General features: G+C 60.8%; 195 protein-coding genes, 1 tRNA gene and 1 riboswitch (2 of these 197 cut by a window edge). Of the genes, 117 read left to right on the forward strand and 79 right to left on the reverse strand.

The window, feature by feature from the left end:
- Positions 1 to 1,231 carry the 5' portion of an endonuclease Q family protein gene (locus E8L22_RS17810; RefSeq protein WP_136526475.1) on the reverse strand. 11 nt of this gene lie to the left of the window's left edge, so the window shows 1,231 of its 1,242 coding nt (coding positions 1-1,231); it begins with the start codon at positions 1,229 to 1,231; the stop codon falls past the left edge of the window.
- 66 nt (positions 1,232 to 1,297) lie between these two features.
- Positions 1,298 to 1,705 carry a MerR family transcriptional regulator gene (locus E8L22_RS17815; RefSeq protein WP_136526476.1) on the reverse strand — a complete coding sequence of 136 codons (408 nt, stop codon included), beginning with the start codon at positions 1,703 to 1,705 and terminating at the stop codon, positions 1,298 to 1,300.
- Positions 1,706 to 1,881: 176 nt separating this feature from the next.
- On the opposite strand from E8L22_RS17815, the gene E8L22_RS17820 reads away from it, so the two are divergent.
- The 8 genes from E8L22_RS17820 (at position 1,882) to E8L22_RS21645 (ending at position 7,876) form a co-directional block, all read left to right on the forward strand.
- Entirely contained in the window at positions 1,882 to 2,418 is a 537-nt protein-coding gene (locus E8L22_RS17820) for a nitroreductase family protein (protein WP_136526477.1), read from the forward strand.
- Positions 2,419 to 2,425: 7 nt separating this feature from the next.
- On the forward strand, positions 2,426 to 3,298 hold the full coding sequence (locus E8L22_RS17825) for a pseudouridine synthase (protein ID WP_136526478.1): 873 nt from the start codon (positions 2,426 to 2,428) through the stop codon (positions 3,296 to 3,298).
- A gap of 48 nt (positions 3,299 to 3,346) precedes the next feature.
- A complete protein-coding gene (locus E8L22_RS17830; RefSeq protein ID WP_136526479.1) occupies positions 3,347 to 3,622 on the forward strand; it encodes a hypothetical protein in 276 nt (91 codons plus the stop codon).
- A 348-nt stretch (positions 3,623 to 3,970) separates the two neighbouring features.
- Positions 3,971 to 4,891 carry a diguanylate cyclase gene (locus E8L22_RS17835; protein ID WP_136526480.1) on the forward strand — a complete coding sequence of 307 codons (921 nt, stop codon included), beginning with the start codon at positions 3,971 to 3,973 and terminating at the stop codon, positions 4,889 to 4,891.
- 93 nt (positions 4,892 to 4,984) lie between these two features.
- Positions 4,985 to 5,182, forward strand: a complete 198-nt coding sequence (locus E8L22_RS17840; RefSeq protein ID WP_136526481.1) for a hypothetical protein — start codon at positions 4,985 to 4,987, stop codon at positions 5,180 to 5,182.
- Positions 5,183 to 5,381: 199 nt separating this feature from the next.
- Positions 5,382 to 6,158: an electron transfer flavoprotein subunit beta/FixA family protein gene (locus tag E8L22_RS17845; RefSeq protein WP_136526482.1), complete on the forward strand. Its 777-nt coding sequence runs from the start codon at positions 5,382 to 5,384 to the stop codon at positions 6,156 to 6,158.
- A 9-nt stretch (positions 6,159 to 6,167) separates the two neighbouring features.
- Positions 6,168 to 7,082, forward strand: coding sequence for an electron transfer flavoprotein subunit alpha/FixB family protein (locus E8L22_RS17850; RefSeq protein WP_136526483.1), 915 nt, complete (start codon positions 6,168 to 6,170; stop codon positions 7,080 to 7,082).
- A gap of 113 nt (positions 7,083 to 7,195) precedes the next feature.
- Positions 7,196 to 7,876 (forward strand): four helix bundle suffix domain-containing protein, encoded by a 681-nt coding sequence (locus tag E8L22_RS21645; protein ID WP_198420186.1) that lies wholly within the window; start codon positions 7,196 to 7,198, stop codon positions 7,874 to 7,876.
- A gap of 60 nt (positions 7,877 to 7,936) precedes the next feature.
- On the opposite strand, the gene ligA is transcribed toward E8L22_RS21645, so the two are convergent.
- A complete protein-coding gene (gene ligA / locus E8L22_RS17865) occupies positions 7,937 to 9,943 on the reverse strand; it encodes an NAD-dependent DNA ligase LigA (RefSeq protein ID WP_136526485.1) in 2,007 nt (668 codons plus the stop codon).
- A 751-nt stretch (positions 9,944 to 10,694) separates the two neighbouring features.
- Between ligA and E8L22_RS17870 the strand changes: the two genes are divergently transcribed.
- The gene (locus E8L22_RS17870; protein ID WP_136526486.1) at positions 10,695 to 12,731 is read left to right on the forward strand and encodes an ATP-dependent helicase; all 2,037 of its coding nucleotides are present in this window, start codon (positions 10,695 to 10,697) and stop codon (positions 12,729 to 12,731) included.
- 16 nt (positions 12,732 to 12,747) lie between these two features.
- On the opposite strand, the gene E8L22_RS17875 is transcribed toward E8L22_RS17870, so the two are convergent.
- On the reverse strand, positions 12,748 to 13,377 hold the full coding sequence (locus E8L22_RS17875) for a peroxiredoxin (protein WP_136526487.1): 630 nt from the start codon (positions 13,375 to 13,377) through the stop codon (positions 12,748 to 12,750).
- A gap of 166 nt (positions 13,378 to 13,543) precedes the next feature.
- On the opposite strand from E8L22_RS17875, the gene E8L22_RS17880 reads away from it, so the two are divergent.
- On the forward strand, positions 13,544 to 14,059 hold the full coding sequence (locus E8L22_RS17880) for a peptidylprolyl isomerase (RefSeq protein WP_136526488.1): 516 nt from the start codon (positions 13,544 to 13,546) through the stop codon (positions 14,057 to 14,059).
- Positions 14,060 to 14,128: 69 nt separating this feature from the next.
- Here the strand turns inward: E8L22_RS17880 and E8L22_RS17885 are convergent, their stop codons facing one another.
- Positions 14,129 to 14,638: a hypothetical protein gene (locus E8L22_RS17885; RefSeq protein ID WP_136526489.1), complete on the reverse strand. Its 510-nt coding sequence runs from the start codon at positions 14,636 to 14,638 to the stop codon at positions 14,129 to 14,131.
- A gap of 264 nt (positions 14,639 to 14,902) precedes the next feature.
- On the opposite strand from E8L22_RS17885, the gene metK reads away from it, so the two are divergent.
- A complete protein-coding gene (gene metK / locus E8L22_RS17890; protein ID WP_136526490.1) occupies positions 14,903 to 16,072 on the forward strand; it encodes a methionine adenosyltransferase in 1,170 nt (389 codons plus the stop codon).
- 150 nt (positions 16,073 to 16,222) lie between these two features.
- Here the strand turns inward: metK and E8L22_RS17895 are convergent, their stop codons facing one another.
- Both E8L22_RS17895 and E8L22_RS17900 read right to left on the reverse strand, forming a co-directional pair.
- Positions 16,223 to 16,927 (reverse strand): response regulator transcription factor, encoded by a 705-nt coding sequence (locus E8L22_RS17895; protein WP_135872154.1) that lies wholly within the window; start codon positions 16,925 to 16,927, stop codon positions 16,223 to 16,225.
- Position 16,928: 1 nt separating this feature from the next.
- The gene (locus E8L22_RS17900; protein WP_136526491.1) at positions 16,929 to 17,888 is read right to left on the reverse strand and encodes a sensor histidine kinase; all 960 of its coding nucleotides are present in this window, start codon (positions 17,886 to 17,888) and stop codon (positions 16,929 to 16,931) included.
- A gap of 143 nt (positions 17,889 to 18,031) precedes the next feature.
- On the opposite strand from E8L22_RS17900, the gene E8L22_RS17905 reads away from it, so the two are divergent.
- The 3 genes from E8L22_RS17905 to ahcY all read left to right on the forward strand — a co-directional run bounded on the left by E8L22_RS17905 (position 18,032) and on the right by ahcY (position 21,907).
- Positions 18,032 to 19,123 carry an NAD(P)H-dependent flavin oxidoreductase gene (locus E8L22_RS17905; protein ID WP_136526492.1) on the forward strand — a complete coding sequence of 364 codons (1,092 nt, stop codon included), beginning with the start codon at positions 18,032 to 18,034 and terminating at the stop codon, positions 19,121 to 19,123.
- 418 nt (positions 19,124 to 19,541) lie between these two features.
- Positions 19,542 to 20,459, forward strand: coding sequence for an ArsR/SmtB family transcription factor (locus tag E8L22_RS17910; protein ID WP_136526493.1), 918 nt, complete (start codon positions 19,542 to 19,544; stop codon positions 20,457 to 20,459).
- Positions 20,460 to 20,512: 53 nt separating this feature from the next.
- Positions 20,513 to 21,907: an adenosylhomocysteinase gene (gene ahcY / locus E8L22_RS17915; RefSeq protein WP_136526494.1), complete on the forward strand. Its 1,395-nt coding sequence runs from the start codon at positions 20,513 to 20,515 to the stop codon at positions 21,905 to 21,907.
- A gap of 438 nt (positions 21,908 to 22,345) precedes the next feature.
- Here the strand turns inward: ahcY and E8L22_RS17920 are convergent, their stop codons facing one another.
- The 5 genes from E8L22_RS17920 to E8L22_RS17940 form a co-directional block, all read right to left on the reverse strand.
- Positions 22,346 to 23,587, reverse strand: coding sequence for a molybdopterin molybdotransferase MoeA (locus E8L22_RS17920; protein ID WP_136526495.1), 1,242 nt, complete (start codon positions 23,585 to 23,587; stop codon positions 22,346 to 22,348).
- A 112-nt stretch (positions 23,588 to 23,699) separates the two neighbouring features.
- Entirely contained in the window at positions 23,700 to 24,551 is an 852-nt protein-coding gene (locus tag E8L22_RS17925) for a HesA/MoeB/ThiF family protein (RefSeq protein WP_136514148.1), read from the reverse strand.
- 1 nt (position 24,552) lies between these two features.
- Positions 24,553 to 24,777 (reverse strand): MoaD/ThiS family protein, encoded by a 225-nt coding sequence (locus tag E8L22_RS17930; protein WP_135872140.1) that lies wholly within the window; start codon positions 24,775 to 24,777, stop codon positions 24,553 to 24,555.
- Between the two features lie 69 nt (positions 24,778 to 24,846).
- Complete coding sequence (locus E8L22_RS17935) at positions 24,847 to 26,577, reverse strand: aldehyde ferredoxin oxidoreductase family protein (protein WP_136526496.1); 1,731 nt, start codon at positions 26,575 to 26,577, stop codon at positions 24,847 to 24,849.
- Between the two features lie 41 nt (positions 26,578 to 26,618).
- Positions 26,619 to 26,740: riboswitch (molybdenum cofactor riboswitch) on the reverse strand.
- Between the two features lie 171 nt (positions 26,741 to 26,911).
- Positions 26,912 to 28,075, reverse strand: a complete 1,164-nt coding sequence (locus tag E8L22_RS17940) for an iron-containing alcohol dehydrogenase (protein ID WP_136526497.1) — start codon at positions 28,073 to 28,075, stop codon at positions 26,912 to 26,914.
- A gap of 489 nt (positions 28,076 to 28,564) precedes the next feature.
- Between E8L22_RS17940 and moaA the strand changes: the two genes are divergently transcribed.
- From moaA to E8L22_RS17975, 7 genes are all read left to right on the forward strand, one after another.
- Positions 28,565 to 29,545, forward strand: coding sequence for a GTP 3',8-cyclase MoaA (gene moaA / locus E8L22_RS17945; protein ID WP_136526498.1), 981 nt, complete (start codon positions 28,565 to 28,567; stop codon positions 29,543 to 29,545).
- Positions 29,546 to 29,604: 59 nt separating this feature from the next.
- Positions 29,605 to 30,036, forward strand: coding sequence for an MOSC domain-containing protein (locus E8L22_RS17950; RefSeq protein ID WP_136526499.1), 432 nt, complete (start codon positions 29,605 to 29,607; stop codon positions 30,034 to 30,036).
- Positions 30,037 to 30,079: 43 nt separating this feature from the next.
- A complete protein-coding gene (locus E8L22_RS17955; protein ID WP_136526500.1) occupies positions 30,080 to 30,259 on the forward strand; it encodes a hypothetical protein in 180 nt (59 codons plus the stop codon).
- A 107-nt stretch (positions 30,260 to 30,366) separates the two neighbouring features.
- Complete coding sequence (locus tag E8L22_RS17960; protein ID WP_136526501.1) at positions 30,367 to 31,179, forward strand: electron transfer flavoprotein subunit beta/FixA family protein; 813 nt, start codon at positions 30,367 to 30,369, stop codon at positions 31,177 to 31,179.
- A 153-nt stretch (positions 31,180 to 31,332) separates the two neighbouring features.
- Positions 31,333 to 32,679, forward strand: coding sequence for an FAD-binding protein (locus E8L22_RS17965; protein ID WP_136526502.1), 1,347 nt, complete (start codon positions 31,333 to 31,335; stop codon positions 32,677 to 32,679).
- A gap of 353 nt (positions 32,680 to 33,032) precedes the next feature.
- Positions 33,033 to 35,015 carry a (Fe-S)-binding protein gene (locus E8L22_RS17970; RefSeq protein WP_136526503.1) on the forward strand — a complete coding sequence of 661 codons (1,983 nt, stop codon included), beginning with the start codon at positions 33,033 to 33,035 and terminating at the stop codon, positions 35,013 to 35,015.
- Between the two features lie 175 nt (positions 35,016 to 35,190).
- Positions 35,191 to 36,531 (forward strand): radical SAM/SPASM family putative metalloenzyme maturase, encoded by a 1,341-nt coding sequence (locus E8L22_RS17975; RefSeq protein WP_136526504.1) that lies wholly within the window; start codon positions 35,191 to 35,193, stop codon positions 36,529 to 36,531.
- On the opposite strand, the gene E8L22_RS17980 is transcribed toward E8L22_RS17975, so the two are convergent.
- From E8L22_RS17980 to E8L22_RS18000, 5 genes are all read right to left on the reverse strand, one after another.
- Entirely contained in the window at positions 36,515 to 38,812 is a 2,298-nt protein-coding gene (locus E8L22_RS17980; RefSeq protein WP_136526505.1) for a hybrid sensor histidine kinase/response regulator, read from the reverse strand. The genes E8L22_RS17975 and E8L22_RS17980 overlap by 17 nt on opposite strands.
- A gap of 73 nt (positions 38,813 to 38,885) precedes the next feature.
- Positions 38,886 to 39,746 carry a substrate-binding domain-containing protein gene (locus E8L22_RS17985; protein ID WP_136526506.1) on the reverse strand — a complete coding sequence of 287 codons (861 nt, stop codon included), beginning with the start codon at positions 39,744 to 39,746 and terminating at the stop codon, positions 38,886 to 38,888.
- 126 nt (positions 39,747 to 39,872) lie between these two features.
- Positions 39,873 to 40,283 (reverse strand): hypothetical protein, encoded by a 411-nt coding sequence (locus E8L22_RS17990; protein WP_136526507.1) that lies wholly within the window; start codon positions 40,281 to 40,283, stop codon positions 39,873 to 39,875.
- Between the two features lie 3 nt (positions 40,284 to 40,286).
- Positions 40,287 to 41,459 (reverse strand): vWA domain-containing protein, encoded by a 1,173-nt coding sequence (locus E8L22_RS17995; protein WP_136526508.1) that lies wholly within the window; start codon positions 41,457 to 41,459, stop codon positions 40,287 to 40,289.
- A 3-nt stretch (positions 41,460 to 41,462) separates the two neighbouring features.
- Complete coding sequence (locus E8L22_RS18000; RefSeq protein WP_136526509.1) at positions 41,463 to 42,524, reverse strand: hypothetical protein; 1,062 nt, start codon at positions 42,522 to 42,524, stop codon at positions 41,463 to 41,465.
- Positions 42,525 to 42,688: 164 nt separating this feature from the next.
- Here E8L22_RS18000 and E8L22_RS18005 point away from each other — a divergent pair, with 164 nt between their 5' ends.
- A complete protein-coding gene (locus tag E8L22_RS18005; RefSeq protein WP_198420187.1) occupies positions 42,689 to 43,030 on the forward strand; it encodes a YtxH domain-containing protein in 342 nt (113 codons plus the stop codon).
- Between the two features lie 36 nt (positions 43,031 to 43,066).
- Positions 43,067 to 43,258 (forward strand): ferredoxin, encoded by a 192-nt coding sequence (locus tag E8L22_RS18010; RefSeq protein WP_129127564.1) that lies wholly within the window; start codon positions 43,067 to 43,069, stop codon positions 43,256 to 43,258.
- A 495-nt stretch (positions 43,259 to 43,753) separates the two neighbouring features.
- Here E8L22_RS18010 and E8L22_RS18015 read toward each other — a convergent pair whose 3' ends face one another.
- The 4 genes from E8L22_RS18015 to E8L22_RS18030 all read right to left on the reverse strand — a co-directional run bounded on the left by E8L22_RS18015 (position 43,754) and on the right by E8L22_RS18030 (position 48,934).
- Positions 43,754 to 44,599 carry a L,D-transpeptidase gene (locus E8L22_RS18015; RefSeq protein ID WP_136526510.1) on the reverse strand — a complete coding sequence of 282 codons (846 nt, stop codon included), beginning with the start codon at positions 44,597 to 44,599 and terminating at the stop codon, positions 43,754 to 43,756.
- Positions 44,600 to 44,694: 95 nt separating this feature from the next.
- The gene (locus tag E8L22_RS18020; RefSeq protein WP_136526511.1) at positions 44,695 to 45,867 is read right to left on the reverse strand and encodes a cytochrome b/b6 domain-containing protein; all 1,173 of its coding nucleotides are present in this window, start codon (positions 45,865 to 45,867) and stop codon (positions 44,695 to 44,697) included.
- Positions 45,864 to 47,579: a nickel-dependent hydrogenase large subunit gene (locus tag E8L22_RS18025; protein ID WP_136526512.1), complete on the reverse strand. Its 1,716-nt coding sequence runs from the start codon at positions 47,577 to 47,579 to the stop codon at positions 45,864 to 45,866. Before E8L22_RS18025 ends, E8L22_RS18020 begins: the two co-directional genes overlap by 4 nt.
- Before the next feature lie 173 nt (positions 47,580 to 47,752).
- A complete protein-coding gene (locus E8L22_RS18030; RefSeq protein WP_136526513.1) occupies positions 47,753 to 48,934 on the reverse strand; it encodes a hydrogenase small subunit in 1,182 nt (393 codons plus the stop codon).
- Positions 48,935 to 49,224: 290 nt separating this feature from the next.
- Here E8L22_RS18030 and E8L22_RS21425 point away from each other — a divergent pair, with 290 nt between their 5' ends.
- From E8L22_RS21425 to E8L22_RS18050, 5 genes are all read left to right on the forward strand, one after another.
- Positions 49,225 to 53,814 carry a pilus assembly protein gene (locus E8L22_RS21425; RefSeq protein WP_162604868.1) on the forward strand — a complete coding sequence of 1,530 codons (4,590 nt, stop codon included), beginning with the start codon at positions 49,225 to 49,227 and terminating at the stop codon, positions 53,812 to 53,814.
- A 2-nt stretch (positions 53,815 to 53,816) separates the two neighbouring features.
- Positions 53,817 to 59,477: an MBG domain-containing protein gene (locus tag E8L22_RS18035; RefSeq protein ID WP_162604869.1), complete on the forward strand. Its 5,661-nt coding sequence runs from the start codon at positions 53,817 to 53,819 to the stop codon at positions 59,475 to 59,477.
- Between the two features lie 67 nt (positions 59,478 to 59,544).
- Positions 59,545 to 61,026 (forward strand): M15 family metallopeptidase, encoded by a 1,482-nt coding sequence (locus E8L22_RS18040; RefSeq protein WP_136526515.1) that lies wholly within the window; start codon positions 59,545 to 59,547, stop codon positions 61,024 to 61,026.
- A 239-nt stretch (positions 61,027 to 61,265) separates the two neighbouring features.
- On the forward strand, positions 61,266 to 62,021 hold the full coding sequence (locus E8L22_RS18045) for a substrate-binding domain-containing protein (protein ID WP_136526516.1): 756 nt from the start codon (positions 61,266 to 61,268) through the stop codon (positions 62,019 to 62,021).
- Between the two features lie 37 nt (positions 62,022 to 62,058).
- Entirely contained in the window at positions 62,059 to 64,545 is a 2,487-nt protein-coding gene (locus E8L22_RS18050; RefSeq protein WP_136526517.1) for a methyl-accepting chemotaxis protein, read from the forward strand.
- A gap of 105 nt (positions 64,546 to 64,650) precedes the next feature.
- Here the strand turns inward: E8L22_RS18050 and flgM are convergent, their stop codons facing one another.
- Positions 64,651 to 64,935 carry a flagellar biosynthesis anti-sigma factor FlgM gene (gene flgM / locus E8L22_RS18055; protein WP_136526518.1) on the reverse strand — a complete coding sequence of 95 codons (285 nt, stop codon included), beginning with the start codon at positions 64,933 to 64,935 and terminating at the stop codon, positions 64,651 to 64,653.
- 266 nt (positions 64,936 to 65,201) lie between these two features.
- Here flgM and E8L22_RS18060 point away from each other — a divergent pair, with 266 nt between their 5' ends.
- The 7 genes from E8L22_RS18060 to E8L22_RS18090 all read left to right on the forward strand — a co-directional run bounded on the left by E8L22_RS18060 (position 65,202) and on the right by E8L22_RS18090 (position 72,333).
- Positions 65,202 to 65,411, forward strand: coding sequence for a hypothetical protein (locus tag E8L22_RS18060; protein ID WP_135872095.1), 210 nt, complete (start codon positions 65,202 to 65,204; stop codon positions 65,409 to 65,411).
- 9 nt (positions 65,412 to 65,420) lie between these two features.
- A complete protein-coding gene (locus tag E8L22_RS18065) occupies positions 65,421 to 65,789 on the forward strand; it encodes a rhodanese-like domain-containing protein (RefSeq protein WP_136526519.1) in 369 nt (122 codons plus the stop codon).
- A gap of 242 nt (positions 65,790 to 66,031) precedes the next feature.
- Positions 66,032 to 67,438 carry an OmpA family protein gene (locus E8L22_RS18070; RefSeq protein ID WP_136526520.1) on the forward strand — a complete coding sequence of 469 codons (1,407 nt, stop codon included), beginning with the start codon at positions 66,032 to 66,034 and terminating at the stop codon, positions 67,436 to 67,438.
- Positions 67,439 to 67,559: 121 nt separating this feature from the next.
- Positions 67,560 to 67,763 carry a hypothetical protein gene (locus E8L22_RS18075; protein ID WP_136514171.1) on the forward strand — a complete coding sequence of 68 codons (204 nt, stop codon included), beginning with the start codon at positions 67,560 to 67,562 and terminating at the stop codon, positions 67,761 to 67,763.
- An 89-nt stretch (positions 67,764 to 67,852) separates the two neighbouring features.
- Positions 67,853 to 68,848: an aldo/keto reductase gene (locus tag E8L22_RS18080; RefSeq protein WP_136526521.1), complete on the forward strand. Its 996-nt coding sequence runs from the start codon at positions 67,853 to 67,855 to the stop codon at positions 68,846 to 68,848.
- Between the two features lie 238 nt (positions 68,849 to 69,086).
- The gene (tkt, locus tag E8L22_RS18085; protein WP_136526522.1) at positions 69,087 to 71,168 is read left to right on the forward strand and encodes a transketolase; all 2,082 of its coding nucleotides are present in this window, start codon (positions 69,087 to 69,089) and stop codon (positions 71,166 to 71,168) included.
- 49 nt (positions 71,169 to 71,217) lie between these two features.
- Positions 71,218 to 72,333, forward strand: a complete 1,116-nt coding sequence (locus E8L22_RS18090) for a transaldolase family protein (protein WP_136526523.1) — start codon at positions 71,218 to 71,220, stop codon at positions 72,331 to 72,333.
- A gap of 338 nt (positions 72,334 to 72,671) precedes the next feature.
- On the opposite strand, the gene E8L22_RS18095 is transcribed toward E8L22_RS18090, so the two are convergent.
- From E8L22_RS18095 to E8L22_RS18130, 9 genes are all read right to left on the reverse strand, one after another.
- Entirely contained in the window at positions 72,672 to 73,160 is a 489-nt protein-coding gene (locus E8L22_RS18095; RefSeq protein ID WP_136526524.1) for an SRPBCC family protein, read from the reverse strand.
- Positions 73,161 to 73,174: 14 nt separating this feature from the next.
- Positions 73,175 to 73,771, reverse strand: coding sequence for a chemotaxis protein CheD (locus E8L22_RS18100; protein WP_135872083.1), 597 nt, complete (start codon positions 73,769 to 73,771; stop codon positions 73,175 to 73,177).
- Between the two features lie 41 nt (positions 73,772 to 73,812).
- Positions 73,813 to 76,344: a hybrid sensor histidine kinase/response regulator gene (locus tag E8L22_RS18105; RefSeq protein ID WP_136526525.1), complete on the reverse strand. Its 2,532-nt coding sequence runs from the start codon at positions 76,342 to 76,344 to the stop codon at positions 73,813 to 73,815.
- Positions 76,345 to 76,557: 213 nt separating this feature from the next.
- Positions 76,558 to 79,521, reverse strand: coding sequence for an NAD-glutamate dehydrogenase domain-containing protein (locus E8L22_RS18110; protein ID WP_136526526.1), 2,964 nt, complete (start codon positions 79,519 to 79,521; stop codon positions 76,558 to 76,560).
- Positions 79,522 to 79,587: 66 nt separating this feature from the next.
- The gene (locus E8L22_RS18115; RefSeq protein ID WP_136526527.1) at positions 79,588 to 81,228 is read right to left on the reverse strand and encodes an anaerobic C4-dicarboxylate transporter; all 1,641 of its coding nucleotides are present in this window, start codon (positions 81,226 to 81,228) and stop codon (positions 79,588 to 79,590) included.
- Between the two features lie 453 nt (positions 81,229 to 81,681).
- On the reverse strand, positions 81,682 to 81,897 hold the full coding sequence (locus tag E8L22_RS22035; protein WP_407925355.1) for a glutaredoxin family protein: 216 nt from the start codon (positions 81,895 to 81,897) through the stop codon (positions 81,682 to 81,684).
- Between the two features lie 15 nt (positions 81,898 to 81,912).
- On the reverse strand, positions 81,913 to 82,092 hold the full coding sequence (locus tag E8L22_RS22040; RefSeq protein WP_407925356.1) for a hypothetical protein: 180 nt from the start codon (positions 82,090 to 82,092) through the stop codon (positions 81,913 to 81,915).
- Between the two features lie 366 nt (positions 82,093 to 82,458).
- Entirely contained in the window at positions 82,459 to 83,874 is a 1,416-nt protein-coding gene (locus E8L22_RS18125; protein WP_136526528.1) for a sigma-54-dependent transcriptional regulator, read from the reverse strand.
- Entirely contained in the window at positions 83,871 to 85,646 is a 1,776-nt protein-coding gene (locus E8L22_RS18130; RefSeq protein WP_246044770.1) for a transporter substrate-binding domain-containing protein, read from the reverse strand. The genes E8L22_RS18125 and E8L22_RS18130 overlap by 4 nt, the downstream gene beginning before the upstream one ends.
- 224 nt (positions 85,647 to 85,870) lie before the next feature.
- On the opposite strand from E8L22_RS18130, the gene E8L22_RS18135 reads away from it, so the two are divergent.
- Positions 85,871 to 87,769, forward strand: coding sequence for a methyl-accepting chemotaxis protein (locus E8L22_RS18135; protein WP_136526529.1), 1,899 nt, complete (start codon positions 85,871 to 85,873; stop codon positions 87,767 to 87,769).
- Positions 87,770 to 88,050: 281 nt separating this feature from the next.
- Here E8L22_RS18135 and E8L22_RS18140 read toward each other — a convergent pair whose 3' ends face one another.
- Positions 88,051 to 89,427: an ABC transporter substrate binding protein gene (locus tag E8L22_RS18140; protein ID WP_136526530.1), complete on the reverse strand. Its 1,377-nt coding sequence runs from the start codon at positions 89,425 to 89,427 to the stop codon at positions 88,051 to 88,053.
- Positions 89,428 to 89,741: 314 nt separating this feature from the next.
- Here E8L22_RS18140 and E8L22_RS18145 point away from each other — a divergent pair, with 314 nt between their 5' ends.
- Positions 89,742 to 90,131 carry a hypothetical protein gene (locus E8L22_RS18145; protein WP_136526531.1) on the forward strand — a complete coding sequence of 130 codons (390 nt, stop codon included), beginning with the start codon at positions 89,742 to 89,744 and terminating at the stop codon, positions 90,129 to 90,131.
- On the opposite strand, the gene E8L22_RS18150 is transcribed toward E8L22_RS18145, so the two are convergent.
- Complete coding sequence (locus tag E8L22_RS18150; RefSeq protein WP_136526532.1) at positions 90,128 to 91,714, reverse strand: L-lactate permease; 1,587 nt, start codon at positions 91,712 to 91,714, stop codon at positions 90,128 to 90,130. The two genes, E8L22_RS18145 and E8L22_RS18150, sit on opposite strands and share 4 nt — an antisense overlap.
- 208 nt (positions 91,715 to 91,922) lie before the next feature.
- Between E8L22_RS18150 and E8L22_RS18155 the strand changes: the two genes are divergently transcribed.
- The gene (locus E8L22_RS18155; RefSeq protein WP_136526533.1) at positions 91,923 to 92,975 is read left to right on the forward strand and encodes an adenosine deaminase; all 1,053 of its coding nucleotides are present in this window, start codon (positions 91,923 to 91,925) and stop codon (positions 92,973 to 92,975) included.
- An 86-nt stretch (positions 92,976 to 93,061) separates the two neighbouring features.
- On the opposite strand, the gene E8L22_RS18160 is transcribed toward E8L22_RS18155, so the two are convergent.
- The gene (locus E8L22_RS18160; protein ID WP_136526534.1) at positions 93,062 to 93,427 is read right to left on the reverse strand and encodes a DUF3135 domain-containing protein; all 366 of its coding nucleotides are present in this window, start codon (positions 93,425 to 93,427) and stop codon (positions 93,062 to 93,064) included.
- 288 nt (positions 93,428 to 93,715) lie between these two features.
- Here E8L22_RS18160 and E8L22_RS18165 point away from each other — a divergent pair, with 288 nt between their 5' ends.
- The 5 genes from E8L22_RS18165 (at position 93,716) to E8L22_RS18190 (ending at position 97,831) form a co-directional block, all read left to right on the forward strand.
- Complete coding sequence (locus E8L22_RS18165) at positions 93,716 to 94,165, forward strand: phage holin family protein (RefSeq protein ID WP_136526535.1); 450 nt, start codon at positions 93,716 to 93,718, stop codon at positions 94,163 to 94,165.
- Positions 94,081 to 94,677, forward strand: coding sequence for a DUF3618 domain-containing protein (locus E8L22_RS18170; RefSeq protein WP_136526536.1), 597 nt, complete (start codon positions 94,081 to 94,083; stop codon positions 94,675 to 94,677). The genes E8L22_RS18165 and E8L22_RS18170 overlap by 85 nt, the downstream gene beginning before the upstream one ends.
- A 27-nt stretch (positions 94,678 to 94,704) precedes the next feature.
- Positions 94,705 to 94,977 carry a YtxH domain-containing protein gene (locus E8L22_RS18175; protein ID WP_136526537.1) on the forward strand — a complete coding sequence of 91 codons (273 nt, stop codon included), beginning with the start codon at positions 94,705 to 94,707 and terminating at the stop codon, positions 94,975 to 94,977.
- Between the two features lie 323 nt (positions 94,978 to 95,300).
- On the forward strand, positions 95,301 to 96,818 hold the full coding sequence (locus E8L22_RS22075) for a 2-dehydropantoate 2-reductase (RefSeq protein WP_246044772.1): 1,518 nt from the start codon (positions 95,301 to 95,303) through the stop codon (positions 96,816 to 96,818).
- The gene (locus E8L22_RS18190) at positions 96,815 to 97,831 is read left to right on the forward strand and encodes a DUF3187 family protein (protein ID WP_136526538.1); all 1,017 of its coding nucleotides are present in this window, start codon (positions 96,815 to 96,817) and stop codon (positions 97,829 to 97,831) included. Before E8L22_RS22075 ends, E8L22_RS18190 begins: the two co-directional genes overlap by 4 nt.
- 18 nt (positions 97,832 to 97,849) lie before the next feature.
- On the opposite strand, the gene E8L22_RS18195 is transcribed toward E8L22_RS18190, so the two are convergent.
- The gene (locus E8L22_RS18195; protein ID WP_136526539.1) at positions 97,850 to 98,260 is read right to left on the reverse strand and encodes a winged helix-turn-helix transcriptional regulator; all 411 of its coding nucleotides are present in this window, start codon (positions 98,258 to 98,260) and stop codon (positions 97,850 to 97,852) included.
- Between the two features lie 97 nt (positions 98,261 to 98,357).
- On the opposite strand from E8L22_RS18195, the gene E8L22_RS18200 reads away from it, so the two are divergent.
- Positions 98,358 to 99,215 carry an SDR family oxidoreductase gene (locus E8L22_RS18200; protein WP_136526540.1) on the forward strand — a complete coding sequence of 286 codons (858 nt, stop codon included), beginning with the start codon at positions 98,358 to 98,360 and terminating at the stop codon, positions 99,213 to 99,215.
- Positions 99,216 to 99,303: 88 nt separating this feature from the next.
- Here E8L22_RS18200 and E8L22_RS18205 read toward each other — a convergent pair whose 3' ends face one another.
- Positions 99,304 to 99,675 (reverse strand): hypothetical protein, encoded by a 372-nt coding sequence (locus E8L22_RS18205; RefSeq protein WP_135872032.1) that lies wholly within the window; start codon positions 99,673 to 99,675, stop codon positions 99,304 to 99,306.
- Positions 99,676 to 99,957: 282 nt separating this feature from the next.
- Between E8L22_RS18205 and E8L22_RS18210 the strand changes: the two genes are divergently transcribed.
- Positions 99,958 to 101,031 carry a GTP pyrophosphokinase gene (locus E8L22_RS18210; RefSeq protein ID WP_136526541.1) on the forward strand — a complete coding sequence of 358 codons (1,074 nt, stop codon included), beginning with the start codon at positions 99,958 to 99,960 and terminating at the stop codon, positions 101,029 to 101,031.
- A 63-nt stretch (positions 101,032 to 101,094) separates the two neighbouring features.
- On the opposite strand, the gene E8L22_RS18215 is transcribed toward E8L22_RS18210, so the two are convergent.
- Entirely contained in the window at positions 101,095 to 104,256 is a 3,162-nt protein-coding gene (locus E8L22_RS18215) for a PocR ligand-binding domain-containing protein (protein WP_136526542.1), read from the reverse strand.
- 299 nt (positions 104,257 to 104,555) lie between these two features.
- On the opposite strand from E8L22_RS18215, the gene E8L22_RS18220 reads away from it, so the two are divergent.
- The gene (locus E8L22_RS18220) at positions 104,556 to 105,533 is read left to right on the forward strand and encodes a tetratricopeptide repeat protein (protein ID WP_136526543.1); all 978 of its coding nucleotides are present in this window, start codon (positions 104,556 to 104,558) and stop codon (positions 105,531 to 105,533) included.
- Here E8L22_RS18220 and E8L22_RS18225 read toward each other — a convergent pair.
- The 3 genes from E8L22_RS18225 to cmoA all read right to left on the reverse strand — a co-directional run bounded on the left by E8L22_RS18225 (position 105,530) and on the right by cmoA (position 107,785).
- The gene (locus tag E8L22_RS18225; protein WP_136526544.1) at positions 105,530 to 105,931 is read right to left on the reverse strand and encodes a hypothetical protein; all 402 of its coding nucleotides are present in this window, start codon (positions 105,929 to 105,931) and stop codon (positions 105,530 to 105,532) included. The genes E8L22_RS18220 and E8L22_RS18225 overlap by 4 nt on opposite strands.
- 145 nt (positions 105,932 to 106,076) lie before the next feature.
- Positions 106,077 to 107,054 (reverse strand): tRNA 5-methoxyuridine(34)/uridine 5-oxyacetic acid(34) synthase CmoB, encoded by a 978-nt coding sequence (cmoB, locus tag E8L22_RS18230; protein WP_136526545.1) that lies wholly within the window; start codon positions 107,052 to 107,054, stop codon positions 106,077 to 106,079.
- Entirely contained in the window at positions 107,051 to 107,785 is a 735-nt protein-coding gene (cmoA, locus tag E8L22_RS18235; protein WP_136526546.1) for a carboxy-S-adenosyl-L-methionine synthase CmoA, read from the reverse strand. The genes cmoB and cmoA overlap by 4 nt, the downstream gene beginning before the upstream one ends.
- 350 nt (positions 107,786 to 108,135) lie before the next feature.
- Here cmoA and E8L22_RS18240 point away from each other — a divergent pair, with 350 nt between their 5' ends.
- From E8L22_RS18240 to E8L22_RS18255, 4 genes are all read left to right on the forward strand, one after another.
- Positions 108,136 to 108,801 carry a LysE family translocator gene (locus E8L22_RS18240; RefSeq protein WP_136526547.1) on the forward strand — a complete coding sequence of 222 codons (666 nt, stop codon included), beginning with the start codon at positions 108,136 to 108,138 and terminating at the stop codon, positions 108,799 to 108,801.
- Positions 108,802 to 109,242: 441 nt separating this feature from the next.
- Positions 109,243 to 109,668: a hypothetical protein gene (locus E8L22_RS18245; protein WP_136526548.1), complete on the forward strand. Its 426-nt coding sequence runs from the start codon at positions 109,243 to 109,245 to the stop codon at positions 109,666 to 109,668.
- A 262-nt stretch (positions 109,669 to 109,930) separates the two neighbouring features.
- Positions 109,931 to 110,248, forward strand: coding sequence for a type II toxin-antitoxin system MqsR family toxin (locus E8L22_RS18250; protein WP_136526549.1), 318 nt, complete (start codon positions 109,931 to 109,933; stop codon positions 110,246 to 110,248).
- Positions 110,241 to 110,654 carry a type II toxin-antitoxin system MqsA family antitoxin gene (locus tag E8L22_RS18255; protein WP_198420188.1) on the forward strand — a complete coding sequence of 138 codons (414 nt, stop codon included), beginning with the start codon at positions 110,241 to 110,243 and terminating at the stop codon, positions 110,652 to 110,654. Before E8L22_RS18250 ends, E8L22_RS18255 begins: the two co-directional genes overlap by 8 nt.
- 55 nt (positions 110,655 to 110,709) lie before the next feature.
- On the opposite strand, the gene E8L22_RS18260 is transcribed toward E8L22_RS18255, so the two are convergent.
- Entirely contained in the window at positions 110,710 to 111,243 is a 534-nt protein-coding gene (locus E8L22_RS18260) for a DUF4870 family protein (protein WP_136526551.1), read from the reverse strand.
- 970 nt (positions 111,244 to 112,213) lie between these two features.
- On the opposite strand from E8L22_RS18260, the gene E8L22_RS18265 reads away from it, so the two are divergent.
- From E8L22_RS18265 to E8L22_RS18275, 3 genes are all read left to right on the forward strand, one after another.
- The gene (locus E8L22_RS18265; RefSeq protein WP_136526552.1) at positions 112,214 to 112,432 is read left to right on the forward strand and encodes a VF530 family protein; all 219 of its coding nucleotides are present in this window, start codon (positions 112,214 to 112,216) and stop codon (positions 112,430 to 112,432) included.
- Positions 112,433 to 113,022: 590 nt separating this feature from the next.
- Positions 113,023 to 116,196, forward strand: a complete 3,174-nt coding sequence (locus tag E8L22_RS18270) for a rhomboid family intramembrane serine protease (protein WP_136526553.1) — start codon at positions 113,023 to 113,025, stop codon at positions 116,194 to 116,196.
- A 565-nt stretch (positions 116,197 to 116,761) separates the two neighbouring features.
- Positions 116,762 to 117,088, forward strand: a complete 327-nt coding sequence (locus E8L22_RS18275; RefSeq protein WP_136526554.1) for a hypothetical protein — start codon at positions 116,762 to 116,764, stop codon at positions 117,086 to 117,088.
- Positions 117,089 to 117,249: 161 nt separating this feature from the next.
- On the opposite strand, the gene E8L22_RS18280 is transcribed toward E8L22_RS18275, so the two are convergent.
- The 19 genes from E8L22_RS18280 to E8L22_RS18375 form a co-directional block, all read right to left on the reverse strand.
- Positions 117,250 to 117,957: a hypothetical protein gene (locus E8L22_RS18280; protein WP_136526555.1), complete on the reverse strand. Its 708-nt coding sequence runs from the start codon at positions 117,955 to 117,957 to the stop codon at positions 117,250 to 117,252.
- Between the two features lie 473 nt (positions 117,958 to 118,430).
- Positions 118,431 to 119,069, reverse strand: a complete 639-nt coding sequence (locus E8L22_RS18285; protein WP_136526556.1) for a DUF2442 domain-containing protein — start codon at positions 119,067 to 119,069, stop codon at positions 118,431 to 118,433.
- A gap of 123 nt (positions 119,070 to 119,192) precedes the next feature.
- A complete protein-coding gene (locus E8L22_RS18290; RefSeq protein ID WP_136526557.1) occupies positions 119,193 to 119,675 on the reverse strand; it encodes a hypothetical protein in 483 nt (160 codons plus the stop codon).
- A 572-nt stretch (positions 119,676 to 120,247) separates the two neighbouring features.
- Positions 120,248 to 120,709 (reverse strand): hypothetical protein, encoded by a 462-nt coding sequence (locus E8L22_RS18295; protein ID WP_136526558.1) that lies wholly within the window; start codon positions 120,707 to 120,709, stop codon positions 120,248 to 120,250.
- A 13-nt stretch (positions 120,710 to 120,722) separates the two neighbouring features.
- Positions 120,723 to 121,631: an Ig-like domain-containing protein gene (locus E8L22_RS18300; protein WP_136526559.1), complete on the reverse strand. Its 909-nt coding sequence runs from the start codon at positions 121,629 to 121,631 to the stop codon at positions 120,723 to 120,725.
- A 251-nt stretch (positions 121,632 to 121,882) separates the two neighbouring features.
- The gene (locus E8L22_RS18305) at positions 121,883 to 122,290 is read right to left on the reverse strand and encodes a DUF350 domain-containing protein (protein ID WP_136526560.1); all 408 of its coding nucleotides are present in this window, start codon (positions 122,288 to 122,290) and stop codon (positions 121,883 to 121,885) included.
- A 1-nt stretch (position 122,291) separates the two neighbouring features.
- Positions 122,292 to 123,533 (reverse strand): hypothetical protein, encoded by a 1,242-nt coding sequence (locus E8L22_RS18310; RefSeq protein ID WP_136526561.1) that lies wholly within the window; start codon positions 123,531 to 123,533, stop codon positions 122,292 to 122,294.
- Positions 123,534 to 123,545: 12 nt separating this feature from the next.
- Positions 123,546 to 124,688, reverse strand: coding sequence for a glutathionylspermidine synthase family protein (locus E8L22_RS18315; RefSeq protein WP_136526562.1), 1,143 nt, complete (start codon positions 124,686 to 124,688; stop codon positions 123,546 to 123,548).
- A 1-nt stretch (position 124,689) separates the two neighbouring features.
- Complete coding sequence (locus E8L22_RS18320; RefSeq protein WP_136526563.1) at positions 124,690 to 125,283, reverse strand: hypothetical protein; 594 nt, start codon at positions 125,281 to 125,283, stop codon at positions 124,690 to 124,692.
- 3 nt (positions 125,284 to 125,286) lie between these two features.
- Positions 125,287 to 126,351, reverse strand: coding sequence for a M48 family metallopeptidase (locus tag E8L22_RS18325; RefSeq protein WP_136526564.1), 1,065 nt, complete (start codon positions 126,349 to 126,351; stop codon positions 125,287 to 125,289).
- Between the two features lie 3 nt (positions 126,352 to 126,354).
- Positions 126,355 to 127,269, reverse strand: coding sequence for a cation diffusion facilitator family transporter (locus tag E8L22_RS18330; protein ID WP_136526565.1), 915 nt, complete (start codon positions 127,267 to 127,269; stop codon positions 126,355 to 126,357).
- A 19-nt stretch (positions 127,270 to 127,288) separates the two neighbouring features.
- Positions 127,289 to 127,870: a LemA family protein gene (locus E8L22_RS18335; protein WP_136526566.1), complete on the reverse strand. Its 582-nt coding sequence runs from the start codon at positions 127,868 to 127,870 to the stop codon at positions 127,289 to 127,291.
- 254 nt (positions 127,871 to 128,124) lie between these two features.
- Positions 128,125 to 128,769: an organomercurial lyase MerB gene (gene merB / locus E8L22_RS18340; RefSeq protein WP_136526567.1), complete on the reverse strand. Its 645-nt coding sequence runs from the start codon at positions 128,767 to 128,769 to the stop codon at positions 128,125 to 128,127.
- Positions 128,770 to 128,987: 218 nt separating this feature from the next.
- On the reverse strand, positions 128,988 to 129,482 hold the full coding sequence (locus E8L22_RS18345) for a hypothetical protein (protein WP_136526568.1): 495 nt from the start codon (positions 129,480 to 129,482) through the stop codon (positions 128,988 to 128,990).
- 850 nt (positions 129,483 to 130,332) lie between these two features.
- Entirely contained in the window at positions 130,333 to 130,695 is a 363-nt protein-coding gene (locus E8L22_RS18355) for a hypothetical protein (protein ID WP_136526570.1), read from the reverse strand.
- A gap of 171 nt (positions 130,696 to 130,866) precedes the next feature.
- The gene (locus E8L22_RS18360) at positions 130,867 to 132,033 is read right to left on the reverse strand and encodes a DUF4268 domain-containing protein (RefSeq protein ID WP_136526571.1); all 1,167 of its coding nucleotides are present in this window, start codon (positions 132,031 to 132,033) and stop codon (positions 130,867 to 130,869) included.
- A gap of 198 nt (positions 132,034 to 132,231) precedes the next feature.
- Positions 132,232 to 133,371: a hypothetical protein gene (locus E8L22_RS18365; RefSeq protein ID WP_136526572.1), complete on the reverse strand. Its 1,140-nt coding sequence runs from the start codon at positions 133,369 to 133,371 to the stop codon at positions 132,232 to 132,234.
- Positions 133,372 to 133,479: 108 nt separating this feature from the next.
- Entirely contained in the window at positions 133,480 to 134,754 is a 1,275-nt protein-coding gene (locus E8L22_RS18370) for a M48 family metallopeptidase (protein ID WP_162604870.1), read from the reverse strand.
- A gap of 125 nt (positions 134,755 to 134,879) precedes the next feature.
- Positions 134,880 to 134,977 (reverse strand) — tRNA-Sec (locus tag E8L22_RS18375).
- A 244-nt stretch (positions 134,978 to 135,221) separates the two neighbouring features.
- On the opposite strand from E8L22_RS18375, the gene E8L22_RS18380 reads away from it, so the two are divergent.
- The 7 genes from E8L22_RS18380 (at position 135,222) to galU (ending at position 139,035) form a co-directional block, all read left to right on the forward strand.
- Complete coding sequence (locus tag E8L22_RS18380) at positions 135,222 to 135,551, forward strand: YggT family protein (RefSeq protein WP_136526574.1); 330 nt, start codon at positions 135,222 to 135,224, stop codon at positions 135,549 to 135,551.
- A complete protein-coding gene (locus E8L22_RS18385; protein WP_136526575.1) occupies positions 135,548 to 135,994 on the forward strand; it encodes a DivIVA domain-containing protein in 447 nt (148 codons plus the stop codon). Before E8L22_RS18380 ends, E8L22_RS18385 begins: the two co-directional genes overlap by 4 nt.
- Positions 135,994 to 136,308: a DUF167 domain-containing protein gene (locus E8L22_RS18390; RefSeq protein WP_129127655.1), complete on the forward strand. Its 315-nt coding sequence runs from the start codon at positions 135,994 to 135,996 to the stop codon at positions 136,306 to 136,308. The genes E8L22_RS18385 and E8L22_RS18390 overlap by 1 nt, the downstream gene beginning before the upstream one ends.
- Positions 136,305 to 136,763 carry a CBS domain-containing protein gene (locus tag E8L22_RS18395; RefSeq protein WP_129127656.1) on the forward strand — a complete coding sequence of 153 codons (459 nt, stop codon included), beginning with the start codon at positions 136,305 to 136,307 and terminating at the stop codon, positions 136,761 to 136,763. Before E8L22_RS18390 ends, E8L22_RS18395 begins: the two co-directional genes overlap by 4 nt.
- Positions 136,764 to 136,849: 86 nt before the next feature.
- Complete coding sequence (locus E8L22_RS18400) at positions 136,850 to 137,089, forward strand: FmdB family zinc ribbon protein (protein ID WP_129127657.1); 240 nt, start codon at positions 136,850 to 136,852, stop codon at positions 137,087 to 137,089.
- A 182-nt stretch (positions 137,090 to 137,271) separates the two neighbouring features.
- On the forward strand, positions 137,272 to 138,117 hold the full coding sequence (gene folD / locus E8L22_RS18405; protein WP_135871956.1) for a bifunctional methylenetetrahydrofolate dehydrogenase/methenyltetrahydrofolate cyclohydrolase FolD: 846 nt from the start codon (positions 137,272 to 137,274) through the stop codon (positions 138,115 to 138,117).
- Positions 138,118 to 138,168: 51 nt separating this feature from the next.
- The gene (gene galU / locus E8L22_RS18410; protein ID WP_136526576.1) at positions 138,169 to 139,035 is read left to right on the forward strand and encodes a UTP--glucose-1-phosphate uridylyltransferase GalU; all 867 of its coding nucleotides are present in this window, start codon (positions 138,169 to 138,171) and stop codon (positions 139,033 to 139,035) included.
- On the opposite strand, the gene E8L22_RS18415 is transcribed toward galU, so the two are convergent.
- Positions 139,032 to 139,877 (reverse strand): TonB family protein, encoded by an 846-nt coding sequence (locus tag E8L22_RS18415; RefSeq protein WP_136526577.1) that lies wholly within the window; start codon positions 139,875 to 139,877, stop codon positions 139,032 to 139,034. The two genes, galU and E8L22_RS18415, sit on opposite strands and share 4 nt — an antisense overlap.
- A 219-nt stretch (positions 139,878 to 140,096) precedes the next feature.
- Between E8L22_RS18415 and E8L22_RS18420 the strand changes: the two genes are divergently transcribed.
- From E8L22_RS18420 to E8L22_RS18475, 12 genes are all read left to right on the forward strand, one after another.
- Positions 140,097 to 140,909, forward strand: a complete 813-nt coding sequence (locus tag E8L22_RS18420; RefSeq protein ID WP_136526578.1) for an electron transfer flavoprotein subunit beta/FixA family protein — start codon at positions 140,097 to 140,099, stop codon at positions 140,907 to 140,909.
- A gap of 86 nt (positions 140,910 to 140,995) precedes the next feature.
- Complete coding sequence (locus tag E8L22_RS18425) at positions 140,996 to 142,324, forward strand: FAD-binding protein (protein ID WP_136526579.1); 1,329 nt, start codon at positions 140,996 to 140,998, stop codon at positions 142,322 to 142,324.
- Positions 142,325 to 142,386: 62 nt separating this feature from the next.
- The gene (locus E8L22_RS18430) at positions 142,387 to 144,375 is read left to right on the forward strand and encodes a heterodisulfide reductase-related iron-sulfur binding cluster (protein WP_136526580.1); all 1,989 of its coding nucleotides are present in this window, start codon (positions 142,387 to 142,389) and stop codon (positions 144,373 to 144,375) included.
- Between the two features lie 181 nt (positions 144,376 to 144,556).
- Positions 144,557 to 145,516, forward strand: coding sequence for a CapA family protein (locus E8L22_RS18435; protein ID WP_246044775.1), 960 nt, complete (start codon positions 144,557 to 144,559; stop codon positions 145,514 to 145,516).
- A gap of 12 nt (positions 145,517 to 145,528) precedes the next feature.
- Complete coding sequence (locus E8L22_RS18440) at positions 145,529 to 146,215, forward strand: type 1 glutamine amidotransferase (protein WP_136526581.1); 687 nt, start codon at positions 145,529 to 145,531, stop codon at positions 146,213 to 146,215.
- A gap of 117 nt (positions 146,216 to 146,332) precedes the next feature.
- Entirely contained in the window at positions 146,333 to 148,774 is a 2,442-nt protein-coding gene (locus tag E8L22_RS18445) for a response regulator (protein WP_136526582.1), read from the forward strand.
- Between the two features lie 165 nt (positions 148,775 to 148,939).
- Positions 148,940 to 150,901 carry a two-component system response regulator gene (locus tag E8L22_RS18450; RefSeq protein ID WP_342793000.1) on the forward strand — a complete coding sequence of 654 codons (1,962 nt, stop codon included), beginning with the start codon at positions 148,940 to 148,942 and terminating at the stop codon, positions 150,899 to 150,901.
- Between the two features lie 447 nt (positions 150,902 to 151,348).
- Positions 151,349 to 151,687 (forward strand): P-II family nitrogen regulator, encoded by a 339-nt coding sequence (locus E8L22_RS18455; RefSeq protein ID WP_129127667.1) that lies wholly within the window; start codon positions 151,349 to 151,351, stop codon positions 151,685 to 151,687.
- A gap of 50 nt (positions 151,688 to 151,737) precedes the next feature.
- The gene (locus tag E8L22_RS18460) at positions 151,738 to 153,270 is read left to right on the forward strand and encodes an ammonium transporter (protein WP_136526583.1); all 1,533 of its coding nucleotides are present in this window, start codon (positions 151,738 to 151,740) and stop codon (positions 153,268 to 153,270) included.
- Between the two features lie 268 nt (positions 153,271 to 153,538).
- The gene (locus E8L22_RS18465; RefSeq protein ID WP_136526584.1) at positions 153,539 to 153,988 is read left to right on the forward strand and encodes a ferritin family protein; all 450 of its coding nucleotides are present in this window, start codon (positions 153,539 to 153,541) and stop codon (positions 153,986 to 153,988) included.
- Positions 153,978 to 154,787: an inositol monophosphatase family protein gene (locus E8L22_RS18470; protein ID WP_136526585.1), complete on the forward strand. Its 810-nt coding sequence runs from the start codon at positions 153,978 to 153,980 to the stop codon at positions 154,785 to 154,787. Before E8L22_RS18465 ends, E8L22_RS18470 begins: the two co-directional genes overlap by 11 nt.
- Positions 154,788 to 154,951: 164 nt before the next feature.
- The gene (locus tag E8L22_RS18475; RefSeq protein ID WP_136526586.1) at positions 154,952 to 155,407 is read left to right on the forward strand and encodes a universal stress protein; all 456 of its coding nucleotides are present in this window, start codon (positions 154,952 to 154,954) and stop codon (positions 155,405 to 155,407) included.
- Here E8L22_RS18475 and E8L22_RS18480 read toward each other — a convergent pair.
- The 12 genes from E8L22_RS18480 to E8L22_RS18535 all read right to left on the reverse strand — a co-directional run bounded on the left by E8L22_RS18480 (position 155,397) and on the right by E8L22_RS18535 (position 169,522).
- On the reverse strand, positions 155,397 to 156,191 hold the full coding sequence (locus E8L22_RS18480) for a sugar phosphate isomerase/epimerase family protein (protein WP_136526587.1): 795 nt from the start codon (positions 156,189 to 156,191) through the stop codon (positions 155,397 to 155,399). The two genes, E8L22_RS18475 and E8L22_RS18480, sit on opposite strands and share 11 nt — an antisense overlap.
- Before the next feature lie 8 nt (positions 156,192 to 156,199).
- Entirely contained in the window at positions 156,200 to 157,465 is a 1,266-nt protein-coding gene (locus tag E8L22_RS18485) for a putative nucleotidyltransferase substrate binding domain-containing protein (protein WP_136526588.1), read from the reverse strand.
- A gap of 157 nt (positions 157,466 to 157,622) precedes the next feature.
- Positions 157,623 to 159,143: a VC_2705 family sodium/solute symporter gene (locus tag E8L22_RS18490; protein ID WP_136526589.1), complete on the reverse strand. Its 1,521-nt coding sequence runs from the start codon at positions 159,141 to 159,143 to the stop codon at positions 157,623 to 157,625.
- Positions 159,136 to 159,459 (reverse strand): DUF4212 domain-containing protein, encoded by a 324-nt coding sequence (locus E8L22_RS18495; protein ID WP_129127675.1) that lies wholly within the window; start codon positions 159,457 to 159,459, stop codon positions 159,136 to 159,138. The genes E8L22_RS18490 and E8L22_RS18495 overlap by 8 nt, the downstream gene beginning before the upstream one ends.
- Before the next feature lie 66 nt (positions 159,460 to 159,525).
- Positions 159,526 to 160,743 (reverse strand): DUF294 nucleotidyltransferase-like domain-containing protein, encoded by a 1,218-nt coding sequence (locus tag E8L22_RS18500; RefSeq protein WP_136526590.1) that lies wholly within the window; start codon positions 160,741 to 160,743, stop codon positions 159,526 to 159,528.
- Between the two features lie 202 nt (positions 160,744 to 160,945).
- Complete coding sequence (locus E8L22_RS18505) at positions 160,946 to 162,940, reverse strand: solute symporter family protein (protein WP_198420189.1); 1,995 nt, start codon at positions 162,938 to 162,940, stop codon at positions 160,946 to 160,948.
- 16 nt (positions 162,941 to 162,956) lie between these two features.
- Positions 162,957 to 163,268, reverse strand: coding sequence for a DUF485 domain-containing protein (locus tag E8L22_RS18510; RefSeq protein WP_129127677.1), 312 nt, complete (start codon positions 163,266 to 163,268; stop codon positions 162,957 to 162,959).
- An 876-nt stretch (positions 163,269 to 164,144) separates the two neighbouring features.
- Complete coding sequence (locus E8L22_RS18515) at positions 164,145 to 165,194, reverse strand: hypothetical protein (RefSeq protein WP_136526591.1); 1,050 nt, start codon at positions 165,192 to 165,194, stop codon at positions 164,145 to 164,147.
- A 29-nt stretch (positions 165,195 to 165,223) separates the two neighbouring features.
- On the reverse strand, positions 165,224 to 165,475 hold the full coding sequence (locus tag E8L22_RS18520; protein ID WP_129127679.1) for a hypothetical protein: 252 nt from the start codon (positions 165,473 to 165,475) through the stop codon (positions 165,224 to 165,226).
- Positions 165,476 to 165,546: 71 nt separating this feature from the next.
- The gene (locus tag E8L22_RS18525; protein WP_129127680.1) at positions 165,547 to 165,744 is read right to left on the reverse strand and encodes a hypothetical protein; all 198 of its coding nucleotides are present in this window, start codon (positions 165,742 to 165,744) and stop codon (positions 165,547 to 165,549) included.
- A gap of 387 nt (positions 165,745 to 166,131) precedes the next feature.
- The gene (locus tag E8L22_RS18530) at positions 166,132 to 167,514 is read right to left on the reverse strand and encodes a sigma-54-dependent transcriptional regulator (RefSeq protein ID WP_136526592.1); all 1,383 of its coding nucleotides are present in this window, start codon (positions 167,512 to 167,514) and stop codon (positions 166,132 to 166,134) included.
- Positions 167,515 to 167,551: 37 nt separating this feature from the next.
- On the reverse strand, positions 167,552 to 169,522 hold the full coding sequence (locus tag E8L22_RS18535) for a cache domain-containing protein (RefSeq protein WP_136526593.1): 1,971 nt from the start codon (positions 169,520 to 169,522) through the stop codon (positions 167,552 to 167,554).
- Positions 169,523 to 169,757: 235 nt separating this feature from the next.
- On the opposite strand from E8L22_RS18535, the gene E8L22_RS18540 reads away from it, so the two are divergent.
- Positions 169,758 to 170,639, forward strand: a complete 882-nt coding sequence (locus E8L22_RS18540; RefSeq protein ID WP_136526594.1) for a DUF2156 domain-containing protein — start codon at positions 169,758 to 169,760, stop codon at positions 170,637 to 170,639.
- A 13-nt stretch (positions 170,640 to 170,652) separates the two neighbouring features.
- On the opposite strand, the gene mnmH is transcribed toward E8L22_RS18540, so the two are convergent.
- Complete coding sequence (gene mnmH, locus E8L22_RS18545) at positions 170,653 to 171,675, reverse strand: tRNA 2-selenouridine(34) synthase MnmH (protein ID WP_136526911.1); 1,023 nt, start codon at positions 171,673 to 171,675, stop codon at positions 170,653 to 170,655.
- Between the two features lie 362 nt (positions 171,676 to 172,037).
- Here mnmH and secA point away from each other — a divergent pair, with 362 nt between their 5' ends.
- The 39 genes from secA (at position 172,038) to E8L22_RS18740 (ending at position 218,279) form a co-directional block, all read left to right on the forward strand.
- A complete protein-coding gene (gene secA / locus E8L22_RS18550; protein WP_136526595.1) occupies positions 172,038 to 174,914 on the forward strand; it encodes a preprotein translocase subunit SecA in 2,877 nt (958 codons plus the stop codon).
- A gap of 251 nt (positions 174,915 to 175,165) precedes the next feature.
- Complete coding sequence (argJ, locus tag E8L22_RS18555; RefSeq protein WP_136526596.1) at positions 175,166 to 176,341, forward strand: bifunctional glutamate N-acetyltransferase/amino-acid acetyltransferase ArgJ; 1,176 nt, start codon at positions 175,166 to 175,168, stop codon at positions 176,339 to 176,341.
- An 81-nt stretch (positions 176,342 to 176,422) separates the two neighbouring features.
- Positions 176,423 to 176,827, forward strand: a complete 405-nt coding sequence (locus E8L22_RS18560; RefSeq protein WP_136526597.1) for a DUF2914 domain-containing protein — start codon at positions 176,423 to 176,425, stop codon at positions 176,825 to 176,827.
- Between the two features lie 86 nt (positions 176,828 to 176,913).
- On the forward strand, positions 176,914 to 178,050 hold the full coding sequence (locus tag E8L22_RS18565; protein ID WP_136526912.1) for a serine hydrolase domain-containing protein: 1,137 nt from the start codon (positions 176,914 to 176,916) through the stop codon (positions 178,048 to 178,050).
- A 238-nt stretch (positions 178,051 to 178,288) separates the two neighbouring features.
- On the forward strand, positions 178,289 to 179,590 hold the full coding sequence (locus E8L22_RS18570; protein ID WP_136526598.1) for a response regulator: 1,302 nt from the start codon (positions 178,289 to 178,291) through the stop codon (positions 179,588 to 179,590).
- 122 nt (positions 179,591 to 179,712) lie between these two features.
- On the forward strand, positions 179,713 to 182,379 hold the full coding sequence (locus E8L22_RS18575) for a valine--tRNA ligase (protein WP_136526599.1): 2,667 nt from the start codon (positions 179,713 to 179,715) through the stop codon (positions 182,377 to 182,379).
- Between the two features lie 63 nt (positions 182,380 to 182,442).
- Positions 182,443 to 183,264 carry a prepilin peptidase gene (locus E8L22_RS18580; RefSeq protein ID WP_136526600.1) on the forward strand — a complete coding sequence of 274 codons (822 nt, stop codon included), beginning with the start codon at positions 182,443 to 182,445 and terminating at the stop codon, positions 183,262 to 183,264.
- 11 nt (positions 183,265 to 183,275) lie between these two features.
- Entirely contained in the window at positions 183,276 to 184,748 is a 1,473-nt protein-coding gene (locus E8L22_RS18585; RefSeq protein WP_136526601.1) for a sensor histidine kinase, read from the forward strand.
- A gap of 108 nt (positions 184,749 to 184,856) precedes the next feature.
- Positions 184,857 to 186,227: a sigma-54-dependent transcriptional regulator gene (locus E8L22_RS18590; protein ID WP_136526602.1), complete on the forward strand. Its 1,371-nt coding sequence runs from the start codon at positions 184,857 to 184,859 to the stop codon at positions 186,225 to 186,227.
- A gap of 202 nt (positions 186,228 to 186,429) precedes the next feature.
- Positions 186,430 to 187,212, forward strand: coding sequence for a DsbC family protein (locus tag E8L22_RS18595; protein WP_136526604.1), 783 nt, complete (start codon positions 186,430 to 186,432; stop codon positions 187,210 to 187,212).
- 57 nt (positions 187,213 to 187,269) lie between these two features.
- Positions 187,270 to 192,198 carry a pilus assembly protein gene (locus E8L22_RS18600; protein WP_136526605.1) on the forward strand — a complete coding sequence of 1,643 codons (4,929 nt, stop codon included), beginning with the start codon at positions 187,270 to 187,272 and terminating at the stop codon, positions 192,196 to 192,198.
- Positions 192,199 to 192,201: 3 nt separating this feature from the next.
- A complete protein-coding gene (locus E8L22_RS18605; RefSeq protein ID WP_136526606.1) occupies positions 192,202 to 192,687 on the forward strand; it encodes a pilus assembly FimT family protein in 486 nt (161 codons plus the stop codon).
- On the forward strand, positions 192,659 to 193,069 hold the full coding sequence (locus E8L22_RS18610) for a type IV pilus modification PilV family protein (RefSeq protein ID WP_136526609.1): 411 nt from the start codon (positions 192,659 to 192,661) through the stop codon (positions 193,067 to 193,069). The genes E8L22_RS18605 and E8L22_RS18610 overlap by 29 nt, the downstream gene beginning before the upstream one ends.
- A 35-nt stretch (positions 193,070 to 193,104) precedes the next feature.
- Complete coding sequence (locus E8L22_RS18615; protein WP_136526610.1) at positions 193,105 to 194,298, forward strand: prepilin-type N-terminal cleavage/methylation domain-containing protein; 1,194 nt, start codon at positions 193,105 to 193,107, stop codon at positions 194,296 to 194,298.
- A gap of 14 nt (positions 194,299 to 194,312) precedes the next feature.
- On the forward strand, positions 194,313 to 194,921 hold the full coding sequence (locus E8L22_RS18620; RefSeq protein ID WP_136526611.1) for a pilus assembly PilX N-terminal domain-containing protein: 609 nt from the start codon (positions 194,313 to 194,315) through the stop codon (positions 194,919 to 194,921).
- 155 nt (positions 194,922 to 195,076) lie between these two features.
- Positions 195,077 to 195,562, forward strand: coding sequence for a pilus assembly FimT family protein (locus E8L22_RS18625; RefSeq protein ID WP_136526613.1), 486 nt, complete (start codon positions 195,077 to 195,079; stop codon positions 195,560 to 195,562).
- Positions 195,528 to 195,947, forward strand: a complete 420-nt coding sequence (locus E8L22_RS18630) for a type IV pilus modification PilV family protein (protein ID WP_136526614.1) — start codon at positions 195,528 to 195,530, stop codon at positions 195,945 to 195,947. Before E8L22_RS18625 ends, E8L22_RS18630 begins: the two co-directional genes overlap by 35 nt.
- Positions 195,944 to 197,083: a PilW family protein gene (locus tag E8L22_RS18635; protein WP_136526616.1), complete on the forward strand. Its 1,140-nt coding sequence runs from the start codon at positions 195,944 to 195,946 to the stop codon at positions 197,081 to 197,083. The genes E8L22_RS18630 and E8L22_RS18635 overlap by 4 nt, the downstream gene beginning before the upstream one ends.
- A gap of 12 nt (positions 197,084 to 197,095) precedes the next feature.
- On the forward strand, positions 197,096 to 197,713 hold the full coding sequence (locus tag E8L22_RS18640; protein ID WP_136526617.1) for a pilus assembly protein PilX: 618 nt from the start codon (positions 197,096 to 197,098) through the stop codon (positions 197,711 to 197,713).
- A 285-nt stretch (positions 197,714 to 197,998) separates the two neighbouring features.
- Positions 197,999 to 198,196, forward strand: a complete 198-nt coding sequence (locus E8L22_RS18645; RefSeq protein WP_041248407.1) for a helix-turn-helix transcriptional regulator — start codon at positions 197,999 to 198,001, stop codon at positions 198,194 to 198,196.
- A 17-nt stretch (positions 198,197 to 198,213) separates the two neighbouring features.
- A complete protein-coding gene (gene pilM / locus E8L22_RS18650; RefSeq protein ID WP_136526618.1) occupies positions 198,214 to 199,266 on the forward strand; it encodes a type IV pilus biogenesis protein PilM in 1,053 nt (350 codons plus the stop codon).
- Positions 199,263 to 199,811 (forward strand): PilN domain-containing protein, encoded by a 549-nt coding sequence (locus E8L22_RS18655; protein ID WP_136526619.1) that lies wholly within the window; start codon positions 199,263 to 199,265, stop codon positions 199,809 to 199,811. The genes pilM and E8L22_RS18655 overlap by 4 nt, the downstream gene beginning before the upstream one ends.
- A gap of 67 nt (positions 199,812 to 199,878) precedes the next feature.
- The gene (locus tag E8L22_RS18660) at positions 199,879 to 200,493 is read left to right on the forward strand and encodes a type IV pilus inner membrane component PilO (RefSeq protein ID WP_136526620.1); all 615 of its coding nucleotides are present in this window, start codon (positions 199,879 to 199,881) and stop codon (positions 200,491 to 200,493) included.
- 4 nt (positions 200,494 to 200,497) lie between these two features.
- A complete protein-coding gene (locus E8L22_RS18665; RefSeq protein WP_246044782.1) occupies positions 200,498 to 201,010 on the forward strand; it encodes a pilus assembly protein PilP in 513 nt (170 codons plus the stop codon).
- A 12-nt stretch (positions 201,011 to 201,022) separates the two neighbouring features.
- Entirely contained in the window at positions 201,023 to 203,794 is a 2,772-nt protein-coding gene (gene pilQ, locus E8L22_RS18670) for a type IV pilus secretin family protein (RefSeq protein WP_136526622.1), read from the forward strand.
- A gap of 9 nt (positions 203,795 to 203,803) precedes the next feature.
- Positions 203,804 to 204,379 carry a hypothetical protein gene (locus tag E8L22_RS18675; RefSeq protein ID WP_136526623.1) on the forward strand — a complete coding sequence of 192 codons (576 nt, stop codon included), beginning with the start codon at positions 203,804 to 203,806 and terminating at the stop codon, positions 204,377 to 204,379.
- Positions 204,380 to 204,420: 41 nt separating this feature from the next.
- Positions 204,421 to 208,599: a putative Ig domain-containing protein gene (locus tag E8L22_RS18680; RefSeq protein ID WP_136526624.1), complete on the forward strand. Its 4,179-nt coding sequence runs from the start codon at positions 204,421 to 204,423 to the stop codon at positions 208,597 to 208,599.
- A gap of 27 nt (positions 208,600 to 208,626) precedes the next feature.
- A complete protein-coding gene (locus E8L22_RS18685; protein ID WP_136526625.1) occupies positions 208,627 to 208,932 on the forward strand; it encodes a disulfide isomerase DsbC N-terminal domain-containing protein in 306 nt (101 codons plus the stop codon).
- 74 nt (positions 208,933 to 209,006) lie between these two features.
- On the forward strand, positions 209,007 to 210,191 hold the full coding sequence (gene aroC / locus E8L22_RS18690) for a chorismate synthase (RefSeq protein WP_136526626.1): 1,185 nt from the start codon (positions 209,007 to 209,009) through the stop codon (positions 210,189 to 210,191).
- A gap of 119 nt (positions 210,192 to 210,310) precedes the next feature.
- Positions 210,311 to 210,826, forward strand: coding sequence for a shikimate kinase (locus tag E8L22_RS18695; protein ID WP_136526627.1), 516 nt, complete (start codon positions 210,311 to 210,313; stop codon positions 210,824 to 210,826).
- A complete protein-coding gene (gene aroB / locus E8L22_RS18700) occupies positions 210,823 to 211,911 on the forward strand; it encodes a 3-dehydroquinate synthase (RefSeq protein ID WP_136526628.1) in 1,089 nt (362 codons plus the stop codon). The genes E8L22_RS18695 and aroB overlap by 4 nt, the downstream gene beginning before the upstream one ends.
- A 1-nt stretch (position 211,912) precedes the next feature.
- Positions 211,913 to 213,115 carry a tetratricopeptide repeat protein gene (locus E8L22_RS18705; protein WP_136526629.1) on the forward strand — a complete coding sequence of 401 codons (1,203 nt, stop codon included), beginning with the start codon at positions 211,913 to 211,915 and terminating at the stop codon, positions 213,113 to 213,115.
- Positions 213,105 to 213,467, forward strand: a complete 363-nt coding sequence (locus E8L22_RS18710) for a roadblock/LC7 domain-containing protein (RefSeq protein ID WP_129127714.1) — start codon at positions 213,105 to 213,107, stop codon at positions 213,465 to 213,467. The genes E8L22_RS18705 and E8L22_RS18710 overlap by 11 nt, the downstream gene beginning before the upstream one ends.
- 11 nt (positions 213,468 to 213,478) lie before the next feature.
- Entirely contained in the window at positions 213,479 to 213,913 is a 435-nt protein-coding gene (aroQ, locus tag E8L22_RS18715) for a type II 3-dehydroquinate dehydratase (protein ID WP_198420204.1), read from the forward strand.
- 21 nt (positions 213,914 to 213,934) lie between these two features.
- On the forward strand, positions 213,935 to 215,002 hold the full coding sequence (locus E8L22_RS18720; RefSeq protein ID WP_136526631.1) for a M24 family metallopeptidase: 1,068 nt from the start codon (positions 213,935 to 213,937) through the stop codon (positions 215,000 to 215,002).
- A gap of 67 nt (positions 215,003 to 215,069) precedes the next feature.
- Complete coding sequence (gene accB / locus E8L22_RS18725) at positions 215,070 to 215,552, forward strand: acetyl-CoA carboxylase biotin carboxyl carrier protein (protein ID WP_136526632.1); 483 nt, start codon at positions 215,070 to 215,072, stop codon at positions 215,550 to 215,552.
- Between the two features lie 83 nt (positions 215,553 to 215,635).
- On the forward strand, positions 215,636 to 216,976 hold the full coding sequence (gene accC, locus E8L22_RS18730; protein ID WP_136526633.1) for an acetyl-CoA carboxylase biotin carboxylase subunit: 1,341 nt from the start codon (positions 215,636 to 215,638) through the stop codon (positions 216,974 to 216,976).
- A gap of 3 nt (positions 216,977 to 216,979) precedes the next feature.
- A complete protein-coding gene (gene gcvH / locus E8L22_RS18735; protein WP_129127719.1) occupies positions 216,980 to 217,369 on the forward strand; it encodes a glycine cleavage system protein GcvH in 390 nt (129 codons plus the stop codon).
- Positions 217,370 to 217,457: 88 nt separating this feature from the next.
- Positions 217,458 to 218,279: a menaquinone biosynthetic enzyme MqnA/MqnD family protein gene (locus tag E8L22_RS18740; protein WP_136526634.1), complete on the forward strand. Its 822-nt coding sequence runs from the start codon at positions 217,458 to 217,460 to the stop codon at positions 218,277 to 218,279.
- Positions 218,280 to 218,690: 411 nt separating this feature from the next.
- On the opposite strand, the gene E8L22_RS18745 is transcribed toward E8L22_RS18740, so the two are convergent.
- Together E8L22_RS18745 and E8L22_RS18750 are read right to left on the reverse strand one after the other, a co-directional pair.
- Complete coding sequence (locus tag E8L22_RS18745) at positions 218,691 to 219,149, reverse strand: NUDIX domain-containing protein (RefSeq protein ID WP_136526635.1); 459 nt, start codon at positions 219,147 to 219,149, stop codon at positions 218,691 to 218,693.
- An 86-nt stretch (positions 219,150 to 219,235) separates the two neighbouring features.
- Positions 219,236 to 219,529, reverse strand: coding sequence for a PxxKW family cysteine-rich protein (locus E8L22_RS18750; protein ID WP_136526636.1), 294 nt, complete (start codon positions 219,527 to 219,529; stop codon positions 219,236 to 219,238).
- Positions 219,530 to 219,767: 238 nt separating this feature from the next.
- Between E8L22_RS18750 and E8L22_RS18755 the strand changes: the two genes are divergently transcribed.
- The 3 genes from E8L22_RS18755 (at position 219,768) to nifS (ending at position 223,592) form a co-directional block, all read left to right on the forward strand.
- The gene (locus tag E8L22_RS18755) at positions 219,768 to 221,189 is read left to right on the forward strand and encodes a phosphoglucomutase/phosphomannomutase family protein (protein ID WP_136526637.1); all 1,422 of its coding nucleotides are present in this window, start codon (positions 219,768 to 219,770) and stop codon (positions 221,187 to 221,189) included.
- 373 nt (positions 221,190 to 221,562) lie between these two features.
- The gene (nifU, locus tag E8L22_RS18760; protein ID WP_136526638.1) at positions 221,563 to 222,423 is read left to right on the forward strand and encodes a Fe-S cluster assembly protein NifU; all 861 of its coding nucleotides are present in this window, start codon (positions 221,563 to 221,565) and stop codon (positions 222,421 to 222,423) included.
- Positions 222,420 to 223,592: a cysteine desulfurase NifS gene (gene nifS / locus E8L22_RS18765; protein WP_136526639.1), complete on the forward strand. Its 1,173-nt coding sequence runs from the start codon at positions 222,420 to 222,422 to the stop codon at positions 223,590 to 223,592. The genes nifU and nifS overlap by 4 nt, the downstream gene beginning before the upstream one ends.
- Before the next feature lie 102 nt (positions 223,593 to 223,694).
- Here nifS and E8L22_RS18770 read toward each other — a convergent pair whose 3' ends face one another.
- Together E8L22_RS18770 and E8L22_RS18775 are read right to left on the reverse strand one after the other, a co-directional pair.
- The gene (locus E8L22_RS18770) at positions 223,695 to 223,952 is read right to left on the reverse strand and encodes a type II toxin-antitoxin system RelE family toxin (protein WP_136526640.1); all 258 of its coding nucleotides are present in this window, start codon (positions 223,950 to 223,952) and stop codon (positions 223,695 to 223,697) included.
- On the reverse strand, positions 223,939 to 224,172 hold the full coding sequence (locus tag E8L22_RS18775; RefSeq protein ID WP_136526641.1) for a CopG family transcriptional regulator: 234 nt from the start codon (positions 224,170 to 224,172) through the stop codon (positions 223,939 to 223,941). The genes E8L22_RS18770 and E8L22_RS18775 overlap by 14 nt, the downstream gene beginning before the upstream one ends.
- An 82-nt stretch (positions 224,173 to 224,254) precedes the next feature.
- Between E8L22_RS18775 and modF the strand changes: the two genes are divergently transcribed.
- Positions 224,255 to 225,712, forward strand: coding sequence for a molybdate ABC transporter ATP-binding protein ModF (modF, locus tag E8L22_RS18780; RefSeq protein ID WP_136526642.1), 1,458 nt, complete (start codon positions 224,255 to 224,257; stop codon positions 225,710 to 225,712).
- A gap of 2 nt (positions 225,713 to 225,714) precedes the next feature.
- On the opposite strand, the gene E8L22_RS18785 is transcribed toward modF, so the two are convergent.
- Positions 225,715 to 230,187 carry a DEAD/DEAH box helicase gene (locus E8L22_RS18785; RefSeq protein ID WP_136526913.1) on the reverse strand — a complete coding sequence of 1,491 codons (4,473 nt, stop codon included), beginning with the start codon at positions 230,185 to 230,187 and terminating at the stop codon, positions 225,715 to 225,717.
- 364 nt (positions 230,188 to 230,551) lie between these two features.
- Here E8L22_RS18785 and E8L22_RS18790 point away from each other — a divergent pair, with 364 nt between their 5' ends.
- A protein-coding gene (locus E8L22_RS18790; protein WP_136526643.1) for an outer membrane protein assembly factor BamD crosses the window boundary here: on the forward strand, positions 230,552 to 230,686 show its 5' portion. The gene runs 81 nt beyond the window's last position; only the first 135 of its 216 coding nucleotides appear in the window; it begins with the start codon at positions 230,552 to 230,554; its stop codon lies off the right edge, out of view.

The following is a 230,686-nucleotide window of genomic DNA, read 5'->3' on the forward strand; positions in this document are numbered from 1 at the left end:
GCGTGACCGAGACGGTGCCGAACCTGCCGTCGTAGCCCGGATCGATCTCGACCTCGCCCCGCCGCATCCTGCCGATCGCGACCGCGAGGGGCGCCGCCGAGACGGCGATCTCTTCAAGCGGTGCCTCAAGAAGGACGTGAAACTCGTTTCCCAACCGGCCCAGGAGCTCGAAGTAGAGCTTCTGGGCTTTTTTGCTGCCGCTTCCGACGCGAAGCGTCGCAGCGATCAGGTCGATCAGAGGAATGACGGAGCAGAAAGGGGGCGCCCCGGCGGGTCTCGTCCCGGAGGGACGGTCCGCAACGGACTCCAGCCGGTGCAGCACCCCAACGGTCACCTTTCCGCCGCATGCCGGGCAGCGGTAACCGTTGGCGACCGTTTCCGAGGGGGTAAGGCGCACGCCGCAGCACCTGTGGCCGTCGGCATGGTACTTCCCCTGTTCGGGGAAGAATTCGATGGTCCCGGACAACCCTTCGCCGGAGCTGATGGCGCGGTAGATCCCCTGGTAAGAAGGGTCGGTGTCGAAGATGGTCGCTTCCCGCCCGAGCTTCGATGCGGAATGGGCGTCCGAGTTGGAGACGAGGGTGATGCCGTCGAGTGCGGAGATGCGCCAGTTCATGGCGGGGTCGGAGGAAAGTCCGGTCTCGATGGCGAAGACGTGGGGGGCGAGCTCCTCGAAGCACTCCTCCAGCGTGTTGAAACCGGAGAAGGCGCCGAAGACGGAGAAGTGAGGTGTCCAGGCGTGAGCCGGGATGAGCAGCGCCTCGGGGGAGGCCTCGAGCAGCATGGCGAGGAGGTCCTTCGCGTCGAGCTTCAGGATCGGCCTGCCGTCCGAGGCGATGCTCCCGACCCTGGCGAGCCTCTCGTTCAGCCTGCGCACCGCGTCGAGGTCTGGAAGGAGCACCAGGCAGTGCACTTTCCTGGTGCGACCGTTTTTACGGTAGATGCAGCTGATCTCACCGCTGGGCAGGAAGGAAACCGGCGCGAGGCAGCGCTCCGGCACGTCGGGGGCGCCGCAAAGGTCGAGGGTCTCCCGAAGCCGGAAGAGCCCGTTGCCGTCCGGGACGAGTTCGTGTTCGAGTTCCTCGAGCCACAAGGGATGGGTGCAGTCGCCGGTGCCGATGACCCGGATACCCTTCAGCTGTCCCCAGCGCCAGAGGCTTTCGAGGCCTAGGTCGCGGCTCGTGGCTATGGAATAGCGCGAATGGATGTGCAGGTCCGCGATGAATCTCATCTGTGTCCTGGTGGGTGGTCCGCCTTCAGGCGCGGCGGGCGGGGGTGCGGGGGGCAGGGGGACGGCTCAGGCGCCCGCCTTGTTGCCGAACTTCGTGACCATGTGCTGACGGTAGCTCGAGATGTCGCTGCGCAGCGAGGCGAGCTTCGACATCTTCTCGTCGATCTTCTCGATATGCTCGTCCAGTATCTCCACCAGGCGCGGCACCATGCGCTCGGTCTGCTTCGCCTCGCCGTACGCCGCGTAAAGCTCCTGCATTTCCCTGATGGTGAGGCCCAGTTCCTTCAGCTTGATGATGAACTTGATCCGGCGCACGTAATAAGGGGTGAAACCTCGGGTTGCGCCGTCGCTTCTGGGAACGCTCTCGATGATGCCTACTTCTTCCCAGTAGCGTATGGTCCTGGTGGTGAGCCCCAGCGCAGAGGCGACCTCCCCGATGGAGGTGACTTCTTCGCCGTCCGTCAATATGTCCATGGAGTCCTCGTGGTGTTAAATTCCAAGCTAATCTAGAACATGGCGTTCTGGGTGTCAATCGCTTTCCGGCCGGAAAGGTGCGGAAAAGTACGCGATACGCCATATAAAATGCGCGGTTTACAAAACGACGTTTTTGGGATATGTAGTCCAAAAAGCGACAAAAGGAGGCCATCGACATGGACATTTTCCAGGCCATAACCGGGCGGCGCAGCATCCGCAAGTACAAACCGACGCCGGTTGAACCAGGCAAAATAAAACAGGTACTTAACTTGGCGCGTCTGGCGCCTTCCTGGAAGAACCTGCAGTGCTGGCGTTTCCTGGTGCTGACCGAGCCGGAGCGCATCGGACGCCTGCTCGAGGCCTTCCCGGACGACAATCCGGGCAAAAAGGCGATAGCATCGGCACCGTGCATCGTCTTGGTCTGTGCCGATCCCAACGAGAGCGGCGTCGAAAACGGCATCGAGTACTACATCGCCGACGCGGCGCTCGCCTTCGACCATCTCTGCCTCGCCGCCTACGGGCTCGGGCTTGGGACCTGCTGGATGGGGTGGTACGACGAGGAGCCCATCAAGGAGGCGCTCGGCATTCCCGCCGCAATCAAGGTGGTGGGGCTCACGCCGCTTGGGTATCCCGACCAGTCCCCCAATCCCCGCCCGCGCAAGGAACTGGCGGAGGTGGCCTTCAGCGAGGAGTGGGGGAACAGCCGGTGGTGAGCGGACGATGATTTCCGCATTCGCCGCCAAGGTTACCATGCCGCGGGTCGAGCAGCCGCACCGGACCGTGCTCGCCTTCCTGCTGCAACGTTTCCCGAAGATCCCGCCGGAGGTGTGGGAGCGTCGCGTCGCCGAAGGGAAGGTGCTCTCGGAAGACGGTACGCCGATCACCCCCGAGACTCCCTACGCGCCGCAGAAGCGGGTCTTTTATTTCAGGGAGATCGAGAATGAGCAGGTCATCCCTTTCACCGAAGAGATCCTCTTTCAAAACGAGGAACTGCTGGTGGCGTGCAAGCCCCATTTCCTTCCCGTTACGCCGGTAGGGGCCTACCTCGAGCAGAGCCTCCTGCACAGGCTGCGCAGACGGACCGGGATCGATCACATCGTTCCGCTGCACCGCATCGACCGCGAGACCGCCGGCCTCGTCCTCTTCTCCGTGAACCCGGCCACCCGCGGCCTTTACGGGGGACTTTTCCGGCAGGGGCGGATCGAGAAGAGCTACCTCGCCCTTTCCGAGGGGAAGGTGCCGGGTGAAGAGTGGAGCGTCGAGAGCAGGCTCGTGCCGGGTGACCCTTGGTACACCATGACGGTCGCGCCGGGAGAGGCGAACGCCCGCTCGCGGATAAAGCGCATCGGCGAAAAGGGGGGCGTGTCGCTCTTCTCGCTCGTTCCGCACACCGGCAAGACGCACCAGTTGCGGGTGCACATGAGCAGTCTCGGGATGCCGATCATGCACGACAGACTTTACCCGCAACTGCGTCCCCGGCAGTTCGATGATTTCGAAAAGCCGCTTCAGCTCCTGGCGCACACGCTCCGATTCGAGGACCCGGTGACCGGGAAAGTCATGGAGTTTCGGTCGAATCGGGAGCTTTTGTGGTAATCTAGAACGGTCTGCGGCTGGAGCAGGTCCGGTACACGGAGGTGCAAGATGGCCAAGAACGTGCTTTTGATGGTTGATTACGGCGTCAACAACAGCATTCATGTCGGCCTCTTCAAGATTCATCTGAAAGAGGCGGGATGGCGCGAGGGGTTCCTCGAGGGGGCCTTTGAAAAGAGCATGGACCTTCCCGATGCCATGATAGAGAAGGTGGTGCAGGAAGAGTTCGACAGCGCGGCCAACCAGGCTTCCTTCAAGAAGACTTATTGCGAGCTGTTCGTCACTGAGGATGAGCTGAAGTTCTCTTGGGACTGGAACACCCCTTAGCCGGGTTACAAGTATTAAATATCTGGACAAGATCCACGAGGATTGGTTAATATCCCACCTATGAAAAAACCCGCAGCAATATTCATCATTTTCTTCACTTTGGCAGTGGTAGGTTTTGGAACATGGCAACTCTTCAAAGGGAATTTTGAGGCGGCTTTCTCTTCCGTTCCATTCCTGCTGATCATCTACTTTTTTATTAAACCTTACCGTAGCACTTGACGATAAGCGTCACATCCTTTTTGAGACTCATGATGCTTTCCCGCAGTTTGTTGTGATTGCAGTGAAAGCTCCGGTTTCGCATTGGCATCGATTACCGGCTGCTCTTGTGTAATGTCGATGGGAGAAATCATGTCCAATTGTGTGCTCGTTATCGATGACTCCACCGCCATACGGGAACAGGTGGTGCGCACCCTGAAAGATGTCGGCCTTTTCGAGCAGTACCGGGAAGCGCGGGACGGCCTGGAAGGGTTCAAGACGCTGATCGAATCCAAGGCCGACCTCGTCATCTGCGACGTCGACATGCCGCGCATGGACGGCTACAAGTTCCTGCAGTTGGTGGCATCGCGCCCCGACCTGCAGGGGCTTCCCATCATCATGCTGACCGGCATGATGGACTTCAACTCGAAGATCAGGGGGCTCGAACAGGGGGCAAGCGACTACCTCACCAAGCCGTTCGATCCCGGCGAGCTCGTGGCGCGGGTCCGGGTGCAACTTAAGATCAAGTCCCTGCAGGACGATCTGAGGAAGGCCAATGAGCAGTTGAAGCGCCTGACCAACATCGATCATCTCACCAACCTCTTCAACAGGCGTTACCTGGCCGAGATAATGGACGGTGAGTTCATCAGGGCCAGACGTAACCACGAAAATCTCTCCCTCGTCATTTTTGACATCGATTACTTCAAGAGCGTGAACGACACCTACGGGCACCAAAACGGCGATGTCGTCCTCTCGGCCGTCGCGGGTATCGCCCAGCAGCAGATGCGCGCCTACGACAGCGCTGCGCGTTACGGCGGCGAAGAGTTTGTCCTGGTGCTCCCCGGTACTGCGCTCGAAGGAGGCGTCATCGTTGCCGAGCGCCTGCGTCAGGCCGTGCTTGAATCCTCCTTTCCTCCCCCCATGGAAGATCTCACCCTCACCATCAGCGCCGGGGTCGCCACCTACCCGGGCCCGTCCGTTGAGAACATCGACTCGCTGTTTCGCCGCGCCGACGAGGCGCTGTATCGGGCGAAGCAGAGCGGTAGAAACCGCGTCGAGATGATGCCGACCTGAAAAAATTAGATATATTTAAGAAAATAACTTGAAAAAATTCTAATTTAATTGTAAACGTACCTTCTGCTCGACACCGAACCAGGAGGACGTTCCATGGACAGTTTTGACGAAGCCTACGCCAGGTACCTGAAGTTGCTGGCGAAGCTCGATCGTACCGACGATGTCGCGGAAAAGAACCAGCTCTTTCGCCAGCTAATGCACCTGCTGTGTGAGCTGGAGCAGAATCTGAAAGCCGTAAAGGCTAAACAGGGTGATTGGTCCAGGCGGGAAGAGCTCGCCTACTGGATCTAGTTTTTTCTCCATCCTTTTCCGTCAGGCCTCCCCACAACACATCCCCCCGTTGTCAGTTCCTTCGCGTCTGCCGCTCCCGCGTAATTCATTAAGATGTTTGACACATTTCGTTACTCCTATATCCTATAATTAAAGTTCCTGACGGTGCGCCGACCCGCGGCTCGCACCGTTCTTTCAATCCCAGCTGGAGGAGGTTGCCATGAAGATTCTGGTATGCATAAAGCAGGTGCCGGATATGGAGTCCCGGTTCAAACCTGATGCTTCGGGCGTCTGGTACGCCGATACGGACCTTGCCTTTAGAGTGAACGAGTACGACGAGTACGCCATCGAGCAGGCCGTGCTGCTCAAGGAGCAACTGGGCGGCGAGCCTGAGGTTACCGTGCTCTCGATAGGGCCGGACCGGGTGGTCGAGGCGATCAAGAAGGGGCTTTCGATGGGCGGGGACCGCGGTGTTCACGTGCAAGATGCAGCGGCACACCTGAAGGATTCCTGGCAGGTGGCGTCGATAATCGCCGCCTATGCCGCCGGGGAGGGGTTCGACCTCATCCTCACCGGGTTGCAATCACAAGATCGAGGTTCCGCCCAGGTCGGCGTCACCGTTGCGGAGCTGCTCGACTATGCCTGCGCCACCACCGTGGTCGGCTTTGAGTATGCCGATGGCACCGTTACGGTGAAGCGCGAGCTGGAAGGAGGGGTGAAGGGGACGGTGCGCCTGAAGATGCCGGCCGTGGTGACCTGCCAATTGGGGCTGAACCAGCCGCGCTACCCCACACTGCCAAATATCATGAAGGCGAAGAAAAAAGAGGTCCGCGTCATCCCTGTAGCCGAGTTGCTGCATCAGGATCAAAGGGTGGCTCCGGTCGAATTCCGGGCTCCGGCCAAGAAGGGAAGCGCCGTGGTGCTGGAAGGGGAGCTCGCCGACCAGGTCGACCGTCTCATCGGGATACTGAAGGACAAGACAGCGGTGCTGCGCTAGGGGGATGCCATGAAACTCTTACTGATCGGTGAATGCCGTGAAGGCAAGTTGTTGGAATACAGCTACGAGCTCTTCGGGTTCGCTTCGCAGGCGGGAGCAGAAACCGCAATGCTCATCGTCGGCGGGGATGGGTCCCTTCCCGGATACGGTGGTACCGTCTACTTGGCCGATGCAGGCAAGTACGGCGAGTACAACCCGGACCTGCACAAGCGTCTGGTGCAGGCGGTAGTCGAGCGGGAGCGGCCGGACTACGTGGTGTTCATGCACACCTCTTACGGCTGGGATCTGGCGCCGAGGGTCGCGGCCCTGTTAAAGGTGCCGCAGGTTTCCGAGGTGGTCGCGCTGGCGGAAGGGGGAGGTTTCGAGCGGCCCTGCCTGAGCCAGAAGATGCGTCAGGTCGTGAAGCCGCAGGGAACGCCCGTGGTGCTCACCCTGCAGGGGGGAGCCTTTCCCGCGCTGGTGCCGGGGGGGACGCCGCAGGTGCAGCCGGTCGACGCGTCGGGGGAGGGGAGGCTCGAGTTTCTGGGCTATGAAGCGGCGGCGCGCAAAGGGGTGGATTTGACCAAGGCCGAAGTGATCGTCAGCGTAGGGCGTGGTGTCGGCAAGAAGGAGAACATACCCGTCATCGCCGAGCTTGCCAGGGTGCTCGGAGGTGAAGTCGGGGCGAGCCGCCCCGTCGTGGATAGCGGCTGGATGGATGCAGGGAGCCAGGTCGGGGTGACCGGGCAGACGGTGAGTCCCAAGTTGTACGTGGCGTGCGGCATCAGCGGGGCGATTCAGCATCTGGCGGGGATGAAGAAGTCCGGGTTCATCGTAGCCATCAACAAGGACAAGGAAGCCCCCATAGCCGGGGTTGCCGACGTGCTGGTGGTGGCCGACGTGATGCAGTTCGTCCCAGCACTGACCGCGAAGCTGGCAAAGTAGCGCAGCGGCCGGCGGACCCTCTAACCCTCTGACCAGTCGGACCAGTCGGACCAGTCGGACCAGTCGGACCAGTCGGACCAGTCGGAGTGGCCGTAACAAGGCAGGAGGCGCTGATGAACGGTTCTGACGACCTCATTCTGCCGCACGGCGGCTTTCGCCGCTTGCGCAGCTTCGTGGTGGCTTTGGCCGCCTACGACGGCACCATCATCTTTTGCGACCGTTTCATCGACAAGCGCTCGCGCACCCACGACCAGATGGTGCAGGCCGCGCGCAGCGGCGTGCAGAACATAGCCGAAGGCTCTCTCGCCTCTGGCACTTCGAAAAAAACCGAGCTTAAACTGACCGGAGTCGCCCGCGCCAGCTTGGGGGAGCTGATCCGCGACTACGAGGACTACCTGCGCCAGAACGGTCTGCAGATTTGGGACAAAGATTCCCCAAAGGTAAGGGGGATGCGTGCAAGGCTCGCCGGACGGCTGACCAAGTCGGAGAGGTCGGACAGGTCGGACAGGTCAGACAGGTCAGACAGGTCAGACAGGTCAGACAGGTCAGACAGGTCAGACAGGTCAGACAGGTCAGACAGGTCAGACAGGTCGGAGTTTTTCGACGAACCTTTGCTGGCTGCTTTGCGAGCCCTGCGCACCAGCAGCGCGGAGGTGGGCGCCAACATCCTCCTCTGCCTGTCCCACCAGGCAAGCTTCCTGCTAAGACGCCAGATGGAGCGCCAGGAACATGACTTAGTCCAAAACGGCGGCTTCACGGAAAGACTCTACAACTACCGCAAAGAGCACCGCTGACACAAAAAAGGCGCGGCAGCCATCGGCTGCCGCGCCTTCTCTTAACAACACCTGCGAAGCCTACCGCATCAGCTCCAAAAACTCCTCTTCACTCAAAACGCTCACGCCAAGCTGCCGCGCTTTCTCGAGCTTGCTCCCGGCGTCGGCGCCGGCCACCACATAGTCGGTCTTCTTGGAAACTGACCCCGCGGCATGCGCTCCTTCCTGCTCTACCATCTTCTTGGCCTCGTCCCTGGTGAACTTCTCCAGGGCACCGGTGAAGACGAAGGTCTTGCCGGTGAACCGGCCGCCGACCCGCTTCTCCTCGACCTTGGGACTCACCCCGGCCGCTTTGAGACGCTCGATCACCTTCAGGTTCTCTTCGTTTCTGAAGAAATCGGCGATGCTCGCTGCTACCTGCGGACCTACCTCGCGGATGCTGGTCAACTCTTCTTGGCCGGCTTTGGCGAGGTTGTCGATGCTGCCGAAGGCACCGGCCAGAAGCTTCGCGGTGTGCTCCCCCACGTGCCTTATGCCTAGCGCGAAGATGAGCCTGGAGAGCTCACGCTTCTTGCTCGCCTCGATGGCGTTCAACAGGTTCTCGGCAAGCTTCTTCCCCATCCGCTCGAACTGCATGAAATCCTCTTCCTTGAGCGCATAGATGTCGGCCACGTCCCTGATCAGCTTCAGACTCAACAACTGTTCGATGAACTTGTCCCCGAGTCCCTCGATGTCCATGGCGCGCCGCGAGGCAAAATGCTTCACCCGCTCAAGCAACTGCGCCGGGCAGGCGAAGGCGACGCAACGCACGGCGACCTCGTCGGGGATACGCACTACTTCGCCGCCGCAAACCGGACAATGCACCGGGACCTCCGGTTTGACCGCGCCTTCGGGGCGCTTGTCCAACTGTACCTGCACCACGGCGGGGATGACGTCGCCGGCACGCTCGACGATGACGGTGTCACCTTCACGGATGTCCTTGCGCTCGAGCTCCTCCCAGTTGTGCAGCGTGGCGCGGGACACCATGACGCCGGATACGTTCACCGGCTTCAAAAAGGCAACCGGGGTGATGACGCCGGTACGCCCGACGGAATGGAAGATCTTTTCTACTACCGTCGTCGCCTGCCGGGGAGGGAACTTCCAGGCGATGGCCCAGCGCGGCGAACGGCTCTTTTCCCCAAGCTCGCGCTGCATGGTGAAGGAGTCCACTTTCACCACGACGCCGTCAATCTCGTAGGGGAGTTCCTCGCGTTGCTCCATCATCTCCTGGTAATAGGCGAGCATCGCTCCGATGCCCCTCACCACGCGGGTAAGCGGATTCACAGGGAGGCGCCATTTTGGAATGGTCTCCAGGAAATTGCTCTGCGAGGTGAAGTCGGCGCCGGCAATCTCCCCCGGTGCATAGCAGAAGATGCTAAGCGGGCGCTTGGCGGTTATGCGGGAGTCGAGCTGACGCAGTGACCCGGCGGCCGCGTTCCTCGGGTTGGCGAAGGGAGGTTCTCCTGCCTCCTCGCGCTCCTGGTTGAACTTCCGGAAAGGGGCAAGCGGCAGGTACACCTCGCCGCGAACGGTAAGAAGTTCAGGGGCCTTGTCCGTCTCCAGACGCAGCGGCACGTCTTTGATCGTCTTCAGGTTCTGCGTCACGTCCTCGCCCACGACGCCGTCACCACGGGTCGAGCCGATCTCCAGAAGCCCCTGCCGGTACACGAGCTCTACGGCGACACCGTCCATCTTCGGTTCGCAGACGTACGCAATCTCCGCGTCCCCGGAAAGACCTAAGAAGCGCTTGACCCGGTCGTCGAAGTCGATCATGTCCTGCTCGGTGAAGGCGTTTTCCAGCGAGAGCATGGGGAGGGTGTGGCGCACCTGGGAAAACTTGGCGAGCGGCCTTCCTCCTACGCGCTTCGTGGGTGAATCGGGAAGAGCGAGCTCCGGGAACTCGGTTTCCAGCGCGAGCAGCTCGCGAAACAGCGCGTCGTACTCCGCGTCGGTTATTTCCGGCATGTCCTGCTCGTAGTAAAGGCGGTTGTTGCGCTCGATCTCTTGCGCGAGCCAGACGATGCGCTCCCCTGCGGCTTGTGCTTCCATTTTCTCGGACCTCGATGGCTTTTGTCGTGAACGCTGCTTTATAGCACACCCTTCAAGAGATTAACAACGGGAGATGGCTTGCAGCGCGTCATCAAAGATAAGCGCGGCGGCCTCGTTGTTAAACTCGCGGCTGTCGCGCGGAAGGTTCACCAGACGACACTTAAGCTGAGTGGCATCAGGTGTAAACCCGGTGGCCGAACCCCGACAAACATCCCTGCCCGCCTGGCTCGTTGTCCGGGACCACACTTCTTTAATCTGACACCCTAAAATAGCAAATGTACCTCTTACTTTACTAATACAAGCCTCTACATTAACAAGTGAGACCGGCTCATTAAGGCGTGGCGCACATTTTGGGTCATTTCCCGGCCAATTTAGATGCGGAGAACGGCCCGCAGTGGTAAAAATGACGCACACTCGTCGCTTGCCGGGACGTAAATTAGCAAATGATGGTCTTACTTTGTTCTACTGCACCCATACATTAACAAACGCACCCCTTCTTTTTCTTAAAGCAGACCTTACATTAACAAATTACGCCCCTGCTTTTTCTTGAAGTAGACCTTACATTAATAAAAGCGCCCCTGCTTTTCCTAAAAGCGACCTTTGCATTAACGAGATGCACGTCCAAAGTTCTTTCCCTGTTGTGTGTGGAGGGTTAGGCAGGAGGTGGATGGGGGAGACGCGATACCGCCTTGCATTGCCCTGCGGCATCTGGTAACAATACGGCGGCTTTTTTCATCTCGCAGAGGATTACATGCTCGACCTTTCACGTCTAAATCCCGAACAGCTTGCCGCGGTAAAGCATACCGAAGGGGCACTCCTGGTTCTTGCCGGTGCCGGTTCCGGTAAGACCGGCGTCATCACGTATCGCATCGCGCACCTTATCCTGAACCTGAAGGTGCCGGCGGACCGCATCCTGGCCGTCACCTTCACCAACAAGGCGGCAAAGGAGATGAAGGAGCGCGTCGAGCACCTGGTCGGACGTCGTGATTCGAAGGGGATCGTCCTGTCGACCTTCCACTCCCTGGGAGTGCGCGTGCTCAAGCGGGACATCGAACGCTTGGGGTACAAGAAGAACTTCTCGATCTACTCAACCGCCGATCAGGTGGGACTCGTGCGGCAGATCGTTCGTGAAGTGAACACGGACAGCAAAAAGTACGATCCGGAGAGCATCATTTGGCGCATCTCCGGCGCGAAGAACAAGTTGATCCCGCCCGATCGCTATACCCCGAACCCGCTGGACGACGTGGACATGATGGCCGCCCTGGTCTATCCCCGCTACCAGTCCGCGCTGAAGGCGTTCAATGCCATCGACTTCGACGACATCATCATGCTCACCGCAGAGCTTTTACAGCACCACCCGCCGGTGTTGAAGCACTGGCAGGAGCGCTTCAGCTACCTCATGGTGGACGAGTACCAGGACACCAACTCCTCCCAATACCTCCTGGTGAACCTTCTTGCCGCAGGCAGCGGCAACCTCTGCGTCGTCGGTGACGACGACCAGTCCATCTACGGATGGCGCGGCGCCGATGTCGGGAACATCCTCGACTTCGAGAAGGACTTCAAGGGGTGCCGCACCATCAAGCTTGAGCAGAACTACCGCTCCACCGGCAACATCCTCGATGCAGCCAACAGCGTGATCGGCAACAACAAGGTGCGAAAGGCGAAGCGCCTCTGGACCGCGTCGGGGGAGGGACCGCTCGTCGACCTCTGCATCGTGCAGGACGACGAGGAGGAGGCAACCAGCGTGGTCGAGCGCATCCAACTGGAGCGCTTCAAGAAGAACATCCCATATAGCGACTTCGCCATCCTCTACCGCACCAACGCGCAGAGCCGTGCCTTCGAGGAGCAGCTGCGCTTCGAGGACATCCCCTACGTACTCGTGGGGGGCACCCAGTTCTTCGAAAGGAAGGAGGTCAAAGACTCCCTTTCCTACTTGAAGGTGATCGCGAACCCCCTGGACGAGGTGGCTCTTCTGCGCATCGTCAACTTCCCCAGGCGCGGTATCGGCGACAGCACGGTGATCCGCATCAACCAGTGGTCGCTCGAAAAGGAGATCCCTCTTTTCGAGGCGTTCAGCCGTGTCGCCGAGATAGAGGGGGTCGCCGACAACATCAAAGAGAAGGTGCATGCGTTCCACCAGACCCTGCTCGACGCCGCGGCGGCGTTCAAGGAAGAGGGGGGGCTCGCGGAGAGAGGGAAGATCCTCTTCGAGAAGCTGAAGATCGAGGAGGAAATCTTCCGCACCATCGACGACCAGAAGACCGCGCGCCGGAAGGTGGAGAACGTGGAGCAGATTATCAACTCCATGGCCGCGTACGAGGAGCGCGTGCCGCAGGCGACCCTCGGGGGCTTCATCGAGAAGGTCTCCCTCATGGATGAGGACCGTTTCTCCGGCAAGGATAAGAAGGACCACGGCAAGGATGCGGTGACCCTCATGTCGCTGCACTCAAGCAAGGGGCTCGAGTTCCCCTTCGTGTTCCTGGTCGGGATGGAGGATGAGATACTGCCGCACAAGCGGGCCATCTACGAGGACGATACCATCGACGAGGAGCGCCGCCTGTGCTACGTCGGCATCACGCGGGCGAGGCAGCAGCTCGTGATGACGCGGACCATGTACCGGAAAAAGTACGGGAAGCTTGAGGAGCGGGTCCCCTCCAGATTCCTGGAGGAGATCCCGGCGAACGTCTTGAACGTGCAGCAAAGTGGGGTGGCGCGCGAGGTCACGCCGGAAGAGGCGGAAAAGAGCGCGGAGGATTTCTTCGCCAAGATGAAGGCGATGATGGGGTAGGGGCGAATATTCGCCCCTACGGTTTGCCGAGGGTTTTCTGTCCGGGTTTCCAGCCGAGCGGGCAGAGCGAGCCGGTCTGCAGCGCCTCGAGAACGCGCATGGTCTCCTCGACGCTTCTCCCCACGTCCAGGTTGTGCACGACCTGGTACTGGAGCACCCCTTCCGGGTCGATGATGTACAGCGCGCGCAGGGCGACCCCATCCTTCTCGTCGAGGCAGCCGTACTTCGTGGCGACTTCCTTCTTGATGTCTGAGAGCAGTGGATAGCGCAGGTTCCCCAGGTCACCGCGCTGGACCCAGGCGAGGTGGGAGTACTTGCTGTCCGTGGAAGCGCCCAGAACGACGGTGTTCAACTGCTCGAAGCCGGCGAGCGCGTCGTTGAACCCCTTGATCTCGGTCGGGCAGACAAAGGTGAAGTCCATCGGGTAGAAGAAGAGGACGACCCATTTGCCGCGGAACTCGTCGAGGGAGACCTGCCGGAACTCTTTTCCCTGTGTCGTACTGACCCAGGCGTCGAGCTTGAAGCCGGGGGCCGGATCACCTACCTTGGCGGTCTGCTGGAGATCCTCCGCACCTATCGCAGAAGGAGCGGATGCGAAGAGGGAGAGGGCCAGTGCGGCTAACAACGTAACGGTAGAAAGTTTCATCTGTCGCTCCTGTGACTGACGCTATCTGCTTTACTGTTTACGTTTTCCGGTATAATTCAACGACGATACATCATACCCTAGCTCTGTATGAGCAACCAACAAAAACTTTTCACTCAGTGCTTAGTATGGTATTGGTGTGGCAAACCAAACACAAAGGAGCAACATAATGACTGAAGAAAAAAATCCCGTGGTCATCATGGAAACCTCGATGGGTACCGTTAAGATCGAACTCTTCAAAGATAAGGCCCCCATCTCCGTCCGCAACTTCCTCTCCTATGTCAAGGACGCATACTACGACGGCACCGTCTTCCACCGCGTCATCAAGAACTTCATGGTGCAGGGTGGCGGCCTGGACGAGAACATGCAGCCGAAGAAGACCAAGTTCGCTATCAAGAACGAGGCGACCAATGGCCTTAAGAACGTGCGCGGCACCCTCGCCATGGCCCGTACCGCGGTCGTCGACTCCGCTACTTCGCAGTTCTTCGTCAACGTAGTGGACAACGCCTTCCTGGACCACACCGGCAAGACCCCGGACCGTTTCGGCTACGCCGTCTTCGGGCAGGTGATCGAAGGGATGGAAGTTATGGACGCGATCCGGGACGTGAAGACCACCACCAAGGCCGGTCATCAGGACGTTCCGGTAGAACCGGTCGTCATCAATTCGATTCGTTTGGCCGAGTAGAAATGATAGAGAAGCCGCCCCTTCCGGGGCGGCCGTTTTTGATGAGCGGTTGGCGTATGCGTCAGCCGCTCATTTCGTTTGGAGGGAAAGGCGGGACGTGATGTCGGAGATGGCGGCGCCGCTTGCATTGCGGGCCGAGAATGCGTCGAGGGTGAAGGACTCCGCCGTAGGGGCGGCCACAGCTGCCGTCGTGCAGGTGAAGGCGACCAGGGGGCCGACGGTCATACCGACCGGATTGGCGATGTTGACGGCGAGTACGGGTCCGGAGGCCGTCGAGGAGGGGGTCACCACGGCGGCGCCGACATAGCTTCCTCCGATGGCCGGTGCCACGACCCCGTCAGCGACGGCACCGTCGGCATCGGTCGGCACGGAGACTCCGGCGGGAAGGCGCAAGGTGAACTGGGCGGCGTAGAGGATGGCGTCGGCAACCGGCCCCTGCGTGGTGACGAGGACGCGCACCGTTCCGTTCGCCGGTTCCGGGATGTGCACGTTGCCGTCAGTGCCGGAAATTTGATCCGACCCGGAGCCACCGCAGGCTGCGAGTAACAGGCACATCAGCATCACCGCAAGCAATTTCATAATTCCTCCCTCAAAGCCTTTTCAGTTCAGCTCTTTGCGCTCAAGGTGCAATGCCCCCTCACTGTTTCGCATCGAGAAAAGATTGTAACGGATGTTCTATTGGTATCAACTAATGTTTGAGTGGTAGGGGAGCCGGCCGCAGTACCCCGGTAAAATGTGTTGAAATTTGCTGTACTTAATCGTTGACAAAGGAAAATGGCGCCTATACAATCTCTCCGCTTTGCCTATACACTAGCTGCACACTTTTTCTGGGGGTCTCACCTTATGGAAATGAAGGACTTCATCTTTACCTCTGAATCTGTCTCTGAAGGGCATCCGGACAAGGTTGCCGACCAGATATCCGACGCCATCCTCGACGCCATCCTGGCTCAGGACCCCAAGTCGCGTGTGGCCTGCGAAACGCTTGTCACCACCGGCATGGCGGTGATCGCAGGCGAGATCACCACCAACGCGGTCATCGACTATCCGAAGATCGTGCGTGAAACGATCCGTGAGATCGGCTACCACGATTCCGCCATGGGCTTTGACTGGGAAACCTGTGCGGTGCTGACCTCTATAGATAAGCAGTCCCCGGACATCGCCCAGGGCGTCACCGAAGGCGAGGGGATGTTCAAGGAGCAGGGCGCGGGCGACCAGGGGCTCATGTTCGGCTTTGCCTGCAACGAGACCCCGGAACTGATGCCGATGTCGATCCTGCTGGCTCACAAACTGGTGTCGAGGCTTGCCGACGTCAGGAAGACCGGCGTGCTCGACTTCCTTCGTCCGGACTCCAAGTCCCAGGTTTCCATCCAGTACATCGACGACAAGCCGGTGCACGTGGACACCGTCGTCATCTCGTCGCAGCACACCCCCGAGGTGTCCTACGAGATGATCAAGGAAGGGATCATCGAGGAAGTCGTCAAGAAGATCATTCCGGCCAACCTGATGGATGCGAACACCAAGTTCCTCATCAACCCGACCGGCCGTTTCGTCATCGGCGGCCCGATGGGCGACTGCGGTCTCACCGGCCGCAAGATCATCGTCGACAGCTACGGCGGGCACGGCGCCCACGGTGGCGGTGCATTCTCCGGCAAGGACCCCTCCAAGGTGGACCGTTCCGCGGCGTACATGGGGCGCTACGTGGCGAAGAACCTCGTCGCCTCCGGCGTCTGCGAGCGTTGCGAAGTGCAGGTGGCCTACGCCATCGGCGTTGCCGAGCCAGTCTCCGTCATGGTTGACTGCAACGGCACCGGCAAGATCCCGAGCAAGCGCATCTCCGAGATCGTGCGCGAGGTGTTCGACCTGCGTCCGCGCGCCATCATCGAGCAGCTCGACCTGCTGCGTCCGATCTATAAGAAGACCGCAGCCTACGGCCACTTCGGCCGCGAGCTCCCCGAGTTCACCTGGGAGCGCACCGACAAGGCCGCGATCATCAGGGAGAAGGCGGGGCTCTAACACCCGTTCAACGTTCAACGTTCCACGTTAAAACAAAAGGCCTTCCGGTATTTCGGAGGGCCTTTTGTTTTGCCAATGTGGCAGTAGCGATATCGTTGCGGTATGTCGGACAAGCTCGGCGAACGTTGAACGCTGAACGTTGAACCGCCGTTAAGGTTTTTTGCTGAACCTGTACCCCACGCCGCGCACGGTCTGGAAGAAAACCGGGCGGGAGGGCTCGGGCTCGAAGTACTTCCTGAGCCGCACGATGAAGTTGTCCAGCGTGCGTGTCTCGGCATCGGTGGCGTAACCCCAGACGCTCTCCAGGATCTCCCCACGCGGGATGGCCTCTCCTTCGCGATGGAAGAAAAGCGACAGCATGCGCACCTCGAGATCGGTCAGGTCGATCTCACCCTGCCGCGTCCTTGCCCGGTAGGAGAGCAAAAAGACCTCGTTGTCGCCGAAACTATACCCTTCCTCGACCGGTTCGGGGCGGTACCACGCGCTGCGACGGAGCATGCCGGATACCCTGAGCAGAAACTCCTTCAGGTTGAACGGCTTGATCAGATAATCGTCCGCCCCGGCGGCAAGCCCCGAGATGCGGTCGCTCTCGGCGGAACGTGCCGTCAGCATCAGAACCGGGACGCGCGAATCGAGCCCCCGTATCTTCTCGCAGACCTCGAACCCTCCGATCCCGGGGAGCATGACGTCCAGGATGATCAGGTCGAACTTCTCCATCCGTACCTTCTCCAGTGCCTCCTCGCCGCTCTCCACGTGGCTCACCAGGTACCCTTCCTGTTCAAGGTTGAAGGTGATGCCGCGCGCCAGGTGCATCTCGTCCTCGACTAGCAGTATGTGCGGTTTTTCGCCGGACATCCTATCCTCGCTGCTGCCTGCCCTGAAGCGGCAGGGTGATGTGGAAGGTGCAGCCTTTGCCGGGCCCGGGGCTCTCGACCGAGATCTTGCCGCCGTGTGCGTTCACCACGCTTCTCACGATGTAGAGCCCGAGACCGGTTCCCCTGATGTTCTCCCCCGGCGTGCGCACCCGGTAGAACATCTCGAATATCTTCTCCAGTTCGTCGTTTCCTAGCCCCTTGCCGTTGTCCTGGAAGTCGAGCACGCACTGCCTGCCGCTTGCGCTGCGCTTCAACGACACGCGGATTTCCGGCGATACCGGTGAGTAAAGGAGGGCGTTCTCGAAGAGGTTTCTGAGCGCCATCTCCATCCCTTCCGCGTCGATGGTCGCTGTGATGTTCGGCTCGATCTCCACCGTCAGCTTGCCCCCCTCCGGGAGGTCGCCGTTTTTGCTTTCGAGATAGCTGGTGACGAACCCTGAGAAGTCGATCTGCTTCGCCTTTTCGCCCAACTGACGGAACTCGATCCTCGTCGCCATGAGGAGGTTGCTGATCAGGATGTTCAGACGTTCGGTATCGGAGAGCATGGTGTCGAGGAAGCCGTCGAGCTTCTCCTTGGGGAGCTCCCTCATCTTCACCGTTTCAAGGTGCAACTGGATCGAGGCGAGCGGGGACTTAAGCTCGTGGGTCAACTGGGATATGTAGCTGCGCTGCTGCAGATAGAGGTTCGCCTGCCGCCGCCAATAGAGGAAGATGACATAGACCCCGGCCAGGATGGCAACCGCCATCAGCAGCCCCTCGACCAGAACGATCCACTCAACCCCGTGAGTTACCAGTTCGGGCTTGTAGCGCAGGGCGAGGGCTTTGAACTCCTTGTTCCTTCCGATGAACCAGTAGACCCAGGAGACGACCATCACCACCCAAATCAGCTGGATCCCTATCAGTGCAATCAACGGGTTGGAGAGTTTCCGGTTCATTTTCATGCCACACACGTAGCATCGCTGCCTCGTTTTTGCAAGGGGTATCTGAGAGTACTGGGGGCGTTTGTTTTTACACTAGTATTACAAAAGCCGTCGACGTTCTCTGATAATGTGTTTACGTCGCAGTCTGATACTCAGGAGGAGTTATGTTCAAGCCGTTGCGCATTGGTAAACACGAGGCACGATACCCGCTTATCCAGGGCGGCATGGGAGTAAGAATTTCAGCGGGCTCGCTGGCTGGTCACGTCGCTAAGTGCGGTGGTGTGGGCCTGGTGGCTTCCCCCGGGATAACCCTGAACAGCGAGTTTTTCGACGGCAAAAACTACCTCAAGAGCAACGCGCAGGCGCTGAAGGACGAGATCCGCAAGGCCTACGAGATCGCCCCGGACGGCATCATCGGCGTCAACGTGATGGTCGCCCTCACCGATTACGAGGAACTCGTGGTGGCTTCGGTCGAGGCGGGGGCGAAGGTGCTTGTCTGCGGCGCCGGCCTTCCCTTGACCCTCCCCGGGCTCACCGCGCACGCGCCCGACGTCGCCCTCATCCCCATCGTATCCTCGGTGCGTGCAGCGCAACTGATCGCCAAAAAATGGGATAAGTCCTACAACCGTCTTCCCGATGCCGTCGTGGTCGAGGACCCGGATACCGCCGGGGGGCACCTGGGCGAGAAGATGGAGAACATCGGCACCGGTGAGTACGACCAGTACGAGACCGTGCGCGGCGTGAAGGAATTCTTCCGTTCCGAGTACGGGCTTGATATTCCGATCATCGCGGCCGGTGGCATATGGGACCGCGCCGACGTCGAGCACGCCCTGGCTGAAGGGGCCGACGGCGTTCAGATGGCGAGCCGCTTCGTGACCACCGTCGAGTGCGACGCCGAGGATGCCTTCAAGCAGGCCTACCTCGATTGCAAGAAGGAAGACATCGGCCTCATCATGAGCCCGGCCGGTCTTCCGGGGCGCGCCATTCTCAGTAACCAGCAGGGGATCTTCGACTACGACCGCGACCACTCCTCGGTCTGCTCGTACGGCTGTCTCAAGAAATGCTCCTACAGGGAGAGCGGCGAGCGCTTCTGCATCGTGAAATCCCTTGATCGCGCCCAGCGCGGCGAGGTCGACTCCGGTCTCATCTTCTGCGGCACCAACGCCTGGAAGGCGAATCGCATGGAGACGGTACAGGAGATCTTCGACGAGATTTTCGGCGCGCAAGGTGCCGTCGCCGAGGACAAGGCAGCCTGATCCAGTAAATACGCACCAAACGCAGGAGCGCACCTTGCGCCGGGCACCTTTAAAGGCCGGCGAGGCGCCGCTTCTGCGCAGGAATCACCAGATCCCCCAGTGGCTTCGTGCCGCTGGGGGATTTTTGGTTTTTCCCGACCCCTCTCCCATCGTGCCTTCGCCCACCGTAGGGCTTCGGTCCGCAGGTGGGAGAGGATGGCCGAAGGCCGGGTGAGGGCGTTGCCACGAAGTGAGGGAATTGCATCTGCCGAGGCCCTCACCCCGGCCCTCTCCCGGAGGGAGAGGGAGGATGGAGGGAATATGCTGCGGCAGGCTATGCATAAGGAGGAAATAATATGCCTTCCGTCTTGTCGGCGGCGGCGTACTGTGCTATATCAAGAAAACTTGATTTATAAGAATAGCGAGAGTTGATATAGACATGTTGGAACTTTTCAAGGCACTGGCGGACCCTTGCCGCCTACGGCTGGTCGGCGTGCTCCTGAACGCGGAGCTCACCGTTCAGGAGCTCACCCAGATCATGGGGATGGGACAGTCGCGCATCTCGCGGCACCTGAAGATCCTGGCCGAGGCCGGTGTCCTTGCGGTGAAGCGCCAGGGAACCTGGAGCTACTACCGCGCCGGTGACGCCAACCCGTTTTTCTGCGCCATCAGGCCCGAGTTCGAACGCGAACTTGAGCAGCTTCCCGAGCGCCGTGAGGATCTGGCCGCCGTGGCGCAGGCCCTGGAGGCGCGCCGCAAACGAAGCCAGGAGTTCTTCGACCGGCACGCGGCCCAGTGGGACCTGCTCTCGCGCACGCTCCTGCCGGTGCCCGAATACCAGGAAAGCCTCCTGGACAAGGTGCCTGAGGCGGCGGTGCTTTTGGAGATAGGTGTCGGCACCGGAGCGCTCCTCGCGGAGCTCGCGCGTCGGGCGGGGCGGGTGATAGGTGTCGACCACTCTCCCGCGATGCTGGAAGAAGCGCGTCGCAGGCTCGCTAAGGACGGGGTGCAGGGGGCCGAACTGAGGCTTGGTGACATGAACCACCTGCCGCTTGCCGACGGAGGAGCGGGTTGCGTGGTAGCCAACATGGTGCTGCACCATGCCGCCAGGCCGGAAACGGTGCTCGCCGAGATCGCGCGCGTGCTTGCGCCGCAGGGAACACTGCTTGTCGCCGACCTTGCGCGTCACGAACAGGAATGGGCCAGGGAACAATTGGCCGACCAGTGGCTCGGTTTCGAGGATGGTGAGTTGAAGGGGTGGCTTAAGGGAGCAGGGTTTTCAGGTATCACCATAGATCGCGTCTCCTCAGGAAACGGTGCTGAAGACGTGCTGCTGGTGCAGGCGGTAAAGGCATGAAAGACACGGAGTTTTAGAAGGTTAGACAGCAAGACCATCGAAAGGAGAATAACGTGAAACAGGATTACATCGTAAAGGATATGTCGCTGGCCGATTGGGGCCGCAAGGAGATGATCATCGCGGAAACCGAAATGCCGGGTCTCATGGCGATTCGCGAGGAGTACGCGGCGGCCCAGCCGCTCAAGGGGGCGCGCATCGCGGGCTCGCTGCACATGACCATCCAGACCGCCATGCTCATCGAGACTCTCACCGCGCTCGGCGCCGAGGTCCGCTGGGCTTCCTGCAACATCTTCTCGACCCAGGATCACGCCGCGGCAGCCATCGCCGCCGCCGGGATCCCGGTCTTCGCCCACAAGGGTGAGAGCCTCACCGAGTACTGGGACTACACCCACAAGATCTTCGAGTGGCACGACGGCGGTGCGCCCAACATGATCCTTGACGACGGCGGCGACGCGACCCTGTTGCTGCACCTTGGCAGCGACGCGGAAAAGGACCCGACCGTCCTCGACAAGCCGACCTGCGAGGAGGAAGAGGTGCTTTTCGCTGCCATCAAGAAGCGCCTCGCCGAGAAGCCGGGTTGGTACGCGAAGACCGCAGCTTGCATCAAGGGTGTTACCGAAGAGACCACCACCGGCGTACACCGTCTCTACCAGATGTTCGAGAAAGGGAAGCTCAAGTTCCCGGCCATCAACGTGAACGACTCGGTGACCAAGTCGAAGTTCGACAACATCTACGGCTGCCGCGAGTCCCTCATGGACGGCATCAAGCGCGCCACCGACGTCATGGTGGCCGGCAAGGTTGCCGTCATCTGCGGCTACGGCGACGTGGGCAAGGGATGCGCCCAGGCGATGCGCGGGCTGCAGGCCCAGGTGTGGGTCACCGAGGTCGACCCGATCTGCGCCCTGCAGGCGGCCATGGAAGGGTACAAGGTAGTCACCATGGAGTGGGCGGCGGACAAGGCGGACATCTTCGTCACCACCACCGGCAACATCGACGTCATCACCCATGACCACATGAAAGCGATGAAGCACAACGCCATCGTCTGCAACATCGGTCACTTCGACAACGAGATAGAGGTGGCGAAGCTCAAGCAGTATAAGTGGGAGAACATCAAGCCACAGGTCGACCACGTCATCTTCCCGGACGGCAAGCGCATCATCCTGCTCGCGGAAGGTCGCCTGGTGAACCTCGGCTGCGCCACCGGCCATCCTTCTTACGTTATGTCCTCTTCCTTCGCGAACCAGACGCTCGCGCAGATGGAGCTCTTCTGCAACCCGGGCAAGTATCCGGTGGGCGTATATATCCTGCCGAAGGAGCTGGACGAGAAGGTGGCGCGTCTGCAGCTGAAGACCCTGGGTGCCATGCTGACCGAGCTGTCCGACGCACAGGCGGCGTACATCGGCGTGAAGAAGGAAGGTCCGTACAAGTCGGAGCACTACAGGTATTAAACCGAGAGGACGTTCTACAGAACCGAGAGGACGTTCAACGTTCTACGTTCTATGTTAACTGACTGACTGCCAAACTCTCCCGGGGCATCTTTGCTCCGGGAGAGGGGGGGAATGATTATTCGGCCCTACAGGGGCGGTACAGAAACACTCAAGACAAAAAGTAAGGGCGCTCGGTTTGACCGGCGCCCTTTCTTATCCTTCCTGCTCGCTATCTTCTTTTTTCTTCTTCCCCTGACCAGGGGTGCATGCCGGCGACATTCAGGTCGCAATCCCCATCCGGGGCAGGATGAAACGCTGCAGCGCCACCCAGACGACCACTATTCCTACCAGAATCAACAGCTCGTTCATATTTCACCTCCCAAAACGATACGATGCACTATATCGCATATTCGGGAAGAAAAATATAGCAAATTAATTATTATTATTACCCTTTCAGCATCAATGCAGGTAGCCGACGGCCGCCTCGCACTCGCTGACCAGGTCGACCTCCCTCAAAAGGGCGAGATCCACTTCGCTGCCGGCCGGGATGAAGGTCGCGTCGCAGGGGAGGGCGGCGAGCGCGTCGCACCTCGTCATGGTGCTGAGGATCGCGGTGTGCTGTTCGCCGGCACAGTAGGCGACGTGCCTGCCGTGACGCTTTTTCACTGTCACCCGGATGAAGTGCAGCTTGCCTGGCTTCTTGTGGGCGTCCTCGGCGAGAATTCCCTTCACGAACGGGGGAACCACCTTCCGGTGCCCCATCATCTTCAAGAGGGCGGGCTTCACCAAAAGCTCAAAGGTCACCATGGTGGAGACCGGGTTGCCTGGAAGCGAGAAGATGGGCTTTCCCTGCCAGGTCGAGAAGGCGGTGGGCCCCCCCGGCTTCATGCCGATCTTCCAGAAAAGCTCCTCGGCCCCAAGCCCGGCGGCGACCTCGCGCACGAGATCCCGGTCTCCGGCGGAAACACCGGCCGACGTGATCAGCGCGTCGCAGCATAGCCCCTGCAGCATCTTCTCCCGGTGGCTTTCCACCTTGTCGCGCGCGATGCCGACCAGTACCGGCTCGGCACCCGCCTCGCGTACCGCGGCGGCCAGCGACAGGGCGTTGGAGTTGATCACCTTGCCCGAGACCGGGCGCTCGCCCAGCTCGATCAGTTCATCTCCGGTGGAGAGTATGGCCACACGCGCTTTGCGGTACACCGGCACCAGCGCCTGTCCCATGGCGGCCAGCATGCCGACCTCGGCGGGACGAATCCCTGTTCCCTCGGCGAGGACCGGGGCGCCGGCGGTTACGTCGCCGCCTCTCACGCGCACATGCTGCCGGGGGAGCACCTTGTGGCTTATCACCACATGGTCCCCGTCCACTTCCGCTTCCTCGAGGGGTATGACGGCGTTGCAGCCGGGGGGGATGGGGGCTCCGGTCATGATGCGCACCACGCATCCAAGCTCGACCGTGGCGGCGACGTCGCCCCCGGCGGGTAGAAAGCCGGTGATGGCGAGGCGGGTGGGGGCGGAGGTGCAATCCGCTGCGTGCACGGCGAAGCCGTCCATGGCGGAGTTGTCGTAAAGCGGCAGGTCCCAGGGGGCGATGATGTCCCTGCTTACCACACGCCCGAAGGCGTCCATCAGCGGAACGGTTTCCTCCCCAAGGGGCTTCACGTGGGCCAGTATGATGCCGCGCGCTTCTTCAAAGCTTGGCATGGTGCACCTCCTCGGTGCTGTCTGGCGCCGTCGTGGCGCCGGTAGTTAATTGCAGCCACGATCTTTGTGGCCAAGCCCCTACCCTTGCGGGAGGGGGAGGTTCTTTGTTTCTTTACGCCGCGTTCACCAGCTTGACCGGAACCTCGGCGTACGATATCTCGTGCATTTCCATTTCCAAGAGGTCGATGGATAGCTTGCGGTTTCTCAACGGCTCTCCCTTGCCGAGCAGGACCTTGCAGACCTCGGCGACCTCGAGGCTCGCCACCACGGCCGGTGTGAAGGAGGGGTTGCCGAGCTGCTGCTCGATCCCCTTGCCGGCCACCCAATGCCGGTAGATGTTCTGCACCGTGGTCTCTCCGGGGAACTGGGTGGCCACGTGTCCGTACCACCCGCCGATGGCGCCGTGCACCATGGGAATTCCGGCCAGTGTGCATACCTCGGCCAGCTGCAGGCGGTAGGGGATGCTGTCCAGGGCGTCGACCGCGATGCTTACCCCTGCAAGGAGTTCGAAGCCGTTGGTCAGGCAGAAGGCGTCCTCGATGGGGGTCACCGTGACGGCCGGATTCACCTGGGCAAGCCGTTCCGCCGCGACCGCCACCTTGGGCTGGCCAAGGGACGCCGGCGAGGAAAGTATCTGCCGGTTCAGGTTGTGCTCTTCGAAGATGTCCGGGTCGATGGCGACGATCTGACCGACGCCGAGACGCGCCAACTCCTCGAGGACGTAGCCGCCCAGGCCGCCGCAGCCGATCACGGCGACGCGGCTTTGGAACAGGCGCAACTGGTCTTCGACACCGATCATGCTCCTGTTGCGCTGGTAGCGGGCCGGAAGGATGCCGTTTTGCAGGGCGAGCCACTCCACCGCGGCGTGGCTTATGTCGAAGAGCTTCGCAGTGGTGTCCTGGGCGCGCCAGGAAAGCAGGCCGTCCTTGGTCTGTTCCTTCAAAAAGACGAGGGCGTTATGCATGTCAGCCTCCTCCGACCAGGGGAAAGAGCGAAAGGGTGTCGCCGTGGGCGAGCTTGCTGTCCAGTTCGCCGTGCCGGCCGTTCAGCATGACGATGCCGATCTCCTCTTCGGTGAGACCCAAAGAGAGCACCACGGCGCGTACCTCGGTTCCTTCGGCGAGTTCCTGTTCGGCCACCTTGAACCTGCCGTTTCTGAAAGTAGCGAAAAGTTTGAGAGTTATCTGCATGAGGCACCTGCTCGTGGTTCAAACGGAAAAACCCGGCGTGACCTTCGTCACGCCGGGCGTCGGCTGCTTCTAGAAGTTCCAGAACTCGTCGAGTTCCTCGTCGGTGAAGTCCCACACCGCGTTGTGCGGCGCTACCGGCTCGTTCTTGAAGAAGTCCGGGAGGCGGTCATGGACGTTGCTGAGACCGGCTTTCTGGTTGAATTCGCGCTCGGTCTTCAGGACGTACTTGCCCAGGTTGGTGACGTCGTCGCCGGTGAGGGCGATGCCGAAGCGGGCGTTGATCATGTCGATCAGGGCCGGGAGGCACTCCGGTATGTCCAACGCCGGGAAGGCGACGAAGATGCACATACCGGTCGAGTCGACCGCGGCGGTCGCGATCTGCAGGTTACGGGAGAGCTCGACCTGGCCGTCCTTCTTGAGCGGGTCGACGTAGCCGCCGACGTTCAGGATGTTGGTGGCGATGGTGTAGCCGGAGGTGTGGTCGGCGCCCATGGTGGAGGTGGCGTAGGTGACGCCGATCCCCTTGACGGAGCGCGGGTCGTAGGCCGGGATCGCCTGGTTCTTGACGACCGGTACGCGGGTCACGCCGTAAGTGCGGCCCACGGAGCCTGCGCCGCCGCCAAGGATGCGGCCAAGGGCGGTCCCCTTGCCGATCTCGTCGGTCAAAAGACGCAGCATCTCTTTGGAGTCACCCCAGTTGAGGATGCCGGCTTCCATTGCGACGCCGAACATGACGGCGGTCTCGATGGAGTCGATCCCGATGTCGTCCATCAGGTTGTCGGCGCGGGCGATGTCGTCCAGGTTGTCGATGCAGCAGTCGGCACCCAGGCCCCAGATGGTCTCGTACTCGAAGCCGGAGGTGACGTACTTCCCGTCCTTGTCGTGGTAGACCTGCGAGCACTGGATGATGCAGCCGGCGTGGCAGCCGTGCTTGGGCTTGCCGCCGCGCGCTACGATGGTGTCGTACATGGTCTCACCGGAGATCTTGTCGTGAGCTTCAAACTGGCCGGTGGTGAAGTTTCTCGTCGGGAGACCGCCGGCCTCGTTCAGGATGTTCACGAGGACGTTGGTGCCGTAGGTCGGCAGCCCCTCGCCGGAGACCGGGTGCTCGAGAATGGCCTTGGAGAACGCCCTGGCGGCAGTCTTGAATTTGTCCGGATCGGCGATCTTCACGCCCGGAGCGCCTTCGCCGTCGATGGAGATGAACTTGATCTGCTTGGAGCCCATGACTGCGCCCAGGCCGCCACGGCCGTGGCTGCGGATCTTGCTGTCCGGGTCCTTGACGGAGATGTTGGCGGCGGTCATCTTCAGCTCACCGGCCGGGCCGATGGTGAGGACGCCGGTTTTCTTGCCCAGGCGCGCCTCGACCGCGTCGATGACGGCGAAGTTACCAAGGCCCAGCAGTTCCTTCTCTTCGCTGATGGTGACGCCGTTCACGCCGACGGCGAGGTTGTACCAGGCGTCACCCTTGGGGGCGCCTTCGATGATGAGGGCCTTGATGCCGAGTTTCGCCAGCATCTGTGCCGCGGTGCCGCCTGCGTTGGACTCCTTGATGCCGCCGGTGAGCGGGCTCTTGGCGCCTGCGGAGAGGCGACCGGAGTTGGCTGCCGGGGTGCCGGTCAGAAGGCCGGGTGCGAACACCAGCTTGTTCTCGGCGGAAAGCGCGTGGCAGGTCGGCGGTACTTCGGCTGCAACGATGGTGGAGGTGAGGCTGCGGCCGCCAAGGCCTGCCCAGGCTGCCGGAACTTCTTCGATCTTGGTGGTGAGGTCGGTCATGTTGACGCGAAAAATCTTATCCATGCTTTTCAAGCTCCCTAATTTAAATTGTTCTACCGGCTGCTTGACGTCAGCCGGGACTCCTTTCCAAGAGGGAGGCTGCACCGTTTCCAGGGCAACCCGTTGGCCTGGAGCCATGAGGGGAGGTCCCTTTTAGGCTCGACACGGCTCGGAGATTTTTGATGCCAGACTGACCCGACACCGCTTACGCATCTGTTGGGTGGTGCGGTGGCGAATAATCATTCGCCCCTACTCTTCACCCCTTCCCCCGGAGGGGGGAGGTCGGGAGGGAGGGAGCCAGGAATTCCCCCCTCCCTAACCCTCCCCCTCCGGGGGCGGGGATCATGCTGCAGCGTTATTACATCGCATCCTTGAAGATCTGGATGACCTGCTCAAGGGTCGCTTTGCGCGGGTTGGTGAACTGGCAAGCGTCCTTTTTTGCGTTTTCCGCCATGATCGAGAGGTCCTCTTCCTTCACGTTGAGGGCCTTGAGGCCGGTCGGGATGCCGATGGAAGCGGAGAGGCTGCGGATCCTGTCGATCGCCTTCTGGCCGGCTTCGGTCACGGAGAGGCCGTCGACGTTCTCGCCGAGGGCTTTCGCGATGTCGGCGAAACGCTCGGGGCATGCGATCAGGTTGTACTGGCTGACGGCCGGCAGCAGGATGGCGTTGCAGACGCCGTGCGGCAGGTTGTAGAAGCCGCCCAGCTGGTGCGCCATGGAGTGAACGTAGCCAAGCGAAGCGTTGTTGAACGCCATGCCGGCCAGGTACTCGGCGTAAGCCATCTTGTCGCGTGCCTCGAGGTCTTCGCCGTTGGCGACAGCCTTGGAGAGGTACTTGGCGATCAGTTCGATGGCCTTGATGGCGCATGCGTCGGTGATCGGGGTAGCGATGGTGGAGACGTATGCCTCAACTGCGTGGGTGAGGGCGTCCATACCGGTAGCCGCGGTCAGAGCGGCCGGCTTGCCGACCATGAGCAGCGGGTCGTTGATGGCGATGTTCGGAGTGCAGCGCCAGTCGACGATGGCCATCTTCACGTGGGTGTCGGTGTTGGTGATGATGCAGAAACGGGTCATTTCGGAAGCGGTGCCGGCGGTGGTGTTGATGGCGACGAATGCCGGCATCGGTTTGGTGGACTTGTTGATGCCTTCGAAGTCGCGGATGTTGCCGCCGTTGCCGATGACCAGGCCAACGCCTTTGGCACAGTCATGGGAGGAGCCGCCGCCCAGGGAGATGATCGCGTCGCAACCGTTTTCCTGGTACACCTTCACGCCGTCGTGAACGTTGATGTCGGTCGGATTCGGCTCGGCGCCGTCGAAGATGATGGCCTTTACGCCGGTGGCTTCCACCTGCTCCTTGATCTTGTCGGCAACGCCCATAGCCGAAAGACCTTTGTCGGTTACGATGAGAGCTTTGGATGCGCCCAGTGCCTTCACCTGCTCACCGGTTTCCTTAGCGGAACCGATGCCCATCAGCGAAACCGTCGGAATGAAGAAGCCGTAAGTCTGTTCTCCTAATGCCATTTTTCTTTCCCCCTGTTGTTTTTCCGGGCTATTTGCACCGGGTTTGATTATTTTAAGATTCGTGCGGTGCTGCATACACTTTCCTAAAACGGTTTTCTACGCTTTCGCAAGGGGCGTACCAGAATTCACCGTAAACGCATTTTTTTGCCAGCCCGAACAATTTTCATAGGATACCGTATACTTAACGAATCCTTTGTTTACGTTAACCTCCCGACGCCCAAAGGTTGCGTTCTGAAATCGAACAGTTGCGGCGTTCCATTATGGAGCGTTTGTGCTTTTGTGGAACGGACGTTTTGGACGGTAAACCGATGATCCCCGCAGTGCCTGCCTGTTGAATTCAAAATCCCAAAAATTGGTTCGTTTGTTGTGTATTCACCATCTTACTTCCTGCCTCATTAGTGCCAGACGCGCCTTTTTGCGCCGAAGTGGAACAGTTGGTACCGATATTGCCTTGTATACGGCGAGGCGTGTTTCACGGGGGGATGTGGCATGGCACTGATCGATACCTACGGCAGGCGGATCAACTACTTGAGACTCTCGGTCACCGACCGCTGCAACATGCGCTGCAGCTATTGCATGCCGGCGCAGGGGGTGGCGAAGCTCGAGCATAAAGAGATGCTGAGCTACGAGGAGCTTTACCGGGCGGCCTCGGCCTGCGTCGCGCAGGGGATAGAAAAGATAAGGGTGACCGGCGGGGAGCCGCTGGTCAGAAGAGGCATCGTTGATTTTCTCGGTCGCCTCTCGGCGATCCCGGGACTCAAGGAACTGGTGCTCACCACCAACGGGCTCCTCCTCGACGAGCTAGCCCAGCCGCTCAGGCAGGCCGGGGTGGCTCGGCTAAACATAAGCCTCGATTCGTTGAGGGCGGATACCTTCGCCAGGATCACCCGGGGTGCCGATCTGTACCGGGTCCTCTCCGGGATTGCTGCGGCGCAGGAGGCGGGCTTCGGACCGCTTAAGATCAATATGGTGGTGATGCGCGGGGTGAACGACCAGGAGATCCTGGATTTCGCCGCCCTCACCCTGGACCATCCGTTCACGGTGCGCTTCATAGAGTACATGCCGACCCTGCAGGACGAAGGGTGGGGCGCCCAGAGCATGCCCGGAAGCGAGATCCTCGCGCGCATCGCCGAGCGCTACCCGTTGCTGCCGCTGGTGAACTCCGAGATGGCGGGGCCGGCCAGGAACTACAAGATACAGGGTGCCGCGGGCGCCATCGGGATCATCACCCCGGTGTCGGGGCACTTCTGCGAGAGCTGCAACCGGATCAGGATCACGGCGACCGGCCGGGTGCGCGGCTGCCTCTTCTCGGATCAGGGCATGGACCTGAAGCCGCTTCTTGCTTCCGACGATCCCGGCCCGCTGCACGAGGCGCTTAGCCGCATCGTGACGCAGAAGCCGGGACGGCACCATATCGCCGAGGAAGGGGCCGAGCAGGCCGTGGTCAACATGTCGAGGATAGGCGGTTAGAAGACGGGGACCGGGGCTCGTGTAAGGTGGGACCGGGACTGGCATAAACGGAGGAGACTATGAGCGCGTCTGTAGTGGCGGTCAGCGTAAGCGAGAATAAGGGCGAGAGGAAAAAGCCGGCGCCGGCTGTGCACCTGAGGGAAAACTACGGCATCATCGGCGACGCGCACGCGGGGGACTGGCACCGCCAGGTGAGCCTTTTAGCCGAGGAGAGCATCGACAAGATGATCGCGCTGGGGCTTGCCGTCGGGCCGGGCGACTTCGCGGAGAACATCACCACGCGCGGCATCGAACTGGTGACTCTGCCGGTGGGGACTCGGATCGGCATCGGGCCGGTGGTGCTGGAGGTTTCCCAGATAGGAAAGGTCTGCCACACCCGGTGCGCCATCTACTACCAGGCGGGTGACTGCGTCATGCCGAAGGAGGGGATCTTCGCCACCGTGGTGAGCGGCGGCGTAGTGCGCCCCGAGGACAAGATCGAGCTGCTGTAACAGGCGGCATATTCAAATCAGCAGGCAAAGAAGGGGAGAGGTCATGAAGGACAGAAGTCAGAAGAAGGTGAACATCATCTCGATACGCATGAGCGACGACGAGCGGGACGCCATCCAGAGGCTCATGGACAAAAGGGGGAAAAAGGCTTCCTTCATCATGCGCGAGGCGTTCGCACTTTTCAGGGAACAGTGGGAGATTTCGAGGGGTGAGGCGACCCACTAGGCGGTGGCACTAAAACCTTGATGGCCCCGGTGGACGCTCTGGACCTTGTGGACCTTGTGGCCTATGACAACGGGTTTGAACAGAGTTGGTAAAAGAAAGGATCTTCAATGTACGTGGTGGCTTGCATTAAACAGGTGCCGGATACGACTCAGGTGCAGATCGACCCGGTTACTAATACGCTGGTGCGCGATGGTATCCCTTTCATCGTAAATCCTTACGATACCCACGCCCTGGAGGAAAGCCTCCGCATGAAGGCACGCTACGGGTTCAAGGCGGCTGCCCTCTCGATGGGACCGCCCAACGCGGAGGCGACACTCAGAAAGGCGTTGGCTCTCGGCGTGGATGAAGCGATCCTCTGCTCGGACCGCGCCTTCGGCGGCGCGGATACGCTCTCCACCAGCAAAGTGCTGGCGGAGGCCATCAGGAAACTGGCCCAGGATGACGAGGTGGGGCTGGTCTTCTGCGGCAAGCAGACCATCGACGGCGATACGGCCCAGGTCGGCCCGGGCATCGCCATCCGGCTCGGCTTCTCGCAACTCACGCTCGTGGACCGCATCGAACATCTGGACTTCCTTTCCAGAAAAATCCGCGTGCGCCGCAAACTCGAGGGGCGCTACGAGATCGTTGAGGCGAAGCTGCCGGCCATGATCACGGTGGTGCGCGAACTGAACCGTCCGCGCTACCCGACAGTCCCGATGCGGCTCAAGGCGGCCAGGAGCGAGGTGAAGGTCTGGAGCAACAACGACCTGAAGCTCGACCCCAATGGCATAGGCCTTAAGGGATCGCCTACCTGGGTGAGCAGGATCTTCTCGCCGCAGCGTGCGGCGGGGGAGATGATCGGCGACGGTTTGAACGACCCCACGGGGACCGCAAAGCTCCTCTTGGAGAAGCTGGTGGCCAGGGACATGCTGGCTGTATAGTCACCACGGCTCCTCCCCCCGGAGGGGGGAGGTCGGGAGGGGGGAAGCTGTTCGAGGATAGTCGCTGCGCCCCCTCCCTGACCCTCCCCCTCCGGGGGAGGGGATGCATGGAACTGCTTGAGCCTTAATTTAATAACGAGAGGACTACGGTTGATGAGCGAGGTGAAAAAACTGAAAAAGCCGCGGGGGAAGGTTCGGCTCATAGAGGGGAAGTGCATCGCCTGCGGTGCGCGCTGCCAGAGCAGCTGTCCGGTGGACGGCATCCAGATGAGCGAGGCGGGGGAACCGCAAATCGAACTCTCGAAGTGCATCGGCTGCCTCAAGTGCGTGAAGGCCTGCCCGGGCTCGGCCCTGGAGATCTTCTACTCGAAGGAGGAGCTGGAGATCCTGGCGCAGCTCGCCGGTCAGCAGGACCTCGCCGAGGATGAGGCCGACCCGGAGGAGCTGGCACGCCGCGAACTGGTGGCGGCTTACCGCGGCGTATGGGTCTTCATCGAACAGACGGAAGGGGAGGCGGCCCGCGTTTCGTGGGAGCTCCTCGGCAAGGGTAAGGAACTGGCGGCGAAGCTCGGCGTGGAGCTCTCGGCGGTGGTGCTGGGCGACAAGGTCGAGCATCTCTGCTATGAGGCCTTCAGCTACGGTGCCGACCAGGCGTACCTGATGGATCAGACGGTTTTCGCCAACTACCGTACCTACCCGTACCTGGACGCCCTTTGCCACCTGGTCGACAAGTTCAAACCGGAGATCGTGCTCATGGGCGCGACCGGGATGGGGCGCGACCTCGCCGGGGCCGTCGCAACCCGCGTCAAGACCGGCCTCACCGCGGACTGTACAGGGCTCGACATCGACGCGAAGCGCAACCTCATGCAGACCCGCCCGGCCTTCGGCGGCAACATCATGGCGACCATCATGTGCGACCGTTTCCGTCCCCAGATGGCGACGGTACGCTCGCACGTCATGCCCATGCCGGCGCAGGAGGCGGGACGCAAGGGTAAGATCATCCATGTCTCCCTTCCCATCAACGAGGCGGACGTCTTCACCAAGGTGCTCGAGGTGATCCGCGACAAGAAGGCGGGCGAGGTGGATATCGCCGGCGCGGAATTCATCGTCTCCGGGGGGCGCGGCCTGATGGCGAAGGAGAACTTCGCCATGCTGCAGGAACTGGCCGACGAGCTTGGGGGCGTAGTGGGCGCCTCGCGCAGCGCGGTGGACGCGGGATGGATGCCGCCGGACCGCCAGGTGGGGCAGACCGGCAAGACGGTACGCCCGAAGATCTATATCGCCTGCGGCATCTCCGGTGCGATCCAGCATCTGGTGGGGATGCAGGATTCCGACCTCGTCATCGCCATCAACCGCGACAAGGAGGCCCCCATCTTCGAGGTGGCGAGCTACGGCATCGTGGGCGACCTGTTCCAGGTGGTCCCGGCGATCACGGCGGCGCTGCGGGAGATGAAGGCTGCCTCGAACGGTGTCGAGGTGAAGGACGTCAAGGCGGCGTAAGGGACGCTTCTTCCCGCCACGGACATCTTGCAAAAACTCTCCCTCGCCCTCTGGGAGAGGGTAGGGGTGAGGGCGCCGCTTACGGTGGTAATGCGTCGACGTGGGGTTGAGGCACCGCCCTCACCCTAGCCCTCTCCCCCCTTCGGGCTGAAGCCCTACGGGGGGCAAGCCCTGCCTGCGGATCGAAGCCCTACGAGGGGCGAGGGACAGGTAGGGGGCGTGCAGCGGCTTGAACCGGCTTCCCCCTCCCAGCCTCCCCCCTCCAGGGGGAGGGGTGCTGCTCTGTTACGACACCGCTGCGGGCTCGAGCGGGTTAACCGGATTTCGAAAAAAACAACTACAAGGATACGTTCATGCAACCTAATCCTGTCATCTTCACGCCGCTCCTGGCGGCGGCTTGCGCCATCTTCGCCTGGAGCTGCTATCGCCGCTTCAGCCTGGTCGCCGTCGGCGCGGCCGAAGACCGTCTCTCCAGTTTACCCGAGAGGCTCAAGGGGATGTTCCTCTTCGCCTTCCTGCAGAAAAGGGTGGTGAGCCGTCCCTTCGGCATCAACCACGTCTTCATCTTCTGGTCGTTCCTGGTGCTCGCGGTAGCCAACACGGAGTTCCTGCTCGCGGGGGTGTTCCCGGCAGCGAAACTTTCCAGCCTGCTCCCCGCGGCGCTCTACCTGCCGCTCGTCTTCGCCTTTGACCTCGTCTCGCTCTGCGCCCTCACCGCGGTAGTCATCGCCCTGGTGCGAAGAGCGGTGGCGCCTCCCTACGAAGGGGCCCGCACCGGCGAGGCCTTCGGCATCCTCTCCATGATCGGGACGCTCATGCTCGCCTACTTCGGCCTGCACGCGGCGGAGATCGCCATGGGGCAGGAGCAGGCGGCGCAGGCGATGCCGGTTTCCTCGGCGCTGGCGGCCATACTGGCGGGGGAGGGGAGCGAGACCCTGAAGAGTGTCGCGCAGCTCTCCTGGTGGCTGCACGCGGCGGTGCTGCTCTTCTTCATGAACTACCTTCCCTACAGCAAGCACATGCACATCCTGGCCGCCATCCCGAACTGTTTCTTCAAGGAGCTGGAGACGCCGAACACCCAGCCGCGCGAGGAGTTCGAGGAGGGAAACGTTTTCGGCACCGGGAGCATCGACCGCTTCACCTGGAAGGACCTCTTCGATTCCTTCTCCTGCACCGAGTGCGGGCGCTGCGAGAAGTCCTGTCCTGCCGCGAACACCGGCAAGCCGCTCAACCCGCGCCTCGTCATGCACGACATCAAGGTGAACCTCCTTGCCAACGGCGATCTTCTGAAACGCGGCGGTGAGCCGACCGTGCCGGTGATCGGCGAGGGTGAGGGATGCATCAAGCCCGACGCGCTCTGGTCCTGCACGAGCTGCGGCGCCTGTCTTGCCGCCTGCCCGGTCTTCATCGAGCAGATGCCGAAGATCACCAAGATGCGCAGGCACTTGGTGCAGATGGAGGCGGACTTCCCGGAAGAGCTTCTGAACCTCTTCGAGAACATGGAGCAGCGCTCCAACCCCTGGGGGATCGCACCGGGCGAGCGCGGCAAGTGGGCCGGCGGGCGCGACGTGCAGCTCTTCGAGGCGGGAAAGACGGAGTACCTCTATTTCGTCGGCTGTGCGGGGTCCTTCGACTCGCGCAGCAAGCAGGTGACGCTCGCCATGACGCAGATCTTCGAGGCGGCCGGGGTTTCCTACGGCATCCTCGGCAAGGATGAGAAGTGCTGCGGCGACAGCCTGCGCCGCCTGGGGAACGAGTACCTCTTCGACAGGATGGCGAAGGAGAACGTGGCGCTTTTCCAGGAGAAGGGGGTGAAGAAGATCGTCACCCAGTGTCCGCACTGCTTCACCACGCTCAAAAACGACTACAAGCAGTACGGCCTCGAGCTCGAGGTGATTCCGCACGCCGAGTTCATCGAGTCGCTCATCGCGCAGGGTAAGCTGAAGCTCGATCACCATGCGAAGAAGGGTGGCAACATCGTCTTCCACGACTCCTGCTATTTAGGCCGGCATAACGGCGTCTACGAGGCGCCCCGTTCCGTCATCGCCCACGCCACCGGGAGCGCTCCAGCGGAGATGGAGCGTAGCCGAGAGAATTCCTTCTGCTGCGGCGCAGGCGGCGGGCGCATGTGGATGGAGGAGCACCTGGGCGAGCGCATCAACCTTAACCGGGTGAGCGAGGCGCTCTCCGGCGACCCGAGCACCATCTGCACCACCTGCCCCTACTGCATGACCATGATGGAGGACGGCCTGAAGGACCGCTCAACGGGCGGCACCAACGTGAAGGACATCGCCGAGCTGGTGGCGGAAGGGCTGAAGGGTGCGGCGAAAGGGTAGGACGGTTTAAAGACAGCGGCGGCCGAAGGCGGTGGGGTCATCCTCACCTCGGCGGCTCCGAGAACTCTTCGCTTTCCGGGAAGGACCGGGTGGGACGTCTTGACGCGGGCGGCACCTCCCCCCCCGGCTCCTTTCCCGGATGGCGAGGGGCAACACGATTTTTGAGGAACGCAAGATGAACAACAACGCGGCGGCACTGTCTGAATTCATGCCGGACAACGAGCCGGCCTTCCTGGAATACCCCTCGAAGCTCTTCGTCGAGACCACCAGCCGCTGCAACCTGAACTGCGTCATGTGCATGAAGCAGAACGCGGACGGCAGCCGGGTCGAGGACGGCGACCTCGACGTCGCCACCTTCAGCCAGCTGGAGCCCGCGCTTCCGAACTTGGAGGCGCTGGTCTTGAACGGCGTCGGCGAGCCGCTCATCAACACCCGCCTGGAGCACTTCATCACGCGGGCGAAGAAGCTCATGCCGGTCGGGAGCTGGGTCGGCTTCCAGAGTAACGGTCTTTTGCTGTCGCACCTGCGCGCCGTGTCGCTCCTGGAGGCGGGGGTGGACCGCATCTGCCTCTCCATGGACGGCGTAGATGCCGATACCTTCAGCTCCATCCGTTCCGGCAGCCAACTGGTCGACCTGGAGCACGCGCTGAACGCGCTGGGGGCGGCAAAGGTAGCCTGCCGGCGCCCCGACATGGAGATCGGGGTCGAGTTCGTCGTGATGCGCGACAACCTGCGCCAGCTCCCGGCCGCTCTTTCCTGGGCCTCCGAGTTCGGCGTCAGCTTTGCGCTCGTGTCGCACCTGCACCCCTTCGACGAGCCGCACCTCTCCCAGTGCAGCTACGACCTCTCCAGCGACGAGTCCATCTCGCTCTTCCAGAGTTGGATGAGCAAGGCGGAGCTTAAGGGGATCGACATCCGGCGCTACTACGAGGTGCTGTGGAATTACAAGAAGACCGAGGAGGAGCGCGCCATCATCGAGTACGTGGCGGCGATGAAATCGGACGCGCAGCAGCGCGGGGTGACACTCGACCTGAAGCGCCTCTTCGCCTTGGACACCGAGCGCATCCATGAAAGCCAGGAGATCTTCGAGGAGGCGGCGCAGGTGGCGCGCAGGACGGGGATCGAGCTGAAGCTTCCCGAGGTGGCAAGGCGGGAGAGCCGCGTCTGCAGCTTCGTCGAGAAGGGGAGCGCCTTCATCTCCTGGGACGGCGGCATGCATCCCTGCTACCACCTCTGGCACCACTGCCGCTCCTTCGCGAACGGCTGGCTCCACCCGGTGCAGCCCTGGAGTTTTGGCAACGTTAAGGACAAGGGGGTGCTGGGGATCTGGAACAGCCTTCCCTTCCGCCGCTACCGGGAGAACGTGCTGCGCCACGACTACCCCTCCTGCGCCGAGTGCAACACCTCTCCCTGCGACCTGATGCAGTCCGAGCGCTTCGACGTCGACTGCTACGTGAACTCCGAGCCCTGCGGCAGTTGCCTCTGGAGCTCCGGCGTCTTCAGGTGCCTGGACTGACCGTCTTGAGCACCTCCCTGAGCGCGGAGAGTCTGTACGGTTTCTGAATGAACCCTGCAGGCTCACTCCCTGCGAACTTCTGCTTCACCTCGATCTCGCTGAAGCCGCTGGAGATGACGACTTTAACCTCCGGATCGATCTTCTTCAACTCGGCCAGGCACTGGTCGCCGCTCATGTGTGGCATGGTCAGGTCCAGGATGACGAACCGGATGCCGGGGGTAGTCCTGTACACCTCGAGGGCTTCCCGGCCGTCGCGCGCGGTGACCGTCGCGAAGCCGAGCTCCCTCAGCATCTCGGTGCCTATATCCAGCACCACTTCCTCATCGTCGACGAGGAGCGCCTTTCCGGCCCCTTCCCAAGCGGCCTCCTCCGGGATAGAGGGCTTTTCGCTCGCCGCCTGCAGCTTGCTTGCCGGGATGAGCACCCTTATCGTGGTCCCCTTCTCCGGCTCGCTGTACACCACGATCGCCCCCTTGTGTCCCCTTACGATCCCCAGCACGGCCGCCATCCCCAGGCCGCGGCCGGTGAACTTCGTGGTGAAAAAGGGATCGAACAGCCTCCCTACGGTCTCCTTGTCCATGCCGCAACCGGTATCCGCTATCTCGAAAAAGACATAAAGCCCCTCCGGCAGCTCCTCGTTCGGCCAGACGTTCTTGAGGTACCCGCGATCGCAGATCATGCTGCCGGTCTGCACCGTGATGGCCCCGCTATTATCCCCAAGCGCCTCGGAAGCGTTGATGATCAGGTTCATGATCACCTGGCGTATCTGCGTCGCATCGGCTTCGATGCACGGAAGCGTATCGGCGAGATGAAAGTTCAGTAGCGCCTTTTTCGAGATGGAGACGTTGAGCATGTGCAGCATCTCTTGCAGCAGCCGGTTCAGGTCGACTGCTTCGATGACAAACTTGCCTTTGCCCGAGTAGGCGAGCATCTGTGCCGCCAGGTCTGCGGCGCGGGCGGAGGCCTGCTCTATGTTTTGCAGGTTCCCAATGGCGGGTGACTCCTTGTTGATCCGCATCAAGGCAAGCTCGGCGTTCCCCATGATGGCCATCAGGATGTTGTTGAAGTCGTGGGCGATGCCTCCGGCAAGGACACCGAGGCTTTCCAGCTTCTGCGAGTGCAGGAGCTGTTTTTCGAGCTGTTGCTGTTCCGCCTCGAGACGCCTGCGCGCCGTGATGTCGCGGACCAACAGGATGAAACCGGTGCACGGTGTTCCCATCGCGGTTACGGAAAGCTCGAACCACATTTCTCCCTGCGGCATTGTGAGGCAGTAAACGGCCCCCCGGTGGGAGCCGTGCTTCTCCGCCTCCGCCAGTGAAGCCATTACGATGCCTGCCGGTTCTTCCGGCATGATCTCCGAAACCCGCTTGCCGAGGAACTGTTCCGGCGGCAGGTAAAGAAGGTTCTGCTCCGAGGTGTGGTATTCCTTGATGACCCCTTCCCGGTCGGTTCTGAACATGAGGTCCGGCATCGAGTTCAGGATGGCCTCCTGGGACTCCTGTGCAAAGCGCACGCTCGCCTCAGCCCGCTTGAGCTCCGCGATGTCGCTTTCCAGGCGCTCCGCCATCATGTTGAAACTTCTGCAGACGGTGTCGATTTCCCCCACTGACGAACAGGTTACCCGCGCAGCCATGTTGCCTGCCGCCAGCTCATCGGCGACCCGGGCCAGTTCGCTCACCGGGCGCAGCACCAGCCGGTTCGCGACCACGTTCAGGACGATCGCGAAGGTGAGCGACATGAAGAGCATGCCCACCAGGATTATCTCGGTCTGGCGCACCAACTGCGCGTGGACGTTCAGCCGGCTGAGCCCGATGCGGACCGCCCCCTGCGTGGAGGAATCGACCTTGATCCTTTGCAGGAGCTCGATCACGTCACCGTCTTTTTTCAAGCGGTCCACGACGGTACTGACGGAAACGTCGGAAGGGAGCTTTTTCAGGATATTTTTCACCTGCGGGTGGGAGCGGTTCAGGCTGGCGAAGGGGGTCGTCTGCGGGTTGCCGTCGGCGTCCTCGATGATGGTGTAGATGATCTCGTCATCGTGCACCTCCGAAACCAGGGCATCCAATTGCAGGGTATCCTTCAGGATCAGCGCATCGGTGCAGACAGACGAAATGTAACTAGCGAAGGCCTTTCCCTTGTTCTCGAGGGTGAGCTCCAGCTTGTTTCTTTGCGCGACGAAGAGAGTCACCGCTACGGCAACGGAGAATACGAGGACGATGCTGAAGGAGAGGAGGAAAAACCTTCGCTGCAGGCTTAGATGTCTGATCTGCCAAGTGCCCATTAATACCTGCCTTCGCGGAGCGTCGGCAGGTGCGCCGGCGTCCCGTTGGATGTTGCACGGTTAGCAGCGAGGCCTACTTCATGTTCTTTCTAAGCCATCTTTCCATCTCACGAACCGAGTCGTAATCCGCATCTTTAGGGACTACGAACCGGTCCACCTTTATCCCGGCGAGAATCTCCCTACCTTCGGGGTCCTCGTGCATGGTCAGGAAGATGTTTCTGAGGCGCGCTTTCAGCACCGGATCGAGATCGCCGCGGGTGACTATGGGAGGGATGCCGTAGCGGGGCGACTTGGCGATGACCTTCGTCTGGCTTGTGAAACGGGGATTCTTGCTGGCGGCGTAGTTGTAGATCAGGCTGTCCACACTCGCCCCGGCGACGATCTTTTTTGCCACCGCTTCGATCGCCTTGTCATGCGTTCTCGTGTAGATGATTTTGCTGAAGAACTTCTCCGGAGGGAGATTGAAGCTCTTGCCGATCATGTACGTCGGGGCGAGCTTGCCCGTATTCGATTTGGGATCGGTGAACGCGAAGCTCTTTCCTTTAAGCCCCGCCAGGTTCCTGATCTTGCTGCTGCGATGGGTGATGATGTAGGCGTAGTAGAAGGGTTCTCCGTAGGACTGGGGCGCCACGAGGAGCTCGACGCCGAACTTCTCCTTGTCCATCACGTAAGGTCCGGAGCAGACAAAGGCGAGTTTCAGCTCCCCGCTTTCCAGCAGCCGGTCGGTCTCTTCGTAGGTGCGTTTTTGCACCATCTCGACTGGCCGCCCCAGTTTCTTTCCGACGTAGTCGATGATCTGGTCGTAATACTTGACCGTCTCCTGCGGAGAAATCATCGCGGCGACGCCGAACTTCAAAGGTTCGGCGCAAAACGCTTCAACGTCGGCAAGACAGAGAGTGGAGATGACAGCGAAGGCAATCATAAGTGCTTTCATTACGTCTCTCCCAACTTCGGCTTTGATTTTGGCTGGTGCTCGGATGAACCTGGAGGCGAAAGAGTAGGCATAGGCCCTACGCTGAGACAGTCTAACATGATAATCATGTTAATCAACGGGGCTTTATTACAGGTCTCCTGTCATCTCCTGCAGGAGATAGAGCTTCGGGTTCACCTTGCGGACGCATTCAACCACCTCGCGCAGCATCTCTTCATCCAGTCCGCACTCCTCTTCGATGCCCTGGAAATAGGGATAACCCTTCGGGAGCGGCGTGAGGGCGCCGCTACGCAGAAGCATCACGTCGACTAAGTCGTTCACCCTCCCTTCCGCCTCCCACGGGTCGCGGTAGTTGAACTGCCGCGCCACCACGTGCAGCCCCATCCCGTTATCGAAGATGGCCTTAACCTCGAAGGATAATTCGCGCGGCGCGCTGTAGTTCTCGCTGCGCCCGGAGCGCACCATCACCTGGGCGCCCGCCTCCCTCAATATCTCTCCAACCGATTCGGCGGTCATGGGCGCCGAGTTCGTCTCTTCCATCATTTAAACCTCCAGTCTCATTTCGATACCCCAGGGGGCAGGCTTCTCCCCCTCCGCGGTGAGTACCCACAGGGTCGGCAGTTCCATCTGCTCCGGGACGGGGCCGATGCCGTCGGTGAGGTAGATCACCGCGGCCGGCAGGGGATGCATGGCCTTCGCGTACTCGAAAACGGGCCTTAAGTCGGTGAACCCGCCGCCGTCGTAGCGCTCAGGGACGAAGGCGCTCCCTTTGAACGCCTCGACACGCTGGATGCGGCTGTTCGCGTAGAGTACGATGATCGCGGCGTCGCGGCCGCGGGCGATCTGCAAAAGTTCGCGGGCGAACGCCTCGCGCAGCTCGACGATGTCGGTGGAGTCGCTCACGTCGATAGCGACCAGCAGGTTCAGGCGGCGCCGCTTCTTCGTCCCCGGGGTGTCGTGCTCGAAGCGCCGGTGTTCGCGCATCCAGGTACTTGTCTTGCCGATCCTTCCGGCGGTGGCGACGAACTGCCTGAGCACCTGGCGCCAGGGGATGGGGGATGGGCGCAGGAGGGCGTCCACCACGGCGCGCAGCTCGGCGGGCGCCTCGCCGTCGCTGCCGCGCAGGCTCTCGCGCGTCACGGAGCGCAGCATCTCCTCGGCAAGCGGCAGCGGCGTGCTGTCGGCGTCGCTCCAGACGGCGTGGTCGTCGACGGTCGCGGCTGCGGCGGGGTCCTTCCCCGCGCCGCTTGCCCCTTGGACGTCCTGGGCCTCGTCGCCGAAGCCGCTGCCGGAGAGGTTGCCGATGTCGAAAGGGCGCACCAGTTTCGCGTAGTACTCCTCGGCGGCTAGCCCGTCCGGGAGATCGAACTGGGCGGGATAGATCGCCCCTTCGGGGAGCCCCGGGGTATCCGGGTTTATGGCAAGATCGCAGCAGAGGTCCCAGTCGTGGGCGTTCTTACCTTTGCCGCGCAGCATGTGCAGGTGCAAAAGGTGCTTCACGAGGTGCTCCAAAAGCGCCTGCTGCTCCGAGGCGGCGAGAAGCCCGAAGGGGCCGGGATCGACGGCAAGGGTAGGGGTGCCGTTTCTTATGGTGACGCCGGCGGCCTTCCCCTTGAGCGGCATCTCCTCGCGGCGCAGGTTCAAAAGGAAGTGGCCGTAGAAAGGGCGCTCCTTCAAAAGGCGCACCACGGCGTTTTGCAGGGTGCCGGGGGACACTTCCTACCCCGCCTGCGCGCTGATGGCCTGCATGGCCTCAAAGATGACGGCGTCGTGTTTGTCCTTCACCAGGAGCAGGGCGACCTCCGGGATCTTCAAGAGCGACTTCACGAATCCGAAGCGCAGGTCGCGCGGCAGGACGGCGATGAACGCGACCAGGTTCTCCTCCTGTTCCTCGCTGAGGGTGGGGGAGACCTGGAGCAGGGCGGTCAGGTCGTTGATGGTCGCCGCCTGGACGTCGTCACGCTGCGCCTCGGCCCGTTCGGCCACTTCCGTCCAGGCGTTCAGGATCTCTTCCGCGGTGACCGGCCTACCCTTCCGGTCCGAGAGCCAGCGCAAGAAGGCGATGGCCGCCTCTTTGCCTACGATCCCCGAGTAGACCTCCATCTCGAGTTCGGCGGGGAAGCGGCAGTTCTTCTTGAGGACGCTCACCATCTCCCAGGCGCGCTCGCTCGGCTCCACCTGCATCTCCATCGGCATCCCCTGTTTGGCGAGGAAGCCGTGGTTGCCGGCGAGAAACTGGCGCACTTCGCCTGCAAGCTCCCGCTTCTGCGCGTAGCGCGCCCAGCACTGGTAGTCGGTCTCCACGAAGAGCATCACCATGCGGTCGATGAGCGCACGGTCGAGGGTCGCCACCTGGTAGCTCCCGTCGGGCGGGTTGATGCTGACCACCACCTTGTGGCGCCGTGAGAGGGTATGGGTGTGGATGGCGCGCAGCATCCCCTCCGCCGGGGGCTCCACGAACTGGAAGATCGCCTGCAGCGTATCCTCCTGCTGGGCCCGGTTCAGCTCGTCGCAGTGGATCACCGTTTCCGGCGCGTCCTCGGCGGGAAGCCAGGAGGGGCGCGACCAGTGCATCACGTCACCGTTTCTGAAGGGGATGCCGACGAGATCGCCGACCTCCATCTGCCCAAGGCGCAGCGACACGTACTGGCGGTCGAGCTCACGGCAGGCCTGGATGATCCCCGCGCTCTTGCCGACGCCGCGGTGCCCGACGACGCATGGGGTCAGGTCGGTCTTAGAGAGTATTTCTTTTACAACCGTCTTCATCTGTTCAATATTCATGGCAGCCTGAACCTTTCCTGCTCTTGAAGTTGAGACAAACCGATATCTTACACAGATTCATGAGAAGGTGGAAGAGGTTAAATTGGATTTTGAATTGGACGAAAATAATTTAGTTGCTAGTATTACCGCTGTCGTTCAAACCCAAAGGGACGGAGGAGCACGGTATGGGACACAAGGAGTGCGAAGGAGGGGGGATGGCGAGTCTGGTGATCGGCGGCCTGATCGGCGCCGGGCTCGCGCTTTTACTGGCGCCGCAGACTGGGAAGAAGACGCGGAAGTACCTGGCCTCGCTGGCGGAGGATATGAGCGAGAAGGCCAACGACACGGTGAGCGAGTTCGCTGAAACCGTTTCCGATTTCGTGGAGAAGGCGACCGACCGTGCCGCCGAGTTCATGAAGGAGAAGGAGACCCTCACTAAAGAGTCGAAGAAGATGCTTCTCGCCGCTCTGGAAAGGGCGCAGGAGAAACTGGAAGAACAGAGAAAGAGGCTTGAGGATAGCATCTAGCGAGCAGTACACATCAAACTTACTGGAGGTACAGCCATGGCAAAAGAACCCTGGGTCGATCAAGACGTCTGCATCAGCTGCGGGCTTTGCACGGACAACGTGCCGGAAGTATTCCGCTTTGCCGACAACGGCAAGGCCGAGGCATACGATCCGGTCGGCGCTTCTGAGGACGCCATTCAGCGCGATGCGATCGACGTTTGCCCGGTTAGCTGCATCCACTGGCGGTGACGTCTGCAGGGGGCAGGGGCGCTATGAAAGGCGCCCGTGCCGATTGCGGCGGGTGCAGGAAAGGATCAAGAAGAGCGCAGTTTAGAAAGGCCGAGAGAAAAGGCCGCCACCCAACCGGGAGGCGGCCTTTTTGTTGTTGGCCACCACCAGACCCATTACGCCAGGTTTTAGGGAATCCTGGGGACCGTGGAGTGCAGCAGACCACGAAGTGCTGCATGCGCCCCAGCGTCTCCCCCTTTGCGAAGGGGGGACAGGGGGGATTTGCCTTGGTCAGACGATACAAGCTCTTTCTGCCTCGACGCTCTCTGTGATCGTTCGTCCAGGAGGAGCACAACTCTTTGAACCCATTCAGCCGGCGCAAGCTGAGGAGCAAAAAGCAAATCCCCCCCGTCCCCCCTTCGCGGAGGCGCGCTACGGGGGGCGAGCCCCCCCTTCGCAAAGGGGGGAGCCCAAATTCGCCCGCAGCGCTTCGTGGGAAACTTCGAGGCCGGGCAGCTACTTCTTCGGCGTGTGCGGCGGCCGGCCGGTGATCACCACCAGCGGGCCGTTTTTTACCTTGTGGAATTTTCCGGGGTCGCTGCGCTGATCGACGGCCCAAACGTACAGGGCCTTGGCGTCCTCGAGGAAGGGGCGGGTGAGCTCGTGGTAGTTCTTTCCGTTCACCTTGCGGTCGTGTTTGCGGTAGTAGTCGTACTGCATCTCCTCGTCGTAGAGCCCGATGCAGCCGTGGGAGGCGGGGTAGCCGGGGAGGTCGCGGCCGTGGATCCAGTAGGAGGGCTCCTCGTCCTTGCTCTTGTCCACCCAGAACCTGAGCCCGTAGTGCATGGGGTAGGGGCGGCCGATCTCCTCCACCGGGTACAGGTTCGACTGGTGGTGGCGGTCCGCTGCGTCGACGCGGAAGGTGCCGTTGGGGACCATCATCCCTTCGATGCCGAGGGCGATGGGGGAGGAAAAGCGTAGATTCCCGTACTCGTAGGCGCCCAGGAACATCTCGGTCTGATCCACCAGGATGAACTTGGGCTCCTTGGCGGCTGCGGGATAGGTGAGCGGCATGGGGTTGAAGTTCTTCACCTGCGCGAGGTTCTTCGGGACCTTAATCGAGACTCCGCCTAAGAAGTGGCGCCGGTCCATCCGGTTGAAGCGGAGCACGTCGCGCCACAGAGCACCGAAAAGCCCCTGCGGCGTATCCTTGGACGTGAGCTTCCGGCAACTCCACGGTATGCGGGAGTCGCTCGGGTAGCTGATCTCGCAAAGAGACTTCACCTTCTGCGCTGCCGGCGCCGTCGTTGCCGACATGAGGAAAATGGAGAGCAGGAGTATCGTCCGAAGCAGGGTAGCCATAGGTCCTCCACAAACGAGAACCGCCGGAGCATCCGCCCCGGCGGTTTTTTCGCGATCAAATTGTCCATCGTCAATTGCCCATTGTCAATTGGAGGTCAGGCATCCTCGAAGTGGGTTCCCTTGCGGCACCAGCGCCCGCCGCTCACGATGGAGGAGAGGGCACCTTCGCGCTCCACGGTGTCGGCACGCACCGAGAGGTAGACGTGGATCGGGATGAAGGCAAGGAAGATCCACATGACGAACTGATGCACCAGGCGGACGTACTGCACGCCGACCAGGTCGTCGAACATGACGAAGTAGCGGAAGACGATGTTCCCCGGGTCGTAGAGGGCGTAAAGGGCGAAGCCGGTGAAAAGCGCCAGGAGCCCCACCCCGAAGATGGCGGTGTAGGCTACCTGCTGCAGCGGGTTGTGCCCGATGTAGTGGGGAGGGCGGTCGAAGCGGCAGAAAAGGTAGTTGAGCGCCACCTGCACCAGGTTCTTTAGGTCGCGCATGCGCACCGGGAAGAGGGCGTACCAGCGCTGGAACTGGTTGGAGGCGAGGAAGAGACCGGCGATGCGCAGGATGGCGGCGCACAGAAGAAGCCAGCCGGCAACGAAGTGCACGAGCCTCAGCCAGCTTAAGTAGTTGGTGAACCCCTCCGCCCCGCCGTAGACGAGGCGGCCGCTTCCCATTAAAAGTCCGGTCGCGGAGAGGACCAGGATGAGAAAAACGGAGAACCAGTGCAGCACGCGCAGTTGCCAGTCCCACACCGGGACGTAACGGAATTCGGCGGGCTCCTCGATGCGCCTGCTCTTGCGCCGGGTGGCGCGCACCGGGATGTACCCCAGGAAATCCCAGCGTTCCGACCCGTCCGGAGCGACGCTCCCCCTGCCGATGCCGAGGGCACGGAAGCCGTGGGTCATGCGCATCTCCGCCTGCATCTCCGCGCGGTAGCGCGTCGCCTCGTCCGGGTGGCAGAGGTAGAGGATGCCGTCTACCTCGCCGCGGGCGATGAGCGCCTCCTCGCCGCTATCGACGCGGCGCACCCGCGCGACGCTCCTGGCAAGTCTCGGCTCCAGCGGGGTGAAGGCGAGCTGCTCGTAGTGGCGCAGGTCCTCCTTCTTCGAAGCCGCGCTCAAAAGGGCTAGGTCGACCGGATCGTCGGTCCCGAAAGGGGCGCCAAGCGCCGCGGCGATGAGGAGTTCCCGTCTCTTCCTCCTGCCAAAGGGTACCGGGTCCTCGAGCTCGATCCGTATCTCGGATTCAGGTATGTCGTAGAGACTCATCGCACCTTCACCTCCACCCCGCTCCCCCCGGGCACCAGCACGTGCACCGCGCAGGATATGCACGGGTCAAAAGAATGGATGGTGCGCAGCACCTCGAGTGGGCGTTTCGCGTCCACCAACGGATGCTTCCCGCCGCCGGCAAGCGCCTCCTCGTAGGGGCCGCGCTGCCCGCCCGGGTCGCGGCCGGAGCTGTTCCAGGTACTCGGCACCACCGCCTGGTAGCGCGCGATGCGACCGTTTTCGATCTCGATCCAGTGCGAGAGGGTGCCGCGCGCCGCCTCCATGAACCCCATCCCCTGTGCCTGTTTGGGCCAGCTTGAGGGCTCCCAGCGCTCCTTGTTGAAGGTGGCCGTGTCGCCGGACTTGATCCTTTCGTTCAACTGGGCGAACCACTGATCCATACGCCGGGCGAGGATGACCGACTCGAGCGCCCGGCAGTAGGTGCGCCCTAAAGTCGAGTTGAGCGCTTCGATGCCGGCGTGGAGTTTTCCGAGCCCCTCTTTCGCGAGCTGCACGGTCTCGGCGTGCCCCTGCGCCACGGCCACCATGATCCGGGCGTTCGGGCCTACCTGCACGGCGCGGCCGTCGTAACGCGGCGCCTTGCACCAGGTGTACTTAGGGTGGTCGGAGAGCTGCTTGAAGGGGGGCTTCGGACCGGTGTAGCGCGGCTCGGTGCGTCCCTGCCACGGGTGAAGCCCCTGCCGGTCCCCCTCGGGCTGGCTGTACCAAGCGGAGGAGACGAACTCGGCGACCCTTTTGGAATCGAAGGGGTGGGCCGTGCCGTAGTTGCCGTCCATGAGAAGGGCGGCGGGGAAGACCCCTCCCGCCGGGGCGCCCGAACAGGACCAGGCGCTCTCACCGGTCGCCATGAGATTGGGGGAAGAGGCGCCGATGGCGGCGTAGTCCGGGTAGAAGGAGGCGATGGCGAGGACGTCGGGGTAGTAGACCTCCAGGACGAAGCGCTTCGCCTGGTCGATCATCCCCGCCATCTCGTCGAGGCGCACCTGGTTCACCGTGATCTGGTTGTTCAAATTGATCGAGCAGCCCATCCCCCCCACCAGGTAGTTCGGGTGCGGGTTCTTCCCGGCGAAGATGGTGTGCAGGCGGATGATGTCGCGCTGCCAGGAGAGCGCCTCCAGGTAGTGGGCGAGCGCCATGAGGTTCGCCTCGGGGGGGAGACGGTAGGCAGGGTGTCCCCAGTAGCCGCCGGAGAAGATGCCGAGGCCGCCTTCCGCGGAGGCCGCCACGCGCTTTTGCACCTCGGCGTACCAGGTGGCGGAGTTGTTGGGCCAGGGGGAGACGGAGGCGGCCAGGCGCGAGGTGGCGGCGGGATCGGCCTTCAGCGCGCTCATCACGTCGACCCAGTCGAGGGCGTGCAGGTGGTAGAAGTGCATCACGTGGTCCTGCAGCGTAGCCATCCCGGAGACGAGGTTGCGGATCAATTCGGCGCACGGGGGGATCTTGCACTTGATGGCGTCCTCGACGGCGCGGATCGAGGCTATGGCGTGCACCCCGGTACAGACGCCGCAGATGCGCTGCGCGAAGGCCCAGGCGTCACGTGGGTCGCGCCCCTGCAGCACGCGCTCGATGCCGCGGAACTGGGTGGCGCAGGCCCAGGCATCTCCTATCCTCCCGTTGTCCGCTTCCAACTCGATACGAAGATGCCCCTCGATTCGGGTGATCGGGTCGATGACGATTCTCTCGCTTGCCATTTCACTTCTCCTTTGACCTCAAAAGCTCCAAACCAAAAGGCTTAAGCACTAAAAGGCTTCAACGCAAAGACGCAAAGCCGCAAAGGCGCAAAGAAAAGGCTTTTTGGGGTAAACCAAAACAAGTCCTTTGCTTTAAGGTTCTCTTTGCGTCTCCGCGCCTTGGCGTCTTTGCGTTAAGTCTTTTTGTCCTGTTCCTCCCGCTTTTCCGTGTCGCCTAGGACAGCGAGGGGGAGCGTCTCGGGCTGTGCCTTTTTCGCGCGTTTTTTAGCGATCACCGTGGCGGCCGAGTGGACGGCGACGCCACCTACCGAGGCGGCGACGGCGGCGATACCTATGGTGTTGGCGGTCGCCTCCACGCCGAGGCCTGGGACCATGAAGCCGGGGAGCCTCTCGTAGAAGGGAGTCATGCGGTCGTAGAAGTGGCGTTCGGTACAGCCGAGACAGGGGTGCCCGGCCTTGATCGGGAAGCTCTGCCCCATGTTCCACTCGACCGTGGCGCAAGGGGCGAAGGTCGCCGGCCCCTTACAGCCAAGGCGGTACAGGCAGTGCCCCTGGCGGGCGTTGTCGTCGTCGAAGCTGTCGGCGAACTGGCCGGCGTCGAAGCTCGCCCGGCGCGGACATTTGTCGTGGATGCGCTGACCGTAGGCGAAGAGGGGGCGGCCGTTTCCGTCCAGGGGCGGCGGGTGACCGTAGGCGAGGTAATAGGTGAGGGTGGCGGTGATGGTTTCGGCGATGGGGGGACAGCCGCTGATGTTGACGACGGGACGGTCGGTGATGACGTCGGAGACGCCGACGGCGCCGGTCAGGTTGGGGGAGGCGGCCTGCACGCAACCGTACTCGGCACACGCGCCGACCGCGATGACGGCGCTCGCCTTTTGCGCCGCGCGCTTCAGGACGTTCAAGGCGGAGTCGCCGCCGATGGTACAGTAGACGCCGTCATCGTTGAGCGGTACCGAGCCGTTAACGAGAAGAAGGTGGGGCCTTCCCTCGGCCTCCTTCAGCACCTCTTCCGCGGCGGTGCCTGAGGGGGCCATCAGAAGCTCGTTGTAGTCGAGGGAGATCTGCTCCAGGATCAGCCGGTCCACCGGGCTGCTGCCGGATCGAAGCAGGCTCTCGACGCATCCGGTGCACTCCTGGAGCTGGAGGTAGATGACGCTTGGGCGCTTCGCCCCGGAGAGCCTTTCGGCCACGTCCTTGGCGAAGGCCCGCCCCCCTCCGGGAAGCGACGCCGCGCCGAAGAGCACCGCCATCCTGCCGCAAAAAGAGAGAAAATCCCTCCTCGTCACCCCGCGCCGGGCCAGGTAATCCCTAAACCCTTCGCCGCCTGGCCAACCGTCATCCATGGACTCGTTCATCTTCTCCGCCTCCGTTTCCCTGCCCCGGGGAGGGAAAGGTCGTGTGATTGAGAACTGCACGGCCATTGGGAAGGTCACCGGATCTTTCCAATGAATTTCAAGAAAAGATTAACTCTGAAGGGGGAGATGTCAAATTAGACCGAGAGCGCTTTTGAGACGTGGAACCCATCGATTCGATAGGCGACTTTATTTTCGAGAAGTCGACGCTATACTCTTCTGATTGAAATTTTCTAATATTTCTGCCGTGCGAGCATCGCCGCGAAATCACTTTAATGGGAGAGGTGGCCGAGATGAACAAGGGTGCAGCGCCGCGGACCGCGCGCTACGCGGTGGTCGTTATGCTGGTCTCCGTTCTACTGCTTTTTGCTGCAACTGCGCGCGCGGCCGATCCCGCGGCCGCCATGCAGGCCTACTGCAGCGTGCCGCCGTTGCCCGGGATCGGGGTGAGGCCGAACCTCCTTCTCATGCTGGACAACTCAGCCAGCATGTACGACCTCGCCTATACAGATCCGACGCTTTTCTGTTTCGACGACACCTTCAATCCGGGCGGTTCCTATCCCGGCTACTTCGACGAAAACAAGGTGTACCGCTACGTAACCTCCGGGGAGTACTTCACTGCCACCACCGACAGCATCGCGGCGAGCAGCTGCAACCAGGCCGGCACCGATTTCCTGTGCGTCAACATCAAGTCGAAGAAGGTCGACACCTTCCTTGCCACCGGCAGGTTTCTGAACTGGCTCGCCATGAGTAAACTCGACCTCGAAAAGCTTGCCTTGACCGGCGGGAAGTACGACCCGGGGACCGGCATGATGCAGGCGGAGTCGCGCGGTTGCGTGGGTAAGCGCTTCGTCAAGATGGTGTACAAAGACGGCGCCCCCCTCCCGGTCACCTTCGGGGTGCGGGGCCCGATCCCAAACGAGTGGGGCTATGTCTCACAGGCGAGCCACGGTGGGGCCACCCGTATCGACATCTATCCTGGCGTGTACAGGAAGGAGCAATGCCTGGACGCGGTGAAAAAGTGGCAGGATAACGCCCCCATACCCGAGCTCTCAAGCGCGGCGGGGCTCTGCATGGGGAACCTGTACGACGCAAACCACATACCGACTCCGGGCAAGATCTTTACCGAGACCCTGAGCCTTTGTTATTCGGCGGGTACCGACTTCAGCGTTGAACAGACCTCCGATATCGCGAACGACTGCATCCGGCGCTACAAGATTCACATGCCGTTCCAGATCGTGAGGAACACCGGCGAGGACATCTGCGCGATGAGGGTTTACCACACCCCGCGCTATTACGACGAATTCCTGCACACCACGGGTTATCTCGGCGAGTGTGCCCAGGGGGCGGGCTTCAGCATCAACCAGCCCTGCGGCCTGAACTCGATCAAGGACTACTGCAGGGAGCTGGCGGACCCCTGGCTCAGCGATCCTTCCGCGAATGCAAACCGGGCCGCGACCGACGCCGCACTTCCCTCCTTCATCCTCGACGCCGGCATCACCAACCTCGGCACCCCGGCTGCGAGCGTCGTGGTGCGTGTAGCTGCGGGCGCGGCACCATCGGGGCTCGTCCAGCAGTTCGCAAACAAGATCAACTTCGGCGCCATCACCTTCAACGACGACGGCGCCCGTTCCGAATGCGATCAGGGGGGCGCGGTCCGCTGCGTAAGCTACTGCAGCGGCGATGCCGCACCACAGAGGGAATGCGGCATTGCCACGGACTGCGATACCAAGGGGCCCTGTCTCCCGGCCGCCAAAAAAGACGGCGGCAGCATCATTTCCTACATCAACTACTCGCCGGTCGGTGACCACGGCTCCGGGCTCATCGCAGCCATCGACGCCATCAGGGGAACCTCGTGGACCCCCCTGGCGGAGACCCTCTACGAGAGCATCGGTTATTTCTCCAACAACGGCGCCTACCGGTTCCAGACCGGAGATTTCGATGCCGCGAAGCCCCCTTCCATGTACAGCTGCCAGCGTAACAACGTCCTCATCGTTACCGACGGGATGTCCACCGCGGACCGTGCCCCGGCGCTGAACGCTTTCGTCGCCGATGCGGTGTCCAAATGGTCCGGTGCCGGCGGTCTTCCGGCCGGTAAGACCACCACGGCAGAGACCGCGGTTTCGGCCGCTCCCCCTTACCAGGGAAGTTACAACCTCGACGAGGTCGCCTGGGTCGCCCGGCATCGGAACATCTTCGACCTTAACCAGCCGGCGGCCCGCCCCAAGGAGTACATCACCACCCACGTCGTCTACACCGGCCCTCCCTGTGGCGACGCTGCAGGCGCTTACAACGCGGACGGAAGCTGCGTCACCACCGACGAGGGAGTCCCGGAGAAGATGATGCAGCTCACGGCCCAAAACGGTGGGGGGAGCATGAAGAGCGTCAAGAACCTACCCGCCCTTCGAGGGGCGCTTACGGGGATCTTCCTGCAGGTGATCGGCGGAACCAGCGTGGGCGCCGGCTCGTCGCTTCTCTCCACCGGGGACAGCAACGGCGCGCTTTACCTCCAGCCCCGATTCTTCCCAAACAAGAGTTACGACGGTTGGGGGAGCGCCGCGGCATGGACCGGGGAGTTGCAGAGCCTTTGGTACTACATCGATCCCCTGGTCGGCACCAGCGGCGCAGCAAACAGCATCCGTGAGGACACCGACAGGGACAGGTCGCTCGACCTGAAGCAGGACCGGGTGGTCCGTTTCGAGGCGCCGAACACGCTTGGAGAGGACCGGGCGACGCTTCTCACCGATCGTGATGGCGACGGCAACGTCGACGTACCGCAGCCCGCGGGATATCCGCTGAGCGTGGTGCCGGAGGCGGTACAGAGCCTTTGGCGTGCGGGGCGCCAGCTCTGGGCGCGGGATCCCCTTGAGCGCACCCTGTACACCCAGACCGACGAGGCGACGCTCACCTCCTTTCTCGACACCTCGCTCGATGCCTCCCGCCAGCTCCTGCAGGCCAAGGACCGGGCGGAGGCGGATCAGATCGTCGCCTTCGTGAAGGGGGTGGACGACGCAGACGGGAATAATGGTGAGCCGACCAGGGAAAGGAATCTGCAAGCTTACGGCACCGCGGAGAAAAAGATCTGGAAGCTAGGGGACATCATCTCGTCTGCGCCGGTAGTGCAGTCGGCGGTGCCGCTTGGAAGCTACCACCTCCCCGCGCCGCGCGGATACGGGGACACCTCCTATGGGGATTTCATCAAAGCGGACGGTGCGTACGGGAAGCGGGGGACCGTCTACGTCGGTGCTAACGACGGGATGCTGCACGCCTTCAGGCTGGGCTCGCTCAAGGTGCGACCCGACAGCGGCACTTGGCCGGTAACCCGCAAGGCCCAGCTTCTAGGGAACACCGATGCGGTTGAGGGCAAGGTTTTAGGGGATGAGGAATGGGGCTTCATCCCGAAGAGCGCGCTTCCCTATCTCAGGTACCTGAAGGAGCCGCTCTACCCGCACCTGTACTACGTGGATGGCACGAGCACCCTCGTCGACGCGAGCATAGGTGATCCGGCGAACTGCAGCCGTGGCGACTACTGGAATTGCGCCAAGGCAGGGCGCAGCTGGCGCACCGTCCTTGTGGGCGGGATGGGGCTTGGCGGGGCGAGCCGCCCCTACGGCACCGACTGCGCCGACGACGGCAGCTTAGCCACCTGCGTCAAGTCCCCGGCCGCCGGTGTCGGCGGGCTTTCCTCCTACTTCGCCCTCGACGTCACCGACCAGAGCGCTGAAGGGGGGACCCCGCGGCTTTTGTGGGAGTTCTCGCACCCGCAAATGGGCTTTGCCACCTCCGGCGCGGCCATCCTGCGTGTGAAGGCGCGCCGCGTTGAGGGAACCGTGGAGATCCACGACCCCGACCGCAACGGGCGCTGGTTTGCAGTGTTCGCCTCGGGCCCGACGGGTGCCGTCGACCGGGGGACGCGCCAGTTCACCGCCACCTCGGACCAGAATCTGAAGCTCTTCGTGGTCGACCTGAACGCAATTCCCCCTTTCGTCCAGGGGCGCAACTACTGGGTGATCGACACGGATATCCCCTACGCCTTCGGCGGCAGCATGTCCGGCGCCGGGATCGACTCGGACAGGTGGAATGGCGGCGACAGTTTGAAGGGGCAGTACGAGGACGAGGCGCTCTACGTCGGTTACACCCGGAGCGGCGACGGGGGGTGGACCGGCGGAGTCTTGAGGCTCTCCACCGGCGAGGACCCGAATCCCGCAAACTGGAAGACGAGCCGTGTGATCGACGGCGTCGGACCGGTCACCGGGGCGGTGGCGAAGCTCCAGGACCGGCAGTACAAGCGGCTTTGGCTCTACTTCGGCACCGGCCGGCACTTCTACAACCAGGACGAACCGCAGTCGGCACGCGCGCTCTTCGGCGTGCTCGAGCCTTGCTACAGGGGCGGTGACAACGCGCTCAGGATCAACGATGCCTGCACCGCAACCCCCGTCACCCGCGGAGATTTGACCGAGGTGACCGATGCCGCGAAGGTCGTCCCCCCGGGACAGCAGCAGGGTAGCTACCGGGGGTGGTGGATCGCCCTCGATGGCGCCTCCACGGGGCTTGGGAGCGAGCGCGCCATAGATGCTCCGATTTCCGTCACAAGCGGCGCGGTGTTCTTCCCCACCTTCAAGCCCCCCCTCGACCCGTGCGGCGAAGGGGTCTCCTACCTATGGGGTGTGCACTACAGCACCGGAGGGGCGGTGGGCTCCCTCTTGGGCCAGGCGGTCCTCCCGCTCTCCAACGGCTCCGCCGCCGGAGTCGACCTCTCCGGCTTCACCGACCGCGCCGGGCGCCGCAGCGCGCCGCTTCCCGGAAAGGCAGTGAAACCGCGCCTGGTGACCAACAGCGGCCTCAGGCCGCTCAAGAGGATCATCCACATGCAGGAGCGTTAGGTATGAGACGAGCCGCCGCGGCAATGCGAACCAAGGCCATCGGGGCGATGCTCCTGGCCCTTCTCTTTTTCCTCGTCCATCCCGCCGTCGGGCACGCCATGAACCCGTATCTGGATGGTTTCAACATCTACCATGGAGGTACCGTCGCCATCGACGGCTCGGTGCACGCCGTAGCGGTGCAGGGCGCCGACGGCAAGGTCGTGATAGGAGGCGACTTCACCCTGACCGGCGGCACCCCGGAAGTGACCCTCCGGAACATCGCGCGTCTAAACCCGGACGGGACCCTCGACAGCTCCTTCACCCCCCCAGTCCTTGACGGCCCGGTGCACGCCGTGGCGCTGCAACCCGACCCCGTCCTCCCGGCGGGGCCGGAACTCGTGCTGATCGGCGGCGCCTTCACCAGCGCAGGCGGGGTGCCGAGAAAGGGGCTCGCCCGGCTTTCCGGGGGGGACGGCGCCTTAGACGCCTTCGACCCGGTGACCGCGGCCGGTCCCGTCACGGTGCACGCCATCACCCTCCTTCCATCGAAAACGAGCATCGTGGTCGGCGGTGTCTTCGCCGCTATCAAGGACGGTGTGCCGACCCGGAACCTGGTCGGGCTCTCGGCGGCGGGAGTCACGAGCGGGGAGCTCGACTGGCGCTACACCGGCGGGCTTGGCGATGACGCCGGTAACGCGGCGGTCTACGCCGTCGTGCTGCAGGACGAGTCGGTCGTGGTCGGCGGGGAGTTCGTCACCCCCGGCTCGGCCAACATGGCGCGCTTCACCTCCCTGGGGGTGTACGACGGCACCTTCGTTCCTCCAGCGCCGGGGGGCGTGGTGCGGGCGCTGGCGGTGCAGGTGGACGGCAAGGTCGTCCTGGGCGGAGATTTCTCCGGCGGAGCCCTCGCGCGCGCCTACCTGGCGCGGCTCATGCCGGACGGTACCCCCGACGGTTTCGACGCCGCGCTCGACACGGCACCGGGGTTCCTGGTCTCCGCCATCGCGCTGCAGCCCGACGGCAGGATCGTGGCGGGCGGGCGCTTCACCGTCGGGCCGCTCGGGGACAGGCGCGTGAACCTGGCCCGCTTCAACATCGATCAGGCGCTGGACCCCGCCCCTTTCCCGGCGCCCGACGCGGCGCTCCTCGCCCTGGTGCGGCAGGGAGACGGCAAGCTGGTGGCGGGGGGGGAGTTCACCGCGGCAGGCGGCGTCCCCCGCACCGCCCTGGCACGCTTCTACCAGACCGGCGTGCTCGACGACGACATCCCACAGATCGTGCGGGACGATGACATGGAGTTGAAGATGGTGTTTAGGGTGGCACCGCGCCCTGACGGCCGCACCTTCATCGCAGGCTCATTCGAGAACGTCCTCGGTGAGCCGGTCTCATACAGCGCGGGGCTCACCCCTAAGTGGTCCTTCGACTACGGTTTTGGCCCCATCGAGCTCACCAGGCGCATCTTGAGCGTCGCCACCATTCCCGACCGGGGGCTCCTGCTCGGTGGCGATTTCACCTTCATCAACGGGGAGCTGCAGCAAAGCCTCATGCTCGTCGACGATGCCGGAGCGTCGGTTCCCGCCTTCAACGCCAAGGTGGAATCTTACATGAGCGAGGCATTCGGGGCGGAGATCACCTCGATCGTGCAGCCGGCGAGAGGGCCGCTCGGCGAGGAGGGGATGTTCTACACCGGTGGCGACTCGTCGTTGTCCGGTTCCCCCTGGCAATACCTGGCACGTTACCTGGAAACCGGCGAGCGCGACGAGCGTTTCGTCCCCGCTTCTGAAGTGGACTCGTACGTGAACGCCCTTGCCATGCAGCACGATGATCTACTCGTCGTCGGTACCTTGGCGGGAAAGGTCATGAGGCTTCTCCCCTCCGGCAACCTGGACCCCGCATGGCACGGCGGTACGCCACTGCAGTTTGCCGGAGAGCTCCACGCCCTAGCCGTGCTTGCCGACGGCAGGATCTTGGTTGCCGGCGACCTTCAGTACCCCGGTTTCATCACGAACCCGGTCACCGGGGAAACCGAGGCGGTAAAGAGAAACATCGTGCTGCTGGATAGTGACGGCGCCGTGGACGAGAGCTTCGTCATGGCGACGCGCTCCTCCGACCCCTTCTACGCCCCCACCATCCTCGGTACCGTCGTGCAAACAGACGGGGGCATCATCATCTACGGGGTCTTCGACCAGGTTCAGGACGGCTTCGGGACGCTGCTTTCCCGGCACTACGTGGCGCGTATCATGCCGGAGGGACGTCTAGACCCGGACTTTGACCTGGGGCTTGCCAGGCCGCTGTCGTCACCGCAGTTGGAGGTGAGCGTGGTCGCCCTGCAGCCCGACGGCAAGATCATTCTCGGCGGCAACTTCGACAACTTCGGGGCGAGGAGCAAGCTTGCCCGCGTCTACGGCGGCTGGAGTTCAGAGGATCTCTCGGTCGCTGCGGACGGCACCTCCATCACCTGGCGCCGTTCGGGACGATCGGCGGAATTGTGGCGGGCCTGGTTTGAGTACTCAGCCGACGGAGTGCAATGGGATTTTCTCGGGCATGCCGAAAGGACCGCCGGTGGATGGCGGCTTCAGGGGCTCGACCCGGAACGGATGGGGGGCAACGTGAACCGCTATGTCCGTGCCAGGGGATTTACCGCGGGTAACGTAGGGAGCGCCGGGGCGCTCGTGGAGGCGGTACGGCTCTACCGCCTGAAGCAGACGAAGATCAAAGTGACGGTCACCGCCCGCGACGCAGCGAAGACCTATGGCGATGCCGACCCGGCACTCACCTACAGCTTCACGCCGGAGCTGAAGGCGGGGGATGGCTTCACCGGCTCCATTTCACGCACGGCAGGTGAGGACGTCGGCAGCTTCCCCATCACCCAGGGGACCCTTGCCCTTGGAAGCGGCTACGAACTGGTCTTCGTCGGGGCGCAACTGACCATAGGGCAGAGGGGGCTCGTCATCAAAGCGGACGACCTCACGAAGACGGCCGGATTGGAAAACCCGACGCTTACCGCCGGCTTCAACGGGTTCGCCCCCTGGGACAGCGCAGCCTCGCTCGGAGGTCTCCCCGCGCTCAGCACCGCCGTCGATGCCGCCACCCCGAAGGGGAGCTACCCGATCCGCGTCTCCTTGGGGAGCATCACCAGCGCCAACTACCGCTACAGCTTCGTGGACGGCACGCTCACGGTGATCGGTAAACCTCAGCAGATAACCCTTCCCGTTCCGGCGCCCAGGACCTGGGGCGACCCTGATTTTGCCGCCGGTGGGAGCGCGAGCAGCGGGTTGCCGGTCGCCTACGTGAGTTCAAACACGTCGGTGGCCACCGTCGTGAACGGCGAGATCCGCATCGGCGCGGCGGGAAGCACCGTGGTCACAGCCTCGCAGCCGGGCAACGGCTACTGGGATCCCGCTGCTCCCGTCTCGGTCACCTGTACCGTCCTGAAGGCCCCGCTTCTCATTACGGCGGAGAACAAAACAAAGGTTGCCGGCTCTCCCACTCCCGAGCTCACTGCCGTTTTCTCCGGGCTTGCTTCGTGGGACACTCCTTCAAGCTTGGGCGGGGCTCCTCTGCTTGCCACCACCGCTAATGCCTCCGCTCCGAAGGGGACTTACCCCATCACCGCGGGACTGGGAGGGATCACCAGCGCGAACTACCAGTACCGCTTCGCGGACGGCACGCTCACGGTGACCGGCAAGCCTCAGAGCATTATCCCACCCGTGCCGGTGACGATGACCTACGGTGACCCTCCCATCGCCGCAGGGGGAAGTTCAAACAGCGGCTTGCCGCTTGCCTACACGAGCACCGATCCGACGGTGGCCACCGTCGTGGACGGCGAGATCCACCCAGGTACCGCCGGAAGCACCGTGATCACCATCTCTCAGCCCGGCGATGACTTCTGGGATCCCGCAACTCCCGTCACGGTCCCGTGTACGGTTGACAGGGCGCGGCTGACGGTCGTGGCCGAGGACAAGTCACGTGCCTACCTCACCCCCAACCCCGACCTCACCGTGCTCTACCGCGGATTCGTAAAGGGGGAGGGGAACTCCGTCCTATCCGGCGCTCCGACGCTATCCACCACCGCCGTCCTGGCTAGTCCGGTCGGGAGTTATCCCATCATGGCGGGTGTGGGGACGCTGCAGGCCGCCAACTACAGAATCGCGGCGGTGGACGGGACGCTGAACGTGTTCCGGTCCTGCCAGGAGATAACTTTCCCCGCCATCCCCGAGCGGACCTTCGGGGATCCCCCCTTCGAGATCGTGGCCTCCGCCTGTTCCGGGTTGCCACTCACCTTCCGCAGTTCCGATCCGGGGGTCGCGCGCATCGTGGGCAACGTGGTGACCATCACCGGGGCGGGGAGCGCGGTGATAACGGCCAGCCAGGGGGGAAGCGGGGATCTCGAGACGGCGCCGGAGAAGTCGCAGACCTTCATCGTGCACCGAAGCGGACAGCAGGTGACCTTCAGTTCACCGGCCCAGAAGGTGGTGGGGGATCCCCCCTTCGAACTGGAGGGGAGTGCCACGAGCGGGCTTGCCGTAAGCTACCAAAGCTCCGACCCCACGGTCGCCAACGTCTCGGGAAGCACGGTGACCATCGTCGGAGCGGGGACCACCGTGCTCAGCGCGCTCCAGCCCGGCAACGGCAACTACCTTGCCGCGGCGCCGGTGTCGCGGGCGCTCACCGTCGCAGCCGAAGGGACCCCGCCGGAGCTCTCCCTATCCACGCTGAGCTCGGGGGGCTTCACCTCCACCCCGGTCCTTAACCTCCTAGGGCGGGCTTCCGACGCCTCGGGGATCGCGAGCCTCACCGTGCAGGGGATCGACCGGAGCGCCGACGCCTCCCTTTTCAGTGCTGCCGTGGTTCTCTCCGAGGGGACGAACAGCGTAAGCGTCGCCGCCCGCGACCGTTCCGGCAATCTGACCACGCATACCTTCAGCATCACCCTGGACCCGCTCGCCCCTAAGCTTGAAGTCACCGCCCCGGCCGACAACAGCGTCACCGACGCCACTTCCCTGGCGGTAACAGGTACCGTCCCGGCCGGGAGCACCGTGGCCATGACCGTGAACGGGGAGGGGGCGCAACTTCTCGCCGTCACCGACGGCGCCTTCGCGGCGACCGCGGCGCTTTTGCCCGGGGGCAACACCATCGAATTCACCGCCGAGCGGGAGGGGAGGAGCTCCCGTGTCAAACGCAGCGTCACGTCCGCCGCAAATGGCCCCTCCGTTGCCATCGCGTCGCCGCCGCAGGATATGAGGACCGAGGCGGCATCGGTGGTGCTCAGGGGGAGTTGCGGCACCGTCGCGGACGGGGGGCTCACCCTCGCGGTGAACGGGACGACCGCGCCTCTGGAGCTATCAGCCGGGCTCTTCGAGCGTGAGATCCTCCTTCGCCTGGGCGAGAACCGGGTGACCGTCGAGGCGCGGAGTGCGACGGGGGAGGTGAGCGTCGCGCAGCGCAACCTGATAAGGGTGGAGCGCATAGCCGGTGACTTAAACGGCGACGGGAGGGTGGACCTGGGTGACGCGGCACGCCTGCTCAGGGTTTCCCTCGGGGAAGAGGAAGCTTCCGCCGAGGTCATGGCTCACTGCGACCTCGCGCCGCTGGTGGACGGGGTGCCCAAACCGGACGGCGTCATCGACGTCGGGGATGTCCTCGTGCTTTTGCGCAGGATCGTCGGTCTAGCCTTTTTCTAGGATTTTGCTTGCCTTCGGCGCTCCGAAATCGTATAGACGTCGCTAACGTCTAGAAAAGGAGCGGCTCATGAAACAGAGTTGGTGGTCCATCGCTACCGGTTGCATCTTCGCGGTCCTGAGCCTTGCCGGGTGCGGCTCGCGGATGGAGCTTCCCCGGCATATCGGCGCGAGCCTCAACGGTATCGCTGCCACCACCGACAGCAGGCAGCTCCTCTACGTGGACCCCGGGACACCCGGGCGCCCGCAGGCGTTTTTGTACCCAGTGCAGCACACCCTGACCGGGTGGGAGCAGGCCCTCCCGCAGGTCCCGGTGAACCTCGGCAGAAACGGGGTGGCTCCCCCCTTCGAAAAGCGCGAGGGGGACGGCCGCACCCCTTCAGGCATCTTCCCGCTCACCCGCGCCTTCGGCTCGGTCCCGGCCGTCACCGGGAGCTTCCCGTACCGGCAGGTCGACGCGCAGGACCTCTGGGTCGACGACGCGCAATCCCCCGACTACAACCGCTGGGTGGTGCGCGGTGCCACGAACGCCTCCTCCTTCGAGGAGCTTTTACGCCCCGATCCCCTCTACCGTTACGCGATAGCCGTCGACTACAACAGCGAACCCGTGGTGCGGGGGATGGGGAGCGCCATCTTCATCCACGTCGAGCGCGCCCCCGGCGCAGGCACCGCCGGATGTGTTTCGATGCCTGAGGCGGAACTGGTGCAGGTGATGCAGTGGCTTGATCCGGCAAAGAGGCCGCAGGTGGTGATAGGCGCCCCCTCGGCCGTCACGGTCGCGGCCGACGGGGTTAAAAGCGTGCTCCCCGCCGATCTCTCTCCCGTTTTAAAGCAGCGGCTCTCGGCGGGGGCGCGCCTTCTGGCACTCAGGCAGGGAAGCGGCTTCTTCGCCGCCGCCGTCACCCTCCCACCGGAGGTTGCGGCACGGATGCAGGAAAAAGGGGGCTGGCGTCCGGAGTGCCCGGTTCCCCTGCAGGAACTGGCCTACCTGGTCACCTCCTTCTGGGGGTTCGACGGCGTGCGGCATTACGGTGAACTCGTGGTGCACCAGGCGCTTGCCGCCTTTTTCATGGACGCGCTGCAGCACGGCTACAACGGCCGCTTCCCGATCGAGAGGATGGAGCTCATCGACGCCTTCGACGCCGACGACTTCCGCTCCATGGCCGCCAACAACAGCTCCGCCTTCAACTGCCGGGAGGTCCCGGGAAGGGCCGGTGTCTTCTCGCGGCACAGCTACGGCGCGGCGCTCGACATAAACCCGCTGCAAAACCCCTACCTCATGCTGGAAGAGGCGGGAAGGGAAAAGGGCGCCCGGGTTTACGGGGGCGCCGCGGCGCTCGAGTTCTGCCTCGGCAACCCCGCCCTCTGCCGCGTTCTTCCCGCCGCCTCGGCCCCCTATCTCGCCCGCAACGAGCGCCTGCCGGGCATGTTGCAGCCGGGAGACCCGCTCCTCGCCGCGTTCAAAGAGCGCGGTTTCACCTGGGGGGGGAGCTGGCGTTTCCCCGACTACCAGCACATCGAGTTCGACCCCGCGAAGCTTACCCTTCCGTAATAAACCCACATTATTTTCCCGATCAGGCTACGGCCCCCGCGACGATGTCCCCCCAGCCTCCCCCGGGAGGGGGGGGCGTCCAGGAGCAGTGGCACCTGCGGAGTCAGTCCCCTGGCTGCGCTCCCCGCCGTACCACCATTCCCGCCTAATTTTCTCTTGTATACCGATATTCTCGATTTTTTCGCTAAGGTTTTTCCTTGTGCCTGTCGATACACCGAGAAAAATCCCGGAGGTACTTAATGAAAAAGATGCTGAAGGTGACGGTGTGCGGGTTGGTGGTGCTGGCTGCGGCGGCAGCCTACGGGGAGGAAATCAAGGTAGGGGGAGGGGGCGCCTCCATGGCCGCTGTCTTCGCCCCGGTGAAGGCCACGTTCGAGAAGGCGACGGGCGACACCCTGCTGGTGCTGCAGTCCACCCCGAAGGACGGGCTCGTCGACCTCCTGAACGGCAAGCTTGACATCGCAGCCGGTGCCGTCCCGCTCGAGTCGATGGTCAGCGGGGCCGAGAAGGACGGGGTAAAGGTGGACCGTGCCCGCCTCATGGTGACCCAGGTCGCGTTGAACCGTACCGTGATCTTCGTTCATCCCTCCAATAAAGTGGCGCAACTCTCCAAGGAACAGCTGAAGGGGATCTTCACCGGGAAGATCTCCAACTGGAAAGAGGTCGGCGGCGACGACAAGGACATCATCGTCGTCTGGGGCAAGGCGACGCCCGGGCAGAACGCCCAGTTCAAGAAGGAGATCCTCGACGGCGCCGAGGTCGCCAAGGACATCCTCGACACCACCAACTACGCCAAAATCAGGGAGAGCGTGGCGGCGACCCCCGAGGCGGTCGGCATCGACCCGCACGGCCTGGCTGACGCGACGGTGAAGGTGGTGGAGAGCCCGGCTCTCACCATGCCGATCATCGCTATCACCAACGGCAAGCCCTCGCCCAGAGTGCAGAAGGTGCTCGACTACATCAAGGGCGAAGGACAAAACTACGTGAAGAAGTAGTCGCTCAGGCCTTCAGACAGAGAAACGGTGCCTTTACATGACGATAAAGACCAAGCTTATCAGTAACGCCCTGCTCACCCTCGCCGGTATCGCCATCATCGGCGGGGTGAGCCTTCTGGGGATGAAATTCGTTCAGGGAAAGCTCTTCATCCTTACCGAGCGCTCCACCCCGTTTCAGCTGAAGACCATAGAGATGCAGCGCTCGCTGCAGGAGCATACCGCAAACCTCGCCGAGGTTGCCTTCGCAACGGACGTGAACGCCCTGGCCGCCGCCCGCAGCGCGAGCGAGCGGACCCTCTCCGATCTGCACAAGGTGAGCGGCGAACTGGCGATCCTCAAGGGAGGGGAGGGGGGGGACGGCACCAGCGGCGAAGTGGAGCGGCTGCAAAGCCTCACCTCCGAGATGCTCGCCACCACACAGGCGCGCCTCAAGGCCGAGGAGGGGGCGCGCCAGGCCGACCTCGCGATGAAGCGGGAGCTCCAGGAGATCACGCGGAAGCTGTCCGAGCTTGACGTCACCATCCAGAAGCGTCAGAAGACATCGGCCCGGCAGCTTTCGGCCTCCAGCGGCTCGGCCAGCGACATCACCCAGAAACTCATGAGCCTCACCACGGCGCGGGACTACCTGAAGGACGCGAACTACGCCCTTTCCGAGCTCCTGAAGGCCAACGGCAAGAAAGGGGTGATCATCGCACGCGGCAAACTCGACGCGGCGCTGAACGAGTTCGGCAAGAACCGCCTGGTTGCCGCCGGGGATGCCGGCGTCAGGGTCCCCGCCGAAATGGCGGCGGAGGCGCGCCGGCTCGTCAACGGGCCCCAGGGGCTTTTGGAGCTGAAGGGAGCCGTGCTCTCCAAAGGGGGGGAGCCCTCCCCCGAGTACGAGCAGATGGCGCAGAACGTATCGGCCAAGCTCTCGGGTGCGGTGATCGAGATCGAGCAGTCGGTCACCATGGCGACGGGTAAGTACCAGCAGGAAAGTCGCAGCCACGATGATTCGCTTAAGGGGTCGAACCTTGCAGGGGACATCCTTGCCCAGAACGGCACCCTCCTCTCGTTGGGGCTCGACATCAAGAGCGACATCAGGGAACTCTTCGCCGCGCGGACCAAGGAGGAGATCGCCCAGGTCACCGGGGAGCTCCAGGCGAGGTTCGCGGCCGCCGAGGGGATCGCGAAGCGCATGGCGGCGCAGCTTGGGAGCCGCAGTCCCGAGCTCGGCGTCCTGCGCGGCGTGCAGGCGAATCTTGCCGGCATCAAGGGGCAGCTCCTCTCCAAGGAGGGGGTTGTGGCTAAGCTGCAGCAGGTGGTCCAGGTGCGCAGCCAGGCGGGTGCCCTGAACCTGAAGTTGAAGGAGCTCGTGGCACAGCAAAACGAGCGGGGCAAAGATGGGGTGACTGCGGCCCAGACCGAACAGGAGAAGGCGGTCGCCTCGGTGAACCGCGTGGTGCAAAGTTTCGTGTTGGTGGTGGCGCTTCTTGGGGGGGCGATGATCGTCTTCAGCCTGGTGACCGGAATCCTCCTGACCCGTTCCATCACCACGCCGGTACGGGAACTCACCGTACTTGCCGAGGGGTTCGGCAGCGGCGATTTCAGCGGCAAGCTCGACGCCGGGCGCAAGGACGAGTTCGGAGCCCTGGCGCTGCATTTCAACCAGACCTCCGCGAAGCTTGGCGAGATCACCGGGGCGCTTGCCGGCTCCATCGGCAGGCTTGCCGATCACTCACGGCATCTCTCCATCACGGCCGAGGAACTGGCGCAGGGAGCCCGCGAGCAGGCCATCGCGACGGAGCAGTCGGCGGATGCGGTTGGCCAGATATCGCAGAGCATCAACGAGGTGGCGGGAAGCGCCGCCCAGGCGTCCGAGGCGTCCCAGCAGGTGCTCACGACCGCGCAAGAGGGGGGCGAGATCGTCGCCGGGACCGCGCAGGGTATGGAGCAGATCGCGAGCTCGGTGCGTGAGGCGGCGGCCCTCGTGCACAACCTCGGTGAGCGTTCGGAACAGGTCGGCTCCATCGTCGACATCATCAACGACATCGCCGACCAGACCTCGCTTCTGGCGCTGAACGCCTCCATCGAGGCGGCCCGGGCGGGGGAGATGGGGCAGGGGTTCGCCGTGGTGGCGGACGAGGTGCGCAAGCTCGCCACGCGCACCACCGAGGCGACCACGGAGATCGCCGCCATGATCCGGGAGATCCAGGACGGGACCTCGCGCACCGTGCTCGCCATGCGCGCCGGCAACGAGAACGTCGCGGAGGGTGTGCGCCGCGCCGGCGAGGCCAGTCGCTCGCTCAAAGATATCCTGGCCGCCTCGAACCGTGGTGCCGAGATGGCGGAGCGGATCGCGGCCGCGGCCGAGCAGCAATCGACCGCCATGGTGGAGATATCCGCCAACGTCGACGGCATGGCCGACATCACCAGGAGGTCGGAGCACTCCACCGACGAGGTGAGGCGCGCCTCGGCGGAACTGCGGCAGATCGCTGAGGAACTTTCCGGTATGGCAGCCTGGTTCCGCTGCAAGGCGGCTTAGCGGGAAGGGCGTCGGGCGGTGCCCGACGTCCGGTGGAAGAAACAGTTCGGCGCGTCACTTCCGTGGCGCGCCGTTTTTTGTTCGCGGTTGAGAGAGGGGGGGCGGTCAGAGGCCGGCACCTTCGGTGAGCATCTTCTGCGCCACCAGGCGCGTGTCCACCCGGTAGCTCCCTGCGTCGAGCTGCGCCTTGATCGCCGCTACGCGCCGGGCCTGTTCCCGGTCCAGCTCCTGTGTCGAGATACTCGCCAGGGACGACGAGAGCTCCACCACGTCTTCCTGCTTGGCCGATTGAGGTTGCTGCCGTTTGGCAGGTGGGCGCAGCGGGGTTTCCATTCTCCCTTCCACGGGGAGGGCCGACTTCGCCTGATCTATCTTCGAGGTAACGTCCATTTTTTCCTCTTCGTTGAACTCGGTTGGGAACGTTGCATCTATTTGAATGGTAAACGTTTCCGACACTGAAGCACAGTGAGTTTTCTTTCATGGAGCAGCCGTTAACCTGCCCGTTCCACCTCTCTGCGCCGCGGTCCGCAGCGCCCGTCCCTATCAAAAAAAGAAATATTAATTTATTGACATTAAAAGTCGCTAAGTTATTTTTGTGTGGTGCCTACGGGACGCCGCGGGCAAGTGGCGAAAAAACGGTGTCAAAGGAGGAGGTTATGGCTAGCGCGCAACTGCAGACGCAGACCCAGGCTCCGGCGAACGCGCCGGTCACGGTAGTGAAACAGCATTCTTTCGGAACCTTCGCCATCAGCGTCACCCTCTTCATCATCCTGGCCATTGGCCTCTTCGTCTACCTGGTCCTAAGGCGCCAGGTCCCGCCGAAGCATGTGGACCAGAAGGCGGGGGACGAAGGAGAGGACAACTAGGAGGACGCCATGCAGAGGGAACTTGCCGTGTCGGTGGACTGGCTTTGGGAGCGGATCAAGGAAGGAGAGCCGCTCTTTTTTATCGAGCTGCATCACCCGGGGGACGTCGACCTTTCGGTGCACAAGGTGCGCGGCGCGCTTGTTGCGAATTTCGACGATGTGCTGCGTCACCTTCCGGAACTGCCGCGCGACCGGCTCGTCGTCATCTGCACCACGGTCCCCGGGGATGAGCCGGCCCTTGAGCTGGCCTTGCGGCTGAAGGATGCGGGGATCGAGGCGCGCGCCCTCACCGGGGGGGTGCTGGAGTACCTTAAGGCCGGGCTCCCCGCGGAGGAGCGCCGCGCCGCTCGGGAGATGACCCGCAATCGCGGGCTGTAGCCGTTACCGGCGCTCTCACGAGCCGTGCCCCCCTAAAGCCTTGCGCGAGTTGACAGGGGGGCGAAGGACGCTATATTGGTATGCGTTAATTTTTCCGGCGCCCCCGAAGGCGTCGGCCGCAACATCGGGTAAGCGATCAATCCACGCCGGCGAGGGCCGGGCTAGGGGCGCTCGCCGCAGGCGGGGCCTAAAAATTGGCAGGAGGCCTGTACCAGCGGGTGCTCCTCAACAAGGAGGCTGCGATGAAAAGAGTCACCAGCTTTATCTGCATGATGGTCCTGGCCGTGATGGCGTTTGCCGGTACGGCGCAGGCAGGGGAACGGGCGGGGGCATTCAGCATCTCCCCCTTCGTCGGCGGGTACGTTTTTGACGACGACGACCAGGCATGGCTCAAGGAACACCGTCTCATGGGCGGCCTGAGGCTTGGCTATGACTGGACCGACCACTTCAGCACCGAGCTTGTGGGGAGCTACATGAAAGGGCAGTACGCCAGCGTCGACCGGCACTTCGGGATCTATTCCTATCACCTCGACCTCCTCTGGAACTTCATGCCGAGGACCGCGTTCGTACCTTACGTCGCGGTTGGCGGCGGCGGGACCACCGTCAGGTACGACGGCCCCAACTCGCATGACGGCACCTTCAACGCCGGCGGCGGCCTCAAGTTCTTCATGGGCGACAACCTTGCCCTCAGGCTCGACGCCCGCCATATCCTCGACTTCCAGAACAAGGACCTCGACGACAACATCGGCAACAACTGGGAATACAGCCTCGGCCTCTCCTTCGTGATGGGTGGGAGAAAGGCGGCCATGGCCCCCGCCAGGGCGACCGCCGCACCGGGCGGCCCCGCCGAAGAGAAGGCTGCCGCCGAGCCTGAGCCGCAACCTGCACCGGCCGCCGCGACCGAACCCACCCCCGGGCACTACAAGTACTGCATGACGCTCCAGGGCGAGTTCGACATCGACAAGGCGATCATCCGCGATGACCTTCGTAACCAGATCGCCCAGGTCGGCAACTTCATGAAGAAATACCCGACCACCACCGCCGTCATCGAGGGGCACACCGACAACGTCGGCTCCTACAACCACAACATGGAACTCTCCCAGCGCCGCGCCGAGGCGGTGGTGAACTACCTGGTGGAACAGTACGGCATCGACCGTTCGCGCCTCTCCGCCAAGGGGTACGGCTTCACCCGTCCCATCGCCGACAACGCGACCGAGGAAGGGAAACAGAAAAACCGCCGCATCGAGGCGATCATCGACTGCGCCTTCGACGTCCAGCAGCTCCCCCCGCCGCAGCGTCTTTGCATGTCGCTCGTACTCGATTTCGACACGGGCAAGGCGGATGTGAAACCGCAGTACCGCGACGAGATCGCCAAGGTGGCCGACTACATGAAGCGCTACACCACGACCACCGCGGTCATCGAGGGGCATACCGACAGCACAGGCACCCCCGAGCAGAACATGAAGCTCTCGCAGCAGCGTGCCCAGAACGTGGTCGACTACCTGGTGAAGAACTTCGGCATCGAGCGCTCCAGGCTCTCCGCCAAGGGGTACGGCGCCACCCGTCCCATCGCCTACAACAAGACCGCCGAAGGGCGTGCGCAAAACCGCAGGATCAACGCCATCATCGACTGCGTGATTCAGAAATAGCCATGGACAACGGCCAGGGAACCCCGCTCATCTCAAGCACCCTGGCCTTCGGCAGCCTGTCAACCGCCGCAGAAATAGCCCATCACGCATGGGCTATTTTTGTTGGTCCAAGGAGAAAGAGATGAATAAGACCGTGGTTACCCTGCCGCAGGTCTCCCTGATCGCGGCGACGCGCGTGTTGCTGGGAGGCGGCTTGGGGCTGCTGCTGGCCGATCGGCTGAGCGGGCGCCGGCGCAGGCTTGCCGGCTGGACGCTTTTTCTTGCCGGTGCCGCCAGCACCATTCCGCTGGCGAGGATGGTGCTGGGAAAACGATGCGAAGACTGAAGGCGCTGCCGCCGGGTGAAGGGCGTTGCGGCAGCCGATGAAGCGCCGCAGCGTGAAAAGCCGACCGATAGTCAGCGGGGGAGGTGGAAATGCACAAACGGAAACTGGGACAGTACGGTTTGGAGGTCTCCGCCATCGGCCTTGGCTGCATGGGGATGACCTGCGGCTACGGGCACCGGGACGATGCCGAATCGATAAGGGTGCTGCGCCGCGCCGTGGAACTTGGGGTGACCTTCTGGGACACCGCGGAGAACTACGGCCCGTTCAGCAACGAACAGCTCCTTGGGCTCCTCCTGAAGGAGGTGCCGCGCCAGAGGCTCGTCATCGCGACCAAGTTCGCTTGGCGCTTCGGGCCGCACGGCGAACTGATCGGTCTGGACAGCAGCCCACCCCAGGTGCGTCGCTCGGTCGAGGGGTCGCTAAAGCGGCTCGGGACCGACTACATCGATCTCTACTATCAGCACCGCCTAGACCCCGCCGTCCCGGTGGAGGAAACGGTGGGGGCGCTTTCCCGGCTGGTCGAGGAGGGGAAGGTGCGCCACATAGGGCTCTCGGCGGCGGGGCCGCGCGTGGTACGGCGCGCCCACGCCGTGCACCCGCTCTCCGCGGTCCAGGCGGAGTACTCGCTTTGGGAGCGCGGGGCGGAGGAAAAGCTCATACCGGTACTGCGCGAGCTCGGCATCGGCATGGTTGCCTACAGCCCGATGGGGCGCGGTTTTCTTGCCGGGAAGATCCGGACGCCGGAGGACCTGGAGCCGTGCGACCGGCGCCGCAAGAACCCGCGCTTCTTCGCCCACAACTTAACGCACAACTTCACGCTGGTCTCCATGGTGGACGAGATCGCCCGCACCCATGACGCGACGCCTGCCCAGGTCGCCCTGGCCTGGATTCTCAGGCGCGGCGGCGACATCGTCCCGATTCCCGGGACCAAGCATACGCGCTACCTCGAGGAGAACACCCAGGCGGTGGGGCTCAGGTTCGCCGAGGACGTCTGGTGCGCCCTGGACCGCTCCGTCGCCTGCTTCGATGTCGCCGGGGAGCGCTGCGAAGAGGACGCCCTTCGCTTCACCGATGACTCCGAGTAGGGCGCAGTTTCCGACCTTTATCAGTCACAGACACATCCATTACAGTATCTGTTGCATGATTCATTGTCATAGAGCACGAGCGACATGGTTTAACTTTGCTCAATGACTTGCTATATTCATGGCAGGAGCCGACCGGGCTTTCCTGCCGACCGTTTCCGGGCCGCCCACAGCGGCCCGCCAGGTGCGGGAATGGAACCGGCCGATGCTCCGAGACCGTCAAGGCTAAAGGAGCAGCGCCATGAGCAAGGATCCCCTTATCGCACCCGCCACCGAGACCGACGAACTCTGCATCAACACGCTGCGCTTTCTGGCGGTAGACGCCGTGCAAAAGGCAAACAGCGGCCACCCGGGGATGCCCATGGGGGCCGCCGCCATGGCGTACCTGCTCTGGAGCAGGTTCTTGAAGCACAACCCGCGCGATCCGGGGTGGTTCGACCGGGACCGCTTCGTCCTTTCCGCCGGGCACGGCTCAATGCTTCTCTACGCGCTCCTGCATCTCACCGGCTACGACCTCCCGATGGAGGAGCTTAAGCGCTTCCGCCAGTGGGGAAGCCGCACCCCCGGGCATCCCGAGCGCGGCGTGACGCCGGGGGTGGAGGTGACGACCGGCCCCCTTGGGCAAGGTTTCGGCAACGCGGTCGGCATGGCCATGGCCGAGGCGCACCTGGCGGCGCGTTTCAACCGTCCCGGTTTCCGCCTGGTGGACCATCACACCTACGTCATCGCAGGTGACGGCGACCTGATGGAGGGGGTGGTCTCGGAGGCGGCGTCGCTTGCCGGGCACCTGCGCCTCGGGAAACTGATCTGCCTTTACGACGACAACCGCATCACGCTCGCCGCCTCCACCTCGCTCAGCTTTTCCGAGGACCGTGCCGGGAGGTTCCGCTCCTTCGGATGGCAGGTCCTGGAGGTCGAGGACGGCAACGATCTGGCGGCACTCGGAGAGGCGCTCGAGGCGGCGCGGGCGGAAGAAGAGCGCCCGTCGCTCATCATGGTGCGCACCCGGATCGGTTTCGGCTCTCCTGCAAAAGAGGGGAGCTTCGAGGCCCATGGCGCGCCGCTCGGGGGCGAAGAGGTGCTGGCCGCCAAAAGGCGGCTTTCCTGGCCCGCCGAGCCCCCCTTCCTCGTCCCTGAACCGGCGCTTGCGCGCTTCAGGGAGGCCGTAGAGCAGGGGGGAGCACGGCAGGGCGCGTGGGAGGAGCTGCGCGAAGGTTACGCGGCGCAGTACCCGGCAGAGGCGGCGGAACTTGCCCTTGCCATATCCGGGGAACTCCCCGCCGGGTGGGAGGAGGTGCTCCCGCACTTTGCCGCGGACGCGAAGGGGATGGCGACCCGCGCCGCGTCCGGCAAGGTGCTGAACGCACTCGCTTCCCGCCTGCCGCAGCTTTTCGGCGGGTCCGCCGACCTCAATCCCTCCACGGTGACCGCGCTTGCCGGCAAGGGGGACTTTCAGAGCGAGGCGTGGCAGCCTGAAGACCGGCAGGGTGCCGTCGGGGGCGTGTGGGGCAGGGAGGGCGCCAACGTCCACTTCGGCGTGCGCGAACACGGCATGGCCGCGGTCATGAACGGCCTTGCCGCCCACGGAGGGGTCATCCCCTTCGGCGCCACCTTCCTCACCTTCTCGGACTACCTGCGCCCCTCGCTGCGCCTGGCCGCCCTGTCGGATCTAAAGGTGATCCACGTCTTCACCCACGACTCGATCGCGGTGGGCGAGGACGGTCCGACCCATCAGCCGGTGGAGCATGTCGCGTCGCTCAGGGGCATCCCGCGCCTTTTGGTGCTGCGCCCCTGCGACGCCAACGAGACCGCATTTGCCTGGCGGGCCGCGCTCGAGACGAGGAATCGGCCGGTGGCGCTCGTCCTGTCGCGCCAGGCGGTTCCCACCCTGGACCGGGCGGCCTGCGCCGCGGCCGAAGGCGTGCTGCGCGGAGGCTACGTCCTGGCCGAAGGTGACGGCGGCACGCCGCGGCTCATCCTCATCGCCACCGGCTCCGAGGTCTCCCTCGCGCTGCGGGCGCGTGACCGGCTCCAGGAACAGGGGATCGCGACGCGCGCCGTGTCGATGCCGTGCTGGGCGCTCTTCGACGAGCAGCCCCGGGAGTACCGTGAGTCGGTGCTCCCACCGGAGGTCCCGGCAAGGCTCGCCGTCGAGGCGGGAAGCCCGTTTGGATGGCACAGGTACGTGGGGAGCGCCGGCGCGGTGCTGGGGGTGGAGGGGTTCGGAGCCTCCGCCCCGGGCGAGGTGGTGCTCACCGAATACGGCTTCACCGTGGACAACGTCTGCAGGCTTGCCCTGCAGCTGATCGGAAGGGGGGAGTGACCAGAGGGTGCTGAAGGCGCCTCATGCTCCCTGCCGGGAAGGAGCGATCATGAGAGATACGCCGATCACGAGGCTGCGCTGCTGCGGCCAGAGCGTGTGGCTTGACGGCATCGGCCGTAGCATGCTCCTCTCCGGCGAGCTGGCTGCGCTGGTACAAAAGGACGGCGTGAGCGGGCTTGCCTCCACCGTTGCGACTCTGGAGCGGCTGGTAGCCGCCGGGAGTGATTACGACGCCTCGATTGCGCTCCTTTCCCGGCGCGGGCTCGGCGCCACCCATATCTGCGCGGCTCTCCTCACCGAGGATGCCCGTCTTGCCGCCGAACTGCTGCGCCCGGTCTACGAGCTCTCCAAAGGGGAAGAGGGGTTTGCGACCCTCGAGGTCTCCCCCCGTCTTGCCAGAGACGCCGGCGCAACGGTTGCCGAGGCACGGCGTCTTTGGGATACCGCCGACTGCCCCAACCTCTACATCAGGATCCCCGGCACCCTTGAAGGGGTCGCCGCCCTGCGCCAACTGGTGCGCGAGGGGATAAGCGTCTGCGTCACCCTGGTCTTCAGCGTGCCCCGATACCGCGCCGTTGCCGACGCCTACCTGGACGCCCTGGCGCAGCGGGCTGCCCGGGGGCTGCCGCTTGAGTGCGTCACCTCGGTGGTGGAGCTGCCGCTCATGCAGATCGACCGCCTGCTCGAACCGCTCCTTTCAAGCATGGCCCGGGGGGAGAACGCGGAGAGGTCCCTTGCGGAGGTGCTGAAGGGGAAGGCCGCCATCGCCTTCGCGAAGGCCCTGCGCTGCGTGAACCGGGAGATCCACGGCAACGATCGTTATCGCGTCCTCGCGGCGCGTGGCGGGCGGGCGCAGAGGCTCGTGTGGGCGAGCTCCGGCGCCGGCGACCTCGACCTCACTTATCCCGAGGCGCTCATCGGTGCGGACACGGTGCAGCTCATGGCGCCGGGGATGCTGGCCGCCTTCCGGGAGCACGGCACCTCCGTCTGCCGTCTCGATGACGGTGTGCAGGAGGCCCTCGTCCTCCTGGAGAACCTCTGCACCCTGGGGGCGAACCTGCACCACCTGGCCCAGGAGCTGGAGGACGAAGGGGTGGAGCGCCTGACCCGTCACTACGACAGCCTCTTGCGCAACATCGAACTCAAGCGGGGAGCGGCCTTGTAGGGGTGAGGATGACGGCGTATTGGCCGCAATCTGCAGCCTCTTGCGGGATGCAGTATTGGCGTGTGCAAATTAATTGTTGTCAATATTGTGTCGCTGGTGCGAAAAAGGCTAGAAAAGTGAATAAGTTTCCCGCGATCGCGCCGGAATCAAGGTGGACGCGGCTTGGCAATGCACAGTTTGGTGGAAAAAACTGTGGATAAGTTTCTGGATCGCCCGGATATCCTGCCGTAGATCGCAGTTTTTTACCTGTTTGCCTAAAAAATGTGCAGTGCACCGGATGCGCCGAAGGAAGCGGGTAGCAGGGGTGTGACGGTGCAGAGTGGGGTGGCGGAAAGAGTTCAGGCTCCTTCCGCCTGCGAAGCGGAACCGGGGGGGAAACCGAGCTCCTTGGCGAGCGCCGTATGGCGATAATTGAAGATCTGCCGGACCCGGTGCGTCACAAGCGGCGCGGCGAGCCGTCCCAGGGGCCCGAAGGGGAGCACGTAGTGCACGATGTCGGTCATCAGGGTCCCCTGCGGCGTCTTTTCGAAGATGTGCTGGTGGTGCCAGAGCCGGTACGGGCCGAAGCGCTGCTCGTCCACGAAGAAGTGGGGCTCGTGCATGTGGGTGATCTCGGTGACCCAGTTGACGGCGAGGCCCAAAAAGGGGGTGACCGTGTAGGTGACGATCATCCCCGCGTGCATCTTGTCCGGCAACTCACCGGTGATCCTGAAGCCCAGGTCCGGCGGCGTTATGAGCGGCAGGTTCGCCGGGTGGACGAAGAACTCCCATGCCCTTTCGATGGGCATCGGCAGCAGCTGTTCCTGCTTCAACCTGTACATCTTCATCGCGTTCCTTCCCTCTACCAGAGTTCGATCTCGGTGAGTGCCTCTTGCTGCTGCTCGATCGCCTTTTGCCAGCAGTAGCGGTCGCGTTGGGCGAGCTTGTCGCTGCGCCTTGAGTCCACTTTCCTGCGGTGCACCGCGAAGTCCCCGTTGGAGAAGTGGATCACCCGGCCGAAGTCCCCGCCGATGTCCATGGCCTCAACGGGAATCCTCTCCTTCTCCATGTACTGCAGGATGAAGCGGCAGTTCACCTGCCCGACACAGAAGAAGTTGTCCTTGGAGCTTTCCGGGTTGATGATGGTGGCCCCGCCGAAAATCTTGGCCCTCACGTGGCGCCGGTCCGTCCCTTGGGCCATCATGGCGTTGATCAAGAGATCCATGGCGTGGATCCCGTAGCGGCCCGCGTCGGTGATGTTGAGGGGGAGCTCCTTTGAATAGCGCGGGTTGCTCAGCATGAAGTGGTTCATGCCGATGATGCGCCGTACCGGGTCGTAGAGGCACGCCGCGATGCAGGAGCCCAGAAGCGTGGAGATGACGCAGGGGCCGCCGGTTACGTACAGCTCTCCAGGCGAAATAGTGACCCGCTCTCCGTTTTGGTACTTTTCGATCTTCATCGGGTACCTGTCTCCTGCGGGTTGTGCAGCACCGCGGCAAACTACGCCAGCACCTGCCTGATCTTCTCCCGGAGCTTTTCCATCTCAAGGGGCTTCTGGATGTAGTGCATCCCCGACTCCATCACTCCCCGCTGCACCACGGTGTCCGCGGTGTGGCCGGACATGTACAGCACGCGGACCTCGGGCGCGAACTCCTTGATGCGTGCCACCATCTCCCGGCCGTTCATATCCGGCATCACCACGTCGGTCAATATCATGTCGATTTCGCTGAGCCTGTCGCGGCAGATCTCCACCGCCTGCAAGGGGGCCTGCGCCTGGATCACCTTGAGCCCCATCTCCTCCAGCAGCCTCGTGGTGAGCCACAAAAGCATCTCCTCGTCCTCCACGAGGAGGATCGTACCCTGCAGCTGCTGCTCATCGGCCGTGCCCCCCTCGGCGCTTTCCCCCTGTTCCGGCAGGCGCGGCAGGTAGATCCGGAACACCGCCCCCTGACCCGGCTCGCTGTAGACGTTGATGAAACCGCCGTTCTGGCTCACGATGCCGTACACGGTGGACAGCCCGAGGCCGGTCCCTTTGCCCGCCCCTTTCGTGGTGAAGAAGGGCTCGAAGATGTGCGCCGCGGTCGCCTTGTCCATGCCGCAGCCGGTATCACTCACGGTGAGGCGCACATACTCGCCGGCGCGCGCGTCCGGGTGCAGGTAGGCGTACTGGCTGGTGATCTGGATGTTTGCCGTCTCGATGGTGAGGCTTCCCCCTTCCGGCATGGCGTCACGGGCGTTCACCGCGAGGTTGATCAGGATCTGGTCCACCTGTGAGGGGTCGATAAGCACGCACCAGAGCTCCTGCACCGGGTGGAAGGTGAGCTGCACGTCTTCGCCGATCAGCCGCAGCAGGATCCGGTTCGCCTCTTCGATCTGACGGTTGAGATTCACCGGCTTGGGCGAGATCACCTCCTTGCGCGAGAAGGCGAGGAGCTGTCGGGTGATGTCGCTCGAGCGGCGCGCGGCGTTTATGATGAGCTCCAGGTACTGCCCCACGGGCTCGCCGTCCTCGAGCTTTCTTTTCGAAAGTTCCGCGGCGCCGGAGATGACGCTAAGCATGTTGTTGAAGTCGTGCGCCACTCCCCCCGCCAGACGACCGATCGACTCCATCTTCTGGGACTGGCGGAACTGTTCCTCCAGGTGCTTGCGCTCGGTCGTATTGATGAAGGCGACCACGGCTCCCACCACCTTCCCCTCCTTAACCTGCGGATAGCACCAGTACTCCACCGGGAAGCTGCTGCCGTCTGAGCGCCAGAAGACCTCCTCCTCGACGTGACCGACCTTGCCCTGCATCATGGCCTTGTGCGCCCTGCACTCCGCTTCCGGCATCTTGCGGCCGTCGGGGTAGCTGTGGTGCATCACATCATGCATGTCCTTGCCGAGGAGCTCCTCGGCGCCCTGGTAGCCGAGCATCCTGACGCAGGCGCGGTTGCAGAAGGTGCACCTCCCCTCGAGGTCGATGCCGTAGATCGCCTCGCCGGTCGAGTCGAGCAGAAGCCGCAGCCGTTCCTCGCTTTCCCTGAGAGCCTCCTCTGCCAGCCAGCGCTCCGAGATCTCCTCCTCGAGCTGTGCGGCCTGTTCCTGCAGGCTTTCCTGGGCCGCCTGCCGCTCTGTGATCTCTTCCTCGAGTTGCACAGCGTTCTGCTTCACCTCTTCCTCGGCCCTTCTACGCTCGTCGATCTCCTGCTTTAGTTGCCAAAGGGCGTATCCCATACCGGACACGAGGACCAGGGAAAGGGCTTTGAGGAGGCTCAAACGCCAGTCGACTCGGCTGGTGTAGCGCTGCACCCGGAGCATGACGCCGCTCGTTTCGTCGGTAATCGCCACCTCCTTGATGGCGTGATGGTCCGTGGTGTCTCGCTGCGGAGAGGTGGCGAGGATGCGACCGTTGATGTCGGAGAGGCTTAAGTGGTAGAGGCGGGGGCGGGTCTGCGAGATCAACTGCTGCAGCAGCCGGTCGCAGGAGTACACCCCTCCGAAGAGTCCAAGGAAAGTACCGTCCCGGTAGACCGGGACCCAGATCTCAAAGGATGGTCTTCCCTGGATCGCCTCGAAAGGACGGGTATAAACCGCCTTGCGCTGCTCGCGGGCCAAGTGGGAGGCCCGTTTGGGCTCCGGGAGGTTTAGCTGCAGGCCGACGATCTGACGGTTGGGGGCAAGCGGTGCTACGTCGGTGATGGTGAAGTCGGCGTCGACCCAGGTGACGTTGATCAGCTCGGGATGGGCCTGCACGTACTGGCTGACCCTCTCCTGGAACAGCCCGGCATTGAGCTTCCCAGAGCTCCGCTCGTAGGCGAGCATCTCGAGGTAGCTCTTGTTCCCCTCGAGGGTGATCTGAAGCGATCCGCTGAAGGTCCTGGTGCGGGAGGTGAGGTCGCTTTCCTTGGCCCTTTCGTTATTTCCCTCGGTAAACCAGACGATGAGTGTGAACACGCACAGGAAGATGGCGAACAGTACGATGCTGTAGCGTAGTGCGACCGACCGGTTGTCGGTGCGATCTTGCTGGGGCGGGGAGTAACTCGTCTTCGGCACAACTTCCTCCGGCGGGACAGGGTGATGCACCGCTCATCGGCATTTTGGCGGAAACGTTGAGTTATGAAGCGCCGTCGAGCAGCCTCGGGCGACTTAATGATAACAGCAAAAAACGGTTGCACAAACGGGCGAACCCGCCGTTGCCGGCGGGTTCACTGGTGCTGCGTCCGTTGGTCTCCCCCTCCCGGGGAAGGGAGGGGGAGGTGACGTCGGTTATGCGGGGAAGTTTCTCGAGATGTGCAGCCTCAGGATGTCTTCGAAGTCGCTCTCCTGGTCGCCGCGGTAAACCATCGAGGAGCCGAGCTCGGCGGCGAGGATGGCGCAGAGGTACTTCTGCGGCAGCGTGGCGATCCTGCGGCGGTAGCGCGCGTTGTCGGCGATGAGCACCGGCAGGTGGGCGAGCACCGCACGGCGAAACGGCGGCTGGCCGAGGAGTTCCGGGCGCCCCTGGAAGAAGCGGAACAGGCGCGCGTAGTGGCCGTTGATCTCGGTGCTGATGGCGTCGGAGATCTCGGTGCACGGCAGGACCGGGTTGTCGCGGTGGCGCTTCAGGATGAGGCGCGCCTCGTCCGCCGCCCGCTTCTCAAGGATGGCGATCACCCCAGACACGTACTCTTCCTTGTCGGCGAGGAACTCGGCATCGCTCATGAGCAGGTTCGCGATGATCTCGTAGGAGGAGGAGATGACGCCGCACTTGTTGGCCGAGGCGTCGCGCATGATGATGACCCCCTTCTTCTGCAACTGCATGCGCGCCTCGGGCGTGATGAAGGAGTTGGCCCCCTCCACGATGGCGCGTGCCGAAGGGGTGCCGTCGGAGAGGAAGAAGCGTTCCCAGTTGTTGGCGTCGATGGTTTCGGGACGCCCCCCTCCCGGGATGAAGAGGTCGGCCTCGGTAGTGAAGGGAAGCTCCCCGAAGAGGCGGGAGAACTCGTCGATGGAGATCCACTCCTCGGAAAGTCCGTCCGCTTTCATGGTCGCCTTGCGGTACAGGGTCTTAAGGCCCTCGGTGCGGCTGCCGCTTCTGAAGAGCATGAAGCCCCCCTCGTGCAGCGCCTTCGGGTTGAAGGCGTCCAGGTCTTCCTTCAGGAGGATGCGGGAGAGCTCTTCGTGGCGCGCCCCCTTCGGATCGAAGAGTGCCGCGGTCCCGTCCAGGATGAGGCGGATCTGCATCCGGGGGTAGCGGTCCAGCATGATGCGCATGGCGTTACCTGCCACGTCACCGTTGGGGCCGCCGGTGAACTTCACGCTGAAGGGGTGGTTCACCATGTCGATGCCGAGGTCGGCCATGGTGATCTCAGCGAAGCGGACCACGCCGGTAGAGGTGACGCCGAACTCCTTGTGGTTGATGCCGACCGTCTTGCTGGACATGATGCCGATGCCCAAGAGGTAGCCGCGATTTTTGGAGATGCGCGCGATGCTCTCGATCATGGAGTCGTGCATGTTCTCGTCCGGGCCTAATTCGATCGGCTCGTCCTCGCGGTAGTAGTCCACCACCGCAGGGAGCTTCGCCACGCCATTTTGGGTCACGAAGATGTCGAGGAAGGCGTTCGCCACGCCGTACTGCAGCTTGTAAAGTCTAAGCGTCTCCAGGTCGCGCTCACCGCTTCTCTGCAGGTCCCCCGCTTCGAGGATCAGCACGAGTTTGGATCCCCCCTCGTAGATGTCCTTGTTCTTCAGGTGCTGCGTGTGGGCGAGGACGAAGTTCTCACGGAAGATGGTGTTCGCGTTGGTGATGAAATCGTCGCCGTTCCTCGCGATCACCGTGCGCCAGCCGCCGCGGGCGATGTCGGAGAAACCTATGTGGTAGCCGAAACCGAAGCGGCTGAAGAAGAAGGTGACCCGGAAGGGGAGGGCGGTGGGAAGATCCGAGGTGAACTCCCGGCCGAGTTCGGTCAGGTAAGCCGGGTCGAGCCTGAAGGCGAGCGCCTGTTTTTCCGCCACGTAGAAGTTCGTTTTCAGGGTGTGCTTTATGAAGATGAGGCAGCAGCGGAAGATGGCGCGGCGCACCTCGTCAAGGTAGCGGTGGCCCGTGTTGTAGTCCTCAACGACCCGCTCGGTCTCGGCGAGGGCGCTCGGATATATCAGCTCACGGTCGGCGGCCGCGGGGGCGAAACGCACCGAGAAGAGCTCGGTCAACTGCAGCGCGATCTCGGGGTGCGAGAAGAAGGCGCTCTTCACGTCGTCCAGGCCGAAGCGGTCCGGCTGGTTGTGGGCGAGGTTCGTGTGGCAGAAGGCGATGAAGGCGTTCACGAGGGAACCCTGCCGGCCGCTGAAGGTCCCCTTGGTGACGAAGTCGCGGTAGGCGTGGGAATTGGTGGCGAGGATCTGGGTGTTGCAGAGCTCGTCCCTCAACAGGCTGAAGAGCTCGCTGCCGCGGGAGAGGATCTCACCGTCGCGGCGGCGCACGTAGAAGGTCCCGAGGAAGACCGGGTGTACGCCGTTGGAGATGGTGAGGCAGTAGGCGCGGTTCACGCCGAGGTCGAGGCGGTTGAACACCTCCATCACCTGGAGCAGGAAGTCGTGCTGCGGCGGGTTGGCGACGGCGAAGTGGATGCGCGATTCCTTGCCCCCCTCCATCTCCTCGACGTCCAGGTAGAGCCCGCCGGCCTGGTTCCCTTTCTGATAGAGGTTCAGCACCTGGGCCAGGCGCTCGGGCCAGGCCATGCGGACGTAGTTCTCGTTATTGAGCCAGATGATGCGCAGGAGGCGGTCCAGGTCGGCCATGGCGAAGTCAGGGTAGCTCTTGCGCAGCGCCTGGGCCACTTTGGACCGGATCGCGGAAGGAACCTCGGTTCCGCCCCCCTCAAGGATCTCCTTGTTGCTTTTCCTGTCGAACTCGAAGCGCTGGATCTCGAGGGTGCGGTCGCTTCCGGGGAGCGGGTTCTCCGAGTGGCCGATCATCGCGTACGAGATCTCGCGCTCGGGAATGCGGCGCAGCGTGTCGTACAGGGAGCCCGGTACGTTGGGGAGCGCCTGGATCAGGCATTTCTCCCGGTCGGTGAGCACGAGACGGCGGTTTTGGGTGAGGCTTCCCATCTCCCGTTCGAGAAGGGCCATCGCCTCCGGCTCGTCCTTCATGGCGATGAAGAAGTAAGGGGGGAACTGCTCCATGAGCCAGGAACGGTTCTCGGTAATCTGGGTGCTCAGTCTTTTAAGCTCTGCGGCTGTTGCTTTCATTGCTCTTAACTCCTTTGCAAGAAGTGAGTGAATTTCTCCCCCTCCGCAAGGGGAGGGGGGACCAGGCTAGAACATAAGCTTCGCCAGTACGAACCCGATCCCTATCGATGAGAAGGTGGCGACGAGCCCCGGGATCATGAAGCTGTGGTTCAAGACGTAGCGTCCGATGCCCGTTGTGCCGGTGCGGTCGAAGTTGATCGCGGCGACCACGGTCGGGTAATTCGGGATGAAGAAGTAGCCGTTCACCGCAGGGAACATGGCGATGAGAAACGGCGCCGGGATGCCGAGGCTTATACCGAGCGGCATGAGGGCCCGCACCGTCGCCGCCTGGCTGTAGAGCAGGATGGAGAGGACGAAGAGGGCGAAGGCGAAGAGCCACGGCGCGGTGGTGACCATGTCCTTGATGGAGCCGCTCAGGAAGTCCATGTTTCCCTGGAAGAAGGTGTCACCCATCCAGGCGATACCGAAGATGGCGATGACCGCCTGCACCCCGGCGATGAAGACGCTCCCTTCGGCGACCTTGTGGATCTTCACCTTGCAGAGAAGGAGCATGAGTGCGGCGATGGAGAGCATAACGATCTCGATCACATGCGGCATCCCCATCTTCTCCTTGTTCTGGGCGGGGCGCTTGTCGTCGAACTTGACGATATGGTAGCCAAAGGGCGTCTTTATCACTTCGGTCAGGTCGCCCGGTTTCTTCAGTTTTGCGCACGCTTTCTCGAATTCGGGGATCATTTTCCCTTTCGCCTGCCAGCCGAGGTCGCCGCCGGTGGTCGCGGTGGCGTCGATGGAGCACTGCTTGGCGACATCGGAGAAGCTCCCGCCGGATTTAAGCTGAGCGAGCACCTCTTTCGCCTCGGACTCGCTTTTCACCACGATATGGCTGATGCGGGTGTCGCTACCGACGCTCCACTCGGGGCGCATCTGCGGGAAGGAGCCGAAAAGGACCACGAGGATGGTGCCGAGCAGGAAGAGGGCGACCGCGATCTTGGCGGTTGCCGGGGTGTTCCTGATCGCCTCGTTCACCTTGGCGGTATCGGTGTGGGCGGTGCGCGGCGGGGGAACGGTCCCCTCCTGCAGGCGCTTCTGGTATTCCGGATCCTGGTCCAGTTCCTTACCCAGCTTGTTGGAGATGAAAGCGGCGATGATGACGCCGATGAGTGTGGAGGGGATACAGACCTTCAGGATGTCGATCAGTTCGACGTTGAAGCCGAACTTGGCGGCGGAACCGCCGAGAAGACCAAGGAGGGCGACGGTCGCCGCTGCGATCGGGCTTGCGGTGATGGCCTGCTGCGATGCGATGACCGAGATGGACATCGGGCGTTCCGGGCGGACCCCAGTCTCGCGCGCCACCTCGGCGATTACCGGCAGCACCGAGTAGGCGACGTGGCCGGTACCGGCGAAGAGGGTGAAGAAGTAGGTCACCATCGGACCCAGGAAGGTGATGCGGTCCGGGTTGTTCCTGAGGATGCGTTCGGCGAGTGCTACCAGGTAGTCGAGCCCCCCGGCCGCCTGCAGGACGCCGGCGGCGGTGACCACCGCGGCGATCATCAGCATGACGTCGATGGGCGGTGCGGTAGGCTGCAGGTGAAACACGAAGGTGAGGACGGCGAGTCCGAGGCCGCCGAGAACGCCCAGGCCGATACCGCCCAGCCGGGCCCCTACGAAGATTGCTGCCAGTACCACTGCGAATTCCAGCCAGAACATGATGATTCTCCCCTCTGAGATGGTCGGACGTCCACGCGTCCATGACCTTGACATAGCATCGGGGATGCCAAGGGGATTTTGTTTGAAGAAGTGCTGTAGTTATAGGTGGTTAAGTGGCGCAGATGAGTGGCGTGCCCAGACGGAGGGGTATGCCCGCGGGAATAGGGGCGGCGGTAGTGGCGTGGAAAGGTGCGAAACTACAGCGGCTTAGCGTCCGGTATGACGAAAGGCATAGTATGCCCGCGGGCATACCCCTTTTTGTGGAAGACAGGATCTTCCGCTACGGAGGTCCGCGTTCCCGCCCCCGGAGGGGGAGGGACAGGGAGGGGAGCGAAGCGGCTCATGCCTTCCCCCCTCCCAGCCTCCCCCCTCCGGGGGGAAGGGTGGATGAGGTGACGCTTGGCAGAGTCTTTCATAACAGGTGGGTGCATTCGGGACAGCGGTAAGCCCGTCTCAACGGGATGGGGGCGCGGCGGGTGCCAACTCGCGCAGGGTGCGCTCGATTGCGGGGATGTCGCAGCCGTCGACGATTCGTTTGCCGCCGTCGAAGACGATGGTCGGCACGATCTCGCCGCCGTATCGCTCGCGCCACTCCTTGCGTGCGTCGGGGTCCTTGCGGATGTCGCGCACCGTGAAGGGGATTTGTTTTGTGGTGAAATAACTTTCCACCTCTTCGCAGTAGCTTCAGCCGCTGCCGACGAACATCACGATGGTCGGGTAGGAGCGGGCGCCGGTTTCCAGCGCCGGAGCCGTTGCGCATCCCACGAGCGACGGTGCGAGTAAAAATACGGCAAAGGCCGCCACCAGGGACATAGTCCACTGTCGCCGGAAAAGCCGGACACCCCTCTTTAAATATTTTGTCATCGGTTCCTCCGCATAATTTTCTCTTTCTGGGAATCCTGGAAGCGGATTCAATCTGTCCATGAATCGTTGCACGACCCCAAGCGTCCCCCCCTTTGCGAAGGGGGGACAGGGGGGATTTGCCTTGGTCAGACCATGCCCGCACCTGCTGACGCAGCGATCGCGACGCTTCTCAAGAAAATGACAGAAACCGAACAGCTGTGCCAGGCTGTTCAAGAGGAACGCAACTCCTGGAATCATGTTCATCCGACGGAAACCGGAAAGCGAAAGCAAATCCCCCCCGTCCCCCCTTCGCAAAGGGGGGAGCGCGAGGTCTCGTGCAGTGCTCCGTGGACACACTTAACCGAGTTCACGATTCTCTGGAAGAACCTAAAACTCTCTGCGCTGCTTTAGCCTCTTGCTGAGCGTCGGCTGCGACACCCCGAGAAGCCTGGCCGCGATGGACTGGTTCCCTTCGGCCCTGCGCACCGCCTCGGCGACCAAGAGATCGATCGCCTCGGTGAAACCTGGGAGACGCTCCACGTTGAAGAACGGGTTCTCGGCGGGCTCGGCGTGCAACTCCTCGGCTGGATGCGCCGGCCGCTCCCCGATGGCCCGGATGAACGCCTCCATGGAGAGAACACCCCCCTGGTGCAGGCTGACCGCGTCGTACACCATCGCCTTCAACTCGCGCACGTTTCCCGGAAAGTCGTAGGTGGAGAGCAGCACGGCGAGCTCCTTCGGGAGGGTCGGCTTTTTCTTGGCGAACTCGGCGCAGGCAAGCTCGAGGAAGTGATCCAAAAGCAGCGGGATGTCTTCCTTTCTCTTGCGCAGCGGCGGGACATGCAGGTGGTGCGCACGCAACCGGTAGTAGAGGTCCTTTCTGAAGGCGCCCGCCGCCTGGCGCGCCGCCAGGTCCTGGTGTGTTGCCACCACCACGCGCGCCCTCATGCGCCTCGGCCGGTCGCTCCCGATTGGGTAATATTCCCCCTCCTGCAAAAGTCTCAGGAGCTTCACCTGGGAGCCAAGGCTCAGGTCGCCGATCTCGTCGAGGAACAGGGTCCCGTCCGCGGCCTGCTCGATCATGCCGCTTCTCGCCTCGGCAGCACCGGTGTACGCCCCCTTCACGTGCCCGAAGAGGGTGTCCGAGACCATGGCGTCGTCGAGTCCCGCCACGTTCACAGCGACGAACTGACCCTTTCGCCCGGAAAGACGGTGCAGCGCCGCCACGACGAGTTCCTTGCCGACACCGCTCTCCCCGGTCACCAGGATCGGCTGCGAACTCACCGCCACCGCCTCGATGTACTGGAAGATGGAGCGCATCCCCTTGTCGCCGGTCACGATGTCGCGAAAGGCCTCCGGGTGCTCCAGCCGGTCGTACAGGAAGCGGTTTCTGAGCTCCCGGTTCTCGAGCTGCAGCTCCTTCTCGCGCACCGCCCGCTTGACCCCCTTGACGATGCGCCCCTCCTCCGAAGTCTTCACGTAGTAGTCGAAGGCGCCGCTTCTCATGCACTGCACCGCGGTCTCCAGCTGGTTCAGACCGCTTACGATGATCACCGTCACCTCGGGGTGCTCCTCGGCGATCCGCTCCAGAAGCTCCTCTCCCGAGAGGTGAGGCATGGTGAGATCGAGGAGCACGAGGCCGATCTCGTGCCGCGCCATCATCGAGAGCGCCTCGCGGCTGTCCTGGCAGGTGAGGATGTTGTTCAGCCCGGCGCGCTCCAGCGTGATGCTCATCGAGTAGAGCCAATCCGGCTCGTCGTCCACTAGGAGGATGCCGAAGGACGGGTAGAGGGTCGCACTCATGACTGCTGCTCCTTTGGCTGAGGTACGGGAAGGGTGAGCCGTGCCGTGGTCCCGGCGCCCTGCTCGGAGGTGAAGGTGAGCCCGCCGCCGTGCTCCTTCGCGATGCCGCTCGAAACGGAAAGTCCTAGGCCGGTCCCGCCGCTCTCGCGCTTCGTGGTGAAGAACGGATCGGTCAGGTGCTGCAGATGTTCCGGCGCGATTCCGGTTCCCTGGTCGCGCACCTCGAGAATGACGCTGTTTTCCGCGCCGTCGAACCATGTGGCGAGCTCGATGCCCCGCTCCGGGGCGGGGAGCGCCTGGCAGGCGTTCACCAGGAGGTTCACCACCACCTGCTCGATGCGCTGGGCGCTTCCCTGCAGTTTCGGGATACCTTCGCCGAGCGACACGGTGAAGTTGTCGGTGCTCTTCTCGATCAGGTTCGCCAATAGGCGCAGCGCCGCCTGTACCGTCTCGTTCAGGTCAAGCTCGGCACTCTTGCCCGGCTCCTGCTGTCTCGCGAAGTCCTTCAGGTCCTCGACGATGAGCTTCACCCGGCGCGACCCGTCCTGCATCTGCCCCATGAGCTTAGGGAGCACCTCGCGCATGCGGGAGTAAGGGAGCCCGCCGAACTCGAAGTCGCCGTGCCGTTCGAAATGCTCTTCGAGGATCGGCTCCGCGTCCCTAAACGCCTCCATCATCACCGGGAGGTTCAAAAGGATCAGGCCGTTCGGGTTGTTGATCTCGTGGGCGACCCCCGAGACGAGGATCCCCAGCGCCGCCATCTTGTCCGCCTGCACCAGTTGCTGCTGGCGGTTTCTGAGCTCCTCCTCGGCGTGGCGCCGCTCCTCTACCTCGCGGGTGAGCTCAGCGGTGCGCGCCGCCACCTCGCGCTGCAGCGTGCGCGACCAGAGCACCGTCCCCCCCACGAGCAGGATGAGCGGCAGCACCACGATGGCGCCGTACTTGAACACCTCGCTCCAGGTGAGCCCTGGCGGTTCCAGTACGCCGAGCCACTTGTTGTAGATCCTCTGGTACTCGCCGGTCTTCTTCAGGATGGCGAGCCCCTCGTTGAAACGGGCCAAAAGCGCCGCATTTCCTTTCTTCACCGCGAAGCAGTACTGCTGGGCCGATACCGGGTCACCCACCGCCTCAAGGTTCGCGAGCCCGAGCTCCCGGATCAGGTAGAGGCCGGGGAGTTTCGCCATCACTGCGTAGTCGTGCTTTCCTGAGGCGAGCGCGCGCAGCACGTCGGCGTGCGTTGGGACCGGAACGATCTTCGCCCCCACCTTCTTAGCCGCCAGGAACTCCTGCATGATGCCGTCGTTCAGGACGAGGACTTCCTTGCCGCGCAGGTCCGCGAGGGTGAGGTGACGGTTGCCCCCTTTGCGGGCGAAGATGGAGTGGTGCACGATGGTATGCGGCGGCGAGAAATCGATGCTCTGCGCTCGCTCGTCCGAGAAGGACATCCCTTCCAGGATGTCGACATCCCCGTTCAGCAGATCCTTGCGCCGCTCCGACCACGCACCCAGGCGTATCTCGACCTTGAGCCCCATCACCCGGGCCACCGCGCGGGTGAGTTCCACGTTGTAGCCGCTGGGTTTGTCCTCCCGGTCCAGGAACTCGTAAGGGGGATAGCTGCGGTCGCCGCCTACCACCACGAGCGCCGGTGCCTCTCCCCCCTCCGCTGCACCATCGACGGCGCCGGCACCTGACAGGCACACTGTCAGCGATGTGGCGACAAGGCACAAGAGGGTGGCCAGTATGAATCTGAAGCGGGCAGATGTAGTCATCATCGATGCAGCTTATCTGTCAATCCGGCAGCTTGCAAGCAGTTCTTCCGGCTATCACTAACGGCGCAACGGCGTAAAGTCATTATTTTTGTCCAATGTTTGTTGGCGCTGCGGGAATTCCCTTAAGTGCCCGGATCATGCGCCGAAGACAACGATATGACCTGCGCCGGGCTTACCTTCGGAGCATTTCCGTTCCGAATACACATCACATATAGAAGAGGTACCTTATGAACCTGAGAAGCAAGGTAAACGTTACTGTCGTCATAATGTTTGCCGTGGCGCTCATCGCGCTCATCATCGCCGCCACCAGCAGCACCCGCAAGATCATGGGGGGGATGATAAGCAGTTCCCAGGTGGCGCTTGCCAATGACAACGCTGCCAGCGTCAACGCGTGGCTCCTGTCCAAAGAGGCCATCATCGCCGCAGGCGCCAAGGACCTCACCAAAGAGCAGGGGCAGTCCAGGGACCAGATCATGAAGCTCGTGCAGCTTCTGGCCGGGGCCGGCGGATTCTCTACGGTCTACCCCGGTTATGAGAACGGCACGTTCGTCTCCTCCGACGGCTGGGTCCCGGATGCCGGATGGGACCATCGCAAGAGGCCGTGGTATGAGCAGGCCAAGAGCGAGATGAAGGTGTCGCAGACCGAGCCGTACGTCGACGCACAGACCGGCAAGACCATCATCTCCTTCATCGCCCCGATCACTGCCGGGGGCGCCTTCACCGGCGTGCTCAGCTCCGACATCATGCTCGACGACGTGGTCAAGCAGGTGCTGAACGTGAAGGTGGGGGGCTCCGGTTACGCCTTCGTCATCGACAAGACCGGCAAGATCCTGATCCACCCGAAAAAGGACCTGGTGCTCAAGAAGAAGTTCCAGGAACTCGCCACCGGGCTTGGCGACCTGAGCGCCAAGCTGTCGGCGGCACCAAGTGGAACGCTGGAATACACCACGGACGGTGAGGAGAAGATCGCCACCTACGCCAAAATCCCCGCGGCGGACTGGTATCTCTGCGTTACCACCGTCAAGGCCGAGGCCTTCGCCCCGGTCAACAAGCAGGTGACTGCGCTGGTCGTGCTGGGCGCCATCTTCCTTGCCGGCGGCATCACGCTGATCTTCTTCGTGCTGCGCCGCCTCCTGAGCCCCCTGGGAATCCTCTGCCACCGCGTTTCCGACCTGGCCGAAGGTGAGGGGGACCTGACCAAGCGCGTGGACGTGGGAAGCCGTAACGACGAGATCGGGCTCCTCGCCGAAAAGTTGAACACCTTCGTCGAGCACATGGGAGGGATCATCGGCCAGATCGCCGACGCCTCCCGCGCGCTCGCCTCCGAATCCAACGCGCTCACGGCAACCTCCATGTCGATCTCGGTAGGGGCCGAATCGGTGGCCGGGCAGACCGCCACCGTGGCGACGGCGAGCGAGGAGATGGCCGCGACCGCCGCCGATATAGCCGACAACTGCCACCGCGCCGCCCAGAGCGCCCAGCGCGCCGCAGACACCACAAATGACGGCTTCAAGGTGGTCACCAGCACGGTGAACGGCATCCGCGAGCGCGGGGAATTGACCCGTGACAACGCCCAGGCGATATCGTCGCTGGGCGAGAGGAGCGAGCAGATTGGGGCGATCGTCGCGACCATCGAGGATATCGCCGACCAGACCAACCTCCTTGCGCTGAACGCCGCCATAGAGGCTGCGCGCGCCGGCGAGCAGGGCCGCGGCTTCGCCGTGGTCGCCGACGAGGTTCGGGCTCTTGCCGAGCGCACCACGCGGGCGACCAAGGAGATCGGCGCGATGATAAAGGCGATCCAGCAGGAGACGAAAGCCGCCATTGCCTCCATGGAGGAAGGGGTGCGTGGGACCGACCAGGGGATTCAGGAGGCGGCGCAGCTGGAAGGGGCGCTTGCCAGCATCCTCGAGCAGGTGAACGACGTGACCACCCAGGTGAACCAGATCGCCACTGCCGCCGAGGAGCAGGGAGCGACCACCGGCGAGATCACCAACAACATCCAGCAGGTGACCGCCGTGGTCCAAGAGACCGCCAGCGGTGCCCAGGACTCCGCCCAGTCCGCCTCCAGACTCTCCGAACTCTCCGCCGAACTGCAGATGATCGTCGGGAAGTTCAAGCTGTAGGACCCGCGCACCGCACACGCAAAAAGGGGGGACGAGATCACTCGTCCCCCCCTTTTTTTACGCCTTTCCACGCTTGTGAAGGTTCATCAGGGAATTTCTGGAAGGCTGAGTATAGCTCCCCATAAATTGCTGCATGAGGTCTTACGTTCCCCCCCTTTACGAAGGTTCAACCGGAAATTTCGGGGAACCATGGGATTAGCCCTGAATAGGGCAGCAGATATCAGGTAAAACGCACGCTGCAGCGTGGGAATGACGGCGGAGAACCGACATCGAGCCGCGCATCACGCCTTCTTGGTTGGGCCGTCCCCAAACCTCTCCGCGAAGCATGCCGGGCAGATGCCGTGGCTGAACTGCGCCTCTGAGTGCTGCGAGATGTAGGATTCCATCTGCTGCCAGCTCTGCTCGTCGTTCTGCACCTGTTTGCAGTACATGCAGACGGGGATGATTCCCTCGAGCACCTTTATCTTCGACAGGGCCTCTTCCAACTCCGCGTTCCGCTCGATAAGGGCGTCCCGGTGTTTCTTGATGGTTCTGCGGCTGTGGACGAGCTTGAACAGGTTGTCGATCAGTGCGAAGAGAAGGATGATCGAGATGGTGGCGAGGATTTCAACCCTGAGGCTCCAGAGCAGGTTGGGGGGCTTGTTGATCACTATGCTCCCCTTGGGCAGCCTTGATTCCGGGATGCGGAAACGCTGCATCTGCTTGTAGTCGAACATGTCCTTGTTGGGGCTCGGTGCGATGCTCGGCGTGGTCGCGACCGCGGTGCCCTTGAGGATGCTGACTGCCATTACCGCCGCCGCGGCGCCGTGTTCGCGCAGGTTGATGAGGCGCCCGCCCACGATGCCGTTGCCTAGGCTGAATTCCCAACCGCCGTAAATCGGCACCGGGCTCGCGTCGGAAACGATCCTCAACGCGTCGTTGCTGGAGATGCGCTCCCCGTTCCTGTCCTCGACAAAGGACGCGAAGTAGACCATTACGCTGTCCGGCTTCACTTTTTTCACACGGGCGACGAGCTCGTCCATGCGCAGTCCCGCCAGGTAGGTGTACCGGGCCTTGGTGGTGACTTTGGCGGCAGCCTGCCGGAACTCTTCTTCGTTCAGCCTCCCGGTCACCGACTGGTCGCTTATGGCGATGATCTCCTGCGTTTTCGGGTGCAGGCGGAAGATCAGGTCAAGCGTATCCTTGAAGCTCGGGCGTTCGTCGATGCCGATGATGCCGCGCTTCCCTTTGAGCCTGGAGGGATCGAAGGAATTGGTCCCGCAAAAGACGACCGGGGTGGCCCCGAAGGTGCTTTCGCGCCCTTTTTCAAGGACGTCGAAGGCGTAGTCGTCGGTGGAAAGGATGAGGTCGAAGTGCCGCCGCGCATACTTGAACCTGAGCAGGTCGACGATTTTAGCGTCGAAGGCGCTGCCGCTGTAATTCTTCGAATCCAGATACTCGGTCTTTATTTCCGTCTGGGGGAGGGATTTAAGCAGCGTCTCCGTGAACCCTTTGGCGATGTCGTCGGAGCCCCGGTATCCGGAATGGTAGGAGTTGAGGATCAGGACCTTCTGACGTGTCTTAACCTCAGCGGCGTACGCGCAGGTGGCACCGGCCGGAACGATTAGATGGATTATGGTGAGGAAGAACAGGAGCAGCCGGAGCATGCTTTTCTTCATAATTCGTTTCTCCACCCGGCCTGGAGTTAGCCAGCCGGTGAGCAGAGGACGGCGCACCTCCTCAAGAGCTTTTCCTTATCACTCTTGACAGAAAGTCTCCGGTGCGGAGGGCGCATGGTGCTTATGACGCTTTTGTAAACTGTTTCGGCATAATCGTTCCCATCTTGAGCGGCATGGCGTCTTTCTCACAGGAAAAACGGTATGACTGGGGGAGCCGCTGCCGTGTCGATATTGTGACGACGTCGGGAAATCCGGTACAATTGTGCTCTGGAGCAACCCGGCATCAGCAGTCTCCTGAGAGAGTGGGGGGAGCCATGCGCGAACACGGTTACTATCGATATGAGGATGAGGACCCCTGGGAAGGCGTACAACTGACGAAGGAGGCGATAAGGGCGCGTGCCACCTTAATCCTCTACACGGCGCTCGTTACCGCCCCATTCGTCGCGCTGGTCGCCTGCAGCGGCTTCGCGAGCGGTTTGAAGGGGCATGAGGTGCTGGGGATCTCCTGCTACAACGCCATGATATCCACCATCTTTTTCTTCGACACCCTGAGAAACGCCGCCCACGACTGCTTCGAAGAGGCACAGTCCGAAGGGTTCGTCACCTGCGTCGAGGGTATCCCGGTCATCGACCAAAACTACCCGCACCGCCGTCTGGCCCGGCTCTCCTTCGCCATCCGCGGCAGGATGCAGAAAAGGTCCTAGCCCCTGAACCAGAGCAGTGCCACGACGAAACACGAGGTGACCAGGGTCAGGACGATGGCGAAGATGAAGGCGATGCGTATGACGAGGCTCTCCTCCCCGATCCTGTCGATGGCGGCGGCCGCGTTCTGGAGCTTCGCCGGTGAAACAACGCTGGCGAGTCCTCCCCCGAAGGCGAGCCCTGCGGTTATGATCAGCATCGCATCGGTGGACATCTTGAGGTTGCGAGCCGTCGACATGGCGTACTTGGCGAACATGGCGATGGTGGACGCCTCGCTCCCCGTTATAAAGCCCCCGAAAAGCCCTATGAAAGCGACCACCTGCCCGTACGCCCCCTGGAACAGCTGGGCCGATGCGTCGGCTAAGACGCGCACCATGCTTGGCGAGGCGAACTGGTGCGTTACCATGTCGTACCCGGTCATGTTCATCACCTCGCCGATGGCGAAGAAGATGGCGGCGGCGAACACCGGGCGGGGCGCCCGCTTGAGCCATACTGCGCCTGCCTCGCGCAGCTGCTGCCCGGTGGGGCGCAGGAAGGGGAGTGCCAGCAGCGTGCTGGCGAGGATCCAGGTGTAGGCCTGCCAGAGGGCGCGGGTGTCGATCGGTTTGCCGTCGGCGGAAAGCCCTGCGACCGGCAGCTTCAGGGTGCGGTACAGGAGGTCGAACATCTCCTTCGGGAGGTTCAGGGCGAGGATGAGGAGCACCAGCAAAAGCCACGGCATCACGGCGCGCCAGAGCGGAAAGGCGCGGCAGAAGGCGAGTTCGTCCTTGGTCAGCCGGCTCTGATCCAGTACCGGATGCCCGGTGACGATCAGGTATAGCGCCATGGCGATGATCACGGCGATGCCGCAAATCACCCCGGTGAGCACCACGAGGTTGTCGTAGCGGTTGGTGAAGGAGGCGACCACGCCGATCACGCCGCCCGTTATGAGGCAGGGAAGAAAGCCGCTTTTGATCCCTTCCCAGCGCCCGACCATCCAGAGCATGCAGAACCCGATCAGGGTGGATACCACCGGCAGGAAAAGGCAGAACACCATCCCCGCCTGATGCAGGGTGATCTCCCCCTTGCCGAGGAAGCTGTTCGCGATGTCCACGAAGACGACGATGGGAGCGCCCAGGAGGGCGTAGGTGCAGAGGGAATCGTAGCCGATGGCGGGGAGCGCCACCGCGACCGTGCTCGAGTACCCCATGGCGAGGAGGATCGGCGGCAGGATCGAGACGGGAGTCGCCCCGACCGCCACCATGAGCGTGCCGAAGCCTATGTTGATCATCATGATCTGCACCGCCCGGTTTTCGCTGGCGATGGTCTTTATGAAGATGGTGATGCGCTTGAGCGCGCCGGTCTTCTCCATCACCGCCATCTGCAGAAGCGACGTGGCGACGATGAGCGACACCGAAAAGGAGCGGATGAGTCCCGCCGCGGTGGAGCGCAGGATCACCTCGGCGGAGGTCTCAAAGCCGAGCCAGGCGACGAGCGAGATGACGATCCACCCCGCGAGGCCGCTTATGTCGGCCGCCTTGCGCAATACCAGTAGAAGAACGAGGATGACGAGAATGGGAAGCAGGGTAAGCAGCAGCGGGGACATCGATGAGGCTCCTTTCGGGAGTGACTTTGTGCCGCAGGCTTTACCAGGCACAAGCGCCCCATCATAAAGGAACCAGCCTCACGGTTCCAGAAATAAATGCTCATTTGCCGTCTCTTTGGAAGGAAGTGTTGTGGCTTTTGTGCCGTTGTGGCACAATCCGCGGCTTCCTCTGCCGAGGAGCACCATTCAAAGCAACAGGAGTACCCCCATGAACATTGAATCGATCCCGCGCAGGGAGCTTTCCTCCATACTCAACCGCATGCCCAAGGCGGAACTGCACATACACATAGAAGGTTCGCTGGAGCCGGAACTGATCTTCGAAATGGCACAGAGAAACGGCATCAAGCTCGATTACCCCTCCATCGAGGAGCTGCGTGCGGCCTACGCCTTCACCGACCTGCAGAGCTTCCTCGACATCTACTACGCGGGCGCCGGCGTGCTGCAGACCGAACAGGACTTCTTCGACATGGCCTGGAGCTACCTGAACCGCGCCAAGGCCGACAACGTGCTCCATGCCGAGATCTTCTTCGATCCGCAGACGCACACCTCGCGCGGCATCCCCTTTGCGACGGTGATAGGCGGACTGGACCGTGCGGTGCGTCGCGGACGGGAAGAGCTCGGCGTTTCCGCTTCGCTGATCCTCTGCTTTCTGCGCCATCTAAGCGAAGAGGAGGCCTTTGCCGCCCTGGAGGAAGCGCTGCCGTACCGCGACCTCTTCACAGGTGTCGGGCTGGACAGCGGCGAGCGGGGCAACCCGCCCGTGAAGTTCGCACGGGTTTTCGCACGCTGCCGGGAACTGGGGCTGCACATCGTCGCGCATGCCGGCGAAGAGGGGCCGGCGGACTACATCCGCGATGCCCTGGACATCCTGAAGGCGGAGCGCATCGATCACGGCGTGCGCTGCTTGGAGGACCCCGACCTCGTGGCCCGGCTGGCGCGTGAGAGGGTGCCGCTCACGGTCTGCCCGCTTTCCAACGTGAAGCTCGCCGTCTTCCACGAGATGCACGACCACAACCTGGGTAGGCTACTTCAGGCCGGCATCGCCGCCACCGTCAACTCGGACGACCCCGCGTATTTCGGAGGCTATCTGAACGACAACTACGCGGCGACCTTCGCGGCCCTGCCGGAGCTCGGCGCGCGCGAGGCGTACCGACTGGCGCGAAACAGTTTCGAGGCGTCTTTCGTTGCCGAAGAGGTGAAAAATGGGTGGGTGACGGCGCTCGACGAGTTCTTCGCCGTCGCATGCGGGGAAAAGGCCTGAAATAAAGCGGCCGCGGAGGGTATCTGAGACTGCCTTTTGCGCTCAGATAACACCCCGTGGCCGCTTTTGTCACACGCTGCGTTTCATCAAATCTTGCGCAGTTTTACCGTTTCTTCTTCCTTCCTCTCGATGCGGTCCTTCCTGCCCAGGGTGCGCATCAGGCTGTTGCAGGTCTGCACCAGTTTTTCAAGCTGACCGTTCTCGCCGTAGACCTCGCTGTAAAAGATGTTCTCCATGATGTGCATGCGCCCGACGTTGCTGCTTGCCTTACGCAACTGCATGCCGATCGACCATTGCATGCGTTGCAGTTGCAGTGATTTCTCCTGGGTTCTGGCCACGCAGGCCTTCTTCACGGCTTCGTCCGCCAGTTCATCGAACAGGGCGGGGTCCCTCTTGTATAGTTCCCGCAGTTCTCCCGGGGTGTATGATGTGAACTCTCGTCTGGTACTCATGACACTCTCCTTCTTCCTTACATTGCAATAAAAGCCATACTCAAACGCCCGATTGAGTTTTTCTAATTGTCTTTCAAATTACAAAAAAATGCCAGCAAAATGTATACGGCTCCGGGCTGAGACAATGCTCGGTTTTCCGGCTCTCCCGGCACCCCCGCTTTAGAGCATTCCCGTCTCCGGCAGCAGGGTGCAGCGCCCCTTGCAATAAAAGTTTAAATTTCTTAACATTAATTATCGGTAACGTTGGTTCGGAGTGATGCCCGGTCGTCATGCGGAAAGGAGGCTGTCATGCCGGAGAAAAAGGAGAAAACCATTGGTGAACTGGTGTCGGAGCTCGGCGGTGAGTTACGTGAGCTGCTCCGGCAGGAACTTGGTCTTTTTGCGGCCGAGATGAAGGAGAAGGTGGTACATGCCGCCAAGGACGCGGCCGCCATCGCCGTGGGGGGAGTGCTTTTGTACACGGGGCTCCTGGTGTTGACGGCGGCTATCGTGCTGGGGCTCGCTACGATCATGCCGGCGTGGGGTGCGGCGCTATTGGTGGCGCTGGGCCTCTTTGCGATAGGAGCGGTGCTCGTTCTCAAGGGCGGAAAGGATGTGAAGGATATGGATGCAAAGCCCACGCAGACGATGGGGGCTTTGAAGGAGACGGTAAAATGGGCGAAAACGTTAAGGTTCACGAGCAGCACGCATCGGCGGACGAGATTCGCGAGCAGATCCGGCACACGGAAGGCGATATAACCCGGACCGTGCACGACCTTGAGGAACGCCTTTCGCCGCATCAACTGAAGGCGCGCGGTGTACGCCGGGCGAAACTTTTGGCGTGGAAAGGGATCGCAGGTGTGTTGCGGTTGGCGCAGCGGACCTCGGTGCAGGCCTCGCTGCTCGGCGCAAGCGCAGCGCTCATGGCGCTTGGCAACAAGCGGGTACGCGACAGGGTCACCGCCGGCGTCGGGATGAAGAAAACGATTGAAGTTCCCGTGACGGGGGGCGCGGCCCGGGCAGCGGGAGCCGGTGCCCTGTGGCTGCTTCTGCGCAGGCTGAACGCGGGAAGGTCGGCCGCCGTTGCAGCGCCGGTATCGGGGTGGTCTCTTGCGGCAACCGCCCTCAAATCCTTCCTGAGCGGCAAGCGGGTCTCGCAAAAGCATGGCACGCCGCGGGAAGGGAAAAAGCTTGCCTGGCGTGGTCTGGCGGCAAGCGTAGGCGCCGCCCTTGGGAGCTACTGGTACAACCGCAAGGCCGGCAGAGTCTAGAACCAGCAAGGCTGGAAGGAGGACGTCATGAGAAGACACGGACACGCGAGCACCACGGCTGAGGTGGTGAGCTTTTCGGCCGGGGCACTGGTAGGGGCGGGGCTTGCCCTGCTTTACACCCCGAAAACGGGGCACGAGATGAGGGAAAAAGTATCCGACGTGACCGGCGACGCCATTTCGAAGATGAAAGGGCTGACCACCGAAGTGCAGGACAAGCTGAACCGGAACCTGCGCAAGGGGCGCGAGTACGCGGAAGAAAAGGTCTCGGAGCTATCGTCGAACGTTGAGGAGTATCACTGATAACCGCGCGGGCCGAAAAGCCCCGCAGGAGGCTGCCCCGAAAAGGCAGCCTCTTTTTTTGCGCCCTCTCAAAAATGGTCTTCCCAGCAGCCCACGAACCATTGCCCGAGCCCCCGCGTCCCCACTTCGGAAGGTTCTCCAGGTAATTCCGGCGGGGCCGAGGTGTAACTGCCCACGAAGTGCAACATGGGCCTAACGTTCCCCCCTTTGCGAAGGGGGGACAGGGGGGATTTGCCTTTACTCAACAACCTCCCCCAAACCAGGGTTGACGGCGCCGCCGCAGTATGACAAATTGCCTAAAATTTTTCCCATTCGAGAACCTGATGAACCGACCCATCCAAAAGATCGCCATCATCGGCGCCGGAGCGCTCGGCGCCGTCTATGGCAGCCTCCTTTTTACCCACGACCGTGACTCGGTCTTCTTCATCGCCGACGGGTCCCGCCGCGAAAAGCTGGCGGCCGACGGGGTGCTCGTGAACGGTACAAGTTTTCCCATCCCGGCGTTCACCCCGGAAGAGGCGCCCATCGCGGACCTGGTCATCGTGGCGGTGAAGCACCGGCAGCTCGACGAGGCGATTGCCGGCATCCGCCGCGTCGTCGGTGAGCGCACCGTCATCCTCTCGGTCATGAACGGCATCGACAGCGAGGAGCGCATCGCGGCGGTGTACGGCTGGGACAAGGTGCTGTACGCCCTGTCGCTCGGCATCGATGCCGTCCGCGAAGGTAACGCGGTCACCTACCAGAACCTCGGACGCATCCTCTTCGGCGAGCGTGACAACACCGAGCAAAACGAGCGGGTCCGCCTTGTCGGCGACCTTTTCCGGCGTGCCGGCATCAACCACGAGGTGCCGCCGGACATGGTGCGCAGCCTCTGGTTCAAGTACATGATCAACGTGGGCGTGAACCAGGTATCCGCCGTACTCGGCATGACCTACGGCGCCATCAGGGAGTCCGCCCGCGCGCGGGAAATGATGGACGCCGCCATGCGCGAGGTTATCGCCGTTGCCGCGGCCAAAAAGGTGGATCTTTCCGAGCGTGACCTGGAGGAGTGGTACCGCGTACTTGGAACCTTGGGCGCTTCCGGGAAGACCTCGATGCTCCAGGATGTGGAAGCGGGACGTCCGGCCGAGGTGGACATGCTGGCCGGAACCATGATCGCCATGGGCGAGCAGTATCGGATCCCGACGCCGGTGAACCGGGAGCTTTTCACCGAACTGAAGCGGATTGAAAACGAGAAGGAGAGGGGGAAGATGACGATTTCACGCACCGTGGACTTCATTCTCGAGCTTGACAAGCTGAAGAGCGTGACCCGCAAGAACCGTTCAAAGGGGAGTGACCGCTACGAGAACTCGGCCGAGCACAGCTGGCATATCGCCATGATGGCCTACTCGCTCCAGCCCTATGCCCGGACTGTGCTGGACATGCACCGTGTTGTCGGTATGCTCCTCGTGCACGATGTGGGGGAGATCGATACCGGGGACACCATCGTTTATGCGACCGAGGGATGGGAAGAGCGTAAGGCCGCCGAACTGGAGGCGGTGCGGAGGATCTTCGGGATGGTGCAGGAACCGCAGCGCTCCTTTTTCCTGGGCCTCTGGCTCGAGTTCGAGGAAGCCGTAACCCCGGAGGCGCGTTTCGCCCACGCCGCCGACCGCGCCATTCCGGCTCTGCTCAACCTGGCGAACGAGGGGCAGAGCTGGCGCGAAAACGGCATCAGCTACCAACGGGTGATAGGACGCATCGGGCCTCCTATCGAGGCGGGCTGCCCGGCGTTGTGGGAGTACCTGCGGGGGCGCCTTGCCGAGGAAAACGAGAAGGGGTGGTTCGGGGAGGATCGATGAGGAAACTTGCAAGCTTCGCCGTTGCGCTCTTTTTAGTCGCCGTCACGGCTTCCGGCGTCGGTGCGGAACCGCTGGCGATAACCCCCTTTTACACCTTCAACCAGAATCCCCTTGTGCAGATCTACGGTCTGCCGGCGGCGGAGAGCGCCGTCGTGCAGCCGGCTGGGCGGGGTTGGGGGCTTCTGGCCTTCGACGTCGCGAACAGCGATGTCGATAACGAGAACGCACGGGAGCGTCTGCTTCTGGACGGCGAGAGCGAGCGGAGCACGCTCGCCTTTCGCTACGGCGTCGCAGAGAACCTCGAACTCGGTTTCGATCTCCCCATGGTGGCCTACAACGGGGGGATCTTCGACGGCTTCATCAAACAATGGCACCGCTTCTTCGGGCTACCCCAGGGAAACCGCTTGAGCTCGCCCGACGACCGGCTCCTTTTCCTGTACGAGCGTGATGGGGAGGAGCGGCTTCGCATGGAAAACGCCACCTTCCGCTTGGGCGACGTCCGGCTCAACGGCGCATGGCAGCTGTACCACGACCGTAGCGTCAACCCGCGCGCGCTTGCGCTGCGTGCCAGCGTGAAGCTTCCAACCGGAAGCAGCTCGAGGCTTACCGGCAGCGGCAGCACCGACCTGGCCCTTTGGCTTACCGGAAGCGATGACTACCAACTCCCGGGGAAATGGGGGCATGCGACCCTCTTCGGTGCGCTCGGCGGCATGGGGCTCACCGATGGGGATGTGTTGAAGGGACAGCAGGAGAATCTGGTCGGTTTCGGAACCGTCGGCGGAGGCTGGTCCCCGCGCGACTTCATCGCCTTCAAGGTGCAGTTTTCCGGGCACACCGCCTTCTACAAGGACAGCGACCTGAGCGAGCTGACCTCCCCCGCCGTGCAGCTTCTTTTCGGCGGCACCTACGCCTTCACCCCCTCGACAACGCTCGATATCGCCCTTTCCGAGGACATCATCGTCGGCGCCTCTCCGGACGTCGCCCTTCACCTCGCTCTGGGGCAGCGCTTCTAGGGCGAAGGAGTTGCTCCGCTAAGCCTGCTGTTCAACTACTTCCTGATTCGCCGTTCGCTGAACGGACATGATGCTCGGCAGGTTGCCTTCGATCCAGTCCGCCAGGGCCTCCACTTTCAGCCCGATCTCCCTTCCGAGCGGGGTCAGCGAGTATTCCACGTGTGGCGGCACCACAGGAAACGAGACCCTACAGACAAAGCCGTCCCTCTCCAGGTACTGAAGCGTCTGCGCAAGCATCTTTTCACTCACTCCTCCCACCTTGCGCCGCAGTTCACTGAATCGGTGCGTCCCTCCCATAAGGGCGACAAGTACCAGGACCCCCCACTGGCTGGTCACATGCTTCAGTATTTCACGCGAGGGGCACTGCGTGGAGAACAGCTCTCCGCGGCGCATCTGATCCGCCAGGCTAACGGTTTTCGACTCACTCATGATACTTACCTTTTTGTGCGTACTTACTTTTTGAAAGTATTGTTGTTATGCTCCACCTGTAACATACATCGCACCCGGACATAAAGGAGTTAGTCACATGATCGTCATTACCGGAGCTACCGGACAGTTAGGTCGTCTCGTAATCGCATCGCTTCTGAAGAAAGTGCCGGCCTCGAGCATCGTTGCCGCCGTACGGAATCCGGACAAGGCAAAAGATCTCGCCTCCCTGGGAGTGCAGGTCCGAAAGGCCGACTACAACGCTCCCGAGAGCTGGAAGGCGGCGCTTGCCGGAGCCGAAAAGGTCCTGCTCATCTCCTCAAGCGAGGTCGGGCAGCGCATCAACCAGCATCGCACCGTCATCGAAGCAGCCAGGGAAGCGGACGTGAAACTGCTTGCCTATACCAGCCTGCTGCATGCCGACACCTCGCCCCTCGGCCTTGCCGCCGAGCACCTTGCCACCGAAACCATGATCCGCGACTCCGGCGTACCGTTCGTGATGCTGCGCAACGGCTGGTACACCGAGAACTACGCCGCCAGTGTTCCTTCGGCGGTCGAGCATGGAGCCTTCTACGGCTCCGCCGGCGAAGGCCGGATCGCGTCGGCCGCCCGTGCCGACTACGCGGAAGCCGCCGTCGCCGTGCTCACCGGGGAAGGGGAGGGGGGACGGGTCTACGAACTGGCCGGCGACACCGCCTACACCCTCACCGAGTTCGCCGCCGAGATTTCCCGGCAGTACGGCAAACAGGTGAACTACGTGAACCTTCCCGAGCTCGAGTTCAAAAAACTGCTCGTATCCGTCGGACTTCCCGAGCCTTTTGCCGCACTTTTGGCCGACTCAGACAGCGGCGCAGCCAGGGGAGGCCTCTTCGACGGCGGTCACCAGTTGAGCGCCCTGATCGGCAGGCCGACCACCTCTCCCGCAGCGGTGATAGCCCAGGGCAAAATAGGCGCCTGAAGTAGCTAAACCGCTACGTTCCAAATGCAAAGAAGCCCGCCGGGATCCCCCGGCGGGCTTCTTGTCGCTTTTATTGCCACCGCTTAAATCATTTTTGCTCACCGGCCAGTCGCTCGCACAGGTCCTTGAACGCCTTGGTATCCACCTTGAGTTCCACCGGTTTGCCGTTGTCCTGGTAACCGATGGTGACGAGGCCGCCGACGATCTCGTGCTCCATCTCGGCGAAGAGTACGGCCCGCGGATTGATGAGGAGATTGCCTGAGCGGAGAAAACCTCTGTTCTCGAGCTCCTGGGCCATCGCTTCCTGCTCGGTCTTGTGCACTTTTTTGAAGAGCTGTTTGCGCACCGCGCTGCCGTCAAACCAGACGTCGATGAGGCGCGTGTCGTCGCCGACGAGCGGGTTTTCGGCCGGAGTGGTGAGTTGGGCGGCAAGGATCTTGTCGGTGTTGATGTAACGCATGGGGAACTCCTTAGATAGAGAGGACGCGGTATCACGGACTTGCCGTCGGGCTGTTGGCCTAATCTAATTTAAACTCAGTCGCTGTTCAAGCTAATTCTCAAGACTCCACGGACATGCCCCCGATCCTTTCAGAGCGAATTCCCTTTTTCAAAGGGCCCGCCTGTGCTATTGAAAAAACGCAAGGCTTTTGGAACATGAGCGAACACTCGAGAACCGAGAATGCCGGACCCTGGCGACGGGGGAACTCCGGCTGTGCGGTCTTGAGGCATAAGGACTTTGAATATGGCATCCATTGATTTTGAGCGGGAAAAAGCACTTTTCCGGAAATACTACGACACTAACGAGAAGCAGTTGAGCGCGGCGAAGGACTCCTTTGTCGAAATCGTCCGGAACCTGGTCGGGCAGACGGGAGGAGGGGCGACCACCAAGGTCGATGGGCGCGTCAAGGACAAAGAGGAGTGCATCAAAAAGTTCCAGCGTAAATACCAAGGTAAACTCGAGGCGGACGAGCAGCCCTACCAAATCAGGGATTTCATCTCGGACCTGATAGGCGTGCGGATCGTCTGCCTCTATGAAGACGAGGTTCCGGTGGTATCGGAACTTTTGCAGCGCAACTTCAAGATACTAAACGTCACCGACAAGACTTCCGCGGTGGAGAGCACGGAGGACTCCTTCGGTTACAAGGGGCTGCACATGGACCTGGCCCTGGACCCCGAGGCGGCCTATCTCACCAGGAACCTGCCGCCGGCCGATCTCTGCTTCGAGGTGCAGATCCGGTCCCTGATACAAGACGCCTGGAGCATGCTGGACCACAAGATCAAGTACAAGAAGTCGATACCGGTGGATCTCAAGCGCAGGATCAACGTGCTTGCCGCCCTCTTCGAACTCGCCGACCGTGAGTTCAAAGAGATCAGGAACGCGACCTCCGACCTGATGCTGCAGGCGACGGTGACGCAGATCGACCCGGAAGTGCCGGGCCAGGTGGTCACCCCAGGCACGAGGACGGTGAACGCCTTTAACTTCGTGCCCATTGCCGCGCACTTCTTTCGTGATTTTGTCTTCGACGACGAGAAGGTCGACGACTTTGTCCAGGACATATTGGAACAAAACAGCACCCTGCAGAAGGCCGAACTGCACAGGTGCCTGAACGAGAATCTTAAGGTGGTCAGGGAGTACCGCGAGCACATATTGGCGGAAAACCCGGAGAGGACCTTCAGCGCCTACACCTCGATCAGGCACTGTCTCTACCTCTACGACCAGGAGAAGTTCCCACGCATCTTGTCTAGAAGGAACAGGGAACGTTTCGTCGCATGGATGAAGGGCAATCAACCAGCACCTGAAACGTTACAGCCATGACCTCCTGTTCCTGATCCGCGCCAGGTCGTGAGCCTTGGGGTGGTGGGGTAGGGGGGCACTTACTCACCGGTCCAGCACCTCCCTCACCTTGCGCAGCAGTTCCATCGGCTGGACCGGTTTCATGATAAGTTCGATCCCTTCTTCGGAAACGCCCCTGTTCTGGATGAAGTCCGCAGTGTAGCCGCTCGAATAAAGCACCTTCACCCCCGGCTGCAGCAGCGTGATCTCTTCGTAGGCTTCCCTGCCGTTGTTTTTCGGCATGATCATATCCATCAGAATCATCGCTACACGTTCCCTGTTCGCGGCGAACTGCTCGACGACGTCCTGCCCGTCCACGGCCTGGATCACCTCGTAACCGTACTGGCTGAGGATGGATACCACGAGATTGCGGACTTCGGCATCGTCCTCGGCCAGAAGGATGGTTTCGCTCCCCCCTTTTGGCGCCTCCACCTGCACGATTTGGGCGTCCGTCTCGCTCCTGGCCTCCTGCACCGGCAGGTAAATCCTGAAAGTGGTCCCGTGCCCGGGCTCGCTGTAGACGTTGATGATCCCGTTATGCTGCTTGACGATGCCGTAGACGATCGCCATGCCGAGGCCGGTCCCCTTGCCGACCTCCTTCGTGGTGTAGAACGGCTCGAAGATCCTCTTGCGGGTCTCCTCGTCCATACCGCTGCCGCTATCCGACACGGTCACCACGGCGTAGCTCCCCGGTTCCTCACGCCCGGATTCGTGGTCGAAGGGGGACTCCACCGCCTGCAGTCCGGTCTCGATGGTGAGCATGCCGCCTTTGGGCATGGAATCGCGCGCGTTGGTCGCCAGGTTGATCAGCACCTGTTCGAGCTGCCCCACGTCGGCGTGCACGATGAGCCGGTCGCCGTAGGTCACCGTCTTCAGGTGTATGTCCTCGCCGATCACCCTGAGGATGAATTTCTTGAAGTTCTCGATGACCTCGTTCAGATCGACAGGTACCAGGTGGATCACCTGTTTCCTGCTGAACGTAAGCAGTCCCTGGGTGAGCTGCGCCGCCCGTTCGGACGATGACAGGATGTGGTCAAGCCATTCCTGCTCTTTTTTGCTGAGGCTTTCGTTCATCTTGAGCATATTGCCGTAGCCGGTGATCACCTGCAGGATGTTGTTGAAATCGTGGGCGACACCGCCAGCCAGTTGCCCTACCGCTTCCATCTTCTGCGACTGCCGGAGCTGGTCTTCGAGGTGGATGCGCTCGGCAAGCATCCTCGAGACCTTTATCGAGGTGAAACTGAGCGTGGAAACCATCTTGGTCAGTTCCGCGTAGAATTTCATCCCCGCTTCGGCCGCTTCCTTTGTGAAACGGGGCACCCGATCCAGCGCTGCCAGGTACTCGGTCTCGTCGAACCCGTAGCGCCTTGCCTGCTCGCGGAAAAGCTCCACGTCGGGCGGTTCGTCCTCGTAGAAGAACTGCCCGATGAAGACGTTGCCGACGTGCCTCCCACCAACCTCTATCGGCGTCACTATGTCCCACATGTTGTTCTTGCAACGGTAGCGTTTGGACTCGCCTACCGCCACCCCCCTGGAAAGAACCGTGTCGCTTTCGAGGCAGTTCCTGCATGCCTCGGGGTGGACCCTGTGGAACTTGGTGCAGATGTCCTGCCACCCTACCGAGACGAGCACCTTCCCCGAAACATCGAGGACCGCTCCCAGCATCCCGGTTATCCTGTAGAAATCCTCCATCATGGCCTGGAGCATCTCGCTGTCGATGATGTCCGAGAGTTCAAGGGCGCCTATGTCGCCTTCTGGTTCCAGGATTGCCTTGAGTTTGTGCCGGACCGTCTCCTCGCTCTGTTTAAGCGCTGTCTCGGCCCGTCTTCGCTCCTCGACCTCCTCTTCCAGCATTGCGGTCTGTTCCTCGAGCAGCGCCGTCTGCTCCTGGAGCGCTTCCTGGGTGATCTCCCGCTCAGCCAGTTCCTCCTCGAGTTGAGCGCTTTTCTTTTTCAGCTCGTTTTCCATCTGCTTCAGTTCGGTGATGTCCGTCGATATGCCGCAGAGGCCGTATATGGCGCCTGCTTCGTCACGCAGCGGAAGCTTCACCGTCCAGTAACTGCGCGGCTTTTCGTTCTCGGCAGCCAGATTGGTCTCTTCCCTTTTGATGGTGAGCCCCTCCTCGAGCACGGGGCGGTCGCTGACGATGATCTCGCGCACCGATTCGGGGGAGAAGAACGCGTCGTCTGTCTTTCCCAGGATCTTATCTTCCGGTAGGCCGAACAGTTCGCAGACCTCGCGGTTCACATAGCTGTAGCGGTACTTGGTGTCCTTTATGAAGATGTAGGCGCCGACGTTGTCGAGGATGGTGTCCAGGCGCAGCTTGCTTTCCCGTAGAGCGGCTTCGGACGCTTTTCTTTCGCGACTGCGCCTGTAGAAGAAATAGACGGCAAGGCACGCCACCAGGAGCGCGAAGGGAAGCAGGTACTTCAACATGTCCCTGAAGGTTGGCTCCTTGGTCTCGTAAACGCCGAACCACTTCTGGTACAGCTCGTCATAGTCGCCGTCTGCCTTGGTCAGGGCCAAACCCTCGTTGAGCGCCGCGAGAAGGTCCGACTCTCCTTTGCGCACGCCGAAGGTGAACTTCTGCGCGTAGCCGACTTTGGCATCCAAGGCCCGCACGTTTTCGATGTGGAGTTCGCGCAGCGTCTGCATGCCGGCGAGCTTGCTGAGCAGCATGGCGTCGTGCTTTCCGGAGGAGAGGAGCCGTAGTCCTTCGCGGGCATCGCTCACCAGCACCAGTTGCTTTTGCCACCCCTTGGAGATGGCGTATTCATGGGCGAGGTCGGATTTGAACACGATGATGGATTTCCCCGCCAGGTCTTCCTCGGAGCGTATGCGGGAGTCTCCCTTGCGCACGAATATCGCGCCGTTGACGGTGACGTGGGGAACGCTGAAATCGGTGTAGCGATGCCGCTCCTCGGAGGTCGCTATATTTACCAGCACGTCGACCTTGCCATCCCTGAACTCCTGGAGCAGCTCGCCCCACGGCCTGACGCGGATGCTGTATTTGAGCCCCGCTTCCTGGGCGACCTCTTTCCATAGTTCCACGGCGAAGCCGCCTGCCGTCTCGTCGGTACTTCCGGTGGAGAAGGGGGGGAAATTCTCCTCGCTCCCGACCACCAGCGTTTTCTGGGATTGATAGGCGCCCGGTGCTGCTGCAACGGAGACTATGAGGCATAGCATGAGGATGAGACTTTTGAACATTCCGGGTCCTTTGTTCGATGTTCGGATGCACTGTATCAGGCCGGACAAAAGCGGGAACCTGGCCTTAATGAGTTGTGGACATAGAAAAGATAACAGAGAAAAAGAAGTCGTAAAGAGAACGGTCAATTGCGGTTTGAGTTTGCGGGGAATCGGCTGTTCTAGTGGCGGGGGGCTGCGGAGACTGCGAACGAACCCCATTCGATGGGCCTTCCAGGGGCGGAAACGGTGAAGCTCTCTCTATTGACAGTTTGGTGTGAAATGATTAATCTTTTGTGCGGGAATGTGGAGCACATGCTGCAATGAAGGAGACGACCGTGATGGATGATATAGCCAACAAGAGGATTGAAAAGCTGACGAACCAGGGGCTTGATCATTTGGAGGCCGGAAGGTACTCGGAAGCTATTCAAGTCGCCATGAAGCTCGAAGAGGCCAAAGGGCCTCTCGCCTTCTACATTGCCGCAGAGGTCTATGCCAGCTCCAAGAATTTCAGAGATGCCGTTTCGACGATGAGGCGCGGCGTGTTGAAGCGCCCCACTTTTTGGACGAACTGGTTCTTCCTCGGCATCTATCTCGGTCAACTTAATAAATATGAAGAAGCGCTGGCCGCCTATGAACAGGCACTGCTTTGTCCGCAGGCGAACGCGGATATGATTCGTCTCAACATGGCATTTCTCTCGATAGCTTGTAAGGACTTCCAGGCGGCGCTGGATTACCTTGACTGCCTCGAACAAACTTCTCTGCGATCGGGTGCCGAACAGGCGCGAGTGGCTGCTTTGGAGGGGGTCGGCAGACTTGCCGAAGCGGAAGCATTGGCCGAAGTCCTTCTCAAGGAGCGTACCGAGGGAGATGAGGAGTATCAAAAAAGGGTGGGGCTTGTGGCCGCGGCACTCGCGCGCATTCGGTTGCAAAAGGGACGATCAAAGGAAGAGGTCCGGAGTTTCCTGATGCATTTTCTGGAGGAGTTCGGATGCAGCACGCCGGTGCTCTTTGAAATAGTGAAGCTGGAAGAATTACGCTACAGTGCGGAGTCCAAATATTACCGCCTCGCGATTGTCGCCAAGCTCCCGATGGACCATCCCTGGTATCGGGAGGCGCAGGCTTACGGAATCGTCTACGACGTGGTATCGGATTCAGAGGAACGGGCGCTCGAGATGGTCAAGGTATTCGAGAGCGCCGCCGGGGTCGAGAGCGTAGACGTGGCGAGTTGCAAGATACGTGGAGACATGCCGGAAGAGCCGATGGGTGTTTTTTGGTTCAGCGAGAAATTTTTCAGCTAACTTTGCGACGGTGAGGGAGCACCCTCCGCGGGAGAATCGAGTTGCGCGAGCAGCGATTGCCTGCGGCGGGGATCGGTCAGCCTCCTTACCAGCCTGCTGCACTGGCGGCGGTGAGCCATGGTGATGATCATGGTTTGGCGGTCGTCGTTTTCCGAAGCTTCCCTGTATCGCCACTCCTCGGTTTCGATTATCGCCTCCAGGAATTCCCCGAAATCGGACCAGTCCTCGTTATCCACGAGGTATTGCAGCAGGTCGCGTGCCCCGATAACCTGCGCAAATGCGAAGAGCCGACGCGGTTCATTATCGACTTCCTCCACGCTTTGAGATCTCCTGATCGATTCCTTGCTTAACGTCCCCAACTCCATTGAGAGCAGTCTGTCTTCTCTCGCAATATCCATGATGCGCCTCCCCTTAGCTGGAATGGTTGGTGCGTTACTACGGTGGCGAGTTCAGTGGTCGGTGCGACTTCGCTTTTTGCCAGTCACAAAATGTACCGCATGGGGGGAGGATTTGCCACGGCTGCCGTAAAAAACGGCCCCGACGCTACGGCTTCGTCGCGGTGAAGATGGCACGCAGCGGTGCGGGGTGTCCTTCGATGGTCTTCTCCGGGGCGTCGGGGTCGAGGAAATCGGGGAGCGACTCGAAGCGCATCCAATCGGTGGTGCGCTGCTCGCCGGTGCTCGTGCGGTTCGTGTCGACGCAGGCAATCTCGGTGAAGCCGCAGCGCTTAAGCCACAGGGTCATCGCGGCGATGGAGGGGAGGAACCAGACGTTGCGCATCTTCGCGTAACGCCCCTGCGGCATGAAGACCGTCTCCTGGTCCCCTTCGACGATCAGCGTCTCCAGGATCAGTTGACCGCCGGGGCGCAGGCACCCCTTCAGCTCGAACAGATGGTCGAGCGGCGAGCGACGATGGTAGAGAACACCCATGGAGAAGACGCTGTCGAAGCAGGCGAGATCAGGCGGGACATCCTCGATGCCGATGGGAAGGACATGGTGCTGCGGGTCGCGGAGGTAGCGCTGCATCACCTGGAACTGCTGTACCGAAAGCAGGAAAGGGTCGATGCCCAGTACGAACTCGGCGCCTGCGCCGCGCATGCGCCAGCCATGATAACCGTTGCCGCAGCCGACATCGAGGACCCTGCGTCCGGCGAGGGGCTCTATGTGCGGGGAGACGCGATCCCACTTCCAGTCCGAGCGCCACTCGGTATCGATCTCGATGCCGAAGAAGTTGTAGGGGCCTTTGCGCCAGGGGTGAAATGCCTGGAGCTGAGCGATCAATTCTTCGCGGTTCACTTTTGCGACCTCGAGGTCGGCACTTGAGCCGATGGTGACGCTGTCGCGCAGTTCAACATGGGACGGACGCAGTTCCGGCAGCGACTGCAGGGCGCTAAGCCAACCGGACATTTTCCCGTGGCTGTCGAGATCCAGTCTCTCCGGCAGAGTCGCCTGCAACTGCTCTGCCCAGCGCTCCTGACCCATGGCGATTAATTGCGGATAGAGGGCGTCGTAGAAATTCATTTGATAGCGACCATGGAGGCGAAGTTGAAGCACTGGAACCACACCTCGACGGAAGAGAACCCGGCCGACTTAAGCCGCTCCTGGTGGCAGGCAAGTGTCTCAGGGATCATGACGTTTTCCAGGGCTGACCGCTTCTGGCTGATCTCCAGATCGCTGTAGCCGTTGGCCCGCTTGAAGTCGTGATGCAGTTCCTGATGAAAGTGCTGCCGCGCCGGCTCGCTGAAGGCGATCTTCTCGGAGAGGATGAGGATGCCGCCCGGCCTGAGCCCGGCATAGATGCGCCCGATCAGCTCCTGACGCTGTGCCGGGGGGATGAACTGCAGTGTGAAGTTCAGGACGACCACCGAGGCATTCTCGATGGGGACATCCTGGATGTCGGCACAGACCATGGTCACCGGAACGGCCGGAGCGGCATCGCGCGCCAGCAGTTCGCGGCCACGCTCAAGCATCGCCGGGGAGTTGTCGACCGCGATGATGTCGCAGTCTTGTTCCTTGATGCGCTGGCGCATGGAAAGGGTGGCCGCTCCGAGGGAACAGCCGAGGTCATAGCAGTGGCTCCCCGCCTGGGCGTACTTCGCGGCGAGGATGCCGATGTTGGATATGATCATCCCGTAGCCGGGGACCGAGCGTTGTATCATGTCAGGGAAGACCGCGACGACCCGTTCGTCGAACTTGAAGTCGATCATCTCCTGCAGAGGGGCGGCATAGATGGCATCTGTTTTTTTCATCACAGTCTTGGGTTCCTCGTGAAGCTGTTTTTGCGTGAAGCAGAGAGTGGAACATAGCCCGTTTCCTCCCGAACATCAACCCCGTGTTTGCCATTCCGAGATAATGCCGCCCCGAATCGAGCCGAAGTTATGGTGACAGGTCACAGGGCTGAAGGCAGGTTCCACTTATAGACAATGGGAATAATTTTTATGCGAAAAGATAATTTCACTGGCGGCGCCGGTTGAAGTAATGTTACGAATCTTTCAAGGGCCTGAGTCGATACAGGGGGACCCTTACCCTTGTGCACTGGCTGGTCCACACCTTGTCCCATCGCCGTTATGATGCGGTGATCAATTAAAAGGAAGGAACTGCGATGTTCTCCACTATTCTTACAATTTGGCTTCTATACGTAGCAGTTCTGCTCAGTCCGGGGGCGAATACGCTCCTAATCACCCAGCTTGCGGCAAGCGATGACGGCAAATCGGCCCGAGTGGCGGCCATCGGAGTCGCCGTCGGTTCCACCATCTGGTGCATCTGTGCCGTGTGCGGGCTGCACGTTATTTTCGTGGTGTTTCCAACTCTCAGGATGGCGCTGCAGATTTCCGGCGCGGTCTATCTCCTGTACATCGCGTGGCGTCTCTGGCGTTCAGCCGCCGCGCACGATTCGGAGGAGAAGGTTCGCGCCGCGAAAACCCCGCTGGCAGCCTTTCGTCTTGGCTTTTTGACCAACATAACCAATCCGAAGGCGGCCCTCTTTTTCGGCAGTATTCTGGCCGCCTCCTTTCCTGCCGCTCCGGACAAGGTCCTGCAGGTTTCAGTCATAGCACTCGTGATGGTGTCGTCGGCCTCCTGGCATCTGCTTCTCGCGTATGTCTTTTCACGCAGCAAGGTGCGCACCGGCTATGCCCGTTTTCGCAGTCCCTTCAATCGCCTCGCCGCCGTTGTCGTAAGCAGTGTCGGCCTAGCCCTTTTCATCACCACCTTAAAGGAAGCCCGCCGCCAGATCTCCACCGCATCCGCAAGCTTCACCGGCACCTAGCGGGTTGGTGGCATTTCAAGCAACAGATAAACGTGTCTTCGCGTCCAAGCGAGTACAAAGTACCCCCGCCGTTGCTGTGCTGTAGGGGGTATTCCTCTAGCGTCAATGACGCATGGTTCCCAATCATCCTTCCGCTCCACCCGTAAAATGCCTGTAAATACCTAAACTTTTTTTGAGGAGAGGTCCTGTCCATCTACATGCAGGTCTTCGTCAGTACCGTTCCAGTGGCGTGTGGTGGTTCAGGAGTAAGATCGCCTCAATGGCATCGCTACTGGCCTCACAGGAGAGGGACCGCATAAGGGACTATGCGCATAGGTGGTTTTGCTGCGGAAGTGAGGATGGTTGACAGAAGGGTGTAAATTGGTAGGATCTAATTTTTTTTCTGATTTGATATCCCTTCTTGCTAGGCTGAGTTGAGCGGCGAACCTTCGGAGGACACACATGTCAGAGTTCTACAGGTATTTCAAAGAAAACATGGAGGCTCTTGGTTTGCCTGCGCCGACAAGCCTTTTCGGTACTCTTCAAGCTGCAATTGCAACTGCTTCTACAATCCTCAGTCAGATAAACAAGTACGGCCCCCGTGTGACGATAAAAGACCTTGCCAAAGGTGCTACTCGGTTGGAGCAATTGACGTATCTCGGTTCCGTTTGCGCAGCTTTTTATGTCGGAGCTGTAATAGGTAGTATCGCCGTTGCGACTGGCCGGTCTCTTGCTGGTGGTACGTCAATTGTGGACGTATTGTTTGTCGCCACAAGGCATGATCTGAACCGGAGTTGGCTTCTTTCGGTACTGCAGCGTTGGCCAGCTATATATGACAGCAACGCTTCAGCCAGAAACATGTTTCGATTTGAGGCGGTGAACGCATGAGGGACCGTGGATTCCTCTTTATCGTGGCCTGCCTCTTGGCTACAGCCTCATGGGTGTTCTGGCATTTTATGGCCGAAGACGCCTTTACTGTCTTCTCCACGATCGTCCTGCTCTGTGTCGCACTCGACAACTTCCGGCTACGCCAGAAGCTGAGAACCCTGCAATGGCAACTGTCGGGGAGGTCTCCTTTGCATCTAAAAAAGGGCGGTGCAGATCACTGAAGAAACTTGTTGGATACATCATAATGGTGTAAAAGGAAACCATGGCTGAGAAGCGCAAGCCGAGTTACGATCTCGATGCCTTAAAGACCGCCTTCAGCACGGTTGACCGGCTTGCCCTCACTGGTACCGCCCTGCGCACTTCTGCTGCCATAGGCTTCGGGCGTGCAGAAATCGTGGCCACGATCCATTCCATGCAGCGGGGACAGTTTTACAAGTCAATGACCTCTTACTCCGATGCCAGACTCTGGCAGGATGTTTACCACGTGCCGTCGCCGCTGGGGCTGCTTTACGTCAAGTTCACCGCCGATGTCGTTACGGAGTTTCTGCTGTTGTCGTTCAAGGAGAAGGATGATGAGTAACCCTGTGTGCCCTGAAACCGGAGCGCCGATGTATCGTGACACCCGCCCCATGACCCTTACTTACAAGGGGGAATCAATCACCTTCGACATGCCGGGCTGGTACTGCGACCAGTCGGACGAGAGCGTCCATACAGGCGAGGATCTGAAAGCCTCCGATCGAATTCTGAACCGCTTGAAGGCCGCCCACGAGGGACTCCTTCCGCCCGAAGAGATCCGTCGCATCAGGAAAAAGCTGCACCTGACCCAGGAGGCGGCGGGGCTTCTGATCGGCGGCGGTCCTCGGGCCTTTCAAAAGTATGAAAAGGGGGACCTGCTGCCCAGCCGGGCGATAAGTACTGCCCTTATCCTCCTCGACCGCGATCCGGAGGGGCTTTCGGTCCTCAAAACCCCTAAAAAGGCTGCTTGAGATCTTGTAAGCGATTGACAGTTAATAACGGCCGGTGAAAGAGGGGGGCGTGGTTTCAGCCTCGTGACGACATCGGTTCACCCTGATTGAGCAGGCGCCAGCCTTTGACGCTCTTGATGATGACCCAGAGGTAGGTGAGGGCGAGGATGACTATCCCGACACCGACGAACAGGAAGAGTATCCCGAGGAGATAGCCGATGAGGGATTTCCAGAAGATGCTTATCTGGTAGTCGAAGTGCGTGCGGGTGAGGGCAGGGGACGCGCTGCCGCGGTAGACATAGGCTAATGCGACACCGACGATCATGGTGACGCCCCACAGAATCGCACCGATGTAGCAGCCGTAGACCACGGCAGGCATGGTCTTCTCCGACGTCTGTACCTTGTTGAAAGCCTCCGAAACGTCTCCCATGCCGTAGCCCATCAGGTAGATCTCGCGAGCGTATTCCCCATCAACAACGAAGTCGACCCGGTCCCTCGGTTGAGGCGCGCGGGGGCTTTTCCAGTCCGAACTCCTGAAGCGGTACCTGGTACCGTCAGCCGTCCTGATGACTCCCTCTTCCGCATCGATTCCAAGCACCATGCCTTCCATAAGCCCTCCCGGAGTAAATGAGCCGTTTCAACAGGTTATATAGTAGCCATGGAATGGAGATGTTCAAGCTGGGCCAATGAGGCGGTATCTCTTGCTGGATTCTTTGTTCAAATCTGAGAATCTCAAGGACACCCCTGTGCAGTACAGGGCTCCATCCCGTGGATATACTTCACGTGCATCGGTACGAATTTGAAACAAGCACGTGCAAACTTGAAACGCGTCCGTAGTAATTTGCAACGTGGTCGTGCAAAGTTGCAACGTGGTCATACAAAGTTGCAATGTGGTCATACAAAGTTGCAACGTGGTCATACAAAATTGCAACGTGGTCATGCAAAGTTGCAACGCGATCATGCAAAGTTGCAACGCGGACATACAAAGTTGCAACGCGGACATACAAAGTTGCAACGCGGACATACAAAGTTGCAACGCGGACATACAAAGTTGCAACGCGGACGTACAAAGTTGCAACGCGGACGCACAAAGTTGCAACGCGCACATGCAAACTTGAAACGTGTCCGTGGTAATTTGCAACGCGCACGTGCAGACTTGAAACGCGGGCCTGTAAAATCCTTTGTGTAAATGGCCATTTTCGGTTAGAACGCATCCGCGGAAATTCCAAACGCGCGCGTGCAAACCTGAAAACTGCCCGTGACGGTTTGAAACGTGGGTCCGTCAATCAGGAACGTGTTCGTTTAGAACCTGCACGCCTGGGGGATTGGATGGTGCGGATTGGATGGTGTCTGACACCTTCGATTTCTTTTGTCAACGACTGGGAATTGACCATTAGGATTACCTTGTTGTTACCTTTTGCTGCACAAATGTCCAAAAGTCGAACCCGACCCCTCTGTCCTCGCTCCCGAGGCTTCCGCTTCTCCGTCCCACATTCCGTTGACTTCTTACAGCAAATCAGCCATATCAACAGCACGTCCCTTTTCTCAGATTTTCACCAAGCAGCCATCAGGATGAAACCATGACCACTCAATCGCCAACCGACCCGCTCCACGGCGTCACTTTGAAGATGATTCTGACCGAATTGGTGGAGGTGCTCGGCTGGGAAGAACTGGGAAGGCGGATCGATATTCGCTGTTTTACCCACACCCCCAGCATTTCCTCCAGCCTCAAGTTCCTAAGAAGGACCCCCTGGGCCAGAGACAAGGTCGAGGAGATGTATCTGAGGCTGAAGATGTAGAGGGGGACAAGACCTCCCTTTCGCCGTTCTCCTTCTAGCCCTACCGTCAAAGCCGTAACCCCAGGAAGTTATAGGGGCACGCCTGCAATAATTGCAAACTTAACGGCCAGAACTCAAGATTGCAACTTTGCAAGCCTGACCCCAATTCCCTCTTTTGCATGGCAAGCCCTCGTGCCATCACCTGATACACCAAAACGGGAATGTCCAAACGAGCTGACGAGACACAAGAGCCTCATCTCGCGGCTCACGGATAGAAGATTTATAAGTTACATAACTTAGCAACGTCCCCTCTTCCCTTGCACGGTTTGATGAGGGAGGGCAGGGGCAACCCTGCTCTCTACTCTACCTATGTTCCCCTTGGGCGTCCCTATGTTCCCCTATTTTAATACCCATTCCATCGTCGGTGCAATGTTCCTGCACGTCTTATACTAAGTTGGCAACAGAAATTCTACTCTCTGTAAAAGAAAATTTAAATTGATCGTGATTAATTGTTCGTGGTAGTCTGCGCAGGTGCTTTAGCATCCGTTGCTAGAACTTCTAAAGTTTGTTGCAGATTGGATATTTGCCGCTAAAAAGGATGAGCAGGATTCATGTCCCTTTCCGATTACTTCCAGGAACACGAGGAACAGGCCTTTGTCGCCAAAGCGCTGGCGACCGCAATCATCATCACCGTCATAAAAAGTTCCTTTCCGGGGCTCATTTCGCTTCTCTATCTTCTATTGCCGTTGGTATTCCTGGTGGTACTCAGGTTCCATGCCGCCGCAAGTGGCGTTGACGCCTCGCAACTGCTTCGGGAGCATATCACCTTCTTCCCGATGATGAGCACCGAGGACGAGCGGCGCAGCGAAATCAAACCTTGGGTCACGTACTCCCTTATTCTCGCCAACGTTCTCATCTTCTACTTTTTCGAAACGCAGGTCCCCCTTGAATTCATCTCGGACAACTTGGTCTTCCTGCCGCACAAACCGGACCTGTTCAACGTCCCCTTAAGCGCATTCACCTCGATGTTTCTCCACGGCAGCAACGGCCACCTCTGGGGCAACATGACGTTTCTCTGGGTGATAGGCTCGGCGGTTGAGCGGCGCGTGGGGAAGAAACGTTTCTTCTGGTGCTACCTCGCCACGGGCCTCATTGGCGGGCTGGTCTTCATCCTCGTGGAGTTTCTCTTCCACGGGAAGGCCGGCCATGCTTTAGGTGCCTCGGGTGCCATCGCCGGTATCATGGGGATCTTCGCGGTCCGGTGCTACTTCAAAACCATGACCTTTCCGATCCCCATTCTCGGCATCTTCTCCCTTATCCTCCCGGTCAGCTTAAAGGTGCGGCTCAACTCGCTTGTGATCATGTCCCTGTTTTTCCTCTCAGATCTCTCCGGCGGTCTCGAGCAGATCAGCGGCCAAGGCTCCATGATCGGCCATTGGGCACACCTGGGCGGGATGATCTCCGGAATGCTGGTAGCCGGATACCTCAAACTCGGCGATGACGCGGTCGAAGAGCGGCACCTCGAGATCGGAATCAAGGCGTCGGTGGCGGCAGTCGGCTTTCAGGGGGGGGAGCGCTCGATGCAGATCGCCCTCGACCGTAACCCGAACAACGTGGATGCCCTCTTGGGCATGGCCCGGCTCAAGACGAAGTTTCACAGCAGCGAGGAGGGACAGGCGCTCTACGAGAACGCCCTGGAAATACTGCTCGTCGAACGACCGGCCGAGGTCGCGGAGGTGCTTGAAGAGTACCTCCGCAAGTACTTTACGCCCCCCGCTGTCCCCAATCTCGTGACCCGCCTGGCGGAAGCGATGGGGAAGGCGGGGCGGACCGAACTCCAGGTTCCCTGCCTGGAACGCGTGATCGAGGTTTTGGACGTCCCGACGCCGCAGCGGGAAAAAGCCCTCTACCAACTGGCGACCCTGCTTGAGTTCACCAGCTGCTTTGAGGCGGCCCGCAGCCGGTTCGCTCAGTTTGTTTTCGAGTATCCGCATTCTGTGCTGGCTGAAAAAGCACGAGAGCGTGCCGATGGCGAGGTGTTCCGGCCCCGGCGCCCCAGCGCGGTGCAGGAGGTTGCCTCGGCCCCGTTGTGCCCCGCCTGCAAAACCGTGATGACCATACGCCGCTCGGCCTCCGGACCGCAGATGGGCGTCCCGTTCTGGGTCTGCGGCGCCTATCCTGCCTGCCGGACCTTTCAACCGGTGGCAATCGCCGATGCTGCAGAGGGTGCGCCCCGACAGTGGCCGGCGCCGCCTCCGGAGCGCTTTCGGCTCGTTTTTGACGGCACGATCGGCTTCACCTGCGATCATGAGGAGACCAAGGAACGTCTGGTGCAACTATTCCGCTGCGGGCGCGACCAGGTTGACAGGCTTTGCAGCGGGAATCCCACCGTGCTTAAGCGAGGCCTCGATTACGCCGCCGCCCTCAAATACAAGGAAGCCATCTGCAGCACCGGCGCCCTCTGCACCATGGAGAAGGAAGATGTTCCTGACCGTCACGAGGCGCAGCGGTCCGTGCAACCCGCATCGGCACCGTCACGGCAAGAGGCGCCCGTGGCCAAGGCTGAGCCTGCCGCTTCCTTCTCGTGCCCCAAATGCGGGCACGTCCAGGAGAAGCATGAATCGTGCGTTGCTTGCGGTGTCTATTTTGCCAAGGTGGCTGAACTGGCGGAGCGAGAGTTCCATGATTTTCGTAACCACCTGGAATCCGGGTCGCCGGGAAAGTTGCAGGCGTCGCGGCTCCAACGACTGCTCCAACCGGCGATAGTATGGTTCGCCGGTAAATTCCCCAGTCGTACAACTCAGTTTGCAGCGGTGGCTTCATTGTTCGTGCTGATCTGCGGCGCTTACTTCATGGTGGGGTTTGCTGACGATTATCTCAGTGACACCAAGGCACATGCCTTACAGGCTAATGCGGCTCTTAAGTCCTGCTTTGACAAAGGAAAACCCGACGCATTCCATATCAAGAGTCTCCTCGCCTCGCGCGACTTCAAAAACCTGGAAAAACTCTACGACGGCTACCTGGACCAGTACAGAAAAGACGTCAGCTACGAACTCTTCCTTTATGAGGCCTATAAGCTTTTTTCGCCAGAACATGGCATAGCGGTCGAGGATCTCGATGTGTGGGCGGCAACAACAGGTTCCCCGGTCGCGTATGCCGCCAGAGGCACCTACAAGGCCGAACAGGGGTTTCTGGCCCGGGGGACTCAATATATAAATGAAACCCCTCAGTCCAACCTGGACGAGATGCAGCGGTTACACGACGATGCTACCACTGATCTACAGAAGTCACTTGCCGCGAACCCGTTCCTGATGCCGGCGTACTGCTCGCTGTTGCGGATGGCAAAAACCTCGAACATGCCTTTTTCGCCCAAGCAAATCATGGATCAGGCCGTGAATGCGGATAAACGCGCTTTTGTGGTCAGATATGAGTACATCGTTTCGTTGGAGCCCAGGTGGGGGGGATCGTACGGGGAGATGTCGGATTATGCCAAGAGTGCTACCAAGTACGGCAACCTCAACCCGCGTCTTTGGTGTCTCCTCGGGGTGGTAGAGTCTGATCGTGCCGACGACCACTATCGTGCCGGAGAATATTCTTCGGCCGTCCGCTGCTACACCAATGCGCTGAAGTACGGCGACCGGACCTCGGTGTTGAAGTATCGCGCCGGATGCTACTTTGAATTGTATAAGAAAGCTGAGGCCATCGCTGATTATCGTAAGGTACTCTACTACGATCCAACCGATGTTAAGGCGCAACAGGAGCTAGCGATAGCTAATGGAAGCTAGTGGGTGTGAGTCGGCAATACGGCGACACAACTTGTGCGAGGACTGCGTTATAGTCGACCTACTGTGAGGCTTCTCTTCAAAACAGGTTGACGCGTTTACCTCGATGCCCATTTTCGGTGCGATTTTGTCGGCAAGTTCCATGGTCGATGCAAGAAAAGAGCACCGAATTCATTCCAGCCAAGATATTCAATCCATCCATCGTTCGATTCAAGCATGATGCAATAATTGGTGGAATAGTAGTTCTGCTTGACAGAGAGGTGCATGTAACTGCCGAAAGGTTCCTTCCTCTGTTTCGTGCCGAACACGCTTGACTCGAACACCGTAACGGATTTCGTGGTGAAATTTATTTCTAGTGATCTGTGGGTGGTGAAGCTGGTTATGGAGCCATATGTGAAGGCAATAGCCAGAATGACGACAAATATTCGGACGATGCAGCTTATCAATCCCCTCTCTCCCCCGTCGAGTCTCGCGTTGCGAGGCATAAAGACTTCCTACAACTTGGATCGTTAAAGACCAAATCTCGAAAAGCTACATTAGCTACCTACGTGGGGGACAAGAGGTAGGCATGAATAGACATAAAATATTTGTAGCTACTACCGTACTCGGAGGCGTTTGCGGAGGAATAGTAGGAAATTATTTTGGCTATATTGTTGGGTTCATTACAGGTGGAGTCATAACTCTAATCATGTTTCTTTTAGCAGCTTTATATTTTAAAGTCGACGTCTCTACCATTTCATATCAAAGGCCAAAAGTCGACATAATCATAGGTTTAACAATGACGATTATATCTATCAGCCTTTTTGTTGTAAGGGGGAAACCTTCTCTTTTGTTTCCTGCAACAGTTTTCGGGCTTGTTACAATTATATCTATATGGAAAAACCTAAGGTCCTGACCTCTTGGTGATTGTTTTGCAATTTTTTTCCAAAAGAACAGCCCGTTGTTGAGACCTCAAGACCGCCAACATCATGACTAGCCTGATTGGTTACGGCAGGATTAGAGTCACCGTCGAAACCGTAACTCCAGGAGTTATGGGGGCACGCCTTCATCGGCCCCCTATTTCAGACCTGAATCCAACAGAGTTTGCTGATATTGGGGATCGAGTTCTAGAACCAGGTTGATTATTTTTGTAATGGATTTACAGCTCGCACCTTTCTCCGCTTTTTTGGGGTCTATCGCAGGAGCCAAGACTTGGAGGATTTCCTGATCTGACAAAGTTTCCTTTGCCTTTGCTGCCAAGGCTATGACTGCGAGCATGATTTCTTCTTTTGTCGGCTCCTTCTTCTCTGCTTTGCCAACTGACCCGGCTTTTATTACTGCACCGTAGAGCTCAAGCATACGATCACTCTGCGGCGGCTGGAATGAGAATCGGGACCACACACATTCCTGGTCCTGCAGGGTTCCTATGGATAAGGCCATTTCTCGGGCGATGGTCTGCTTGTCAGCGAGCGATAACCTCGTCATACCACGATGCAGAAAAAGAGCGAACCAATCAATCTTTAGGATGTTTTCCGTCGAGTAGTAGTTGGCTTTCTGTTTGATAGCCTCCTCATAAATGCCGTCACGCACTCTTTGGTCAAGTAAAAGCTCTCGGTATAGCTTCAATCGAGAGCCTTTCGGATCAGCACCCTTTACCAGTTGTTTAAAAGATGCGGGGTTTTCAGCCAAAGCATCAATGTCTTTATTGAACTTTTCCTTCGAGACGGCGCAGCCAGCGAAGAAGACGGTGCTCAATAGCAATGCGAAAATCAGCGCTTTTTTCATCAAATACTCCGTTTTATCAGTGAAAGCCGAGGCTGATGCACCTGGGAGGGAGCACTGGGGGAGTATCGACATTCGGACGTTCCAAACCGCTCAAATGTCCATATGTCTTGCCTGACCCCGCCTGACTCTCGCTAGTTGTCTTGCCTGTACCGCACCTGGTATTCGGATTCAGGTCTGTAACAGCCAAGAATGGTGTGCTCAAAGAAGGCTATCGATATGGTTTTGAAGTCAATAGTTTTAATTCTCGTGGTTGCTTCTTCAACCTGATCTTCCGAGGCTGTCACTAATTTTTGCCCGACACCTAGTTCCAATCTTTGCAATGGGTAGATCCACCGCGTGTCAATAACCTCAAGAAAATAACCACAAGTTTTCGGACAATGTCGAAGTCTCAACCACCACTTGGTCAAATCTCGCGGTTCTGAAAACCGGTTTCCGCAATCTGGACAAAATTCGTTCATTGCTTGTTCCGATTTCTATAATCTCAACGGCTCAAGGGGCGAGCAGAGCGGTTTTTCGCGACTGCTCCACCCGGTTTCTTCAGCAAGCCCATTTCGCTTGCATGCCTCAACGATCAGCACGTTCAGCAGGTGCTCAGAATTGTTGGACAGAGACTCAATTAGTAAAGCTGCCCACGAGCAACCGGAAAGTTCAAAGTGGCACTTCCACTCGGGCCAAGCCAGCAACTCTGATAAAGACATATCGTAACCACCTCCCCGATCTGTGATACCACCACCAATGGACTCTCCGAGGCGGAATGGTTTGGCGCTATAAGGCGCCAAGAAAACGGCATACACATGATGAAGCGTGTCTTCCGACGTAGGAGCCTGATTTTTGTAGCTCAACCTTATGACTTGATGCTCCAGTTGTCCCCGATCTATTGGCCTTGATTTTTGATATAAGTAACTTGCATCTACTTGTCCACCGTCTGGCCAGAAAATGGCGTCTTCGAAAACAGAAAACGTCTTCATGTGCTGTGGATAGGCGAGCTTATTCCACCCCTTCTCCTTGCAAAGAACGGACGTATCAAAGATCCGATACTCGGACCCAGAGAATTCCAAGATCACCTGAAACTGCTCATTTGGTATTGCTCGTTTTAGAATCTGTTTGCTCATAAATTTGATCTACCTAAAGTGTGGCGGGTGAGCGGGTTCACCGCTCGACTGCCTGATTGGAAATCCGTCGACTTTCAACTTTCGAGGGCCAACCCCAGGCTCACGACCTGCCCCCCAGCCCCATTATTTGTCGGAGATCAAGGTCTTTGCTCCCTTTAGCTCGTTTCTCCTTACCTTTGGCTGAGCGCTGGGATTATTGGGGTATTTTGTACCGTTAAACCGCATCAACACCTGCCCAGACTTAGCCCCACCACCTGCAACAAATACTGATAATGTGTGCCACCCACTTTTCTTTTCAGGCAACACTAGAATAGGCGCCGTCGTGATGGTACTTGAGGAGATTTTTTGAAAGCCGTAACTTGTTCCTTTAAAAACAAGAAATGAGCATCCACCTGATCCGCAATACTGGTTATCGGTGATGAGAACTACAGCATCATCGGTGCCATCTTCATTCAGGTCGACAAAAGCATGTTTGTAAGAGGGGGGAGGAACTTCCATTGCCCAATTTTTGATTGCTTTTTCTAGTGCAGCAATATCCCCGGCGAGCACTGGTGTTGCTGAAAAAAACAAAATTGCTAACAATAATGAATGCTGCAACATTCTCATTATAATTTCTCCTTCGCGTCCAACAGTTGCGGCCTTGGGACACTGGGTCAGGACCGACATTCGGACGTTCCAACACGCTCAAATGTCCAGAAGTCTGGCTTAACTGTGTCCGCTACAAGGTCCAAGGGTAGGTCAATGAGTGTGGGAATGATGAATAAAGGCCACACGAGAATGAACATGCAGCCTTCTCCATGGCAGTCTTCAACAGCCGGCCACAACAAGATTCGAAGATCCAAAGCAGTTCCGCTTTACATAATAGGTCTGGTGAGATGCCCCTTGTCGTCGCACAACGATCCACCCTGTTTGGAGGAGATATCGTCATGGATTTCCTCCTGCGTCTTGATCGTGCAACAGCCTGATACCAAAAGCAGCATCACAAAGCCAACTACAAGTTTCATAGGAACCTTTCCCAAGAAAGTTTCTGGAACCGCTAGGATTTCGTGCCTTTCTTCCGAGACTTACGATTGACCTGAATCTCGTTGTCCTCATAACGTACCGCTTTCTATCCCAGCAGTTGCTGCCTTGCCCGGTAGCAGCCGTCCGTGTCCCAGGACGCGGTTGGGGCAGTTGGTTCAATCTAGTGAATACCATCCTGCTGCAATTTTTTTCGCCTTGCGGGATTCGTACTCGACTTCACTCTCTGTATGTGTTGGTGCAAATACAAATGTTGCTTCGTGATTTTCGTGTGGAGAGAAGAGAACTATTTTATGGCGCTGATCTGTCACTACGACATAATCAATGAAATGGTTTTGGTATTCCTGTTGTTTTTTTGAGTCTCCAGCAAGCAACGCCCGACTATATTGCTCTGCAGAGCGCCTCTCGACAAGAAGCCACTTTTCCTTTTCTGGTAGATGACGACCTACAATTGCGATTCCTACCAGGATGAAAACCGCAAGGGTTGAAGTTTGTATTGTGCGTTTCATTCCTATCCTTGGTCCAACAGCGTGGCGGGCACTGGTGGCAGGATCGACATTCAGACATTCCAATCTGCTCAAATATCCAGAAGTCTGGCCTGACCCCGCCTTTCCTGTCATCTGTCATCCGGAATCAGTTGGTCCGTAAATTTACATTGTATGTAAATGTTTGCTTCGTTTCAGTAATCGTGAACCGATAAGACAAACTCACTGTATTATTGTTGGTCAGCGGTGAACGGAGCGAAAAGGTGACAGGTGATCCGGCGCTTATTGTTTGTCCGTTACTTAAACCGCTGAAATAGGGGACGACCTGGCCTGTACTGTCAGCAGCAGAAAGATTTTCGATTGTAAAGTTGGTGCCCATGGCCTTTAAAGTGAAGGTATCAATTGTTGCGTAAGTTGGGGTTGGAATACCAGTCAATGTCTGACTAGACGCTGTGTTTATGGTGTAAGGCATTGATAAAATGGTTACAGAACCAAAGAAAGGGTCAATTTTGGATAGTTCAAGATAAGGTGCTGTAGCGTTGATAGTCACCGTAGCTACAGCACTATTTAACTTGCCGTCATTTACTACTAAATCGATTGAATAAATCCCTGGCAAATCTGGTGTGAACGAAGGGGACATTTCTGTTGAGCTGGATAATGTTGCCATGCTATTCGCCGGTTTATTGCTTAGAACCCAGTTGAATGTCAAATTATCGCCATTGACATCACTGCTGTTGCTCCCATCAAGAGTTACAGCTACACCTGTGAAGACATCACTTTGGAGAATGACAGGATTAGCAACTGGAGGGCTGTTAGCCGGAATCAATCCAATAAATGTATTAATTGTGTTCTGTACTTCCTGGATATCAATGTCGCCTGATGAATTTTCGTCTACACATCTTGCGACATTTTCAGTTCCCAAGAACATGTCTATTGCCAATCTAACTTCAGCATAAGTAACTATCCCATCATGATCACAATCGCCTGTAGCTAAAGCACTTTGACAAAAACTCAGCCACACTAAAACAGAAAAAATAAATGTCACAATCGGGCGCATAACGATCTCCTTTTCTGCGGCAATGGCTCCTCTTGCTTCGTTTATCGACGTAAGGGGAGGAGGGGCGTGGATATGGCAATGAGGGGACACTCTGCTTGCCCCCATGTTCTTACTTGGTGTTCATTCTGCCCGCTCCCATCTCTGCGTTGTGTGCTTTCGCCTTCGCCTGATACTGGGCGAATTGGGGGATGGCTATCGCGGACAGGATGCGATGACGGCTACGGCTCCCTTGACGAACGAGGACAGATGAGTCAGTACGTCATGCACGCCGCGTTGAGTATACCCGCTACGCTGGAAAAGGCGGCGAGGAGCAGGGCGGATGGGACTTTGCCGGCTTTTATGTCGTCGACGACGAATCCCAACAGCTTGCGTAGCACGGAGAACACGAATAGCTGCACCATGGTCGCCATCAACGCCCAGGCGGCCATGTCCGGGAGGTTCACGCTGTGCGCGATGACGATGGCTACCGGGATGGCGAAACCGATCAGGGCTCCTGTGAGACTTATCGCCGCGGCCAGATTTCCCTCGCGGATAAGCCCGATCTCGTCATAGGGGGTGAACCGGATGTAGATCCATGAGAAGAGCGCCAGGTAAAACATGGAGAGGACTAGGTAGATCCCGTAGTTGATGATTATGTTGTGATCGAGCGCGAAGGCCATCCTAGATTCCTCCTTGTTGCGGGATGCGCTGGTTGTAAACCTGGCTCCAGGTCTGCGCCAGCCACACCGGTATCTTTACTTGGTCGGTGGTGGCGTTTTTCTCTTTCAGGACAAAGGACTGGGGGGCGGTAAGCGGGTAGAGCACGCCCAGATCCTCCTTGTAGATCGTTGCGGCACGTTCGACGGTCTGCCCCTTGAACCTGAACTGGAAGGTGACTTTCAACGCCTCGGAGCACTCATCGAGGTATATCTCGCCGTGGCTGTCCCCATAGGGGTAGGGGGCCTGGGCCAGGGCGGGCACCCCCAGTGTCGTTGCATCTTCTTCGTTCACCCTCGACTGCAAAACCGCCCCGGACGATCTGGTGTCGGCGATCTTGGCGCCGCTGCTGTTCCTGAGGGCTTCGAACAACTCCTTGCCGATCTCGGCCGTCGACTCGGAGCTCGATACCGGGGGGGAATCCTTGCTGTTGTCCCAGGTGTATCGCACCAGGGTCGCCAGGTAGGCAGGACGGCTGTCGAGGACGCGCGCCACCCACTCATCCGCCCGGAGCGCTTTCTCCCCGGTGAGCCGCTGCACCAGCCAGCGCAGCCGCTCGGCGCTTTTTTCGGCAGTTCTGGAACTCAGGTAGATATCGCTGAAGGGGAGGGCGCCTGCCTCCTTCGAGCCTGCGAGTTCCTGCTTGATGCTCGCGACCAGCGTACGATCGCCTCCTTCCCGCAAGCTCTTCGGGTCCCCCAGGAGCTGTTCCGCCCGGCGCAAGAGGGCCTTGCTCTCGGAGAGGTCCTTGTGGAGGCGCTCCTTCATGCCGACACGGTCGATCGACGCGGTAAGGACGTCCTCCATGTGGTCGGACAACCCGGACATCTCTTCCTTCACCGTGTCGGCCACTTCCTGGCACGCGTCGAGGTCTTTCACCCCGTCTTCGCACACCGATTTCCTCGCCTCGTTGATCCTTGCCCCTCCCGCTGAGATGGCCTGGGTCCACTTCTCCCGGTCGGCGAGCGGCTTTATCTCGGCCCACTCCTTCTGCGAGCAGAGCGAGGCATACACGCTCTGGCACTGGGTGACCTCGGCCTGGGCAACGGCGCAAAACTGCCGGAGCTTCTCGTTGCGCTCCTGTCTTTCGTTATAGAGGTTGGCGAGGTACACCCCGCCGATGGCGAGCCCTATACCGATGAAGCTGGCGAAGCCGCCCAGGTTTGCGAGCGGGTTCGACGACTCCTTCTTCTTTAACTTTGCCATGGAGACTCCGGGCTACCTGATGATGTGGCCGATGAACTGCGACCGGTCGGAGTGAATGCGGGGATCCCTGCGGAAGCCGAGCCCGGCCGGGCGCCCCGCGAAGAACACGCCTGCCTGGTACTTGTTGCCTTTGGCATCGACTGCGAATTGCCCCAGCTCCTGCCAGATCGATTGCTGTGCACCGTAACCGCCGTCGGCACCTGCTACGGCGCCGGTCCCCAGCAGAAGTTCCACGTTCTTCCCTTCGCGTCCGAGCACAGGTTTCCTGGCGCAGGGGGCGGGCAGGGGGGCGAGCGAGGTCTTCAAAAGGTACGGATGGTCTGGAAACTTTTCGTAGAGCTTGGCGAGGAAGCGCTTGTGCTGGAACAGCAGGGCGTAGGGCGGGTTTATCACCATGGTCGATCCTGATTTCATCGACTGCCCCAAGAGGTCTAGCAGTTCCGGCTCGTCATAGATGATCGACTCCCACGGGATCAGCTTGTAGAGGTACGGCCAGTGGACCTCGTCGGGATCGGTGGTGAAGACCCCGCCGGGAGCGAAGGTGACGGCGTCTATGTCCTCGAAGTCGCAGTCGAACCCCGCGTCGTTGGCGGCCTTCTCCATGAGCCGGCAGGTCCAGTAGTCCTCGGAGGAGTCGAAGCAGGTGGTGAGAAGCCGCCGCTCGAGTTGCGGATTGAGCGATGCCAGCCTGTCGAACTGGTCCCGCAACGCCTCGAAGAGATCGTTCACCTGCGCCGTCTCGTCGAAGCCGTTCAGTCTCGCCTGCAGCCACTGGACCACCGCGGTTTCCAGCACGAGCGTCGCGGTGTCGGAGTTGAACTCGATCAGCTTGATCGGCACCCCGTCCATGCCGCCGGCCAGGTCGAAGCGGCCGTAGATGTGCCAGTAACGATCCTCCTCCCAGCTCTCCCAGATCAGCGAATTCATCTCGAGCGGGAAGCCGAACTCGGGGAGGAGGTTGTTGGACATGATCTCCTCGGCGGTCTCGACGAACATCTCGTACAGCTCTTCCGCCGCGTCGAGATAGGCATCCGCCTCCGGCTCGCCCAGTTCGACCATCTCCTCGGCGCACTGGTACTCCTGATCGAACCAGTCAAACCCGGCGCGGGCCAGATCGCCGGAGCTGATCGGTTTCGCCTCCACGAGCCTCACCATGTTACGCGCCTCCCCTGCCGCCGCCGGAGAAAAATCCGGACCGGCCGCCGGACACGGAGGAAACCTTCCCTCCGGACATCGCGGATGCGACGTGGTTTGCCGCGACTTTGGATTGCATCGCCGCCGCCCGGTTGGCGAAGCGGGCCGGGCTCACGTGGTCGTAGGAACCGGTGCGTCCCTGCCGGTAGGAGTAGAGCGTGTTGTTGTAGTAGTGGTGCAGCCAGGAGTTGTAGTGGTGAGGGGCGCCGGCAGAGCCGTCGAAGGCGGGACCTTTTTCGTACTCCTGCCGCATGGTCTCGTCATCGAGGATGTCTCTCGTGCCGTCGCAGCGGTCGATGATGGTGCTGCTGACGTTGGCCGGTTCCTGGCTCACGATGACCAGGCGGCCGTTTCTTCCCCCTTTGCCGAAAGAGGCGATGCCGTGACCGCTGTCGCAGACCTCCTTCAGGTGGATTTTCACCCCCACGCGGTTCGCCAGTTCCTGCGGACTCCTGCCGTCCGACCAGTCCCCGGACGATCCCGCTTGCGCGTTAAGTACGCCCATGGCCAGCACGGCAAGGGCGAAAGGGACCTCGGTCCTCGGTTTCCATTTCATTCTTTAACCTCCAGACGGCGCCTGGGCCATGCTTCTGCCGATGAGGCGCAGGCGCGCGATCCGTTGCGACATGGGCGGGTGGGTCGAGAAAAGGCTCTGCTCGTCGGAGAGATCGGCTGCGGTGGGACTCGCTATGCACAGGTGGGCGCTCGCCTGGCTGATGCTGTGCGTCGCTCCGGCCGCCCCGGAAATCTTCTCCAGGGCCGAGATCAGGGCTTGCGGGTTGCGGGTGAATTGCGCCGCCGACGCATCGGCTAAATACTCGCGCTCCTTGCTGACCATGAGCGCCATGATGCGGGTGGCAAGGGGGGCAAGGAGCACGGTGAAGAGCCAGATCACGAAGATGATGCTGCCGATGCGGCTGTCGTCGTCCCCGCTTTGGTCGCTGCTGCCGTAGTACCGGCAGCGCGCCACGAACTCGGCGATCAGCGCGGACAAGCCAACGAGGACGGTGAGCGTCGTCATAAGGCGCACGTCCTGGTTCTTTATGTGGGCGATCTCGTGGGCCACCACCCCCTGCAGTTCCTCGCGGGTCAGGGAGAGAAGCAGCCCCTCCGTCGCGGCGACGTGGAAATCCCCGTGCTTCAGACCGACCGCCATGGCGTTCGGATCGCGGTCGGGGATGATCCAGACGGAAGGCATGGGCATGCCTGCGGCGATGGACATCTCTTCCACCACGTTGTGGAACACCCTTCCCGGCCCCTTCGTGTCGCCGTTGACGGGCGTGGCGCGGACGGCTTTTAACACCGTGGCGGCAGCGCCGGAGAGTTCCCACCAGGCAAGGCCTGCACCCAAAAGCCCTATCACGAGGGTGAACACGGGGCGAAACGGCCTGGACTTCTTCTCATAGGGACGGATCGCTCCCGGCGGTAGCTCCGCCTCCTGGTAGGCTCCCTGTCCCGTCTCCCGGTAGACCTTCGCCGGGGTGGGGCGGTCATGGGCGCGGGCCTTATAGTAGAGCGCCAAGTCGAGTCCCAGCCCAAGCCACAGGAAGAACGCTACGAAGAGGGCGACGACCCACTTGGTCTTTCTCCGGTTCTTTTCCTGAAGCTCGAAGAAGGTCGCCACGTGCTACCCTTCGCTTCGCGCCAGCACAGGCGCGGGCTGTATGAATATGTGCTTTAACTGCGGGACCGTCTTCTGCACCTTCTCCCTCAGCTCGGCGATCGTCTTTTCCACCTCGTGGTCGTGCAGCTCCTGCTTGAAGTCGACGTCGATGCAGATGAGGGAATCGGCCACGCCAAGCTGCATGGAGCGGATGGCGCCCACCGCCAGCACGTGCTCATGGCTGTTGATGACGCGGCGCGCGTAGCGGACCTGGACCGGGTCGATCGCTTCACCGATCATCAGCTTTCTCATCTCGTTCGCGAGGAAGAGCGCCATCACGAAGAGGAGTGCGCCGATAAAGAGGGAGGAGGCCGCGTCGTAAACGGGATTTCCCGTCAGGGAGACGAGGGCGGTCCCGAGCAGGGCGATGGCCAACCCCAAGAGCGCCCCGGAGTCCTCAACGAATACCACGACCGTCCCGCTGTCCTTGGAATCGACGACCCCCTGCAGCAGTTCCGAGGAGGAATGTTTCCCCATACTGCGGCGGGCGATCCACCACGACTGTCCCTCGAGCACGATGGAGCAGCTCAGGATCGCGTAGTTGAGGTAGAGGTGCTGGAGCTGTTCGGGGTGCTGCAGCTTGTGAAACCCCTCCACGAGCGAGTAGACGCCGCCAAGGACGAAGAGCAGCATAGCTACGATGAAGCTCCAAAAGTACTCTTCCTTGCCGTGGCCGAAAGGATGTGTGTCGGTGGGAGGAATCTTGCTCCGTTTCATCCCGAAAAGGAGCAGGACCTGGTTGCCGGTGTCTGCCAGGGAATGAACCGCTTCCGCCATCATACCGGCGCTGTGTGTGGTGAGGGCAGCGAAAAGCTTGAACAAGAAGATGACGAGGTTGTTTCTGAAGGCGACCTTTACCGCCTTTTCTCCTGAAGCCATGGATTTCCTTTTCTGAAGGTTACTTGAAAGAGAGGTTCACCTTGGGGACTTCGCGGTCGGCATGCTCGCTGATCTCCCAAAGTGTGGCGGGAGCGGCCTTGGCCAGCCCGGCGAACAGGACATTGGGGAACTGCTGCTGTGCCACGTTGTAGCTGGTGGCGGTATCGTTATAGGCCTGGCGGGCGAAGCCCACCCTATTCTCGGTGGAGGTGAGCTCCTCCTGGAACTGGGCGACGTTGCCGGTTGCCTTCAGATCCGGGTAGGCTTCGACGATCGCGGAAAAGCGGGACAGGGCGGCGTTGAGGGCCCCCTCGGCTGCGGCGATCTCGGCGACGTTGGCTGGACCTGCGCCGGTGCAGACGCTGACGGCTTTGTTGCGGGCGGCGATGACCGCCTCAAGTGTCTCGCGCTCGAACTGCATGGCGCCGCGGACCGCCTCCACCAGGTTGGGGATAAGGTCGTGCCGTCTTTTGAGCTGCACGTCGATCTGCTTCCAGCTGTTATTGGTCTGTTCCTTCAGGTTGATGAGGCTGTTGTACGAAGAAACGGCAACGAAGACGGCGATAACGGCGATGAGGCTGATGATGATCGCACCGATCATTAAGGTGTCCCTCCAAAGGATGTGCTCATAAATCCGGGCAAATTAGCGGCGACTATATACTGATTATGGAATGAAGTCAATGGCCTGGACTCAGCTTGTCTTTCTGTCTGTAGGGCTGTGGAAGGTTCCATTCGGCGGGAAACAATGGATGAATGAGCTACCATCTTTGGCATAAAGATGATGAAGCGCATCTATGCGAGCTGTTGGTGCTGCGGAAATAGTGCGTTTAAATCTGTGTAGGTAACTCAAGGAACTCAAGCACGTCCCCTCCAACCTCTACAAGCATCTGCCAGCCGACGCTGGGCTATCGCCCATCCCAAATGCCAGACCTCTTCAACGGACAGAATCGTCGCTTCCGGGTACGTGGATCGCCACTTATCGGCGGCCTCGGGGGAGCTTAAGAAATGGACTTGGCTGCAAAAAGTGTTGCGCACATTGCAGCAGCCTGCCTGATCGGCAGGTATCACGAGAGACACCACAGTTTCGGCCGGAGTCAGCGCGGTAACCCCCGTTGGTGTGACAGTTAACCGAACCGCAACTTCTGTGACCGGGCAGAGTGATTCCACCAGTGCCATCTGCTGCAATGCAACGGGGTACATCAGAGCATCCAGTGCACACCATGTAAAAAGATTGTGGCCGTCAACGCTGAAGCGGTGTGGGGTGGGAATCAGAGACAGTCCGCAGGCGACTATGTTGCCATCATCATCGAACACGGTGTCTTTGAATTCCATCAAATCCGTTTCTATGTCTCGCAGGGGGATATCGAGAGCGAGTGCTATGCTTGCTTTAGCCACGGGCTTGCCTTTTGCCAACGCGCGCAACAAATGCAACCAGAGCTTGGGATGGCGACAATGCAATGCGGCCTGGAGCCGCTCTCCCAATAAAGGATCAATGGACATGTGCCTTACCTCTCTTTATGACCCAGCGGCTGGGAGTTGACTGGGCAGAATCTCGTCCCGGTCAAACTGCCTTGATACCTTTATCCGCACTGTCTCCTGTCTCAAATATCCAAAAGTCGAACCCGACCCCTCTTCCTCTAGAAGTATATCTCCTGTATTTATTCTAGTGAGACCACAGTGGCATGGCCGCTGTTGGAAGCTCCCTTTCGCAGATAGACTCAAGCCTTTGTATAGTACTTGGCTTTAGATACGATCAAATTCTCGTAATAGATTTTCTTTCGATTGAGGTCATCACTTACTGCTTGGTGCTGCGGATCATGCACTAGCGCTTGGCTTCCAGCATTGAAGGGGATGTGGTCTTTGTACGCTGTTACTAATGATACAAAATACATCACTTGACCTTGGACATATGCATTCGATGCATCAACAAGGTCAGGAAAATACAGCAAGCATAGTGAAAGCGCTTTTCGTGCATCTACTGCTTGAGACAGGGCCAAGACTTCTGCCTTTGTGGTGCAACTATCCAGGTTTTTCGTGTACTGTAAGGATGCTGTAAAATGAAACATCATCTCTTCATACTTCTGGCGGAGTAACTTATTACGATCGTGTTTTTTATCTAAGGAAGAGCGCAGAAATGTGACAGCTTGTGAAATCAAAACCCCTGCCAACGCTGCACTTGCTGAAATTATCGGTGCTAGGTTTTCTCGCTCCATTCCTCCTCCATCTCCTTCATTACCGACGGCGTGAGGGCGCGCGTTAGCGCCTGTCTGTCGCCGCCTGGTTGGCATCTCTACTCTCCCGGTTCAAGGCCTAGGCATCGCCTTATTCGTTCCTCTGTTTTATGGATGGCATCAAAGTCATCAGTGTAAATGACATTTGACATTCCAATAAATCGACTTTTTGCCTCAAGAAGTTGTTCTTTGTCAGGTACTTGGTTTGCCCAGCGGTACAGCCAGTACAAAGACATGGGGGGATCTGAGGTCGGGGATCTGGGGTCAGGCTTGCAATGTTACAAAGATGACGGCGAGGTCATCAGAGATTGCAACTTCGCAAGCCTGGCCCCAGATCCCCACCACGAGTTGACGCCAACTTGCTAGCATCCCGCGCGAAATCAGTTTAGACAGCGGAATAGCAATCAAGGTAGCAGCTACAAGGAAGACTATTATGGTAATCGGAGAATTTTCCATGCCTTTTAGGGTTCCAGATTTTCAGCCTACTAGTAGACGGGCTGCAAGTAAGATCGCAAAAAGAGCAAAGAGTAAAGCTGAGAGTTTCAATAGCTTTTTATCTGAAGTATTTAAATCCTGAATACTTCCTTTAAGCTGTCCATACTTGAACGTCTTTTTTGCTCCGACTAGTGCAATGCACGCAGCCGAGCAGATAGCAAAAGACACTATCACGAGATCAATCCACGATGTACTTCTCATGGTATTACCTCTTGATTAAAACGTCCGGCGAAAGAGTCCTCACTGACCCCCAGGCCCCCCGCGCATTGTTGGGACTTCTTCTCTCAGGGGACGTACTACCGAACGTATTGGTATGCAGATTCTTGCCGTCTCAGACCTATTGTTCACACCAGTAATAACCCGTGTACTTTTTCCCCTTTTCAGACTTCTCCCAGAAGAAAACCCTTTTCTTCTCACCGGAATGCGTACGTGCATCGCCTTCACATAAGGCGGTCACGTTCCCCGGTCCCATCGGCGGTTTTTCAGCACATGAAGCCCGCCAAGTCGCCAGCGACGTAAAGTTCATCACATTTTTCGGCACATTACGCGAGGCCTTGGCGCTGAACATCTTGTTCGCTAACGCTGCACATTGTTCAATGCCCTCACGCTCAAGATCTTCAAGTGTTTGACCTGCTCTAGCCGTTTCTACTGTTGAAAAGGTGGCGGCGAGGATGCAAGTCACAGCGATGGTAGTTTTCATTCGAATTCCTTTCTGCTCTGGCCCAACGGTGTGAGGTGACCGGCGGAGCGCCTGGCTCCTACCAGCTTTCACCAGCACTCATGAGCCGCGAAGACCTGGTCCACCCGCTTGGTTGGCAACTCGTCATCGCCAACTACTTACACAACTTACCACTGTCCCCTCTGTCCCTGCTCAGCAAGCATCGTCCCCGTTGATGTATGAAGGAGTCTCAATCCCTTCTGTTTTGAGGGCTTTAACGGCATCCGCTAGTGGTTTCTTGAGGGCTGCCTCCAGCTTGATTATATGCTCGACCATCCAGTTGACCATTCCAGGCCAGTTATCACGGTTGAAACCGTCCACATCATGGCCAAACCTTATGGAACTGGATTTCTTGTCGTCGAGTCGGTCCCATGAAAGTGCATCTCCAAATGCTTCCTCTATCTGAGATTTTTTCGAGACCAGATAATCGAAAATGAATTTATTTTCTACCTTGTTGGTCCTGGCAATCACGAGTTCCACTCGAATGAACTTGCTGCCAAAAATCAAATCGAACGGGCAACCGCTCATCCCGGACCCTGCATAAATCCAGTGATCCTTGCTGGGGCTTATGTTGTTGTAGAGGTCTGTCGAGCTTGCTTTTAGCGCGTCCAGCGCCTGCTGCCAAAAGGCTAATCTGATCTTATGGCGGCTTTTCAACTCAAATTCCGCAGTCTTCTCTGCCGCTTCCTTCTCGTTGATACCAATCATGAACTCTGTTGCCTCTGGAGTTGGAATGATCTGCTCCAGTTTCAAAAACAGGTTGTCACCCATCCCATATGGCGTTGCTTTAAAACACTGCAACTGGATGTTGTGGCTTAAGAGCCACAGGACGGTTGATGTGACCTCCTTGCGGAATTGGGCTGCCACAAACATGATGCGTTGCTGATTGCCGCTGTTAAGGACAACCTCAGCCAAATCCGGTACTTCAAGAAATTCGCAAATCAGTGCCTGTGCATCGCCGTCACCGCCGGTTTTTGCAAGGTACTTCTGAAAGATTTCTACGATCTGGTTCTTTTTGAGGGTGGAACAGTAAGAGGCATACTTCAGAGCCTGCCAGACCACGTCGCGGCCCGAGTCGTCAAGCTTGTTCTCTATGACGACGAGGTTACCATCCTTATCCAGTGCGAGCAGATCCAGTCTTTCATTTGTATCGTCGAATCCGTCGAATTCCTTTTGGATGATCAACAGTTCTTCGCCCAGGGCCATAGACTCGTTTGCCAACCACTCCTGAAGATGTCCGCGTTCGGTAAAACCAAGGTCGCTGAATTTCTTTACTGTCAGGGGTTTGATTCGGTTCAGCGATTTATCTATCTGGTACATTTAAGTCACCTCTTTTAAGCATTTTGGGGAAGTACCTGGGGGCAGGGAGCACTGGGGCCAGGATCGACATTCGGACGTTCCAGTCCACTCAAATGTCCAAAAGTCTGGCCTGACCCCGCCTTTATGCACGGTCGATGGGGGAGGGCAGGGGCAACCCTGCTCTATACTCTACCTCAGTGTCCTGCACATATCCCGTGATCAACATAGCGAATTACATCTTTGGCAGTTTTTGCCTACTAAGGCAGTAAACCTATCACCACATGCTGAACGTGCCCATTTCAAATCATCATCAATTGCAGAATGTTTTACTGAAATAGCATTAAGTTCTATGGCGTTTTTGAGATAGTCGATAATCTTATTGCAATATTCTTCTTTATTGAAAACAAGCTCAGGACTGATGTCTACCTCGTATTTTCCCATCAGGCTCAGGTAGCAAGCCGCATTAAAATATGCAAACCCGGTAGAGTCCCTGGGTAGCAGGCGCTCGGCGTTTTTTAGTGCGTTTCGCAGCATTTCTGCGTCAACTATCTGGCCATTGTCAGGGAATTCAATAGCTTTTTTAAAGTAAGCTGTTCCGATGTTCAGCTGAGCAAAAAAATTTGTGAAAAGCGGCCCCTTTTCATTCCGTACCTCTTGAATGAATAATCGAAGATCCTCCCTCTTTACGCTTTCACCTGTTATATATGTCAAATATTTGTAGTACGCTGAGTTTGGATGGACAGACTGGTCGAACGCTTTCCTACTCTCCTTCTCATGGCCAAGCTTCCAAAGCAGCAATCCTCTCATAAAATTGCACTCTGAATCTTTTTTATCAACTTGCTCAACCCAGCCCAAAGCTTTAGCATATTTCGTTTTTCTAAGATAATATTTGGTCAAAGCTTTTTTGGTTTCATTGTTAACATCGAGACGGTACCCGATCTTTTTCAAAAGGTTAGATAATTGCTCAAAATTTTGAATAGTCTTAGTAACTTCAGTACTTATCGGCGGTGCACGAAGGTGATCAAATGCCATCCCATATCCAATCTCAACATCACCTAGTGCGTCCTGTATGCTCGATAACTGACTCTTTACCTCTGATATAATAAGCTCGGTGGCATTATAAAAGACGAATTTGTGCTTGACCAGTACAATTACCACAAGTAGTAGCAATAAAAAGCTAAAACAACAGAAAACTATACCAATGATGATTGTATTTTCATCGATACCTCTCTGAACTATAATAAACATAAAAGCAGAGGTAACCAGTAAAACTATTATTGGGATAGACATGGGATGGTTTTTCCACTGCTCCATAAAGCCATTTATTTCTCTATTGGATGATTTTGCTATTGCCTCCAAATCTCCTCCTTTTCAAACCCAAATTGATTCGACCTATCATATATTAACGAGCTGGCGTTCTTGGGTTTTGCTCAAAGCCCACAATCTCAAGAGCCTGGCACAATGTCCTTATTTGGTGATAATTTTGCTCGCTCCCATCTCTGCATTGTATGCTTTCGCCTTGGCTTGGTACTGGGCGAACTGGGGGATGGCTATCGCGGCGAGGATGCCGATGATGGCTACGGTGACCAGGACGCCGCCGGCTGATCCTCCTACTCCCGTGCGCGGCATGAAGAGGGCGAAGAACCAGGCGAAAAGACTGCGCTGCGGGGGGGCTGCAAACGGGTTGTCGACTCGCGCGGCTCGCTTTACGAGCCAGGGGTAGTCGGAGATGAGTTCGTGCAACGACATCCAGAAACCGCTGCTCTGCTCTATCTGATTCAGATAGGCTTCCACGTTGACTTCGGACCAGAGCTTTTCTCCGGCGGACAATGCGATCAGTCCTTTGAGGGCGCTGTCGGTGCTGTCGCAGCAGACTCTGCCGTACTGGTCGCAGGTGTACTCGCGGGCACGGGAGTAGGCGGCTCCTATCAGCGGGAATAGGCTTGCGGGCCAGAGGAAGGGTGCCCACTGCAGGTGTCTCTGTTTGATGTGTCCGAGTTCGTGCCCGATGTAGAAGTTGATCGCCTCTGGACGGTCGGACATGGCGTTGATGACGTTCGTGTAGAGCACGACGAAGTTCCTGCCCAAAAACCTCGTGGCGAAGGCGTTCAGAAAGCCACTGCCGTTGATCAGGTAGGCGTCGGGAGGGTCACTCAGGCCGAGGGTCTTGCAGCAGTTGAGATGCCGGTTGTAAAGGTCGGGGAACTGGGTGGGGGAGAGCTTGATGCCGTTGCCCTTTAGATGGGCGATGAGTGCGGATTGACCGATCAGGAGGGCGATGCCGAAAGCCGGCAGCAGGAACGCGAAAACGCCTTTGGTCGCGAAGAGCAGCCCCAGCCAGTAAATCGTCGCCACCACGGCGTGGATCATGAAAAGGCTCTGCTCCCGGTGGTAGATGATGGGGCCCAGGTTGACGTTCGGGATGCTGCCGGAGGCTTTCGCTGAGGTTCCGCTTGGGCCGGACGTCCATTTGTCATAGACCACGTGACACTTAGGACATGACGCCGCATCGAAGATGGCATCGGACTCCTGCCTCTGGTAGCCGCACTTGGGACAGTTCCGCCCCGCCTTGGACTTCGTCGGCGATGCTGCGACGGCGGGGGGCGCCACCTCGTCCGTGATCGGTTCGGGCAGCGGTAAGGTCGCCGCGTCCCTTGAGAAAACGAAGCTGGTTTTGCATCTGGGGCAACTGGTGACCGTCGCATCGGGCGGGCATTTGTCGAAGGGGACGGATTTACTCAATCCGCACGAGGGGCACGTTACGGCGACTGGACGAGAAGTCATTCCAATAACCCTTTCTTGTACTGGAGTGGACAAAGAAAAAGCCCTTGGTGATACCAAAGGCCTTCTTCATGGAGGTAGGGTAATGGCGGAAGCACATGGGAATCGAACCCACCTGGGAAGTTTCTCACCCCCCACACCGGTTTTGAAGACCGGGCCGCCCACCAGCGACGGTGGTGCTTCCTCATTGATTTTCTTGTCGCATTTTTTAAAGCATCTCCAACCTTAAGTCAATATATAAAATCGGATATGAAAAGGGCCCTGCTTATAGAGGGCCTCTCTTTCGTCGCCTTTATTTGTACGCCTTGCAAAATAGTTCTTATTTTTGCTGATAGTTGCGCCCACCCGCATACCCCTGCTATGCTTGACAAACAATCGTGATTTCTGTATAGCTTGGCGTGCTTACTACCATTTAAAGAGGGGGATGAATGATCCTGTTCGCCAACATACTCTTGGCCCTTGCGAAGATCATCGAGTTGGCCAACGGTCTTTTAACCGTGTACAAGTACATCCTGCTCGCCAGTGTCATCATCTCCTGGATCAACGCCGATCCTTACAACCCCATCGTCAACTTCATCTACCGGGTCACGGAGCCGGCGCTGCGCCGCATCCGCCGCTACATGCCGGACACCGGCATGCTCGACCTCTCTCCGCTCGTACTTTTCGCGGTGATCTACCTCGTGCAGATCGTGGTCCTCGACACGGCCTACAGCTATCTCATCATCTACAGCAACCAGCTCAAAGGGGGTGCCCTGTGAAGATAACCCCCATGGACATCCAGCAGCAGCAGTTCAAGGGAAAGATGCTGGGCGGCCTCGACCCGGAGGACGTGGATGCCTTCCTGCAACTGGTGGCGGGCGAGATGGAGGAGCTCATCAGGGAGAACAACGACCTCAAGGAGCGCATCAACCGCAACCAGACCCAGATGACGGAGATGGAGGCCCGCGAGGCGCAGCTGCGCGAGACCATGCTGGCGGCACAGCGGATCACCGAGGAGATGAAGGCGAATGCCCAGAAGGAGGCGCACCTCATGATCTCGGAGGCCGAGCTCAAGGGGGAGCGCATCGTCGCGGACGCCGAGAACAAGCTGGTGCAGTTGAACAACCAGATCCAGGAGCTGAAGAGGGACAAGCTTCAGTTCGAGTCGGGCTTCAAGAACCTCCTGGATACCTACTACAAGCTGCTCGCCCTGGACAAATAATGAACGAAGAGACGGTACGGGTAACACGCACACCTGAGGGGCTCCTCTTCACGGTGCACGTGCAGCCGCGCGCCTCGCGCAGCGAGATCTGCGGACCGAAGGAAGGGGAGCTCAGGGTGCGGCTCACCTCGCCGCCGGTGGATGACGCCGCGAACAAGCAGTGCGTCGAGCTCATCGCGAAGAGCCTCGGCATCGCCAAGTCCAAGGTCAGCATCAAGTCGGGCGCCAAGTCCCGGCACAAGGTGGTCAGAGTACAAGGGGTGGAGCAGGATGACCTCCTGCCCTTATTCAAAACGGAGAAGGAGCAGCAATGAAGGCGAAAGACATTATGGTAACGGACGTGCCGTCCATCACCACTAAGACCACGGTGGGTGAGGCGGTCCGGATCATGAAGAGCAACTTCGGCGACGAGAGCTTCCTGAACGCCGCACCCGGCCTGATCGTGGTCAACGAAAGGGGAGGACTCGCGGGGATCCTCACCCCCTTGAGCATCATCACCGCCATCATGGACGACGCGCCGGAGGGAAAATCCGACCCCGCCTTCTTCGGCTCCCTGTGCGACCGCATCAAGGACCTTCCCACCTCCGCCATCATGGAGCACCAGCCCATCTCGGTCACCCAGGATGCGAGCGTCAGCGACGTGGCGAGGCTCTTTCTCACGCACCGTTTCCAGAGGGTCCCCGTGGTGGACGGCAAGAAGGTGGTGGGGATCATCTACCGCTCGCGCCTGCTCTTCGCCATCAGCCAAAGCCTGATCGTTGCCTCTTGACAAAAACGGAGGCGGCTACTTATATTTGTACCTGCGCCCGGCCGTTCGCGTCAGGCGCTAAAGCTTCATAGGAGGTTGTAAAAGCGATGCCACTTTACGAGTATCAATGCAAAAGCTGCAACGAAACCTTTGAGTTGCGCCAGAAGTTTTCCGACGCACCCGCCACGGAGTGCCCGAAGTGCGGCGGCTCCGTTGAAAAGCTTATCTCCCAGTCCGGCTTCTCCCTGAAAGGGGGAGGGTGGTACGGTGACGGCTACGGCAGCTCCAAGGCGGCCCCTTCCTGCCCATCCGGCGGGGGATGCGCCGGTTGCCCTTCGGCCTCCTGATGACGCCATGAAACGACAAGGCCCCCGTACCCACGGGGGCTTTTTTTGTCCCCTGTTCCCGGCAAAATCCTTTACAAAACCTTCCGTTTTAATTATTATCGACAACTTAAAAATCTGAGCCCGGTCCGCCCGCGAGGACGCGCCGCGCCTGCATATTCCAGCGGAAAGAGGGGTACACGTTCATGGCGAAAATCATCGACGGCAAGGCCATCGCGGCAAAGATCCGCGCAGAGATCAGCGCAGAAGCGGCACGACTGAAGGAGCGAGGAATCGTCCCGGGGCTCGCCGTGGTGCTTGTCGGGGAAGACCCGGCGAGCAAGGTCTACGTCTCCATGAAGGAGAAGGCGTGTGCCGACGTCGGGATCTTCTCCGACGAGTACAAGCTCGCAGCGGAAACGAGCGAGGAGGAACTCCTCACCCTCATCGACAAGCTGAACAACGATCCGAAGATCCACGGCATCCTCGTGCAGTTGCCGCTCCCCAAGCAGATCAACACCGAAAGGGTCCTCGAGGCAATATCGCCGGAGAAGGACGCCGACGGCTTCCACCCCTACAACGTCGGGCGTCTCGTCATCGGCAAGCCGCTCTTTCAGCCCTGCACCCCCTACGGCGTCATGGTGATGCTCAAGGAGACGGGCGTCGATCTGACCGGCAAGGAGGTCGTCGTGGTCGGGCGCTCCAACATCGTTGGCAAGCCGGTCGCCTTCATGTGCCTGCAGCAAAACGCGACGGTGACGCTGTGCCACTCGAAGACACGCGACCTCGCCGCCAAGGTGGGGCAGGCGGACGTGGTCATCGCGGCGGTCGGTGTCCCCGAGATGATCAAGGGGGCCTGGATCAAGGAAGGTGCCGTGGTCATCGACGTGGGCGTTAACCGCGTGGGTGAGAAGAAGCTCGTCGGGGACGTTGAGTACGCCGCGGCCAGCGAGCGCGCCTCTGCGATCACCCCGGTTCCGGGCGGCGTCGGCCCGATGACCATCACCATGCTTTTGCAGAACACCCTGGAGTCGGCGAAGCGGGGGATGTAAAGAGGCGGGATGGTAAGAGCAATCAATCAGACATGAGCAAGGAGTATTGCGATGCGCGTTAAAAAGGCCGTTTTCCCGGTCGCGGGGCTTGGCACCCGCTTCCTGCCGGCCACCAAGTCAACACCCAAGGAAATGCTTCCGCTCATCGACAAGCCGCTCGTCCAGTACGTAGTGGAGGAGGCGGTCGCCTCGGGGATCGAGCAGATCCTCTTCGTCACCGGCCGCGGCAAGAGGGCCATCGAGGACCACTTCGACATCTCCTTCGAGCTTGAGTCGCTGCTCTACGAGAAGGGGAAGGATCACGAGCTGCAGCAGGTGCGCGAGATCGCCGAGATGGCGAACATCTTCTTCGTGCGGCAGAAGGAGGCGCTGGGGCTTGGCCACGCCATCCTCTGCGCCAAGGAGTTCGTCGGTGACGAGCCGTTCGCCGTGCTTCTCGGTGACGACATCATCGACGCTCAGCAGCCCTGCCTCTCCCAGCTCCTCGAGACCTACGAGAGCTACCGCTCCCCGGTCCTCGCCCTGGAGCAGGTACCCATGGAGACCATCTCCTCCTACGGCTGCGTGCGGGCGAACCACCTGGCGAACCGTGCCTACGAGGTGCTCGACCTGGTGGAGAAGCCGCCGGTCGCCGAGGCGCCTTCGGATCTCGCCATCATCGGCCGCTATATCCTGACACCGGGGATCTTCCCGATCCTTGAGACCCAGGAGCCGGGTAAGGGTGGCGAGATACAGCTCACCGACGCCATCAAGACGCTGTCGCGCCAGGAGCCGATCTACGGCTGCCGCTTCGACGGGATCCGCCACGACTGCGGCGACAAGCTCGGGTTTTTGAAGGCGACGGTGGATATGGCGCTGAAGCGCGATGAATTCAACGGGGATTTCGAGGCGTTCTTGAGGCAGCGACTGGGCTGCTAGTGCAGCCGGCCGCTGCCGCTGCCGTAGTGGAAGAAGGCGATCAGCTTGAAGCTTTCGCCGGTGTACCCCTTGGGAAAGGAGCCGATCGGCCCGATGGCGTTTAGGGTGCGCAGCACCTCGTCGTCCAGGATCTTGCTCCCGGAACTTTCCAGCATGTCGACGCGGGTGATCTCTCCCTTGCGGTTGAAGGTGATCCTGACCGGCGTCGTCCCCTCGATGCCGCGCATGATCGCCGCCTGCGGGTAGTGCCAGACGCCATAGATGGATGTCTCCAGCCGGCGTAGGAACGAGCCGAACTGGATGTCGTCGGTGTTCAGGAAGCGGGTATCGCCTTCCTCGACTTCGCTGCGGTACTTCTCGCGGTAGCTCTCCTCCAGGCGCGCCAGCCGGGTCGCGCTCGGGAAGAGCTTAGCGCGGTCCACCGGGCCGCCTTTGGGCTTGAAGATCCCCTGGCCCGGTGCCGCCTGTTCCCTGGACGGCTGGGGCGCCGGGTAGGACGGCTCACGCGTTGCCTGGGAAGGACGGTTCGGCTGAGGCGGAGCGCTGTTTCTTTGCGGCAGTATCCGGTCCACCGCGTCTCTCGCCTTCGGGGCCATCTCCCTGACGACGCGCTGCGGGGTTTCCGAGTACCTCTTGATATCGGGTTTGGGCTGCGGCTTGATCTCCGGTTTCGGCTGGGGAGGGAGCTCCGGAAGGTCGGTCAGGTCGACCATGGTCGCTTCCGGGGGCCTTTTGTCTTGTCCGGGGGGGATTAACGTGATAACAAGATATACCGCCAGATGGCACAGCAGCGAGAGCAGCAGCAGGTAAAGGAAGTTTTTCTCGACGTATCTATCTGACATGTATCTCCACCCGTGACTGATCGGGTGATTCGTTGGTGCTGAACCTCGCGTGATGGTAGAAGATCATTTCGCAAAAAGCAAGGGGTTTGGACAGACAGTTTTCGCGCCTGACGGCGTGCCCTCCACCCCTCAGATTTTTACCGCTCCTTGACCTAGGTCAACTTTTTTTCAGAAATCTCTAGTAACGTTAAGACATAAAATTTCACTTCCGAGGTAGCCATGCTCGTAGTGGTGTGCGTCAAGCAGGTCCCAGATACCACGCAGGTACAGATCGATCCAGTCACCAACACCCTCATCCGTGAGGGCGTTCCCTTCATCGTGAACCCCTACGATACCCACGCCGTGGAACAGGCGCTCCGCTTCAAGGACCGTTACGGCTGCCGCGTGGTCGCCATCTCCATGGGCCCCCCCAACGCCGAAGCGACGCTCAGAAAGGCGCTCGCCCAAGGTGCGGACCGGGCCGTGCTCCTCTCCGACCGGGTCTTCGGCGGCGCCGACACGCTCGCCACGAGCAAGGTGCTCGCCGCTGCCATCGAGCGCCTGGCCAAGGAGGACGAGGTAGGTGTGGTGATCTGCGGCAAGCAGACCATCGACGGCGACACCGCCCAGGTCGGTCCCGGCATCGCCACGCGCCTCGACTTCGCCCAGCTCACCCTGGTGGACCGGGTCGACGAGCTCGACCTCTCCGCCCGCAGGATCAAGGTGAGCCGCAAGCTCGAGGGGCGCCACGAGCACGTCGAGGCACCGCTTCCGGTGCTCCTCACCGTGGTGCGCGAGCTGAACCGTCCCCGCTACCCGACCGTTGCCATGCGTCTCGAGTCCGCCGACGCGCAGGTGGAGGTGTGGGACAACAGCGTGCTCGGGCTCGACGTGAACACCATAGGCCTCAAGGGCTCCCCGACATGGGTGAGCCGCATCTTCTCCCCCGAGAGGGCAAAAGGGGAGATGCTCGGGGACGGTGCGCATGACCCGGAAGGGGCGGCCCAAATCCTCATCGACAAGATGATCGAGAAGGATCTCTTAGCGCTTTAATTCAAATTCACCACCTGGATTTGGACGAGCGGGACCCGGAATAGGCGAACGAATCGTCACAACCAGGAATCATCAAGGAAGAAGCAATGACCGATGCTGTGAAACCACCGAAAAAACCGCGCGGCAAGGCGCAGCTTTTGGAGAACAAGTGCATAGCCTGCGGCGCCCGCTGCCAGAGCGCCTGTCCGGTTGACGCGATCCAGATGAACGACGCGGGCGAGCCGATCATCGACCCCTCGCGCTGTATCGGCTGTGTGAAATGCGTGAAGGTCTGCCCCGTGCAGGCGATCGAGATGGCCTTCACCCCGGAGGAGCTGCGCATCCTTCAGGAACTCGCCGCCGCTTCCGGTGGAGAGGCCGTGGAGGAGGACCCCGAGGAGGCGGCACTCAAGAAGAAGCTCGCCGCCTACCGCGGCGTCTGGGTCTTCATCGAGCAGACCGAAGGGGAGGCCGCCAAGGTCTCCTGGGAGCTCCTGGGGAAAGGAAAAGAGCTCGCCCAGGCGAGGAAAGCGCCGCTTTGCGCCGTGGTCATGGGCGACAACGTGGAGAAGCTTTGCGCCGAGGCGTTCGGCTACGGCGCCGAGACCGTCTACCTCATGGACGCGCCGGTACTGCGCCACTACCGCACCGAGGCGTACCAGAAGAGCCTCTGCGCCCTGGTGGAGAAGTACAAGCCGGAGGTGATCCTCATGGGCGCCACCGGTCTCGGGCGTGATCTCGCCGGCGTTGTCGCCACCATCCTCGCCACCGGGCTCACCGCAGACTGCACAGGCCTCTCCGTCGACGACAAGGGGAACCTGATGCAGACCCGTCCCGCGTTCGGCGGCAACATCATGGCCACCATCGTCTGCGACAAGTTCCGCCCCCAGATGTCCACGGTCAGGCCGCACGTCATGCCGATGCCGGAGTTCGACCCGCAGGCCAAAGGAGAGATCGTGCGCGAGCCGGTGCCGATCGCCGAGAATGACGTCCAGGTGAAGGTGCTCGACATCCTCATGGACGGCGGCGGCTCCAAGGTGGACATCGCCGGCGCCGAGTTCATCGTCTCGGGCGGGCGCGGCATGATGGCCAAGGAGAACTTCTCCATGCTCGAGGAACTCGCCGAGGTCCTCGGCGGCGTGGTCGGCGCTTCCAGGAGCGCGGTCGATGCCGGGTGGATGCCGCCGGACCGCCAGGTGGGTCAGACCGGTAAGACGGTGCGTCCGAAGGTGTACATCGCCTGCGGCATCTCCGGTGCCATCCAGCACCTGGTCGGGATGCAGGACTCGGACGTGGTTATCGCCATCAACCGCGACGCCGACGCCCCCATCTTCGAGGTGGCGAGCTACGGCATCGTAGGCGACCTCTTCAAGGTGATCCCCGCACTCACGCAGAAGCTGAGGACGCTGAAGGCGGCCCGTTCCGGGGCCAAGTAGCCGCAAGAGAAAAAGAACCCTGCTAGCGGCCCATAGGCCGCAAACGATACGAGGTACCACCCATGCAAACCGCCATCTTCACGACGCTTCTGGTCGCCTCGCTCCTGTTTTTCGGCTGGAGCGTCTACCGCCGCTTGTCGCTGGTCCTTCTGGGACTGCCCGAGGAGAGGTTCGACCAGCCGGGGCGCCGCCTTTCCGAGATGTTCCTCTACGCCTTCGGGCAGCTGCGCGTCATCAAGAAGCCCTTCGGCCTGAACCACTTCGTCATCTTCTGGTCCTTCGTGATCCTCGCCATCGCGAACGGCGAGTTCCTGGTGAACGGGGTCTTCCCGTCGGTGAGCCTCGCCCTTTTGCCGGAAGGGTTGCACCGGGCGCTCCTCATCGCCTTCGACGTGGTGTCGCTTCTGACCCTCTTCGCCATCGTCCTCTCCTTCGTGCGCAGGATCGTGGTGAGGCCGCCGCAGCTTGACAGCCTGTACGTTAAGGGGAGAAGTCCCGAGGCGTTCGCCATCCTCGCCTTCATCGCGCTTTTGATGCTCGCCTACTTCGGGATGCACGGCGCCATCATCGCGCAGGGTAGGGAGGCCGCCGCTTCCGCCATGCCGGTATCCACCGTGGTGGCCGCCTGGCTCACCCATGCCGGCGTCGATCTTACCCTCGTGGAGCGCGTCTCCTGGTGGGTGCACGCCCTCGTGCTGATAGCCTTCATCTGCTTCCTGCCGCTTTCCAAGCACATGCACATCCTGACCGCGATCCCCAACTGCTATTTCGGGGCGCTCGAGTGGCCCGCCACGCAGCCGCGCGAGACCTTCGAGAAGGGGGCGGTCTACGGCGTCGGTAGCGTGGAGCGCTTCACCTGGAAGGACCTCTTCGACTCCTTCTCCTGCACCGAGTGCGGCCGCTGCCAGTCCGCCTGTCCGGCCTCCATCACCGGTAAGCCGCTGAACCCGCGCCAGATCGTGCACGCCATCAAGACGAACCTTTTGGAGAACGGTCCCGCGCTTAAGGAAGGGAGAAAAGGGACGCTGCCGCTCATCGGCAACGAAGGAGAGGGGACCAACACCGAGGACGCCATCTGGTCCTGCACCACCTGCGGCGCCTGCATGGAGGCATGCCCGGTACTCATCGAGCAGATGCCTAAGATCGTCAAGATGCGCCGCCACCTGGTGGAGACCGAGTCGAAGTTCCCCGAGGAGCTTTTGAACCTCTTCGAGAACATGGAGCAGCGCTCCAACCCCTGGGGGATCGCCCCGGGCGAGCGCGCGAAGTGGGTCTCCACCCTTCCCGTGAAGCCGTTTGTCGCGGGTGAGACCGAATACCTCCTCTACGTCGGCTGCGCCGGCTCCTTCGATTCCCGCGCCAAACAGGTGACCGTGGCGCTCGCCACCGTCCTGAACGCGGCCGGGGTCTCCTGGGGGATCCTCGGCAAGGACGAGAAGTGCTGCGGCGATTCGCTGAGACGCCTCGGCAACGAGTACCTCTTCGACAAGATGGCCAAGGAGAACGCGGAGATCTTCCGCGAGCGCGGCGTCGCCAAGGTGATCACGCTCTGCCCGCACTGCCTGACCACGCTGAAAAACGATTACCGCCAGTACGGCCTCGAGCTCGAGGTGGTGCACCAGAGCGAACTGATCGCCGACCTGATCAAGAAGGGGCGCATCAAGCTCGACGGCAGCGAGAAGAGCCTCGGCAAAATCGCCTACCACGACCCATGCTACTTAGGGCGCCACAACGACATCTTCGAGGCGCCGCGCACCGTGGTCCAGGCCGTCACCGGCAGCGCACCGCAGGAGGCCGAGCGCCACGGCCGCAACTCGTTCTGCTGCGGCGCGGGCGGCGGGCGCATGTGGATGGAGGAGTTCATCGGCGACAGGGTGAACCACACCCGCGTGGACGAACTCCTGGCCGAAAAGCCGGACACCGTCTGCGTCGCCTGCCCTTACTGCATGACCATGATGGAGGACGGCCTGAAGGACCGCGGCGCCGGAGAGGTCAAGGTGCGGGACGTGGTCGAGGTGCTCGCCGAAGGGCTCTTGCACAAAAAGGGTTGATACCGTGCTCCCCCTTCCGGGATGCCCAAAAAATGGGGTGCCGGGGAGGGGGAGTGCACGCTTTGCAGGCAAAAGGAGAACCCCGCTGACCCCGCTCACCCCATGGCGCGCCGCCGTCGCGATTTTTTTCTTCCTTCTCGTCCCCCACACCTCTCCTCCGGCCGAGGCCGCCGGGAGGACGGTGACCATTGCCGCGGTCGGCGACATCATGATGGGCACCGACTACCCGACCCCGAGGCTCCCGCCGCGCGGCGGCCGGGACCTCTTCGCCGCGGCCGCGCCGTTTTTGAAGCGCGCCGACCTCGCCCTCGGAAACCTCGAGGGACCGCTCACCACGGCGCAACTCCCTGGAAAAGAGCCCCTTCCCGGGCGCCGCTACCTCTTTCGCACTCCCCCCTCGTACGTTCGCAACCTGAAAGAAGCAGGCTTCTCCATGGTCTCGCTCGCCAACAACCACGCCCGCGACTTCGGGCCGGAGGGGCTCGTCGAGACGAGGCGCGCCCTCGAGGAGGCGGGGATCCTTTTCTCCAGCAAGAAGGGAGAGGTGGCCCGCTTCGAAGTGCGCGGCGTGAAGGTCGCCGTGATCTCCCTCTCCTACGGCCCGGCGCCGCGCTCCATCGTCTTCCCGGCACAACCCCTGCAGGAGATCGCCCGCGAGGCGCGGGAGAACGACATCGTCATCCTCTCCGTCCACGCCGGCGCCGAGGGGCGCGGGGCGCTGCACGTCTCTCCCGGGATGGAGCGTTTCCTCGACGAGTCGCGCGGCGACCTGGTCGGCTTCGCCCATGACGCCATCGACCGCGGCGCCGACCTCGTGCTCGCGCACGGACCGCACGTGCCGAGGGGGCTGGAGCTTTACCGCGGCAGGCTGATCGCCTACAGCCTCGGCAACTTCGCCACCTGCGGCGGGGTGAGCGTTGCCGGGGAGAGCGGCTACGCCCCGCTCATCACCGCCGAGCTTGCCGCCGACGGCTCCTTCGTTGCCGGGAGCATCGAGTCGTTTCGGCAGTCTTTCGGCACCGGTCCGCGCCCCGACCCGAAGCGGCGCGCCCTGCGCCTGATGCGCAGGCTCTCGGCCGAGGATTTTCCGGACTCCCCCATCGTCTTCGGGGAGCGGGGAGCGCTCGGCGTAAGGCGATAAGAAGGAGTTCCCATGTTCCTCATCGTGCAGAACGATCCCAATTGTCCGGCAGGCATGCTGCACCAGGTCCTGGATGCGGCGCGCGTCCCTTTCCGCACCGTTTGCGCCTTCGCGGGGGACCCGATCCCCGACCCTGCAGGCCTAACGGCGGCGGTGGTGCTCGGGGGTGAGATGGGTGCGCACGACACGGAGCGGCACCCGCACCTCTCTCGCGTCGTCGCTTTCATGCGGGAGGCCGTCGCCGCGGGGCTGCCGCTGCTCGGCATCTGCCTCGGCGGACAGCTTCTCTCGCACGCCTGCGGCGGCACGGTGAGTTCCCCATCACCCCACGGGGAACGCGGCATACACCGCGTCGACCTCAACGCTGCGGGCGCTGCCGACCCACTCTTTGCCGGCGTAACCAATCCCTTCGTCACCTTCCAACTGCACAACGACAGCTTCACCACACCCCCCGGGGCGACTCTGCTCGCCTCTTCCCCAGCCTGCCCTGCGCAGGCCTTCCGCCTCCCCGGGCGCATCTACGGGGTGCAGTTTCACCCCGAGGTGGACCGCTCCATCGTGGACCTTTGGGACGGCTTCTTCACCCCGCGCGCCGACCACCTCTCCGGCTTCATCGCCGCAGAAGAGACCTTCAACACAGCCTCCCGTACCATCCTCGCCAATTTCGTATCACTCTCGCTCTCCCCTGCACAACCTTGAAATAGCCGACCCTTTATTGTAAAGTTCTAACGTTTGTGCTCCGGGCATCATTAAAATCGCCCCCTGCCCGGGGGCGCGGCCGTAGATCTTCCTCCGGAGCGCGACCGAGGAGGTGCCGTGAAGCTTCCAGGTCAACACTGCCTTAAGTCCAGACTGATCACACTGCTTCTCCTCGGCAACGGGATGCTCCTGCTCGGGCTCGCCGCGGGGTGCCTCTGCTACCGCCTCCTGATCCCCACCACTTTGCGCCTTCCCGGTACCGATGCGCCGCTTATACTCTTCGCCTCCTTGCAGTTCATCTTCGCGCTCTGCGGCCTGGCCGCGCTCTCAGGGCTCCTCTCCCAGCGCATAGACCGGCTCATCTCGGACCCGATCCGCCGGCTCACCGAGAAGATGGAGCTCGTCTCGGCAAGCCAGGATTACCGCGTGCGCGTCGACCCCGAGGTGGCGTCGGGGGACGAGCTCGGCCTTCTTTTCGCCTGCTTCAACAACATGCTGGCCGAGATCTCGGTGCGCGACGAGCGGCTCGCGCTGCATTCGGAGGAGCTGAAACTTGAGGTGGCCGAGCGGACCAGCGAGCTGCGCAGCGTGAACGAGCAGCTCGAGGAGAGCCTCAAAAGCGTGCGCCACGCCATGCAGTCGGCTCAGTCGGCAAGCCGCGCCAAGTCCGACTTCCTGGCCCAGATGAGCCACGAGATCAGGACCCCGATGTACGGGGTGCTCGGCATGACGGAACTCCTCCTAGGAACCGGCCTCACCAAAGAGCAGGTGCGCTACGTGGAGACGGTACGCCGCTCGGGCGAGGCGCTTCTTTCCATCATCAACAACATCCTCGATTTCTCGAAGATCGAGGCGGGGCGCATGGAGCTCGAGAACATCCCCTTCGACCTCCCGCAGCTGGCCTCCGACGCGGTGGCGATCTTCGCCGAGGACGCGGCGCGGAAAAGCCTCGAGCTATCCCTGGAGCTGGAGCCGGGGCTCCCCCGGATGTTCATCGGTGACCCCGGGAGGCTGCGCCAGGTGATGGTGAACCTCCTCGGCAACGCGGTGAAGTTCACCCCGCGGGGGTGGGTCCGCCTGACCCTCTCCCTCGCCGAGGAGCCGGCCCTCGTGCGCGTGAGCGTGGAGGATACCGGCATCGGCATCCCGACCGAGGCACGCGAGCGCATCTTCCACCAGTTCGCCCAGGGGGACGAGTCGATGACCCGCAAGTACGGCGGTACGGGCTTGGGGCTCGCCATCGCCCGGCAGCTGACCGAGCTCATGGGAGGGGCGCTCGAGGTCGAGAGTGCGCCGGGGGAAGGGGCGCGTTTCAGCTTCACGGCCCGTCTGCAGCTCCACGAGGAGTCCTCGCGCGCCGAGCGCTGCTGTGCTGCGCTGCGCGGCAAGAGGGTGCTCTTGGTGAGCGACGCCCCGCGGCTAAGCGAAGCGGTGACCGAGCAGCTTGCCTCGTGGGGGGTGGACCTGGAGAGCGTGGGAGATGCGCCCGGGGCGCTCTGCCGCCTGGTGGCCGCCCCCTTCGACCTCGCCCTGATCGATCGGGAGGTGGCGGGAAGCGGCGCACTGGAACTCGCCTGTGCCATCCGGGCCCTGCCGGAGGGGCGTTCCGTGCGTCTTCTTCTCCTCGATGAAAACGAGGAACTGGCAGGGGACCCGCGTCTTGCCGGGGTGGAGGCGAGCTGTTACCCTCGCGGCGGCGTACGCAAGGAAGGGCTTTACGGCGCAGTGGTGGCGGCGCTCGGGATGGATGAGGATGAGCGCCTTGACGCGGGATGCTGCGGGGCGACCCCGCCGCGCCTGCACCGGGTGCTCCTCGTCGAGGACAACGTGGTGAACCAGGAGGTGGGGAAGGGGATGCTGGAGAGCCTCGGGTGCCGGGTGAAGGTGGTCGAAGACGGGCTCACCGCCGTGGAAGAGGTGCAGCGCTGCAGCTACGACGTGGTCTTCATGGATTGCCAGATGCCGGTCATGGACGGGCTGGAGGCGACCCGGCGCATCAGGGAGCGCGAGGCCGAAACGGGGGGGCGGGTCCCGATCGTGGCCCTCACCGCACATGCCATGAAGGGGGACCGCGAAGCATGCCTTGAGGCCGGTGCGGACGACTACATCTCCAAGCCGTTCAGCCGCGAGCAGGTTGCCCGGGCGATTGAGCGGCTCTTGCGGGTGACGGCGCAGCCCAATGGGGAAACGCAGGAGGCCGAGGTGATCTCCCGCGACAGGATGAGCGGCGCCCTCGCCATGATCAGGACCCTGCCCGGCAATCGCGGCAAGGAGGTGCTGCGCAAGGTGGTGGACCTCTACCTCGCCAGCACGCCGGCGCTGTTAAAGACCATGCGTGAAGCGGAGTCCGGGGGGGATGCGGAGAAACTGAAGGCGGCGGCGCACAGCTTCAAGTCCTCGAGCGCCAATCTCGGCGCCTTGCGCCTGGCCGGGGTCTGCAGGGAACTGGAGCGATTGGGACGTGCCGGCTCGACCGAAGGGGCGCTTCCGCTTTTGCACCAAGCCGAGGAGGAGTATCGGCTCGTCCGCGACGCGCTCAAGGGAGGACCGCTATGCTGACCAGGAAGAGCAAGCGCGAAACACCGCTGGTCATGGTGGTGGACGACGACCAGGCGGTGCGTATGCTGGCCCGGGAGGCCCTGGAGAGTTCCGGGTTCGTCGTGCGCGACGCGGAAACCGGGGAGCAGGCGCTGGGACGAGTTCGCCCTCCACGACCCGGACATCGTGCTCTTGGACGTCATGATGCCGGGGATCGACGGCTTCTCGGTCTGCTCCGAGATCAGAAACACCGATGCCGGGCGCGACACCCCGGTGCTCATGATGACGGGGCTGGACGATCTCGCTTCCATCGATTCAGCCTACGAGGCGGGAGCGACCGACTTCATCACCAAGCCGATCAACTGGCATATCCTGGGCTACCGGGTGAGCTACATGCTGCGGGCGAGTTCCGCGCTCGAGCAGTTGAGGGAGAGCAGGGCGGGCCTTGCCCACGCACAAAGCCTCGCGCACATAGGAAGCTGGGAATGGGACCTCTCCAGCGGCGAGATACGCTGCTCCGAGGAGGTGTACAGCATCTGCTGCCTCGACCGGGAGCAAAACCGGATGAACCCGATCCTGGACCTGGTGCACCACCAGGATCGTGCCTTCGTGCAGAGCTCCCTCGAGGACGCCGTATCAAGGCGCACCCCCGTCAGTTTCGATTACCGCATCCTGATCGAAGGGGGAGAGCGCGTGCTGCACGCGGAACTGGCGACGGTTCTCGACGACGCGGGAACCGCCATCTGCCTCACCGGGACCATACAGGACATCACCGAGAGGAAGCGGGCGGAGGAGCAGATTCGGCTGCTCGCCTACTATGACGCCCTGACCGGGCTCCCCAATCGCCGATTCTTTCAGCAGCAGCTGGAACAGGCGCTCATCTACGCGAACCGCAACGACCGGATGCTTGCCGTCCTTTTCCTCGACCTGGACCGCTTCAAGCTGGTGAACGACACCCTGGGGCACGGGGTGGGGGACCGTCTGCTGCAGGACGTGGCGGACCGCCTTTTGCGCTGTGTGCGCAGAAGCGACTGCCTCGCCCGGGCCGAGCAGGATGAGTGTCCCCCTTCGCTCGTGTCGCGCCTCGGCGGTGACGAGTTCACCATCATGCTCTCGGATATCGAGCATTTCCAGGACGTGGCGAAGGTCGCCCGGCGCATCCTCGAGGCGGTCTCGGTTCCCTACTCGCTCGAGGGGCAGGAGGTCTTCGTCTCCACGAGCATCGGCATCAGCCTCTACCCCTTCGACGCCACCACGGCTAGCGACCTGATAAGGAACGCGGACGGCGCCATGTACCAGGCGAAGGAGCAGGGGAGAAACGGCTACCAGATCTACGACGAGTCCATGAGCGCGAAGGCGCTGGAGCGGATCATCCTGGAAAGCCAGCTGCACAAGGCGATCAAGGAGGGAGAGTTCGTCCTCCACTATCAGCCCCAGGTCTCCAACGCCACCGGGGAGGTGGTGGGGCTTGAGGCGCTGGTGCGCTGGAACAGCAGGGAGCTCGGCATGGTCGAGCCGTCGCGCTTTCTCCCCCTTGCCGAGGAGATCGGACTGATCATCCAGATCGACCAGATCGTCATCGCGGAGGCGTGCCGCCAGCACAAGCTCTGGATGGACGCGGGGATGAAGCCGGTGGTCATGGCGGTGAACATCTCCGGGCAGCAGTTCATGAAGAACGAACTCCTGGACGCGGTGACCGCGGTCCTCAAGGAGACCGGTCTCCCCCCCGAGTTCCTCGAGCTGGAGCTCACCGAGGGGGTGCTCATGGCCCACACCGAGCGGACCGTCCAAACCCTGCATGCGCTGAAAGGGATGGGGGTGCGCCTCGCCATCGACGACTTCGGCACCGGGTTTTCATCGCTTTCGTACCTGAAGCGCTTTCCCCTCGACGTCCTCAAGATCGATCGCGCCTTCATCAAGGACATCATCACCGAGGCGGACGATGCCGCCATCACCCTGGCCACCATCGAGATGGCCCACACCTTGAAACTCCTGGTCATCGCGGAAGGGGTGGAGACTCGGGCGCAGCTCGATTTCCTGACCGACCACGGCTGCGACATGTACCAGGGATACCTGTTCTGCAAGCCGGTCCCCCCCGAGGAGATCGCGCGCATGTTTCTCCTGTCTCTCCCCTCCGACCCTGCCTAAAAAAAAGTCATAGCTGCCGCAATAGTCACCCGCCCCGCGGCCCCGTATACGGGTGTGCGCTCAAAAAATCAATGAGAACAGCTGCTTGTGAATAACTCGTCGCGATGGCATGGCCTGTGCTAAACCGTGATCAGACACGGCACGATGGCGTGCTGGAAAAGGCTTTCCCGCCCGTTTAGGCAATGGTGCAGGTCGTGGTGGAGGGCATCATTATTGGGAAAGGGGGACTGTTTTCAAGGCTGGACCAGAAGCTGTTTATTCGACGTTGAACAAAGGCAAGGGCATCGAAGCCTTCACGGGCCTGAAAAGAGGGTGAAACCCGTTTAACCCGATTGATGCTATGTCTGCAAGCCGGCGAGCCGGCCTGCCGAATGTTCTGCAAGCATGAGTACACGCTGTGTACCGACGACGAAATCCACCGCCATCACAAAGAAGAGGAGGCAAGCGATGAAGCTGATCGAAGCAATCATCAAGCCGTTCAAGCTGGACGAGGTGAAGGACGCCCTCAACGAGATCGGGATCGAGGGGATCACCGTGAGCGAGGTAAAAGGGTACGGCCGCCAGAAGGGGCATACCGAACTGTACCGCGGCGCCGAGTACGTCGTGGACTTCATCCCCAAGGTGAAGATCGAGATCGCCGTGGCCGACGAGCTGGTCGCCAAGGCCGTAGCCACCATCGAGGAAACCGCCAAAACCGGCAGGATCGGGGACGGCAAGATCTTCATCCTCCCGCTGGAAGATGCGGTCCGCATCAGGACCGGAGAGAAGGGCGACGAGGCCGTTTAGGCCCTAGCTGACAAGACCAATCCATAACAAAACGATCAATGGAGAGTGTTATGATACGTGACATTAAAAAGGTTAAGGACGCAGCTACCCCCGCTTCCAGCTGCCTCGCGATGAAACTCGGCAAACTGGCCCTTCTGGGCAGCCTGATGCTCGTACCGGTCCTCGCGATCGCCGAGGAGAAGGCCGCCGATTCCGCCACGGCCCCGGCCGCGGCAAGCGCTGTTGCCGCCCCGGCCACGGCACCCGCAGCACCCGCCGCAACACCGGCCGCTCCCGCAGCCGCAGCCCCTGCAGCCGCCGCACCGAAAAACGTCGACCCGGTCCTCAATACCGGCGACACCGCCTGGATGCTGGTCTCCGCCGCCATGGTCCTCTTCATGACCCCCGGCCTGGCCCTTTTCTACGGCGGCATGGTGCGCCAGAAAAACGTCCTCTCCACCATGATGCACTCGCTGGTGGCCATGGGGATCGTGGGGGTGCAGTGGGCCATCATAGGTTACTCGCTCGCCTTCGGACCGGACATGGGGCACGGCCTTGTCGGTAACTTCAGCAAGGCGCTGCTTGACGGGCTGATCACCTTCAAGGACGGCAACGCGGTTTACGCGCTGTTCCAGAACGTCCCGACTGAGCCGGGCGCGATTCCCGAATACGTCTTCGCCATGTACCAGGCGATGTTCGCCATCATCACCGTGGCCCTCATCTCCGGTGCCCTCGCCGAGAGGATCAAGTTCTCCGCCTACTGCCTCTTCGTCCTCCTCTGGACCACCCTGGTCTACGACCCGCTGGCGCACTGGGTCTGGATGTCTGACGGCTGGCTCTTCAAGATGGGCGCTCTCGACTTCGCCGGCGGTACCGTCGTTCACCTCTCCTCCGGTATCTCGGCCCTGGTGGTGCTCGCCTTCCTCGGCAAACGTCACGGCTTCCCGAACGAGCGCATGGCTCCGCACAGCTTGCCGCTTACCCTGCTTGGCGTCGGCATCCTCTGGTTCGGCTGGTTCGGCTTCAACGCGGGTTCCGCCATCGTCGGTGCGGGGTGCTCCGACGCGGCAGGCGGTCTCGCCGGCCTCGCCTTCATGACCACCACCATCGCCCCGGCCGCCGCAGGCCTCACCTGGATGATCGCCGAGTGGATTCACGCCGGCAGGCCGTCGGCACTGGGCTTTGGCTCCGGCGTCGTAGCGGGCCTGGTCGTGATCACCCCCGCAGCCGGTTTCGTTCAGCCGGGTGCCGCCATTCTCATGGGCATCGCAGGCGGCCTGGTCTGCTACGGCGGCGTGATGCTGAAGGCGAAACTGAAGTACGACGACTCCCTGGACGCCTTCGGCGTACACGGCGTGGGCGGCACCACCGGCGCCATCCTGACCGGCGTCTTCGCCACGGTCGGCGCCACCGGGCTCACCTCCGGCAACATGAAGCAGTTCGTCACCCAGCTGATCGCGGTCGGTGCTGCTGCAGCATACGCGGTGGTGGTGACCTTCGTGATCGCCCTCATCCTCGATAAGACCATCGGCCTGCGCGTCGAGAAGGAAGACGAGATCATGGGCCTCGACCAGACCCAGCACTCCGAGACCGCTTACAACTAGTACCTGCCGGATTCAGCAGCAGTGATTTTGGAGGGGGGCGCAAGCCCCCCTTTTTTTGTGCCCGGACCCTCATGGAGGCGAACTTTAAACGACGTTCCCGAACCTGCAGGGGGAAGGTCAGGGGAGCCGACTCGCGGCGGGGCGGGCTTGGCACTCTGCAACTCTTTTGCACTGTCGCGCCGCCAAAAAAATGATCTAGCGTTTTGAAATACCGAGATTTCCTGTTACTGTTTTCCAGCCGTAACAGAACGATCTCGGGAGGGCGATTATGGATTCGAGGGACATGGTGCTCCGCAAGGAAGGGGACGGCAGTGGGTACTACGAGCGCTGCAGCGCCGAGGCGGGGATCGCTGGGCTTTCCTCCATCTTCAGGATGTTCAGCGAGGACGAACTGCGTCATGCGGGGGCCCTGCGCGCCCTGAGAGACGGCGGCCGGGTCGATCTGCGCCAATCGGCGACGCTTGAGGGGGCGAGAAGCATCCTGCGCCGCCTGTCCGAGGAGGAACTCGCACGCTATAGCGGCGACCTCGGGCTTTACCTGAACGCGATGCAGTTCGAGGCCCTTTCCGCACGTGCCTGCGCCGATCTCGCGCGTGAGGCGCTGCATCCCTGGGAGCGCGAGCTGTTCCAGACCATGGCCGAGGAGGACGAGATGCACTTCACCCTTCTCGAGGAGATGCGCGAACTTTTGGAGGACGGGAGGGAGGATGTCTACTGAGGGGCTGCAAGCGATGCTCGACACCGCGGTCACCGCGGCGCGCCATGCCGGCAGGCTGCAGAAGGAGCGGCTTTGGGGTGAGTTCACCTTCGACTTCAAGGGTGAGGTGGATATCGTGACCGAGGTGGACCGCGCCTGCGAGGAACTCATCGTGAGCCGGATCGCTGCCGCCTTCCCCGGCCACAGCTTCCTCGCCGAGGAGAACCTCTACGACGGCGGCGACCCCGCCTGGCGCTGGGTCATCGATCCCCTGGACGGCACCACCAACTACGCGCACGGCTTCCCCTGGTTCTGCGTCTCCATCGCCCTCGAGCACGAAGGAGAACTGGCGCTTGGGGTCATCTACCACTGCATGATGGACGAGCTCTTCACCGCGGTACGCGGCGGCGGCGCCTTCCTAAACGGCAGGCCGATCCGGGTCTCCTCGCGCAAGCCCCTGCGCCACTCCCTGATCGCGACCGGCTTTCCCTATGACGTAGCGCGCGGCAACGAGAACAACTTCAGAAACTTCTTCGAGCTGCAACTGGCCGCGCGCGGTGTGCGCCGCGCCGGGGCCGCCGCCCTCGATCTCGCCTACGTGGCCGCCGGGAGGCTCGAAGGTTACTGGGAGTGCAAGCTGAAGCCGTGGGACGTGGCGGCGGGGTCGCTTTTGGTCAGGGAGGCGGGGGGGATGGTAACGAACCACAAGGGGGAGCCGCACAGGATCGGCGACCACCGCATCCTTGCCAGTAACGGGCTCATCCACGAGGAGATCGAAGCGCTCCTGGAGCGGGCCGAACGGTCGGCGCCGCTTCTTTGAGCGGCAGTTAGATTTTGGAAAGGGCGCTCTTATGAGCGCCTTTTTTTTGCTTTGGCGCAAAGGAGTGCCGGCGCCGGTCGCTTCTTAAAATCCTGTAGGAAAAAACGTGGCGATGTTATATAGTTGTGCAGCTTTTCGCCCACCCTGACAGCCGGAGGATCCTGATGCTTAACCTGCGCAAGAAAATCCTGGTGGCCATCGACGGCTCGCCGCTCTCGGACAAGGCCGCCGAGGAGGCGGTGCGTTTCGCAGCGGGGATCCCTAGCCAGTTCAAGAGCAAGGTGTACGGGCTCCTGGTGCTCCCCAACGCGCCGCGCAACACCTTTACCGACTTCGTCCCGGCCCGCCCCATAACGGAGCAGGAGAAGTGGGGCGAGTTGAAGGAGCGCATCTTCTACGTCGTGGAGAAGATCGCGACGGAACTCGACGTGCCGCTCGAGACGGCCGTCGTCTACGGAGACCCGGCCGAGGAGTTGATCCGCTTCGCGCAGAAGGAGGAGATCGACGTGATCGTGATCGGGAGCACCGGCAAGGGGTTTTTGAAGCGAAAGCTGCTGGGGAGCGTCTCCCACAAGGTGGTGCGGGACGCGAAATGCTCGGTCTACGTGGTCAGAGGGTAGCCTTGTCGGTCTCCTGCCTGAGATAGGCGAGGATCTCCTTCAGGCTTTCGATGATGATCTGCTCCCCCTTGGGAAACTCGTGGGGGGAGAGCTCCAGGGTCAGGATGTCGTTGTACTCGGTATTGCGCAGGTGGTTCAAAAAGCGGGTGAGCGGCAGGATGCCGTGTCCCGGCAACAGGTGCTGCCTGCCGTGGCCGTAGTCCGAGAAGTGGATGTTGCGGATCCGTCCGCTGTTGTAGCAGAGGTAGAAGTCGTTGATGAAGTTGGCCCGTCCGCTCCCCATGTGGGTGCAGTCGAAGGTGAGAAAGAGGTTCCTCTCGTGCAGGAACTCGATCAGCTTCTGGGTCTCCGAAAGGATGTAACCGTTGATCCGGTACTTTCCGGTCCACGGCATGTTCTCCAGGGTGAGCGTCACCTGGTCCCCCCCCACCTCCTGCTGAAAGTCCTGCATGCGGTAAAGCCAGCGCCAGTAGGCGAACTCGCACCCCATCCATGACGGCGGGTGGAAATTCACCAGCCCTATGCCGCATTCCGCGGCGATCTCCACGCAACGTTTCAATGAGTCGACCGGACTTCCCCAGCCGTCCAGCTGCAGGAAGGGGGCATGGATGGAGAAGATCGGCATGATCTCCGCGAGTTCCCTCACCAGGCGGCGCGAGTTCACCTTCTGGAACTCCTGGTTGATCACCAGTTCCATGCCGTCGAACCCGGCCTCCCTCGCCATGGCGAACGCCTTGGGGAGCGGGAAGATGAAGAGCGTTCCTGCGGAGATGGAAATCCTCATGCCCGGTCCTATACCTGTCCCACCATGTTCTGGTAGGCGATCTTCTGCAGGTTGAGCACCGCCTCCAGCGCTTCCCTGAGCCGTGCGTCCTGTTCGGGGTCGAAATCCTCGGGGTTCGCATACCCGCCGGCCCCCTCGCTGCGGATCTCGCTTTCGATACGCAGCGTGAGCAGGCACTGCAGCGCCTTCAAGAGCCTCTCGGCGAGGTCCACGTCCATGGCGCCCCGGTACAAGAGCGCACGGATACGCTGCAAGGTCCCCCCCTCATGCACCTGGGCCTTCAGCGACAGGATGCGCACGAGCTGCACCAGCGGGGAGAGGGCGAGCCTTTCGATGTCGATCTCGCCCTGGTGTTCTCCTTGCTCGAGGCGCCAGCGCCCGAAACGGCCGAGAGCAAGCGGCAGGCTGATCACGCGCCGCGCGAGCTGGAAGAAGGGATCGCGCCCGAGTTCTTCTCTTAGCGCGAGGGCTGCCGCGCCGACCGCCTGGTCCGCGAGCGGCTCGAACCCGGTGACGTAGGCGAGGTCGGCCATGGATTCAAGGCGCCAGCGCCACTCCGGGAGCGGAGTCGCACGCTGGCGCTCTGCCGCGGCGAAGGGGGGAAGCGGAGCCGGGGAGACGGGGGGCGCTTCACCTTTGCCGTTGCCGTTTTTCAGAAGCGAGCGCCATTCTGAGAGGGAGCCGTGCCACGGGGTCTCCTGCTCGCCCAGAAGCCCCGACTGCTGTAGCGCCAGGGTGAACTGCCGGCTGAACAGGTAGAATCGCTCGGAGTCGAGCTGGTGCAGCAGGAGGTAGCGGTTCCTGCTGTAGAGGGTCTGTTCGCCGCGGGCTCTGTCGCCGGAAACGAGGAGGGCGTACACCGGCGCCGTTCCCTGTCCCAGCTCGCGCATGCGCTCTTCGGCGAGCTCCGCCGCCTTTTTCAGCACGAGGTCATGCAGGCGGCTGCAGGCGCCGCAAAGGGCGAGGGGAGAGCGGCGGCGTCGGAAGTGGGCCGCCGCGAGCTCGCGGTGGCGCTGCTGAGGCGCCACGAGTGCTGAGGCCGTTTCCGCGTGGGCGATCTCCTCCTCGACGACGGCAAGCTCCTGGTCGAGCTGTCCCTCGTAGTCGAGCTCCGCGCGCAGGGTGTCCATGAGCGTCGTAAGAAAGCTCTCGGCGGCGCGGGATGAGCTGCTCTCCCACTTGCGCTCCAGGCGCGTTTTCAGATTTTCCAGCAGCACCGTGCTGGCCCGCCAGGTGAGGATGTCCTCCCCTTTGGATCCCAACAGCATGGGCATGAGTACCCCCCGAAAGACCGTTCAACGTTCAGCGTTCAACGTTTTGAACCTCTAACTGCTTCACACCAGGAAAACCTCTGCATTCCAAGTTGCTCTTGGACCTCATGGATGCCGCGCGGGAACGTTGAACGCTGAACGCGGAACGTCCGTTCGGTTTTCAGTCCATATGCCCGTGCACCTCCTGCTCGAGGAAGCTTCTCATCTCCTCTGGCGGGGGAGGGGTGGCAAGCGATACGGCGATCATCACGAGGATCACCAGGGGCGTCCCGCACAGGGCGGACGAGGTCAACGGGAAGAAGGCGGCGACGGCGGGAAAAGTTCCGCCGAAAAGGGGCTGCGCCACGGTGCAGAGCACACCGGTCAGCATCCCGGCGATGGCGCCGTAACGGTTGGCGCGGTCCCACCAGATCCCGAGAAGAAAGAGCGGGAAAATGGTATTCCCGGCCAGGGCGAAGGCGACCGCGGTGATCTCGGCGATGAGACCGGGCGGCTTGAGCGCGATGATGAGGACCAGCGCCGCCAGCACCAGGGTCCCTCCCTTGGCCACCTGCATGCGCGCCCGCTCGCTCGCGCGCGGGTTCAGGAAGCTGTAATAGATGTCGTGCGAGATCGACGAGGCCCCGGTCATGAGAAGCCCGGCCACGGTGAAGAAGGCGGCGGATAGGGCACCGGCGGCAAGGACCCCGACGAGCCATCCCGGAAGTCCCGCGGCGACCGCGGTGTTGAGTGTAACGACATCGGCCGCCGCACGCGCCGCCTCCGGGGAGGGGATCATGCCGCGGCGCGCCTCGATGAGCCTGCCGAAGACGGCGAAGGCGGGGGCGGACCAGTAGACGAGGGCAATGAAGAAGAGCCCCCACACAACGCTCCAGCGGGCGTCACGCACGTTGGGGACGGTGTAGAAACGGGAGAGGACGTGCGGCAGCCCTCCCGTGCCGACCATGAGGGTGAAGCAGAGCGCGCACCACTGGAAGAGGGAGTCATGGGCGAAGGGGAGGGTGAAGTCGATGCGGAACTCGCGCCAGAGGTCGGTCAAGGCGCGCCCGTAGCCGAACTGCGGTAGCACCCAGAAGTAGCCGAGACGGCGGGCGAGCCACATGAGCGGGACGATGAAGGCGACGCAGATCACCAGGTACTGCAACTGCTGGTTGCGCGGCACCCCGAGCGCCCCGGAGATGACCAGGTAGGAGACCACGGCAAGGGCCCCGTAGGTGACCCCCTGCTCGTACCCCACTCCGAACATGAAGGAGAAGATGAGCCCGATCCCCTTGAACTGTGCGACGCAGTAGATGACGGAGATGGCGATTGCGATCACCGCGGCGATGAGACGCGCTGGCCTGGAGCCGTAGCGCTCGCCCACGAACTCGGGGGTGGTGAACTTGCCGAAGCGCCTTATCTGGCTCGCCAGCAAGACGAGGAGTAGCACGTACCCGCCGGTCCAGCCGATGACGTAGGCGAGCCCCTGGTAGCCGTGCAGGTAGATGATCCCGGCAAGTCCCATGAGGCTCGCCGCACTCATCCAGTTGCTGGCGATGGCGGCGCCGCCGCCGATACGGCCGGTGAAGCGCCCGCCGAAGCCGTATTCCTGGCTTTCGCGTGCTTTCTGCCTCAGCCCCACGAGGATGAAGGAGAGGAGCACCAACAGAACGACGAAGATGGACCAGGACGAGTCATTCATAGCTTCTATCCCGCTTGCGGCTGTGGTACTCGGTGATCCGGTCCACGTAGACGTTGAAGATGATGCACAAGAAGATGAACCAAAGCGGCAGGAACTGCCCGGTGAACCAGAAGTGCAGCGGGAGGTTGAACAAAGTGAGACGGGTGAGGAGGCTTCCGGCCCCGGTCCCGCGGCAGGCGTATACCAGGAACTGGAAGCCGAAAGTGCAGACGACCCAGCCGAAGAGGATGGCGAGGATGATCAGCACCTCGTCCCGCATATGCCCCTTCTTGGGGCGGAACAGGTTTACCTTGGAGCGCTTTTCGGGACGGCTCATGTCTCCTCCCTTGAAGGATGCGCGACCGCCGCGGTGGACGCCGAAAGGGCGTCGGGTGCGACGGCTCTAGAGTATGGAGAAGTTCGTGTGTATCGTCTTTTGCAAGTCCTCGATCAGAAGGAGCGCCTGCCGCATCCGCTCCCGCTCGTCTGAAGGGAGCGAGTACGGGTTCAGGTAGTAGGCGTCCTTCTGGATCCCCTTGATGACCTTTATCTGGAGCAGGATGCGGTGCTTGGTGAGGATGCGGTAGGCCGCGACGAGCCCGCGCGCCATGTTGGCCGAGAAGCTGTGTTCCTGCTCCAGAAGCTCGATCCTTCGCACCGTCGAGGTGGCAGGGATCGCCTGGTTGATCGCCAGGATGCGCACGTTCATCACGAGCGGCGCCCAGGCGAGGAGCTTCAGGTTGAAGGCCCCCTTGTGCTCGCCGCTTCCCTCGGTCCAGAAACGCTTGAGAAATCCGAGGGCGAGCTTCATCTCGGTGGCCGCCTTGGCCATCCCCCAAAGCGCCATGAAGTAGTCCTGCAAAAGGGAGCGGATCAGGGAGACCAACCGGCCGGCAAGTTCCTCGTCTCCCGCCACGTACCTGGCGTCGGAGAGGACGATCAGGTCCATGAGGTTCTTGCCGTAGTCCTCGGCCTCGTAGCGCACGATGGCGTGCAGGCGGCGCTGCCACTGCGAGATTGAGCCGCGCCAGTTGTCGTTGGAGGGCATGATCCCGCCGGTGCACTTCTTGAAGCCGATCTCGGCAAGTCTTTCGACGAGGATCCGGCTGTACTCGGCGAAGTACCGGTCCGCCTCCTCACCCCCATCGTCGGCGTAGACGATGAGGTAATCCTGGTCGGTGATGAGGGTCTGCTCCTCACGCCCGTCACTTCCCATGCTGATCAGGGCGAAGGGGACCGGCGGCGGGGAGGGGAACTCGGCCGCAACGAGCTCGAGAGCCCGCCGGGCGAGGGCGTCGCGGTACCAGGTGCAGTTTTCGTGCAGCGAGGGGACGGAGTAGAAGCTTAGGAAACGCTCCATCTCGAGGGCGTTCAGCTCCTCATGGAGGCTTAGCAGTGCGGCGTAATCGGTCTCGGTTTTTACCCGCTCGACCAGGTTCTCCTCTCGTCCGGAGCAGATCCTGAATCTGCCGAGTTCATCCGAAGTCCGCTGCACCAGCCCGGAGAGGAGGAGCTTCATCTCCTCGCGGTCCAGAAGCGGCAGGTAGGCGCGCACCTCCCCCAGCAACTCCTCGAGGAGTTCCCCGTCGCTTGGCTCCGGTGGGAAGATCTGATGCGGCATGTGCGGCCACCTCTTTAATGTGTTCTGTGGCGATTCTACAGAAAAAAACGGGGATGTAAAACTGTTTTGCTTGAATCGCGGTCACTTTTGACGGCTTCCAAGGTTTTCTTCTCCGGCAAAGGACACGGAAGGATTGGAGTGCGGGCAAAAAAATTGGGGAAGGTTTCCCTTCCCCAATTCCTTACTGCGTTGATGCCGGTTGCTAGTGCTCGACTGCCTTAGCCATACCCAAACCGGTGTTCTGGCGGACGTAGACCTCGTCGAACATATCTTCGGAACGCCTGTTCGGGAAGGCGAGGGCGCCCAGGATGGCGGCCATGAAGCCGAGCGGGATGGAGATGAGGCCCGGGTTCTTCAGGGTGAAGAGCGGCTTGTCGAGGCCTACCATCGAGGTGCCGGTCTGCTGTGCGTCCACTTTGGCCTTGGCGAGCGCCTTCGCGTCCTTCTCGGTGAGGCTCTGGCCTGCCGGGAGTGCCGCCTGTTTCTTCTCCATGGCCACGATCACCTTCTTGGCGCCTTCGGCGACCACTTTCGGGTAGGTCATGTTGGGGGATACCATCACCAGGGCGATGGAGGCGACGGTGCCGACCAGGAGGCCGGAGATGACGCCGGCGGTGTTGAACTTCCTCCAGAACAGTGAGAGGATGACGACCGGCAGGTTGCCGGAGGCGGCGACCGCGAAGGCCAGCGCCACCAGGTGGGCGACGTTCTGCTTCTCTGCGGCGAGGCCGATCATGATGCCGCAGGCGCCTACCACGAAGGAGGTGAGACGAGCCGCGAAGACCTGCTCGTGCTGGTCGGCGTGGCCGTCCTTGATCACGTTCACGTAGATGTCGTGGGCGATGGCCGCGGAGGCCGCGAGTACCAGGCCGGAGACCACGGCAAGGATGGTGGCGAAGGCGACGGCGCACAGGAAGGCGAGGAAGAGGTCGCCGACGATCGGGGCGATGTCGGCACCCATCTGCTGAGCCAGCATCAGGGTCGCCATGTTGCCACCCGGGTCTACCGAGGTGATCCCCTGCGGGGTGAGGTGGATAGCGGCACCGAAGCCGAGCAGCGTGGTCAGGATGTAGAAGCCGCCGATGATGAACATCGCGATGATGACGGATTTACGTGCGGCCTGTGCGGTCGGCACGGTGAAGAAGCGCATGAGGATGTGCGGCATGCCGGCGGTGCCGAGCACGAGTGCCATACCGAGGGAGATCTGGTCAAGCGGGTTCTTCAAGTAAAGGCCGGGTTCGAGGAAGCGCTGGCCTGCGTCCACGCCGGAGAGGATGACGCCGTCTTTGAGCACCAACTTGGATACGTGGTCCTGGATCTCCGGGCTAGCCACGATGGTGGAGAAGAAGCCGATCGGGTTGAAGCCGGCCTTGACCATGACCAGGACGGAGAGCAGGAAGGCGCCGGCCATGAGGAGGCCCGCCTTTATGATCTGGACCCAGGTGGTGGCGACCATGCCGCCGAAGACGACGTACCCGACCATCAGGATACCGACGCCGATGATGGACATCTTGTAGGGGATGCCGATCAGAAGGGCCATCAGTTTCCCCGCACCGACCATCTGGGCGGTGAGGTAGAAGGTGGAGACGGCGACCGTGGAGATGGCGGCGAAGGCGCGCACCGGCTTGGGCGAAGTCCTGAAGGAGAGGATGTCGCCAAGGGTGTACTTGCCCGCGTTACGGCAGGGCTCCGCAACGATCAGGAGCACGGTGATGTAGGCAACCAGCCAGCCGACCGAGTACATGAAGCCGTCATAGCCGTACAGCGAGATGAGGCCGGAAATACCGAGGAAGGAGGCTGCCGACATGTAGTCGCCGGCGATGGCCCAGCCGTTCTGGGTTCCCGTGATGCCGCCCCCCGCCGCGTAGAAGTCCGATGCGGTCTTCGTCTGCTTGGCGGCCCAGACGACGACCCCCATGGTGATGGCGATGATGACGAGGAACATCCCGATGGTGATGGTCCTGTTCGTTTTAAGTTCTTTCTTTGCCGGTGCCGGTTTGGCGGGGGCAGGTGTGGCCACTGAAGCGGCTGCGTTGGGCGCGGGTGCTGCGGCCGTCGCGGCGGGTGCTCCCTGGGTTGCAGGTGCGCTCATCGCCGGGGCTGCGCCGGCTGCCGGTGCCTTCTGCTCTTCAGCGTAGGCGGCTGCGGCTACCGAGAGGGCCAAGCTGGCTGCTATGAATATCTTCTTGATGGTCATGTCCTGTCCTCCTTTCCTAGAGATGTAATTCGTCGATCAGTTCCCTGGTCAACCGGTCAAAGTCCTTGTTGGCGACATGCGAGTAGTAGAGTGCAATCCCCCAGGAGACGAAGAACTGGGAAAGCGCGAAAATGTACCCGAAGTTGACTACGCCGATGATCTTGACCTTGAAGAGCCCCGGTGTGTACGCCGCCCCGATGGGGAGCAGGAAATAGTACACGCAGGAGAAAATCCACCATCCGAAAAGGAAGGCCGTCTTCTTGTGATGTAATTCCACGAATTTAGGATTCTTTGCAATTGCTTTCCAGTCGTACTGTCTTTCTGCCATGGTTGTCACTCCTTTCTAGGGTAAGATGCGTTGCGCGGCGGCGTCCCGCCCCTGTTGTTCCTACTCTTCGATAAATCCCCCTTTCTCTTTCCGATTTCGTTTCCAAAATTCTCTATGCTGTTTTGCTAGATTTTGTTAAAGCGTTCTGTTTTGATTCAAAAAACGCCATGTTGTCGTTTTTGCGTATCTTTTAAACCTGTTTTGTGCCGACGTTTCCGCTAGCCTCCGGTGAACCGGTTTTTCATCTGGCGTATACGTGTATTTCTTGTACCACACGTATGACAAATGTACAATAAAAATAAACAGCGTTCTAAATATTTTGATCGGCAAAAAAGGCGAAAAACTCTTATCTGGTCACTCGTAACATTTCGATATAACGGGATTAAATCTGGAAACGCGTGGTAAATTATTTTTTATTATTGTTGTGTTAACCGACGTTCGTGTGCCGTTCGGCAGCTTTTGTGTGGCTGTTTTGCTGCTCACTCAAACGCTGTCGCATTGTTGTGTCAGACATTTCAGGCAACTCAATCTCGCGCCTTTCTGAGCATGGCTGGATACTATAAAACCTCAAAAAGGCAAAATTAGTATGTATCTTTAAGGGAGGGGCACGGCAATTGAAGAACCCTGACGGATCGAGATAGGTCCGATTGCCGCATTGATGACTGTCCTTTGTGGCTCAGGTAAGACTGAAAAAAGTGCTATGAGGATGGAGTAAAAAAGAGGACTGAACTTTCTACTGATCGGATGTGGTGCTTAATGGCGGGTATTGTTGCGGCGTTTTATTAGATAAATGTCAATGCAACTTTTCATAATAAAAAAAGAGGATGCCAATGCCGGTATCCCCCTTTATTCTGTCTCTTTCACATCAACTAGCTGTTATCTACGCCCCAATGACAGTGGTCGAGCCGGACCGTTCATCCGAATTGCCGCGGCGAACTCCATCCAGAAGATGAGGTAGATAGAAACCATGAGCGAAAGGCCTATGTTGGCGTTCTCCGGCCCGAGGGCTTTGGTGAGGATCGGGGAGGCGAAGCCGGCGCCCAATGTCCCGGTGGCGCGTTCCAGCAGGTAGAAGACGGGGAGGGTGAGCAGGGTCCCCGCCACCATGATGGCGATGCCACGCCCTCGTTTTACCCAGTACTTGGGGGAGAAGCCGAACATCCGCATGAAGATGACGACAAGGATGATCCAGACCGAGTAGTCAACCGCCGCGTCGGGAAGGGCAAGCTTGTTCTTGACGAGCGCCACCTCGAGGATGGTAACCGCGAAGAGGAGCACGAACATCCAGTTGAACTTCTCGTTCGCCTGGGTCTGCCAGTTGCGGCTGTCCGGCGCTGCGGTCTCGCGCATGGAGTGGTTCGGAGTGCCGAGGGCCGAGAAGAGTATTGCGAACCAGATCCCTGCGTTGTGGAAGAGGAGCGAGGCGTGGTTGCCGGCTACGTTGGCGATGCGCGACATGGGGTCCCGGGCGAAGTCGGCGGCGATGCGCATCAAAAAGAGGTTGACGATCACCGAGCACATGATGATGACGGTCAGGGTGAAGATGCGCCGTGGCAGCAGATAGGGATCGATGCGGTCGGGAAAGCCCAGGATGAAGGCGAACCAGATCAGGTACATGATGAGCGGGATGCCGAGACAGATGCCGTAGACTGAGTTGCCGGCGAAGTCGCCGTTTTGGGCGTAGATGACGTACTTGTCGTCGCGGTCCGGATCGGTGTTTACCGCCTGGACCACTTCCTTCGGTACTTTCTTCACGTGCGGCAGAAGGCCCATGGCGTACCAGCCGTGGTCCCCCTGGGTGGTATCTACGACCCAGTATTGCTCCCCCATCATCTCGTCCAGCCCCTGGAAGATGCGCAGCGAGAAGACGGCGCAGGTCACGACGACGACCAAAAGAAGAATCACGTTTGTCAATTTCATCGGCATGTGAAGTTCCTCCGCATCGACGCCCTGGGCTATTCCTTGTGGGTGGTCCAGAACATGGAGACCGCGTTCGCCGCAAAAAGGCCGTAGAGCCACATGGTGTTCCAGGCCGGGCCGGACCAGTGGCTGCCGCGGCCGCCACCTACAACGCCTGAAGCGACCACGATGCCGATCAGCGCGGTGAAGGCTACCATGGCGACGGCGCGCAGGATCGCGCTGTTGCGCCAGGTGTGCCGTTCCAGTTCCTCGAGTCTAGCGAGCAGTTCAAGTTCTTTTTCACTCATCGCCGTTCTCCTTTTACAACAAAGCACAGTGGACTAAGGGGTGATCCGTCCGCCTGGCAGAACCCGTCGATTCACACCAGGCAGAGTTTCGGATCGAGCTTTCCGACCGGAACGCGGTCCGAGAGCTCCTGGTACTTCAGGCATTCCCTGAATCGGCAGCTGCAGAACATGATGATCTGCTTCACGTCGTGCGGCGAGATGTAGCCGCAGCCTACGTCGCAGTAATCGTCATTTTTGCCGAAGAAGGGGCAGACCTTTGTTTCCTGCATAAGACCTCTATTCCTTTTTCAAAGCAGACGCACTCAGGCAAGAAAGGGGTGACGTAAACAGGATTAGCAACTGCCGTACCAATTTGGCGTTTACCTGCATCATCGGACCGCAAACGCTTTTAAACCGGTGAGTTATCGCATCGTGGGGCGGGGGCGCGGTGGAGCTTGCGCGGACATCTTTTCGCAAAAACGCGAAGAAAGCGAGAAGGGGAGGGGCGCGGTTACCGACGGGCAGCTTAGAAGGGCTTTTTCCCTTGTTTCGTGTAAAGGTGCGGGATATCGACGGGTTGGCTGCTGGATGCGCGGCGGGGCTAATGAATTTGCAGGGCTGCAAGTGTGGCGGCGCCCTTTTTCGCAAAGATGCAAAAAGAAGCGCCGCCGGCAGGGCTAGCTGTTGTACTCCTCTTTCCTGATGCCGTACTTCTTGATCTTGCGGTAGATGGTGGCCATGTTGGTCCCCGCTTCCTTGGCGGCGGCCTCCACGTTCCCCTGGTTCTTGCGCAAGAGGCCTCTTAGGTATTCGGTCTCGAAACGCATGAGCGCCCTCGAGTAGTCCCCTTCATCGGCCGCTGCCTCGGCGCCCCCTTCGGAAGGGATCACCTCGATGAACTGGGAGAGCACCGGCAGGGTGATGTAGTCGCTGCTTTCCATGGCGATGCAGGCCTCGATCACGTTCTTCAGCTGGCGGATGTTGCCGGGCCAGGAAAAATCAACCGCCGCCTCCATGGCGTCGTGGGCGAGCCCCTTTATGTGGGTGCCGAACTTGGCGTTTTGCAGCGAGATGAAGTGGGCGGCGATGAGCGCTATGTCGTCGCGTCGCTCCCTGAGCGGAGGCAGCTGTATGTTGACCACGTTCAGGCGGTAGAAGAGGTCCTCGCGGAACTCTCCCGCCTTCACCGCCTGTTTCATGTCCGCGTTGGTTGCGGAGAGTACGCGCACGTCGACCTTGGTGGGGGTGGGGTCTCCCAGGCGGTTGAACTCCTGCTCCTGGAGAAAGCGCAGCAGCGTCTTCTGCACCGTCATGGGGAGGTTCCCCACCTCGTCGAGAAAAAGTGTCCCGCCGTCGGCAGTCTCCAGAAGGCCGCGCCGGTTCTCGGCGGCGCCGGTGAAGGCCCCCTTCTTGTAGCCGAAGAGCTCGCTCTCCAAAAGCGAGGCGGGGAGGGCGCCGCAGTTGATGGCGACGAACTTCTTCTCCTTCCTGGGTGAGTTGTAGTGGATCGCCTGGGCGATGAGCTCCTTGCCGGTTCCCGACTCGCCGGTGATGAGCACCGAGGTGTCGCGCACGGCGAGCTTCTCCACCCGCTCGAGGACCTCCTTTAAGGCCTTAGATGCGCCGATGATGTTGCCGAAGTTGAAGCGCCCGACGAGTTCCTCGCGCAGTTCGCGGTTCTCCTCCATGAGCCGGGTGTGCTGCAGCGCGTTCTTCACCCGGTACAAAAGCTCTTCGGGCTCAAACGGCTTGGTGAGCATGTCGTAGGCCCCCTTTCTCAGGGCCTGGATGGACATCTCCACCGTGGCGTAGGCGGTGACCATGATCACCGGGATGGCCGGGTCCTTCTGTTTCACCTTCTGCAGGAGCTCGAGCCCGTCCATCCCCGGCATCTTGATGTCGGTGACGAGGAGGTCCCACTGCCCGGCCTGAAAGGACTCGGCCGCCTCGAAGCTCCTCGTGAACGCGGAGACCTGGTAGCCGTTGTCGGAGAGAACCGCCTCCATCATGCGGCAAAGCCCCTCCTCGTTGTCGACCAACATCACCCGTTTTTTCGTCATGGTGCCACTCCGTTATCCGCGCGCGGCGCGGCGTTTCCTAGCAGTATTCGTCCCTGTTGATGGGAAGCTTCACCTCGACGGTGGTGCCGACCCCCATCTCGCTGGTGATCTCGATCTTGCCGTGATGCTGCTCCACGATCTGCTTGGTTATCGCGAGACCGAGGCCGGTCCCCTTGACCTTGGTGGTGAAGAAGGGTTCGAAGATCTTCTCGATGTGCTCGGGCGAGATTCCCGCGCCGTTGTCGCGGAACCTGAGGCAAACCCATTCGTCTCCCACTGCGGCGGTGCTCACCACGAGCTCGCCCCCTCTCTGCATGGCGGCGCCAGCGTTCAGGATCAGGTTTATGGCCACCTGGCGCAGTTGGTCGCCGTCGACCATGACGCGCGGCAGGGAGAGGTCAAAGCTCTTTTGCACCGTCACGTGATGCATGTCGGTGTGGTTCGCCGCGAAGTCGACGATCTGCTCCAGAAGGTCGTTCACGTTGGTCTCCTCCAGTACCGGCTGCGGGGTCCGGGCGTAGGAGAGGAGGTCTTGAACGATCTTTTTGCAGCGCTTGCTCTCGCGCTTGATCTCGTGGATGAACTTGTAGTTCGGGTCCTCAGGCGTCAGCTTCTTCTCGATGTAGGCGGCGTAGCCCAGGATTACGCCGAGCGGGTTGTTGATCTCGTGCGCCACACCGGATGAGAGGACGCCGAGCGACGCCATTTTCCCCTGCTGGGCGAGGTTTGCCTCGAGCTCCTTGTTGTGCTTGATGATCTTGGTCATGCGGTTGAAGGCGGTGGCCAGTTCGCCCAGTTCGTCTTCCGAGTCCACCGGCATGGTTTCGTCCAGCCGCCCCATCTTGACCCTCCTGATCACCTCGATCATCCGGCTGATCGGCTCGGTCATAACGCGTGAGGCCAAAAGCACCATGAACACCGCCAGCACCGAAACGAGGATGGTGAGCACCACCATGCTCTCGAGGATGCGACCCTTGATCGCGTTCGCCTCCTGGTAGAACTCCTCCTCGTAGGACCCCACCGCAACGATCCAGTTCCACGGCTCGAAGTACTCGTAGCGCACGATCTTCATGCGGGGCGCCTCGTCCCCCTTGTTCTTCCAGGGGTAGCGGATCCAGCCGTTTTTCCTTTCGCACATCTCCTTTATGAAGTGCTGCCCGTTCGAGTCGGTGGCGTTCAGGAAGTTCTTCCCCTCCCCGGTGGGGTGGATCATGAAGTTCCCCGAGGTGTCCATGGCGTAGATGTAGCCGGTCTTGCCCACCTTCTTGCTCTTGATCTTCTCCTTGAGCGCCTCGAATGAGCGCCGCTCGAAGGCGACGTCCTCGTAGGTCTCCTCGAGGTAGCCGCCGGCGGCGATGATCCAGTCCCATTCCTTGAAGTAGCGGTACGCCACCATCTTCTTTCTCAGCGTCTTGTCCCCGAGCGCCGCGTTTTTCCAGGGGTAGACGATATACAGGATCTCGCCGGTCTTCGAGCGTTTCGCCTTTTCGATCATCTCCCTGATGAAGTAGCGCCCGCTTTCGTCGCGGCTGTCGAAGACGTTTGCCCCCTCCTGCGCCACGTGCACCTTCAGTTCGCCGCGGCTGTCCATGGCGTAGATGTAGCCGGTCTTCCCGACGTTCACTTTCAAGAGGGCGTTGCGCGCCTCGCGCTGGGCCGTCTTCAGGTCCATCCGTCCGGTTTTCTGGAGGTTCTGCTGGCTCTTCACGACGTTGTAGGCAAGTTCGGTGACCGTCTGCAGCTCGTCGTGGAAGGATTTCTCCTTGTCCTGCTTGTAGACCTGGAATTGCTGGTAGTGGGAGTTCAGAAGGTCGACCGTGAAGGAGGCCATGTGCTGCAGGTCGTCCTTGCTGGTCTGGGTGATGCCGAGGTAGGCCTGCTTGGTCGAGATATAACCGATGATCCCACCCACGAGGAAGATGGGGATGATCACAAGGGGGAGCACCAGAACCACCATCTTCCAGCGCAGCTTCAGGTTGTTGATGAAGTCGAAGAGGTATCTCTGCACGGCTCCCCCGAAAAATGGGTTTTCTTTTTGCGCAAATGGTGGAAACTATCTCGTGTGCCGTTAGCGCGTCTATCCCGGTGTTTACTGGCTTTGCAACTAGACAAACACTTTTTTGCAAACACTGCTGACAGTGTAACGGCGATACTACCGTATACGGTATGGCAAATGCCAGTCATTTTTTCGCATTTCTGCAAAAAAATGAGTATACTGTGACAAATTTTTTCCGGAGAGCGCCATGGAGATTCCGCAATATCCCGGCTCGCGGGGCATCACGCTTGAAGACAAATCCCTCCTGGACCGGCTTTTTTCCGAGCTGCAGCCGCGCGTCTCGGAACTCACCTTCGCAAACCTTTACCTTTTCCGCAAGGCGCACGAATATCGCCTGACCAGAGTGGGGGACGCCGTCCTCGCGCTCGGGCGGGGCTACGACGGCACCCCCTACTTCCTTCCACCTTTCGGCGGCGACGTCAACGCGGCCGCCCTGAAGCTCCTCGATGAAGGGATCACGCTTTACGGCGCAGACGACGCTTTTCTCGCGCGCCACCTCCCATCGGAGCGCTTCGAGGCGGTGCCGGACCGCAACAATTTCGACTACCTTCACGTGAAAGAGGAGATGGCGCAGCTAAGCGGGAAGCTCTACCACAAGAAAAAGAACCGGGTGAACTACTTCGTGAACCGGCACCGCCACGAGGTGGAGCTCTTCGCGGAGCGGCACGTGGCGGGATCACTCGCGCTTCTCGAGGAGTGGGGGAGGGTGAAGATGGAGCTTGCCCCCGCCGGGTCGGTGCGGGGCGAGGTCGAGGGGTGCGCGGAGGCGCTCAGGCTGCATGGTGAGCTGGGGCTTTCCGGGGTCGTGGTGCTGGTGGAAGGGGTGGTGCGGGGTTTTGCCCTCGGTGAGCGGCTGAACCGGGAGACGGCGGTGTGTCACTTCGAGAAGGGAGACAACTTCATGGAGGGGCTGTACCAGCTCCTGGACCGGGAGTTCTCCCGCCTGTTGTTCACCGAATGCACCTATCTGAACCGCGAGCAGGATTTGGGGGAGGAGGCGCTCAGGCAGGCGAAGCTCTCCTACCACCCGGTGGAGCTCCTCGCGAAGTACCGGGTGCGGAGGCGGTAAGCCTTCCTGGCGGCTACGTCGTCCGCGCCGCCAGGCGTTCTTCCAGCTCCTGCGCCGCCTGGTCGAAGTCCTCCATGCAGAGGTCGAAGTCGGCCTCCCATGTGCGGTTTTTGTAATAGACCTTGTCGTAGTAGTCGATCACCAACCCCTTCATGAATTCTTCCATTTCCCAGCGCTCCAGATTCTCGCCGAGCTCATCGCAGCGCTTGCCCCCAAGCTTTTTCCTGATGCGCTGCAGCGCCGTCGCCATTTCCTCCTTGTACTCGGGAAGGCCGTACTCTTCGATCAGACGCGCGACGCGGGTTTCCAGCGAGGCATGGCACCACACCCTGATCCCCTGCGCCATCTTCTGATAGAAGTCGCCCGGGAGCGAAACGCGCCCGATCCGCTCGCTCTCCCCCTCGAGGATGAGCGGCTCCCCTTCGGGCGCCCTGCGGCAGGCATCCCAGAGGATGGTCTCGAAGCGTTTCTGGGTGAGGTCCTGGTTTAGCCCAAGCTGGCCAAAGGCCGAGCCGCGGTGGCAGGCGAGTCCCTCGAGGTCGAGCGTGGAGCGGCCGCGCTCTTTAAGGCGCTGCAAAAGGGTGGTCTTGCCGATGCCGGTCATGCCGTGCAGGACGACGAGCGGCGCCTTGGGCGTGAAGGGGGTGAAGTACTCGCCGACCACGTGGCGGAAGCTCTTGTAGCCGCCGATCAACTGGGTCGCCTTGAAGCCGGCGAGGTCGAGGATGACGGTGACGGTCTTGCTGCGCAGGCCGCCGCGCCAGCAGTAGACGAGGACGGGGCGTCCTGCCGCGGCGTCCGCGATCTCCTGCACCATGGCCGGGAAGCGGTGCGCGGTGAGTTCCAGGCCGCGGCGGCGCGCCGCGTGGGGGCCGTCCTCTTTGTGCAGGATGCCGATCTCGACCCGCTCCTCGTCGGTGAGCAGCGGAACGTTGATGGCTCCGGGGATGTGGTCCTCTACATATTCTAGAGGAGTGCGGACGTCGACTATCAGGTGGGTATCGATAAGTTCTTCGTTAAACGGCGTTGTTTCCACGTACATTGGGCTCCTTTTCCGGCGGCCCATTATAGAGATGCGTCAGGGGGAATGCAAGAACGTCCGCACGGGCGGGGCAAGGGGCGGCTCCACCCCTTGAGGGAGAGGTCGGGAGGGGGAGGGGGCACATCGGGCAGGTTTTGGCACGTTTTGGCAGGACGCTGCGCGCCCCCTCCTGGCCCTCCCCCTTCGGGGACGGGGAAAACGTAGGGGGCGTGGCCGAACAGTGGGGAGACTGTCGGGCGATATTACACCCGGAAAACCCTGCAAGACTGGCGCCTTTTCAGTTGAGGGATTCTCACTTTTATGGTAGCGTACACTGTTTTTTTTATCCTGTTTTGACTGCTAAGGAGATTTCATAGATGTTTGGCGCGCTTATAAAGAAGTTTGTCGGGAGCAAGAACGAGCGGGAACTGAAGCGTCTCTGGCCTATCGTGGAACGCATAAACCAGCTGGAAGCGGAGACCGTCAAGCTCACCGACGATGAACTGCGCGGCAAGACGGCACAGTTCAAGGAGCGCTACGCCAAGGGGGAGAGCCTCGACTCGATGCTTCCCGAGGCGTTCGCCGTCTGCCGCGAGGCGGGCAAGCGCGTTCTCGGCATGCGCCACTTCGACGTGCAGCTGATCGGCGGCATGGTGCTTCACGCCGGCAAGATCGCCGAGATGAAGACCGGCGAGGGTAAAACCCTAGTGGCGACGCTTCCCTCCTACCTGAACGGCATTTCCGGCAAGGGGGTCCACGTCGTCACCGTGAACGACTACCTCGCCAAGCGCGACTCCGACTGGATGGGTCGCATCCACAAGTTCTTAGGGCTCTCCGTGGGCGTCATCGTGCACGGTCTCGAGGACTGGGAGCGCCGCGAGGCCTACGCCGCCGACATCACATACGGCACCAACAACGAGTTCGGTTTCGATTACTTGCGCGACAACATGAAGTTCGACCTGGCCGACTACGTCCAGCGTCCCTTCAATTTTGCCGTAGTCGACGAGGTTGACTCCATCCTCATCGACGAGGCGAGGACTCCGCTCATCATCTCCGGCCCGACCGAGGACTCCACGGACAAGTACTACATCATCGACCGCATCATCCCGATGCTCAAGAAGGGTGAGGTGATCGAGGTCGAGGCCAACACCCTCTCCGGCAAAAGAAAGACCTACACCGGCGACTTCACCGTCGACGAGAAGGCGAAGAGCGCGACCCTGACCGAGGAAGGGGTGCTGAAGGTCGAGCAGCTCCTGAAGATCGACAACCTCTACGATCCGAGGAACATGGAGATGCTGCACCACACCCAGCAGGCGCTCCGTGCGCACGCCCTGTTCAAGCGCGACGTGGATTACGTGGTGCGCGACAACGAGGTCCTCATCGTCGACGAGTTCACCGGCCGCCTCATGCCGGGGCGCCGCTGGTCCGACGGCCTGCACCAGGCCATCGAGGCGAAAGAAGGGGCGAAGATCGAGAACGAGAACCAGACTCTCGCCACGATCACCTTCCAGAACTACTTCCGCATGTACGCAAGGCTCTCCGGCATGACCGGTACCGCCGACACCGAGGCGGAGGAGTTCCACAAGATCTACAACCTGGACGTCGTGGTCATCCCGACCAACCGCCCGCTTCTGCGCCCGGACTTCCCGGACGTCATCTACAAGACTGAGCGCGAGAAGTTCGACGCGGTCATCGCCGAGATCAAGGAACTGCACGAGAAGGGGCAGCCGATCCTGGTCGGCACCATCTCCATCGAGAAGTCCGAGCAGCTCTCCGAGCTCTTGAAGCGGGAAGCGATCCCGCACTTCGTCCTCAACGCGAAGCAGCACGAGAAGGAGGCGGAGATCGTCGCCCAGGCTGGCCGCAAGGGGATGGTCACCATCGCCACCAACATGGCAGGCCGCGGTACCGACATCCTTCTGGGCGGTAACCCCGACGGGCTTGCCCGCCAGGAGTTCGGCGGCACCCCCGAGGTGAAGACCGAGGCGGTTCTAGAGGCGATCGGAAAGGCGATCGACGAGGAACAGGACGAGACCGCGATCCTTGGCATGCTCGAGAAGGACTTCGGCAGCGTTTTCCCCGTGGTCGATCGTCACGTGAAAAACGGGTTCGACATCGACACCGATCAGCTCGAGCCGCTGCTCTTCGCCGAGTACAAGCGCCAGTTCGATCTCCTCGTGGATAAGCACAAGCCTGTGTGCGCCGCGGAGCACGACGAGGTGGTCGCTCTGGGCGGCCTGCACATCCTCGGCACCGAGCGCCACGAGTCGCGCCGCATCGACAACCAGCTGCGCGGCCGTTCCGGCCGTCAGGGCGACCCGGGTTCCTCCCGTTTCTACCTGTCGCTGCAGGACGACCTCCTGCGCATCTTCGGTTCCGACCGCGTCTCCATGATCATGGACAAGCTCGGCATCGAGGAGGGTGAGGCGATCACCCACGGCCTGATCACCCGCGCCATCGAGAACGCGCAGAAGAAGGTCGAGGCGCACAACTTCGAGATCAGGAAGCACCTGATCGAGTACGACGACGTCATGAACAAGCAGCGCGAGGTGATCTACACCCAGAGAAAGGAGATCCTCGCCGGCAACGAGATCAGGAAGAGCTTCGCCGGGATGCTGGACGAGACCGTCACCGACGTGGTGCAGGCCTTCGTCATCGACCGGACCCCTGCGCGCGAGTGGGATTGGCAGGGGATCACCGACACCGTATTCAAGCTGTTCGGCATCCATCTCGATCTGACCCCGGAGCTCTTCGATCGCATCACCCCGGTGAACTTCGAGGATACGCTGAGAAGCAGCACCCGCGACCGGTTCAACCAGAAGGTGACCGAGTTCGGTGACGAGCTCATGGATCATCTGATCAAGGTGATCATGCTGCAGGTCATCGACACCCAGTGGAAGGACCACCTTCTCTCCATCGACCATCTGAAAGAGGGGATCGGCCTGCGCGGCTACGGTCAGAAGGATCCTAAGCAGGAGTACAAGCGCGAGGCTTACCAGCTGTTCATGGACATGATGAACCGCACCCGTCAGGAAGTAGTGGAGAAGATCTTCTGGGTGCAGATCGGCCAGGAAGAGGATCTGGCCCAGTACGAGCTGGAGCAGCCGGAGCAGAAGATGGTCTTCAACCTCGTCGAACCGGAGGCGGAAGAGGCCGCGTCGAAGGGTACCGCGAAAAGTGCGCGCAACGCGGGTAGAAACGAACCCTGCCCATGCGGCAGCGGCAAGAAGTACAAGAAGTGCTGCGGCAAGTAATCTAAATACGTTCAACGTTCGGCGTTCAACGTTCAATGAAAAGGCATGGTACCTTGCCTTCCTTTACCGGCGGCGCGGGACCCGTACCGCTGCCGGATGTCCGGAGTGACCTGCTCTATCGAACGTAGAATGTTGACTTGAACGGTTTCAAAGCGGTGTTGGTTGCTTTAGCAGTACCGCACCGAGATGCGGTGGGCGACCAACTCCGTTGAACGTTGAACGCTGAACGTTGAACGGTTTCTGGGGGATTTATGAAAGGTTTTCGCTTCTCCGCCGTTGAGGCGGCCATTAAGAAGCCGGGCCGGCTCGACCTGGCACTTATATTCTCCGACTACCCCGCCCAGGTGGCGGCGGTCTACACCACCAACAAGGTGCAGGCGGCTCCGGTCCTCATCTCGCGCGAGCGCTCCAAAAACGGCAGGTGCCGCGCCCTCCTCGTGAACAGCGGCAACGCGAACGCCTGCACCGGCGAGCAGGGGATGGCCGACGCACTCGAGTGCGGCAGAAGGACCGCGGAGGCGCTCGGCCTCTCGGACGAGGAACTCCTCATCGCCTCCACCGGCGTCATCGGCCAGCCGCTCCCCATGGAGCGCTTCAAAAAGGGGATCCAGCCGCTCGTCGACGGCCTGGACCACGGCACGCTCGATGACGTGGCCCGCGCGATCATGACCACGGATACCTTCGAGAAGATCGAGCGCCGCATCGGCGAGGCCGGAGGGAAGCCGTACAGCATATGGGGGATCGCAAAAGGGGCGGGGATGATCCATCCCAACATGGCCACCATGCTCTCCTTCCTGGTCACCGATGCGGAAGTCGACGGCGCCTTCCTGAAGAGCGCCTTCACCGAGGCGGTGGACGGCTCCTTCAACGCGATCACGGTCGACAACGACACCTCGACCAACGATACGGCGGTCATCTTCGCCAACGGCGCCGCGCAGAACCCGGCGATCAAGGCGGGGACGCCGGAAGGTGCCGCCTTCGCCGCTCTCCTGCACGACGTGCTCCTCTCCCTGGCGAAGCTTATCGTCAAGGACGGCGAGGGTGCGACCAAGTTCGTCGAGATCAGGGTGAAAGGCGCGGCAAACCAGGCCGACGCCAAGAAGGCGGCGCTCGCCGTCGCCAACTCCATGCTGGTTAAGACCGCCTTCTTCGGTCAGGATGCCAACTGGGGCAGGATCATCGCCGCCATCGGCTACTCGGGTGCCGATGTGCAGCAGGATAGGGTGGAGATCCGCTTCGACGACGTGGTCATGGCAACCGGCGGCGTCTTCGCCGGCGGCGATGCAGAGGCGGCCGGGACCCGCGTCCTGCAGCAGAAGGAATTCCACGTCACCATCGATCTGAAACTCGGCGCCGGTGAGGCCGTCGTTTTCACCAGCGACCTCTCCTACGACTACGTCCGCATCAACGCGGATTACCGGACCTAAAAGGCAAACGACGCCGCCTCACTGGGCGGCACCGGCGGCACGCCGGCATCCCACTCTCCGCCACAAGCTGCTGGAGGAACAATGATCCGCACCAGGATGTTACCCGTCATCGCTGCATTGGCTGCCACCCTCGCTTTACCGGGCCTTTCGCGCGCGGGCGACCTGAAGATAACGGAGATGGCGGTCACCACGAAGATCGTCAAGGGAAACCCCATCGATTCGGTGCGGCGCATCTCCTCGACCTCGGTCAAGGCGCTGTACTGCTTCACCAGGTTCTCGGCACCTGAGGATACCGACACCACGATCAAACAGGTGTGGTATCTGGACGACCAGGTGGTCGCCGAGTACGAGCTCCCGGTTAAAGGGGCGCACTGGCGCACCTACAGCCGCAAGGCGGTGGAGAAGGGGAACTCGGGCGAGTGGCGCTGCGACGCCGTAGACAGGGAAGGCAAGGTTCTCAAATCGGTTAGCTTCAGGATGAACTAGCTTGGAAGCGGTCACGTTCGGGTAACGCAGCAAGAGAGTACACATTGAGATCAGTCACACGTTTCGGGGGGCGCCTTAGCCCCCTAATCAGAAGCATCTGCTTTATCCTGCTGGTCATCGTCTTCGCCACCGATTCCCATGCCGGCGATCAGCCCCGCATCGACTCGCTGATGAACGAGGCCATCTCGCGCAATCTCATTGCCGGCGGCGTCGTGGTCATCGGCAACCGGGACCGCATCCTCTTCGAGAAGCCCTACGGGCGCACCTCCCCGTTTCCCGACGCTCCTCCCATGGCCGTTTCCACCATCTTCGACATCGCCTCGCTCACCAAGGTGACCGCCACCACTCCGTCGGTGCTGAAACTCGCCGAGGAGGGGAGGCTCTCCCTCCTGGACCCGGTCGTCAAGTGGTTCCCGGAGTTCGCCGGGAAGGGGAAGGACGCCATCTTAGTGATGAACCTCCTGACCCATACCTCGGGGCTCGACGACATACCCCTTTCCAGTGCCAACCCGATGCAGAGCGCCGTCGAAGGCGCCGCCGCACAGAAGCTGAAAGGGGAGGTGGGGCATCGCTTCCGCTACGCTGACCTGAACTTCATCCTCCTGGCCGAGCTTGTGCGCCGCGCCACCGGTGCTCCCCTCGACCTCTTCGCCCAGGTATCCTTCTACCGCCCGCTCGGCATGGCCGACACCTCCTTCCATCCCAGGGAGACCGGGCGCTGTTCCGGAACCATCAGCGACGACCGGGTCCTGTTCGGGGAGCCACAGGACTACCTTTGCCGCCAGTTGGGCGGGGTCGCCGGCCACGCCGGCCTCTTCACCACCGCGGGCGACCTTGCCCGCTTCTGCCGCATGATGCTCGCCGGGGGGGTACTCGACGGCAAGAGGGTGCTCGCCCAGCGCACCGTGGACCAGATGACCGCTCCGTATTTCTCGCGCGGCGGACTCGTCGTTCGCGGCCTCGGGTGGGACATCTCATCTCCCTTCTCGGCACCACGCGGCCAGGGGTTCTCGAGGGTCTCCTTCGGGCACACCGGCTACTCGGGCTCCTCGATCTGGATCGACCCGGTATCGGATACCTTCGTCATTCTCCTCACCTCCCGGTTGGAATATAAAAAGGTCCATGATTTCAACAAGCTGCGCGGCGACCTCTCCACGCTCGCCTCGCAGATCTTCGGCATCCCGCCGGAGCTCGGTGAGATGGCCAGGTTCAATGACGAGTGATTAATAAGAAAGGGCAAAAACCTTGACACCCTTTGCCCTTTATGCTAGCTTTTTTTACCATTTTGGCTTGATACTGGATATATTTGCGCTTACTTAGCAGACTGTCTTTTCTGTCAGACCAGACACAGAGAGAACCTTTGATCCTGCTTTGCTGTTCTCTATGTCTTAGCCGCACGGCATGACATCTTCAGTGCAAGATAACTCCTATAGATAAGCTTCCTAGTTACAGGGGGAATCGATGGGCAACAGACTGCTCCTCGCCGATGACAGCATCACTATCCAGAAGGTCGTGGCGATCATCTTCGCCAATGAGGAGTTTGAACTTACCGTTGTCGATAACGGTACTGCTGCCCTTGAAAAGGCGCGGGAGATCAAACCGGACGTGATGCTCGTCGACGCGCTGATGCCGGGCAAGACAGGCTACGAGGTTTGCGCCGAGATCCGCCGTGATCCGGTGCTCGGTGCCGTTCCCGTCATTCTCCTGATCGGCGCCTTTGAGCCGCTAGACGAAGAGAAGTCCCGCCAGTGCGGTGCCGATGCCACCATCTCTAAACCGTTCGAGTCGCAGCAGCTGATCGATCGGGTGAAGGAGATGCTGGAACTCGGCAAGACCCGCAAGACCGCCCCCCCCGCTGCAGCCCAGCCTGCTCCCGCCGCGGAAGAGATCTGGGGTGATCTCTCCTCGTTTGACGCCATGGCCCAGATGGCGCCCGCTGCCGCCGCGCCTGCCGCGGCACCGGTTGCAACGCCCGCTGCCGCACCCGCGGACGAGGACCTCTGGGAAGGTGTCACCGCTACCGCCGAGCCCGCATGGGAACTCCCCGCGGTCGAGGAACCGGCATGGGAGGCGCCGTCGGCGCCGGCACAGCCCGCCGCTGCACCCGCCGCTGCCGTGGAGATGGTGGAGGCGACCATGGAAGACGACTTGTGGGGCGCCTTTGAACTGGAAGAGGAGGCCTCTGCCGCACCTGCCGAATCCCCAGCCCAGCTTTTCGGTGTGGTTGAGCCGGAGGCCGAGTATGAGGCCGAGGAGATCTTCAGCTTCGACGAGGCGGAAGAAATCGAGGAGACCGGCCCGCCGCTTGATCTCGAGGAACCGGCCGTCGATTCCGCGCTCACCGTTTCCGAGGAGGAGTTCTTCGCCTTTGCCGGGGAGTCCGAGCCGGCAGCGGCGGTCCCCGCCGAGGCCGAAGCGGAAGCCGAGGCTGCTGCCTTCGGAGTTCCCGAGTACGAGGCGTTCGAGTTCGGACTTGAGGAGCCTGCACCTGCCGCACCCGTTGCCGCCGCGCAAGCAGCGCCGGTCGTCCCAGCTGCACCCGTTGCACCTGCCGCTCCCGCGGTCGCAGCCCCGGTCCAGGCGGCCCCCGCGGCCGCATCGCCCGCAGCTGTCCCTGAGCTGACCGAGGACCAACTGGTCGCCGCGCTCTCCAAGGTGTCGCGCGAGGTGATCGAGCGGATCGTGTGGGAAGTGGTGCCCGACCTGGCGGAAGTGATCATCAAGGAAGAGATCCGCAAGCTGAAGAGCGGCGTACGCGGTTAAAGCGGGCGTCGTACGCGCATCCGCTTATGAAACAGGGGATTTTACGATCCCCTTTTTTCATTACTTAATACAAGCTGTGCGGGGTGAGCCCTGCTAGAGCATTTTCCTGAAGAGGTAATCAGATGGCAAACAAAGAGCTGGAAAAGGTTTACGAGCCGAAAAGCGTTGAGCAGAAGTGGTACCAGGAGTGGGAAGGGAAGGGTTACTTCCATGCCTCCGTCCCGTCGGACAAGCCGGGCTACTCCATCGTCATCCCCCCGCCGAACATCACCGGTGTCCTCCACATGGGGCACGCCCTGAACAATACCCTGCAGGACATCCTGTGCCGCTGGAAGAGGATGGCTGGTTACAACGTGCTCTGGATGCCGGGCACGGACCACGCCGGCATCGCCACCCAGAACGTGGTCGAGCGTCAGCTGGCCGCCGAGGGAAAGGACCGCTTCGAGCTTGGTCGCGAGGGGTTCATCGAGCGCGTATGGCAGTGGAAGGGTGAATCCGGCGGGCAGATCATCGGGCAGTTGAAGCGCCTGGGCGCCTCCTGCGACTGGGAGCGCGAGCGCTTCACCATGGATGCCGGTCTTTCGAAGGCGGTGCGCGAGGTCTTCGTACGCCTGTACGAAGAGAAGCTCATCTACCGCGACAACCGCCTGATCAACTGGTGTCCGCGCTGCCACACCGCACTCTCCGACATCGAGGTCGAGCACGAGGAGAAGGCGGGGCACCTGTGGCATCTGCGCTACCCGGTGGTCGGAAGCGATGAGTACGTCATCGTGGCCACCACCCGTCCCGAGACCATGCTGGGCGACACCGCCGTCGCGGTCCACCCGGAGGACGAGCGCTACAGCCACCTGATCGGCAAGATGGTCATGCTCCCGCTGGTGAACCGCGAAATCCCGGTCATCGCCGACGACTACGTCGACCGCGAGTTCGGCACCGGCGTCGTGAAGATCACCCCGGCCCACGATTTCAACGACTTTGAGATGGGCCTCCGGCACAACCTCGACCGCATCAACGTCTTCGACGAGTCCGGCGTGGTGAACGCCGCCGGCAAGCAGTACGAGGGGATGGACCGCTTCGCCGCAAGAAAGCAGGTGGTGGCGGACCTCGAGGCGGCCGGGCTCCTCGAGAAGATCCAGGACCACGGTCTCTCCGTGGGTGGCTGCTACCGCTGCAAGACCGTCGTCGAGCCGTACATGTCGCTGCAGTGGTACGTGAAGGTCGGACCGCTCGCGGAGCGGGCGCTCGCCGCGGTCAAGGACGGCCGCACCAAGATCGTGCCGCAGCAGTGGGAAAACACCTACTACGACTGGATGGAGAACATCCGCGACTGGTGTATCTCGCGCCAGATCTGGTGGGGCCACCGCATCCCGGCCTGGTACTGCGACCACTGCGGCCACATCACCGTAGCGAAGGAAGACCCGACTTCGTGCAGCCAGTGCGGCTCCGACGAGATCCGCCAGGAGACCGACGTGCTAGACACCTGGTTCTCCTCGGCGCTTTGGCCGTTCTCCACCATGGGATGGCCGGAGAAGACCCCCGAGCTCGCCGCCTTCTACCCGACCTCCTGCCTCGTCACCGGTTTCGACATCCTCTTCTTCTGGGTCGCCCGCATGATGATGATGGGGCTGCACTTCATGGACGAGGTCCCCTTCACCGATGTCTACATCCACGCCCTCGTGCGCGACGCGCAGGGGCAGAAGATGTCCAAGTCGAAAGGGAACGTCATCGACCCGCTCACCGTGATCGATGCCTACGGCACCGACGCCTTCCGCTTCACCCTGGCCGCCTTCGCGGCGCAAGGGCGCGACATCAAACTCGCCGAGGAGAGGATCGCCGGGTACCGCAACTTCGCCAACAAGATCTGGAACGCCTCGCGCTTCGCCATGATGAACCTGGAAGGTTTCGATCCGAACCAGGTCGATGTCGCGTCGCTCAAGCTCTCCAACGCCGACCGCTGGATCCTTTTCCGCCTGAACGAGGCGGCCGCCTCGGTCGACTCCGCCCTCGAAGGGTTCCGCTTCAACGAGGCGGCGAACGAGCTGTACCGCTTCACCTGGAGTGAGTTCTGCGACTGGTACATCGAACTCGCCAAGGACGACCTCTACAAAGGGGACGCCGAGCGCCAGGCTGCGACCAGGTACGTGCTCTGGCTCGTGCTCGAGAACCTCCTGCGTCTTCTGCACCCGTTCATGCCGTTCATCACCGAGGAGATCTGGCAGGCGCTTCCGAAGAAGGAAGGCGCGGCCGACTCCATCATGATCTCCGACTTCCCGACCCCGCGCGATGAGTGGAAGAGTTACGCCGCGGCCGCCTCCGAGATGGAGCTGGTCATGGAAGTGATCAAGGGGATCAGGAACATCAGGGGCGAGATGGAAGTGGCCCCGAGCAAGCAGATCGCCGCCATCCTCGACTGCAAGTCCGAGGCGAGCCTCGCGCTTTTGAAGAAGAACGAAGTCTACGTGATGAGCCTTGCGCGCCTTTCCGATCTCGCCATCGGTCAGGGGATCGAGCGTCCCGCCGAGGCCTCGCTGCAGGTGGCAGGTGACGTCGAGATCATCGTTCCGCTTAAAGGGCTCGTGAACGTCGAGGAAGAGGAGAAGCGCCTCGGCAAGGAGATCGCGAAGATCGAGAAGGACATCGAGTTCCTGTCCAAGAAGCTCGCCAACCCGAGCTTCGTCGAGCGTGCGCCGGCCGACGTGGTCGAGAAGGAGCGCGAGAAGATCGCCGAGTTCGAGAACAAGAAGAAGCTCCTCGAGGAGAGCCTGGAGAAGATCCAGAGATTGAAGTAGCAATTACCCTTTTGTCGGACCAGTCAGACTGGTCCGACAACGGATTGCCCCCAAGAGGTAGCATTGACTCCTTACATTCTCTACGCCTTATTCGCCTTCCTGCTGGGGGCAGTGGTCGGTTCCTTTCTGAACGTCTGCATCTGCCGGATGCCGCACGGCGAGTCGGTGGTGTCGCCGCCGTCGCACTGCCCTAAGTGCGACTACCAGATCCGCTGGTACGACAACATCCCGATCCTCAGCTACCTGGCACTCAGCGGTAAGTGCCGCTCTTGCGGGACGCACATCTCGATCCAGTACCCGCTCGTCGAGGCTCTGAACGGGCTTTTAGCGCTCGCCCTCTTCGTCAAGTTCTTCCCGCCTGCTTTCCTGGACATGGCACCGCTGGAGGCGATGGGGCGGCCGGCCTTCTATTTCATCGTCCTCTTCGTGTTCTGCTGCGCTCTCGTCGTGATAACCTTCATCGACCTCGAACACCAGATCATCCCTGATTCGATCTCGCTTCCCGGCATCGTCGTCGGGTTCCTCGTCTCGTTCTTCATCCCGCACATCGGCTGGCTCAACTCGCTGATCGGCATCGTGGCCGGCGGCGGAAGCCTGCTCCTCATCGCCTGGATCTACCAGGCGGTCGCCAAGAAGGAGGGCATGGGGGGGGGCGATATCAAGCTGCTGGCCATGATGGGGGCGTTCCTCGGATGGAAATCGATCCTCTTCATCATCTTCGTCTCGTCGCTGCTCGGCTCCGCCATCGGCGTTACCCTGATGGCGATAAGGAAGAAGGACTCCACCCTCGCGATACCCTTCGGCCCCTTCCTGGCTAGCGCCGCTGTCCTCTACATCTTCTACGGCCGACGCATCATCAACTGGTACCTGAACATGGGAGGGTGAGCGCGGCTGCCATGAAACCTCTCCGTTTCAGCCTCACCTTCTACATCCTCTCCGCCGTGAGCCTGCTGCTCGTGCTCGCATGGCTACTCCTCTCGCTTATCTCCTTCAAGACCGCAGAAAAAGACCTGCTGACCCAGAAAGGGGAAGACACCCGGCTTCTTTTGGGTGCCATCGTCTCCGTCCTGCCGCGTCCCTTGGCCCCGCCCGACCCCAAAAGCTCCGTGGCGCGGTATCTGGAACAGCTGAGGCAGGATGGCAGCTTTGAGGGGCTGCTTGTGGTGGACGATACCTTGCGACCGCTCTACGCGTATCCTGCCGGCAGTGCGGTGGACGACAGTCTTCTCAGCGTGTTGAACAACGGGCGCCCGCTTTTTCAAATCTCTGCCGATCATGCCACGTGCCGCTCATACTCCGCGATCGTGGAGCAGGGGAAGGTCATCGGGGCGGCCCGGCTCACGCTCTCGCTTCGCCCCGCTCAGGAGCGGCTCCTATCGTCGCGCCGTCTTTTTCTCGCTTACTTCGCCCTGGATTTCCTGCTGCTGCTGGTGCTTGGATCCTATCTGCTTTCCCGCACCGTGGTCTCCCCATTTAAGAAACTACTCCAGGCCACGCGGAGGATCACCGCCGGTGACCTCGGCGTTTCCGTGAACGTGGCGGGGAGTGCCGAGGTCGCGGAGCTCTCCGAGGCATTCAACAGCATGCTGGTGGCTTTAAGGGAGAAGAGGGTGGAGGTCGAGGAGAAGGTAGCCGCGCTGACTTGGGCCAACAAGGAACTGGTCGAGGCGCGCAGCGAGGCGGTCCGATCCGAGAAGATGGCATCCGTCGGGCTTTTGGCTGCGGGTATGGCGCACGAAATCGGTACCCCCCTTGCGGCGATCATGGGGTACAGTGCGATCCTCACCGAGGATCTTGCCGCGGACCCGGAAAAGACGGATTACCTGCGGCGGATCATCGAGGAATCGCAGCGCATCGACCGAATTGTCAGGGGGCTTTTGGATTACGCCCGCCCGAAGGACGCGCAGCGCGAAGAGGTGGTGGTTCGCACTCTGCTGGAAAAGGTGGTTCAACTGCTTTCCCCCCAGGGGGTGTTGAAGCACCTGGAGGTGTCGATCGAGGTTGAGGCGGACCTACCGTTGATCTTTGCCGATCCTTATCAGCTAGAGCAGTTGCTGATCAACCTTATTATGAACGCCAGAGACGCCATGCCGCGGGGTGGGAAACTGTGGCTAAAGGGAAGCAGTCGAGGAGCCGATGTGGTCGTCGAGGTGATCGACAGCGGCCACGGCATGCCGCCCGAACACATCGGGAAGGTGTTCGACCCGTTCTTCACCACGAAGGAGCCCGGGAAAGGGACAGGGTTAGGTTTGGCCATCGCCGCCCGCATCGCAGAATCCTGTGGTGGTAAGCTCGAGGCCCAGAGCGAGCAGGGTAAAGGAAGCCGCTTCATTCTGACCCTTCCGGCGAAGGCGGAGAGTAAGGGGTAGGCGGTGCGGGTGGCCGCCGGCGGGCTGCAGCCAGTCGGACCAGTCGGACCAGTCGGACCAGTCGGACGAGTCGGACGAGGTCCGACAGGAAAACTGAAGGAGCCGCATTTGAGCGAGAAGAAGAAAATCCTGGTTGTGGACGACGAGGAAAACCTGCGTCACATGCTGCAGGTCCTGCTCAAAAAGCAGGGCTACCTGGTGGAGCAGGCGCCGGACGGCGCCGAAGCCCTCACCAAGGCACGCGAGGGGAACTACTCCTTCATCCTCTGCGACATCCGCATGCCGGTCATGGACGGCAAAAGCTTTCTCACCGCCTGCACCAAAGCGGGCGTCGGCGCCACGGTGATCATGATGTCCGCCTACGGTACCGTCGATGACGCCATCGAGTGCATGAAGCTTGGGGCCTACGACTACATCTCCAAACCTTTCAACAGCGACGAGGTCGCCCTCGTCCTTAAAAAGGCCGAGGAGCGCGAGCGCCTGAAGGACGAAAACCGCCGCCTGCGCGAAGAAGTGGGGCGCGGCAGCACCCTTTCGGAGATCATCACCCGCAACGCGAGGATGTCCGAGATCATGCAGCTCGCCAAAAAACTCTCCGAGCACAAGACCACGGTTCTTATCCAGGGCGAATCCGGTACCGGCAAGGAACTCATCGCCCGCGCCCTGCACAACTGCGGCTCGCGCAGACAAGGCCCCTTTGTTGCCGTCAACTGCGGTGCCATACCGGCATCCCTTCTTGAAAGTGAACTCTTCGGTCACGTCAGGGGGGCCTTCACCGACGCGAGCTATGACAAGGTGGGCCTTTTCGAGGAGGCGGATGGCGGCACCCTTTTTCTGGACGAGATCGCCGAGCTGCCGTTGCCGTTGCAAGTGAAACTGTTACGCGTGCTCCAGGAAGGAGAGATTCGCCGGGTAGGCGGGGCGGCCGCCACGAAGGTCGACGTTCGGGTGGTGTCCGCGACGAGCCGCGACCTCGTTCAGGAGATCGCAAACGGAACGTTCCGGGAGGACCTCTACTTCCGGCTCAACGTCTTCGCCCTTTCCCTCCCGCCACTGCGTGCGCGCATCGAGGATGTGCCTCTTCTGGTCGAGCATTTCCTGCAGAAATACGGCGCGCTGATGGGAAAGCCGGGGGTGCGCCCCACGCCCGAGGCCCTGCAGGCGCTGGTGCACTACCGCTGGCCCGGCAACGTACGGGAACTTGAGAACTGCATAGAGCGCGGTCTTGTCCTTTGTGAAGGAACCGCTCTCGGGCTGGCTGCCCTCCCCGAGGGGGTGCGCGAGGAAGCGGGTCTTGGACGGTCGCTGCCTGAGCTGCCCGATTCGCTCTCCATCAAGAAAGGAGCAGAGGCGCTGGAGCGCCGGCTCATAGTGCGTGCCCTCGAACAGACGGGAGGCAACCGCACTCATGCGGCGCGCCTGCTCGAGATCAGCCATCGCGCCCTTTTGTACAAGTTGAAGGAGTACGATCTCGGTTAACCGCCCCTGCGGTGCCAATTTTTTGCGGAGTCGGTGGCTCTGCTATGAAAAAAATGCATACGTTTCCGATTGCAGCCGTGGTATGGTATGGCGCAACTGTGCGGATTGAGGCGGAAACGGCGACAGGCTGATGTGCCTTCGTTCGAGGCATGGTTGTTGCTGCCAACCCCGGGGCAATAAAAATCACGTATGAGGTGTACTGATGTCGTTGTGGAAAGTTCTCGCCACTTTTACCTTTGCAGCAGCCGTTTCCTTCTCCTCCCAAGCCTTCGCCATGTCGCAAGGTTGCACCGGTGAATGCGCATCATGCCATTCGATAACCCTCCAGGAGGCGAGCGGTCTCTTAAAGGAGATCGGCTCGGTCAAGGACGTCAAGCCGGCACCGGTGCGTGGGCTCTACGAGGTCACCTTCGAACAGCAAGGGCAAACGGGAGTCGCGTATCTCGACTACGGCAAAAAGCACATCATAGCCGGCCAGGTCTTCGACATCGCCTCGCGGCAGCCGGTGGGAGGTTCGGCGCAGGCTGCGCGCCAGGAGCGCAAGGATCACTTGGACCCTGCCACGCTAACCACGGATAACGCCCTGGTACTCGGCAACCCCAAGGGGAAGAAGAAGCTCTACGTCTTCACCGACCCGGAGTGCCCGTATTGCGCGAAGGCACACGTCGAGCTGAAAAAACTGGCGGCCATGGAGCCCGACCTTGCCATCTACATCAAGCTCTTCCCGCTCAAGATGCACCCGAAGGCCTACGACAAGTCCCGCGTAATCCTGTCGCGCAATTCGATGGAACTCCTCGACCAGTCCTTCGCAGGGAAGCCGCTTCCCGCCGCGACCGATAAGGATGCGAAGAAACCGGTCGATGATACTATCAGTTTCGCCGCCGCCAACGGCATCAACTCGACCCCGACACTCGTGCTCCAGAACGGGCGCATCGTCGTCGGCTACCAGGATGCGGCGGCCATGCAGCAGTTGCTGACAAGGTAAGCGACATTGAATCACGCACATCTTCGACCGAATCAAATCTCCAATACGAGGTGTTCAATGGGAACCACTATGAACAGGCTCTTCATCAAGAAATTGCTGCTCATTTTATCTGTCATGCTTGTCCCAGCCTCAGTATTGGCTGCTACTGATCCGGGTGATAACTGGTGCATAACCCCGGCCTTCATCTCCGGCGGTATCAAGCCGAACCTTTTGCTGATGATCGATAACTCGGCCAGTATGTACGATTTAGGCTACATCGCGGGATCGACCTCGGCTGCCCCGACCTATACCTGCGGCACCGGGTCCGGCTCCGCTACGGTTTCTTCGTCCTATTGCTTCGACAACACCTACGACAATACCAAGGACTACGAAGGGTACTTCAGCAAGCTCAACAGCGACGGTACTTTTACCTATCCCGTGTACCAGTACTCGGGCGGGAAGTTCCAAGAGATCACAACCGGCGTTCCCACCGACACCGGCACCGGGATTTACCGGACCAGTTACGTCTTCATACAGATGTCCGGCAGCAGCAGTGCTACACCTCCCGACAGGGTCGTATCTTCCTTCATAGCCAGCGGCAGGTTCCTCAACTGGCTTGCGGCCTCGAAGTTCGACATCGAGAAGAAGATCCTGACTGGCGGCAAGTACGGCTCCGGCGTGCTGCAAAGCGAGAGCAGGGGGTGCGTGGGGCGGCGCTTCGTGAAGGTCTTACCCGCTCTCTCCGGCCTTTCATTTGCGGTGCGCGGTCCTACCGCCGTGGAACCCTACTACGACCCGAGCACGCAGGGCGGAGGTACCCGCATCGAGATCTTCGAGGGGACCTACAACCAGAGTGACTGCCAGTGCGCGGTCTACAACTGGAGCAGCGGGAACTACGGCCAGGCCAGCACCGATACCAAGAACTGCCTGTCCACCACCAATGCAGACAACGCACTTGCCACCATCAACCACACCCAGCAGGCCTGCTGGAAGATCAAGGACAACATCAGGACCGGGGCGACCGGCGACGCAATCTGGCAGGGGGTGAGCATCAACAGCCTCGAGACCGCATGCGACAACGTTTATTCAGACCCTAAAAACCCGATTTCCCCGTCTGCCATCACCGACGAGTCCAGCGGCAACTACATCTGCACCAGTGCGGCGACCCACACGGCCCCGGTCGCACCATACATCGGCACCAGCTCGGACACCACCGGTTTCATCGGCAAGTGCTATAACCTGGGCGGCACCAAGTTCGGCGGCGGAAGCTCGACAGATGACTGCGTGAAGAACGAGATCCTGCACTACTGCATGGGGCAGAACTCCGCCGAGGTAACCGACCCTTCCTCGGTCATCCCCACCAGCGGCAACATCCCGTCGGTACTGATGGACGCCGGCGTGCGCGCCATCGGCTCGCCGGTCGGCCCTGCAGGGAAGCCGGGTTACTGCTCCCGCGCTACCTCGACCACCTGCTCCACCGATGGGGACTGCACCGCAAAGGTGTGCTCCAACGCTCCGAGCACGAGCTGCACCAGCGATGCGAACTGCACCTCACCCGGCGTCTGCGTGCCACAAACCTGCAACAACCCCTTCTACGCAAAGGTGGCCGTCTCATCCGCACCGAGCGGCCTCATCAACGACTTTGCCGGCAGCATTCGTTTCGGCGTGATGAGCTTCAACAAGTTCGGCTCTGCGAGCGAGTGCGGATCCATCCTCGACATGCCTTGTCCCAAGTTCTGCTCCGGCAACACCAACAAGGTCTGCAGCAAAGATGCGGACTGCCTTAGCAGTCTGAACGAAGGGACCTGTCAGGACCCCACGCCCCCGAATAGGGATGGCGGCGTGGTGCTCAACACCATCGGCTCGGCCGTCGGCGACCACAGCTCCGGCATTATCAACACCATCGACGGCCTCCAAGCGGTTTCCTGGACCCCCTTCGCCGAGGCGTACTACAACGCCATCGCCTATTTCGTCAAGGATGCCACCGCGACCACGGCTACCTTGAACTCGACCAAGTTCACGCCGACAGCAGCCGCCATTCAGGCGCCGCTTGCGAGCACGCAAGACCCCGCGCTCAACAACCAGAACCCGATCCAGTTCCGCTGCCAGCAAAACAACGTCTTGCTGATCACTGACGGTTCCTCGACCGCCGACAAGAACGACACCATGAGGAACAAGGTCACTGACACCTCCAACTACTTCAGGGACCCGGCCACCCTCGCCGAGACCGGCTCCACCGCAGGGGTGTGCGGCAGCTACGGTGGGAGTGCCTACCTCCACGACCTGAGCTACTTCGCCTATCACCGCAACCTCTTCGACCCCAGCCAGATCTGCCACGGTACCGGCGCCACCACCTGCGAAAATTCGCAAACCATAAAGACACACGTCGTGTACAACGCGCCGTCCAGCACCGGCACGACCAACGTCTGCGATCCCTACGTGCAGATGAACATGACGGCGACCAACGGCGGCACCACGCTGCACAACCCGAACAACCCGACGCAACTGAGGACCGAACTCAAAACCGCCCTCGAGAGCATCGCCGGTGGGGCCGCCTCGGGTACCGCGGCCTCCATCTTGAGCAACAGCGAGGGGAGCGGCGCCAACATACTGCAGGCGGTGTTCTATCCGAAGAAAGTATTCGCGGACCAGACCGAAGCCAAGTGGATCGGCGAGATGCAGAACCTCTGGTACTTCGTGGACCCGCAGATCAACCGCTCGACCATCCGCGAGGATACCGATCAGAACAACATCTTCGACCTGATCCAGGACAAGGTGGTCAGCTTCCGCTTCGATAGCACGGACAACACCACCTACGCCTACACCTCCATTGACCAAAACGGCGATGGCTCAGGCGACACCGCCGAGGTGAAGGTGGACGCCGACTCCGTGAAGAGTATCTGGCGTGCGGGCAAGAAACTCTGGGCGCGTCCTTTGACCGGCACCGGCGCGAGGCCGCGGAGAATCAAGACGAGCATCAACGGCACTTCGCTCATCGACTTCTCCTCAGATACCTTCAAAGGGGATGCCGGTGTCGACAACTCGGCGACGCTGATGCCCTACCTGGACCTCACGGACAGTGGTGTCGCCACCAACCTGATCAACTACGTGCACGGACTGGAGCAGACCGGCTACCGCAGCCGGACCGTCTCCATCAAGGATACCCCCACCAGCACGCCGGTTTCCGGCATTTGGCGGCTGGGCGATATCATCTCTTCGACGCCGCGCATCCAGTCCAATCTCAAGCTGAACACATACAACCTGCAGGCTCCCAGCGGCTACAGCGACAGCTCGTACGCGTCGTACATAGCCTCCAATGACTACGGCAAGCGCGGCATGGTGTATGTTGGCGCCAATGACGGTATGCTGCACGCCTTCAACTTCGGCAAACTCGACGTTACGGCGAGCGGCACCCAGAAGGCGACGCTGACAAAGCTGGAGAGTACCGACCCGGCGCTTGGGGAGGAGATGTGGGCCTACATCCCCAAACAGGCGCTTCCATACTTGAAGTACTACGCCGATACCAACTATAACCATCTCTACTACATCGACGGCGCCACCGTGCTCTTCGACGCGAGTATCGGCGCCCCCAGCGGCATCAGCGGTTGTACCGACTCGACCTATTACAACTGCGACCGGCTGAACACGGTGGTCGACAGCAGCAACAACCTCGACAGCGACAAGAACCCATGGCGCAGCATTCTGATCGGCGGCATGGGGCTTGGCGGGGCCTCGTCATCGAACTGCAGCGATCCCGCTACCAACAACTGCGTGCCGACACCGCGCATGGACCCCGTCACCACCACCAAAGGGCTCGGCGTCTCCACCTATTTTGCCCTCGACGTCAGCGACCCCAAAAACCCCTCGCTGATGTGGGAGTTCAACCGCCCCACTGATAATGACCTCGGTTTCACCACCACCGGTCCCGCCATCGTCAGGGTGGGGGACAAAGGGAAGAACGGGCGCTGGTTTGCAGTTTTCGGCTCCGGGCCCACCGGTCCGGTCGACACCGACGGCAATCAATTCCAGGGACGTTCCAACCAACGTCTCAAGTTCTTCGTGGTGGATCTGAAGACGGGCGCCCTGGTGGGGGATCCTCTCGACTCCGGGATCGACAACGCCTTCGCCGGTTCCATGATCGGTGCTTCCATAGATACCGACCGCTGGAACCCCTGGGCCGCCGGCAATTACCAGGATGACGCCATCCTGGTCGGCTTCACCAAGAAGACCGGTACCGGCACCTCCGCCACTTGGACCGACGGCGGAGTGCTCAGGATCATGACCAACAACGACACCAATCCCGCCAACTGGATTGTGAGCAAGGTGGTTGACGGGGTAGGCCCGGTGGTGACTGCCATCGCCAGGCTGCAGGACCGCAAGAACATGAACCTCTGGTACTACTTCGGGACCGGCCGCTACTACTACCGGGCCGGGAGTTCCATCGACGACTACAGCTCGCGGCGCTCAATCTACGGCCTGAAGGATCCCTGCTACAACACCGCCGCCGTTCCCGGCAACAGGCTGGACCCGAACTGCAGTACCACCATCAGCGCCGGCAACATCACGGACCAGTCTCCAGACACCATCTCCACTTCAATCGGCAGCGGCGGGTGGAAAATCGACCTGGATGTCTCGACGACCGCTTACGGTGCCGAACGAGTTGTCTCCGACCTGGTGACGCTGACCAACGGCACCGTTTTCGCCACCACCTTCGAGCCTACATCGGACGCATGCGGCTTCGGCGGCAATTCCTTCCTGTGGGCATTGGGCTACAACACCGGCGGCAGGCCAAGCGACGCGGCTCTCTCAGGCAAGGCTCTGATCCAGCTCTCGACGGGTGAGTTCAAGGAGGTCGACCTTGCCCAGGCATTCGGCAGCGGCGCGACGCGAGCGTATCGGCGCAGTGCGACACCCATGACCGGAAAGCCGCCGGCGGATTCGTTCCCGGTGGTCAGCAAGAGCGCCAATAAGCCGGTCAAGAAGATCCTGCATATCCAGGAGCGCTGATTGATGAGAGAGAGAGGCTTTACACTTGTCGAGTTGGTCGTGGTGGTCGGCATCATCGGGATACTGCTTGCCATAGCCACCCAGCAGTTCAGCCAGATGCAGCAGAAGGCCGCCATTGAGGCGCAAGCGAGGAAGGTGTACAGCAAGCTAACCGAGATACGCGCGGAGGCCATGTACACCCGGACGCCGCGCGCTGTCACCATCAGCGGAAATCAAATCAACACTTATGCCAGCAACGACACCACCGCCGCGCCACTTTCCGTTCTTCAGTTCGGCCTACCCATGGTCATGAACGTTTCACCCGGCAAGGTAGTGTTCGACGGACAGGGGGTGATGCAGTCCGACGACCTTTCGGTCTGCGTCCAGCCGGACGGCTCCGGGAGCAACCTCGGGAGCTTCGACAGCGTTGTCGTCTCCGCCGTGCGCAGCTACATGGGAAAAAGACAAACCGGAGGGGCCTGTGCGCCAGCAAACATTACTCAAAAATAGCGACGGCTTTACGCTGGTGGAGCTGATGGCCGCACTGATCATCGTGGCAGTCGGCATGTTCGGTGTGCTACAGATGATCAACGTCACCCTGCAGCACAACCTCCAGAACGAGGTACGCAACGAGGGGGTGCGCATCGGCGAGAAGTACATGACCGACCTGAGGGGAAAGACCTTCGGCGTCTACTCCTCTCCGTATACGACTTTCGTCGAGAACGGGAAGATCCGGGGGGCGGTCAAGCCGTACACCGTGGAACGGACCTCGCAGGTGCTTGCCTCCGATGGGGGGGGGGCGAGCACGTACCAGCTGATGGTCAACGTAAGGTGGTCGTTGCGCAACGCGAATTACCAGAACGAGGTGGTCACTGTGAAGGTTCGACCGTGAGACGCGGAACGCAGCGGCCGGCAAAGGGACTTCGTATGCTGAGAGGAAATAAAGGCTATTCACTGGTGGAACTCATCGTCGTCATGGCGATCTTCACCATCGTCATCGTCGTGGCTTCGGCGGGGTTCAAGACGGTCCTCACCCAGGTGGGGCAGCAGAGCAAGCTCATGGAGACCGATATCGGGAGCATCGTGGGGTTGGAGGTGCTCCGTTCCGATCTGCAGGGGACAGGGTATGGACTCCCCTGGGCCTTTCAGAACACCCCGTCGGGCTACACCGAGGTCACCACCGCGGAGCCGAGCGGAGAGCCGCCCACCAACGCCAACATCTGGGCTTCCGGCCAGAGCCCTCGCAGCTACAACGACGCAGCCGCGGTCCCACGCGCGGTGCAAAGCGGCAACACCACCTTCAACCTGAAAGATGGGGTGGGGTCGCAGTATCTCGTGATCAAGTCGCTTACGGTGGCCGGATCCAACAGCGGAGTGCAGAAGAAATGGTTGTCGGTAAGTTACGACGAGACCAACACCAAAAAGGCCCCGCTCTGGAACGACCCGTCCAATATTCGAAACTTCAGCGACACCGATCGGGTTATTGTGCTCAGGAACACCTTCAGCAACAACGTGCCTAGCAGACAACTCCAGGTGAACGAAGGAACCGGCGCATATTCGACCACCTTCTCGCACTACACCTCCCTGACGGTGCCCCATTCCTCCGGCGACATGTTCCAGGTCTACGGGGTCGACCCCTCGACCGATCTACGCATGCCGTTCAACCGGGCCGACTATTACGTGAGGCAGCCTGCCACAATGCCCCCAGCCTGTGCTCCGAATACGGGAGTCCTGTACAAGGCTGTACTGAAGCAGGCGGCCAACGGCGGTTTCTCTGAGATTCCACTTTTGGACTGCGTGGCGGACATGCAGGTGGTCTACGGCATCGGGCCATCTGGAAGCGGCGACATCACCTTCCACGATACCACGCTGCCCGGCACCGGAACCGCACAGGAGATCCGCCAGCAGCTCAAGGAGATCAGGGTCTACGTCCTGGCCCATGCCGGCAGGAAGGACACCGGCTACAGCTACCCGAACACCACCATCGATGTTGGTGAAAAATTCGCCGGGGCCCTTAAGGGGAGGAGCTTCGATCTGGAGCATCAGATAGGCGGTGATTGGCGCAACTACCGCTGGAAGGTTTACCCCATCGTGGTGCGGCCGCAGAACCTCATTCAGTAACAACGGCGGTATTTATGAAAAAGCTCAAAAACGAAGAAGGTATCGCGCTGGTGACGGCGCTGATGTTCACCCTGATCTGCCTGGGGATCGTGGCCGCGCTGATGCAGATGCTTCTGCTGCAGACGAAGGTCTCTGCCGTCGAGAAGAATTATCGCAATTCGCTGGAGGCGGCCTACGGCGGCACCGAATTGGTCACCAAGGAGTTCATCCCCAAGCTCTTCACCAACTACTCGACCGGCATCGGACCTCTGCTCACGGCCTACGCGAGCAACATCGAGCTTCAGGCGAGCACCGGGCTCAAGACCAAACTGAGCAGCGCCACAAGCGACTGGGGGACCCTTTCCAAGACCCTGAACCCGAAAGACGCCCCGGACCTGCAGTTCATGCTCAAGGGGACCGGCACCAACGGCAACTTCAAAGTTTACGCGAAGGTTGTAGACACGGTTCCGGGGAACTCCGATACCACCGGCATCGACTACCTGGACAGCGGCGTCGGGGTTGCCGGCAGCGGCTCCGGCATCGCGCCCAAGCACAACCCGGCCCTCTACAGTGTGGAGGTGCAGGGAGAGCGGGCCTCCAACCCGAAGGAAAAGGCGATCCTCTCGGTTCTCTACGCCTACTGAGATTTTTCCCCGCAATTAGCTGCGGCCCTCCCACCCGGAGGGCCTTTTTTTTTGCTCCTCACTTTTCCTTTTCTTTCATTCCCACTTTGCTAACATTGGTGAGTTCAAATTTTACCGTTTGGCAATCGCGGAGAGTCGGAACTCCGGGGGGGGCTATGCGTGCACGCGGATATTCACTCGTTGAGATGATCACCATTGTTGCCTGCCTGGCGGTGCTCATTGCCTTGGGCACTCTCATGTTCCAGCGCTATGACCGCAACTTCAGGACCGAGGCGCAGACCCGGCTGATCCTCACCGAACTCATGAAGGCCCGGATGAACGCCATCACCCAACACAGGGCGACCCGTGTGAAGCTGTACCGGGATCGTTTCGAGGTGTACTCATCCGGGAGTGACGAGGGCGACCCCGTCATGGTGCAAACTTTGAACTTTCCACTCATGAGCAACTTACCCGGCTTCGCGAAGGGGGCTAAAGTCGAGTTCCAGGAAACGGGCCTCACCCGCAATTTGGGTACTGTCTGTGTAGATGCCGATGGAATGCAGCCAGCTTTGGACAGCATCATCATCTTCGCGACGAGCATGAGGTCGGGGGTAAAGGACAAGGGAAATGACTGCGACTCGGAAAACATCACCATCAAATAGTGGCGGCTTCACGCTTGTGGAGATGCTCATGGCCATGCTCGTGATGACTGTTGGGCTTCTGGGGCTTCTTCAGTGCGTGGTTGTCGCCTATCAGCACGGGACGAAGACACGCTTGCGTACCGAGGCGGTCCTGGTGGCGGAAAAATGGATGCATGAGTGGACCAGGCAACCCTTTGGCAACATAAGCACCGGCATCGATCTATCGGACGTCGAGAATAAGCAGGTGGACGGTGTTCCCTGGAGCTATAAAGTAACGCGAAAAGCGGAGCCGGCGGGGAGCACCACCACGACCTTGAAGCTGACCGTGCGGGTGCTCTGGAGTTCAAAGGGGGAGACGGCAAGCCACGAGATCTACACGCTGAGGACGAGGAGAGCGGGGGAATGAGACCCAAGGATAAAGGGCAGGGATACACACTGGTAGAGATGCTTGTAGCCATGTTGATCTTCTCCGTGGTGATGACGCTCATCAGTGCCTCCTTCGCAAGGACGGTGAAAAACTCGAGCCAGCTCAGCAAAAACACAGAGACCGACATCGCCGGTCTCATCGGACTCGAAGTGATGCGAAGCGATCTTGAGCTGGCCGGGTTCGGTCTTCCTTGGAGCGTTTCAACAGACATCCACTACGATGAAGCCCTGAAGGACTGGCACTTCGTCACCGCCTGTACCGACGGATGCCCCGGCGCGAAAGCGAGCCTTTACAACGACAATCCTCCCTCTGCCTATCGGGTTGGAGACAACGTCGGCTTCAATGGCTCCGATTACCTCGTGCTCAAGGGTACCCCGCTGGGCAACAGTCCGGTCTGCCGCAGCTGGTGCTACGTCAACTACAGCGGCTTCACCAGACCGTCGCGTGTCACTCCGGAACTCGACCAGAGGGACGAGCCACGGGTTGTCGTTCTTAAAAACGAGGTTTTCTCGGGGAAGGTAAGCCGCACTCTGGTGCACCAGGATAGCAAATTCACGGTCTCCTCCGGCGCCACCCTTGATCACGCATTCAGTCCCACCCAGAAGACCGACACCTACCTGGCCTACGGCGTCGCCGAGACGGAGCTAAGGTTTCCCTTCAACCGCTCCGATTACTACATAGAACGGGGCACGGACAGGATTTCATCCTTCTGCAACGAGGGGACCGGCATCCTCTACAAGGCGGGGTTCAATCACCAGGCCAAGCCGACAATTTATCCGCTTCTTGACTGCGTCGCAGACATGCAGGTCGTGCTCTACCTTGATAGCAACAACGACGGGGTGGTCGACTACCATCCGACGGCTGAAGACACGTTAACGCCAAAGGACCTGCGTGAGGGGCTGAAACAGGTCAGGGTTTATGTGCTGGCGCAACAAGGGAAGCGGGATACCACCTTTGTCTACCCGGCCGAAACCATCGTCGTCGGGGACCCGAACCTGCCTGACGAGCCGGGGCACGTCTGGAGCGCTCCGGCGCTCGCCGCGAGGTTCGGCGCCAACTGGCGCAATTACCACTGGAAGGTCTACACCATCGTAGTGCAGCCGAAAAACCTGTAGCGGGGAGGGACGATGTGCAGCCTTCATTCGCAAAAAGGGGCGGCTTTGGTGACGGCGCTTATGCTGACCGCGCTGTCGCTGGTGATCGCCGTCGCACTTCTCACCATGATCACGGCGGGGACGCAGATTTCCGCAAGCCAGAAGCGTTATCACAGTTCCCTCTCCGCGGCGCGAGGCGCCGTCGATCTCTTCACCCAGGAGCTGATGCCCAGACTGTTCCAGCCGGAAACTGCTGTCGATGACCTTGAGCGCGAGTTCTCCGGGATCGGGCTGCATGTGAACCTTGATCCCTGCCTCAGACAGAAGCTCACGTTGTCTCCCGGCTCCTGGTCCGCCTGCAGTGCGGCCCAGGCCTCAAGTGACCCGGTTGCGGCTCCGGATGTCTCTTTCCGGCTCGCCGGTCTCCCTGCCGCAGGAGGGTTCACCGTAACAACTAAGATCGTAGACACAGTTCCCGGCAACACGGACCGAAGCGGTTATGACCTCCTTGATGGGGGGGGCGCTGTAGCTGCCCAGGACGATGTGGTACGCCCCCAGCACGTTCCGGCCATGTACCACCTGGCCGTGCAGGGGATCCGGGATGGGCAGGAGCGTGAGAGGGCACGGCTATCAGTGCTGTACGCTTATTGAACCTGGAAGTGTAGATGCTCTTCACGACTGTGAAAATACAAACCATAGGTATTCCTGAATGGCAGGTTGCGTGCAATTGCAACCCGCCTTTTTATTGGTATCATCTCCCCATCCCACCCATTAGAAAAGGTCTTCCCGGGGGGGGGAGGCATTTTCTCTTGAGACGATCTATTCCCACCTTTGGCATATAATTATGTGTAATTTGAATTAAAATGTTGACTTTCGTGAAGTTTGGCGTATATCTATGCCAAAATTTCCTACGACTGTCTTAAGCGGTGCCAATCAATGATCATGAACAGCGTGAAGAAATTACGGGAAGAGCGCCTGATGAGCAAGGCCGAGCTGGCGCGCCTGGCCGGGGTGTCACCGATAACCATCGACCGGATCGAACGGGGTGAGGATTGCAGGATGGAGACCAAGCGCAAGATCCTGCTTGCTCTTGGGTTTTCCCTCTCCGACAAGAACAAGGTATTCCAGGACTAGGGTAATAGGACCACGCGATGCTTTTCTCCAAGAAGAAGGACATAGTAGGGGTCGACGTAGGATCCAGTGCGGTGAAGCTGGTGCAACTGCGCCCGTCAAAGGGTGGGTACCAACTTGTAAAGATCGGGATCCTGCCGCTTCCTGCTGAGGCGATCGTCGACAACACCCTCATGGACAGCTCCTCAATAGTCGAGACAGTCCGCCAGCTTCTCACCACCCTCGGGGTGAAGGCCAAGGAGGCCGCCTGTTCCATTTCCGGCAACTCGGTCATCATCAGGAAAATATCACTCCCGGTGATGCCGGTTGAGGAACTCGAGGATCAGATCCACTGGGAAGCCGAGCAGTACATCCCCTTCGACATCAACGACGTGAACGTCGATTTCCAGATACTCTTCCCGGACGAGCAGGACTCCTCCAAGATGAACGTCCTGTTGGTCGCCAGCAAGAAAGATATCATCAACGACTACCTATCGGTGTTTGCCGAGGCCGGACTTAAATTGGTCGTGGTCGATGTGGACTCCTTTGCCGTGCAGAACTCCTACGAGCTCAACTACACCGCAGATCCGGAACAGGTGGTGGCGCTGGTCAACATCGGGGCCAGCATCTTCAACCTGAACATCGTACGGGACGGCATCTCTCTTTTCACTCGCGACGTGCAGATGGGGGGGAACCTCTACACCGAGGAGATCCAGAAGCAGTTCGGCGTCAGCAGCAGCGAGGCGGAGGAGATGAAACTCGGTGCGGCCGAAGCTGCGGATCCCCGCCTGAAGGAGGTGCTGCAGCGGGTGAACGACACAATCGCGCTTGAGATGCGCCGCTCCTTGGACTTCTACAACTCCACCGCCGGCGAGGAGCGCATCACCAAGGTGTTCCTCTCTGGGGGAGGGGCGAAGACACTGCAACTTGTGGAAGCGGTGCAACAGCGCCTCTCGCTCCCGGTCGAGCTCATGAACCCCTTGGTCAAGATTGCGGTGAACGAGAAGGAGTTTGATCCGAGGTACCTTGAGGAGATCGCTCCGCTCATGTCGGTCGCGGTGGGCCTCGCGACTAGGAGGGCCGGAGACAAATGATAAAGATAAACCTCCTTCCCGTACGGGCGTCAAAAAAGAAAGAGACCATGCGGCAGCAGGTCGTTGTCCTGGTGGTCGCGCTGGTTGGGCTTTTAGCCGTGGGGGTGGGCGCCTGGATCTACCTGCGCAGCCAGATAACCAGCCTCAACAACGAGATCGCCAGCTCAGAAAGTGAACTTGCCGCGCTGAAGACCAAGATCGGAGCGATCGACAACCTGAAGAAGCTGCAGGCCGACGTGAAGAAGAAGCTGGACGTGCTGAACCGGCTGCGTCGCGACAAGAGCGGGCCGGCGTCGCGGCTGTCCGCGCTTTCCGAGTCGGTGCCCGAAAAAGTGTGGCTCACCAAGTACACCGAGAACGGCGACAAGGTGTCGGTAAGCGGAGGCGCTCTAAGCGAGGATCTCATCGCGGTTTTCATGAAGAGCCTGCAGGCCTCCGGCGCCTTCAAGAACGTGGAGCTGGCCGTCTCGGAACAGGCCGAAATCTCGGGAGTCAAGTACAAACGCTTCGATCTGAACTTCCAGATAGCGGATCAGAAGCCGTAGGCCGGGTTTCCGGCACAGGACAGGCGTGCGGACTACGCCTAAAACACGCTGAAGCAGAGGCATTGTCATGGATCCACAGATAGAGAAGTTGCTGAAGCTCCCGACCAAGGAGAAGGTCGCACTTTTGATTCTGCTCATGCTACTGGAGGGGGCGGCCATGTATTACGGGCTGCACCGTCCCCGTCTTCAGGAGCTGGAGGGGCTGAAGAAAAGACACGAGGATCTGCAGAAGCAGGTGACGGAGAACCGGCGCATCGCCAACAACCTCCCTCGCTTCAAGGCGGAATACGAGCAGCTAAAGCGCGACCTGGACAACGCCCTCACCGAGCTGCCGAACCAAAAAGAGATCCCGTCGCTTTTGACCAACATCTCCAACGTGGGTAAAAGCTCAGGCCTCGACTTCCTTCTCTTCAGGCCCAAGCCGGAAGTCCCCAAAGACTTCTACGCCGAGGTGCCGGTCGACATAGCTGTCTCCGGGACCTTCTACAATGTGGCGGATTTCTTCGTCGCGGTCAGCAAGCTGCCGCGCATCGTGAATATCACGAATGTGAGCTTCCAGGACGTTCCGCAAACCGGCAAGACAAGCCTTAAGGTGAACTGCCTGGCCACTACTTTCCGTTTCCTGGACCCCAAAGAGGCGCAGAATACAAATGCGAAAGCCAACCAAAATAAACCGAAATAGCCTAGTGCTGCTGCTTGCGCTGGCGCTTGTGTCCGGCTGCAAGAATGAAGAAGCTCCGGCGCCAGCTCCCGCACCGAAGCCGGTGCAACCGGCGCAACCGGCGCCCGCTCCCAAGCCTGCGCCGCCGGTGCAGCAGCAGCTGTCGTCTGTCGCCAAGAGCCCCGGGGCGCTGAGCTTTAAGAAAGATCCCTTCAAGCCGGTAATCGTACCGGCCACCCCTGCGCCTGCTTCTTCAGCCGCGGGCCCAAGCGTATCCCCTGCCGCCGACCTCCTTCCTATTCAGAGCTTCGAGGTGAGCAAGTTCAAGGTAGCCGGCATCATAGCCGGCATCAGGGAGAACAGGGCGCTTTTGATCGATCCCAACGGCAAGGGATATGTCGTGCAGGTTGGGATGCAGGTAGGAAACGCAAACGGCCGCGTCACCAAGATCACCCCCTCTACGGTTCAAGTTGTAGAGAAGGGTACGGGTCGCGGCAAGGGTAGAACCATCGTGCTTACGCTGGCCAAGAAAAGGTAAGGAGCGTTTCAGATGACCATGTACCAGAGCAGAATTCTTTTTCATGCCATGGCCTTAATCGTCCTGCTGACGGTTTCCGCCGGCTGCGTCAAGAGGATGACCGCCGCGAACGAGCCTGCTCAGGCAGGGGCCACCGCTTTTGCCACGTTACGCTCCGTGACGGTCTCCCCTGACGGTTCCAGTGTCGAGCTGGTGAGCGACAAGCCACTCACCTACACCTCATACAAAAGCGGTGAGCCGTCAAAGATCATCGTCGATATCTCTCAGACCGAACCGGGGAGCGTTTCCTCGCCGATCGAGGTGAACCGCGGCAGTGTAAAGCGGGTCGACGTAGAACGCCAGCCCGTGGGAAGGAGCGTGCTGACCCGCGTGTCGGTGGTGCTCACCCACGATGTCGACTTCTTCGTGGCCACCGATCCCGCCGACAAGAGCAGGCTCATGATCACACTGCCGCGCGAGGCTGAGGCCAAGCCCGAGCAGCCTGAGGTCAAGGAGGCTCCCATCGCGGAGCCGCGCATAGAAGAGAAAACGCTCGTAGCGGACGCCGCAGCAGCGACCCCGCCTGTGCAGAAAAGCGACGCGTCGGCCACCGCCGCACCGGCCGCCGAGAAACCGGCAGCCAAGGCCACCGCAGCCGATGCTGGCAACGGGCAGAAACTGAACGCCATCATGACCGTCGCCGACGGTGTCGAGCTCTCCGTCCAGGGTGGGGTGCAGACCTTCAACTCATTCAAACTCACCAAGCCGGACCGCATCGTTCTCGACCTGTTCAAGGTCAAAAATGCCCTCGTGCAGAACGTAGTGCCCATAGGCGCCTTCGGTGTCGCCAACGCCCGCGTAGGCTCCACCCCGGACAAGGTCCGCGTCGTCCTCGACGCTGCAGGGGAAGGGCTGCCCGCTTTCGAGGTGGTCAAGACCGATCTCGGCGTGAAGATCAAGCTGAAAGCAAAGGGACCTGTACAGGCCGAGGCTGCGGCACCGGCCCCTGCACCGGTAGCCGCACCGGCTGCTCCAGCCGAGCCGGCGGCTCCAGCCGCCGCACCCGCACCGAAACCGGCGGCTCCCGCTCCCGCTACCAGGATGAAGACGGATGTCCCGCCCCCCAGGAACGTGAAAGGGTCGCTCGAGTCTGTCGAGTTCAGGGTTGTGGACGGGGTGTCCCGCATTACCATGAAACTGTACGGTACCTGCGAACCGGGTGAGCCCGTTCGCTCCGCACAGGGACTTACCCTCACCATCAACGACTGCCAAGTACCGAAAAAACTGCAGCGCGCCATGGACACCTCCAAGTTCGGCACCCCGGTCCTCTCCGTTACCCCGTACCAGGTAAAAGGGAAGAAGGGGTACCTCACCAGGATCTCGGTGAAGCTGCACGGCAACCTCGAATACAGCACGAGCCGCAGGGGGAATGTCCTCACCTGGGACATTGTAAACCCCGGCCCCGCAGTCCCGGCGAAGCTTCCCGCGGCACCCGCGCTGGTACACGGCGGCAATGACGCCGCTGCCGAACTCGCCGCGCCCCCCGCACCAGCACACATCGAGGAGCCGATGACCGACATCTCCGCCTCGGCCGATAAGCGACCCGCGAAGAAGGTTTACAAAGGGAGAAGGGTGACCCTCGAGTTCTCCGACGCCGACATTAGGAAGATCTTCCAGCTCATCGCCGAGGTGAGCAACCTGAACTTCCTGATCGGCGACGATGTCACCGGCACCATCAGCATCAAACTTGTCAACGTCCCCTGGGACCAGGCGCTCGACGTCATCCTCGACACCAAAGGGCTCGCCATGGTGCAACAGGGAAACATCGTGCAGATCAAGCCGCGCAACAAGATGCAGAACCAGGCCGACGAGGAAGCCGCCGCGAAAAAAGCCGCCGAGCGCATGATGGAGCTTAAGACCGCGGTGTTCGAGGTGAACTACGCCTCGGTCGCCGACGTCGCCTCGCAATTCGCTATGCTTAAAAGCGAGCGCGGCATCATCACCAAGGACGAGCGTACGAGCCGCGTCATCGTGAGGGACGTCCAGCCCGCCCTGGACGAGATGCGCGCCCTTCTGAAAAATCTCGACGCACCCGAGAAGCAGGTGATGATCGAGGCACGGATCGTCGAGGCCACCTCTACCTTCACCCGCGACCTCGGCGTGCAGTGGGGACTCACCTACCGTGACGCCGCCGCCACGGTGGCAAACATCAACTCCGTCGAGACGACCTTCGGCGGAGTCGTTTCCACCACGGGCCCCGGGACGACCGGCTCCGGCGGTCTCGGTCTCGGCATGTCGTTCGGCAAACTGACCAGCAACGTGCAGCTCGACATGAGGCTTGCGGCGGCCGCCACCGTGGGGCAGGTGAAGATCATCTCCACTCCGAAGGTGGTGACGCTGAACAACAAGGCGGCCAAGATCTCGCAGGGGCAGTCGATCCCTTACCAGACCACCTCGGCGGAAGGGACCAAGACGGAGTTCGTCGAGGCGGCCCTCACCCTGGAGGTCACGCCGCACATCACCGCCGACGGCTCGGTCAGCATGAAGATCAAGGCGAGCAACAACTCCCCCGGCACCGGTTCCCCGCCGCCGATCAACAAAAAGGAAGCCACCACCGAGCTCGTCGTCTCCAACGGCGACACCACCGTCATCGGTGGCATCTACGTCGACAGCGACACCGAGGCGGACACTGGCGTGCCGTTCCTAGCCGACATCCCGCTTCTCGGGTGGCTTTTCAAGTCGAACGCGAAGCAAAAGACCAAGACAGAACTGCTCATCTTCATAACGCCGAAGATTGTTATTTAAGGAGATCCTATGTTTAAACGGTTTGCTTTGTTGTTTTGCAACGCGTGCATCGTTGCCCTCCTCAGCTCATGCGGGGCCGGTGACCTGGGTGGAGGGGTAGGGGAATTCACCACGGTGAACGCGACTGCAACGGCACTCACCGGCAGGCTTGAGTCCGACATCGTAAAAGGAAATTCCTGCACCCTTTCCACTTCCACCGGTGGAACCGTGGAGACCGACAGCGTCGACGTAGCCTTCGCCTCACAGGCGCTTTATACTTCCGGCTCGCTCGACCTGGTCATCAGCAGGATCACCATCCATTACACCCCTGTCAATGCGGCGACGACTCCGCCTATTCCGGACAGCTTCGTGAACATATCCCAGACCGTTGCGCCGGGCGAAAGCATGAACATCCCGGTTGCCGTCCTCACCGATGCCCAGAAAATCGCCCTCATGGAGCGCACCACGCTCCCCATGACCCTTTGCAGTTCAACCGTCTTCGAATACTACGTCGACATGGTTTTTGATGTATCCGAGGTCGGGGGCAAAGGCGATATCCACCCCGTCACCGCCAAAATGAATCTGGCCGTTGCAGACAGAATCTAAAACGACAAGGCTCCATGGATTGTTGGTAATAGGAGTGTGAAATGAATCTATCGAAAAAAATCTGCTGGGCGCTTTTGATGCTTTTCTGTGCCGTCATGCTCAGCTGTTCGGGTGACGGCGGGGCGGGGTCCACTACTACTGCCATGACCGGCAAAAAGCCGGCCAAGGTACTTGCCAATGACTTCCAGGTGACCACCAACACCACGGATCAGTCTCAGCCCGCCGTAGCCTACGACACCGAGAACCATAACCGCTATCTCACCGTCTTCGTCGACAGCAGAAGCGGACAGCAGATCTACGGCGCCATCTGTGTGGGCTCCGATTCCATTGGGCAGGGGGAGCCTGGAAACGTCACTTCCATCGCCGCCAATCCGTTCAATTTCCCCCTCACCACCGCGACCGGCAACAAGTCGCAGCCCAAGGTCGCCTTCTTCAAGCACCCGAGCGATTCCACCAAAAGTCGATACCTGGTGGTTTGGACCGATTCACGGGCCGGCTACGGCCAGATTTACGGCCAGTTCGTCAGCCCGAATGGCACCCTCATCGGCCTGAACTTCCCGATCTCCACCCATACCGCCAACGTCGACATCAACCAGAACGATCCCGATCTCATCTACAACGAGGTGACCGGGAAGTTCGTCGTCGCCTGGGTCGACACCTCCACCTACGATACGGACGCCAATGCCGCCAACAACGTCACTTACAAGGCTGCCAGCGCCACCAGTGCCACCAACACCGTCACGATCGGCCACATCCCGCTTCCGTTCGCCGACAACAACATCGTGCGCACCATCGAGGTGGACCCGCTGACCGGCACCACCGCCAACCTGCAAAACGTATCCAAGGCGGTGCGCACCGGCGCCATAACCGACAACGGGTCCGTCATCACCGATACCTGGTCCGTGCAGCTGAACGAGTCGCACCCAAGGATCGCTTTCAGCCCGATCACGGGCGAGATATTCACCTGTTGGAGCGGTTCCACCAGCACCGTCACCCTCACCATCAACTACACCACGACCAACGAAGCCGGCCCTCCCCCGGCGGTCACCGCGGTCTACAAAAGCTATGTCTTCACTTCGGTCCCCGTGGACGACGCACCTACCAAGATCAAGCTGCGCAGAAACCAGGGGCTGGGCTTTGTGAACGATTTCAGTTACGGCACCGCGACTTTCTCCGCCACCAACCCCACCGTGGCCGTTGACCCCAACACGAATCGCCTCCTGCTCGCTTGGGAAGACAACAACGGCGGCGCTCAGACCGGCAAGAATATCGTCGGACAACTCGTCGATCTCTCCGGTTTCACATCCTACGGCGATCCAATTCGGATCTCTTCAGCTGTGGGCGATCAGACCGCGCCGGTTGCCGCCTTCGACAACGTGAACGAACGCTACTTCGTGGCCTGGGAAGATGCCAGAAACCAGAGCGCGAACCTTAGCAACATCGACCTCTACAGCCAGTTCATCGACCCGCAGGGGAACCTCTCCGGCGGCAACTCCATCGTCACCGTGGCTACCGGCAACCAGCTCTCCCCGGCTGTCGCCTTCGGCGACGTAAGCTTCAGGAAGTTCATGGTGGTATGGAAGGATGGTCGTGCGCTTTCCAATTCCGACATCTTCGCACAACTCCTGGAGTTCTCCGCCGCTCCGCAGCTCACCATCACCGACACCAACGACGTGCCGATCCTGAGCGGCGCCATCGACTTCGGCAACGTGGACATCTCGTCCAGCACCCCGTACAAGGACATTACTTTCCGGATCAGAAACGACGGCAACTCGGTTCTCACTATCAATTCCGTCATCGCTCCTGCATCGCCGTTCTCCTTCCTCACCCCGAAACCGACCACGATCAGCCCGGGCACCAACGCGGAGATGACGGTCCGTTTCGCCCCCACGGCCGCGGGTTCGTACTCCAACCCCGCCGAGGGGTACCGTATGATCTTCGATTCGAACGGCGGTCAGGCGGTCATCAACCTCTCTGGCGCCGGTGTCGGCATCCTTCCGCTGTCGATAGCCACTTCCTCGTTGCCCGACGGCACCGCCGGTGCGGTTTACCCTGGCAGTAAGTTGGAGGCCACCGGCGGTGTCAGGCCTTACGGCTCCTGGGCCGTGACCTCCGGCACCCTTCCGCCGGGACTGGCCCTTGCTTCGACCGACGGGCAGATCACCGGGACGATCGACCCGTCTGCCGCGTCCTCCTACACCTTCACCGTCTCCGTGACCGACTCCAACGGGGCGTCGACGACCAAGTCGTTAACCCTGAACGTCACTGCCATGGCAATCACCACGTCATCGCTTCCGACCTGGACCCAGCTTAAGACCGGCTACAGCAAGGCGCTGGCGGTATCCATCCCGGGCGTCACAGTGAAGCCCGCCAATCTCACCTGGACCGCGCAAGGGCTGCCGCAGGGACTTCAACTTACCTCCGCGGGCGTCATCACCGACGACAGCTCCGCCACCGGGCCTCTCATTCCGGGATCATTCAATGTGACCGTCCAGGCAAGCTACCTCGACGATACGGTCACCCCGAACAGGACCTATTCCGCATCCAAAACTTTTAACCTCGTCATCAACCCGGCACTATTTATAACCACCTCCAGTATTCCCGCCGTGGTCGTCGGTGCGTCCTACAATCAGGCGCTCGCCCTGCAGGGGGGGACCCCCTCGTACTTCTGGCAGGTCTCCGCAGGCAGCCTCCCCGGCGGGCTCACCCTAAGCCCCAGCACGGGAACCATCAGCGGCACGCCGACCCAGACCGGCACGTTCTCCTTTACCGTCAAGGTGCAAGATTCCACCGGCGCCATGACCACCAGGGACCTGGTCGTAAAGGTGAATCCGACTCTCTCCATCAGCACCAATTCCCTCCCGTCGGTTGAGAGCGGAGTAAGCTACGCGCAGGAGCTCGTGGCCACCGGCGGTACCGAGCCGTATGTCTGGTCCATTTCCGGTGCAGGTACGCTACCCCCGGGCTTGACGCTTGACGGCGCCTCCGGCGTCATCAGAGGGACTGTCGGCGGTTCCGGTAACTACAGCTTCAACATCAAGGTCACCGACGCCGACGGCAACTTTTACACCAAGCTATTCACCATCTCGGTGAGGGCCGCCGGCATCGTTTCCGGCAACCTTGTCTTCACCGATCTCGCCGGCGCGGACCTCGGCGGGACCCAGAACTTCGGCGGCGTTCTTGTCAACAACACGGCCGTTGCGACCGTGTGGGTGAAGAACACCACCACCTCCCGGATCACCGTGAGCAGTGTTGCCGCGACCGGCAACTCCGGGTTCGTGGCGAGCGGCGGCGGTAACGTCGACCCCGCGAAATCGATACCGATCAGCCTTTACTTCACCCCGAAGGCCGTATCCAGCTACAATGGAACCCTTACCGTCACCGACTCCACCGGCTCGACTTACACGCTCGCCCTTGCCGGCAACGGTGCGAGCGCTGTTGCGGCCGTTCAAGGGACCACCGGCGTCACCGACAGTACAGAGCTTTTCTTCTCGAATCCGGCTCTTTCCGACTTCGTCGCTAGCAAGCCGAGCGAGCCGGCCGAACTGGCCAATTTCACCCCCCTCGGCGCCATCAGCCTTCGTCTGGAAAACGTGGTCTCGGAGGGGACCGTGAACGTAGCGGTCACTTTCCAGACCACGCTTAGCGACAGCAGCGTCTTCTACAAGGTGGTCAACAACCCGCTGACCAACCAGATCACCTGGACCAAGATCACACCGATCAGCCGCTCCGGCAATACTGCGGTTTTTGCCGTCACAGACAACAACCCGCTGCACGACTCCGATCTCAACCCCGGGTACATCCAGGATCCCATCGTCGTGGGCGTCGTGGGAAGCGCTCCCGTAGGGGGCGGCACCGACACCGGGAGCACCCCGCCGTCTTCTTCCGGCGGCAAGAGCGGTTGCTTTATCGCCACCGCCGCTTACGGAAGCTACCTGGATCCGCAGGTCGTTGTGCTCAGGCACTTCCGCGACAACGTGCTCCTGAAATCGGCACCGGGCCGTGCTTTCGTCTCCTTCTACTACAAGCACAGCCCCCCGATCGCCGACTTCATCTACGAGCACGGCTTCCTGCGCCTGCTTACCCGCTGGGCGCTCACTCCGCTCATCTTCGCGGTGAAGTACCCGGTCACCATGCTGCTTCTCCCGCTGCTCTTCGCCTTTAACCGGTTCCGCAGACAAAAAATTGCGGTTCCGGCCCCGGTAGTGGGCGGCAGGTAGATGAAAAAAACGTCAGGAGCTCTTTTCATGTTCAAACGCTTCACCTTTCTCTGTCTTGCGGTGCTCGTTCTTTCCGCGTGCTCCAAGCCTCCCGCAAAGGAGCAGGTGCAGGCGGCGGTCAAGAAGTTCATCCCGATGGACTTCGTCGTGCTGCAGGTCTCGGAGGTCAAGGGGATCGATGGGCTTTACGAAGCTGCCATCAGCGTGGGCGGCCACCCGGTCATTTTCTACGTCGACAAAAAGTGCGACTACATCTTCACCGGCAGCATGATGTCTACCGAGACCAAGGCAAACCTCACGACCGAGGCGCAGGCGAAATTCCTGAAGAAGTAGTCAGATAAAGACATCAACAGCGCATCGAAAGCCAGGGAAGCTCCTGGCTTTCGTTTATCAAAGAAGGAGCAGGCATGTTCAGATACCTTACCGCGGGCGAGTCGCACGGTCCGCAGTTGACCGCCATCGTCGAAGGGGTCCCCTCGGGGCTCAAGCTCACCGAGAACGACATCAACGTGGACCTCGCCCGCAGGCAGGGGGGGTACGGGCGCGGCGGCCGCATGAAGATCGAGACGGACCGGGTGCGCATTCTCTCCGGTGTGCGCTGGGGCGAGACGCTTGGCTCCCCCATCACCCTGGTGGTGGAAAACTCGGACTGGGTGAACTGGGAACAGCGCATGTCCCCTTACGCTGAGTTTCGTGACGACAGCATCCGGGTCACCCGGGCGCGTCCCGGACACGCCGACCTGCCGGGGGCGATGAAATACGCCCATAACGACGTGCGCAACATACTCGAGCGCTCCAGCGCCCGCGAGACCGCAATTCGCGTTGCCGTAGGAGCGGTGGCGAAGGCTTATCTCACCCGCTTCGGCATTTCGGTCACCGGCTGCGTGACCGAACTCGGGGGCGTCAGGGCGGAGCGTCCCGCCGATGCGAGTGTGAAGGAGTTGCAGGAGAAAATTGCCAAGTCTCCGGTCTACACCTACGACGAGAAAGCCGAGGTGGAGATGATGGAGGCGATCGATCGGGCGAAGGACGCGGGTGACACCCTGGGCGGCGTGGTCGAGGTGCGCGTGAACGGTCTCCCCGTGGGGCTTGGGAGTCATGTGCAGTGGGACAGAAGGCTTGACGCCCGTCTCGCGGCAGCGGTGATGAGCATCCAGGCTTTCAAGGGGGTCGAGCTAGGCGCCGGGTTCGAGACGGCCCGTCTGCCGGGTTCGAAGGTGCACGACGAGATCTTCTTCGACGAGCAGCGCGTGGCGCGCGGTGAGAAGACCGGGTTCTACCGCAACACCAACCGTGCAGGAGGGCTCGAAGGGGGGATCACCAATGGCGAGGAGATCGTCATCTACGGTGCGATGAAGCCGATCCCGACCCTGTACACGCCGCTTAAGTCGGTGGACATGGTTTCCAAGGAACCGTTCGAGGCGACCGTTGAGCGCTCCGACTGCTGCGCGGTTCCGGCCGCGTCGGTGGTTGCCGAGGCCGTAGTGGCGATCGAGATCGCCGGCGCCTTCAAGGAGAAGTTCGGCGGCGACTCCGTTTCCGAAACGGCGCGGAATTACTCGTCCTACATCGAGTACCTGCGGGAGTTTTAAGGCTTCAACGCAAAGACGCCAAGGCGCGGAGACGCGAAGAAACGCTTTTGACTCGGCATGCTCGTCGGTTCCCCCTTTGCGTCTTAGCTGCTTTGCGCCTTCGCGTTAAAGGGTTTGTTATGAATATCCGGAACATTTTTCTTACCGGTTTCATGGGGTGCGGCAAGACGACGGTCGGCCATGTGCTGGCGCAGAGGCTAGGCTGGGCGTTCGTGGATCTCGACCACGCCATCGTGGAAGACGCGGGGATGAGCGTCAAGGAGATCTTCGCGGCACACGGCGAGCCGTACTTTCGCGAACTTGAGTCGCGGGTGCTGGTCAGAATCGCCGCAGGCAGCGGCCAGGTCATCTCGACCGGAGGGGGGGCCGTCATCGACCGCGGCAACCGTGCCGTCATGCGCCAGTACGGCCGCATCGTCAACCTACAAGCCGATGTACCGACCATCGTGGCGCGGGTGAGCGGCAACAGCGAACGCCCCCTGCTCGCCGACGACGCTTCCGTGGAAAAGGTCCGTACCATGTTAAAGGCCCGCGAAGAGTTCTACGCCGATGCCGATCTGCGCATCGACACCACCGGCAAGGACGTCGCCGGGGTCGTAGACGAGTTAATCGATTCTTTGAAGAGGTATCCGTGAACGTTCAGCATATCGAAGTGGCACTGGGAGAGCGCAGTTACGACATCGAACTGGGGGCAGGCATCCTGGGAGGTGTCGGCGCCCTCTGCCGAGCTCTCGGCCTCTCCGGTACCGCGGCCGTCGTCTCCAACACCACCGTGGCTCCCCTTTACTGCGAAACGGTGCGTGCTTCCCTTGAGGAGGCTGGATACCGAGCGGTTGAGGTCATCCTTCCGGACGGTGAAGCGTACAAAAACAGCGCGACCCTGAACCTCATATATGACGGTCTGGTTGACGCATCATTGGATCGGGGCTCCTTCATACTTGCCCTGGGCGGCGGGGTGATCGGGGACATGGCTGGCTTTGCCGCGGCAAGTTTTCTGCGCGGCATCCCCTTCGTACAGCTCCCCACCACGCTCCTTTCGCAGGTCGACTCGAGCGTCGGCGGCAAGACCGGCATCAATCACCCCCGCGGCAAGAACCTGATCGGCGCCTTCTACCAACCTAAGGCGGTACTGATCGACGTAAACACCCTGGACACGCTGCCGGAGCGGGAGTACCGAAGCGGCCTGGGCGAGATCGTGAAGTACGGCGCCGTGCTCGACGGCGACTTCTTCACCTTTCTCGAGCAGAACGTCGAGAAGCTCCTCGCCCGCGACAAGGAAGCGCTCATCCACGCAGTTGCGCGCAGCTGCGCCATCAAGGCGAAGGTGGTCGCTCTGGACGAGAGGGAAGGGGGGGTACGTGCAGTGCTTAACTACGGTCACACGCTCGGCCACGCCGTGGAGACGCTGACTGAGTACACCGGCTACCTGCACGGCGAGGCGGTTGCCATCGGCATGGTACAGGCGGCCAAAATATCCCAGCACTACGGTTACTGCAGCGATCCCGATCGCAAACGCATCGACGCCCTTGTCGAGGCCCTTGGGCTGCCTGCCGAACTTCCCGCCTTCCCGGCCGAACGCTACGCGGAGGCGCTTTCCCACGACAAGAAGGTGCGCGATAAGGGGCTGCTCTTCATCTGCAACCGGGGCATCGGCTCCTACAAGATGGAACGGGTCACCGACCTCAAAGCACTTCTGGAGATCTGCGGCATAGGAGAGTGACATGGTAGAGGACGCCTTATCGTTTTGGACGGAGATACAGCGCTACGAAGACCTGCTGGCTAAGGACGCCAAGTCGCTGTGCTTTGCACCGCTCTCCGAACTGTACCGGAAGCTCGGGCTGTTGGACGACGCCATCTCTGTTGCCCGCAAAGGGTGCGCGGCTCATCCCGAATACCCACTCGGCCTTCTCGCCCTGGGCAACGCCTGCTATGCGAAGGGGGAGTCTACGGATGCCTGCCAGGCACTGGAGAAGGCGGTAGAGCTCAAGCCGGACCACATCCAGGCCATGAAGCTTTTGAGCCAGATATACGTCGAGCTGGGCCGGGTCGATGCGGCGCGCAATATCCTGGGGCGCGTCCTGCAGCGGGACCCGGAGGACCTGGAAAGTGCGATGTTGTTGGGCTCGATTGTATCAATGGCACCTTCTGCTTCAGCCGAGGACGAGATCCTGGAGGAGGTCGAGATTATTGAGGAGCTGGAGGACGTGATCGAAGAGGCGCCCGATCGTGCGCCGGCGCCCTTCGTCTCTCAACCAGTTTCGGCACCCAAGCATGCGGTGCAAAAATCGACGCCTGTGTCGGAAACGGATGATTTCTGGGCCATCGAGGACCTCGAAGGGGAGCCGGAGTTGGAGGAAGCCCCCCCGGCTGCCGCGTCCCGTCCGGGCGCACCGGACCCGCTGACCACCGCGACCCTTGCCGAACTCTACGTGTCGCAGGGCTTTCTTGAGAAGGCGCAGAACATCTATCGCGAGCTCCTCACCGCCCATCCCGGCAATCCGCAGTACCGCTTGAGGCTCGAGGAACTGGCCGAACTGCAGGAGCTGCAGCTTAGCCCGGTCGATCTCTCGTCCGCCCAGGCACCCGCTGCAACACCGCCTCCAGATGCACCCGTAGCACCGCAAATAGCGTCAGCACCGGTAGCAGTTGCTCCTGACCTTTTCGTGGAGCCGGCCGGCCTCGCCGAGGCGGCAGCGCCAGTGGCCGCGCCCTTTGCACCTTCATTGCCGACCGCCTCCGAAGAGATCCCCGCTGCCGCAGCAGGTTTATCCGCTGCCTTTGCCGGGATGGAATCGCCGGCTGAACAGGAGGCCGCTCCGCTTGAAAATCCCGGTCACGAAGACGCGGGGGGGACGGAATTGGGCGTGGAAAGCGCGCTTGAGCGCTGGCTGGAAAACATAAGGAGAAGAAAAGATGGGGTTTAAGGCAATCCTGCGGGAGATCGTCGAGGAGAGCGGAGGGGGGCTGGGCGGCGTCATCATGGGGTATGACGGCATCGCCATCGAGGAATTTCTGCGTGAAGAGAGCGGCGTGGACGTACAGACCATGACCGTCGAATACGCCTCGGTGCTCAAGGAGATCAAAAGAACGGTCGGCGTGCTGAAAACGGGCGACCTGGAAGAGGTTTCCATCATCAGCGAGAGGTGCTGCGTCATCGTGCGAGGCATAAGCGATGAGTTCTTCGTGGCTTTGGTGCTTCCCGCCGACGGCAACTTCGGAAAGGCCCGCTACCTCTTGAAACGTGCCGCGCCCGGGCTCAGGGAGGAACTCAAATGAGCGATGCCAAGCTGAAGGTGCTCGTTTTACACGGGCCGAACCTGAACCTCCTCGGGGTCAGGGAGCCTGGCGTCTACGGAACCATGACCCTTGATGGGATCAACAAGGAGCTTACCATTTTGGCCGAAGAGTTGTCGCTGGAGCTCAAGATCCTGCAAAGCAACAGCGAAGGCGACCTGGTGGACGCCATCCAGGGTGCCATGGCGGACTGTCGCGGCATCCTGATCAACCCTGCCGCTTATACCCACACGAGCGTCGCCATCCGCGACGCGATCGCTGCCACGGCGCTTCCGGCCGTGGAGGTGCACCTCTCCAACGTCCACGCCCGGGAAGCCTTCCGAAGCCACAGTTATATCGCCCCTGTAGCGGTCGGCCAGATCTGCGGTTTCGGCGCCGACAGCTATCTTTTGGGGCTCAGAGCCCTTGCCAAACGGCTGGGAAAATAAGATTGTCTTACGGACGGAATTATGATAGGTAACAGAATCCCCGCGGCCCGAGAGTGCCTGAAACGGTTCAACGCCGATCTGTTGCTGGTGACAAACCTCAGCAACATCAGGTATCTAACCGGTTTTACCGGCAGCGAGGCGCTGCTCATTCTCTCTCCAGAAGACGGGTGGTTTCTCACCGATTCCCGTTACACCTCACAGGCGGGCGCCGAGGTCACGGGCGCAAAGGTCATCGAGTTCTCGAGCCGGATGGACGGGCTGGTCGAGCGGCTGCAAGAGCTTCGTCCGGCCAAGGTCGCCTTCGAGGCCGGCTCCACCACCGTCGCCTTCTACCAGGAACTCTGCGGCAAGACGCCGGGGATCGAATACCTTCCCGCCGACGCGGAGCTAGCCGGTCTGCGCACCGTCAAGGATGCCGGTGAATTGGCGATCCTGGAGCAGGTAGCCGCCATCGCCTCCGAAGCGCTCCTCGAGACGGTGGCGCGCCTGACGCCGGGCATGACCGAAGCCGAAGTCGCCTGGATGCTCGAAGTGGCGATGCGTGAAAAGGGGGCGGAAGGGAAATCCTTCGATTTCATCGTGGCCTCCGGCGAGCGCGGTGCACTGCCGCACGGTCGGGCCTCGGAGAAGAAACTTGCCGCGGGAGAACTGGTCACCATAGACTACGGTGCCATCTACAGGGGCTACTGCTCGGACGAGACGGTGACCGTTTGTCTGGGAGAACCCGACGCTAAGCAGCGCGAGGTGTACGATATCGTTCTGGCGGCCCAGCGGGCGGCCATGGAGGCGGTGCATCCCGGCATGAGTTTCAAGGACCTGGACGCCAAGGCGCGCGACCTCATCGCGGGCAAAGGGTACGGGGCCTATTTCGGTCACGGACTCGGGCACGGTGTCGGTATCGACATCCACGAACACCCGGCCGCATCGCCGCGCAGCAAGCACGTCATCGAGGAGGGGATGGTCTTCACCATCGAGCCGGGGATCTACATCCCGGGGTGGGGTGGGGTCCGTATCGAGGACACCGTGGTCGTCGAGAAGAACGGCTGCCGCCCGATCACCAGGGTCCCAAAGGACCTGATGATCGTCTGATTGTTTTTAGGGGGGCTTCTCCGGCTGCAACGGGGCGGCCCACAACCATGCAATAAAGGAGAAAGATGTGGATATAAAAGACCTGAAGATGCTGATCAAGATGGTAACGGAGACCGACATCACCGAGTTCGAGCTGGAGAACACCGACGAGAAGGTGGTCATAAAGAGAGGCTGCGCCGCTCCGCAGTTCCAGATGCAGGCGCCCGTCGCTTACCAGTATGCACCGGCCGCTCCTGTCGCTCCGGCCGCCGCCCTCGCAGCTCCGGCTGCCGCTCCCGCAGCAGCTCCGGCCGCTGCCGAGAAAGAGCAGGGCGACGTGATCACTTCCCCCATCGTCGGCACCTTCTACCGCGCTCCGGCTCCGGATGCCGCTCCCTACGTTGAAGTCGGCCAGATCGTCGAGAAGGGGCAGGTGCTCTGCATCGTCGAGGCGATGAAGCTCATGAACGAGATCGAGGCGGAGTTCAAGTGCAAGATCGTGAAGATCTGCAAGGAGAACGCCCAGCCGGTCGAGTACGGCGACGCCCTGTTCGTGGTGGAGAAGCTGTAATCAAACCGATTGAGATAAAGATCTAACTTTGGATTGGAGTGCCGATCTGAACCTTGATCTTTATCTGTTTCCTGGAGACATCGATGTTCCATAAAATTCTTATCGCCAACCGGGGGGAGATCGCCCTCCGGATCATCAGGACCTGCAAGGAGATGGGGATCAAGACGGTCGCCGTCTACTCCTCTGCCGATGCCGAGTCGCTGCACGTAAAGCTCGCCGACGAGAGCGTCTGCATCGGACCGGCGCCGAGCCTCTCCAGTTACCTGAACATCAACGCCATCATCTCCGCGGCGGAGTTGACCGACGCCGAGGCGATCCACCCCGGCTACGGCTTCCTCTCCGAAAACCCGCGCTTCGCCGAGATCTGCGAGAAATGCGGCATCACCTTCATCGGCCCCACCGCCGAGAGCATGCGCATCATGGGCGACAAGATCTCCGCGCGTCAGGCCGTCATCAAGGTCGGCGTACCCATCCTCCCCGGCACCAAGGAGGGGGTGAACGACGTCAACGAGGCGATCAAAGTCGCCAAGGAGATTGGTTTCCCCGTCATCATTAAGGCGACGGCAGGGGGCGGCGGGCGCGGCATGAAGATCGTGCACTCCCCGGCGGCTCTTCCGAACGCCTTCATGACCGCAAGGTCCGAGGCGCAGACGGGCTTCGGCAACCCCGAGGTCTACATCGAGCGCTACTGCGAAAACCCTCGCCACGTCGAGATCCAGATCCTTGCCGACAAGCACGGCAACGTAATCCACCTGGGCGAGCGTGACTGCTCGATCCAGCGCCGTCACCAGAAGGTGATTGAGGAGGCCCCCTCCACCGTCACCACCCCCGAGCTCAGGAAAAAGATGGGCGAGGCTGCGGTTGCCGCTGCGAAGGCGGTCAACTACTCGAGTGTCGGCACCATGGAGTTCCTGGTAGACAAGAAAAACAACTTCTACTTCATGGAGATGAACACCCGCGTCCAGGTGGAGCATCCGGTCACCGAGATGATCACCGGCGTCGACATCGTGAAGGAGCAGATTCGCTCCGCATACGGTGAGAAGCTCCGCTACACCCAGGCCGACATCAAGATCAAGGGGCACGCCATCGAGTGCCGCATCAACGCCGAGGACTCTGTGAAGTTCACCCCGTGTCCCGGCAAGATCACCGACCACCACACCCCGGGCGGCCTCGGTGTCCGCGTCGACTCCTTCGTCTATACCAACTACACCGTCGTCCCGCACTACGACTCGCTCATCGCGAAGCTCATCGTGCATGCCGACACCAGAGACGAGGCGATCAAGCGTATGGCCCGCGCCCTCGACGAGTACATCGTCGACGGTATCAAGACCACCATCCCGTTCCACAAGCGGATCATGGCGAACAAGGACTTCATCGAAGGGAACATAGATACCGGTTTCATCGAAAGGCTGGTTCTGGAGTAAACTATGGACTTTCCCGAAGAACTCAAATACAGCAAGGAACATCTCTGGGTGCGCGTCGAAGGTGACCGGGCCGTCATCGGCATAACCGATTATGCGCAGGTGGAGCTTGGCAACGTGACCTCGGTAGAGCTTCCGGAGCCGGGCGACGAACTGGAGCAGGACGACTCCTTCGGCTCCATCGAGGCGAGAAAAACGGTCGCCGACCTCTATGCACCGCTTTCCGGGACCGTGATCGAGTCCAACTCCGAGCTCGCCACCGCACCGGAATTCGTGAACGACGACCCTTATGACGGCGGTTGGCTTGTCGTCATCGAGATGGCCGACCCTGAGGAACTGAACCTCCTCATGTCCGCCGAGCTGTACGAGGACACCGTCTCAGTTTCAGAAGAATAACAAGAAGTTGCACCCGATATACCAGAAAAGGCGAGAGATACTCTCGCCTTTTCCTTTTGTTTCATAAGCCTCATCCAGGAGCTTTGCCGTGACCATCAATATCGGACACATCAAGTACGCGAACTGTACCCCCATCTTCACCGCCCTCGAATCCCATTTCGACTGCAGCGGCTACCGTTTCGTCGACGGCGTCCCGGCGCAACTGAACGCCATGCTTAGGGCAGGTGGCATAGACTTAAGCCCTTCCTCGTCCATCGAATACGCCATGGCGCACGAGCAGTACTGCCTGCTGCCGGAGCTTTCCATCAGCGCCATCGGGCCGGTGAAGAGCGTCTTCATGTTCTCGCGCGTGCCGATCGAGGAGTTGGACGGCGCCGCCATCGGCCTCACCGCCGAATCGGATACCTCGGTGAACCTTCTGAAGGTGCTGCTCGCCCGCAAGTACGGCTTCAACAACAGCTTCGAACGCACCACGCTGCCGCTCGCCGAAGCCTTGGAGCGCTTCCCCGGCCTGCTCCTCATCGGCGACCTGGCGCTAAAAGGCGCCGCCTCCGATTCCGGCTTCTTCTGCTACGACTTGGGGCAGCTCTGGCACGAGTTTACTGGACTTCCCTTCGTGTTCGCCCTCTGGATCGTGCGGCGCGACGCGGCACGCGAAAAGCACGCGGAGCTTAAGGCGCTAGCCAGGGACCTGGTGGCCGCCAAAAAGCTCGCGTATGACAGCTACGCCGAGATAGCCGCGGGAAGCGAGGAGCGTGCCTGGCTCAGCGAGGAGGCTCTGGTTGATTACTGGCTGACCATCTCGTACGAGCTGACCGAGGCTCATCTGGAAGGGGCACGCCTTTTCTTCCGGCACGCCTTCGAGATGGGACTTATCCCGAGCCTGCCGGAGTTGCGTTTTCTGGAATAGGGGGAGAGGAACGGCTGAGTGAATTCAAAAGGCCCTTCGGACGTTTGAAAAATTTTTTTCGGATTTCAAACGTGCGTCCTTCGAGTTGAAATTCGTTTTTGGGATTTCAAACCGCGTCTTGATGAGTTGAAAAAATTTTTTGCCGTTTGAATTTTATTTTTTGAAGTTCAAACGCGCGTCCCTCGAGTTGAATTTCGTTTATGGAATTTCAAACCGCGCCTTGGCGAGTTGAAAAATCTTTCTGTCGTTTGAAATTGTTTTTTTGGATTTCAAACGCACGTCTCTCGATTTAAATTCCATTTTTGAAAATTTTTAAACCGTGTCTTAGCGAGATGAAAAAAACTTATTTCGTTTGAAATTCCCTTTTTGATTTCAAACGCGCCCTGGGCACTTCGTTTCCTACCGGCGCTTCTATAACTCTCCTGCCGTTTTTTTTCTGCGATAGTCGGAAAGGATCCGTGCGTGGTCGAAGCAGAGTGGTTCGGGGAGTGTATCGATGGGGAAGATGCCGAATGCTGCCGCATCGTCGCCTGCGTTGGGGGTGCCGGTAGCCGTGGCTACGTACACGGTAGAGATGTTGTGGCTGCGCTTATCGCGGGACGGGTCCGAGTAACATCCCAGCAGCCGCAACTGCTCTTCTTTCAGCGCGAGACCGATCTCTTCCTGCATCTCCCGTACGGCCGCATGCTCCAGCGTTTCGCCGTAGTCGACAAACCCGCCCGGGATGGCCCAACCTAAGGGCTCGTTCTTGCGCTCGATGAGCACGATCCCTTCGGGGAGTTCCACGATCACGTCCACGGTCGGCAGAGGGTTCCGGTACTGTTTAACCTTGGCCCCGCACGCGGGGCAGGCGAGGTAGTCAAAAGGCATCACGAACCTCCAGTTCAATAGTGGATACAAAAAAAGGGAGGACGTTTCGGTCCTCCCTTTTATGGTACAGCAGATTGTTGTGGGTACTACTTCTTCTTCTTGGCGCCTGCAGCTTTCTTGGAAGCTTTGAGCGGGTTGATCTTGGCGTCGTCGGTCTTGATCTCGACCTTGACGTGGGTAGCGAAGTTGCAGATACCGCCGACCCACTTCTTCTCGGGGGCCGGGTATGCGCTGCAAACCTTCCCGATGGAGCTATCGACGACCCTGTCGCAACCCTCGCAGTTCTCCACGATAGGCTGGCAGGAACCTTCGGTAAATACACAACCCTGTTTACCCCAGAAAGTGCACTCTGCACCAGGAAGTACGGTTTGACATTGCATGTTTTAAGCCTCCTCAATTGCTTCGTAATCGTTGATAAAAGACACTCTACCAATTTCGAAAGAAAAATGTCAACCCACTTTTTTCCCGAAAACTTGACTCTCCTACCGCATTGAATTAATCTCTAGTAATTATTCTATCGGGTCGCTTGGCGCTTCTGTTTTCGATGTGTTATACAGCTGGAGACCGGACGTTTTGCCACAGCAGGTGGCCTTACTATCAATTGTCCTGGAGGGTTTTATGCAGCGAATCACTTTCGGCACTTCTGGCTGGCGCGGCATCATGTGTGAGGACTTCATCTTTGAGAATGTTAAGGTAGTGACCCAGGCGATTGCCGACCACGTTAAGAGTACCGGCGAAGCGAATAAAGGCATCATCGTCGGCTACGATTCAAGGTTCATGGGGGAAGCGTTTGCAAAGGAGTCGGCGCGAGTCCTCACCGGCGCCGGTATCCCCACCTTTTTGTGTGTACGCGATACTCCCACTCCGGTCATTTCCTTCGAGATCCTGAGAAGGGGCGCCGCCGGCGCCATCAACTTTACCGCAAGCCATAATCCTCCGGAGTATAACGGCATCAAGTTTTCTCCCTCCTGGGGCGGCCCCGCACTTCCAGAAACCACCAACGACATCGAGCGCCGCGCCAACGAGATGTCCGGCGAGATCTGCTACAACGAGTGTCCTCTCGACGAGGCGGCCCGGAAGGGACTCCTTGAGGAGATCGACCCGATGCAGGACTACCTTGCCGACCTCGCCAAGAAGGTCGACTTCGCCGCCATCGCCAAACTCGGCACCGTCGCGGTCAACCCGCTCTATGGTACGGCGCGCGGCTACCTCGCCGAACCTCTCAAGGCGCACGGCGTGAAGGTGGTTCAGATGAATGCGAACCGCGATCCGTATTTCGGCGGCTTCCCCCCCGAGCCAAGCGAGAAGTATATCCACGATTTCATAAAACTTGTACAGCAGGACCCTGAAATTTCTCTCGGCATCGCAACCGACGGCGATGCGGACCGCTTCGGCATCGTCGACGGAGACGGAAGCTTCATCGAACCGAACTACATCATCGCCCTTCTGCTGGATTACCTTGTTCGGGTGAAGGGGATGACCGGTGGGGTCGGGCGCTCGGTCGCCACCTCGCACCTGGTGGACGCCGTGGCGAAGATGCACGGCATCAAGGTGTACGAAACCCCCGTCGGCTTCAAGTATGTCGGCGAACTGATCAGCCAGGGGAAAATCATCATCGGCGGCGAGGAGAGCGCCGGTTTGTCCATCAAGGGGCACGTACCCGAGAAGGACGGCATTCTCGCCTGTCTGCTGGTAGCGGAGATGGTGGCGCACGAGGGGATGCCGGTCAAGGCACTTTTGGAGCGGCTCTACAGCAAGGTCGGGCGCTACCTTACCAAACGGGTGAACATCACGCTTTCCCCGGAACTGGAGGAGTCCTTCCCGCAGACCATCGCCGCGACCCCGGCGAGCTTCGCCGGAGAGGCTGTGCGGGAAAAGATCACCGTGGACGGCAACAAGTTTATTCTCGCGGACGGCAGCTGGCTTTTGTTCAGGAAGTCCGGCACCGAGCCGGTGGTGCGTCTTTACTGCGAGGCCTCCAGTGAAGATCGTCTCCAGGCGCTCGTTGAAGCAGGCCGGGCATTCATCCTCGGCAAATAGGAAAGGCAACCGCAACGCGCCAGGGACGCAGACGCCAAAAGGGAACCGGTCTTCCCCGGGTGCTCTGCGTTCCCTTTTTCAGCCGCCGCATTTTTACGCGCACCAGACCGCATCGCAGGCAGCGCTTCGAAAGCAACGACGATACCCGTTCACGGTCGTGGTAGAACTTCCTTCGCACATTCCCGCACTTACCGCTTCGTGATTGACTTCTTTTTTGCCGCTGCCACATGGGGAGCGGGAATTGCATTTCCTGCCGTAAACTCTGGATAAAAAAAGTACCTGACCACTTTGCTGTTGTTTTGGGGTCGTTTAGGGGTTGTTCTTTCCACGAGCTTTGCGCTATGATGGCGAGACTAATTAGAAGGGAGGGTCTATGTGGGACTACACCGATAAAGTAAAAGAACATTTCCTCAACCCTAGAAACGTGGGCGAGATAACGGATGCTGATGCGGTCGGCGAGGTGGGAAGCCTGGCCTGCGGCGATGCCCTTAAACTCTTTATAAAGCTGGATGAAAATAAGGAACGCATCGTCGACGCGAAATTCCAGACCTTCGGCTGCGGCAGCGCCATCGCCTCCTCCTCCGCCCTCACCGAGATGGTGAAGGGGAAGACCCTTGACGAGGCTCTGGAGATCACCAACCAGCAGATCGCCGATTTCCTGGGCGGGCTTCCGGAAGAGAAGATGCACTGCTCGGTCATGGGGCAGGAAGCTCTGGAAGCCGCCATTGCCAAGTACCGCGGTGTCGAGGCACCGGCTCACGGCCACGGTCATGACCACGTCGAGACCGAGGGCGAACTGGTCTGCAAGTGCTTCGGCCTGACCGACGTCTTCCTGAAGAAGGTCATCGCCTCCAACAAACTGCACACCGCCGAGCAGGTCACCCACTTCACCAAGGCGGGGGGCGCCTGCGGCGGCTGCATCCCGAAGATCAAGGAACTGATCGCCGAGGTGATGGGCGAAGAGAAGAAGGCGGCGGCCGAGAAGCCCTCCAAGCTCACCAACCTGAGGAAGATGCAGCTCATCCAGGAAACCCTGGAAAACGAGGTGCGTCCGCAGCTTTGGGCTGACGGTGGCGACCTCGAGCTGATCGACATCGACGGCTCCACCGTCCAGGTCGCCTTCAGGAAGGCGTGCGCCGGCTGCGCCTCCTCCGGCTACACCGCGAAATTCGTCGAGCAGAAGCTGCGCGAGCTTGTTTCCTCCGACATCACCGTGCAGGAGGTACAGGGATGAGAGAGATCTATCTTGATAACAACGCCACCACCAAGGTGGACGAGCGCGTTTTCGAGGAGATGCGTCCCTATTTCTGCGAGCTGTACGGCAACCCGAGCTCCATGCACTTCTTCGGCGGACAGGTGCAGAAGAAGGTGGACGAGGCGCGCGCCCGCGTCGCCTCTCTTCTCGGCGCCCTGCCGGACGAGATCGTTTTCACCGCATGCGGCACCGAGAGCGACAACGCCGCCATACGTTCGGCGCTTGAGGTGTTCCCGGAGAAGCGTCACATCATCACGAGCCGTGTCGAGCACCCGGCCGTGTTGACCCAGTGCCGCAACCTCACCAAGCGCGGCTACCGCGTCACCGAGCTGAACGTGGACGGCAACGGCCAGCTCGACCTGAACGAGCTCGAGAAGGCGCTGGATGACGACACCGCCATCGTCTCCCTCATGTACGCGAACAACGAAACCGGCGTGATCTTCCCGATCGAGGAAGCAGCCAGGATCGTGAAGAAGAAGGGCGCTATTTTCCACACCGACGCTGTGCAGGCGGTAGGGAAGATCCAGTTGAACATGGCGGAGTCCGCCATCGACATGCTTTCCATCTCTGGGCACAAGCTGCACGCCCCGAAAGGTGTCGGCGTCCTCTACGTGCGCCGCGGCACGCCGTTCCGTCCGTTTTTGGTCGGCGGGCATCAGGAGCGCGGGCGCAGGGCGGGTACCGAGAACACCGCATCCATCATCGCCATGGGTAAGGCGTGCCAGCTTGCCGAGCAGTACATGGCGGACGAGGCGGGGCGTGTGCGCGAACTGCGCGATCGTCTCGAGCGCGAACTGACCGCGCTGATTCCGAACACCCGCATCAACGGCGGCGGCACCGACCGTCTTCCCAACACCCTCTCCATTGCGATGGAGTTCGTGGAAGGGGAGGGGATCCTGCTCCTTCTTTCCGATAAGGGTATCTGTGCCTCCTCCGGCAGCGCCTGCACCTCCGGCTCGCTTGAGCCCTCCCACGTGCTGCGCGCCATGGGCGTTCCCTTCACCTGCGCCCACGGTTCCATACGTTTCTCGCTTTCCAGGTTCACCACCGACGACGACATCGACGCGGTGATCAAGGAACTGCCGCCCATCATCTCCCGGCTGCGCGAGATGTCGCCGTTCGGGCGCGAGTACCTGGTTCAGAAGTAAATCCGCAGTCCGAAAGACAACTGACGGAGCAAAAAAAAAGGGGTGAGCATGTCAATGCTCACCCCTTATTCGTAGCCACCTCGTTTGCACTCTCGACGCCTCTCACCGATATACCTCGCGTCGATGTGCAACCTTTACCACCCACACAGTAAGTTCCAGATCGTGAATGGTGTAAAGGATGCGGTACTTCCCCTGGCGAATGCGGTATCTGTCCTGGCCGGAGAGTTTTTCGCAGCCAGCAGGGCGGGGGGCTGTGGCAAGGCTGCCGATGCGGCTGATGATCCTTTTTAAGTCGCTTTTCGGAATCGACTCAAGGTCCTTTCGAACCGACTCCTTTAGCAGAACCTTATAGACGACCATTTGCTTTCAGCTCTTGAAGCAAAGACTCGTACGTGACTAGCGGCTCGTTGACCCTCTCCTCGAAAGCGGCCAAATCCTCTGCATCTTCCGCAAGACTGTTGCGGACCGCATCGTTGACCAGGTCTGAAAAAGAGCGGGAAGTTTCCAGCGCCTTATGTTGTAGAGCCCTGTGCATGGCAGGGTCGAAGTATACCGTTGTTCTTTTTGTTAATGCACACATATCTATACCTCCGCCCTGAGCATAGCGTCATGGCGCTGTGCCGTCAAGTCGATGGCGGAGCCGATGTGAAAGGAAAAAATCATTGGTTGAGATCAGTCTGGAAAAGGTAAAAGCCAGGATAACGGCAGGCAAGTTCCTCGAAGATATCACGCTCGAGATCGCCCGCGATCAGCATTGGGCCGTGGTCGGCGCGAACGGTTCGGGCAAGTCGGCGCTGGGAAAGCTTCTTTGCAACGGACTTCCCGTGCTGTCCGGTACGAGCCGCGTGCCGGTCCGCTCCGCCTACGTCTCCTTCGAAAAGATCGACGAGATACTGGAAGTGGAACGCTACAACGACGACTCCGATTTCCTCGGCTACGTGACTGAAGGGACGCGGGTGGACCGCTTCATCCTTGCCGGCACCGACGCGGACGAGGCGCGGCTCGCGGAACTGGCACAGGAACTCGGCTTCACCAAGATCCTGGAGCGCGGCATCAAGTTCCTCTCCACCGGGGAGATGCGCAAGGCCCTTATCTGCAAGGCGCTGTTGCAGGACCCCGAGTTGCTGGTGCTCGACGAGCCTTTCGACGGCCTGGATCGGGACTCGAGCGCGGTGCTTAAACAGCTGATCAGCCGCTGCCTCGAGCGCGGCACCCAGGTGGTGCTCCTTTTGAACCGCTTCAGCGAGATCGTGCCGGAGACGACCCACATTGCCTATATAAAAGAGTGTCGCCTTTTCATGACCGGCGGAAGGGAAGAGATGCTGGCGTCGGAGGCGCTGCGCCGCTTCCATGCCTTCCACTACACCCTTCCGGCCGTCTTGCCCGAGGTCGACACGGCGCGCAGCGCGCCGCCCCTTGTGCCCGGCGCGCCGCTCATCGACATGAAAAACGTCTCGGTCCGTTACGGGGAGAAGCAGATTCTGAACGGGGTCACCTGGACCGTGCGGGAAGGGGAACACTGGAAGATCAGCGGGCCGAACGGCTCGGGGAAATCTACCCTTTTGAGCCTCATAAGCGGCGACAATCCGCAGGCCTACGCCAACGACATAAGCCTCTTCGGCCGGAAAAAAGGGAGCGGGGAAAGTGTGTGGGACATCAAGAAGCGGATCGGCCTCGTCTCCACCTCGCTGCAGCAGGAGTACCGCGTGGCGGGTACAGTGAAGGTTGCCGTCATTTCCGGGATGTACGATTCCATCGGCATGTATTCCCAATACACGCTGCGCCAGCAGGAGATCGCGCTCGAGTGGCTCGACATCCTGCACATGGGGCACCGCAGGGACCAAGCCTTCCGTGACCTCTCCTATGGCGAACAGCGTCTCGTCCTTCTCGCCCGCGCCATGGTGAAGCAGCCGGACCTCTTGATCCTGGACGAGCCGTGCCAGGGGCTGGACGACGTGAACCGGGAGATGGTGTTGAAGCTGATCGACCACCTGGGGCGCACCGGCAACACCCAGATCCTCTACGTGAACCATAACTCCGATGACCGCCTACCCTGCATCACCAACAGCATGGACCTGGTGCCGGCCGCCGGGGGCGGCTACACCGCGATTATCGGATAGCGCTACATGTATTGTCGCCAGTACTCAAGGCCTGCGTAGGCCTCTTGGAAGCCGAAGCGCTTTAGCCCCTCCGCGTAGGGGGAAGATTGCGCCGGGTCCCCGTTGATCCGCTCCACGGTCACCCGCTTGAGCGGGTTGAAGTCCCGACTTACCAGGATGGTGAAGAAGGACAAGTAGCGCTCCAGAAGCGGATTATCCGGTTCCGCTTCAAACTCCAGTTCTTTCCCGTAACGCCTGGAAACCAGGACAAGACGCGACCCGTGGTAGACCAGATGCGTGGAGGGAACGCGGGACGGGAGCGCCTCGTGCAGCCCCGCGATGCCGCTGCCGCACAGCGAGGTCGGGTCTGTTGCGTTCAGCCAGTAGATCGCCTCCCCCGGAAGTCCCCTCTGCAGCAGCCGGTAGGCCTGCGGCGAAATGAACTGCAGCCCCTGGATCCCCTCGAAGAACTGCCCGGAGAGTACCTCGCCCGACATCTCCATGATGCGCAGCGTCCTGAAGAGTCTTCCCCACTGCAAAAGCGGCATTTCACGCGCCAGCAACTCCCTGAAGAGAATCCCGTAGCGCTCTAGCAGCACGCGGACGCGGTCCTTGTTGCGCTCCTCCTGTTCGAGGACGTCCGCCGCATCGATCGGGCTCGGCAGGAGGTACCAGTTACCGGGTCCTTCCTGCACCCGGCTCCAGCGTGTCCCGGCCGGGCGCCGCAGGTGGCGCGCATGTCCAGGCTCCGTGTGGGAGAGCTCGAAACGGTTCAAGATGCCCCGGCGCACCGCGGCGAAGGTGTCGTTGCTCAATTCACCCCGCCAGGCGCCTTGCCAGAGCTCGCCGTTCACCTCACTAGCCGGTTTTCCCGAGATGGAGCAGATCGATGAGAGACTGTAACGCCCCATGGGGTCGGGGATGAGCCGGGCAGGGACGGAGCGCCCCGGCTCGTTCCCGTATTCTTCCGCATCGTGAAAGAGGTCGAGGTCTTCGGGAAAAGCGAAGGAGAGTCTGCGCTCGCCGCAGCCGAACCAGAGGAGGTCGCTCGTCTGCATGAGACTGTCGAGCCAGCCCCCGAAATAAGGCGCAAGTCGTGCGGGCAGGACCTCCTCCTCCCACATGGGCGCGGCAAGCGGAGTACCAAGTAACTGCTCCAGCCGGGTCCTCAGATCGTCCGCCTTATCTCCCGGAGCAGTTAATCCCTGGAAGTGGGCAAGGAACAGGGGAAGCTGGGTGACCTCAAGGGCTTCGAAGACCGGCTTTCGTGAGCGGCGCAGCATGCGCAGCAGCGCCTCTAGGTTCACGGCATCGCAAACCTCGGGCTCGACGCTCTCCTCTGTGAACCGATCAAGGATGACCGCTTCCGTCTCCTCCATGGTCGCGAGCGCATCGCGCAACTGTTGCTCCCGCAATCCGAGCCTTCCCTGCAAACGTGCCACCGGCACCGGTCCGTAGTAGCTCAACCACCGGCCGATCACCCTTGTCGCCCACGGTTCCTCTTCCTCCGCTTCCTCCACGCTGAAACTCTTCCTTTCCCAGAGTTTCCGCAACGCTTTAAAGAGCCGGGCCCGAAGCGTCGCATCATCGACGAGCGACTCGAAGGCCACCTCCTGTTTCGAAAGGGAAAGCCCCTGAACGATTTCGGGAACCATCTCCAGCGCGACGAAGAGCGGCGCTGCCGCGCGCGGCGGCCTCAGCAGGACGACCCGCTCCGCCAACTGCGGGAGCAATTCCTCGTTGGAGCCGCCATCGCGTCGCACCGCCTCCAGAAGGAGAGGCCACTCTTCTTCCGGGATCAAAAGCCGCTCCTTCACCCAGTCGATCAGCTCTCGCGCCGATTCCGGGGCGTACCCTTGGGCGGTGCGCTGCCGTTTTTCCTCGAAGAGCCGGACCAGCTCCTGGGGCAGGCGCGGGCGCAGGTGCGGCGAGAGCGCCATCTCCTTGAGCAACTCTCCCCCCAGCGACGATCTGCGCCCGCCTCCCAAAGTGTCGTCCTCGTAGACGTACTTGTTGGTCTGCTGCCAGATGAGCCCGCGGGCAAACGGAGAGGCCTGGGCGGTGCGGACCCGCGTGACGGCGATGGTGCCGTCCTGGATCTCCTCGAGGAGCCGCTTCAGGTTGACCAGGTCGAAGTCGTCCTTCAGGGCGGAACGCCAGGTCTCAAGCAGCACCGGGAAGTCGTGGTACTTGAGCACCGAGGCGAGAAGTCGCTTCGAGCGGAGCCGGTTCAGCCAAAGCGGCATCCTTCTCTTGAAGCTGCTGCGCGACAAGAGAAGGGCCCGCCCGGCGTTCTCGCGGAAGCGCGCCCCGAAGTAACCGCTCGCCTCCAGCGATTCCCTGAGGAGCGTCTCGACGTTCTCCGGCGTTACCAGTTCCAGGATCCCTTCCGCCTGTTCCAGTTCGTCCGGGAGCAAAAGTGCTATGCCGTCGTTGTTGTAGAAGGCCTGCAGCGGATAACCGTAGCGCCTCTCAAATGCTGCGGTGAGGGCGAAGGTGAAGGGGCGGTTCACGGCGTTGCCCCAGAGCGTGTGCAGGATGATCTGCTGTGTCTCGGCACCTCCCACACGGTCCCGGAACTGCTCGATCAGCATGTGATGGCGGTGGGGAAGGGGGGCGCGTGTTGCTTCCCTTTGCTGCTTGAGGTAACCCTCAAGCGCCTCGGCGGCGCCGGCATCCATGAAATGACGCTCCATCAGTCGCACGGCGAGTGCCGGTTTCCCGAGCTGCTCCTCGCTTTGCTCCAGGAAACCGGCGATCCTCTCCGAGAGGAAAAAGTCGCGGTCCAGTTCCTCGGCGCGCCAAAACGGTATGATCTGCTGTGACTTCCGGGCCGGGACGACCAGCACGGTGCTGTGCGTGATCTCGGTAATCTGCCAGACCTGGGCTCCCAGTGCGAAGGTGTCGCCGAGCCTTCTCTCCCAGACGAACTCCTCGTCCAGTTCACCGATCTTCGCGCCGCTTTCCTTCAGGCGCAACTCGAAATAGCCGCGCTCGGGGATAGTTCCCCCTTCCAGGTAGACCAGCATGGAGAGCTCCGGTCGCGCCGCGATGGTCTCCTCGATACGGTCCACGGTGACCCGAGGGCGCAGCTCCGGAACGCGGGTGTCCGCGTACTTTCCCTCTAGCATGCCGATGACGATATCGAACTGCTGTCTGGTCAGGTTGCGATAGGGGTAGCAACTCTTCAGGAAGTCGAAGAGCTCTTCCAGGTGCCATTTCTCCGGCAGGGTCGTGGCCAGGACGATCTGTGCGAGGAGATCGAGCGGCGCCTCGACCGGATGCAGTTCCTCGATCTCGCCGTCGGCTATGGCGCGCGCGATGACCGCGGCACAGACGAAATCCATCCCGAAGGTGGGAAAGAGCGTTCCGCTGCTCACCTCTCCCACGCCGTGTCCGGAGCGCCCGATGCGCTGGATGGCGGAGGAGATGGAACGTGGCGTCTGGATCAGGACGACGCTGTCGAGCCGCCCTATGTCGATGCCAAGTTCAAGGGAATTGGTGGCGACGATCGCCTTAAGCTCGCCTCTTTTCAGTCGTTCCTCCACGGCGAGCCTGATCTCCCGCGATAGGGAGCCGTGGTGCGAGTAGGCGAGTTCCTCGCCGGATAATTCGTTGATGAGCCGGGTGACCTTTTCCGTGGTCCGGCGGCTGTTTGCGAAGAAAAGCGTCGAGCGGTGCCGTGCGATGATGTCGATGAAGCGCTCCACTAGCGCGGGCCAGAACTCTTCCTCGGCCGGGCTGTGCGCCGCGTTCGGCGCGCTGATCCCGATGCTGAAGCGTTTTTCCTGCTCGCCGCGCACCAGAGCCACCGGGCGGGGCTGGTAGCGCTCTCCCACCTGACGGAAACCGCCCACGAAGTCGGCCACCGTCTCCAGGGGGCGTACCGTCGCGGAAAGGGCGATGCGCTGGAACTCGCCGCTCAAAAGGGTCAGCCGCTCGACGGCGGTGATGAGATGGGTGCCGCGCTTGTCTCCGGCGACGGCGTGGATCTCGTCGAGGATGACGGTGGCAACACCGGTGAGCGCGGCGCGGCTCCCCTTCGAGGTGAGGAGGATGTTGAGGCTTTCCGGTGTGGTGATGAGGATCTCCGGGGGGTGCCGCAGCATGCGGCGGCGCTCGGAGCCCGGGGTGTCGCCGCTTCTCGTCTGGACGCCGATGGTGGGAAAGGGCTCCCCCTCGCTTTCGAATACCCGGCGCAACTGGTCGAGCGGTGCCAGGAGGTTTCGCCGCACGTCATTGTTGAGCGCCTTCAGCGGCGACACGTATATGACCCTCGTTTCCCCGGCGGACCAGGCCCCGGTGATCAGCTGGTTCAGCGCCCAGAGAAACGCGGCAAGGGTCTTGCCGCTGCCGGTAGGCGCCGTCACAAGGACGTGGCGCTCCCGGCTGATCTCGTTCCAGGCCCGCAACTGGACGTCGGTCGGCTGACCGAGAGTCTCGGTAAACCATTTCTGCACCAGGGGATGAAAGTGTCTGAAGACGGTCGAGGACATAGCTATGACTTTAGGCGAAGGTGAAGCTCTCTTCAAGTAGTGCATCTCTTTTGTGAGGCTATTGTCTCAAGTGATAGGGGCTGTGAGCCGAATTTATTAAGAAAGGAAAGATAATAGTTCCTTGGAACTATCCAAGCGAACTGCAAATCCCCCCTGTCCCCCTTCGCAAAGGGGGGGACGCCTAGGCTCACGCAGCACTTCGTGGACAGCTGTATTCCATGTTCCGGGAATCTCCGATGGACCCTTGTAAAGTGGCATTCCGGAAAGATGTTTACTTTGTCTGCCTCCAATGGTAATGGATGCCTCAGTTTCCCAATTATTTCGCGTCTCGCGGCGTTCGCCGGTAGGGACGACGGAGGTTCGCATGAAGAGATTATTGCTCGTGGCGATGCTGGTAATGGCGGCAGCCGGGTGTTCCGGGGATAAAAGCAAGGAGCTTTACGACACCGCGCAGTTCGAGGAAAAACAGAGCAACCGCGAACATGCGAAACAGCTTTAC

Source organism: Geomonas ferrireducens (assembly GCF_004917065.1).
Classification (GTDB): domain Bacteria; phylum Desulfobacterota; class Desulfuromonadia; order Geobacterales; family Geobacteraceae; genus Geomonas; species Geomonas ferrireducens.

Coding starts and splice junctions, on each gene's coding strand:
- E8L22_RS18355 (WP_136526570.1), bottom strand. CDS start 130,695: ATGAAAACTACCATCGCTGTGACTTGCATCCTCGCCGCCACCTTTTCA.
- E8L22_RS17880 (WP_136526488.1), top strand. CDS start 13,544: ATGACTGAAGAAAAAAATCCCGTGGTCATCATGGAAACCTCGATGGGT.
- E8L22_RS18095 (WP_136526524.1), bottom strand. CDS start 73,160: ATGAAGATGTACAGGTTGAAGCAGGAACAGCTGCTGCCGATGCCCATC.
- pilM (WP_136526618.1), top strand. CDS start 198,214: ATGCTTTTCTCCAAGAAGAAGGACATAGTAGGGGTCGACGTAGGATCC.
- E8L22_RS17960 (WP_136526501.1), top strand. CDS start 30,367: ATGTACGTGGTGGCTTGCATTAAACAGGTGCCGGATACGACTCAGGTG.
- E8L22_RS18000 (WP_136526509.1), bottom strand. CDS start 42,524: ATGAATATTGAACAGATGAAGACGGTTGTAAAAGAAATACTCTCTAAG.
- E8L22_RS18290 (WP_136526557.1), bottom strand. CDS start 119,675: ATGAGAATGTTGCAGCATTCATTATTGTTAGCAATTTTGTTTTTTTCA.
- E8L22_RS18270 (WP_136526553.1), top strand. CDS start 113,023: ATGTCCCTTTCCGATTACTTCCAGGAACACGAGGAACAGGCCTTTGTC.
- E8L22_RS18240 (WP_136526547.1), top strand. CDS start 108,136: ATGTTCTCCACTATTCTTACAATTTGGCTTCTATACGTAGCAGTTCTG.
- E8L22_RS18720 (WP_136526631.1), top strand. CDS start 213,935: ATGATAGGTAACAGAATCCCCGCGGCCCGAGAGTGCCTGAAACGGTTC.
- E8L22_RS18425 (WP_136526579.1), top strand. CDS start 140,996: ATGACCGATGCTGTGAAACCACCGAAAAAACCGCGCGGCAAGGCGCAG.
- E8L22_RS17975 (WP_136526504.1), top strand. CDS start 35,191: ATGAACAACAACGCGGCGGCACTGTCTGAATTCATGCCGGACAACGAG.
- E8L22_RS18635 (WP_136526616.1), top strand. CDS start 195,944: ATGAGACCCAAGGATAAAGGGCAGGGATACACACTGGTAGAGATGCTT.
- E8L22_RS18195 (WP_136526539.1), bottom strand. CDS start 98,260: ATGAGTGAGTCGAAAACCGTTAGCCTGGCGGATCAGATGCGCCGCGGA.
- E8L22_RS18400 (WP_129127657.1), top strand. CDS start 136,850: ATGCCACTTTACGAGTATCAATGCAAAAGCTGCAACGAAACCTTTGAG.
- E8L22_RS17815 (WP_136526476.1), bottom strand. CDS start 1,705: ATGGACATATTGACGGACGGCGAAGAAGTCACCTCCATCGGGGAGGTC.
- E8L22_RS18465 (WP_136526584.1), top strand. CDS start 153,539: ATGGATTCGAGGGACATGGTGCTCCGCAAGGAAGGGGACGGCAGTGGG.
- E8L22_RS18605 (WP_136526606.1), top strand. CDS start 192,202: ATGAGAGAGAGAGGCTTTACACTTGTCGAGTTGGTCGTGGTGGTCGGC.
- E8L22_RS18065 (WP_136526519.1), top strand. CDS start 65,421: ATGCAGAGGGAACTTGCCGTGTCGGTGGACTGGCTTTGGGAGCGGATC.
- E8L22_RS18070 (WP_136526520.1), top strand. CDS start 66,032: ATGAAAAGAGTCACCAGCTTTATCTGCATGATGGTCCTGGCCGTGATG.
- galU (WP_136526576.1), top strand. CDS start 138,169: ATGCGCGTTAAAAAGGCCGTTTTCCCGGTCGCGGGGCTTGGCACCCGC.
- E8L22_RS18695 (WP_136526627.1), top strand. CDS start 210,311: ATGAATATCCGGAACATTTTTCTTACCGGTTTCATGGGGTGCGGCAAG.
- accC (WP_136526633.1), top strand. CDS start 215,636: ATGTTCCATAAAATTCTTATCGCCAACCGGGGGGAGATCGCCCTCCGG.
- E8L22_RS18775 (WP_136526641.1), bottom strand. CDS start 224,172: ATGTGTGCATTAACAAAAAGAACAACGGTATACTTCGACCCTGCCATG.
- E8L22_RS18585 (WP_136526601.1), top strand. CDS start 183,276: ATGAAACCTCTCCGTTTCAGCCTCACCTTCTACATCCTCTCCGCCGTG.
- E8L22_RS18490 (WP_136526589.1), bottom strand. CDS start 159,143: ATGAATGACTCGTCCTGGTCCATCTTCGTCGTTCTGTTGGTGCTCCTC.
- E8L22_RS18130 (WP_246044770.1), bottom strand. CDS start 85,646: ATGATGACTACATCTGCCCGCTTCAGATTCATACTGGCCACCCTCTTG.
- moaA (WP_136526498.1), top strand. CDS start 28,565: ATGGCACTGATCGATACCTACGGCAGGCGGATCAACTACTTGAGACTC.
- E8L22_RS18060 (WP_135872095.1), top strand. CDS start 65,202: ATGGCTAGCGCGCAACTGCAGACGCAGACCCAGGCTCCGGCGAACGCG.
- E8L22_RS18480 (WP_136526587.1), bottom strand. CDS start 156,191: ATGAGGATTTCCATCTCCGCAGGAACGCTCTTCATCTTCCCGCTCCCC.
- E8L22_RS18075 (WP_136514171.1), top strand. CDS start 67,560: ATGAATAAGACCGTGGTTACCCTGCCGCAGGTCTCCCTGATCGCGGCG.
- E8L22_RS18170 (WP_136526536.1), top strand. CDS start 94,081: ATGGGCGAAAACGTTAAGGTTCACGAGCAGCACGCATCGGCGGACGAG.
- E8L22_RS18190 (WP_136526538.1), top strand. CDS start 96,815: ATGAGGAAACTTGCAAGCTTCGCCGTTGCGCTCTTTTTAGTCGCCGTC.
- E8L22_RS18770 (WP_136526640.1), bottom strand. CDS start 223,952: ATGGTCGTCTATAAGGTTCTGCTAAAGGAGTCGGTTCGAAAGGACCTT.
- E8L22_RS17910 (WP_136526493.1), top strand. CDS start 19,542: ATGTTGGAACTTTTCAAGGCACTGGCGGACCCTTGCCGCCTACGGCTG.
- E8L22_RS18540 (WP_136526594.1), top strand. CDS start 169,758: ATGGAGATTCCGCAATATCCCGGCTCGCGGGGCATCACGCTTGAAGAC.
- E8L22_RS18620 (WP_136526611.1), top strand. CDS start 194,313: ATGAAAAAGCTCAAAAACGAAGAAGGTATCGCGCTGGTGACGGCGCTG.
- E8L22_RS18680 (WP_136526624.1), top strand. CDS start 204,421: ATGAATCTATCGAAAAAAATCTGCTGGGCGCTTTTGATGCTTTTCTGT.
- E8L22_RS22075 (WP_246044772.1), top strand. CDS start 95,301: ATGAACCGACCCATCCAAAAGATCGCCATCATCGGCGCCGGAGCGCTC.
- E8L22_RS18415 (WP_136526577.1), bottom strand. CDS start 139,877: ATGTCAGATAGATACGTCGAGAAAAACTTCCTTTACCTGCTGCTGCTC.
- E8L22_RS18595 (WP_136526604.1), top strand. CDS start 186,430: ATGTCGTTGTGGAAAGTTCTCGCCACTTTTACCTTTGCAGCAGCCGTT.
- E8L22_RS18530 (WP_136526592.1), bottom strand. CDS start 167,514: ATGACGAAAAAACGGGTGATGTTGGTCGACAACGAGGAGGGGCTTTGC.
- E8L22_RS17925 (WP_136514148.1), bottom strand. CDS start 24,551: ATGCATAACGCCCTCGTCTTTTTGAAGGAACAGACCAAGGACGGCCTG.
- aroC (WP_136526626.1), top strand. CDS start 209,007: ATGTTCAGATACCTTACCGCGGGCGAGTCGCACGGTCCGCAGTTGACC.
- E8L22_RS18080 (WP_136526521.1), top strand. CDS start 67,853: ATGCACAAACGGAAACTGGGACAGTACGGTTTGGAGGTCTCCGCCATC.
- E8L22_RS18135 (WP_136526529.1), top strand. CDS start 85,871: ATGAACCTGAGAAGCAAGGTAAACGTTACTGTCGTCATAATGTTTGCC.
- E8L22_RS17870 (WP_136526486.1), top strand. CDS start 10,695: ATGCTCGACCTTTCACGTCTAAATCCCGAACAGCTTGCCGCGGTAAAG.
- E8L22_RS18710 (WP_129127714.1), top strand. CDS start 213,105: ATGGGGTTTAAGGCAATCCTGCGGGAGATCGTCGAGGAGAGCGGAGGG.
- folD (WP_135871956.1), top strand. CDS start 137,272: ATGGCGAAAATCATCGACGGCAAGGCCATCGCGGCAAAGATCCGCGCA.
- E8L22_RS18265 (WP_136526552.1), top strand. CDS start 112,214: ATGACCACTCAATCGCCAACCGACCCGCTCCACGGCGTCACTTTGAAG.
- E8L22_RS18745 (WP_136526635.1), bottom strand. CDS start 219,149: ATGCCTTTTGACTACCTCGCCTGCCCCGCGTGCGGGGCCAAGGTTAAA.
- E8L22_RS17930 (WP_135872140.1), bottom strand. CDS start 24,777: ATGCAGATAACTCTCAAACTTTTCGCTACTTTCAGAAACGGCAGGTTC.
- E8L22_RS18305 (WP_136526560.1), bottom strand. CDS start 122,290: ATGGCCTTCGCGCTCGATCACAACATAATCATCAACTACGGGATCTAC.
- E8L22_RS18520 (WP_129127679.1), bottom strand. CDS start 165,475: ATGAGTGAAAAAGAACTTGAACTGCTCGCTAGACTCGAGGAACTGGAA.
- secA (WP_136526595.1), top strand. CDS start 172,038: ATGTTTGGCGCGCTTATAAAGAAGTTTGTCGGGAGCAAGAACGAGCGG.
- E8L22_RS18675 (WP_136526623.1), top strand. CDS start 203,804: ATGTTTAAACGGTTTGCTTTGTTGTTTTGCAACGCGTGCATCGTTGCC.
- E8L22_RS18320 (WP_136526563.1), bottom strand. CDS start 125,283: ATGAAATGGAAACCGAGGACCGAGGTCCCTTTCGCCCTTGCCGTGCTG.
- E8L22_RS17820 (WP_136526477.1), top strand. CDS start 1,882: ATGGACATTTTCCAGGCCATAACCGGGCGGCGCAGCATCCGCAAGTAC.
- E8L22_RS17900 (WP_136526491.1), bottom strand. CDS start 17,888: ATGAAAATGAACCGGAAACTCTCCAACCCGTTGATTGCACTGATAGGG.
- E8L22_RS18485 (WP_136526588.1), bottom strand. CDS start 157,465: ATGCCCATGCTGTTGGGATCCAAAGGGGAGGACATCCTCACCTGGCGG.
- E8L22_RS18280 (WP_136526555.1), bottom strand. CDS start 117,957: ATGAAAAAAGCGCTGATTTTCGCATTGCTATTGAGCACCGTCTTCTTC.
- E8L22_RS17895 (WP_135872154.1), bottom strand. CDS start 16,927: ATGTCCGGCGAAAAACCGCACATACTGCTAGTCGAGGACGAGATGCAC.
- E8L22_RS18050 (WP_136526517.1), top strand. CDS start 62,059: ATGACGATAAAGACCAAGCTTATCAGTAACGCCCTGCTCACCCTCGCC.
- E8L22_RS18750 (WP_136526636.1), bottom strand. CDS start 219,529: ATGCAATGTCAAACCGTACTTCCTGGTGCAGAGTGCACTTTCTGGGGT.
- flgM (WP_136526518.1), bottom strand. CDS start 64,935: ATGGACGTTACCTCGAAGATAGATCAGGCGAAGTCGGCCCTCCCCGTG.
- E8L22_RS17850 (WP_136526483.1), top strand. CDS start 6,168: ATGAAACTCTTACTGATCGGTGAATGCCGTGAAGGCAAGTTGTTGGAA.
- E8L22_RS18660 (WP_136526620.1), top strand. CDS start 199,879: ATGGATCCACAGATAGAGAAGTTGCTGAAGCTCCCGACCAAGGAGAAG.
- E8L22_RS17965 (WP_136526502.1), top strand. CDS start 31,333: ATGAGCGAGGTGAAAAAACTGAAAAAGCCGCGGGGGAAGGTTCGGCTC.
- E8L22_RS18615 (WP_136526610.1), top strand. CDS start 193,105: ATGCTGAGAGGAAATAAAGGCTATTCACTGGTGGAACTCATCGTCGTC.
- E8L22_RS17980 (WP_136526505.1), bottom strand. CDS start 38,812: ATGGGCACTTGGCAGATCAGACATCTAAGCCTGCAGCGAAGGTTTTTC.
- E8L22_RS18090 (WP_136526523.1), top strand. CDS start 71,218: ATGAGAGATACGCCGATCACGAGGCTGCGCTGCTGCGGCCAGAGCGTG.
- E8L22_RS18110 (WP_136526526.1), bottom strand. CDS start 79,521: ATGAAAGCAACAGCCGCAGAGCTTAAAAGACTGAGCACCCAGATTACC.
- E8L22_RS17885 (WP_136526489.1), bottom strand. CDS start 14,638: ATGAAATTGCTTGCGGTGATGCTGATGTGCCTGTTACTCGCAGCCTGC.
- E8L22_RS18225 (WP_136526544.1), bottom strand. CDS start 105,931: ATGGATATTGCGAGAGAAGACAGACTGCTCTCAATGGAGTTGGGGACG.
- E8L22_RS18570 (WP_136526598.1), top strand. CDS start 178,289: ATGGGCAACAGACTGCTCCTCGCCGATGACAGCATCACTATCCAGAAG.
- E8L22_RS18785 (WP_136526913.1), bottom strand. CDS start 230,187: ATGTCCTCGACCGTCTTCAGACACTTTCATCCCCTGGTGCAGAAATGG.
- E8L22_RS18455 (WP_129127667.1), top strand. CDS start 151,349: ATGAAGCTGATCGAAGCAATCATCAAGCCGTTCAAGCTGGACGAGGTG.
- E8L22_RS18165 (WP_136526535.1), top strand. CDS start 93,716: ATGCCGGAGAAAAAGGAGAAAACCATTGGTGAACTGGTGTCGGAGCTC.
- E8L22_RS18035 (WP_162604869.1), top strand. CDS start 53,817: ATGAGACGAGCCGCCGCGGCAATGCGAACCAAGGCCATCGGGGCGATG.
- E8L22_RS18395 (WP_129127656.1), top strand. CDS start 136,305: ATGAAGGCGAAAGACATTATGGTAACGGACGTGCCGTCCATCACCACT.
- E8L22_RS18510 (WP_129127677.1), bottom strand. CDS start 163,268: ATGGCAGAAAGACAGTACGACTGGAAAGCAATTGCAAAGAATCCTAAA.
- E8L22_RS17990 (WP_136526507.1), bottom strand. CDS start 40,283: ATGGAAGAGACGAACTCGGCGCCCATGACCGCCGAATCGGTTGGAGAG.
- E8L22_RS18215 (WP_136526542.1), bottom strand. CDS start 104,256: ATGTTCAAAAGTCTCATCCTCATGCTATGCCTCATAGTCTCCGTTGCA.
- E8L22_RS18220 (WP_136526543.1), top strand. CDS start 104,556: ATGAAGGAGACGACCGTGATGGATGATATAGCCAACAAGAGGATTGAA.
- E8L22_RS18475 (WP_136526586.1), top strand. CDS start 154,952: ATGCTTAACCTGCGCAAGAAAATCCTGGTGGCCATCGACGGCTCGCCG.
- E8L22_RS17830 (WP_136526479.1), top strand. CDS start 3,347: ATGGCCAAGAACGTGCTTTTGATGGTTGATTACGGCGTCAACAACAGC.
- E8L22_RS18390 (WP_129127655.1), top strand. CDS start 135,994: ATGAACGAAGAGACGGTACGGGTAACACGCACACCTGAGGGGCTCCTC.
- E8L22_RS18380 (WP_136526574.1), top strand. CDS start 135,222: ATGATCCTGTTCGCCAACATACTCTTGGCCCTTGCGAAGATCATCGAG.
- E8L22_RS18200 (WP_136526540.1), top strand. CDS start 98,358: ATGATCGTCATTACCGGAGCTACCGGACAGTTAGGTCGTCTCGTAATC.
- E8L22_RS18630 (WP_136526614.1), top strand. CDS start 195,528: ATGACTGCGACTCGGAAAACATCACCATCAAATAGTGGCGGCTTCACG.
- E8L22_RS18685 (WP_136526625.1), top strand. CDS start 208,627: ATGTTCAAACGCTTCACCTTTCTCTGTCTTGCGGTGCTCGTTCTTTCC.
- E8L22_RS21425 (WP_162604868.1), top strand. CDS start 49,225: ATGAACAAGGGTGCAGCGCCGCGGACCGCGCGCTACGCGGTGGTCGTT.
- E8L22_RS18025 (WP_136526512.1), bottom strand. CDS start 47,579: ATGGCAAGCGAGAGAATCGTCATCGACCCGATCACCCGAATCGAGGGG.
- E8L22_RS18300 (WP_136526559.1), bottom strand. CDS start 121,631: ATGCGCCCGATTGTGACATTTATTTTTTCTGTTTTAGTGTGGCTGAGT.
- E8L22_RS17940 (WP_136526497.1), bottom strand. CDS start 28,075: ATGGCATTAGGAGAACAGACTTACGGCTTCTTCATTCCGACGGTTTCG.
- E8L22_RS18100 (WP_135872083.1), bottom strand. CDS start 73,771: ATGAAGATCGAAAAGTACCAAAACGGAGAGCGGGTCACTATTTCGCCT.
- E8L22_RS18245 (WP_136526548.1), top strand. CDS start 109,243: ATGTCAGAGTTCTACAGGTATTTCAAAGAAAACATGGAGGCTCTTGGT.
- E8L22_RS17840 (WP_136526481.1), top strand. CDS start 4,985: ATGGACAGTTTTGACGAAGCCTACGCCAGGTACCTGAAGTTGCTGGCG.
- E8L22_RS18505 (WP_198420189.1), bottom strand. CDS start 162,940: ATGACCATCAAGAAGATATTCATAGCAGCCAGCTTGGCCCTCTCGGTA.
- E8L22_RS18020 (WP_136526511.1), bottom strand. CDS start 45,867: ATGAGTCTCTACGACATACCTGAATCCGAGATACGGATCGAGCTCGAG.
- E8L22_RS18440 (WP_136526581.1), top strand. CDS start 145,529: ATGTTCCTCATCGTGCAGAACGATCCCAATTGTCCGGCAGGCATGCTG.
- E8L22_RS18275 (WP_136526554.1), top strand. CDS start 116,762: ATGAATAGACATAAAATATTTGTAGCTACTACCGTACTCGGAGGCGTT.
- E8L22_RS22040 (WP_407925356.1), bottom strand. CDS start 82,092: ATGACAAAATATTTAAAGAGGGGTGTCCGGCTTTTCCGGCGACAGTGG.
- E8L22_RS18430 (WP_136526580.1), top strand. CDS start 142,387: ATGCAAACCGCCATCTTCACGACGCTTCTGGTCGCCTCGCTCCTGTTT.
- E8L22_RS18330 (WP_136526565.1), bottom strand. CDS start 127,269: ATGGCTTCAGGAGAAAAGGCGGTAAAGGTCGCCTTCAGAAACAACCTC.
- E8L22_RS18140 (WP_136526530.1), bottom strand. CDS start 89,427: ATGAAGAAAAGCATGCTCCGGCTGCTCCTGTTCTTCCTCACCATAATC.
- E8L22_RS17875 (WP_136526487.1), bottom strand. CDS start 13,377: ATGAAACTTTCTACCGTTACGTTGTTAGCCGCACTGGCCCTCTCCCTC.
- E8L22_RS17970 (WP_136526503.1), top strand. CDS start 33,033: ATGCAACCTAATCCTGTCATCTTCACGCCGCTCCTGGCGGCGGCTTGC.
- gcvH (WP_129127719.1), top strand. CDS start 216,980: ATGGACTTTCCCGAAGAACTCAAATACAGCAAGGAACATCTCTGGGTG.
- nifS (WP_136526639.1), top strand. CDS start 222,420: ATGAGAGAGATCTATCTTGATAACAACGCCACCACCAAGGTGGACGAG.
- E8L22_RS18150 (WP_136526532.1), bottom strand. CDS start 91,714: ATGTCCCCGCTGCTGCTTACCCTGCTTCCCATTCTCGTCATCCTCGTT.
- E8L22_RS18470 (WP_136526585.1), top strand. CDS start 153,978: ATGTCTACTGAGGGGCTGCAAGCGATGCTCGACACCGCGGTCACCGCG.
- E8L22_RS18655 (WP_136526619.1), top strand. CDS start 199,263: ATGATAAAGATAAACCTCCTTCCCGTACGGGCGTCAAAAAAGAAAGAG.
- E8L22_RS17825 (WP_136526478.1), top strand. CDS start 2,426: ATGATTTCCGCATTCGCCGCCAAGGTTACCATGCCGCGGGTCGAGCAG.
- nifU (WP_136526638.1), top strand. CDS start 221,563: ATGTGGGACTACACCGATAAAGTAAAAGAACATTTCCTCAACCCTAGA.
- E8L22_RS17935 (WP_136526496.1), bottom strand. CDS start 26,577: ATGGATAAGATTTTTCGCGTCAACATGACCGACCTCACCACCAAGATC.
- E8L22_RS18460 (WP_136526583.1), top strand. CDS start 151,738: ATGATACGTGACATTAAAAAGGTTAAGGACGCAGCTACCCCCGCTTCC.
- E8L22_RS17950 (WP_136526499.1), top strand. CDS start 29,605: ATGAGCGCGTCTGTAGTGGCGGTCAGCGTAAGCGAGAATAAGGGCGAG.
- cmoB (WP_136526545.1), bottom strand. CDS start 107,054: ATGAATTTCTACGACGCCCTCTATCCGCAATTAATCGCCATGGGTCAG.
- E8L22_RS18015 (WP_136526510.1), bottom strand. CDS start 44,599: ATGGCTACCCTGCTTCGGACGATACTCCTGCTCTCCATTTTCCTCATG.
- E8L22_RS17835 (WP_136526480.1), top strand. CDS start 3,971: ATGTCCAATTGTGTGCTCGTTATCGATGACTCCACCGCCATACGGGAA.
- E8L22_RS18495 (WP_129127675.1), bottom strand. CDS start 159,459: ATGAGCCGTCCCGAAAAGCGCTCCAAGGTAAACCTGTTCCGCCCCAAG.
- E8L22_RS18205 (WP_135872032.1), bottom strand. CDS start 99,675: ATGCGTTACATCAACACCGACAAGATCCTTGCCGCCCAACTCACCACT.
- E8L22_RS18045 (WP_136526516.1), top strand. CDS start 61,266: ATGAAAAAGATGCTGAAGGTGACGGTGTGCGGGTTGGTGGTGCTGGCT.
- E8L22_RS18640 (WP_136526617.1), top strand. CDS start 197,096: ATGTGCAGCCTTCATTCGCAAAAAGGGGCGGCTTTGGTGACGGCGCTT.
- E8L22_RS18145 (WP_136526531.1), top strand. CDS start 89,742: ATGCGCGAACACGGTTACTATCGATATGAGGATGAGGACCCCTGGGAA.
- E8L22_RS18160 (WP_136526534.1), bottom strand. CDS start 93,427: ATGAGTACCAGACGAGAGTTCACATCATACACCCCGGGAGAACTGCGG.
- ligA (WP_136526485.1), bottom strand. CDS start 9,943: ATGGAAGCACAAGCCGCAGGGGAGCGCATCGTCTGGCTCGCGCAAGAG.
- pilQ (WP_136526622.1), top strand. CDS start 201,023: ATGACCATGTACCAGAGCAGAATTCTTTTTCATGCCATGGCCTTAATC.
- E8L22_RS18335 (WP_136526566.1), bottom strand. CDS start 127,870: ATGATCGGTGCGATCATCATCAGCCTCATCGCCGTTATCGCCGTCTTC.
- E8L22_RS17985 (WP_136526506.1), bottom strand. CDS start 39,746: ATGAAAGCACTTATGATTGCCTTCGCTGTCATCTCCACTCTCTGTCTT.
- E8L22_RS18575 (WP_136526599.1), top strand. CDS start 179,713: ATGGCAAACAAAGAGCTGGAAAAGGTTTACGAGCCGAAAAGCGTTGAG.
- E8L22_RS18360 (WP_136526571.1), bottom strand. CDS start 132,033: ATGTACCAGATAGATAAATCGCTGAACCGAATCAAACCCCTGACAGTA.
- tkt (WP_136526522.1), top strand. CDS start 69,087: ATGAGCAAGGATCCCCTTATCGCACCCGCCACCGAGACCGACGAACTC.
- E8L22_RS18295 (WP_136526558.1), bottom strand. CDS start 120,709: ATGACAGGAAAGGCGGGGTCAGGCCAGACTTCTGGATATTTGAGCAGA.
- E8L22_RS18255 (WP_198420188.1), top strand. CDS start 110,241: ATGAGTAACCCTGTGTGCCCTGAAACCGGAGCGCCGATGTATCGTGAC.
- E8L22_RS18115 (WP_136526527.1), bottom strand. CDS start 81,228: ATGTTCTGGCTGGAATTCGCAGTGGTACTGGCAGCAATCTTCGTAGGG.
- E8L22_RS18010 (WP_129127564.1), top strand. CDS start 43,067: ATGGCAAAAGAACCCTGGGTCGATCAAGACGTCTGCATCAGCTGCGGG.
- argJ (WP_136526596.1), top strand. CDS start 175,166: ATGAAAGGTTTTCGCTTCTCCGCCGTTGAGGCGGCCATTAAGAAGCCG.
- E8L22_RS18705 (WP_136526629.1), top strand. CDS start 211,913: ATGGTAGAGGACGCCTTATCGTTTTGGACGGAGATACAGCGCTACGAA.
- E8L22_RS18515 (WP_136526591.1), bottom strand. CDS start 165,194: ATGCCGATGAAATTGACAAACGTGATTCTTCTTTTGGTCGTCGTCGTG.
- E8L22_RS18155 (WP_136526533.1), top strand. CDS start 91,923: ATGAACATTGAATCGATCCCGCGCAGGGAGCTTTCCTCCATACTCAAC.
- E8L22_RS17955 (WP_136526500.1), top strand. CDS start 30,080: ATGAAGGACAGAAGTCAGAAGAAGGTGAACATCATCTCGATACGCATG.
- E8L22_RS18125 (WP_136526528.1), bottom strand. CDS start 83,874: ATGAGTGCGACCCTCTACCCGTCCTTCGGCATCCTCCTAGTGGACGAC.
- metK (WP_136526490.1), top strand. CDS start 14,903: ATGGAAATGAAGGACTTCATCTTTACCTCTGAATCTGTCTCTGAAGGG.
- E8L22_RS18525 (WP_129127680.1), bottom strand. CDS start 165,744: ATGCAGGAAACAAAGGTCTGCCCCTTCTTCGGCAAAAATGACGATTAC.
- E8L22_RS18500 (WP_136526590.1), bottom strand. CDS start 160,743: ATGCCGCATCAGATCTTCCCACCGGAGCCAAGCGACGGGGAACTCCTC.
- E8L22_RS18285 (WP_136526556.1), bottom strand. CDS start 119,069: ATGAGCAAACAGATTCTAAAACGAGCAATACCAAATGAGCAGTTTCAG.
- E8L22_RS18175 (WP_136526537.1), top strand. CDS start 94,705: ATGAGAAGACACGGACACGCGAGCACCACGGCTGAGGTGGTGAGCTTT.
- E8L22_RS18560 (WP_136526597.1), top strand. CDS start 176,423: ATGATCCGCACCAGGATGTTACCCGTCATCGCTGCATTGGCTGCCACC.
- E8L22_RS18040 (WP_136526515.1), top strand. CDS start 59,545: ATGAAACAGAGTTGGTGGTCCATCGCTACCGGTTGCATCTTCGCGGTC.
- E8L22_RS17845 (WP_136526482.1), top strand. CDS start 5,382: ATGAAGATTCTGGTATGCATAAAGCAGGTGCCGGATATGGAGTCCCGG.
- E8L22_RS18250 (WP_136526549.1), top strand. CDS start 109,931: ATGGCTGAGAAGCGCAAGCCGAGTTACGATCTCGATGCCTTAAAGACC.
- E8L22_RS18600 (WP_136526605.1), top strand. CDS start 187,270: ATGGGAACCACTATGAACAGGCTCTTCATCAAGAAATTGCTGCTCATT.
- E8L22_RS21645 (WP_198420186.1), top strand. CDS start 7,196: ATGAACGGTTCTGACGACCTCATTCTGCCGCACGGCGGCTTTCGCCGC.
- E8L22_RS18310 (WP_136526561.1), bottom strand. CDS start 123,533: ATGGCAAAGTTAAAGAAGAAGGAGTCGTCGAACCCGCTCGCAAACCTG.
- E8L22_RS18210 (WP_136526541.1), top strand. CDS start 99,958: ATGGCATCCATTGATTTTGAGCGGGAAAAAGCACTTTTCCGGAAATAC.
- E8L22_RS18755 (WP_136526637.1), top strand. CDS start 219,768: ATGCAGCGAATCACTTTCGGCACTTCTGGCTGGCGCGGCATCATGTGT.
- E8L22_RS18645 (WP_041248407.1), top strand. CDS start 197,999: ATGATCATGAACAGCGTGAAGAAATTACGGGAAGAGCGCCTGATGAGC.
- E8L22_RS18315 (WP_136526562.1), bottom strand. CDS start 124,688: ATGGTGAGGCTCGTGGAGGCGAAACCGATCAGCTCCGGCGATCTGGCC.
- E8L22_RS17905 (WP_136526492.1), top strand. CDS start 18,032: ATGTTCAAGCCGTTGCGCATTGGTAAACACGAGGCACGATACCCGCTT.
- E8L22_RS18420 (WP_136526578.1), top strand. CDS start 140,097: ATGCTCGTAGTGGTGTGCGTCAAGCAGGTCCCAGATACCACGCAGGTA.
- E8L22_RS18030 (WP_136526513.1), bottom strand. CDS start 48,934: ATGAACGAGTCCATGGATGACGGTTGGCCAGGCGGCGAAGGGTTTAGG.
- E8L22_RS17920 (WP_136526495.1), bottom strand. CDS start 23,587: ATGCCAAGCTTTGAAGAAGCGCGCGGCATCATACTGGCCCACGTGAAG.
- merB (WP_136526567.1), bottom strand. CDS start 128,769: ATGTCCATTGATCCTTTATTGGGAGAGCGGCTCCAGGCCGCATTGCAT.
- E8L22_RS18005 (WP_198420187.1), top strand. CDS start 42,689: ATGGGACACAAGGAGTGCGAAGGAGGGGGGATGGCGAGTCTGGTGATC.
- E8L22_RS18260 (WP_136526551.1), bottom strand. CDS start 111,243: ATGGAAGGCATGGTGCTTGGAATCGATGCGGAAGAGGGAGTCATCAGG.
- E8L22_RS18625 (WP_136526613.1), top strand. CDS start 195,077: ATGCGTGCACGCGGATATTCACTCGTTGAGATGATCACCATTGTTGCC.
- E8L22_RS18345 (WP_136526568.1), bottom strand. CDS start 129,482: ATGGAGCGAGAAAACCTAGCACCGATAATTTCAGCAAGTGCAGCGTTG.